The organism is Clostridium sp. J1101437_171009_A5, from assembly GCF_015547905.1.
GTDB classification, from domain to species: Bacteria; Bacillota; Clostridia; order Oscillospirales; family Oscillospiraceae; genus Pseudoflavonifractor_A; species Pseudoflavonifractor_A gallinarum.
On sequence record NZ_JADMVY010000002.1, the window covers coordinates 1 to 230,686 of the forward strand.

Below are 230,686 nucleotides of genomic sequence, written 5' to 3' on the forward strand. Positions count from 1 at the left end.
TTTTCACCAGTAACGGTGGTTATTTTGTATCTGTTACTGTCAAAAAATTGTCCTTGACATTGGAACCAGTTTAGACAACAGAAGGGAGATGATCGCTGTGAAAAACGATACTTGGACGCTGATTCTCCTGCTGGCGGCGGTGTTTGGAGCCCTGATGGCCATCGCCGGCTTCTCTAACCGGGGCAGTCTGGACAGCATCAAGAGCAAGGACGTGGGCGACGGCCAGCACGGCACCGCCCGCTGGGCTACACCGGCGGAGGTGCGGAAAACCTTCCGCTTCGTGCCCTTCCAGCCCGCGCTGTGGCGGAAGGGGGAGCAGCTTCCTGACGCGCAGGGGCTGGTGCTGGGCTGTGTGGGAAAGATCCCGGCCCCACCGGAGTTCTCTTTGCTTGGGAAGACCGTCCATCCGCTCATCCCAGAGAAGCTGTGGAAGCACGGTGGGATCCGGGCCCTGGTGGACTGTGACGACATCCATTGCCTCATGATCGGCGCCTCCGGCGTTGGCAAGACTGCCTACTTCCTATACCCCAATTTGGAATACGCCTGCGCCAGCGGCATGAGCTTCTTCGCCAGTGATACGAAGGGAGATCTGGCCCGAAACTACGGGGCCATCGCCCGGGACTGCTATGGCTATCAGGTGGCGGTGGTGGATCTTCGGAACCCCACCCGCTCAGATGGCTACAACCTGCTCACGCTCATCAACCACTACATGGATGTATGCCGGAGAGAGCCCGCCAATCTGGCAGCTCGGGCCAAATCGGAGAAGTATGCTAAGATTCTCTCAAAGATTATCATCAACCCAGACGGGGAGAACTTCGCACAAAATCAATATTTTTATGACGCGGCGGAGGGCGTGCTCACTGCCGTGATTCTGCTATTGGCGGAATATCTGCCGCCGAAAAGGATCCACGGAAAGCTGCAGGAGCGCCGGCACATTGTGTCCGTGTTCAAGCTGGTGCAGGAGCTGCTGGCTCCCAGCATTTTGCCAGGCAAGAACGAGTTCCAGCTCCTCATGGACCGCCTGCCGGAGGAGCACAAGGCCAAGTGGTTCTCCGGCTCCGCCCTCACCGCCGCCGAGCAGTCTATGGCCTCTGTCATGTCCACCGTCCTCTCCCGGCTCAACACCTTCCTGGACTCGGAGCTGGAGCAGGTGCTGTGCTTTGACAGCGCCATGGACGCCGAGAGCTTTGCCGCGAAGAAGTCCGCCATCTTCCTCATCCTCCCGGAGGAGGATACGACCAAGAACTTCATGGCGGGGCTGATGATCCAGACTCTGAGCCGGGAGTTGTTCTCCGTGGCGGATGAGCACGACGGGAAGCTGCCCAGCCGGGTGGTGTTTTTCTGTGACGAGCTAGGTACCATGCCCGCCTTCGACATCCTGCCCCTATTCTCCGCCGGCCGCTCCCGGCGGCTGACCCTGGTGCCCATCATCCAGAGCCTGGCCCAGTTGGAGAAGAACTACGGCAAGGAAGGGGCAGAGATTCTGACGGATAACTGCCAGGACACCATCTTCGGCGGCTTCGCACCCAACAGCCAGACCGCCGAGGTGCTGTCCAAGGCCCTGGGCAGCCGCACCGTGATGAGCGGTTCCATCTCCCGGGGAAAGAACGATAGCAGCCAGAGTCTCCAGATGATTGAGCGGCCTCTTATGACCCCGGATGAGCTCAAGTCCATCCCGAAGGGACACTTTATCGTCATGAAAACTGGCACTCATCCCATGCGGACCCGCCTGCGGCTGTTTCTGGAGTGGGGGATCACCTTCGGGGAGACCTACCAGGTACCCCAGCGGGCCGCCCGGAAGGTCTACTACGCCAACAAGGCGGAACTGACCAACGCCATCTACCAGGCGTTTCCCATCCGGACAGGGACAGTCAATTATCATATGGGGAAGGCGCAGAAATAGAAGTGAGCTATTTTAATGAGATCTACAATGACCCGGAGCTGAGTGCTAGGGCCAAACAGGTGCTGGTCTACCTACACGACCGAGCAAACAAAGACGGCGAGAGCTGGTACGCCATCAACACCATGGCAAAAGATCTAAGCCTTTCCCGCTCAACGATAAAACGGGCCCTGGCGGAGCTGACCCGCCAGGGCCGGGTGGAGAAACAGGCAAGATTCCGGGAGACCGGGGGATGTACTTCCAATCGTTATCGAATACAGTAAAGTGGCACTTATCGCTTCATACCCTTAGCTTCGCATAACTTGATTTGTTGTGCAACTTTTATTTTTCTAACAAGCCCTAAATGCACGTCTGCGAATATACACGCAAAAATCGGGGGATAAACTCCCAAGTTATATTGCTGAACGGTATGGAAACAGCAAAATGCTTCGGTATGTATAGGGACGGGCATGATACCGATAGGGTATCCCCAACAGGAAAGCAAAAAATGCTCTCCCTGTTGTTCACCCGTGAAAGGCATCCTCTGCGGAGGATCGCCTCACCCCCGGTACTGGATTGCCTCCGGTAAGCTCAAGGGGGCAGGGGCATCGACATCAACCGAATGCCCCAGAAATTTGAAATCACCTATCCGGTGAATATTTACAACCGGGTTGTTGAGCTGACGGCCAACAACACTTGGAAGGAACGCTGATTTCCGCTCTCCATCCAACACACGGGGGTACCCTGCACAGCGGGGTGCCCCACTATAAAAAGCGGGAAGACCGTTCTGAATAAAGCGTTGGACAACCAGTTTCGGGGCTGGAGAAGGAGCAGATTAATAATATGACAGTATTATGGAAACCTTTGATCAGCGCGACACTGATCTTTGCTCTTCTTTTGCGCAGGCAGATTACCCAATGCAGCCATACACGGATACCTGTCTGGAAGAAATAGCCGATGAACTATATAAGATCCCCTCCCCAATCCTGGAAATGTTTACGGATCGGGAGTGGTCAATCTGCATCGATAGAGTTTAACTGGAGGAGTTGAGCTAATCATATGGATTCACCTGCGCGGCGACCAGCTATTCAGACAGGAAAATTCACCTGCGGGCGGAGAACATCGGCTCCCTGCCCCATGAATTCGGGCACTTCCTCCAATTTACCCTAGGCTTTCCGGAAGAGACAGAATCTCTGTACAACTTGGAAGCAGGGGGAATCAGTTTTCTCAGGCCCCACGCTATACGGAATTTCAGGGAATACTTCGCAAACGTCTTTGCTTTCTGAATTCGCAGGCAGGAAGAGAAAATAGAACTTCTCCGACAGAAGGCACCAGATACCTTTGCTTATTTTTTCGAATTGGATGAGAACGGCTGGAACCTCTAGATGGAGGCCGATGAGGAAGGTGTCTGATATCAAATAACAGAAGGGCTTCCGGCTGCGGCCGGAGCTCCACAGCAAGAAAGGTGGACAACACTGTGCAGATGAGCATCAATATGGACGCCATAAAGGCATTTGAGGACTATTTAACCGACAGCGAAAAAGCGAGGGCTACGATAAAGAAATATGTATATGCAGCGGAACAGCTCTCCTGGTTTCTGGGAGACCAGGAGTTGTGCAAAGCGCGGATTTTGGAATATCGGGAGCAGTTGCTGAAGAGTCGCAAGGCGCAGACGGTAAACACAGCCCTGTCCGCCATAAACGCCTTTCTCGAGTTTTATGGGCGGACGGAATGTAAAGTGAAACTTCTCCGGATCCAGAGGCAGGCATTTCTGGATGAACGAAGGGAATTATCTCACGAAGAATACAGCCGTCTTCTGGCCGCGGCGAAAGGCCGCAGAAACGAACGCCTCTACCTGACGATACTGACGCTGTGCGGAACCGGGATCCGGATCGGAGAACTTCAATTCATCACGGTGGAGTCTGCGCGCACCGGCAGGGCGGAAATCTGGCTGAAAGGAAAAAGCAGAACTATTGTCCTGCAAAAAGAACTGTGCCGACGGCTGCTCAAATACGCAAAAGCCAACGGAATTGAGCGCGGCCATATTTTCCGTACCAGAAGCGGCCGGCCTTTGGACCGTTCCAATGTCTGCCACGATATGAAGAAGTTATGCCGGAAGGCGGGCGTGGACAGTCGAAAGGTTTTTCCGCACAGCCTGCGGCACCTGTTCGCTAGGTCGTTCATCGCTGTGGAGAAGAACTTGGCCCACCTAGCTGACATTCTGGGCCACAGCCGGATTGAGACGACTCGAATTTATGTAGCGGTGAGTGCCGCTTCCCATGAGCGGATCCTCCAGCGGATGAACCTCATATTATAAAAAGTACCACAGAATATTTCTTCTGTGGTGGAATGTTGGAGACACGGCCTTCAGCTACATAATTTTACTACCTATATCTTACATAAAGTCCGATAAAATTTCAAGGCCTTCCCAGAAATTTTATCAAGTTTTGTCATTCACCATCACATATTCGCGATTTGAGGCGCAAAAATCAAGGCCTGCCCTGTTCTTTGAGCATGCAGGCATTCATTTTCACGCCCATTTTTAGGTTCTAAACTTCACTCTCAGACGCTCCGTCTTCAAAGATTACCACAGAAGAAATATTCCTTGGTATGTGCTTTGAGCCGAAGTGATCTCTTAGTTTTCAAACCAGAAGGGAGCCTCTCCAAATTATGCGCCACTCGCAAGAACGCCCGTTCCGGCTGGGAATGGTATATATAGTCATGCTCATCCTTTATGCCCTGTTGGTGATTTCTTTCTACTTTTTAGCGGGGAAAGAACTGCATATCCGGGACTCCAGAGGAGATCTGGATTTGCCTGTAGCGGAAACCGCTGCTGGAGAACTGGCACAGGGCGTTGTGATTGAGCAGGTATTTCAAGCGGATATCCAACGGTTCCAAACGGTATCTGTCCAGTGGACTACATATATGCGTGCCAATGCAGGGATTGTGACGGTGGAGCTTTATGATCTGCGGAATCAATCTCTGTTGGCCAGTCAGACGTTGGATGCAGCCGCAATGACTGAGGGTATGGTGACCACTCTCTCCATTGATCCGCCATCGGAAACGTTGTATGGTGCACCGTTGCTTTTACGGCTTTCCGCCGATTCTGTGTCCGGCAGTGCAGTGTCTCCTCTGATGTCATCCAGTGCTGACGAAGACGGATGCACACTTTATATCAATGGGGCTGAAACCTTTGGAAGCTTGTGCTTTTCCGCCACAGGGGAGGACTATATCTGGACGGGACTTCACTATTGGGAATTTGCCGCGGGCTTTGGAGCGGTTCTTCTGGCCGGCCTTGCCTGGTCCTACTGGAGATGGCGGACAGGGCGGCACAGCTTCCTGGCAAATGCGTTTCTGGTTGTGAGAAAATACCGCTTCCTGATCAAGCAGTTAGTATCAAGGGATTTCAAAACAAAATACAAGCGGTCTATTCTTGGGGTATTCTGGAGTTTCCTGAATCCCTTGCTGACCATGTGCGTACAGTATTTTGTATTTTCCACCATTTTCAAAAATGATATTGAGAATTTTGCGGTATATCTGCTTATCGGTGTTGTGCTGTTCAATTTTTTCTCAGAAGCCTGCGGCATGGCACTAACATCTATTCTGGGCAATGCTGGATTGATCACCAAGGTCTATGTGCCGAAATACATCTATCCGCTGACCCGGGTCATGTCCTCTATGGTAAATTTGGCGATATCCCTGATTCCACTGCTCATCGTCTGCTTGGTTACAGGGGTGCAATTTCATAAATCAGCGGTTCTCGCGCTATACTTTATAGTCTGCCTGGTCATCTTCTGCTTGGGATTAGGACTACTGCTGGCCACATCTATGGTGTTTTTCCGGGATACCCAGTTCCTATGGGGAGTCCTGACTATGGTATGGATGTATGCCACACCGATTTTTTACCCAGAAACTATTTTGCCGCAGGAGTTCAGATTCGTCCTGAACATCAACCCGCTGTATCACTTTCTGAGAAGTATGCGGATGTGCATTCTGGACGGGATATCTCCAGAGCCATTTGTATACGTTCAGTGCTTTGGTATCGCGCTGGCCATGCTGTTGATTGGGGCACTGATATTCAAAATAAAGCAGGACCGTTTCGTGCTGTATTTATAAGGTGTTGGTACGATGAGCAAGAAAACTATGATAGAGGTCTCAGACGTGACCATGCAGTTCCGCTTGAACAACGACAAGATCCTGTCCTTAAAGGAATTTGTGACAACGGCACTGCGTGGAAAACTTCAGTACAACAAGTTTACCGCTCTGGAGCATATTTCTTTTGAACTGAAGCGAGGACAGACCCTGGGGCTGATTGGGCGGAATGGCGCGGGGAAAAGCACACTTTTAAAGATCATCTCCGGTATTTTGAAACCGACGGAAGGCCGAGTAAGCTGCTATGGGAATGTAGTACCTATGCTGGAGTTGGGCAGCGGCTTTGACTTCGATTTGACGGGCCGGGAAAATGTCTTCCTCAACGGCGCCATCCTGGGGTACAGCGAGGAGTTTCTCAAGGGAAAGTATGATGAGATTGTGGAGTTCTCCGAATTGGGACAGTTTATTGAAGTTCCGATTCGGAATTATTCCTCTGGCATGCTTGCCCGTTTGGCTTTTTCTATTGCAACAGTAGTTAACCCCGATATTCTGATCGTGGATGAAATTTTATCTGTGGGTGACGTTGCGTTTCAGGAAAAGAGCAAAAAAAGGATGCTCCACCTGATGGGCGGCGGCACCACAGTCCTATTCGTTTCCCACAGCATTGAACAGATCCGGGAGATGTGTGACCGGGCCATCTGGCTGGAAAATGGTTCAGTTAAGCTGATGGGCGGCGCTGAGAAAGTGTGTGATGCGTATGAAAGCAAATGAGGGCTTTCCCCAAAGCCGAGTTTGTATTTTTTCTCAGACATGGAGTTCTGGTGGGATTGAATCCTTTTTCAACAACCTACTGCACTATATGGATCTATCACATTTCGAAGTTGATATAGTGGTCGAAAAATTAGAGGAAAGCATTTTTAGGGGGCCCCTTGAAGAACTTGGTGTTTCATTTTATGAATTATCTGGCTCGTCACACCGCATTCTAGAGAACTACAAAGAATTTGCAAGGCTGATTAAGAGAAAAAAGTATGATGTTCTCCACTTAAATGTATTCCAAGCCCAGGCCATGATGTATCTGCGGTTGGCAAAAAATCAAGGAATCCCAATCCGTATTGCACACAGTCACAACACAGAACTGAGGCGAAGTAGAACCAAGTGGCTTAAAATGCTGGTACATGAAGGAGGAAAACGACTTTTTTCACTATATGCAACTGATTTTTGGGCATGCTCGCAATTAGCGGCAAGATTCATGTTTCCTAAAAACGTGGTAAAAAAGGAACAGTATTGCTTTATTCCAAATGGAATTAATTTGGAAAAGTTTCAGTTTAATATTTCTACTCGTCGGGAGAAACGCAAGGAATTGCATTTGGAAAATACTTTTGTAATCGGCAACATAGGCCGCCTTTGTTATCAAAAAAACCAACGTTTCTTACTGAACGTTTTTTCTGACGTATATCAGAACATGCCCGAATCAAGGCTTCTCCTTGTCGGGGACGGTGACGACCGCAAAGAGCTGGAATTATATGCGGAATCTCTCGGACTCCTTGATAGTGTGATAATTTATGGCACGAGCAATCATGTTGAGGAGTTGCTGTGCGCCATGGACGTATTTGCATTCCCGAGTCTTTTTGAAGGACTCGGTATTGCAATGATTGAAGCGCAGGCATCCGGGCTTCCGGTAATTTGTTCAGACCAGATACCAAAGGAGTCGGTGGTATCTGATGATGTCTACCGTATTTCTGTCCATGACAGGGATGGTTGGGTCAAAGCACTGCTTAGAATGGATGGCGGAAGACAAAAATGTCTATTGGAAAACGAATTACTGTCCAATTATGATATTCGCCGATTAAGCCGCCAAATGGAAAAAATATATTGCAGGAAAAGAAAAAATGGTTGAAAAGCATGACTGCATGAAATATCTGAGGTGGATAAGGCACAGCCTTCTAAAAAGGATTTCGTTGTGCTACTACGGGTGGTGGCAATGGCGTCGCATCTGTAAAATCGAAGGAATGGGGCGCACGGCTGTAATTTTGGTTACGGGAGAAGATCGTGAAGTTAGCTTTTTTGCACTGACACATTTGGATCAGTTGTTGGAAAAACGGGCCTTTGATGATGCGGTCATTATATCCGCGGATCAAGTGGTTTTGAAAAGTGCCCCGTACTTTTCAAACAAATTACGTGCGGTTCATAAACTCTCCCCAAAACAGGTGGACAGTTTGTTACAGCTGGCTTGTTTATATCAATTTGATGACCGTTTTATATGCGCGTCCATTGAGCAGCCGACAGGAAGAAATGGCGGCAGATTAGTGGGCAAAAAAGGGATAACAAAAGAAGAAGTATTTTCCGTCGGAGTGTACGGACTCTATCCTTTCGAACCGGCCAACATTCCTGTCTATGACGGAGACGACCTTGAAATTTTAGCATTTATGAGGGGGATGTAAGTGGATGATTCCTGAATATGTTGTTGTGCAAGCAGGTGGCAGGGGGAGCCGGTTGGGCTATTTAACGGATAACAAGCCTAAATGTCTCGTGCCGGTCGAGAATTTACCAATGATTTTTCATCTATTTCGAAAATACCCGGATAGCAAATTCATAATAATCGGTGACTATCATTATGAAGTACTGAAACGCTACCTGACCAGTTTTGCGGATGTAGACTACCAATTGGTTTGTGCGACCGAAAAAAAGGGAACTTGCGCAGGTATGCGGGAAGCGTTCTCTATGATTCCCGAGGAGACGCCGTTTTTAGTCATTTGGTCAGACTTAATTATGCCTAAAGACTTAGAGCTTCCAGATGAAAAGGGAAATTATATTGGCTTGGCAAAAGATTTCCCGTGCCGCTGGAGGTATGAAAGCCAGAAATTCGAGGAGAAGAGGTCCTCCGAATATGGCGTGGCAGGTATGTTTGTGTTTGAGAATGCTGCTACAGTCCGAGATGTTCCAGAGGAAGGAGAGTTCGTTCGATGGCTGTCGCTATTGCCGACTACATATAAGACATTTCCGATTTATCACATGAAAGAGTACGGCTTACTGGAGGAGTACCAAAAAATTGAAAGCGCCAAGTGCCGCCCGTTCAACAGAATATACATTGAAAATGGCCGTTTTGTCAAGGAAGCGATTGATGAACAGGGACGGGTGCTGGCGATTCATGAAAGCAATTGGTACAGAAAGCTAGAGGGGCGACAATTAAAAAACATCCCTGCTGTTTTTGGCTATGCCCCTTTGAAAATGGAACTGGTCGATGGAAAATCAGTCTACGAGTATAAAGATCTGTCTCTTGATGACAAAAAGAAGATACTCGGATCGATTGTGGAATGTCTGAAAGATGTGCATAACCTCGGCTCTATTCCGGCTGAAATATTAAGCTATAGGGAAGCCTATGTTGATAAAACCTTCAAACGATTGGAAAAAGTATATGATTTGGTTCCTTTCGCGCACGACTCGTACATCAACATCAATGGGCACAATTGCCGGAATATCTTTTTCCATCGAGAAGAGGTGGAGCAGCTCCTTATGAAATTTATGCCGAGAGAATTTCACCTGATTCATGGAGATTGTACATTCTCGAACTTAATGTTGAGGAATTCAGATTACAGCCCTGTATTAATTGACCCACGCGGGTACTTTGGATTTACCGAGCTGTACGGTGATGTTGCTTATGATTGGGCGAAATTATACTATTCGGTGGTAGGAAACTATGACCAGTTTAACCGAAAACGCTTCCGGCTCACAATTCGGGAAGATAGCGTGCAACTGGATATAGCGAGCAATGGCTGGGAACCCCTTGAACAAGAGCTGTTTGGCCTGATTGGAGATGAGGTTGATCCGCGACAACTGCATATTCTCCACGCGATTATCTGGCTTTCGCTGACTACATATGCATGGGAAGATTATGACTCCATATGTGGAGCATTTTACAACGGGATTTATTATCTGGAGGAATCGCTGCATGAAAACATATTTTGAGGAACAAATGCAGGTAATTAATAACGCTGTCAAGTCTCTTGATACAGAGACCTTTACCCAATTGGTGACTGAATGTGAAGCTGTTCTTAGCGATGGTCATAAAATCATTTTAAGCGGGTTAGGGAAAAATGTCCCGGTGTGCGAAAAATTTGTTGGGACCATGAACTCTTTTGGCCTCGCTGCAGCATTTATGAATACGAATACAGCGGTTCATGGTGATATCGGAATGGTCCAGAATGGTGATTTGGTTATCATCCTTACTAAAAGCGGTGATACCTCCGAATCGGTTTATCTGACCTCTCTGCTCGAACAACGCAATGCTGACCTTTGGCTGCTATCCTTTCAGCGCAACAGCACACTGGCCGAGAGGATCCCAAAACATGTGATTCTCGATTTGGAACACGAAGGGGATGCGTGGGATATTACTCCCAACAACTCTACAACAGTCAATCTGATCATCTTACAAGGACTGGCTATTGCGCTTTCGGAACGTATGGGCGTCACCCTGGCTGATTTTAAGAAAAATCATCCTGGAGGGCACATAGGAAAGCAGTTGGAAAATGTCTAAGAACATTGTGGTATCTGCACTTGGTAAGACTTGGATCCTGGATATCGATGGAACGGTTTGCAAACACAACGGTTACAAGCTCGATGGACATGATACGTTGCTTCCCGGTGCAAAGCAATTTTTTGAGGGTATTGACGAAATAGACAAGGTGGTTTTCATCACATCCCGTTCACAAGCATACGCAGAAATGACAGAATCTTTCCTGAGAGAGAATGGAATAAGATGGAATGCGATTATCTATGACCTGCCTTATGGAGAGAGAATTCTGGTCAACGATAAAAAACCATCCGGGCTAAAAACCTCCATTGCTGTGAATACAGAAAGAGATGTGTTTATGGAAGAAATCTTTATTGTCGATGAGAGTTTATAGCCTATGGTAAACATGCTAAAACAGTTCGTCAAACGGAGACCTTTTCTCGCTATTCCCCTTACTATGATGACAAAGATACTTCCCGGATACAGACAATATCGGAAAATTGTGAGGCGGTATGGATCAACGGTATCCGTTCTTCGTACCGCATGGCACGGCACAGGAGACTACTACATTTGTGGAATGTATCTCCCGGCATTTTTAAAAGAAAACGGAATTTCTAATTATGTATTTCTTGTCAACAAAACTGGCAGCGAACGTAAAGTAACCAGACTCTTCGACGTATACCAAGGGCATACAGTTCAGCTCCATTCGGTAGAGCCTCTGAGCCGTTTCAGCGAATTCATGCGGCAGAAAGAGCCATTGTGCAGAAGTTTTGAAAAATCGGATCACTTGACATTCATTGGAGAGCAATTAAAGGGTTATCGTAGATTATCATTGGTAGATTTTTACCTATGGCAGGGATTCGGATTTAGCAATGAACCACAAAGAGCTATGCCATATTTTTCGAAAGACATTAATAAGATAAGACGAAAAATGGAAGCAAACAGACTTCCGCTTAAGAAAACTGTGTTGCTGTCTCCGTTTTCGACTTGCTCCAAGGAGTGCCTTCTACCTAACACCTTCTGGGAAAAAATTTCTGCTTATCTGGTGAGACGAGGCTATGTGGTAGCCACGAACTGCGGTGGAGGCGAGGAACCTATCTGTGGAACAATCCCTTTGACAGTTCCCTATGAAGAACTGGTTCCGTTCCTGGACATGTCTGGCAATTTTATTGGGGTTCGGAGCGGTCTATGCGATATTTTATCTCTATCTTCGTGTAATAAGATAATTATCCATCTTGAGCGTTCAGATTTTTGGCCAAACGGGCGCTCAAAAGAATTTGTGGGGATAAGACTTATGGGATTTGATAATGTGGCGACCGAAGTAGTATATGATGGAGAAATAGACGGCCTGATGCGAGATATAATCGGAGAGATCAGTACTTGGTGTTAGCGCCAGACGAAAACCTCTCCCGGTTAATTTCTCCCGACCGTAACATTGGCATGCTGAAGAGGATTAGAGATTCTTATGGTTAAGACTAAAACGCAGGAACTAAAAAATCTGGAATTAACAAGGTTACAACAAGCGTTTAATGGGTGGGCTGTTTGGCATAGCATTGTCAAAAAATATAAACTTAAATCAAAAACATACAATAAAACGGCAGTTGTCCTGCTGCCACAAGATGATTTGGAATGTTGCTATTTTGCTCTGTTATATGCTGAACGGATGCTTCGACTTAGGGGGCTGGATGGGGTTGTCTTTTTGACGCATAATAATGTGGTTGCTAAGGCCGCAGAAATTATGTGCCCCAGCCTATTGGGTACAGAATTACTGCCGGCGAGTCAAAATGCAGTTCTGACACAATACTACAATACTCGGCTTTTTGACCCTCGATTCATCCATGCGTCCTTAACAGAGCCCTTCGCAAGAAATGGACGTGCTTTAATTGGGGTAAAGGGCATCACCGTGGAAGAAGCTGTGGCGATTGGCATATATAAGATCATTCCCTATGTAAGAAAAATACGTCCGAAATACACAGGCGAGGATCAGGATATGAAAAATTTTTTTGCTATTGGAGAAGCATATACAGAACAGAGGACAACTGGAAAAATAAGATGATGGTGAGTGGTGTGTTTAAGGGAATTTGGCGCAAAACAAGGAGTATTCGGGAATGTATAAGAAGGAAATTATCTAATATAGGGCCACTTGGGATCCTCTGGTCATACAAAAAGACAATAGCAAATGGGAAAAAAGTCTACGTTCGTCTGATGAAACGATATGGTGCCAACACGAGAATTTATATCGAACACTATCCAGGTACGGGCGATGTTTATATCACATGTGCTCTATTAGAGAACTATCATAAAATGTATGGTCTTGGAGAAAATTACATTGTTACATTGGTTGGAAACAGTTCAAAGAAAATAGCAAGTTTATTAAATATACGAGATACAGAGGTTCTTACACAGCAAGAGTCGGATGACATGATTCGGTATTTGTGTTTCATGGGGGGGCATATCAAAAATACAACTATTTTGCATTATGGCCCTGGTGTTCTTTATACGCGAATTTTGGATGATCTAGCATCCTATAACGGATTGGATTTTATGACCATGTATATGAACACGGTTTTTAAAGATATGGATTGGACGAGAGATTCTATTCGTTTTGTTGAGGCACCTAATGCTGATGAGCTGGCGAGAGAATATCTCGATACACAAAACCTAAGATTAGGGCATACAGCAGTGCTGTTCCCCTATGCTAATACAATTGAACATCTTCCAATGGAGTTTTGGGAGGAATTCGCAAGACATTTGAGAGAAATTGGTTTCTCTGTATGTACAAATGTTGAACCAGGTGGCGTGGCAATACCGGGAACAACACCAGTTTTTGTTCCTTATAGTGTTCTGGCCAATTTTGTGGAGCTGGCGGGCACCGTTGTAGGATTAAGAAGTGGAGTGTTTGATATCCTGGCTCATGCAAATTGTAGAAAATATATTTTATACCCAACACCTAACTATTTTAAATTTGGAGTCGGTTCAATCATGGATTACTTCTCCCTGATTGATATGGGGATTGGAGAAAAAATTGATGAATATGAGTTTGAGCGTATTTATGTAAAAGAATGCTTCAAATGTGTTTTTTTCGATATTTGTAACAATTCCGGGGTGACAGTCCCGAATGGAATTTATGATCGTAATGGCGATTATTCACACCCAGAATTGTTTGTTTTTCATAAATATAGTACGAAGGAGATAGCAACCGATGGTTCAAGATAATCCCAAACAGGAAGAATTGCACGAAATGATTAAATTTATTGCCCAGAATAAACAAATATATATATATATGGGTGACATTATTTTGGCTAAAAACATAAGTAAATACTTATATTATGCAAGGATTCAATTTTGTGGGTTTATTAAGCCTGAAATTTATGATTGTGACAGAGATAGTGAACCGATGCCTATAATCAACTATGCCGAGTTGATGAAGTTATCCAAAAGTGAAAAGCGCAATACGGGTGTTATTATTGCGACTGCGAATGAACTATACAATCAAGTTATCGATACTCTTCATCAAATAGGAATTCATCATACATATTTGGTGAGTGATTGGAATAAATGGGCCCTTGTTAGAAAGATGGCACCAAGGAATATTGACGAGTTCTATCTGGAGGTAAATTTAGCGGATCATTGCAATCTTAATTGTCAGTGCTGTGACCATTTTTCACCAATTGCGAAAAAGACTTTTTTGGACTTTGAACAATATGTTAGAGATATTCATCGTATTTCTGAACTTTCAGGCGGGAAGATTGGATTAATGAAGTTGCAAGGTGGAGAACCACTTTTAAATCCACGTGTAACCGAGTATATGAAAGCAACGAGAGAAGTTTTCCCCGATTCCCCGATTTGTTTGTTTACGGACGGCCTGCTCCTGCCCAAAGTAGGGGAAAGAAACGATGATAACTTCTGGGATGCAGTGAGAAGGTATGAAATAGAAGTGCGTATGACAAGATATCCTATACCTTTGGATATTGAACGGATTACCCAACAAGCAGAAAGACATGGTGTGCCGGTAACCTTCGATCCACCTGTGTGTAAAGGTGGGGCTCGCCTTTGGATTTTTTCTGAAATTGGTGCACTTGACTATCATGGCATTAAACATTCCGTTAAGCATCCATTTGATTTGTCAGGTCTTCAAGAAAAGTGGAGGTGGGTGAGTTGCTACCAGTTTAATGAATCGCAGGTGTTACGGGATGGAAAAGTTTATACATGCCCTATGATTCCATATGCACATTTTTTTAATGAAAAATTTAACGTAAATCTCGAGGTTAAAGAAGACTGCTTTATTGATATTTATAAAGCAAAAACCATGGAGGAAATTACAGAGTTTTGTACACATAGAACATCTTTTTGTGATTATTGTGCAGTCCACCACCGATCTGTTTTGGAATGGAAGCAATCGAGCCACGATATTAGCGAGTGGACTCTATAAATTCAAGATAGAAGTGTTTTGCGGATATTATGAAACTATGACTTCTTTGCGATAGCCTACCGCTTTACAGACGAGTTTTATAAGTTCAACCTGTTCGCGGACCAGCACTTGATCGCGTTGTACGGGAACAGTCCGAGGCAGTAACCAGACGGTTGGATCGGGGACAGAGGAGGCGGTGGTATGAAGCGGGAGCGACTATGGGGAACACTGCGGCAGGTATGGCTCCGGGCCCGACCGTTCCTGGTCTCCGCCCTGGCGGTTGTGCTCATTGCCCTCCAGCAGATTTATTATCTGGATGACCCCGCTACCGTTGTTCTCAATATCATCCTGCTGGGTCTGAATCTGCTGCTGTTTGTGCCTCTGGTCCGAAACGCAGGAAAAGCCGCGGCGTATTCCGGAGATACTGTGGACAGAGTGCTGCAGTGGGTAGGGCTGGTCTTTGTCTCACTCCTCGGTTTCTTGTACAATATTTTCTTTTACGGGGTTCCTTCACCACTTTCGGATTTTCAACAGTTCTTCAACAGTATGTGCGGACTGTGGACGGTGGCGATTCTGATGGAATTCCTCCTGCTTGGAGGATTGGCCTGTGCCCGGCTGCTGCAGTTTTCGCGCCCGGGACGGACAATTGTAGTGCCCCCTTATCCCAGTGGACCGGAAGGGCCTGACACTCCCGGCGGGGAGGAACCAAAAGGGCCAGGAGGAACTGGCGGTACAGGAGGACCAGGAGGCACGGGAGGACCAGGCACGGGAATAGATGCAACCTTCGGCAAAAAGCTTCTCCTGCCGGAAAACGTAGGGTTCTGCGCATTCCTTATTTTGTACTTGTTCTGCTTTCTCTTTCTCCCGTTTTTAAACCTGACCCAATTCACATGGATTGATTCAGTCAAGGAATTCGTCAAGCTGTTATTGGGGGATAGCGAATTCCTGAACCACTCAAACATCATCGCCCTTGTGTTTTACGCTTTAGCCCTATTCGCTTTATTCTTTACAGCTATCGTTATTTTTGCCATTGCGCGATACGTGCTGAAGCGCTTTTCTGGAAATGGGGACAGGCCGAACTTTTTTGACGAGTACGGGACCTCGGTCGTTATCCTCATCATGATCGTGCCCTTCCTGCTCTCTGTCCAGCAGGCGGGTACGGATGGATATCAGCTGGTGGGCTTTGTCAGCAGCCTCTTCGGGTATGCGCTGGGCATCCTGGTCGGAATAATAGCGGTCATGGTGGCCTTTGAAGCGATCCGGCTGGTTCTGAAGCAGTGTCTGCAGCATGGCTCCCTGCTGAAAATCTCCATGCGTCTGATCTTCGTGCTCATTGTCCAGTACAGCATGGGGCTGCTGATGGGCGTCCTCCGTATGTTCGCGCTGCGCTCGGTGCTGGAGTCCCTCCTGCTCTTCTTCCTGCCGGACCTGGGGGATTCCCTGGAACCGGAGGTCACTCAGGTGATGAATGAGGCGCTGGAGAGGGAAATTGAAATGGCGTCCGGAGGTCTACAGCACCGGTACGGAGAACACCAGCCCCGAATCAGCCGAAAAGACAAGGTGGTGGTCCGCAGAATTGGAACGCGTTCGGAGCGAAAAAGGAGGGGATCCGGATGGATCAGACGGACAAGATGAGAAAAATCTCTGGCGGAAGCCCTCAGACCGGAGCCCTCTATATTCTCCGGATCGCCACGATTGTCTTGGCGGTGGTCTCCTGGTGGTCCACAGCCCAGGGCATGGCCGATTACGTGTTCCAGGAGAAAGTGGCAGGCATACCTGGCTTCTCTTGGGGTACAGGGAATTCTGCTGGGATTGAATTTCTACCTGCCGACGTTCTGGATGAACACGATGGGGTCTTGCTCCAAGCGAACCGTCCTGGCCAGCCTGAGTCTTGTTACCCTGTGCTGTTCTTCTGTTTTTACTTATATCTTCATATCCGGCTATGCATATGAGGGAGCCTGGCCCACAGAGAGCAGACTCCTGGTCCAATCTGGGTACCGGAGCGAGCTGTATGATGCAGGCGATTATGTCGATGAATATCAAGAACTGCTTCGGGACGAGCTGGGCGGACAGGTAAGCGATCTGTATACGCAGGCGGCGGCGCTGGAAACACAGGAGGCTTCGGTTGGAGAAGGACTGAATCTGGAGCAGGATCGGAAGCAATATGTCGAAGGCGAAGAAGGCGAAGAGGTTGATTTTGCGGCAAACAGTGAGATTTTGAGTGCCATCCTCGCTATGGAACGAGCAATGGCCGACGGAGCTTCGGACAGTGAGATTCAACAGGCGGAACAGACTCTTGGCAGCCTGGAAGATCAGGTCAATGAGCAGATTGCTCAGTTGGAGATTCAGATCCCGAAGTCACAGGATGCAGTCGACAATGCATACCAAATGGTGCAGCAGGCAGAAGATATGTTGAATAATGCCCCTCCTGGCTCCGATATTGTAGCGCTACAAGAGGCACGCGACGATGCTGTTGCGGCCTGGAGGCAAGCGCGGACGGAGTGGAATGAACTAAATCAGAAACAGGGCGATTATGAAGAAGCCCTGGGCGTTATCCGACGCTATCAGGGCTCCCTCGCCTCCGCCAGCGGAGGCAGCACTGCCGTTACAGCGGCTCTGCGGGAAATTCAGTCCGGCCTGCTGCAGCAGGACATTGATACCGAGGATCTGGCGAACCAGGCGCGCAATATCTTTGAAGAACTCCAGGCGGCTCAAACAGGAAGTGGAGCAGGAGACGCTACCTATACAGATCTCCTGGATGGCATGGATGAAATGATTCGGGACATCCAGGCATATGCGGAATTAAAGAGCTCGGAAGAAACACTGGATGAGCAGACGGAAGAGTTGAGCAACGCCTCTGATTGGAGCGGAGAGGACTGGAAAGAGGTCTGGACGGAAAAGCTGGATGCGCTGAAGTCTGCTATAGGTACGCTTCCGGCATATTCCGGCACAGAAAACAGCTTGCTGCGAAATTATGACCGGACAGAGGCCATGGACCATCTGGACGACCTGAGCCGGCTGTATATCGCGGAGCACAATGCTGTGGATCAAGCCGGCATCTACCTGCGGAGCCCTAACCGTGGGCTGGCCCTGTTCAGCCTGGCAGTGGCCTTCTTCCTGGATATTGCAGCCTTTACCGTAGGGTTTTTGATTTATCTGGTGGAGGAGAAAAACAAGAAGGAACAGTTGCTTCGAGGATTGAGCACCCAGAGAGACCGGGGGGATGCAGCGGCGGATACCGGCTTCGGAATCGTCTCCCCGGCCACCGCGCGGCGGTACCTGTATCTGACCGGGGACTACATACGGGAGAACGAGCGCTTTTATTACAAAGCCCTGGATGGTGAGAACGAAACTGAAGTGGTGCTGGACAAGCCAGACTTTCAGCGTGGCTTCTACCTGGAGGATGGTGGAGCACTCGCTGCCGTCTCGCCCCAGACACTGGCACTGTACCAGATGCCGAATGGCCCCCGGGATGGTATATACCTGAACTGCTCCCTCCAGTACCGGGAGCCTGTGCTCAGTATTCAGGAAGACGGTAAGACTGCGTTCGAGTTTCTCGCCTCTGTAGGAGAGGAAGTGCCGGTCTACCGTATGCAGGATGGCCAGTGCGTATCCTGTGTGACCGCTGACGTTCCCCCGCAAAAAATGCAGATGGTAGTGCTGGCGCTGAACAACGCTGGTACAGCCGTGGCTGCAATCTACCTCATCCCATAGAAGGATATTGAGATTCGTAGATCGATACAATCCCCGCCACCCGGCGGGGCAAAGAGGAGGTGATGAACATGACATGGATATTCACTCCTAGGGTGGAGCGGCCTAACCAGCGGTTCCCGACTCAGGCGAGGGAGCCGCCCGTGGGAGAAGGCTTTGGGGGCCAATCTGAACAGGCCCCCGAAGGCGGGAACGACTCTCGCCTAGTGAAAGGAGAATGACAATCGGCATGAACAAGCGATTCCTGGCAAAAATCCTAACGCTCTGTATGATCGTGTCCATGGTTCAGCTTCCGGTGTCTGCCGCCTCCGCCGACACAGATACTGCTCCCGCAACGGGAACGGGTATTTCGTGGAGCGTGGAATCCGACGGGACCTATAAGGTGAACGACGATGTTACGGTAAGCGGTACATATACGGTGGGCAACGACGCCAACGGCACCTATGTGATCGCCTTGGACACCGACACCGGAAATACCGAGACCTACAGCCTTACCATGGATACTATCGTCGTGGCATCTGACAGCAAGCTGACCGTCAAGGGCGGCGCCGTAAAGGCATACACTACCGGCGACGACGTTACCTTCAAGGTCAGCGGCCAGCTGGTGCTCGACGGCATCAAGGCGGAGGCACCTGTGGTTCTCACCGTTCCTAGTGAAATCAAGAACGAGACCAAGGCCACAACTTTTGCAACGACAGGTACGACGGGGAAGACCATTACTCTTACCGGTAAGCTCGACTTTGGTGAGAACGGTGTCACGGTCAAGGACGGCGCGACAGTCATCATCAAGAGCGATGAGCACAGTATAGGAACCATTATCAGCGGTACCATCACCGTTGAGGAGGGCGCTGTCCTGAAGATCCAGAGCGATGTCACCCTGAACTCTGACATCATCGCGAAGGGTACTGTCGAGGTCGAGAACAATGCCACGGTGAGCGGTACCGGCAATATCGTGCTGGAAGGCGGTACCGCGTCCGGTAATGTTGATGCGTACTACAAGATCACGCAAGACGCGGTGAGCGGTGGTAATGTCGACCTGACCTATAAAGTCGGTAACGATACTTATAGTATACGGGGCGATGTGATCCCCGTCGGTAGTACGGTGGTCGTAACGGCTACTCCCCAATCGGACTATAAAGTCAGCAGCGGCACCTATACCATTGGTGATGACGCAACTAAGTTTTCCATTGAGAACTTCAGTAGCAGTACCGCTGGACAGAAAGTCATCGGTGAGTTTACTCCCAACAACGGTCCCATTAAAGTCGCTGTTACCTTCGCCTACGTCAGCAGTGGCGGTGGCGACCACGGTGGTGGCGGCGGAGGCGGAGGCGGCGGAGGAAGCTCCTCCAGCAGCTCCCGCGTAACGGTAGCTTCCACCACCCACGGCCGCGTGACTGTCAGCCCGGACAACCCCAAGACCGGCGACACCGTGACCATCACGGTTCGCCCGGATGATGGCTATGTCCTGGATACCCTCACTGTGACGAACACGAGTGGCAAGGAAGTTGAGCTGACCAAGGTGAACGATACCCGGTACACCTTCGTGATGCCCAATTCCAAGGTGACCGTCAAGGCCACCTTCGTGGCCGAGGAGCCCAGCGGCATGCCCTTCACGGACGTGGCGTCCGGCGCCTGGTACTATGACGCCGTGTCCTTTGTGTATAAGCGCGGCCTCATGGCCGGTACCGGCGACAACCTGTTCAGCCCAAATGTGACCACTAGCCGCGGCATGATCGTCACCATCCTGTACCGTCTGGACGGCTCCCCCAGTGCTTCCAGCGCCGGCTTCACCGATGTGACCTCCGGCCAGTGGTACACCGATGCGGTGAACTGGGCGGCCGCCAACGACATCGTGGCGGGCTACGGCAACGGCCTGTTCGGGCCCAACGACACCGTGACCCGTGAGCAGATGGCGGTCATTCTGTACCGCTATGCCCAGTACAAGGGCTACGATACCAGCGCGTCCAACAGCCTGAATGGCTACACGGACGTGGGTGGCGTCAGCTCCTGGGCGCTCACCGCCATGCAGTGGGCTAACGCTGAGGGCCTCATCAACGGCACCAGCGGCACGACCCTGAGCCCCACCAACGGCGCAACCCGCGCTGAGGTGGCCCAGATCCTCATGCGCTTCTGCGAGAATTTCGTGGACTAATTGAGGACAACTAAGTACCTATAAGCCCGAAGAACGGGAAGCCCTTCCTTCCCGTTCTTCCCAAAGCCCTCCCGCTGTGTGAAGGGCTTTGGGAAGAACTCTTTCTTCGGAGTTCTTTTCTTCCGTCTCTGTCCATCTCCCAGAGACGGAAACCAACTGTGCGGAATACCCGCACGGACGGTTTTCTCCTTTCCGAACGGGGGCGTTTCCCGGCAGATCTGCGCGGGGGATGAGTGAGAGACCACCCCATCCCCCGCCCCCCGTTTCAGACAGAAAACTACCTGACAAGGAATCTGCATATGAAATCCAAATCTTTGGCTACAGAAAAAACAAAACAAGCAATAAAAGCCCCGCTTACGATCTGGAAAGCCAGCCTCCCCTTTTTCCTGGGGGCGGTGCTGTTTCTCATGGTCTGCCTGTGCTCCGCCTCTACCATTAAGCCGGCAACCATGGTTTTGGCCGTCGGGGTCCCCATCCTGACCTTCCTGTGCTTTACACAGCTGCGGGACCGGATGGGTGTCCCCCTGCTTCTTCTGGCTGCCGTGGTCCTGATGGACGGGATCTCCACGCTGTACGCCGTGTCTGGGAAATTCGCCCTCTACGAATTCTTAAAAGTCCTGGCCTCCTTCTGCCTGGTCCTGTTCCTGCTGGCCATCGCCCCCGGGAAGGGTGTGCAGCCGGGCCGCTGGATTGCCACGCTCCTGGAGACCTGTGCGGCCCTGGCCAGCCTGGTGAGTATCGATATGCTCTCCACCCGGTGGATCAGTACCCCGGTCCTGGCGCTCCTGGAGCGGTTTACCCAGGATTACAGCGCTCTCTCAGGGGTGGAGGCCGGTGTCCGCATGACCTCCATTTTTGAAAATCCCAACGTGTTCGCCGGATGTGTGGGAATCGCCGTCCTGCTCTCCCTGGGACTGATCCAGTCCAGCAAAACCAACTGGGAAAAACGCATACACCAGGTCCTGCTCTTCCTCAATGCCCTGGCTTTCGTGCTGGCCTTCAGTATGGGGGCAACCGGGACCATCGCCGTCGCTTTCCTGGCCCTTCTGGCGCTGGAACAGAAGGAGAAACGGGCAGGTCTTCTGATTCTCATGCTGGAAACCCTGGTACTTACTCTGGTCTGCGCTGCTCTAATCTCCATGACCTCTTTCGAGGTGTGGAGCGGCGTTCAGCCAATTCCCCTGTTGTGCCTTCTGGTGGGCTCCGCCATCCTGTGCGGGATGGACCATTGGCTCGGAGGGCCGCTGTCAAAGCATATGGAAGGCCGGGGAAAGCTCATCCTGGCTCTGACCGGCGGCGTCCTGGCCGCCCTGGTAGTCTTTGCCGTGGCGGCATATAACATCACCGGGCCGGTCTCTCTCCAGCGCGGAGAGGGACTGCGCCGGGCCGCCTACCCGGAGCCTGGAACTTATACCCTGGCCGTAGAGGCGGATGCCGGTCTCACCGTGACCATTGAGAGTCAGAACCAGCAGGAGACCATGATGCACACCAGCACAGAGCTCTACCGGGGCGAAGCCTCGGGAGCACAGTTCGCCGTCCCGGAAGACAGCCTGGTGGTCTACTTCAACTTTTCTGCGCCGGAGACGGTACGGGTGGAGTCTGTGACATATCAGAATGAGGAAGCCTCCGGCTCTGTCCCCCTGGGTTACCGCCTGCTCCCCGGCTTTATCGCCAATCGGCTCCAGGGCCTCTTCGCCAACGAGAACGCCATCCAGCGGGTAGTCTTTTTCGCGGACGGCCTGAAGCTCTTTCAGAGAAGCCCGGTTATCGGCTTGGGTATGGGGGCCTTTGAAAACGGCGTCCGCAGCGTGCAGTCCTTCTACTATGAGACCAAATACGTCCATAATCACTATATCCAGGCCCTGGTGGAGACTGGCGTGGTGGGTCTTGCCCTGTTCCTGCTCCTTCTGGGCGGAAGCGCCGCAGCAGTGTGGCGTGCCCGAAAAAGGACGGTAGTCCATCCCCTGGTCCCCGCGCTGGGGGCCACCCTGGTATTCATGGCGGGCCACGCCGCCACAGAGGTCGTGTTCTCCTCTTATCCCTACCTGCCTATGGCCTTTGGGGTCTTCGCCCTTATCAGCCTGTGCTGTGAGGAAAGTAAAATCAAATTGAGCCAGATGGCAAAGACTGCCTCCTGTCTGGCCGCCTCCGCGCTGATCGGGGTGTACGCCGTTCTGCTGGGGTGCAATATGTATGCCCAGCGCCTGTTCAACGGAAACCCTACCGGAGAGGACCTGACCGTGGCCGTGAGCATGGACCGGTTTGAATGGGCGGACTACGCCTTGTCTTATGTGCTGAGCGTCAGCAGCGCCGGAGATGTGGATCCCTCTGTCCGCCAACAGGCGGACGAGTACGCGGAACGTCTGGCAGAGGTGGACTCCAACACCATCCCCATCTATCTGGCCCAATACTACTTCCTCACAGGCCGGACACAGGAAGCTCTGGATATGGTGGAGCAGTATGTGGACTACGTCTCCTCAGACCCGGAGACGTGGCAGACCGCTTTCGACCTGCTGGAGCAATATGAACAGGATACTGACGACTACCGTACTGGGGTACAGTATATTGCGTGGAAGCTGGATACCTGGAACCAGGAGAATATGGGAGAAATCACAGTGGATGAGGAGGCCAGGGCGTTCATCGCGCGGATGGGCTCCTGAAAGAAAGAGATATGATCCGAGAAAATCAGAGACTCCTCAATCATTTGAATGTGCTCAGCGATGCGGTCCTGACCTTCCTTGCCCTTCCTATCGCTTACTGGATCCGGTTCTTCCTCATGCCAAGCGGCGTGGCAGGCATCCCGTTCCAGAACTATCTGTGGCTCGCCGCAGCCTTTACTCTGGTACAAATCTTCACCTACGCACTGTTCGGCCTTTACCAGTCTTTCCGGAAAACCAGACTCCTGGATGAGCTATTCCGGCTGTGGCAGGCCAGCCTGCTGGATATGGTTTTACTGCTGAGCTGGCTCTTTGTGGAGTGGGAGGTTCATTACTCCCGCTGGACCTTTGTTTTATTCTTCCTCATCAGCGTAGGAGCCTTGAGCGGAAAGCGGATCGTCCTGCGGAAGCTCCTCCGGTACTTCCGTCAGAAAGGATATAACCAGAAGCACGTCCTCATCGTAGGCGGCGGGGAGACCGCGCTGCAGTACCTGAAGGAAATCCAGCGGGACCGGGAGCTGGGCTACCACCCTGTCGGGTACATAGCGGACCATACAACAAAACAGATGGCTGGTCTGCGGTGTCTGGGCAGCTATGACCATTTGGAAAAGGTGCTGGAACGCCAGAAACCGGACGAGGTGATCTCCGCCATCGGCGTGGAGGACTACCACCGGATGCCCCAAATCATCTCTGCCTGTGAGAAGACCGGGAGCAAGCTCTCCATCATCCCATTTTATGCCGACTACATGCCCTCTAATCCCCAGTTCGACAGCCTCAATGGAATCCCCCTGATGAACCTCCGACGCATCCCTCTGGATAACTGGGGAAACGCCTTCTGCAAGCGGGCCATGGATATCGTCGGCTCCGCTTTGCTCCTGCTCCTGACCTCGCCGGTCATGCTCTTCTGCGCGGCAGGTGTCCGTCTCTCCTCCCCAGGGCCTGTCTTTTTCCGCCAGAAGCGGATTGGCCGGAGCAAAAGGCCCTTTTATATGTATAAGTTCCGCTCTATGCGGGTGAATGACGAACAGGATACCGGGTGGAGCGGTCAGACGGACAGCAGAAAGACCCGGTTCGGGGCGTTTCTGCGGAAATGCTCTCTGGACGAGTTTCCCCAGTTCTGGAACGTGCTCAAGGGGGATATGAGCCTGGTAGGCCCCAGGCCAGAGGTCCCCTACTATGTAGAGCAATTCAAGGAGGAAGTCCCACTGTATATGGTGAAGCACCAGGTGCGGCCGGGTATTACCGGCTGGGCCCAGGTCAACGGTCTGCGGGGGGATACCTCCATAAAGGCCAGGATTGAGCATGACGTCTACTATATCGAGCACTGGAGTCTCGGTTTCGATCTGAAAATCTTATGGATGACCCTGTTCAAGGGGAAGTTCCTGAACGATGAATCTCTAAGTGGCAGTGCGCCTGGGAGGTGAGGCAGGCTATGGAGAAGAAGGTGCTTTTCACCGCGTCAACCGCCTCCCATATCCGAAACTTCCACCTCCCATATTTAAGGGCCTTTTGTGAGCATGGTTGGACCGTCCACGTAGCCTGCGGCGGCCCGGAGGCTGTGATTCCGGACGCTCACGAAGTGAAAATTCTCCCCTTCCGAAAGAAAATGCTGGCTGCGGAGAACCTGCAGGCGGCCCGGACTCTGCGCCGGATGATGGAGGAGGAGCAGTACGACCTCATCTCTACCCACACCTCCCTGGCTGCCTTTTTTACCCGCGTGGCGGTAAAGGGCATGAAAAAAAGGCCCCCTGTGGCCTGTATGGTGCATGGATATCTTTTTGATGAAGAGACACCATGGCTCAAGCAGGCAGTGCTCCTGACAGCAGAGAAATGGATGGCTTCTGTGACCGACCTGCTGTTCACCATGAACGAGTGGGACTACGCCCTGGCGAAGAAGCACAGATTGGGCACACGTGTTGTCTCGGTTCCAGGCGTGGGAGTGGACTTCTCCAGGCTGGATGCCTGCCCGGAGTTGACAAGGGAAGTATTGAGAAATCAACTGAATATCCCGGAGGACGCAGTCGTCATGCTCTATCCCGCCGAGTTTTCAGAGCGGAAGAGCCAGGCGGTACTGATCCGGGCTATGGCCTGTCTCCCAGGACGAGCTGTCCTGGTCCTGGCGGGGGATGGAGAACATCTGGAGGACTGCAAGGCGCTGGCAAAAGGCTTGGGGGTGGCGGACAGGGTGCGCTTCCCGGGCCATGTATCCCCAATTGGGCCGTGGTACCGGATGGCCGATATCGCGGTCTCCGCAAGCCGGAGTGAAGGACTTCCATTCAACATCATGGAGGCTATGTACTCTGGGCTTCCAGTAGTAGCCAGCGGCGTGAAGGGTCATACGGACCTGCTCCAGCGCAGCGGCGCGGGCTTGCTCTATCCCTACGGGGATGAGGAGCTTTGCGCAGAGGCCATCCAAATGCTCATGGGGTCCGAGGACATGCGGGAGCATTTGGGTGCAGCGGGGCGGCGGGAGGTGGTACAATATAGTTTGGATCAGGCCCTCCCTGGTATCATGGAGCTTTATGAAGAGCTGGCCCTGGAGGACAAAGCAAAACCTGTGGCGAGGTAAGTGGTGGGGTCAGATGTAAGGGAGGCAAGAGTTTCCTCCATCGTGACGGGCAAGAACGGACAACTCAAGAGCTGTATCGTCCCTACCCTGACTCAAGGAAGCATCACTACTGCCCCCCTGCACTGCGGTTTATTACCTGATGATGGAGTACGGTATGGTGAACCTGAAGGGAGCTTCCACCTGGGAGCGGGCAGAGAAAATCATCTCCATTGCCCATCCAGATTTTCGTGAGGAGCTCAGTGGCCAAGCTGAGAAAATGGATATCTGGAGACAAAGCAATAAGCTGATAGACTGATTTTTTAATGTTTTGACTTGACTCGGAAGCCGCACTGCTATGGAGTATCTGCCACAGCAGTGCGGCTTCCTTTGTTACGGCCCACTGCAAGAACTGTGCATATTGCATCATCCTGTTGCTCTAAAATGAGGCATACTGCTGATTTTTGCGAAATCGTGTAGAAACTTTTTTTAACCGGAAATGGCCTTTCCGCTTTAACAGTTATACTCGGATGCACAGGGCAAAAAGAGGCGGTGAGAGAGATGACTCCGTCAGAACGGAGAAGCGCGATCCTGCATCTTCTGTGTATACGGAGGCATGACACGGCCAGCAATCTAGCGGAACAGTTCGGTGTTTCCGAGCGAACGATCCGTGCTGATCTGGTGGCTCTCTCCTGCTACTATCCGATCCAACTCGTGCGGGGGCGTTACGCTGGAGGAATATACTTGGCTGACTGGTTCCACATTGAGAGCCATACACTTTCACCAATTCAACAAGCACTGCTTGTGAAGCTGCGCCAACCCCTAAAAGGGGAAGAGCTTCAGGTGATGAACAGTATCCTGGCCCAGTTTGCCCTGTATTGGGAATATCGGTGATCCGTTATCTCCCGCCCTGCTCCTTGAAAACTTCATATCCGGCAGCGGGATACGTCCGCTGACGAGAGGCCCCTCCGGGAGGAGGGCTGAAGCGACGCTGGAGGATGCGCCAAGACCACCTGTGCGGGAAACCGCATCAAAGACGGCCAAGAAAGGTGCAGAGCGGTACCCATCCGTCCACAAAGCAGCCTGTGGCGGGCTGTTTCGCATTGCGGCTGGTTTACCCGGCCCAACCCTCGTCAGCAATCTGATAATGATACTCCTGTCCAGCCACAGCCCCGGGTGATACCGGGATCAAGCAATGGGGACAGCTCGGAGAGATCCTCGGAGGGGTGAGATTCCCGTGATGCGCGCCAGCGCAGTCCGTCTGCTGCCGCCCTGCCGCCTGGGGAAGTAGTGTCGAATACAGGTGCGAAATGATTGCTTATTGGAAATCCAAGATTTCAGAAGATAGGAAGTGGAGGCCGCTCCCTGTCCATTGGGGAGCGGCCTCCGCCTGAAACGAGGGTTGGTTATGAACCAGAATATCAACTACATCGGGATGGTAAACCTCCTCCGCCACCTCCAGACCGCCGGCCTTGTCAGCCGGAAGGAGGCCGGGAGGATCGCCGCCCGGCTCCGGACGGAAACCGGGGCAGATGTCATATTTTCCCCCTAATTTTTGTTGGGGTTGGATATGGATATTTCGCGGATGTGCTGGTATTGTGTGTTGCTGACAGGAGGCGATTTCGTGGACGAGCAGAAGAAAACCAGCGGTTCCCTGGCGCTGAACGGTGCGCCCCAGGTGATTACCATCCCGCCCAGCGATCCTGTCCGGGATCGGAAACTCCGTGTGGCGGCCTATGCCCGGGTGAGCTCCAGCTCGGAGGATCAGCTCAACTCCTTTGCCGCCCAGAACGCCCACTACACGGAGCTCATCACCGACAACCCGGAGTGGGAGTTTGTGGACGTGTACGCAGACAAGGGCATCACCGGCACCTCGGCGGAGAAGCGGGATGACTTCCAGCGCCTGCTGGCGGACTGCCGGCGGGGGCGGGTGGATAAGATCCTGGTGAAGTCCTCCTCCCGGTTCGCCCGGAACACCAAGGAGTGCCTGGAGGCCGTCCGGGAGCTGAAGGCTCTGGGAGTCGGGGTGTGCTTCGAGGAGCAGGGCATCGACACCTCTGAGCTGGCCGGAGAGTTTCTCACCGCCATCTTCGCCATGATGGACCAGAAGGAGAGCGAAAGCATTTCAGATAACATGCGATGGAGTTACCAGGTGCGTATGAGAAACGGGCATTTCTCCACCTGTAAAGCTCCTTTCGGGTATAACCTGGTGAATGGGAAACTGGAAATCAATACTGACGAGGCCCCGATTATCCGCCTCATATTCGATCGGTATCTGCAAGGCCATAGCATGGATGATATCGCGAAGGAAGTCACTGCATATGGGTTCCCAACACGGGACAAGAAGCCTTACTGGCAAGTGACCTCCGTCCGCTATGTTCTATGCAACGAAAAATACATTGGAGACTCTCACCTTCAGAAGACTTATATGACCGAGGCACTACCGCGCCAGCAGAAGCGGAACAGCGGCGAACATAAACAGTATATCTGGAAAGAAACCCATCCACCGATTATCAGCCAGGATATATTTGAGCGAGTACAGAAGCTCCTGGGCGTCAAGAGTTCCCGTATTCCTCCAAAGTCAAAGGATGTCTCGCCGTTTGCGCAGCACATCTTCTGCGGTGACTGTGGTGCTGTATTCAAGCGCAAGCCCCAAGGATTGTCTGGATACTGGATGTGTAGTAACCACGAAAAATCACGTGATAACTGCCTGGTTCGGCAAATACCAGAGCTAGAAGTTGAATGCGCATTCTTTCGTATGTACCACAAACTACGCCACAAGGGAAAGCTTATCCTCAATCAACTACTCGCAGACCTCCAGAGCGCCCGGAAGGGCAAGCTGCTCTGGAGCCTGGACATCGTGGCACTCAACCAGAAAATTGCAGACATTACCCGTCAGGATCGACTGTTGGCCCAGCTTAAGCAGCAGGGCCTCGTTGATCCTGATATTTTTATCTCCCGCCGGAACGAGCTGGCGGAACAACTCCGCGCTACAAAGCTGGAGAAGGAACGATTCCTGGAGTCCGAGGAGGATCAGACGATCCAGCGGACCCAGGAGCTGCTCGAAGCCCTGGAGGCTGGGCCGGACTTCCTGGACGCCTTCGATGGGGAGCTGTTCCGCGAGCTCGTGGACAAGATCATTGTGGAGAGCAACGACCGCCTGCGGTTCCGGCTGGTCAATGGCCTGGAGCTGACAGAGCCCATAGAACGGACGGTGCGGTGATGGGGAGCAACCGGAAATGGCCCTTCGGCTACAAAATGGAGTTCGGGGAGATCGTGCTCCACCCGGCAGAGGCGGAGACGGTGTGCTGGATCTACGACAGCTACCTGGCCGGGGCCAGCTACAACGCTCTGGTGGACAAGCTCCAGGAGCGGGGCATCCCCTACGATGGAGACAAGCCCTGGAACAAGAACATGGCGGCCCGCATTCTGGCAGACCGCCGGTACACCGGCGAGGGTGGATTCCCATCCATCATCCCGGAGGGGCAGTTCCACATGGTGCAGGCACGGCGACAGGAGCGGACAACGCCCTGCCAAAAGAGCCCAGCCCAGAAGGAACTGCGGAAGCTGTGCGGCGGCAGCCCGCCGGCCTGGGTGGAACGGCAGGTGCTGGGCCTCCTGAACCGCCTGATCCAGCGCCCGGAGCTTATTGCCTGCCCAGTCCCAGAGGCCAAGCCGCTGTCAGAAGTAGATAAGCTGCGCCGAGAACTGGACGAGCTCCTGCACTGCCCGCCGGTAGACGAGACTAGGGCCAGAAGGCTGGCCTTCCGGCTGGCCGCCCTCCAGTTAAATGCCATCGGGCCGGAGGAGTATGAAACCCTCCGCCTTCGGAGGCTGTTTCAAAACCGCCGGCCTATGATGGAACTGGAGCAGGAACTGCTCCATGAGAGCGTCCGCCGCATCACCGTCAGCAACGGGACGGTCACCATCCTGCTGAAAAATAACCAGACCTTGGAAGGAGGAAATTACACATGAACGATACCGCGCCCAACGTCATCGTCATTCCGGCCAAAGTGGAAACTCCCCAGGAACAGGAGAAGAGGCGCCACCTGCGGGTGGCGGCCTACTGCCGGGTGTCCACGGACAGCGAGGAGCAGCTCTCCAGCTATAAAAATCAGCTCTCCTACTACACCGAGAAGATCATGAAGGAACCGGGCTGGACCATGGCCGGGGTGTTCGCGGACGAGGGCATCACCGGCACCTCCACCTGTAAGCGGAAGGAGTTCCTGCGGATGATCCGCCAGTGCAGGCAGGGGAAGATCGACATGATTCTGGCTAAATCCGTCTCCCGCTTCGCCCGCAATACCGTGGACACCCTCAACTTCACCCGGGAGCTGCGGAGCCTGGGTATACCAGTCATCTTCGAGGAACAGAACATCAACTCCATCTACCCGGAGAGCGAGTTCCTGATCACCCTACACGGGGCCTTCGCCCAGGCCGAGAGCGAGAGCACCAGCAGCCGGGTGCGCTGGGGCAAGCGTCAGGCCATGAAATCCGGCCATGTCGCCATGCAGTACAAGCAGCTGCTGGGCTATGAGAAGGGCCCCGACGGCAAGCCAAGGATCGTGCCGGAGCAGGCGGAGACCGTCCGCTTCATCTATGACCGCTATCTGGCCGGGGACAGCATCCGGGAGATCAAGGCGGCCCTGGAGGGCCAGGGAATTCCCACGGTCTCCGGAAAAGCAGAGTGGATGGCATCCCATATCAGGAGCATCCTGACCAACGAGAAATACTGCGGGGACGTCCTGCTCCAGAAGACCTTCATCCAGGACTGCATCAGCAAGAAGGTGATCCCCAATACCGGACAGCTGCCCAAATACCTGATTCAAAACCACCATGAGGGCATCGTCAGCCGGGAGACCTTCGACGCCGTCCAGCTGGAAATGGCCCGGCGGAGCGCCAAGGCGGGCGCCACGCGAAAGAGCACCCCCACCGGCCGGGGCAAGTACAGCGGCAAGCATGTTCTCAGCAACCTGCTGTTCTGCGGGGAGTGCGGGACGGCCTACCGGCGGTGCGTGTGGACCCAGCGCGGAATCAAGCGCCCCGTGTGGCGGTGTGTCAGCCGCCTGGACTATGGGAAGAAGTTCTGCACCCAGTCTCCCACCCTGGACGAGGAACCGCTCCAGCAGGCCATCCTGGCCGCCGTTAATACCGTCATGCTGGATCGTGACACCCTGGCCCGGCAGCTCACCGCCGTCATGGAGTGGGAGCTTGCTCCGATGTTGGGTGAGAGTATGAGCCTGGCGGACATCGACCGGGCCTTGGAGGAACTGAGCAGCCAGTTCAACAGCCTGCTGGCTGAGGCTTCAGCCAACCCGGCAGAGGACTATACGGGGCGGTTCCGGGAGCTGTCCGAGTCCACCGCCCGTCTCAAAGAACGGAAGGCACAGCTGGAGGGGGCCTGCCAGGAGCAGGGCCGGCTCCAGAACCGTCTGCGGGCGGTCTCGGCCGCCATGGAGCATATGACAGCGGCGATGACGGAGTGGGACGAGGAGGTCATCCACCAGCTGCTGGAGAAGGTGACGGTGCTCTCCCGGGAGAAGATCCAGGTGACCTTCCGGGATGGCCGGGAGATCGAGCAGGTGGTCAACCAGCCAAAAAGGAGATGTATCACGGCATGAAGATCTTCGCTACAGGCGACACCCACGGGAATTTTGAGCGGTTCCGCCCGGAATACTTCCCGGAGGGGCTGGAACTCACCAAGGAGGATGTGGTGCTCCAGCTGGGAGACTTCGGCGGCGTGTGGTTCGGAGATGAACGGGATGACGAGGCGCTGGACTGGCTGAAAGGGCTGCCCTTCACGGTGGCCTTCGTCTCGGGAAACCATGAAAACTACGATGCCCTTGTGAAATACCCGATAGAGAACTGGCACGGCGGCAGGGTGCAGCCCATCCGGCCCCACGTGCTCCACCTGATGCGGGGGCAGGTATTTGAGCTGGCCGGGCGTACCTTCTTCACTATGGGCGGGGCGGCCTCCCACGACATTGAGGACGGCATCCTGAGCCTGGACGATCCCAACTTTGAGCGGAAATACCTGACATTGAAGCAGAAAGAGCACACCCGATTCCGCATTGACCACCTGTCCTGGTGGAGGGAGGAACTGCCCTCGGATGAGGAGTATGCGGAGGCGCGTAAAAACCTGGACGCCCACGGTTGGGCGGTGGACTACATCCTCACCCACTGCGCCCCCACCAGCATCGCCCTCCAGTTCTCTCGGCACAATGTGGCGGATCACCTGACGGACTTCCTCCAGGAGGTCAAAGAGCGGGCACAATACCACTACTGGCTGTTCGGGCACTACCACGGCAACAAAGCCATTGATACCAAACATATTCTCCTATGGGAACAGATCGTGCAGATCCTATAGCAGAAGGCCGTAAGGGAAAGGGCGGCGGCTCCGCCGCCTTTTCCTTTGCGGCTCTCTGTCCAAGAAAATATCTCACCACTATGGAGTGGATAGAACGAATGTGCTATAATCGGCTTGAAGAAATCCAGGGAGGCGGTACGATGGCGGTTGAGGACGGCGCGTGGATCATGCGGGGGCTGGACTGGGATGACCCCAGCCGCATCCAGAGCTGGGAGGAGCTCATCGGCTGGATTGACGAGGTGGGCTTCCTGCCCCTGTTCAAAAACGAGGTAGACGGCTTCTCCGCGGAGGAGAACACCTCCGACCTCTACTGGTGGACGGGGGACGAGGCACAGGATCCGTGGGAGTGGCGGCGGCTGATCGCCCGCAGCGGAACGGTGGCCTATGGCAAATTTTTCGACGGAAAGGCTGGGTTTATTTCCAGGGCTTGGTTTCCGCACTTTGCCAACTGGCGGAGAGACGGCTACGACTTCGATAGCCGCTGGGACGAGGAACTGGCCACCATGCGGCAGAAGCGGATCATGGATCAGTTCCTGACCAAAGACGAGTGGTTCTCCTTTGAGCTCAAGCGGCAGGCCGGATTCGGCAAGAGCGGGGAGAAGAACTTCGAGGGCACGGTGACTGACCTGCAGATGGGTGGCTACTTGCTCATCCGGGACTTCCGACGGAGGCGGAACAAGCGGGGGCAGGAGTACGGCTGGCACATCTCTGTTTACTCCACCCCAGAGGCCCTGTGGGGCTATGGCCACGTCTCCTCTGCCTACTCTATGGATCCGGAGGAGTACAAGGCTCTGATCGATGAACAAATCCGGAAGAACTTCCCGGAGGCAGAGCGGGAGGAACTGGACGCCGTGCTGGGCTGGAACCGATAATTGGACAGCGCCCGTGATATACTTAAGATGAAAAGGGGTGACCGGGGCGTGAAGGAGAAGTGCTACATCTGCTGCGATCTGAAGAGCTTTTACGCCTCGGTGGAGTGCGTGGAGCGGGGGCTGGATCCCATGACCACCAATCTGGTGGTGGCGGACAAGAGGCGGACGGACAAGACCATTTGCCTGGCCGTGACCCCTTCCCTGAAGGCCTACGGCATTTCGGGCCGGGCTAGGCTCTTCGAGGTGGTGCAGAAGGTCAAGGAGGTCAACCTCCGGCGGCAGCGGCAGGCCCCCGGCCGGCAGCTTGCCGGCGCCTCCTGGAACGATCCGGAGGTGAGGGGAAACCCCGCCCTGGCGCTGGACTACCTGGTCGCCCCGCCCCGGATGGCCCACTATATCGACTGGAGCACGAAGATTTACAGCGTCTACCTGAAATACGTCGCGCCGGAGGATATCTTCCCCTACAGCATCGACGAGGTGTTTATCGATCTGACCCACTACCTGGACACTTACAAAATTACGGCTCGGGAGCTGACCCAGACCATCCTGCTGGATATTCTGAACACCACCGGCATTACCGCCGCGGCGGGGATGGGGAGCAACCTGTATCTGGCCAAGGTGGCCATGGATATCATGTCCAAGCACATCCGGGCCGACCGGCACGGCGTCCGCATCGCCAAACTCACGGAGGAGAGCTACCGCCGGCTGCTCTGGACACACCGTCCCCTGACGGACTTCTGGCGGGTGGGCAAGGGCTACGCGGGCAAGCTGGAGGCCAACGGCCTGTACACCATGGGGGACATCGCCCGGTGCTCCATTGGCAAGCCTACAGATTACCACAATGAGGAACTGCTCTACAAGCTGTTCGGGGTCAACGCGGAGATTCTGATCGACCACGCCTGGGGCTGGGAGCCCTGCACCATCGCAGACGTGAAGGCATACAAGCCGGAGAACAAGAGCATCGTCTCCGGCCAGGTGCTCCAGTGCCCCTATGACTTTGACAAGGCCCGTCTGGTGGTGCGGGAGATGGCGGATGCCCTGGCGCTGGATCTGGTAGACAAGCGGCTGGTGACCAACCAACTGGTGCTCACCGTGGGCTACGACCGGGAGAATCTGGACGACCCGGGCCGCCGTCAGAACTACCACGGCCCGGTGACCACTGACCGCTACGGGCGGAGCATCCCCAAGCACGCAGTGGGCACGGAGAATTTCACATACACCTCGTCCGCCAATGACTTGCAGAAAGCGGCGGCGGCCCTCTACGACCGGATCGTGGATAAGAACCTGTTGATCCGCCGTCTGAGCATCAGCGCCAACAAGCTGCTGGACGAGGCGGAGGCCCCCAAGGGACCGGAGGCGGAGCAGCTGGATCTGTTCACCGACTACTCCATCAGGGAACAACAGGAACAGGGGGGCGAGGCTGCCCATGTCCGGGAGCGGAAGCTCCAGGAGGCCATGCTGGGCATCAAGAAGCGGTACGGCAAGAACGCCATCCTCAAGGGGATGAACCTGGAGGATGGCGCCACGGCCAAAGAGCGCAACCAAACAATCGGAGGGCATCAGGCATGAGTGGGCCATACGACGACATCATAAACCTCCCGCATCCCACCTCCAGGCGGCACCCCCGGATGCCCATCCGCGACCGGGCCGCGATTTTCAGCCCATTCGCCGCTCTGAGCGGCCACGGGGCCGCCCTTGCGGAGACCGCCCGGCGGACGGAGCGGCGCATGGAGCTGGCCGAGGATGTCCGGGCAGAGCTGGATCGGAGGCAGGTGGTGCTGCTGGAGCATATGGACGAGCAACCGGAGCTCACCGTCACCTGGTTTCAGCCGGACGCGCGGAAAGAGGGCGGGGCCTACCTGACCGCCACCGGCCGGCTGAAGAAGTTCCGGGAACTGGAGCGGATTCTGATTCTGACAGACGGGACGGAGATCCCACTGGAGGATGTGGTGGCTCTGGAGAGCGGCATCTTTCAAACACTCATATAGTTGACGATGAAAGGGAGCACAGCGCAACAAGCGTTGTGCTCCCTTTTGCGGCCAGATCAAATGAGGCGCGGGGCGCCGGAAAGGAGAAGCGCATGAATACCCGGAAACCCGCAGATTACAGCGCTATGTATGGGACACTGGATCAGCTCATGGCCGCTGGACTGCCCCAGATGGAGCTGTACTTCGAGATTGGCAGGGCCGTCTGTGCCCGCCCGGAGAAGGGCGCGGCGGTGATGGCCGCTGAGTATCTCCAGGCAAACTATCCGGAGGCCAAGGGCTTCTCCCCACGCAACCTGCGCCGGATGCGGGAATTTTACCGTGCATATGCAGATAGCCAGGAACTGCGGGCGCTGGCCCTGAAGCTGGGCTGGACGCAGAATGCGGCCATTTTGGAGGGCTGTGAGGTCAGTCGGGAGCGCGCCTGGTATCTCCGGGCCGCGCTGGAGCACCGCTGGACCAAGGCGGAGCTGTTGGGGCAGATCCAGGCCGGGGCATGGCTGCACTCCGCACTCGACGAACAGCTAGATTCCTGCTATACTGAGAGCAACACAGTATCAGCGGGGTGTCTGGAGCATGAGGAAGATCCTTTTTGTGTGTCACGGCAATATTTGTCGGAGCCCAATGGCCGAGTATATTATGAAGGACTTGATGAAGAAGGCGGGCCTGGAGGACCAGTTTCAGATTGCCTCGGCGGCCACCAGCCGGGAGGAGATCGGCAACCCGGTCTACCCGCCTGCCCGGCGGAAGCTGGCGGAACACGGTATCTCCTGCAGCGGCCATGCCGCCCGGCAGCTCCGCAACAGCGACTACGAGGAATACGACCTGCTCATTGGGATGGACAGGGCAAACCTCCGCAGCATGTACCGCATCTGCGGCGGCGACTTCAACGACAAGATGCACCTGCTGATGGAATACGCGGGCCGCCTGGAGCAGGAGGTAGCGGACCCCTGGTACACCGACGATTTCGATGCCACCTGGCGGGATGTGCTGGCGGGCTGCCAAGGGCTGCTGGATCAGATCATTGCACAAGGAGTGTGAGCGCATGGCGTCAAAGAAGCCTATGAAAGATCATATTCATGCCAAAGGGACAGATATTGCCGTCGTTTCCAGCGGCGATGAGAACGACTACATCTCCCTGACAGATATTGCACGCTATAAGAGCGACGCCCCGGATGATGTGATCAAGAATTGGATGCGGAACCGGGACACAATTGAATTTCTGGGGTTATGGGAGCAGCTCAACAATCCGGAATTTAAACCCGTCGAATTCGACGGGTTTAGGATCCAGGCTGGGTCTAACACGTTTACCATGTCTCCGAAAAAGTGGGTTGACGCGACCAGCGCAATCGGGATCTTTTCTAAAGCTGGGAGATATGGCGGTACATTTGCGCACAGGGATATTGCTTTCGAGTTTGCCTCCTGGATTTCTGCTGAGTTCAAGCTATACATCATCAAGGACTACCAGCGGCTAAAGGCGGATGAAAACAGCCGGCTTGCCCTTGGCTGGAATCTCAACCGGACACTGGCCAAAATCAATTATCGGATCCATACCGATGCGATCAAGGATATGCTGATCCCTCCGGACATCACCCCACAACGTCAGAGCTTTACTTTTGCCAGCGAGGCTGATGTCCTGAATGTAGCCCTGTTCGGCATCACCGCAAAAGAATGGAGGCAGGCACACCCTGACAGCCCAGGCAACATCCGCGATGAGGCAAGCCTTCACCAGTTGATTGTTCTGGCAAACCTGGAGAGCATTAATGCAGAGCTGATCCGGCAGGGCGTTCCCCAAAGTGAGCGCTTGCTGCGGCTCAACGCCAGTGCAATACAAATGATGAAATCCCTGGTGGGAGACCACAGGATTGAAATGCTGGAGGGTCAGCCAGATGCAGGATATGGACAAGATTATTGACGAGCTGACTTTAATGCTTTTGTATCTGACTTCTTGGCAGGAATGCCCTACCGAAGAGATTCGGCATAAACCGATCCGAACGGCCGAGAAGCTCCGCCTGACCTGGAAGGGCCACGACCGCAGCGCGCTGAGCCGGTTGGATGCGGCGGGGCTGGTACTTAATGACTGTGGAAAAGCTCCTATACGAATTAGCCAAGACGGGGAGGCGCGTGCGCGAGATTTGCTCCGGCAGTATGGCATTTCCTGTGCGGACGCTTCCACCACCCAGCTGGAGGAACACTGATGAGCAGTAAACGGGTCTGCCCCAATTGTGGCCGGAAGATGAAGCAACAGTTTATCGGTCTGTTCCACTGCAAATGCGGACTCAGTTGGAAAAGAGATATCGGCTTTTTTGAACGGACTCCAAATATGGTGTTTGCATTGGAAAGAATACAGGCAGGCAAAAAGGTGAATGAGCCCCGCTTTTCGAACTATTTTATCGAAAAGCGGGGCTCATCGTATGCGGAAAGCCTTGTGACAAGGGGCTTTCCGCTTCTTGCATCTCCTAATTTGTTTTTCAAAATTTCTCAAACGGAAAAACAATATTTTTATATCGGTCAGAAATTTAGACATCATTTTCCGATAAAATAGGTTTGTAAGCATCTTCAAATGCTTGTGGTGTCCTATAATTCAGCGTTTGGTGAGGCCGTACTTCATTGTAGAAGCGAATATACCGTGAGGTTCTTGGTGCCGCCGAGGGGATGAAAGAGGACAAGTCCAGCTGGGTCAGCTTCTTCCAGTGGCTGCGCGGCCGCGGCCTGGACGGGGTTAAACTGGTGGTTGGAGACAAATGCCTTGGTATGCTGGAAGCTGTGGGAGAAGTATTCCCAGAGGCCAAGTACCAGCGGTGTACTGTGCACTTCTACCGCAATGTGTTCTCCGTAACGCCTCGCTCCAAGGTGAAGCTGGTGGCAAAGATGCTCAAAGCGATCCATGCTCAGGAGAGCAAGAAAGCTGCCCGGGAGAAAGCCAAAGCCGTGGTGGAGCAACTGCGCTCTATGAAGTTGAAAGAGGCCGCCAAGAAGGTGGAGGATGGCATTGAGGAAACGCTGACTTACTGCGATTTTCCCAGCGAACACTGGACTCGCATCCGTACCAATAACGTCATTGAACGGCTCAACCGGGAGATCCGCCGCCGCACTCGTGTAGTGGGCAGTTTCCCAGACGGCAACTCCGCCCTCATGCTGGTCTGCGCCCGGCTGCGCCATGTGGCCGGCACCCAGTGGGGCAACAAGAAGTACATGAACATGAAGCACCTGGAGGCTGCCCTTGAGGACGCCTCCATTGCTGGCTGACTTCTCTCATGCCAGGGCCTGCAAACCATTTTGCGAAAATTCCTTGACACTACCCCACCGTCCAGAAGGCCGGATCTTCCGGGCTGTAAATATCCAGATTGATCTAGCACTTCAAACAAAAGCCTGGAACCGCAATGGTTCCAGGCTTTTTTGTCGTCTTCTCAAGTAAGTTTTCCCTTATGTTTTCCCTTTTAAAGCTCCAGAATGTCTTTGATATAGGATTCCATGCGGGCTGCGCTTTCATGTTTCATCTGATCGGTCACATGTCCGTAGACATCCAGGGTAAAGGCGGCGGTTGCATGGCCCAGATTGCCCTGAACGGTCTTGATGTCATCTCCGGACCGGATGGCGGCCACGGCGTAGCTGTGCCGCAAATCGTGGAAGCGGGCATCCGGACGGCCGATCGCGGTGACGATCCGCTTGAAGGCAGTGTAGACCGTGTGGGTGGCCAGATGCTGTCCCAGATCGTTGGTAAAGACCAGACCGGACGGCTCCCACAGAGGCCCTGCCAGACGCTGGCGTTCGGCCTGCGCGGCCCGGTGCTGCTTCAGCAGCTCTAAAATGGAAGGGGCGGGCATGATGATTCTGGCTTTGTCATTTTTCAGGGGGGCGAAGTGATAGACGCCGCCCTTTTTCTTTTCCCGCTGGAGCTGCTTGTTGATGAGGATGGTCCCCTTGCCAAAGTCGATGCAGTTCCACATAAGGCCCAATACCTCGCCCTCCCGCATACCGGTAAAGAGGGTGACCTTGAAGAGAGTCTCAAAGGGGTGGCCGTGGATGGCCTTGAGGAAAGCCAGACTGTCTGTCTCGTCCAGAGGGAGGATCTCTTTCCGAACGATGCGGGGAAGGGTACAGGCCTCCGACGGATTGAAGCGAAGATATCCGACGGCGACAGCTTGTTGGAGGGCCTTGTGGAGCACGCCGTGGATGTTTTTAATTGTCTTGGGGGACAGACCGGGGTTTTCACGGGTTCCCGCTCCAAGCGAGTTGTAGAAGCGCTGAATGGTGTTGGTATTCAGGGATTCCAGCTTGACTGCACCCAGTGCCGGCTTGATATGATTTCGGATCTGGCCGGTGTAGGATGCCACAGTAAAGGGCTTGACGCCGCCCAAGTAGTCGGCGGCCCAGAGGTCCAGCCATTCTCCCAGCGTGATTTTACAGGGCTCCGTATAGGTACCCGTATTGACCTCGACTGCGGCAGCCTGGAGCCGCTCCCGCACCTCCTTTTGTGTTTTTCCGGTGAAGGATCTTTGGATCTGCTTGCCGGTGCCCGGATCAAAGCCAACGGTGAGCCGGGCCTCCCAGTAGACGTATTCCTGACCGTTTTTATGTACAATCTTCTTGCGGATATTGCCGGCGCCGGGAGCATTGCGGTGGGATCCCTTTTTCTTTGCCATAGAAAACACCTCATATAGTATGAATTGGAAGGGGACGGACTGTAGCAGTCCGTCCCCTTGCCCATCAGATTGCCTCCTTCAGGAAACGATACAACTCATCCCGGGGGATCAGAAACTTGTTCCCCGGGTGCAGGGCTTTGACTTGACCGGACTGGATCAGGCGATAGGCGGTGTTGCGTCCGATCCGCAGGGCGCGGCAGAATTCCTCGATGGTCAGAACCAGGGGCAGTTCGGGCTGAGCCTGGTCATCGGATGAAATGGGAAGGGGCATATTATCGGACAGTTGCATGCAGAGTTCCTCCAATCTGTTTGGTATCGGCTTGATCGTGAACGACAGAGGCCATATACGCCTCCAATGCCTGGCGTGGGATCCGGAATGCTGTCCCGATCCGCAGGGATTTGATCTGTCCTGAGCGGAGGAGCGCGTATACAAGGTGTCGTTTGAGACCCAAAATCTGCACCAGCTCCTCTGCGGTGAAGACAAGGGGAAGGGCACGGATATCATCAGAATGCGATTCCATTGGCATGAAAACTCCTTTCTGAATGGGATAATATATTTGGTGTGGTCTTTCAGGCGGAAATTACCCCGCAGCTTGTCTCGGAAGACCTGGTCCAAACGGTATTTCCGCCCTGGCGCAGGGGCCGTATCTGATACGCTTCCAGGAGAGCATGGAAATCCGATCGTTTTCGCAGCTCCTTCCAGGATGATGGACTGATGTCCAATTGGGTGCGCAGCTGGGAGAGGGAGATGGGCGTCCCATCCCAGTCGGCCAGGAACTGCTGGAGTCTGGCGTAGGCGGTTGGTTTTCCACGATAGGTCTTTTGGGTCTCGATGACCTGCATGACACAGTCAGGAAGGAATTCCAGGACTTCCACCCGGCACCCGGGAAAGCGCTCCAGCAGGAGATTCCACATGGCCCTTGGAGGGGCAAACAGGAAGATGTGGAGTTCAGACGTGCAGGTGCTGTCGCGCAGGGCACAGCGGTAGATCTCCTGCTCGAGACGGGCTGCCAGGTGGCGGCTTTCGTACTCGGCGACGGCGGGAAGATCCCGCAGTCCATTGCGCCACGGCTGTGCCTGGTTTTCCATGTATGCGCAGAGCTGCTCCAGCTGCTCCTGAAATCCCGCATCCTTCCAGGCTGCATAGCAGCGTTCCAGGTAGGATTCCGGGTCCAGCCTGGGATAGCCCAGCAGGATCACGTTGGTGCAGGTGCGGAACTGATTGCTGCCGTTGGTGCCTCCAAAGTAGGGGATACAGGGCGGCTCCTGTCCGGGCATCCGGACGATCTGTTCCAGAGCCTCTGGGCTCAGTGAGCGGGCAAAGTAGGCGCTGTGTTCCTTATAGCTGCACAGAAATGTTTTCCCGGGAAATTGGACCAGGAGCTCCTCAATCAGTGCGCACAGCCCCTCGGTCAGCCAGCTCTTCTGCATGGCGGCCTTGGAGACGTTCAGCTTGGGATGGACAAAGAGATGAAAGGTCACATTGTGCATGTCTCTGGGCGGAGAAGGGGAGAGGAACTGCAGACGTGGCTGGTGGAGGTAGTCTCCATCCAATTCTGCGGTGGCGTCAAAGATCAGCACTTGGTGCCCTGTGAGAGCGGACATGCCGTCTGTGGAGATGGACAGGTGAAAATTACCGGCCTTGCAGAAAAGACAGGGGCTGCCCCGACAGAGGTGTTCGGCAATGTGCAGACAGGCCTGAAGCTGCCGGTTGTTCTGACCCAGATGACGAGTCAGGCTTGCCTTGAGGGCTTCGAATTCGGCAGGAAGGGCGTTGTGCAGGCAGTAGAAGCCGACCAACTGGTCCACGGTCTTGCCGGTTGGCAGCTGGATGACGGTATCCCGGCGGATCTGCTGGAAGGGGACTTCCAGGGCAAAGTGGAGTTTGCTCTGCAGCCGCCCCACCTGGTGATCGCTCAGATTCCGGTCGCTGGTCAAAGACTCCAGCTGGTTGGAGAGGGCGTTGATCCGCGTCTGATCCAGGGCCCAGATCTGAAACAGCTCCGGCTTCTCATCAAACAGAACAAAACGGCGGCGTACAAGCTGTCCGTCCTCCGCTTCCCGCAGGAGCAGCGTATCGAGCTGTTCAGACTGGCGTAGGCCGTAAAACCGCGCCTGGGTAGCGCCCAGGAGGAAGGCGCGTCTTCCGGCTTCCTCCTGGTGGAGCAGGGGGCAGCTGCCGGCATAGGGGCACTGCTCCCCGGGACAATCCTGATAGTCCCGGACATCCGGATTGACGCAGCGGCCTACTTTTTTGCTGGATGCAGTCAGGCTTTGGAGGGGGACCATCAGAGGCGGAGCGGCATCCGGAAATGCGCTTTGGATCATCTGATCGATGTCGTTCAGATCCTCCACCTTCTGCAGGATCAGAAGGACTCCGCCAAAGAAATCAGCCAGGGGATCGCCCTGCTGCTTCAAGGTACACAGGCTCAGGAGAAAGGCACGGATCCAGGTGGATTTTCCAGCTCCGGCTCTGGCTGGAATAACCTGGATGCCGGGGGCGGAAGCGGAGAGGATCTCCTTCGTGCAGCGTCGCCAATAACCCATATCAAGGTGGGGCTGCAGCTTCTTCAGCTGCTCCATAATGAGGTCGGTCATCCGGTGGACCTGATAGCGGGAAAGGGGGAGGAAGCCTGCTCCTCCTTCTGGGCGAATTGGATGCAGGTGCTGAAAGCCATCCGGAGCGGCGGGAGTGGGAACCCCCTTTTTGGAGGGGTTCCCGGATGATGCTCTTGGGGAATCGGGAGCAAGCCCCTTTTTTGTTGCCGTATTTTGCTTTGCTCTTGCGAGTTTCTTTTGAAGACGTTTTGAGGCCATATTGAAGCTATCCTTTCACATAAGGAAGAATTTCGGAACTTTTTAAAGAAGTATCCCGGGCAAGAGCTGGGGCAGGGTATCTTGCCGTAAGGCAGGGCTCCCTGCCCGGCTTTTTGCCCGGTCAGGAGAGGTTCAGCAGGACTGCCGGGACGGCGACCACATAGGTGTTGTCGCGCTTCCCGAGGCCATAGAGGTCGTACCGGTATCGGCTTCCGGCGCTTGGGGCTTTGATGAGCTCCCGCTCGGCCAGAAGCTTTTGAAGGGTTTTCTCCCAGCCCTCTTTTTGGAAAAGTGTGGAGTCGATGGCTTTGTCCTCACGGACCCATTTACGGTAGGCCTTGGCCCATCCGTCCTCTGGCATGACCAAATAGCGTTCGCCGGAGATCTCCCGCCAAGCACCAAGGTACTTGTCGGCCTTCCGGAAAGGCTCGTCCAGTCCGGCAATGGAGGACTGTGCGGCCAGGGCCCTCATAGCTTCGAGGAAAACGTCCGCATCGTCTGCGTGCCGGATTGGCTGCTCCGGGAGCGGCTCCGGATCATAGATGTCCTTGATGGCAGAGCGGTAAGCGGCGAGCTCCCCGCTGGTCAGCAGATCGTAGTCCTCCATCTGGTCCAGAAAGGCCAGTAGCAGTTGGTGGCGAATGGCCTGGTTGAGCTTCTTGGGGTCCAGAGTCACAGCGACATAGCGGCTGTCCGGCGGACCGAAGGACTCCTTGGCGGCGTGAATGATCTGCTTGGCATGTCTGGAGCGGGAGAGGCTTCTCCACCAATCGAGGATTAGAGAGATGCGCCCTCGTTCCTGCACGATGGTCTCCAGAAGAGAGGAATCGTAGGCGGCGATCGCAGATGATCGGATCTGCCGGCCCTTCAACTCGGCACAGCCGGCAGAATTGAGCAGCAGCACCGCGGCATTCTGGAGATAGGGAGCAGCCTCCTGCAGCTGCTGGCTGCTGGCCCCGATGACCAGCGCCACAGTGTCCCGATAGGGGCAGGGGATTTTCAGGGATGGGCATCCACCTCGGGGGACGTGGATTTTGACCCTGGAAAAATCTTGAATGTGATGTGGGAGCGTCCGGTTTTTCGCGCGGTAGTCCAGAACCGCTTTGCGGCGGATCTTGATGCGCTTGTACTTCCAGCGCTTCCGCGTTACCACAGCGCGCACCAGAGCGGTCAGGGCCTCTTCGATCTGGGACGCGGTGGAGTGGAAGCTGGTGACCGGCTGATAGCAGGGTTCCAGCGCCCGGAGCTTGGTGCACCACATCCCACCCAGCAGGTCAGCCACCAGACTGAAGCCCACGCTGTGGTCCTGGAAGAGCTCACCCACCGACAGGAGGGCCAGGGCACCTGCCCGGAAGTCCGCCACGGAAAGTGCGATCTTGCATCCCTGCTTGTCCCGTGGGTGATGATAGTTGGACAGATGGTGCGGGAGAGCACCGCAGTCGAAAACGGTGCAGGAGCGAAGGAAGCGCTTGAATGCTTTGGCACGCGCCGCTTCATTGAGCGAACTGAACTGGGGGATCTGACGGCGAAGCAGGGCTTCATCCAGCGCTCGGTAGTGATGCTGCTCGAGAGTGTAATAGCTGGCACCAGTCTGGTCTTGGAGACGAAGGAGAGTGAACAATGGTGAGACCTCCTTAGAAGAGAAGGGAATTGCCGGCCGACGCAATCATTCTACCGCAAATCTCGGGGACTCACAATTGACAATGAGGACGAAAAGTTATAGAATTATATATAATTTAGAGTTAAAGATATGTTAATCGGAAATATAGTGAGGTGGATAGCCGGATGGAGATGCCGGAGACAGTACAGGAACTGGTAAGGGGAATTAGAGAGGAAAACGCCAATAAGGCACATGGTATTACCCTTCATCGGCGGCGTGGAAAGGAGACAAGGCTCGAAACAGCAGCCTCGCCATATGATCTGCTGGACAAAGAGGAAGCGGAAAATGTGTTGAAGGGTTGGAATGGGTTTCACGATGGGATCCCCTACCAAACCTTTCAGGAGTTCTACTCCAAAGATACCTTCTGCCTGAGTACGAGTCTGTATGAATTGGGCGAAGAGAAACTTTTGGATTTGATTGCTGACCGAAGCTTTCTTTATTTGGAATATAACCAGCACATGAACAATGTGGATTGCCCATCTCTGTATGATGTGTGTACAAATCCTGAGTTTTATGACAGAGAAGAACGGACACTGGAGCAATGCTTTGAAGCTGGCCTGGAAAGCTGCAGACGAGAGAATCTCTCTGTGATCGATCCATCCGAGACCCGGGCCATTGAGATCTTAGAGGCAGCTTTCCAAGAGATTCAAAAGGAGGGTGGGCGGCCGATCACACATGAAGTCTATGGAGAGGCCGTGTGGAGGAGGCTCGATGAAACCCGGGACGACTTAAGGCGCAGTGATGTGTTTCTGTGGCTCCGGAAGAGGTTCTCATTACTCTTTGCGTATTGCAGAATGAACATAAATGCAGAGCTTGCTTTACAACAAGGTTTTCTTCCGACCAAGGCTCATCGGAACGCGTACCGTGAATGGATGAATCATCGTGAGGAGCTGAAGAAGGCCCTGGAACGGCGAAGAGAATACTTACGTCGGTATGGTGCCTCTCCTGACGAACGGCCAAAACTGCATGTGGAATCCTTTGTGGTACCCATACAAAAGGAGCGGACCGATTGCAGTGACCTGGAGAAGAAACTATCGATCCTCTTTCATGCTTATTTGAAAGAGGCTGCAACGCATGCTTATCAGAAGAAGTATGCAGAGTATGTGGGGTGTGACCCGATGGAATGGGTCCGTGAAACAGGAAGTGTACTGGAATACCTGGATCAATCTATGCCAGAGGCGGATAAGGCGCTGGTGTTTTATCACCTGTTTACCAGCCAGACACTGAAAATGGCCAGACATGGTCTGCGTTCTTACCGGTTTGGGCCGCCAAAAGAAGCCGAAAGAGCGAGGCTCCCCATAGAGAGCGTATCGGGCGTGATCTCACGCCGGAATATATGCAACATCAAGCTTTATGACCATCTTCTTTGGCTGTTTCAGCCGAAGGATCCGGATTATGCAAAGTTTTGCTTCTATGCCTTTACGGGATTTCAATGGTACACTCATTTCGTCCGTCCGAAACAGAAAGATGGGGGGCTTTACAAGCCAACGTTTCGTCTGGAACCAGATCGGGCAAACGGGGTGGACGAATTAGGCCATCTTTTGAGACGGAATATTTTCTTTTCCTTCTCCACGAAATTTAAATGGCTCACTCCGGATGTAAACAACACACCGGAATGGGATGCCGAAACACTGGTAGACCTCCTGCTGTATGATGCGAATATCAAAGCATCCGCGTTTCGGCTTACAAATAAGATCCAGCGGTTCCTGGAGACGAAGGAAGGACAGGAGGTGTTGGAGCGGTTTTCTATTTATCGGTGGCGATCGGATGGAGAGATTGTGAAGCTTCTTGATACGGTGTGTGAGAGAGAAGGGCTTACCTTCCGGGGAGAGGAGCGTATGTATGAATGCGGTAAGCCCAAATCGAAGAAGCGCTTGGTATATAGTCGATATCTGCTGGAATTTCAGCTAAAGGAGCAAATACATGCGGAAGGACGCAGAAGACTATATCAGCTGGCGCAGAAGTACTTTGGGAATCTGTTCTTTTCCGACGATCCATTTGCATTGAAATAGTACCTGAGCAAGGTAAGAGGCAGGGAGCATAAATGTTCTCCTCATGAATATGAAAGCAGAATGGGGGAATGGCCGGAGGGGGGGGAAAATGATAACTCTCTTTCTTTTATAGAGAATTCCCCCCCTAAAAGACATAAGGGCACCCATAACACAGTGCGGCATTGCCGCACTGTGTTATGGGTGCCTGGAACATATATCGCTTCACGAACAGCGGGGAAAAGAGATGGGCTTGCGGAAGACTCGCATGCGGGTCTTCAAGCAAAGGCCGTCACCTTTCCCCGCTGTGAGGTCTTTCGTAAGCACAGCGCTTTTCCCCGCTGTGAGGGAAGCGTGTAAAAGAATTATTGGTTTGAACCCTCTGCGGCAATTCAGCCGATTAGGAGATCGGAATCTGCTTCTGGACAGCATTTATAAAATCGACCGCAATCTGTTTCTGACCGGAATGAGGGATCTTGATTTTGGAGCGATCTTGCAATTGGATAATAACCACCGTTCGAAGTGCCCACTTGATCGAGATAGCGGCAAGGATGATCCAAATCAGAACTTCAATAAATGTGGTGCTCATAAGAAGAAACAGGGCACATAAAAGAGCAATGGGAATTTCAGCAGGTGCAAGATCGGTTTTCTCTCGCATGAGTTCTATATCCCTGTAATTTATATATTTGGTCTCTGCGGGCATCGACTTGCGCTTCCATGCTGTCCGCGTCTTTTGCCTCGTGATGGCAATACCGCCTTTTTGTAACGTGATCGTATGATCGATCTCAGTGACGGTTTGGGAACTCATCCCCGATTTAAAATGGAACCGGAAGGTCTCGCCGGTCTGTGGGGCCGGGGTGCAGGAAGGGCAGGTGTCCGATCCCGCCGGAATCAATTGTCCACATTTTTCGCAATACATAATCATCAGCCATCCTTTTTAAAATAGAAGTTTTATGTATCCTTACATGGATCTCTCGTCTTACAGGTCAATCGATATATAGAATGAAAATACAGTCCCAAAGCTGTATTCTGGTGCAATCTTTATTTTAGGAAGGGATACTGGAAGCCAAATCAGCAAAATACGCAGTTGCCATAAGTTCTCCCCACCAGGTGTCCATATAATAGGCGTCTGAGAGACTGACATAAAAGTAATCTCCCTTAGAATCTAAACGGAACTCGAAACCAATGAGCTCACCGTCCAAATATCCATAGACATAAACATCATCGTCTGTGTAGGACCATTCCGGATCATCTATTGTATAATTAATAATTTCACCGATGGTATGGCTGGGATATGCATCAAATGTGGTGTTCTTAACTTGGTGTATGGGATTTGATGAAGAGAAGAAAATATAGAAGACAAGAAGGATAGTTACAACAACAAGTGCAATATATGCAATGATTGCATATGCAGGGCAGTACTGTTCACCGGCCTTTTTGGCAGCATTCCATTTTTTGAGCTCGCGAACTCCAAATATCAGACAGATGATTCCGATCACTTTGAGAGGAAGTTCACTCATTAAAATCGGAAGCAGAGAGATTCCGATTACAATAATCATCAAAATAGGCCATGACTGTGCAGACAGGTGTCTCATATTGTCTGTTATGTTTTCGACGAACGGGTCACGGGGGGTTCTGTTTTTTTCCATGCTCCTTTGCACCTCACAAATGTAGTCTAATAGCTCATAATTTGTATTCTATCAGAATATTTTGAAAATGTCCAGCTGATTATAAGCTATAAGGCAACGAAAAAATACCTGATAGCTTATGAAGGGGAGGACATCCATGGATAAGAAAGGGTTCGGAGACCGGCTCAGGCAGGCTCGAAAGGATAAGGGACTCACCAGCGAGAAGCTTTCAGAACTGTGCAGCATCAATGCCACCTATCTGCGACAGATTGAGGGGGGGACAAAGGTACCGAGCCTCTCAGTATTTATTGACCTTTGCAGAGAACTGGAAGTGCGTCCCGACTTTCTGCTGATGGATTCACTGCCAGATGTGGGCATGGAGGAGAGCGGAGAACTGTCAATGCTTCTTCAACGGGCGACGCCTTCACAGATGAAGGTAATTACCGCGATGCTCTGCGGAGCACTCCGGGCGTTACAGGAAGATTGAGCTGATATAGAATAGAAGCGTGGGATACTCCCACGCTCCTATTCTGTCTTTTCGACCGGTATGAATGGATTGTACTATTTTCCAGACCGGTCTGTATGGTACAACGATATCTCCAGCATCAGTAGCGCGGCTTGACAGAAACCATCCCGAAAAGCACCCTCCATCACAGCTTGTTCCCGCCGGATATAGGAATCCGTAAGTTTTTCAAGGCAAATGCGCATATCTGCATTAAGACAGAGGGAGAGAATTTTGGTGGCCTGTATGATTTCCTCGGTGGCAGCGCTGTATTCCGGCTCTCCAAAGCGTCTTTCCGAGTTCAGCAGACGTTCGATCATAGCTCTCGCTCCTTTGCAAGAAAGAGTTCCAGGGGGCGGAACCGGGCAGCATACCGCTCAAGCTGCTCCTCGTTGAGGCTTTCAAAGGAGTCGCTGTCCGGCGGGGCGGCACAGAGGAAGAAAGTACCGCACACAATGTCATACAGTACCCCGTTCTCATCCCGCAGCGCCCGGTTGGGCGGCAGCCCCAGGAGCTTGCCCTCATCATGGCAGATGAGGGCCACCGGTTCGTCAAAGGGGTAGATGGCCTGGATGGTCCCGCCCACCAGTTTCTGCATTTCCTCCAGGGTGTCGGGGAGTTCCCGGGAGTAGGGAGCGCGCAGGGGCTCCACCACCAGGACCCGGAGCGTGGGTGTCTTACAGTTCTCCATGGTAGAATACCTCCTCGATCTCTTCCGGCGTGAAGCCGTCCGTCAGAAATTCCTCTACATCCTCCGGGGTATAGCCAAAGACGGAGGCGAGGTGTTTCAAATCTTCCACGTAAGCGTTTTGCCGGCTCGGACGGCGCGTGCGGGCCGGGCTGTGCCAATACCGGGAGGGACCACCCCACAGGGAGAAGAGAGGCTCCGGCATCTGGAAGGAATCCAGCCGGAGGGAGCCGTCCGGAGTAATATGCAGGATCTCGCCGGCAGAGAGGGGGACCTCCACCGCCCGTTCCCGCCGCAGCCAGGTGCCCCGCAGGCCCTGTTCCAGGATGGGCTTGGTGGATGCGTAGAGAAAGAGCCCCAGGTGCGGATAGTGATACAGGCACATGGGATTGTCCCCCTTCACCAGATAGAGGTTGTCCCGCTGGTCCAGGACCGTAAACGTAAAAGAGCCCTCCACCGTCTCAGCCATGCAGCGCAGGCTGTCCGGTGTGAGGGCTTTTTGCTGCTCGATGAGCTGGACCGCCACATAGCTGTCGGTCTCGATCTCGGTGGCGGGGAGGTGTCTGGCCGTTCGGAGCGTCTTGTCGTTGCAGAGGACGCCGTTGTGGGCCAGCGCGAAGCGGTTCCCGGGGACATGGCCGGGGAAGGGGTGGTTGTTCCGGTTATAGAGGGCGTTGCCCTGGGTGGTCATCCGGGTGTGCCCCAGAATGACGTGGGCGTCTCTGGGAATGGAGAGGGGGAGCTGACGGGCGGGAACCGGGCGCTTGTAGATGCGGAGTTTTCCGCCGGAGTTGTAGGCAATGCCAGTGGCATCGGTGCCCCGGGCCTCACAGGCGGCGGCCAGCGGTTCCAGTAACCGGGTCTTCTGACGGGCAGAGAGACGGTGGGCGTAGTCGATCAATCCAAAGAGGCAGCACATCAGGCGTCCACCTCGCTCTCTACCGGCTCATTGACGTAGAGCCGCCGTTCCTTCAGGTACTGCACCAGCTGGGGGAACTGGGAGGAGTGGATGCCGGAGACAAAGGTGGTCCAGGCCATGGTCCGCAGCTCGTCATCCGAGAGACAGAGGGCGGCATCACAGATCCGGTCCAGCAGCTGGAGGGTGGCCAGGATGGTGTTGACCTTGAGGGTGCCCCGGAACATCCGGAACTCCACGGTGCTGCGGTTCTGGAGGTTGACGCAGGTATAGCGTCCGCCGTGGTAGCCCTTTTTGGCATAATCCAGGATCTCCATGGGCTGTTCCTTGTAGCCGTACCGGGCGGCCCAGCGCTCCAGCTGCCTGGGGGTACGGCGGCTGAACTTGAGGAGCTCTTCCCAGTGCTTCTCGAAGAAGTAGAGGACCCGGGCGATCGCGGCGTCCTGCTGCTGCTCCGTAATGCCGAAGGCCATGCGGTTCACATGGACATGGAGGCCGCAGCTGCCGGCCCGATGGCTGAGATAGCCCAGGTCAATGGCTTTCCGGCAGAGTTCTTCCCAGGGTACTTTATGGAGCTGGTAATCTAGGGTCATGGGGTGGGTCACCAGCTCCAGACCGTCGTCCAGAGAGCCGTCGTGCTTGATGTAGAGGAGCTCCTCCTCGGCGTTGGCGATCCGGAGAAGGGTACGGGCATTGTCCCGGTCCTCACCGCCGCCGTCGATCTCCAGCTCCACGCCAAAAAACCGGGGCCCATCTCCATAGAAGATAGGCTCCGGTTTGTAGTAGTAATCGTGGATGGGCTTGTCCCGGAAGAGGGTCTGGAAGCAGTCGGGACAGTAGGGACGGTCGCTGTACTCGTCGATCTCCTCATAGCAGGCTGCGTGGACCCGGATGAGCTCCCCGCAGCGGCAGCAGCTGGTGAAGTGTTCATCGTAGCAATCCTGGCACAGAGGGGTATCCCGGGTACCCGAATTATCGTCTGTCCAAAGACGCTCCCCACACTCGTGGCAGCAGACGGTATTGTTGTCCAGACAGCTCTCACACAGATCTTGGCCGTCGAATTCGGTATGTTCACCCCATGGCCGCTCGCGACCGCAAATATCACAGACAAAGGTGCGTTCTAACATGGCTATCATCCTTTCTGATTTACTAGTTGGACTCCCGTTCCAGAAGTTCACGCAGGATGTGGAGTTTGGCTTGTACTGGGGCAGTGATGTGCTCGCTGATGCTCAGGGCCGCCCGGGCATCGAAGGCGTTTTGGAATATGCTCAGCTGGTGAGTGGTATCTTCCTCCAGGCACTGGATAGCGGACAGAAGGTCATAGCCGTGGCGGGTGAAGACCTTGGCCACCAGCTTTATCAGCCCCTCCTCCGACTCTGAAGGGTCATACTGCACATAGTCGATCTGCTGATAATAGCGAGCCAACTCCGGAAGTGGGTGGGCTGTTGTCAGTTCACTGTTGTCCTGTTCCAAGTCCCGAAACACCGGGACGGGGGAGAGCAGTGCACCGATGCGGTTAACCACCGCGGCAGTCTCCTGGGTACGGCAGTGGCCCAACACCTCCCGCAGTTCCGACAGGTGACCGCTCAGCGCGGCTTGGAAGCGGAGTAAGAAGCTGTCCGGCGAGCAGGGGTCTGTATAGCGCCGGAATTTTTCTTCCGCCTGACGGTACAGGGCATCCATGCACTTCTCGGCATCGCATACGGCTGACAGGTGGAAGGGGAGACCCTCCTCCCAGATCCAGGGCAGGCGCTGCCAGCTGTCATAATCTAGGAATACATGGGGATACAACCCCCCAGAGTTACAGTGAGCCAGACTGTTCACCAGGGCCTGTACGTTTGCAAATCGTTTGTCCATGAACACCTCCAGGTATGACAAAAGCCCCAGGGGTTTCCCTGGGGCTCAGCTGTTGTTCTCCAGACGCTCTGCCCGATAGGCCAGCATGTCCGACGCCAGCAGGGCGGTCTAGCTTCCACTGTCCGTAGTTTCTTACCTGGCTCCACAAGCAATAAATTCATACGCATTTCCTCCAGAAATAAGAATAGCATACCGATACAGCTGAGCCACACCAGTGTGCTTCGTAGTTATAATTTATATTTGATTTCCGGCGGAAAACGGATTGTACTTACCTGAATCTAACCGACGGTTTTACTTTTTTCGCAATCTCCCGCTGTTTCTCAAGTTAAAATGTTTGAGATCAGACTTACCATGAAGCCAGCGGAGCATCTGACACTTTCTATGAAATTCTTCCGTCTATGCGTCTTCTGTGGCGTTATCCACCCCAATCTACTTAAACGTCTCTCCTGTTTCCATTTACTTCAGGTAGTGCAAACAGAATATAAATACCGCATGTTGCATACGGCTTTTCTAAATTGAATGTATAGAAGTCACCGTTTGGACCGCGATACAAGTTGCTTGCCTTTCCGTCGATTTTTACGCAATCGTCAACTAGCAAGTCATACGGAAAATTTTGAGCCATCCTACGTACGGAGAATCCTCTAGATATCAGCATTTCCTCGGCTGATGACTCTTGCGATTTCCCGAAATATCTCCGCCGGGCCATGTACGACCCGGACGCCAAAAATGCCACGCCCCAGGAGATCGCAGAGGCTGCCGTCACCGGAGCGATTGCGGCCGGTGTTCTGGAAGGCGGGATCGAACTTCCGACGGCGGTCGGCAATACCGTGTCCAGAGTCAGAACTGTGCGCAATTCCGTCGGCACGAATCAGGATATCGTGGCCCGCGTTTATGATGAAAAAGCAGGCGACGGTAACACGCTATACTACTTTATTCCAGAAAAAATTATCACTACAAAAAAAGTAGATGCAGGCCTCCCTACGGGCACGCTGCACGAACGTACCATGATTCAGGAGGCTGCACCTACTTCTTATATCTATTATCCCACAGAACCAGTCGTATGGCAACCAGTGGCAGGCCATGAAGGAGGCCATGGGAGGAGAGACGGCAGGGCTTTCCACGTCCGATATCCCGACGCAGAGCGGGATAAATAAAAACGACAGCACAACATCCACAGCTGGCCGTCGCGCGACCCTGGAAAACCGCTGCCGCAGTTGTGACGCCAAAATGTGTGAAAATTAATTCCTACATTTGAGCCTGGAGCGGTTCCGGCTGCAAACCATCCGCGGCAGAAAATAAGATATTCCCGCTGTTTATGTATGTGTGCACATGGGAATATCCAACATCGGAAAGGATCCCTTTCAACTGCTTCATAGGCACTCGGTTTTTCCCTCCTACGTTAACTCCACACAGCAGCGCAAGATAGGTCTGCATTTCAAAGCTCTCCTTCTTGTATGATTTTGTATGGTTAAGGAAAAGATATCCGCCAAAGCGGCTGCCGCATCGGGCAGGAATGTCTGCTTATTATAAGAGAAATGCATCTGCGGTTGTATAACCCCTACATTCTGCCCACAAAACACTTGCCAAAGATCAGCGGCTATGCTATGCTGAAACGGAAAAAGGAAGAAAAGGAAAGGTGCGGCCGAAATGCGCATTCGCTGAGGATTTCACACAAACAGGATTCTGAAATGCAGAGGGGGTCTTGGACCCTTTGTTTGTGCTGGAACCGGGCGGATATGGCTGGGCCTTTCCATGTTAGGAAATAGCCTGGAACTATGCGGGATCGTGTGCTTCCAGGCTTTTTTGCGTCCAAACCGCCCTCCGGCGCCTTCTGCAAGGCTAAGGGGGTATTTTTATGTCTAAAATTTTATTATCTGCAGATCATATTGTCCAGTCTTTCGGCCAACGAAAAATCCTGGAATTTGAAAAACTAAAAGTATATGAGGGGGACCATATCGGGATTGTGGGGGGCAACGGTGTGGGGAAAACCACCCTACTGAATATCCTGTCTGGGGAACTGCCCCCGGACGAAGGAACGGTGACCCGAGAGGTGCCGGTGAGCTATTTCAAGCAGTTTCGGCAGCGGGCGGACCAAGTGGATCCGCAAACATGCCGTAAACTGGGGCTTGCGGGGAAGCTCTCGCGTGAACATTTAAGCGGCGGCGAGATGACCCGCTTGGGTCTGGCGGTCATGAATCCGGGGTCTCTCTTGACCTTTACGGATGAACCGACTGCGAATCTGGATGCGGACGGGGTGGAGCTCTGCTGCCAGATGCTGGAGCAGTGTCCCACCCTATTACTCGTCAGTCATGATCGGGCCGTTTTGAACCGGGTGTGTACCCGCATTCTTGAAATAGCCGATGGACATTTGCATTTTTACACGGGGAACTTTAACGCTTACCGCGAGCAGAGAGAGCAGACCTTCCAGCGGCAGGAATTGGAGTACCAGCAATACCGGACAGAAAAAGCCCGGCTGGAGAAAGCGGCCTGGCAGCGAAGCCAGGCCAGCCAAAGCGTTCGCAAAGCACCCAGCCGTATGGGAAATTCGGAAGCCCGCCTTCATAAACGGGAGGCGGGAGAAAAAAGGGAAAAACTAGACAACGCGCGGAAAGCGATTTTATCTCGCCTTGAACAACTGGATAGGAAAGAGAAAACGCGAGAAGCAGCCCAGGTGCAGATCGATTTTTCTCTCACAGATCCACCGGCCAACCGGGAAATCGTCATAGGAAATCATATTTCCTTCAGTTATGGGAAAAACCGGATTTTTGATGACGCCTCATTTTCCCTGCCCAAAGGGAGTAAAACCGCCTTAATTGGGCCGAACGGGGCAGGGAAAACCACACTCATGGAGCTGATTGGGTCTGGCGCGCCGGGAATCCGCCTGGTTCCTAAGGCAAAAATCGGGTATTTCAAACAGAGCCTGGATACCCTGGATTTCAACAAAACGGTTCTGTAAAATGTCATGGAGACGTCGGTTCAGAGCGAGAACACCATGCGGGGCATCTTGGCAAGGCTTTTGATCCGCCGGGAGGATGTGTTCAAAAAAGCGGGTGTTTTAAGCGGCGGCGAACGAGTCAAGCTGGCTTTTGCCAAGTTATTTGGCTCCCCAGCCAATCTGCTTTTGCTGGATGAACCTACCAACTTCCTGGACATGCCCGCCATCGAGGCTTTGCAGAAAATGGTGGAGGACTATGAGGGGACTGTTCTGTTTGTGTCCCATGATCGGACTTTTTCGGATGGCTGTGCCACCCGCATCCTGCGGATTGAGGATAGAAAGCTGATTCCTTTCGACGGGAACCTCACCGAGTGGGAAAAAAAGCAGGCGGAATCCAAATCGGAAAAGAACATGGATCAAGTTCTCCTGGAACTGCGGCTGACCGATGTGATTTCACGCCTGTCCGCTCCGAACTGCCCTAATAAAGAAGAACTGGAGAAAGAATTTGAACGACTGATTGCCCAAAGGAAGGCGCGATAAATACAACCCGCGAGCAGGCTGTACAGATAAGATCAGTACGAGTGGAAATAGGAGTTCTCCATTCTTGATGGATATGGTATACTCAAAGTCAAAGATACACAAGGAGGGCGGAACCCATATGAACTTTGATCCAGTTCTTTTGGAGACATATCGCACTCTTTTGCGGACTACTAACTTGCAGAAGGCTTATCAGGAGTTTATTCATCTGTTCCGCTTTCTGAGAAATGAACTGGAACGGCAGTTGCCAGACTTCCGTTTTCAGAATAATATTACCGAAAACGCCATGGACTATGCCTACCTTTCCTTTACCAATCCCAACTTGAAAGAGAAGGGGCTAAAACTGGTAGTAGCCTTTGAGCACAAGGACTTTCGATTGGAGGTGTGGCTCTCTGGTTTCAACCGGATTGCTCAATGCCGTTGGTCCGAGTATCTGAGTTCCTGCTCTCCATCCGCAGACCTTTCCAATGACCCCAAGCACACTGACTTTATAGTGCGCCTGCCAGTGGAAACAGATTTATCTTCTGGTGAAAACACGGTTGCTGCGGTCAAAGGGACAGTAGACCAATTGTTAAAACTTCTGCTCTAATGATTTATAGTTGTTTTTGCGCCATTTCGCTTACTCCTTGGCACTCTTTGAAAACGGTGTTTCCGTGTACTCCGAGCGGCACTGTGGCTGAAAATGTGGTCAAAGCAGCATGGCTGGAGGGAACTTGAGGCAATTCACATCCGCACTTCACGGCACGATTTTAGTACAGTGTTATCAAAGATAAAGCATCCCAAATAAAGGAACTGCCCGGCCTGTAAGTGGAACAGGCCGGGCAATTGTTTTGGGAATGATTCGCTCGTTTTGCAAGCGAGGTAATTGTCGCAAGAGTGTGCGACATTTTCTTGTATATGACGACATGTTTTGCTATAATGAAATCAAATTTTTATATCCTGGGAGGATACGCAAATGGCGGTTTCATACAACAGACTTTGGAAATTGTTGATCGACAAAAAGATGAGTAAGGCAAGCCTGCGAAAAGCAGCTGGGATTGCCCCCAACACAATGACAAAACTAAGCCGTGATGAAACAGTTACCCTTGCGGTACTGGAAAAGATCTGCGCTGTGGTCGATGCGGACTTTGGCGACATTATGGAATATATCCCGGAGGAAAAACATGATTAACATTCGTAAATTAGAAGCCGAACTGTGGGAGTCCGCTGATCTGCTGCGTGCAGGCTCTAAACTAACCTCAAATCAGTATTGTATGCCAGTCCTTGGCCTGATCTTTCTGCGTTACGCGTACAGCCGCTTCAAACTGGTAGAGGCTGAGATTTTGAAGGACCGCCCCATGCGCGGCGGACGGGTGCTGCCAGTGGAAGCCAGCGACTTTGCCTCCCGCAGCGCCTTGTTTCTCCCCCGTGAGGCCCAGTATGCCTATCTGGTAACACTACCTGAGAACATTCCTGCCGCCGGGCTGACCAACTGGCGGGGCGAGGTCATGAACAGCCTGGGCGAAGTGGTGAATAACGCTATGGAGCTGGTGGAGCAGCAGAGCGAACAGCTCTCCGGCGTGCTGCCCAAGGACTACACCATGTTCTCCGACGAACTGCTGGCTGAGCTGCTGCGGATCTTCAACAACAGTGCCCTGGACGAGGTGGGCGGCGACATTGTGGGCCGGATTTACGAGTACTTCCTCAATAAATTTGCCAAGAATATCGCTCAGGATGACGGCGTGTTCTTTACCCCTAAGTCCCTGGTCAAGATGATCGTCAATGTGCTGGAGCCCACCCAGGGTATCCTGCTGGACCCGGCCTGCGGCAGCGGTGGTATGTTCGTTCAGACTGGTGACTTTGTAGAGCACGCCGGAATGCGAACCAACAACACCATGACTTTCTATGGGTAGGAAAAGGTGGAGTACAATGCCCAGCTGTGCCTGATGAATCTGGCGGTCCACGGCCTGACCGGTGTGGTGAAGTCGGGCGACGAAGCCAACACCTTCTATCACGACGCCCACAATCTGGCGGGCGAGTGCGACTATGTAATGGCCAATCCCCCTTTTAATGTAGACAAGGTGAAGTCAGAGTCCGCCCAGAGAGCTGGGCGGCTGCCCTTTGGTTTGCCCTCTGTCAACAAGAACAAAGAGGTGGGCAACGCCAACTACCTGTGGATCTCCTACTTCTATACCTACCTGAATGAGCAGGGCCGGGCAGGCTTTGTTATGGCATCCTCCGCCACCGACAGCCAGGGCAAGGATAAGGACATCCGGGAGCAGTTGGTAAAAACCGGCCATGTAGACGTGATGGTCAGTGTGGGCAACAACTTTTTCTATACCAAGAGCCTGCCCTGCTCCCTGTGGTTCTTCGATAAGGGTAAAAAGGAAGAACTGCGGGACAAGGTGCTGTTCATTGATGCCCGGAACTATTACACCGTGGTGGACCGCACCTTGAACGAGTGGAGCGAATGGCAGCTCAAGAACCTGAACGCCATTGTGTGGCTGTATCGGGGTGAGGTGGACAAGTATCAGGCGTTGGTGAAGGAGTATGACCGGGCACTGGTGCACCATGTCACTCTGATGCATGCCAATGAACTGCTGTCTGCTGTCCATGAGAGAAAGAACTTTTCTGAAGTGGTAACCGCTTTTGAGGAGTACCGGAAGCGGCAGCAGGAGCTGGCCAAATTTGATTTGGAAAAGGTCGTTCGGAAAGATAAGAAAAAGACCCAGGCCCTGTGGGATGAAAAACTGGCCGTCATTGACGAAGCCATTGCAACCGCCAAAGAGGCCGTCTGGTTAACGGAGAAATTCGGTGAGGGCGAATATGCCGACATTCCCGGCCTGTGCAAGGTGGCCACATTGGAAGAGATCGAAGCCAAGGGCTATTCCCTCACCCCCGGCGCCTATGTGGGCGTGGCCCCCACCGAGGACGACGGCGTGGATTTCCACCAGCGCATGACCGAGATCCACCAGGAACTGCGCTCTTTGCAGGAGGAATCCAACCGCCTGATGGAGACCATCTTAAAGAACTGGGAGGAGATGGGGCTGTGAGTTGGGAGAAAGTACGACTTGGTGATGTAACAGATTCGTGTTTGGGGAAGATGCTGGATCAGGAGAAAAACAAAGGTGATTACCACCCATATTTAGCAAATGTCAATGTAAGGTGGGGAAGTTTTGATTTAGAAAACTTACCTCAAATGCGATTTGAAGATGACGAGCAAGAACGTTATGGCTTAAAAATATGGTGATCTTATCATTTGTGAAGGTGGAGAACCAGGTAGGTGTGCAATTTGGAAAGACGCTATACCAAATATGAAAATCCAAAAAGCACTGCACCGGGTAAGGGTGCACGACTGCCTTGACTATAGATATTTGTTTTATTGGTTCCTGTGGGCGGGAAAAAGAGGCGCATTGGAGCAATATTTTACTGGTGCTACAATTAAACATATGCCGGGCCAAAAACTCAAAAGTGTGATCATAGATAAGCCTCCTATCGAAACCCAGCGCCGGATTGCAGATATTCTCTCCGCCTATGACGACCTCATCGAGAACAACCGAAAGCAGATCAAGCTTCTGGAAGAAGTGGCCCAGCGGCTGTATAAAGAGTGGTTTGTAGACCTGCGCTTCCCTGGCCATGAGCGCACCAAAATCGTGGACGGCGTGCCAGAGGGGTGGGAGTCGTGTATCCTTGACGATGTCATTGAATTTGATCCTAAAGTTCGTTTGGACAAAGATAGGATAAAGCAATTTGTCCCCATGTCTGCGCTAAGCACTGCATCTATGGTGCTGGACATGAATGAAATCAGTGAAACAACATCAAATTCGGGAAGTAAGTTTCAAAACGGAGATACTCTTCTTGCCAGAATAACGCCTTGCCTGGAAAATGGCAAGACTGCGTTTGTCCATGGACTTGAAACTGATGAAGGTGCCGTAGGCTCAACGGAATATATCGTTATGCGGTCAAAGAAACTGAATCCATATATGGTATATCTCCTTTCAAGAACTAATAGCTTTCGGCAATCTGCGATCAACAGCATGAGCGGTAGTGACGGACGGCAGCAAGTGAAAGCAGATAAGCTAAAAGCGCTTGCGTACCTGCTTCCGCCTGCTAGACTGGTTCATAGATTTGAGAAGATAGTTTTGCCTATGTTTGAAATGGTATTTGCGCTCAATCAACAGATTTTTACGGCCACACAAGCCCGTGACCGTTTGCTGCCCAAACTGATGAGTGGAGAAGTGGAGGTGTAGTAGATGCCATCTTTCTCTGAAAGATATAATCTCAATCCGAACAAACAAATACAACTTGAAGATGTTGACTTACCTTTACTGAATCGGCTATGGAATATCTTTTATGAGCGAGAATATGAGACGGAAATATTTGCATTAGGAGGGGGAGTTGGAGTTACTGAATACCTGTTAGACTCTTTTGGGCTTATCTACGAATACCCACAGTCCTCCTTTAACAGAAACAGCAATATTGAAAAGCTTAGGAACTTTTTAATAGACGCAGAGTGGTACTTGATTTATGATTTTGTCGAGAGATATGTGAGTTACTTTCAAGAAATTAAGGAACGGAAAAAATTAGAGAAAGAAATAAATCAAGTCTTGGAAGAAGAAAAGTCCGGATATCGCATGTTAGATGGGCTCATAACCCCGATAACAAATAAAAGTGAATTGGATTCTTTGAAAGAGTCTATGTCCACCGAGTATATTTCTGTAAACACACATATGGAAAAAGCATTGCAATTATTCTCTCAACGGAAATCCCCTGATTACGAAAACTCTATTAAAGAATCTATTAGCGCGGTTGAAGCTATGTGCTGCATTATTACCGGTGAAACAGGATCACAAGCAACTTTAGGAAAGACAATTAAGAAGTTGAAGGACAAGGGAATACATATCCATTCGGCGATGGAAAGCGCGTTTTCTGCCCTATACGGTTATACATCTGATGAAGATGGCATCAGACATGGAAGTATAGGATTCACGAACGCCCCTGCCGAGGACGCAAAATATATGTTGGTTTCTTGCTCGGCATTTGTAAATTATCTGATTGAAAAATGGTCCAAGGTTAGCGATTAAAATCATTGTTACTTTATGAGAATACATAATCTCAGATGGAGTAAAAAAGGAGTAGACTTAATCTTGAAACCGACCAACCTAAAAGAAGTTTTAACGATTCACGATGCAAAATTTATAAAGCAATACGATTTTTCTTGTGGGAACAAAGCCCCGATTTTTGAAGTGAGCACAATGCACGCACTGAATCAAATTATTGGACATGCAAAATTTAATAACAGAGAATATGGACATGTATTCTATCGAGGTCAATGCGAACTGTATGAAACATTGTTACCCTCGTTAATCCGAAATAATGATCCTAAAAAGGGCCCAACTTCCATTAAAACTGCAACGGGCAGCATTGCCAAACAATTAAAAAGAGTTATCGATGATGATGGACTATCCAATGAATTGCAGATAGGCAACGATGATGATAACATTAAAAAGATAAAAATTGAGGCAATCTTACAACATTATGGCGCCCCAACAAGATTTATCGATTTAGTTGATAATCATTGGATAGCCCTGTGGATGGGATTGTACCACATTGAAAAAATTAAGAATTTACTTACATATTACAGATATGTGGAGCGAACTATTCCATATGCTGATGTAATACCGGTAAAATTGAGGACGATACAGGAGAAAGAAATTTATCAGTATATTTTGTTAGTTGCCTTTCCAAGCGGGGAAACCAAAGCACCTGGCGTATGCGAAACTGACAAGCATATTGTTGTTGATCTTCGCCAAGCGTTGCCGTCAACGTTCCTCCGTCCACACGCCCAACATGCTTTGGTTGCAAAAGTAAAGACAAATCGCATGGATGTAGAAAAGAATTATTATGATTTGGCTCAAAATGTAGTCGGCATCATTAGAATTCGCATCGATAGAGCTCATAATTGGGTTGGAGCAGGTCAATTGTTAACCCCCAACAATCTGTTTCCGCCGGCAGCTTACGACAATGGGTATGATGTATTACTGAGTAGGACAGATTTATTCGATGGCTGTTATTCGATTGCAAGATATATATAAACTTTAGAGTCGGATTATAATGGTGCTCTGCTCAAATATTCCAAAATAGGGAGGGAGAAACTATGAGCTACGACTACTCCGAAAATATCCTCGTCCAGGAGAGCGCCGTGCATCTGCTGGAGCGGGAGCTGGGCTGGGAGGTGGCCTTTGCCTACAACACCGAGCAGCTGGGCAAGGACGGCTCCTTTGGCCGGACAAGCTACCGGGAAATCCTGCTCACCCGGTATTTTCGGCAGGCCCTCCAGCGGCTCAATCCGTGGCTCACCTCTACCCAGTTGGACGAGGCTCAAAAGAAGATGGAGAGCCGCCTCTCCACTGCCTCTCTCATGCAGATCAACGAGGAGAAGTACGCTTTGATTCGGGACAGCATTCCCGTCACGGTGCAGCGCCCCGGCGGCAGGACGGAGGAGAAGATAGCGGAGGTCATTGACTTTCAGAACCCGGAAAACAACGACTTTCTGGCTATCAAGGAGCTGAAGATCCACGGCAATCTCTATCGCCGCCGCACCGATATCGTAGGCTTTGTGAATGGAATTCCCCTACTGTTTGTGGAGCTGAAAAAGAACACAGTGGACGTGCAGGATGCCTATACCAACAACTACACCGACTACCTGGACACCATCCCCCATCTGTTCTACTACAACGCCTTTCTCATCCTTTCCAACGGCCTGGAGGCCAAGGTGGGAACGCTGGGTAGCAAGTACGAGTTCTTCCACGAGTGGAAGCGCCTCAGCGAGCAGGAGGCAGGCAGCGTGGCCCTGGAGACCATGCTGAGGGGTATCTGCAGAAAGGAAAACTTTTTGGATCTGCTGGGGAACTTCATTCTTTACGACCACTCGGGCGGACGCACCGCCAAGATCCTGGCCCGCAATCATCAGTATATGGGTGTCAACGAGGCGGTGAAGGCCTACGAAGCCCGGAAACTGAACAACGGAAAGCTGGGTGTCTTCTGGCACACCCAGGGCAGCGGCAAGAGCTATTCCATGGTGTTTCTGGCCCAGAAAATCCGGTGGAAGTTTTCAGGCTCGCCCACCATTGTCATCCTCACTGACCGGGATGAGCTGAACAAGCAGATCAGTGACACTTTTGAAAACTGCGGTCTGCTGGGCAAGACCAAAGCCAGCCAGTTTATCGCCACCAGCGGCGAGGATCTGGTACAGAAATTGAAGGGCAATCCCAGCTTCATTTTCACCCTTATTCAGAAATTCAACAAGGCAAACCCAGAACCAATCTATCCCGACCACGATATCCTCATCATGTCTGACGAGGCCCACCGCAGCCAATACGGTATCTTTGCCGATAATATGACGGCGCTGCTGCCTACCGCCTCACGGATTGGCTTTACCGGGACGCCGCTGCTGTCCAACGACAACATCACCGAGCGCACCTTCGGCGGCTACATATCGGTGTACGATTTCAAGCGGGCGGTGGAGGACGGCGCAACAGTACCGCTGTATTACGAGAACCGGGGCGACAAAATTGCGAACCTGCATAATCCGGAGATCACCGACCGCATTTTGGACGCCATCGAGCGGGTCGACCTGGATGTAGACCAGCAGGAAAAGCTGGAGCGGGAATTCGCCAAGGAGATCCATCTGCTGACTGCCCAGAAGCGCCTGGAGTCCATTGCAAAGGATTTTGTGGGCCACTACTCCGATCTGTGGACCAGCGGCAAGGCCATGTTCGTCTGCCTGAACAAGGTCACCTGTGTCCGGATGTATGATCTGGCGCAGAAGTACTGGGCGGAGGGGATCGCCAAACTGGAACAGGAGATCAAGCACGCCACCCAGCAGGAGGCCCAGGAGCTGAGCCGCAAACTGGAGTGGATGAAAGAAACCGAGATGGCGGTGGTCATCAGCCAGGAGCAGAACGAGATTCAGACCTTCCAGAAGTGGGGCCTGGACATCAAGACACATCGGCAGAAGATGGAGAAACGGGAGCTGGACAAGGAATTCAAGGACCCGGCCAATCCTCTGCGGGTGGTGTTTGTGTGCGCCATGTGGCTCACCGGCTTTGATGTGAAGTGCCTGTCTTGCCTGTACCTGGACAAGCCCCTCAAGGCCCACACTCTGATGCAGACCATTGCACGGGCCAACCGTGTGGCCGAGGGCAAGAGCAACGGTTTGATTGTGGACTATATCGGTATTGTAAAGGCCCTACGTAAAGCCCTGGCGGACTACACGGCCAATGCGGGCGGCCAGGCAGGCTCCGATCCCACGGTGGACAAAGAAGAACTGATTGCCCGAATTCTGGATACCATCTCGGCAGCAAAAGACTACTTACAGCAGCATGATTTCCGCTTGCAGGATCTGGTTGACGGAAAGGATTTTGAAAAACTGGCGCTCCTCCAGGAGGCAGGCAATGCAGTGAGCGGTACCTTGGAGGAACGAAAGCAGTTCCAGACCTATGCCACCGAGTTGGTGCGCCTGATGAAGTATGCTGACCGCCAGGATATTTCTGTGGCAGCCAGGAAGGAATATGAAGCCATCGTGGCCATCTTCCACGAGCTGCAGAAAAAGCGCAAGAGTGCCAGCAATGTGGATCTGATGGTGGAAATCAACAGCATTATCAGCGAATATGTGCAGGTGGATGTACCCGGAGAGGAAATTGTCCCCTCCCGCCAGTTTGACATCAGCAAAATTGATTTCGATTTGCTCCGGAGAGAGTTTGCCAGGGCAAAAAAGAAAAATCTGATTCTCAAAGACCTGGATGACCTTATTCAGCAGCGCCTGAATGACCTGTTGTTTTCCAATCCCCAGTGCATCAATTACTACGAACGGTACCAGCAAATCATCGAGGACTACAACAGCGAGCAGAATCGGGCCACCATCGAAAAAACATTTATGGATCTGATGGATCTGGCCAACAGCATGGACCAAGAGGAGCAGCGGTATGTCCGGGAGGGATTCTCCAGCGACGAGGAACTCTCTCTCTATGATTTGCTGTTTTCTGAAAATCTTTCCAAACAGGATATTCAGAAGATCAAGCAGGTGGCAGTCGATCTTCTGGCAAAAGTGAAGGCAAAAATCGCCGAGCTGGATCACTGGACGGACAAGCAGGAAACAAAAGCTGCGGTGGACAATCTCATTCGGGATACCTTGTGGGCGGAATTGCCGGAGTGCTACGATGAGGTCAGTATTTCTGGATACCGCCAAAGAATCTATGAATATGTGTATACTCGTTATCCTGATGTTGCGTAATGCATAAGGATAAAACGCAGGAGGAATTATGGCACAATATGAAGTGAATAATAGCTCAATACAAACCCTGCTATCATGGATTCGCAGTGGAGAAATTGCCATTCCAGAAATCCAGCGTCCTTTTGTTTGGGACTCCACCAAAGTGCGTGATTTAGTTGATTCACTATATGCCGGTTTTCCGGTGGGCTATATTATTGTCTGGAAGAATCCTGATGTGCGTCTGAAAGACGGAACCATTTCTTCCGGCAAGAAAATCCTCATTGACGGCCAGCAGCGTATTACGGCTTTGCAGGCGGCTATTGTCGGGGAGCCGGTAATCGGCAGCAACTACCGCAAAAAGCGCATCAAAATTGCCTTCCATCCGTTGGAACAGCGCTTTGAGGTGGCCAACCCTGCCATTGAGAAAGACGGGGCCTGGATTCCTGACATTGCCCCGCTCTATCAGCCTGGTTTTGACTCTTTTAACTTTGTGATTGATTACTGCATCAAAAATCAGCTGGATAACAGCAAGCGTAGCGCAGTCAATGATGTACTTACCAAATTGCAGCAGATTCAGAATAACAGTATCGGTGTAATCGAACTGTCCCATCAGCTTGATATTGCCCAAGTCACCGAGATTTTTATCCGAATCAACTCCAAAGGTGTGGTACTCTCCCAGGCTGATTTTGCCATGTCCAAAATTTCTTCGGACGACCGTTATGGCGGAAATCAGATTCGAAAAACCATGGACTACTTCTGCCACCTGATGCAGAAGCCGGAGGACTTTGAGGCAATCCGTCAAAACGATACAGAATTTGCGGCCAGCGAGGACTTTTCCAAAATCAAGTGGATCATCAACGAACATGAGGATATCTATGTACCAGACTATACCGATGTGCTGCGTGTAGCGTTTACGTTCAAGTTCCTGCGCGGCCGGATTGCTGATCTGGTAAGCCTGCTGTCTGGCCGTGACTTTAATTCCCGTGATTATCAGGAAGCCATTGCGGAAGACTCCTTCGTAAAACTGAAGGAAGGCGTTCTGGAATTTGTCAATAAAACCAATTTCCAGCGCTATCTAATGATCGTAAAGTCCACCGGAATCATCTCTCCTGCAATGATCCGCTCCCAGAACGTCCTGAATTTTGGATATGCTCTGTATTTGCTGCTCCGAGCTAAAGGAAAAGATGCTGCAATCATTGAAAAGGTTGTGCGCCGCTGGCTTGTGCTGACAATTTTGACAGGCCGGTATTCTGGATCGCCGGAATCCACCTTCGATTATGACATCAAGCGATTCCAAGCCAACAGTCCCATGGAATTTTTGGAACATACCGAAGCCGGTGAACTGTCTGATGCATTCTGGACCAATATCCTGGTGACCAAACTCGACACCTCTGTGGCCAGCAGTCCCATGTTCCATGTGTTCCTGATGGCACAGGTCAAGATGGGGGATTGTGGCTTCCTGTCAGAACAGATTGATGTGAAATCGCTCATCGAACAGCGTGGCGACATTCATCATATTTTCCCCAAAAAATATCTGCAAAAGTGCGGGATTAAAGAGCGCGGGATGTACAATCAGATTGCAAACTATGTTTACACCCAGTCTGAAATCAACATCAGAATCAAAGACCAGGCTCCAAAAGAGTACATGGCTCAGGTCAAGGAACAGTGCACAGGCGGTGACTCTGTGTATGGAGGGATTGATTCCCTGTCAAAACTGGAAGCCAACATGACTGCTAACTGTATTCCACAAGAGATTTTCAATATGGACTATATGCAGTTTGAGGACTTTCTGGAAAAGCGCCGCAGCCTTATGGCGCAGAAGATTCGGCGTTATTATGAGTTGCTAAAATGAATATCTCTGTACCAATACTGTATATCCTCGTCCGGTTTTATGAGCAAGATACGTAGATCTGTATGGCAAAGAACAGATGAGGCAAACTTTGAAAAGATAGATTCACCGTTTGATGGATCACAGTTACGCTATAGGTAACAAAGGGGGGCGAGGTATGCGATATACCTCGCCCACTCTTTCGTTCAGAAAACAGTGAACTACTATGTTTGCGTTATAGTAAAAAAGAACGGAGTTGGTAAATTAAGGCGATAAGGTGCAATAAGTTTCGCAAATCAAAAAGAGGATAAAAAGAGACAGGGGGTGCAGAACTCTAGTAGGATGAAGTCGCGACACACCATTCTGAGAGGAGACAGCAGACCTTGTCTGAGAAAATCGCACAGCTAAACAAGGGTAGAAGGGAAGAGGGGAGGTACTCCCTGTCCGGGCGTCTTCAGTGCAAGATGTAGACCGAATCCCTAGATTTTGGCAATTATATGGGCGAAAGGAAATGATCTATAATCTGTTACGACGTATAGCAGTAACATTTTCTCGTTGAATTTCATTTAGCCCTCCATGGCTTTCATAAGCCCTGTTACATCCTCGGTTGCCATCAAGCTGCTCATTAAGCAAGCTCCGCTGGCTCCTGCACTACGCACCAAAGCAATGTTATAAGGATAAATTCCACCGATTCCATACACAGGAATATCTACAGCAGCACATACATTCCGCAGGAATTCTAATCCTCTGCCAGGCAGACCTTTTTTACAGTCTGTCTCAAACACATGGCCGGCAGTAATGTACGTACAGCCGAAAGCCTGTGCTTCCAAAGCATCATCCACACTATGACAAGATGCTCCTAAGACGTCGAAATGTGTCCTTTGTTCCTGTGAAAGCTCCCTTAGAAGATGCAGCGGCAGATGGATAGCAGCTGCACGAAGAGACAGAGCAACGGCAGAAAAGCTATGCAGGATACACTTCACATCATATCGACCGCAGATCTCCATGACCGCCGCTGCCAATGTCTCGTATTCTTCCGGTGACATATCTTTCTCGCGGAGGATGATTCCTGCAGGATGGCAGGCTGCAATCCGTTCGACCCTTGTCAGAAAGTCTTCCCGGCACAGTTTTCGGTTGGTGACACACAGAATATCAGACATATACATAATCATTCAGCACTGGCTGTAAACCTTCACCCGACATATCCTTGTACATGGTTTCAAAGCTGCGGTCATCGTCAATCTCAAACTGCTCATCACCCTTAACGGCATCATCCTCTTTGCCGGTGTACTTGCTTTCGTGGTCTCCAATGCCGGTAGAAACGCCAGCGGAAATCTTGGTTGCAGCAATTTTTACAATACCGTTTCTGAACTCTGCACTCTCACGCGAAGAGACGGTAATTCCCACAAATGGAAGGAAGATACGATAGGCACAAAGGATTTGACACAACTGCTTTTCGCCTACATCAAGAGGATTGATCTTGTCGTTGTTGATGATCGGGCGCAGTCTCGGGCAGGACAGGGACATTTCTGCATGGGGATATTTGCGCTGCAGATAGTACACATGAAGTGCACTTGCCAGAGCATCCTTTCTGAAATCGGACAAGCCAAGAAGTGCAGAGAACGCGACACCACGCATACCACCACGGAGTGCTCGCTCCTGGGCATCAAAACGATACGGCCATACACGCTTGTGCCCAAACAAATGGAGTGTTTCGTATTTGTCGGCATCGTAGGTCTCTTGGAACACGGTTACATAGTCAGCGCCGCACTCATGGAGATACTTGTATTCATCGGTGTTCACGGGGTAGATCTCCAGGCCAACCATACGGAAATACTTTCGAGCCAGCTTGACAGCTTCCCCAATATACTGCACATCGCTTTGTGCACGGCTCTCGCCAGTAAGGATTAGAATTTCTTCCATACCGGAGTCAGCAATCACTTTCATTTCATGCTCGATCTGCTCCATAGTCAGTTTCATGCGGTTGATATGGTTGTAGCAGTTGAAGCCGCAGTAAACGCAGTAGTTTTCGCAGTAATTGGCAATGTACAGAGGGGTAAATAAGTAAACAGTATTGCCAAAGTGCTTGCTTGTCTCCATGCGGGCTTTCTGCGCCATTTCTTCCAGAAAAGGTTCCGCGGCAGGAGATAAGAGTGCCTTGAAGTCCTCGACAGAGCAAGTCTCATGGTCGAGGGCAGCACGAACATCACGAGCAGTATAGAAGGAATAATCAAAGGAGTTCATCTGGTACATAACCTGCTGGCAAACATCAGATTCGATGATCTCCATACCCGGCAAATATTCCATGTGATTTTTACGACTGGACGGGTCTGTTTCCAGTTTGTGTTTTTTCTCCAGAGCAGCCGGTGACAGATACTCGGAATCTACAAAAAATTGATTTTCCATAGTCATTCTCCTTCTCCTTAATCACGCAGGAAGCCGGTCAGAGGATCGGAAGCAGAAGCACCACGGGTCAGTACACGGCCCAGACCGGACAGATATGCCTTTCTGCCAGCTTCGATAGCCTGACGGAAAGCAGATGCCATCAGCGGCAGATCTCCGGCAGTTGCAAGGGCGGTGTTCGCCATAATAGCAGCCGCACCCATTTCCATGGCTTCACAAGCCTGCGAAGGTCTACCAATGCCAGCGTCCACGATAATAGGCAGATCAATCTCATCAATGAGAATCTGAATGAATTCTCTGGTTGCCAAACCCTTGTTAGAGCCGATGGGCGAAGCCAAAGGCATAATGGTAGCCGCTCCTGCATTCGCCATATCACGGGCGGCGTTCAGATCAGGATACATATAAGGCATGACAACAAAGCCTTCGTTTGCGAGAATCTCAGTAGCCTTAATGGTTTCCTGGTTGTCGGGCAGCAAATACTTGGTATCACGCATGATCTCTACCTTCACAAAATTACCGCAGCCCAGCTCTCTCGCAAGACGAGCAATACGGACAGCTTCCTCTGCATTTCTTGCACCGGAGGTGTTGGGCAGCAGGGTGATGCCTTCTGGGATGTAGTCCAAAATGTTTTCATGCTCCTTGGTGTTTGCACGGCGAACAGCAAGCGTGATGATTTCTGCACCGGCATCTTTGATTGCAGCTTCAATGAGCTTCATGGAATACTTACCGGAACCCAAAATAAAACGTGAATTAAATTCGTGACCGCCAATGACGAGCTTATCGTTGTTAACCATAATAACTCCTTCTTTCTTATACTTCATATTTGCCTGCGAGGATACGCAGGACGGTATGAGCCTGATGTGCGGCGCAAAGCATAACACGAGGGGCCACTAGTCCAATAGAGTTTGCCACATCGCTGACTTCATCACCGCATAGGTAAAATCGTTTTGTAACTTTTCTTGTTTTAATGGTATTGGGCGTATCTATACCAGCCATGCCGGAAGCCGCAACCAAATAGCACTGGGGTAATTGCTCTAAAACGCCGTTTACAATCATTGCCTTGCACTCTGCATCGTCAAATGCTTCACATACAATATCCGCGTCTTTTAGCAGACGGGCAAAATTTTCCTCTGTGATCTTTGTTGTTACAGCTTGGAGTTCCGTATAGGGGGCAATCTCTAACAGATTTTCCACAAGAGCATCCGCCTTGTAGGATCCGATTTGATTTGCCTTGTATTGCTGTCGGTGCAGATTGGTTATGTCTACACGGTCAAAATCAATCAGCAGCAGTTTACCGATTCCAGCTCTTGCCAAAGCGACGGCGATATTTGATCCAAGACCGCCAAGGCCGCAAATTGCAACAGTTGCGGAAGAAAACTGTTTATGAAGTGTGGCTCCGTGGCGGGCAATCAAAGCATCCGTCCATTCTTTTTTGGAAGGTATCAATCAACCACCTCCCACAAAGCTGACGATCTCCAAACGATCGCCATCTTTAAGAATGGTATCATCGTACTGAGACTTAAATACGATGTCGCCATTTCGCTCAACTGCGATTCGTTTGGGATCATAGGCGGTTGTTGCCAGATACTCCGACACTGTCTTTCCTGCAACATCGAGTTCCGTGCCATTTACCTTTACCACGATTGCACCTCCAAAATAAAATACGGGAAACCTCCGATTTGGACGTTTCCCGCAATACTCACAAAAATCCCTACGTTGGCATTATCCAAATCAGGTTTATGGGTCGAAGGTTGCACCTTCCTCTCAGCCTGTCATACAAGCTCCCCGCTTTTTTAATTGTAAAATAAAAACAGGAGACAACCCTTTCGGATGCCTCCTGTAAAAAATCCTTGTGTATGACTTCCTACGACGGCATTATCCGCATCAGGTTATAGGGTCGAAGTTCGGTTACTTCCTCTCAGCCTGCAAACACAAGCTCCCCTGTATTTATTCGATTAGATATTGTACACCTTGTTTTATGAAAATACAATAGGCTATCTAAAAAAGCACAAAAAACACAAATAGTAAGGAAGTAAAAGAGAACACATAATCTATATGTCTTAGAGAAGGGGCAAATTGGCATCATATCAGGTGTCAATTTTTTCTTTTTACACGGAAAGAGAAGACGTAAGGGAGGAAAACGCAAGCGCGGGCAATTCAAATATCTCATCCGTTTTGCATGTGTGGTCATTATATGAGTTTGGACATGTGTGCGTAGACAGAGGACACAAAAATTTTAAAAGTACAATAATAATACTAAAATGGCACAAAAACATATCTGAATTTTCGATAGAAAAGTGTGGTGGGAAGCAGGAAGGAAGAGGATGGCAGAATCAAAATGGAACTGGATAGAAAGCGTATAAAAATTAAATTTTTCTATATTTGTGCCAGCGATTTATTCGTTATTGCAATTTGAGTTTTCGTTCTAAGTCTGCTATCTTAACTTATGGATTTCCTTGCAACTTTAGAAAGAAAGAGGAGTTTTTCATGGCACATATCTGGGGTAAAAGAATTGGTACCACTGGCCTTGCCACGGTGTTGACGCTCTCAATGGCCGCCTGTGGCGGACAGAGCGCCGGGAGCGATCCTTCTGCGGCACCCACACAGGGGGGCTCGGAGGGAGAGAGCACGAAGGTGTTGGAAGTTTGGCTGCCGGCCAAGGCAACCGATGGCAACGATGCGGAGATCTGGGATGAGGTTGTGGCTCCCTTTGAGGAGGAGCACAATGTGGACATTACCTTCCAGTTTATCTCCTGGAAAGACTATGAGGCCAAGTACAGCTCCGGTATTTCCACAGGGACCGGGCCGGACGTGGGCTATATGTATGTTGAGATGTTCCCCACCTATATCGATGCCGGCGCGGTGGAGGATCTGAGCAACTACCTGACGGAAGAGGATTATGCCACCTATACGACTCTGACGGACAAATACAAGATCTTCGGCAAGTTCTATGGTATCGCCCAGAGCGGTCCCCAGGCGGTCAGCGGCCTGGTCTACAACAAGACCATTCTGGACTCCATCGGGGAAGAGGCCCCCAAGACCTGGGATGATGTGATCCGCATTGCCCAGAAGGCCACCCAGGATACTGATGGAGACGGAAAGATTGACCAGTACGGTGTGGCCCAGGGCTGGGGCCAGACCTTCTATCAGGACCTGAACTGGAACTGGTATAACTTCATTTGGCAGGCCGGCGGTGACATCTTTGACGACGAGGGCAAGTGCATCATCAACAGCGAGCAGGGAATTGCGGCCGCGCAGCTGCTCTATGATCTGAAGAATACCTACAATGCCCTCCCTGAGGACACCATGTCCCTCATCAACAACGAGGCCTTTGACAACTACTTTGTGCCCGGAAATGCGGCCCTGGCCTTCGTGGGTACTTCGGAGAGCACCTTCAACAAGCTGGCCGACGGGGACTTCGAGTACGGCTTTACCTATGACCTCCAGGGCCCCAACGGCGATATGGGCGCCCGTGCCAGTGTGGACCAGATCGTGCTCATGTCCGCCTGTGAGGACAAGGAGCTGGGCTGGGAGCTGGTCAAGTACATGACGGGCCCCGAGGGAGGCGCCAAGTACCGCGAGCTGACCGGAAGCGCGCCCTCCACCGTGGGCGAGGAGGATCACGGCTATGAGGTGACCAAGGAGGCCCTGGCGGCCAGCCTGGATACCTCCATCCGGCCCATCAAGGCCGCCCGCCGTGCCACCGAGGTCTATGACTTCCTGTGGAAGACCCTGCAGGAGATGATGAACGGAAACGTCAGCCCCGAGGACGCCATGAACGAGGTGGCGGAATTCGCCAACAGCCTGGATTACGCTGCTCCGGCCAACTGATCGGCTGGGATTTCTGACAAACAGATTAAAAAACAGGCAAAGCAAGGCGGACGCCTGCTTTGCCTGTTTTTTTGGAAAGGCGGTTTTCTCAATGTATCCTGAAATCTACATGGATATCCTGAACAAATGCAATGCCCGGTGCAAATATTGCCTGACCGGTCAGGCCAACCGGACTGGATACAGCAGCCGGTTTCCGGCCTACTACATGGATGTCCCTACCTTTGACCGTCTGGCCCGGCATATGCTGGACCATCAGATCATGACGCCGGATGCGCTGTTCCACATCTACAACTGGTATGAGCCCACTCTGAACCCCCATCTTGCGGGGATTCTCAATTACATGCGGGAGCATGGGCTACGGGTGGACATGAGCACCAATGCCGGGCGCTGTATGGATTTCTCTGGACTGGGGGACTGTGGGCATATGGAGAGTATCCTCTTCTCTATGCCGGGCTTCAGCCAGAGTTCCTACGACCGCATTCACGGGTTTGATTTTGAGCAGGTAAAGCAGAACATCTGTACCACCATGAAAGAGCTCCGCCAGAGGGGCTTCAAGGGAGATGCGTATATCAATTTCCACCTCTACCAGTTCAACCTGGGGGAGATCTATGGCGCCAAAGCGTTTGCCGATTCGGTCGGACTGCGTCTCCACTCCATTTTCGCCTACTTCAACGGTTCGGGAGAATTTGAGCCCTACCTGCGCGGTACGCTGAGTGCCGAGGAGATGAAAGACGCCACCCGGGAGATCTTCTTCGGGCATCTCTATGAGCTGGAGAAACACGCGGAGAAGTACCTGGAACAGTTTGTGGAGCCGGAATCCATCACCCTGAGTGAATTCTGTAATGTCATCCCGGGCCGTGGCTGTAACGATGAGTCGAAGGTGTGCAGCATCTTTGATCTCCACAGCTATGAGGAGGTCAAAGCGGTCTACGACAGTCTGGCCGCAAAGCGGGGCAACGATCCCATTTACCGGCAGATCCATCTCTGGGCCCACAGCTATAAACTCTCCATGAATCATCTCTTTGGAATTCCTGATTAAGGTGGTGCAGTTATGTCAAAGGAGTTGGCATATCCCCGTCGGCAGAAACAGGACTGGAGCTCCTACCTCTACATCCTGCCCATGCTTGCCATTGTGATCTTTTTCTGGATTATTCCCATCCTGATCTCAGTGGTGCTGAGCTTCACGCAGTATAACGCCCTTTCTACCCCTCACTTTAATGGAGTGGAAAACTATAAAGCGCTGTTTGAGGACCGCATTTTCCGTCAGTCCCTCATCAATACGCTGATTTTTGTCATTACGGTGGTGCCGGGACAGACCATCCTGGCCTTTTTGACGGCATCCTGGATCGACCGGAAGGGGAAAAACCCCGCCACGCAGTTTGTGCGGTGGGCCATGTTTATTCCGATCCTGGCCTCTGTGAGCATTGTGGGCATTGTCTGCCGTATCCTGCTCAACAATCCCAGTTCTCCGCTGAACACGCTCTTTTCTCTTTTCGGGCTCAATCCCTCCCTACTGCTGGGCAGTGAGAAGGCCGCCTTTCCCACTCTGATCGTGATCGAGATCCTGATTGGGTCGGGCTACTATATGGTCATCTATCTGGCGGCCCTGTTGGATATTCCCCACAGCTACTATGAGGCGGCCAAGATCGACGGGGCCAGCCAGTTTCAGATCTTCTGGAAGATTACCTTCCCGCTGATGCGGCCCATGACCCTGCTGGTCATCCTGCTGGGGAGCATCTCGGCCTTCCAGAGTTTTGATCTGGTGTACACCATGACGGGAGGTGGACCGGGACGCTCCACGACCATGACGGCAATGGTCTACCTCTATCTGTACAGCTTCAAATACTCCAAGATCGGCTTCGCCATGGCCATCGGCAATGTGCTGATCCTGGTGATCGCTGTGCTCACCATCGTGCAGCGCAGACTGGCTGGCCGGAAAGAAAATATACTGTATTAAGGGGGGAGAGACATGAAAAAAGGATATTCCAAGGTGCTGAGTGCACTGGGGTATGTGTTTTTTGTATCCCTTGCACTCTTGATGCTGCTCCCCTTTGCGTATATGCTGGTCTGCTCCCTTCAGGAGACCTATTCACCCTATCTGATCAGCTTCAATCCGGCGGATTACACGCTGGACAACTTCCGAAAGACCTTTGCTGTGAGTGGCTTTTCCCTCTGGGTGCGCAACAGCATCGTGATCTCCTTAGCCGGTGTGCTGCTGACCCTGGCGGTGTGCAGTCTGGGCGCCTTTGCCTTTGCCAAAAAGCATTTCCGGGGAAGCCGGGGACTCATGAACTTCCTCATGATCTCGATGGCCATCCCGTTCACCGCCACGGTGGTTCCCCTCTGGCTGATGATGGGGAAGCTGAAAATGATCGACAACTTTTTCCCGCTGATCGCCCCCATTCCCTCCATGCTGGGACTGCTCCTGATCCGGCAGGCTATCCTGGCCCTGCCCAAGGAGCTCTTTGAGAGCGCCCGGGTGGATGGCTGCCGGGATTTCCGGATCTACTGGAACATTGTCCTGCCGGTCATCCGGCCCATCCTGATCACGGTGGCCATTCTCTATTTTGCCCGGAGCTGGAACAGCTTCCTCTGGCCCCTGATCATCTCCAATACCGACGCCACACGGACCCTCCCGGTGGGACTTGCCTCCATCCAGGGGACCCACACCATCAACTATGGCATCACCATGGCCGGGGCGCTGATGAATTTCCTGCCGCCCTTTTTGGTGTATGTCTTTTTCCAACGCTATTTTATTGCCGGAATTGCCGGAACAGGAATCAAAAACTAACTGTTTGGGAGGTTACACAGATGCAGATGCAAACGATGACCTGCCGCTTCTGCGACCGGGAGTGCCATATGGCGGTGTCACTGGATGCCGCCGGCCGGCCAGCGGCCATCCGTCCGGCCCATGAGGAGGGAACCATCTCCTGCCCCACGGGGCTTCATGCCCTGGAGCTTATAAACCATGCACAGCGGGTAAAACACCCCCTGCGCCGGGTCGGACCGCGGGGGAGCGGCCAGTGGGAGGAGATCTCCTGGGACGAGGCCTTTGACCTGGCGGCCCGGGAGCTTCAAAAGACCCTGGATCAGATGGGACCGGAGGGACTGCTCTTCATCAAGGGCTTCAACAAGCCGTTGCAGAGCGCGGTCTTTGACCGGCTGGCGAATCTGCTGGGGGTACCCAACCGGCTGGGTGCAGGGAACATGTGCCATCAGGCCCAAGCCCAGTCCTTTGTGGACACCTTCGGCTTTCCGGCGGACCGGCGCATCACTGCGGAGACCCGGACGGTGGTACTCTGGGGCTCCAATCCAAGCAATACCATGCGCTGGGTGCAGCGGGATATTGCCGAGATGAAACGGGCCGGGGGACGTCTGGTGGTTGTAGATCCGCTGCCTACCCGGATGACCGAGCTGGCCGATCTCTGGCTGCCCATCCGTCCCGGCACGGACATGGCGCTGGCCCTGGGGTGGATGCGCCTCATTTTGGAGGAGGGTTGGGAGGATGCCGACCTGCTCAGCCGGTGGGCGACCGGCCTGGAGGATATCCGCAAGGCCTGCGCGCCCTATACGCTGGAATATACCGCGGCCATTACGGGCCTTGCACCCGCGCAGATCCGGCAGGGGGCCGAGTGGTTTGCCTGTGCAAAGCCCGGCATCCTCTTTGGCGGGAATGCGCTGGACCACAACTGGGACAGCTATCAGAAGGGACGCTGCCTGGCCATCCTGCTGGCGCTGACCGGAAATGTGGATGTCCCGGGGGCGGCACTCCATGCGGCGCCTCCCTCTGGCCGCAACCCGATCCGGACGCCCCGGCTAACCTGCGCAGACCGCTTTTCCGCCGCCCAGCGGGAGCGGATGTGGGGCTGGGACCGCGCGCTGCTCCCCACCGCCCGGCAGACCAGCGGGCAGGCTATGCTCCAGGGGATCGAGGCAGGGAAGCTCCGGGCGGGCTGGGTGGTCGGCGGCGACCCGGTGGTCATGTGGGCGGACAGCCGCCGCACGCAGTCGGTTTTGCAGTCCCTGGACTTTCTGATGGTGCAGGACTTTTTCCTCACGCCCACCGCGCAGGTTGCCGATCTGGTGCTCCCGGTGGCCACTTATCTGGAGTATGAAAACCTCTTCTTTGAGGGGGACGGGAGCATCCAGCACCGCCCGGCGCTGGTGTCCGGCTCGGATGCCCGCAGCGATATGGATATCATCAACGAGATGGGAAAGCGGCTGGGACTGGCGGATGCGTTCTGGCCTGACATGGACGGGTTCTGGAACTTCCTGCTGGAGGGGAGCGGAGTCACGCTGGAAGAGCTCCGCACCGCCGGACGGCTGGAGGGGGACGGGACCAAGCGGCAGCCCGCACCCCGGGGATACCGGCAGTGCGGATTCCCCACGGCCGATGGAAAGATCCACCTCGCCCTTCCGGAGCTGGAGGAGCAAAGCGGCGGAAGCGTGCCCAGGTATCGGCCCCTCCCGGATCCCGATGAGGCATACCCCGACCGCTGCACGAACTACAAGTCTCCCTTCTTTTTCCACTCGGCGGGGCGGCAGATGCCGGGACAGCGTACCCGGCAGCCAGACCCGGTGGCCTATGTGAGTGAAGATGTGGCCGCGCGGGAGGAACTGCGCGAGGGGGACTGGGCCCGGATCACCACACCGACCGGGGAGACCTGTCAGCGGGTGCACATCGGACTGGGTATGCCTGCCGGCACCATTGCCCTGGCCATCGGCTGGTGGGACACGGATGCTGCCGGTGAGCGGGATGTGCTGGCCGGAAACTGCAACAACCTGACGTCGGACCAGACCCTGCTCGGCGGGGAGATCCAGGCGTTTTCCTGCCGCGGCATTCCGTGCAGGGTGACAAAAGAGGAAAGGGTGGACTGAATTTATGTGTCTGGAGCGTACCGATCATCGGAATCCACAGCGCTTTGAGGAGCTCTATCACAATGTGGTTCCCGGCCGTTATACCGAGATCTACATGGATGTGACCAACAAATGCAACGCCATGTGTAAATACTGCAAGACGGGACAGGCCAATCTCTGCGGCGCGAGCCGGGAGGTGCCGCCCTACTACATGACACGGGCGGAGTTTGAGCGGCTCCACCGCCATCTGCTTGACTACAACATCATCACGCCGGACTGTATCTACCGGATCTACAACTGGTATGAGCCCTCCCTCAATCCCCATCTGCCCGATCTGTTCAACTATATGCACGAGGTCGGGATTCGGCTGGATATGAGCACGAATGCGGGAAAGGCCATTGATTTCTCCCGGGTGGAGTCCTGTGAAAACTGGTATGGTATCCTCTTCTCCATGCCGGGATTCAGCCAGAGCTCCTATGACCGTATCCACGGCTTTGATTTTGAAAAGGTCAAGGCCAACATCCGCGCTACCATGGAGGCCATCCGGGCGCGGGGGTTCCATGGATATGCCATGATCAACTACCATCTCTACCAGTTCAACATCGGCGAGGTCCGCGCGGCAAAGGCTTTTGCCGACGAGCTGGGCCTGGGACTGCACACCATTTACGCCTATTTCAACGGGACTGGGGGGAATGGGGACTATCTCTCCGGGACGATGGACCCGCTCTATCTGCGGGATGCCTCCCGGGATCTGTTCTTCTACCACATTGATGAGCTGATTGCCCACAAGGAGGAATACTTCCGGGAGTTCAATGAGCCGGAATCCATCACCCTGAGCGAATTCTGCAATGTGATTCCCTGCCGGGGCAGTAACGACGACGACCGAATCAAGAGCATCTTTGAGATCACCAGCTATGACGAGCTGCATGGTATTTACGAGGGGATCTTTGCCCAGCGGCGGAAGAATCCCCAGTATGGGAATGCCTGGGTCTGGGGGCACAGCTATAAACGCTCCTGGAACCATCTGTTCGGTTTTGCAGACAACACACTGATCTGAGGAGGAGAGTTCCATGAAGCGAGTAGAGCTGGGACACAGCGGGATCGAGGTCACCGAGCTGGGATACGGCTGCATGATGTTTGGCCCCAAGCTGGAACAGGAAGAGGCCTTTGCACAGCTGGATGCCTATCTGGAGCGGGGCGGCAACCTGTTGGACACGGCCAACATCTACGGACGGCGCAAGATCGACGGCACGGGCCGCGCGGGGAGAAGTGAAGAGATCATCGGAGCGTGGCTCAAGGAGCGGGGATGCCGGGATCAGGTCGTCCTGGCCAGCAAGGTGGGATTTGCATACCCGGGCATCTCCTACGGGACCTCCGCCCGCCAGATCCGGGAGGAGTGTGAAAAATCCCTCCAGCGGCTCCAGACCGACTATCTGGACCTCTATTACCTCCATACCGACGATGAGAATACACCGCTGGAGGAGACACTTTCTGCCATGGATACCCTGGTGCGGGAGGGAAAGGTGCGGGCCATCGGCGCCAGCAACTTCAGCGCCTGGCGGCTGGAGCGCGCCCGTCAGATCTGCCAGGCCAACCACTGGACACAGATCTGCTGCATCCAGCAGCGGTACTCCTATCTGCGCCCGAAACAGGACGCGGCGTTTCCCGGCCAGAAGTATGTGGTGGAGGACCTGCGGGAATATATCCGGGATACGGGGATCACACTGCTGGCCTACTGCCCTCTGCTGAAGGGCGCCTATGTCAATCCGGAGAAGCCCTTCATGGCCCAGTATGTTGGAGCAGATGCCCAGGCACGTCTGGCGGCGCTGGATCAGGTGGCCAGAGAGACGGGGTACAGCAAGGTTCAGATCGTCTACTACTGGCTCATGCACCAGGATCCGGCCGCCATTCCGCTGGTCACCACCACAAATATGGCCCAGTTTGAAGAGGCAATGGGGACCCTGAAGATCCAGCTCAGCAAGGAGCAGCTGGACTTTCTCTCTGCGGCTGGAGAGGGAAATGTGGGCGGCGCGGCGAAGTAAGCGCTGGGAGTGTGACACAGGTTTTGATGTAAAAGATGAGCCATTTGTCTCTTCCATTTTTAGCTGGAACGCGTTCATAATTGGAAAAGTGGATATAGTGGTCAATCATCTTTCTATGATAAGGCCCCCTGGTGTAGGAAAATAGACTACATCAGGGGGCCTTTGTGTCACTGCTTCCCGAGTGGGGAGCGACGTTGGTTCGGGAGGGATACCGTAGCCACAAGTTATTTCAATCCACGCTCCCCGAGTGGGGAGCGACAGGTGGTTGCGCCCCCGCTCAGTGACCGCCGTGAGATTTCAATCCACGCTCCCCGTGTGGGGAGCGACCCTGGAGGAGCTGGCCAGGATCTGCGGCTACAAGATTTCAATCCACGCTCCCCGTGTGGGGAGCGACTGCTAAACGCCGTTTTGCCATATTATGACATGACATTTCAATCCACGCTCCCCGTGTGGGGAGCGACAAACTTATTTTTAAGAAAAGCGCCAAAAATTAAAATTTCAATCCACGCTCCCCGTGTGGGGAGCGACGTACGGTCAAGTCCACCGTGCCTCGACCGGAGGGCATTTCAATCCACGCTCCCCGTGTGGGGAGCGACGCTATTATATGTACTATACTGCATAGTTTATTGATTATTTCAATCCACGCTCCCCGTGTGGGGAGCGACAGTACCACAAGTGGTTCCACAGCCATAAGCATAGGATTTCAATCCACGCTCCCCGTGTGGGGAGCGACTCAGCGCCTTTACCGCCGCGGCAACATGGGCCGGTATTTCAATCCACGCTCCCCGTGTGGGGAGCGACGGGTCTGTGTAATAACGAACTGAATCAGGTTCCGGAAGATTTCAATCCACGCTCCCCGTGTGGGGAGCGACACATAGGCGGTGACTTTGTAGATGCCTGGCTGTTTATTTCAATCCACGCTCCCCGTGTGGGGAGCGACGGTATCCGGGATTGCTGGACTCCAGAGCGGTCTTATTTCAATCCACGCTCCCCGTGTGGGGAGCGACGTAGTCGCCGGTTCGAGTCCGGCCATCGGGTAGATTTCAATCCACGCTCCCCGTGTGGGGAGCGACTATGGCACTCCAGTTTTTGCCATTGATTGTAGCGATTTCAATCCACGCTCCCCGTGTGGGGAGCGACACTGCTTGGCCAGGGCGTCGGTCTGGTCCTTCACATTTCAATCCACGCTCCCCGTGTGGGGAGCGACGGTTGGATGCCATTTCCTCCAACCGCTGGAGCGTATTTCAATCCACGCTCCCCGTGTGGGGAGCGACATTTTTAGTCGTCCTTTCTTTTGTTAAGCAGCCACATTTCAATCCACGCTCCCCGTGTGGGGAGCGACTGGGACAAGAGGCCGTTGCCGTCGAAATTGACGGTATTTCAATCCACGCTCCCCGTGTGGGGAGCGACGTAAGCGATGCAGAACAAGCCGTTGAGGATGCCCAATTTCAATCCACGCTCCCCGTGTGGGGAGCGACTGTAAATTCTTTTCCACCTTCAAAGCTCCAAGTAATTTCAATCCACGCTCCCCGTGTGGGGAGCGACTTCAGAGAAAGCGTTTGTGCTATATGGCAACACCAATTTCAATCCACGCTCCCCGTGTGGGGAGCGACACATCACCACGACTAAAGCGATCAAGGATGACATATTTCAATCCACGCTCCCCGTGTGGGGAGCGACTGCGACACAAGGCTTTTCAGTTCTGGCCAAAAGTATTTCAATCCACGCTCCCCGTGTGGGGAGCGACCCTCTCCACGATCTCCAGCCGCCCGTCCCCGGTATTTCAATCCACGCTCCCCGTGTGGGGAGCGACACGCGCTCTCCAGGATTACAGCCGCGCCCGCCTATTTCAATCCACGCTCCCCGTGTGGGGAGCGACCACGGGAGGCCGCGCTTGCTTTAGTCTGCTAAAGCATTTCAATCCACGCTCCCCGTGTGGGGAGCGACCTTCTCCTCTAGTGATAAAATGATGAATTCCAGTAATTTCAATCCACGCTCCCCGTGTGGGGAGCGACTGGTCTGTTAAATCGCCCTCAGAGGCATAGGCGAATTTCAATCCACGCTCCCCGTGTGGGGAGCGACAGAAGCAATCGTCGCTGTACTTCTTTATTCTGACATTTCAATCCACGCTCCCCGTGTGGGGAGCGACTCCGGCCCCTGCCGGGTGGTGTACCTTGGAAACTATTTCAATCCACGCTCCCCGTGTGGGGAGCGACATTTGCCGCATCCCGCGAGCGCATTATAGAGGACGGAATTTCAATCCACGCTCCCCGTGTGGGGAGCGACTCAAACTTCTCAGTCCAATTTTCATACTCTTCATATATTTCAATCCACGCTCCCCGTGTGGGGAGCGACAAAAGTGGGGCATGGTAGAAATTCCCAGAGAAATATTTCAATCCACGCTCCCCGTGTGGGGAGCGACTTGTGCAATTATTATAAACAGGCCACTATGCACTATTTCAATCCACGCTCCCCGTGTGGGGAGCGACACGGCGGGGCTTTTGCCCCACCTTTTTTTATTAATTTCAATCCACGCTCCCCGTGTGGGGAGCGACGGCGCTTGGGCGTCTAATTGCCTTGGCGGAAAATATTTCAATCCACGCTCCCCGTGTGGGGAGCGACGCACGGGAGGCCGCGCTTGCTTTAGTCTGCTAAAGCATTTCAATCCACGCTCCCCGTGTGGGGAGCGACCATATGTTGTGTTATTTACAATTGTCATTCCTTCTGATTTCAATCCACGCTCCCCGTGTGGGGAGCGACTCCGGCCCCTGCCGGGTGGTGTACCTTGGGAACTATTTCAATCCACGCTCCCCGTGTGGGGAGCGACGTCCTGCACCTGTCAGGCCGTCCAGCACCAGCAGGAGATTTCAATCCACGCTCCCCGTGTGGGGAGCGACGTCGGCCTTTTTAATATGGTTGGCAGAGCGTCCCAATTTCAATCCACGCTCCCCGTGTGGGGAGCGACTATTATATGTACTATACTATACAGTTTAATCATTATTTCAATCCACGCTCCCCGTGTGGGGAGCGACTTTACCACCGCCAGACAGTGGGCCGCGCCAGTCGGATTTCAATCCACGCTCCCCGTGTGGGGAGCGACGCCGCCGTCTTTCGTCTACTTGTTGCAGGGGTGACAATTTCAATCCACGCTCCCCGTGTGGGGAGCGACAACGACTTTGCAACTTTTGCTATGAATAAGTTATATTTCAATCCACGCTCCCCGTGTGGGGAGCGACTATCGCGCCCATGGTCTTATATACCCACCTGCCAATTTCAATCCACGCTCCCCGTGTGGGGAGCGACCGGCTAAAATAAAACCTAATATCAGATTACATATTATTTCAATCCACGCTCCCCGTGTGGGGAGCGACGGCTAAAATAAAACCTAATATCAGATTACATATTATTTCAATCCACGCTCCCCGTGTGGGGAGCGACAGCGGCCCGGCTCTCCTCGCCGGAGGTGTACCTTATTTCAATCCACGCTCCCCGTGTGGGGAGCGACGTTCGCACAAAGGTTCTGTCAAGACCACCGTTTTATTTCAATCCACGCTCCCCGTGTGGGGAGCGACGGATAAAATGGAAGTAGAACCCGCCTGAGAACAATTTCAATCCACGCTCCCCGTGTGGGGAGCGACAGCAGATATGTACAAATACACACCTGTAAACTTATAGAACTTAGATAAAATTTAGCGTATCTGAGTAAGTCTTGTCAGACGACACTGCTTCCGCGCCGCAAGAAAGGGCTCTATTCCAGTGCGAACCTCCAGGGGAATATGTGACTGCTGGCTCTTCGCACCATTATAGAATCAACGGCTCTTCCGGGAGATAAGAGGATTTACAGCCAAAGTGCTCAATTTTGTTTTCATATCGCTTCCCAAGATAATAAAAGCGCAGACTGTCTTTTTCCTGATCAATAATGGAAAGCAGCTTTGCCTGCAGCAGTTTGCATTGGGCCGAATCCAGCAGACATTCAAATACCGAGCATTGGACCCGCTGCCCATAGTTGACACATTGCCTGGCAATTTGGCGCAGACGCCTGCGTCCGGCGGCATCTGCTGTATTGACATCGTATGTGATCAGTACCAGCATAGCATCCTCACTTCCACAAAAAGGGTGGATAGGCCTCCAGGTCACCTCTGAGATATCGGGTCAAAAGAAGTGCCTGAAGGTAAGGCACCAATCCCCACGGCACTTTCTCTCCCAGAAAAGGATGAGTCAGGCTATCTTTTTTGCGCGCCTGCCAACGTTGGAGAAAAGTACGTCGTCCACTCTCGTTGAGCAGTACACTACCATTTTCGTGATAGATAAAATCTGATTTCTGAAAGACACGGTTGTTGATGCAGGTCAAAACAAAACGGTCTGCGATACAGGGACGAAATTCTTCCATCAGATCCAGTGCCAGGGAACTGCGGCCCGGCCGGTCTCGGTGGAGAAAGCCCACGTAAGAGTCCAGTCCCACGCTCTCCAAAGCCCAGGTGCAGTCATGGGACAGCAGGCTGTAGGCAAAGGAAAGTAGGGCATTTACCGGATCCAGAGGCGGTCGGCGGCTACGGGTCTCAAAGCGAAACACAGAACGGTCCCCTAGGATCAGTTGATCGAATACACCAAAATAGACGGTGGCCCCGGCCCCCTCCAGCCCGCGCAGGCTGTCCAGCTCTGTCACCTGCAAAAGTTGGGGCAGCATGGCTTTCAGCTGGCCGGACACCTCCCCGAGCCGCTGGTCATCTACCCGGAGTCCGTGGTCCCGGCGGGTGCGTTCGATGCTCCAGCGGGCGTTGTGGACCTTTCCGAACACCATTGATCGGGCAATAGTGCAGCTCTGCGCTGGGTCGTCTGCCGCTCGGTACTGGGTTCGGCGTAGCAGTACATTCCCGTTGGCTTCACCGGTGACTCGGGCCAAGAATTTCCCCCGGGGCGTACAGAAGGACAGGGAGATCCCGCGCTGGGCACAGGCTCCCATTAGGGCGGGAGAAGCACCGGGATAGGAAAACGTGAGAATGGCAGACAGGGTGTGAAGGGGATAGCGGGCCACAGGGCTCTTTTCCCGACTGGCCACCACATTCTCCCCATCTAGAGAGAGGTAGATGTCCTCTGAGGTCACAAACAAGGTGTTGAGCAGATGTCTCATGGTTCCACCTCCATGGCCTGACGTAAATAGGTGTCCACATCGTTCCCCTTCAGTAGTGCGGGCAGGCAGAGTTCCTGGAGGGAACAGGCATTGCAGGACTTGGAACGCCGTACTTTAGGGGTATGTCCCCGACGGTAGAGCTGGTGCATCTCCTCCAACATCGTCTGCACTTCTTCCCGCAGCTCTGCAGAAAAGGGCACTAACGTCCGCCGCCGGGTTTCGCCATAGAAAAGGGCTCCTTCCGGAACGGCACAGCAGAGCATCTCCTCCAGGCACATGGCCTGGGCGCACAGCTGTAGTTCGTCGGCCCGGTGGGATTTGGGTGTGCCTCGCTTGTACTCTATAGGAAAGGGAACCCACAAGCCCTCTTCCCCGCGGAGAGGGACCCCGCTAATATCTGTGCGGAACTCCACCACATCACACTTTCCAGAGATTCCTAGGGTGGGGGAGGCCACCGGCAACCCGCGCAGGATGAGGATATCTCCTCGGCGCTCCCGTGACTGCTCATCATGGGCCCGGCGGTGAAACAAATCGCCCTCTACTGTGCGCAGATTTTCTCTCCACTGCTGCTCAACGTGGATCAGTGCCCACTGGCGTCGGCAGAAGGCAAAGTGCTGCAAACCGGACAGCTGGAGGAAGTCCTCCTCGGTGTAGATCACCCCATGCGCTGACAGGTGATGCCGGCCGGCAGGGCGGCCTCATCCACGGAGACGGTATAGTCCTGATAGGAACGGGCGGGGGAGGGGTCATCCGGAATTTTGCGGGCAACTGTCACCGTATCAAAGAGCTTCCAGGCAGGAGCACAGCCCAGTTCGCTGTCGTGCTTAAAGACGATCAGTTCCCGCACTGCCATCTTGCCACGAGCAGCAGAGTGATCATGCTCAAACATATTGAGAATTGCATCCCATAGCAGAGACAGGTCCTCCTCGGAGAAACCGGTGGTCTTGCGGGCCAGATTGGCAGAGATATAGCCCTCACAGCGGTAAAGACCATATGGGACGATGTACTTCCGGCCCATTTCAGTCCCTTTTTTCTCGGCATCAGCTTCTGTGGTAATGGCTACACGAGTGATGGTGACTTCCTGAGGTACCACGGGCTCCACACTGCGGGCAAAACCCAGCTGTACCGGGCCGCGCACCTGACCGCAGTTCAAGGCTGCTTTTACGAAGGTAGTCATTACTGCGCCAAAGGTACGGATATCATAGAAGTTAGCGCACATCCAATCTCGGATCTTCCGGTCCAAATCGGGGTCAGCCTTCTTTTTCTCCTTCACATTTTTTTCCGTGATATCCAACTCGGTGTAAGCCTCTCCATCGCTGCGGTTCAGGGGCACACCGTCCTTTACATAGATGCGGTAACCAGTGGCATCCTCCTTCACCGTCTCCACATAATTGCGGATTTTTCGCTTGAGACACACATCGGTCACGATGCCCAGACCAGTTTCCGGGTCCACACGGGGCATATTACCGGCATCGGGATCGCCGTTAGGGTTGCCGTTTTCTACATCGAAGAGGATAACGAATTCATAGCGGTTTTTGATGGGCTCAGACATATTACTTTTCCTCCTTTTTTTCAAAGCGGCTCTGGGTCTGATGGTAATATCCCAGCTGGAAGGAACCCTGCTGGGGCAGATTCAAGCGCGGAGGGTAGACTTCTCCGAGTTTGGAGAGCAGAGCGGTGATTTGTTTATCGTAATAAGTACGTAGGCCTGCATCCAACTTCTTCAGATGTTTCTGCGCCAGATTCAGCAGGATTGGGAACACAATGGCGGGGGTAGCGGAGGCAGAATTGAAGTACTTGTCCTTGATAGTGGTGTTGATGCCAGGATTGGCGCTGGACTGGACGGCTTCCAGTATGGAGAAGAGCCGTCCCAGGTTATAGGGAACATTGGTACTGTCTGGATTGAGCGACACAGTCAAAACCTCCTTTGGGACATCTGGATGTATATTTTTTAGGTAGTAAGCCTTGAGAATGGCGGCTCGGCCACGAGTTACGCGGTGCTCTGCTCGGATACGTAGTGCCACGCCGTTGAGCAGGGTGGCCGGATAATGAGTATTGGTAAGGACAGAGCGCAGTACCTCGCCAGCCATATTGGGGGCCGGGCTCTTGTCGCGGCTGTTCTGATTGACAGTCTCGTCCAGCAGCTTCCACATGGGGAGTGTGTCAAATTTATCATAGGTGGGCTTGGTGATTTCCAACCGTTGCTGGTGAGCCTGGGTATTGCGGAGGAAGGCCCCAAAGCTGTTGCGCAGGAAAAAGCGTACCGAGAGCCGGGCGGCATTGGGGGAGAGCCCTAAGATATAGAATTCCATGTCGGGGTCCAACCGTGTCTCGTCCAGGTCTACCGCCATACCATTGCACAGATTGTTCAGCGCCCCCTGTAAATCGGTCAGCGTGTAAGATGGCTCTGCTCCAAAAAGGGCCCAGCCCATCAGATTCTGATAGACATCCCCACCACATTTGGCCCAGCAGACCACCGTGGTATCTCCCATTCGGTAGACGTGTTCCCGATCAGAGAGCAGGTGATTGAGGGCGGTGGTGTAGGCAAAAGCAGCGTATTTGCTGGTAGGAGCATTATAATTTTGCTCCTTACCATAGGAACAAAAGGCAGGCGCGTTGAAAGACACCAGGGCTGCTCCACTGGACTGGGCGCCCTGTACGTTTTTAATGGAGGGGTGGACGCTCTCTACTGCTCCGCGGTTTCCTGTGACCAAGCAGACCATCTGAGGACCATCCTCTTCCGTCTGATAGTGATCGTCCCAAGCCTGCCGGACTGGCATATTTTGATGAGCAAAGGCCCCATCACAGCGAAATACAAGATTGCCTCCGGCCATAAGCTCTTCCCAGCAGACAGACAATGCAGGGTGACTGGCGGCTTGCTCCGGTTGCCATGTCCGGAAAAAGGCAAGCACAGCTTGGGCTGCGGGGCTATCTACTCCTTCCAACAGCTCCTCGTGGAGCTTCTTACACGCCTGAAAACACTCCAAAGTTCGCTGAGGCTTTCCCTTATTGTCCACGCCCAGCAGATAACTGGAATTATCACAGAGGAAATTAGCGGCAACTCCACTCGAACGTTTTACTGGAGCCGGAAGCATCATGGGCTGAGGTGCCAGTACGGTCTTTCTCCCCTTGGTTTGCTCGGTCTGGATGGAGACCACCTGTTCCAGCGTCCCGTCTGCTCCAATGCACAGAGCAAAAGAGACTTTGACCTCGCCCCAGCCGGGCGGAGAGATCCTGCCGCTGTCAGCCAGCATGCGATAGTATTCTGTCAGCGCTTGTAGGATCATCGGCGCACCTCCTCGCTGTCCCAAGGGGGAATCTCCAGTACTCCATCCCGCAGCACTCCCCGGAAAAAGAGGGGGGTGATATTCTCCGGGTCAGCATAGTCCATGTCATAGAGCATCCAGCCCAGATCTCGCTCTCCCTTCAGAGCATCGGGACAGGGAGGAATTTTCTCACACATACGGAATTGAGCAGGAAACTCCCGGCAGCCGAAGCAGGGCTGGTGGTAAAACTGTCCCTTCTGGATCCGTCGCTTTACGATGTCCTGGAATTTTCCTGGATTATCTCCCGGTACAGCCTTTTCTGTCATCTCAAAATGGGCTTCGATTACATAGCGGACTTCCCGCAGCAGTAAGGCGGCTCGTTGCTGGATTTCCTGCGAGGTACTGAGGTACAGCTCTCCCTTCCCACGCTCCATCACTGTGCGGGCGGTGCGAGCGGAGATGGTAGATTTCACCTCATTGCGCCGCAGATTGGTAAAACGGATGGGGGTACAGACGTGAATGCGGTCAATGTACCAACGCATACCCGGGTGCCAATAGATGGCCTCAATCAAACCCCGGGCAGCCGAGGGAGTCATCACGTCATAGCTCACCCGTTCTACCTTCATTTCCGGGCGGGTAAAGAGGGCGTAGTCTCCCCAGACCTCCAGCTTGATGGACATAGGCGTCACTCCTTTCAGAGTTTTATCTTGCTCTGGTTTCAATATAGCACGCGCTAACATATAAGTCAATATTATCTTTTCTAAATCAATGAAATAGAATATGGTGATTTGCAAACAAAGAAGCTTCTGTGGTATACTGGGTACGTCGCAGAGATGCGTGGATTGAAATATTGATTTAGAGAAGATCCGGCCAGGGCGGTGGGGAAGTGTTTTTCTTCCCCACCGCTTTCTACCTAGATAAACAAGCCCTTTCCACTGTCGGACTCCAGTGAGAGACCTGTAGTATCAGAGTACAGAGCAGGATTGCGCAGAATGGCCGCGCCATTTTCCAGCACCTCCAGATCTCCCGCTGCCTCCAGGGCAGCAAAGTGCTGTTCGTAGACAGATACCCCATATTGTCCTAGTTTTCGGAACAGCTCTCGTCCACCCCCGCCGGTGCGCAGCTGCTCCACAAGATTTGCGCCTTCTTCCCACGGAATATAGACCGTCCGGGTGGGGCTGTCGATGAGATGGAACCGCTCCGCTACTTTGCGGAAGGGAAAAAACTCAGATTGAATCAGCGGCAAAATCCGCTCTTTGTCCTGCGCGTCGCATCCCTTCAGATCCAGAAGTTCAGAAAAATAGGTGTGGATGGCTTCCGGGGAGGCGATATCGGCATAGCGGGCCATGGCCGCCTTTCCTGCTCCGATAGCGGTAGAGAAGAGGGGAGGGGCTTTTTCCTCCCCTTTAAAAATGTGGACTACACTCTCCTCAGCAGACCGCCTGCCCTCCCGGTTGCACCGTCCGGCGGCCTGCAAAATAGAGTCCAAACCGGCTATTTCCCGGAATACTGCCGGGAAATCAACATCCACACCCGCCTCGATCAGGGAGGTAGACACAACACGACAGGGAAAGCCCTCCCTCAATCGGCGGCGGATCTCCCTCAGTTGTACTTTCCGGTGGCTGGGACACATGAGGGTGGACAGATGGAAGCTGCCTGCTCTGTCCAGCCGCCCATAGATCTCCTGAGCCGCTTTCCGGGTATTGACAATGCACAGAACTTGGTCGTGGGCGTTAAGCTGTGCGGTCAGTTCGTCCCAGGTCAGGCTGCCTGTCTGCCGGAAGGTCACTCGGCGGAATAGATCCCACTGGCAGGTATCGGGCGGACACAGCTCCTGCACCGGAACCTGAGGGAGAAATTCTCGGAAGATCGGCTCCAGCGCAGGCTGCGTCGCTGTGCAGAGAACTGCGGAGATGCCGTAACGCTTCACCAGCTGGGAAATAGCCCAGACACAGGGACGAAGATAGGGGATAGGCAGCATCTGGGCTTCATCAAAAATGACTACGCTGCCGGCTATGTTGTGGAGCTTGCGGCATTGAGAGGAGCGGCAGGCATACAGAGATTCAAAAAACTGTACTGCTGTGGTCACCACTACCGGTATGTCCCAGTTTTCTGTGGCTTTGGCCAGGGAAATGGTGTGGGGATCAGCCTCCCTGTCCAGATCGTAGAGTACGTTGGAGTGGTGCTCCAGTACGTTTTCCACACCTAGGATCTCCCGGAATACCTCCGCTGTCTGCTCAATGATGGAGGTGTAGGGGATCACATAGATCACTCGCTTCAGACCGTGCTGTTTGGCATGGGTCAGAGCGAAAGCCAGGGAGGCCACGGTTTTCCCTCCGCCAGTTGGCACGGTTAGGGAAAACAGCCCCGGCGCTCGCGTTTCTCCCTCCTGAATGCATTGCTCCAGGATCTTACAGCGCTGGCGGTTCAGCTCCCCTTCGGGCGGAAACCAGCCTGATATGTAGTCCTGGAGCTTGTTCCACAGCTGTTCTATGGAAGTCTGGTATCTCTCCCGACTCTGCCCCTCCATAAAGGCCTCTGTGTCCAAAAAGTCGGCATCTACCAGACAAGAGTACAGCATCCGGGTAAAAAATACCCATTCCGATCCTGAACGTTCCGTAAAATCTGGCACCTCGGTTTTAGGGAGCATGACCTCCTGCATCCAAGCTTCATAGGGTTCCAAAAGACCCCACTCTTTCCGCTTGATGCGGCCCCACAGTGTGGTCTGGTCCGGCCCGTCTGTCTGGCTGCCGCCGTCCGGCAGTCCACCATGGTGGCCGGCCACTGCAAAAGCAGCAAAAGGCTGTCCGCGCCCCCAGCATTCTACCGCACCAGCTGTAGAATGGTCTACTCGTATAGGGAGACCTCTTAAACGCTTTTGAAAGGAATCAGAGTATTTCCCAATATCATGAGCCAGCCCGGCTAATTCTGCCTGTTCGTCTCCTGAAAAAGGGTGGGCAAACGATTTTGCCAGAAGTGCGACATTCTGTAAGTGCGCAAGAACGGTTTGTGATCGTTCGTCATCAGAAATATGGGCGATACAGGGGGAGCTTTCCATAAAGCATTCTCCTTTTAAACATTTATTCAGTTACAGATTATCACCGAATGAGTCCAATAAACTGGACTGTTTTATATGTGGCATCTTGTCAAGCAGACAGAGGTTTAGAAAACCAGCTATCGTGCTGTCCCAAAACACATCTATAGGGGTTGTTTTTGGAATAAGCAGTATGTGTTCGTGGTTGATAATATGGTAGGAAGCCAGATTTTTACCCGTCGATAGCCATAAGCAAGTATTAGGGCCTTATTGGTCAATGTTAGCGCACTTTATTTGTAAATTCAATTGAATTTCACAAAAAAGGGAGTAGGGGGTCTCTTTTATTATGAGGCACAGTACAGGACATCGAAGAGAAGTTCCTGTCCATGTATGTTAAAGGGATGACTTCCGGCTATATTGAGAGGTATATCCAGAACATCTACGGTATTTCTGTCTTCGACAGCACAGTCCAGCCGGATCACCGGTCAGCCTCATTTTTCCCTTATTTTTCCCTTATGGGACTGGATAGGGGAGTAGGGAAGGGGGCGAATTGGCATCATATCAGGTGCCAAATTTTTGCTTTTTGCACAGAAAGGGAAGACATAAGGGAGGGAAATGCAGGCGCGGGCAATTCAAATCCCTCCTTCTGAGCCGAACAAAAAGCCTGGAAATGGTGCCCTGAAAAACAAACCCTAAATGTATTTGAGAGGCTGACCCTCCATCCAGGGTCAGCCTCTCAGACGATCGTGTTATTTGTTGTAGTTCTTTCAGACAAAACGCAGTGCCATAGGATCATGGCTTCTTGTCCATGTATAGCCTGGAAATTTCCTCATCTATATCATGGGTCAGCTTTGCCAAAGGCGCTGCGCCGAGTCCCTCCGCATCATAGCGCTTCATGTAGAGCAGCTGGCGGGCTTCTTCTCTGCTTTTGAATAAGCCCGGAAAGCTGTCAATCAGAGAATCCAGATAGGCATTATTGAAGATATAGCGCTGTTCGAAGATCGCACACACATAGGCATTGTGGCTCTCGCGGTACAGCACATCCAACCCGAATTTCTCAATGGAGGTTTGGACGCGCTGGTCATAGTCCGGGTCAGTGGACGGTCCAACTCTCTCGATGGTTACTTCAAACTCGTCGGGCTTGACCATTTGGCCCATTAGATAGGCAGTTGACGAGATGGGGGTTGTATGAAACTGATACTGCTCCCCGAACTCTTCCTGGTAGGGATAGAGTACGTACTGTTCATCATCTCCCTTTTTCTGGTTGCAGTTCCCACAGGCGGGGATCAGATTGGGAAGTGTCAGGGCAAACCATGGGAACTTGGACTTGGAACGGTAGTGATCAACTTGGTTTTGCCGGTGATATTCTCCCTTGCGGGTCCGGACTGTGGTGGTAAAACTTCGATTGCAATAGGGGCAGACCTCCACACCCGTCATCTGTACCAATTGGGGAAACAAGTTTTGGCGGCTAAAGCTGTCATAGTTAAAAATTTGCGTCAAAAGTAATTTTGACAGCGCTGACTTTGCGGAAAACTCCAGCTTTTTGGCTTGAATGGTCTTGCCGTCTGTCTCCGTGGTAAGCAGTTCCCTCAGTTTTTCCCGTTGGACGGTATGATTTTGATAGAGATATTGGTGCAGCTGTGGGCTTACCAGTTCAATCAATTCTTCCGGCGTATTCGGTGCCGGAACCTTTGCTTTGGAAAGTATATCTTGCGATGTTTTGGTTAGTTTGAATTTTTTATGGGCGGTGGGATATCGCTTTTTCTTCGTTCGGTCTCCATTCGGATAGTAGTAGGCGCCACGGCTGTCTATGGGCAGATAATCCTCTGGTGCAAAGGGGAGCATTTTATAGAGCAGGAAATAGTACAGCGCCCAGATGTCCTCTGCTCGCGGTCCTTTCCACGGCGGCGAAATACGGATCATCGTGATGTCTCTCCTTCGTGCTCCAACATATCCAACTGCCGCTGCAAGCGGGCGATATCTGCTCTCAGTTCCTGCTTTATCTGTTCTTTTTGCTCCGGCGTTCTCCTCTGATTGATCATAGCAAGTGCAGCGGCAATTTCCTCTTCCAGTTTGCTGCGCATAATGCCTTCCGGGAGATACCGCACCGTCTTTTGTCTGTGCATTTCCAGACGGTATTCCCATTTATCCAGTTCTTGCTCGGTGTAATCCATCGGGAGATCATGCGCCGGTGGTTTGATCTTCTGGATGTCCTCAAGCACACGTTTGATTTTTTTCTGGGCCAGCGCTCCAATGGTGCCGTTCTGCAGATAAAATCCGTCTTTGAGGAGTGTGTAGAGGTTCTGCCCGAAGGGTTGCAAGGCACTGTTGGACTCCACGGTAATACAGCCGTCTTTGCCTTTTTTCAGGTAAAGCACAGAGGCCGATGGAAAGTCCCCCAACATCAGGGGAGAGTGGGTGGTCAAGATGATCTGAATATCCTGACAGCCGCTGTTAGTTCCCGGATAGTAAGGATTCTGATAGAGCCGCGGCAGAAATTCGGCCAATGTGGCGACAAACATCCGCTGCCATTCCGGGTGAAGGGACAGGTCGGCTTCATCCAAAAAGAGAATCACGGAGTCACAGTCCCATGTTTCCTCCATGCTAAGCGAATTTTGAATATGATCTTTCCGTTCAGCGAGCATTGCATTTTGCGCAGATTCTGCTGTGATGAACTCCGCGCTTTCCTCATCATAGCAAGTTCCGCTCAACAGGTATCGCAGCTTTGTAAAAATGCGGAGTAAAATGTTTTCTCCGCTGCTGAATCCCCACTGGTAAGTTACAAAATAGTCGCTTCCACTGATTGCACGGTTTAAATCCACAAAGCGGATCATCAATTCCTGCAAGATGGGATCCAGTTGTTCACCCAGTGGGATGTGGCATACATAATTATTTTTATAGTACGTCCAATATGTTCGGATATGCTCCGCATTGTTCCAAAGAAATTCAATGTATGTTCTGCAAGAGGTATAATAAGTTTGCAGTCTCCAATCGCTTTGGTTGGCAGCGACGAAATCCATCGTTCGAATATAATCCTGTGGTTCTGTAAATGCTTCCGGAAGCGCCACCAATCCTATACTGTCGTGCCCGAACAACCTACTGGCCATCCTCAGAAAGTTTACCACACAGTTTAAACTCAGTTCAGCAAGAAGCAAATACGTATCGTTCGCTTGTTCTGAAAAAATACTGTATTGGCAGTACCACCCAAAGAAACCGTCCGTCAGGGATCCTTCTGCAATCTCCTCTTCCACTTTTTTGAGGCGTTCAACCACGGGATGGATCCCTAACGTCAGCTCCCGCGGAAAAGGAACCGGGTATCCGTCTTTCCTCATCTGGAGCAGAATGTTTCTCTGATTCCGGTCAAATAAATAACGTGCTTGCTGATAACTTTCAAACGTAAAATAAGTATATAGCTGATCTTCCAGCGGACGTTTGTTCGAATTTGTATTGCTGACTTCTTGCGCCAGCATCATGTTGGCAACCAAAGAGCAGTCATAGAGCGGGTTTGAGTACAATGTGCCGCAAACGCCAATACCACCATCCTCGCTGTCTTCATGCAGTATACGGCATTGTTCCAGGTCTGACATGGACATTGTGTTTGAAAAAGTGATTAACTTAGTCTTTCTAAGGAAATATGGTGAAACAATACCAGTAGAATATGAGATTGGGCTGCATTCGAAATCAGGGGTATTGATCTTAGCTTCCCGCTGAGAATAGATAAGATATATTTTTCCGCCGGAATCCTGCATCAAGCAGATAAAATGAAAGGGCAATGATTGGGGTATTCTGAAATACAGCGCAGTCAGTGCCCTAATCGCGGCATGCATCAGAGTGGTTTTACCGGTCCCATTTTCCCCTACGATTGCTGATATATTATAAATCCGCTCGTCGCCCCAGAAACCACGTTCGACTCTGTCGTTTTCTTTTCTTGCTGTGCGCTTCAGGCAAAAGCGCGTCCTTATTGCTGAAGCGCGTTCCATGGTGTAGATATACTCTGTGCTGAAGTTCAATTCACACTGCTTATGTCCCCGGTATCCACCTGGTGTTTTCCCATTTTGTGTGAAATCCAGGTACAGATAAAGTAGCCTCATGTCCCTCACTTCCTTCAAACATATTCACGTTCGGCGTTGTTCTACCGTTTGCCGGATGTCCTGAATGGCAGCAGCATAAAACGTATCATAATCCGTCCGATCCGTGGCGCCCGCAGTCCGTACCTCCGCGCCATTGGCCTGCAAAAGAAAATGGTGCATCTTTTTTTGCGCATCAAAGGGTGGCTTGTCATAAAAATAGACCTTTCCATCTCCATTGCGCTCACGCTGCTTTCGGCGCAAAAGCCACCATAGATCAAATTCGCATGAGTCAAATCCAAACCCCAGAATATACACATCACCGAAGAGAAAGAGGCTGGGCCAGGAGAGAAATGGAAGCTTTCCCACATTGGTTCTGGACGTCCGCTGGGCCGTATTCTGACAGCACTGCACGATTCTGGCTAAAAGACGGCCATAGCGGTCATGCCCCAGTATGATGCCCTGTGGAACACTGCTCTCCCCGTGGATATGCCAAAGGCCAGTTCCCTGAGGGGTATCAGGTCCGGCAGGGAAGAAGTAGCCCGTGTGCAGGCGGTACTGGACTTCCCGTGTTTGAATGGCTTTGCTCTCGCGATCCCGCAGGTCAAAACGAAACTGAGAGCGTGTTCGACTGCACCCAAAGTTGCGGTGAGGGAAAAAGGCCTGCTCCAGACAATAGGAGTAATTTGTCGTGAAAATGTGGTCCATCCGGAGGCCCGGAAGTTTTTCCAGCAGGGGATTGCTCCTGTGCACCATGGCCTTCATGGCTTGAGCCAGACGTTTTTCCTCCTGTAAAATATCTTCGTGCCCCATAGGCGTGGGGGAAGTGGAAGGGGTAGAGAGCAGCTCATAGCGCAGAGGAAAGGGAAGGGACTCTACTCCGCTCATGTTCCGTTTTTCCGGCAAGGTCAGGTCCCGGACCAATTGCTCCCAACTGCGCTGTCCGCTTTTATATTCCAGCCCATTTCCGATCAACAAAATCTGTGGACGCCCGGGACCTTTCATTGGATACACAAAGCTGACCTGCCGTTTCATTTCCACTCACTCTCTTTTTCGAAGAATTAAGCCGGTATTATGCTAAGTATAGCATGTTTTTACATATGCGAAAACATTTATCGCTTTGGGCAGATGGAAAGTATGGACTGCATTACTTATTTTAGGATGGGTGTAGATCGCAATGGCACTTCAGCGCTCGAAAAACGCAGGCAAAACGCCCCCTGCATAGGAAGAAGATAAACCTATGCAGGGGGCGTTCGTATGTCACAGGTGATTTACTGGGCAGGGAAGATGACCTCTGCCTCCTTGACCAGAGTCTCCAGGGCCTGCTCGGGGGTAATATCGCGGCCCTGGATCAGGTCGGAGTAAGCGGTGCGAACCACGCTGTTCCACTCGCTGGTATAGAGGGACATGGCGGGCGCGGAGGCGTCGGTGACCTGCTCATAGGAGATCTTGTAGCCCTCGTTGGCGGGATCGGCCCAGAAGTCCTTCAGAGTGTCGGTCTCCACAGAGGAATAGGTGGTGGGCAGTACGCCGGTCTCAATGTGGTTTGCAGCCACCTGCTCGTCGCTCATCAGGAACTTGACAAACTCCCAGGCAGCGGCGATCTCCTGCTGGCTGTGACCCTCAGCGATGATGCCGATGGAGCCGCCGCCCAGAGGGGCGGCATAACCGCCATAGCCCACCGTAGCGGACATGCCCAGATTGATGTTCATCTCGGCGGCCTTCTGGGAGATGGAAGTGGCCCGGTTGGAGCTGGAGACGAAGGCGGCCAGCTGGCCGTTGTAGAAGCTCTCCTGCATGGCGGAGCTGGCGCTGGACAGGGCGGGGATCTCGCACCAGCCCTCCTCGGTCCAGTTATACCAGTCGGTGAGGAACTGGCTCATGGAGCCGTCGGTGAGGCAGGAGGCGCCCAGGCCGTCGGCATCCATGAAGCCAACGCCGTTGAGGGACTCCAGCAGGTAGTGCTGGTAGTAGGTGGGTTCGATGGTGTAGCCGATGCCGCGGATGGTTCCGCCGGAGGTCTCATAGATCTTGGCGGCGTACTCGTTGAGTTCCTCCAGGCTGGTGGGGGCGTGGTCCAGACCGGCCTGGGCATAGAGATCCTTATTATAGTAGAGGATGGCGGTACCGCGGGTATAGGGCATGGCCACAATCTGGTCCTCGTAGTAGACATAGTCGGTGAGTTCCTTCACCACGTTCTCCATGTCAAAGCCATCCCGCTCCACATAGGGCGTCATGTCGGCCAGGATCCCCTCGCTGGCAAAGAGGGGGATGCCGTTGCAGGAGAGGTCGGCCAGGACCGGAGTCTCCCCGGCGGCGATGCCGGTCTCAATGGCGGCCTGGACATCGTCCAGATAGCCCTGGGCCACCTCCTCTACGGTGATGCCGTACTCGTTGGTATCGTTGAACTCCTGGATGGATTTCTGGAGGAAGGCGTAGTCGGTGTCGGAGGTGCGGTCATGCCAGAAGGTGATGGTGATGGGCTCGGTGACGTAGTCCGGGCCTTCGCTCTCCGGAGCGGGAGTAGGGGTGGTCTGGGCATCGGGGGTAGGGGTGGCAGCGCTCTCGCCGCCGCAGGCGGTGAGGCTGAAGCTCAAGGCTCCGGCCAGGAGGAGGGCAAGGGGTTTCTGGTTCATTTCAAGGTCTCCTTTGTATTAAAATATGTCATACATATGTATGCCGGACAGAAAGGGATCATTTGATGCCGCGGTAGCCGAAGGAGGAGAGAAGCTGGCGGCTGAGCAGCAGGAACAAAAGCAGTACCGGCAGTACCAGAAGGCTGTTGGCCGCCATCAGTACCGGCCACTCCAGACCCTGGTGAGCGTCCTGGAGACGCTGCATGGCCAGGGTCAGGGGGCGCACTTTGTCCGAATTGGTCATGACCAGAGGCCAGAAATAGGAGTTCCAGGTGCTGATAAAGCTGAAGAGCTCCGCGGTGATGATGCTGGAGCGGCACATGGGAAGCATGATGTGGGTCAGGATCTTCAGCTCCCCGGCGTGGTCCATGCGGGCGGCCTCCACCAGCTCGTCCGGAACCTGGAGAAAGGACTGCCGGATGAGAAAAATGCCGTAGGCATTGGCCGCAAAGGGGAGGATCTGGGGCCAGAGGGTGCCCAGGAGCTTGGCCTTGGAGAAAAGGATGTACACGGGGACAAAGGTGATCTGGGTGGGGATCATAAAGGCGAGCATCACCAGGGCCCACATCCACCGCTTGCCTCGGAATTCATAGCGGGCAAAGCCATAGGCTGCGGTGACATTGAATACCGCCTGAAGTGTCACCACGCCCAGGGACACCAGGAGGGAGTTTTTGAGATAGCGGGGAATGTCAATGCGCTGCCACACGTCGGAAAAGGCCTCCGGTGTAAAGGATTCCGGCCAGAGAGTGGGCGGAAAGCGGATGGACTCTCCATAGGTTTTAAAGGCGGTGGTGATCATCCAGTAAAAGGGGAAGAGGAAGAAGACCGCCATAGCCAGTTTAAAGAGCAGGGAGAGCAGGCCCATGGCGCGCCGGCGCAGGCGAACGCTTCGGGAAGAGGTCAGATTCATGGCAGTTCCTCCTCACTGATAGTGGACGCGCTTGCTCAGCACCTGGAAATAGAAGTAGGTCAGGATCATCAGGATCACCAGCAGCACAGTGCCGGCCGCCGAGGCATAGCCCACCCGGGCGTTCATCTGGAAGGCGTAGCGGTAAATATAGGTCACCAGCACATCGGTGGCGTTGCCAGGGCCCCCGTCCGTCATGACCCGCACCACGTCAAAGACCTTGAAGGAACTGATCGTGATGGTGATGAGCAGGAAAAAGAGCTGGGGGGAGATCATGGGCAGGGTGATGCGGAAGAATTTCCGCACCGGCGGGGTGTTGTCCAGGGCGGCGGCCTCCAGAATCTCCGCAGGGATCGAGCGGATGGAGGCGAGTACGATGATGAGGTAATAGCCCAGGCTCTTCCACACTGCCACCGCAGCCACACAGAAGAGGGCCAGATCCGAGTCGTTGAGCCACCGGGAGAGAGGCAGGCCGAACAGAGCCAGCATGGCGTTGAGGATGCCGCTGTCGGCATCATACATCCAGGACCAGATGTAGGCGCAGGACACCATGGAGATGAGATAGGGGGTAAACATGCTCTTCTGGAGAAAGCGGTTGATCCGGCTGTCTGGTTCCAGCCACAGGGCAAAGAGTACCGCCAGCAGCAGGCTGAAAAGGAGGACGGACAGAGTGTATACCGCTGTGTTGCGCAGAGCGTCCAGAAAATCGGTCTTAACAAAGAAGAGAACCTCGTAGTTTTTCAGACCCACAAAGGTCTTTTCCCGGATGAGGTTGTAGTCAAAAAAGCTGAGATAGACCAGATTGACCAGGGGATAGAACACGAAAATCAGCAGGAGGAGCATGGCCGGCCCCACCAGCAGATAGGGGACCAGTCCAGTGCCGGAGGATTTGCGCCCGCTTGGCCGGGGCAGCTTTCTGCCTGGCCTCATAGCGTACCCTCCTCCAGACGGCGGATCAGCTCACCGCACCCGCTGCGGATGCGCAGGCCGTTTTCATCGAAGAAGTACAGGTCCTCCCCAGCTACGCCCAGACGCACGGTGTCCCCGGCCCGGTACTGGAAGCAGGCGCTGCGCACCATCACATCGCCCTCCGGGAGACGGACCTTATAGAGAACCTCGGCCCCGAGCATCTCCCGGGTTACCACGGTCCCAGGACGGGTATAGGCCAGGGCCTCCTCGGAAGCGAGGAAACAGACCTTCTCCGGGCGGAAGCCCAGGCGGAAGTTGCTTCCGGGCAGGGGGAGGATATTGGCGGGCGGAGTTCCGATGAACTGGGCTGTGAAGATATTGTCCGGGTCCCGGTAGATAGACTCCGGGTCCCCCTGCTGAAGGATCTTCCCCTCATTCATGAGCACGATGTGGTCGGCCATGGCCATGGACTCGGTCTGGTCGTGAGTCACATAGACAAAGGTGGCGCCCAGTGCCTGGTGGAGCTGGATGAGCTCGCTGCGCATGGCAGTGCGCAGCTTGGCGTCCAGATTGGAGAGCGGCTCATCCATAAGAAAGACGGCGGGCTCCTTCACTAGGGCCCGGGCCAGAGCGATACGCTGCCGCTGGCCGCCGGAGAGCTGGGATGGCTTTCGGTCCAGGTAATCCTCCAGGCCCACGGTCCGGGCCACCTGCGCCACACGGCGCTGCCGCTCGGCGCGGGGGACTTTGTTGTTTTTCAAGCAGAACTCAATGTTGCCCCGGACGGTCATGGTGGGATAGATGGCATAACTCTGAAAGACCATGGCCACATTCCGCTCTCCCGGGGGCAGAGCGGTAATATCCACGCCGTCCATATAGACCCGGCCGCTGGTAGCCGGGCCGATGCCGGCGATCATCCGCAGAAGTGTCGTCTTGCCGCAGCCAGAGGGGCCGAGGAGTACCGTAAAGGCGCCGGAGCGAAGGGTGAGACTCAGATCTTCGATGACGCGGGTACTGCCAAAGGATTTGGAGACGTGCTCCAGAACGATCTCAGCCATGGGAAGCCTCCTCTCCGCCCAGCAAGGAAAGGGCGCGCCCGGGCTCTTTGGCGTACAGCCCGTCCACGGGCAATGTCAGCCCCAAGCGGGCCAGCTCTTCCAGAAATACTTCCATCAGGACCCCGGGAGCGGATGCAGTCCGGACCTGGGACAGTACCCCGCTCACGTCCCGGCCGCCAAAATCGCCGCCCCAGGGGCCGGAGCAAGTGTATTTCACTCCGCAGCTGGGACTGCCGTCGATGCCCAAAACCCCCAGCAGCTCCACGTCCTCCGCTGCAGCATAGGCCTGGATCTGGAGCAGGATGGGCTTCAGCAGTTCCCGGCATGTTTGACGGAAGAAAGGGTTGTCAAACTGGTCCCGGGTGTGGCCCCAGCGATCCAGACCGTAGAGCATCAGCTCCGGACAGGGCAGCTGGAGAAGCTGAACACCGCGGTCCACCGCTCGATGGAGCAGTTCCCGCCGCAAGGACTCCTCAGTGCGGATGGATTCCATCCGGTAGGCACGGCATTTAGCGGCGGTATTCAGAATGCAGTGACTGACGATCAAAATCTGTTTCACAGTTCCACCTCTTACTCAGATAGACGGCCACGCCGTCCGCCTCGTTGCCTGGAATTATGCCGTCTGCATGGGCTTTCAGAGCGGGACAGGCGTTGGCCACAGCGTATCCCTCGTCACAGGCATCAAAAAGGGCAAGGTCATTCTGCCCATCCCCAAACGCGATAATATGGGTGAAAGCACCCATATGTCGCAGCCGGGTAAGTGCCAGACCTTTGGAGGCCTGCGCGCTGTAAACCTCCAGATACCACCGCTCCTCAGTATAGCGATCCCGGTAAAAGTCCAGGGTCAGGCCGCGCCCGTCCAGCAGGGATGCCATCTGTTCCAGACGCTGGGGCCGGTCATCCAGATACATGCCGTACAGGAGTGGGAGGGGGGCAAGCTCCGCCGCCTGCCGCCGACCAAAGCCATTCCACAGGGCTGGATAGGGGGCGAGAGCCGTCCAATCAAAGTAGTGCTGGGCGGCAGGGGGAGCAGCAGGGGAACAGTGGCAGCGGAGCCGGCCCTCTTCCAGGGTGAAGAGGAGTCCGCTTATGCCGCAGCGCTCCTCGGCTTGAGCCAGTATTTTCTGGGCCTGCGGAGAGAGCGGGACGAAATCGGGAAAGCTCTGGCGCACGGGATCATAGAGGAGTGCGCCGTTCATCAGGATCCAGGGCAGGCGCAGCGGAAGGCTCGCCAGCAGCGGCAGTGCGGAAAAGGGGGTCCGGGCGGAGGCCACGGTGAAGGGAAGTCCGTCACTCAGAAGCATGCGGAGAATTTTGAGGCTGACCGGTGAGAGCTGTGCCTGCGAGTCCAACAGAGTACCATCCAAATCAGAGATAAATAGCTCCATCCTGGGCTCCTTTCCTTTGGCTTGACCATACGGCGTAAAAATTTTTTAGATTTCATTGTAGTGCCGAGGGGTAAAATCTGCAAATTCTTTTTTTCGATATGTTTGGAATGAGATTATTTGGAATTTGGATAAAAAATAAAATGACGTGGGATACCAACCTTTTTTGAAAAGAAATGAGGAAAAAAGTTTTGAAAAATTTCGCAAAGGAAAATAAAAAAGTCCATGACAGGAGTTCGCCTGTCATGGACAAAAATGCGAGAGCATGAATGAAGTGAGCGGATACTATGCGCTCGTATCCGATGAGTATATCCGGTTGCAGCGAGTTTTCAAGGAAGCCTTTTGGCATTACTCCATGGTTACTTAGGGGTTCCTCGTCACCGAGCGAAAGGGGGAGGAGCTGCGACTCATATACCCGATTATTTCATGTAATTCCAGAACATCTGCGCGACTTCGCCGCGGCTGGCGGTGCCGGTGGGGTCCAGCTGTCCGTTGCCCTTGCCGGAGAGGATCCCCTCGGCTACGGCCCACTTCAGGCTGTCCGCCGCCCAGGGCGAGATATGCTCCGCGTCAGAGAAGACGCTCAGATCTGCCGCTGCGCTGACGTCCTGCTGCTTGTAGCTGGCATAGCGGTACAGAATGGATACCAGTTGCTCCCGGGTGATGGAATCGTTGGGACCGAACTTCTCATCCGAGTAACCGCTGATCAGACCCTTCAGCCGGGCCCAATACACGGCGTCTGCATACCAAGTATCGCCCGCCACATCGGCGTAGGGATAGCCCAGGATCTCGTTATCCAGGCTGGGCTTACCCTCCAGATTGTAGAGGATCTGAGCCATCATGGATCGGGTAAAGGTCATCTCGGGGGAGAAGGTCGTAGAAGACGTTCCAGTCATCAGACCCTTTTCCACTGCATAGGACACCGCCTCGGCATACCAGGCATCGGCAGCCACATCGGTGAAGGGCAGGTCGCCCAGCGGGGTATCGCCCTCGTCGATGCTCTTTGCAAAAGTAGCTTTAATGGTGTGATTGGTGCGGACGTTTTCAAAGGTGTAGCTGGCCACCGCGCCCACACTCTTGCCATCCACCACCACATCGGCGATTTCGAAGCCCTCGTCGGCGGTGATGGTAAAGGCCTTGTCGCTGTTGTAGTTGACGGACACGCTGCCGCTGGGGGTGATGGAGCCGCCCTCGCCAGCGCTGGCCGTGATGGTATAGCGGGTCACACCGGCAGAGCCGCCGCCGGAGCTGGAACCGCCCGAACCGGAATCGCCGCTGGACTCTGTCAGACCGAGCTTGGCCGCGTACAGGTCCTTGGCAGCCTGATCGACGACGGCCTGGGCAGCCTGGGCGGCCTCCTGGCTATCAAAGATCTCGCTCTTGGCAACTGCACGGGCGGCGGTCAGTGCATTCTGAAGAGCCGCCCAGCTGCTGGCGGTGTAATCAGACTCCTTCAGTGTGGACAGGTCGGCGATCAGGGCGTTCAGACCGTCGGCAGAGGTGGTGTAGGTGTAGCCGGCCTCGGTGATGACCTGGTGGTAGAACTGGAAGGGGACGGCCTCAGTACCCGCATAGTGCTGCTTGGTACCGTTCTCGTGGGCCAGGTAGAGGGTCTGATCGCCCACCATCCGACTGACCGTGTAGGAGCCGGCGGAGCCGTCCACGGGGGTGATAGTCAGAGCCTGGGACTCATCGGTGACAGGTACCTTGCTGCCGGCATTAGTGGCGGTGTTCAGGTTGAGGTAGCGGCCATCCGCTTCACAGCTCTGGATGGTATAGCCGCTCTCCGCATCCCCGGTGACCGTCCAGGTCTGACGGGTGACGAGGTAGCCGCTGTCCAGGTTGAGGAGGCCATTGGAGACGCTACCGGTCACCTGATCGCTGGTGGTGCTGCCGCTGGCGTGGTACAGGATCCGGTTACTGTTGCTGTGGAAGATGGCGTATACGCTGCCGGAATCGATACCGTCGTCGTCCAGCGCATAGGTGGTGGATGCCTCGTGATAGTTCTCCTCCATCTGATCGGTGTACCGGTCGGGCAAGATCACGCCCTCGTTCCCCTGGACGGCCACGTCGGCAGAGGCGGTGCGGGTAATGCCGCTGGAGGTGACGGAGGCGGTGATGGTGGAGGTGCCAGGGGCCACGGCGGTGACCACACCGCCTTCCACGGTGGCCACAGCGGGATTGCTGGAGGTCCAGGTCACTTCTGCGCCGGTGGGGGTATAGGTAGCGGTGAGCTTGGCGGTTTCACCGGCCTTCAGATCCACAACGGCCCGATCCAGAGAGATGGAGGGCAGATTCTCCGTACCGCTGAGCAGATACCAGTCCTGACCCAGCAGGTCGTTTACCGTGAGGGTCTCATACTGGATGGTATTGGTCTCATTGCCATACTCATAGAGGATACCGAAGGCGTCCCCCTCGGGCAGCTGGGTCACACAGGAGTAGCTGAAATTGCCGGCGCCCTGATAGCGCGGTTCATCGTCATTGAGCCAGTGGACCACGTTCTCGCCGTCCACATAGCCGATGCGCACCACACCCTGTTTCCGCTGTACCACCGGGTAGGAGGCCAGGATCAGATTCTCATAGATGGTGTTGTCCGGACCCACCAGAATGCCGTCCAGGTTGATGAAGGAAACCATGCAGCCGTTGCCGGGGTTCCGGCTGCCCAGGGCCATGTCCTTCTGGCAGGTGCCCCAGGTCTCGCCGCCGTCGGTGGAGTCGGCGTAGCTGATGTAGTGGATGGTATTGCGGGAGTACATCCGGAGCGTGCCGTCGGGCAGAAGGACCACCTGAGACTCGCTGGTCTTGCCCACGCCGTTCAGGTCGGCGTTATGCTGGCCGCGCGTCCAGGTCTGACCGCCGTCATCGGAGTAAATGACGCTGGCCAGCTCGGTGCCGGTGGCATTGTCATACAGGGGGAACACCAGGCGCTCATGGCCCTCATACTGGAAGGAGAGGCCACGGCCGGGACACACGCCGGTAAAGGCCTCATCCTCGGACAGCTTGATGTCCAGGAACTGGGGATCGCTCCACACCAGACCGTCCGCGGTAACGTCGGCGGAGCGGTGCATGATGTAGAACACAGGGTAGGCTTTCCACTGGGAGTTGCGGTAGAAGAGGTTGCTCTGCACTGCGTCGGAGCTCTGCAGCTGGAGGCACAGATCGGGGGTGATGACACCGTCCTCTTCCGTATACACGTTCAGCCAGGCGTCCACCCAGGCGCCGGTCTGGCTGTCGTCCTCTGCCTTGCAAATGGGGTAAAGGGTAATCGCTTCACCGCCAACGACCTGTTCTGCACCGGCGGAGGGGTTGTTGATATCCGCATAATAGGTATAGTCAGCGACCTTCTTGGAGGCGTTGCCGCCGGCCGTGCCCAGGGTCACCAGCAGGCGGCCTGCATCGTCAAAGCCGGAGCTCTCCCAGCCCATCTGATTTCCGTACATCAGACCCACATAGGAGGGGCAGGCATCCACCACCATGTGGACGGTGCCGTCCTCGGCCTGAAGGATGGAGGGATCGATGAAGGAAGCGCTGGTCTGGCCGGTGGCGTCGTCAGCCATATCGTCGTAGTAGTTGACCACGTTCCAATCCCAAGTGGCGCCGCCGTCCTTGGAGAGGCTGACGATGGTGTCCAGATTCTGAGGGGAGTCGCCGTCTGTGCGCCAGCGGATGTCGGAGGCCGCCGCGATCCAGCCGTTGTCCAGGGTCAGCAGGGCGGGGATACGGAAATGCGTGCTGTTGGTGTCCTCTTTTACGAAGGGCTGACCAGCGCTGGAGCCGGAGGGGGCTCCGGGGGCCATGCTGGGCTCCACCTCGGTCTGCTTGTAGAAATACAGGGGAGTGGCGGAGCTGCTGGAATAATACTGGCCGGAGGTGCCGTGCGAGAGGGCATTTCCGGAAGTATGGGTCACCGTATAGGTGCCATCCTCCAGCAGTGAGATGGTCAGGGTCACCGCCTCCTGGGCAGTGTTGACTTTGCTGCTGGTGGGCTGGGACAGATCCAGATAGCGGCCGCTGTCCACGCTCTGGAGAGTATAGCCGCCCTCTGCGGAAACGATGGTCCACAGCTGACGGGAGACGGCGAAGCCGCCGTTGAGGGTCAGCGTGTCGCCGGCGACCGTGCCGCCCACCTGGTCGGTGGTACCGCTGCCGGTATGATAGAGGATGCTTCCGTTGCTGGTTCCGCCGTAGTAAATGGCGTACACCGCGCCGGAGTCCACTCCGTCGGTGTCCTGCACATACTCGTAAGCGACCGGAAGTGCGGCCAGCGCCGCGGGGAACAGGGAAACCAGCATACAAAGGGCGGTCAGGACCGATGCCAGCTTTCGAAACGTGTGTTTCATAATATTTTCCTTTCTTTCTGGTGTGATATCTGCCATACAGCAGGATGTTTTGCCATTCCTCCTTTCTGCCTGCCTTGGAACATCTGTCTTCCTTGTAGAAAGTGTCACATGATGGGAGACGTTTTTTGTGATCTTCCGGCATATTGCTGAATCCATTGTAACATTTGTGAAATTTATTTTCATTGCATTTTTTATATGAAGATTCCTTTTTTCAACTGTGCAGATTTCTGAAAATTACTTTTCAGAAAAGGGAGCGCTTGTCGAATCTGCGCGGATACGCAGGAACTCGATGCGACCGGCGAGACTGCCAATCGCATCCTTGCGCGGTGGATGTATCCCCGGTATAATGATGGTAATATCCACCACATACAGGGGGAATTGTACCATGAAATGGATCCATCTCTCGGACCTGCATCTGGGCAAGCGGGTCAACGAGTTTTCCATGCTGGAAGACCAGCAGTATATCCTGGCGGAAATCCTCCGGATCATCGACCAGGAACAGCCGGACGGCGTCCTGATCGCCGGGGATGTCTATGATAAATCCGTGCCCTCCGCAGAGGCGGTGGCCCTGCTGGACGACTTCCTGGTGCGCCTGTCCGAACGGGGCGTGCAGGTCTTTGTCATCAGCGGGAACCACGACTCGCCGGAGCGCATCGCTTTCGGCGGTCGGCTTATGGCCCGGAGCGGGGTGTATCTGGCGCCTGTGTATGACGGAGTTGTGAAGCCTTTCACCTTTACGGATGAGTACGGACCGGTGCACCTCTATCTGCTGCCCTTCGTGAAACCGGCTCATGTCCGGCGGTGCTTCCCGGAGCGGGAGATCTCCACCTATACCCAGGCCATGGCCGCCGCCATTGAGGCCATGGGGGTGGACACTGCCCAGCGGAATGTACTGGTGACCCATCAGTTTGTCACCGGGGCCGCCCGGTGCGATTCGGAGGAGATCTCGGTGGGGGGCTCCGACAATGTGGATGTGTCTGTCTTTGCGCCGTTTGACTATGTGGCCCTGGGGCACATCCATGGTCCCCAGCAGGTGGGGCGGGAGACGGTGCGCTACTGCGGTACGCCCCTGAAATACTCCTTTTCCGAGGCCGGGCACCAGAAATCCGTGACCGTGGTGGAGCTGCTGGAAAAGGGAAACGTATCCATCCGAACCGTACCGCTGACCCCCATGCGGGATCTGGTGGAGCTGCGGGGCACCTACGAGGAGCTGACCTTCCGCGGCTTTTATGAGGGGACAAGCTATCCGCGGGACTATGTCCATATCACCCTCACCGATGAGGAGGACGTCCCCGATGCGGTGCGCAAGCTGCGCATCCTCTATCCCAACCTGATGAAGCTGGACTATGACAATCAGCGCACCCGGACCGCGATTTCGCTGGACGGTGCAGAGGATGTGCAAAAGAAGTCTCCCCTGGCGCTGCTGGAGGAGTTTTACGAGAAGCAGAACGGGCAGCCCATGGGCGAGGAGCAGCGCGCCTTTGCCCGGAGCCTGATGGAACAGATCTGGGAGGGAGAAGCATGAGACCGCTGAAGCTGACGGTATCCGCCTTTGGGCCCTATGCGGGAAGGGTGGTCATCGACCTGGAACGGCTGGGGGAGCAGGGGCTCTATCTCATCACCGGTGACACCGGCGCCGGCAAGACCACCATCTTTGACGCCATCACCTACGCCCTCTACGGAGAGCCCAGCGGCGATAACCGGGACCCATCCATGTTTCGCTCCAAGTACGCCCAGCCGGATACCCCCACCGAGGTGGAGCTGATCTTTTCCTACGGGGGCAAGACCTACACCGTCCGCCGGAATCCGGAGTATGAGCGTCCCGCCAAGCGGGGCGGCGGCACCACCGTTCAGAAGGCCGACGCGGAGCTCACCCTACCAGATGGGCGCCTGGTCACGAAAGCCCGGGAGGTCAACCGGGAGATCATCGGGATCATTGGCCTGGACCGCAGCCAGTTTGCCCAGATCGCCATGATCGCCCAGGGGGATTTCCTCAAGCTGCTGCTGGCCGACACCAAGAGCCGCCAGGAGATCTTTCGGGAGATCTTCCAGACCCGATACTACATGGTGTTCCAGGAGCGGATGAAGCAGGAGGCCGGAAGGCTCCAGCGGGACTGTGAAGCCGCCCGCTCCAGTGTACAGCAGTATATCGGAGGGACGGTCTGTCCCGAGGACCACGTCCGCTGGCCCGACCTCCAGCGGGCCCAGGCGGGGGAGCTGTCCTTTGAGGAGACCGTGGAGCTGATCGAGCAGCTGATCGGTCAGGACCGTGAAGAGGAACAGCGCGTCCAAAAGATCCTGGACGGGCTGGACGAGGAGCTCAAAGAGACTGCCGCCCTGCTGGGAAAGGCGGAGGAGGCCCAGAAGACCCGTGAGAAGCTGGCGGCTGTCTGCAAAGCCCGGGAGGAATTGCTGCCCCAGGTGGAGCGGGCACAGCGGGCGCTGGAGGCAGAGCAGCAGAAAGCACCTCAGCAGGAGGCGCTGAGCCGGGAGCTGGCCGCCCTGGAAGCGGAGCTGCCCCGGTACCGGGAGCTGTCAGAAAAAGAGCACGCGCTCACCGTCCTGACCCAAAGGATGGTCGATCTGGAGCAGAGTCTGGCCCGTCAGGAGGAGGCCTGCCAGAGTAAGGCGCGGGAACTGGAACGGTGGAAAGAGGAGCTTGGTAGCCTGGCCGGCACGGAGACCGAGCAGGAGCGCCTGCTCCGGGAGCGGGAGGAGGCGGAGCGCCGTAAGTCCAACCTGGAAGCTCTGGGAAGTCAAATCAAGGCGTGGCAGGAATGCCTCCGGCAGCTGGCAGCAGGGGAGGCGCGGCGGGTAACACTTGCCCGTCAGCAGGAGCGGGCCGCTGCCGACCTGCTGGAAAAGAAGGGAACCCTGCAAGCCGACCGGGAGACTTACCAGGCGTCGCAGGGCTTGGCGGAGGAAAAACAAGCGCTCCTCCGCCGTCAGGAGCGGGCCCGGGAGAAAGAGCGTGCCTTGCAGGAGCTGGCGGCCCTGTTGGCGGATTGTACCCAGGCAAAAAAGGCCCGCGAGACGGCGCTGGCTGCCTATGAGCGGTCCAGAGGACGGGCCGAAGGGCTGGAGGCAGATTTTCGCAGGAAGAACCGGGCCTTTTTGGACGAGCAGGCCGGAGTACTGGCCCAGGCACTGACGGAGGGGGAACCCTGCCCCGTGTGCGGTTCCTGCCATCATCCCTCCCCGGCCCGGCTGTCCGGCGGGGCACCCACAGAGGTTGAGCTGGAACAGGCGAAGGCTGAGTTGGAGACGGCCCAGCGGGAGGCACAGGAGAAGAGCCTGGCCGCTGGCAGAGCCCACGCCGCCTTGGAAGAGCGGGAGGGACAGCTTCTGAGCCGGATGGCGGCACATATCGAGGCGCCATCCCTTGCAGAGGCGGAGGAGCAGCTGGCTGCCTGCCGGAAGGCCGTGGCAGAAGAGCTCTCCCAGCTCCACAGGGGGCTGCTGGCGCTGGAGGCACAGCTGACCCACCGGGCCGAGCTGGAGCAGGCGATCCAGCAGCAGGAGATCGCTCTGGCAGCTCTGGAAGGGCAGCAGGAAGAGCTGCGGGAGGCCCTGGGACAGGCAGAGGTGGCCCGAGGCGTGCTGGACGGCCAGCGGGAGCAGATAGAGCAAGCCCTGCACCGCGAGATCACAGCGCATCTGGAAGGGTGTCCGCTGGAGGAGGCTCCCGGGCGGATCGACGGGGAGCTGAAGCAGGTGGGAAGCGTGCTCGCCCGGATGGGAGCACAGGAACAGCTTCTCCAGGAAAAGATCCGGCGGAAACAGGAGTTGGACCGACAGATCCCACTGGCGGAGCAGGAACTCCGAAAGGCGGAAGACTCTGCCGCCAGACTGCGGGAGGAGCGGGCAGGCGCTCAGACCCGCAAAGAGGAGATCACCGGGCAGCTCCAGAACCTGCACACCCAGCTCCACTACCCGGATATGGAGGCGGCCCAGGGGAAGATGACCGCGCTGGGAGAGGAGATCCAGCGGCTTGCCGATGTACGGAAGCGGGCTGAGGAGACCGCAAAGACCTGTGAGGAAGAGCTGACCAAGGCTGACGCGGCCATTCAGGAACTGAACCACCTGTTGGAGAACAGCCAGAAGGTGGATGTCCAGGCCCAGCAGCTGCGCGGGGAGGAGCTGACCCGGCAGCGCGGGGAGCGGCTTCAGGCCCAGAAGGCGATCCATGCCCGTTGGATGGCCAATGAGACCGCTCTGCGGAATATGCAGGAGAAAGCGGCGGATCTGGCGAAGCTGGAGAAACGGTATGCCTGGGTGCGGACCCTCTCCAACACGGTCAACGGCAATCTCCAGGGCAAAGAGAAGATCGCGCTGGAGACCTACATCCAGATGACCTTCTTTGACCGCATATTGCAGCGGGCCAATCTCCGGCTGCTGGTCATGTCCGGAGGACAGTATGAACTCAAGCGCCGCCGGGAGGCGGAGAACAACCGCAGCCAGAGCGGCCTGGAGCTGGACGTTATAGACCATTACAATGGTTCGGAGCGCAGTGTCAAGTCCCTCTCCGGCGGTGAGTCCTTCAAGGCGTCCCTCTCCCTGGCCCTGGGCCTCTCAGATGAGATCCAGTCGGCCGCCGGGGGGATTCAGTTGGATACCATGTTCGTGGACGAGGGGTTCGGGTCTCTGGATGAGGAATCCCTCCAGCAGGCCCTTCGCGCGCTCACTGCCCTCACGGAGGGGAAACGCCTGGTGGGAATCATCTCCCATGTGGCAGAGCTGAAGGAGAAGATCGACAAACAGATCGTGGTCACAAAGGACAAGTCCGGCGGCAGCCGTGTGGAGATCCTGGCGTGATCTGGGAGGGGGGTACCATCTGTGTATCGCTATCAAACGTTAGAAGATGTCCCGCTGGGGGAAATCGCCGCTTGCCTCAACCTTGCTTTTTCAGATTATGATATTCCGCTCTGCCTGACCGAGGCAGAGCTGGCCCATCTCTTCCGGACAAGCGGTGTGGATGAAAGCCGGTCCTTCGGAGCCTTTTATGGGGACCAAATGGTGGGATTTATGCTCCATTCCTGCGGCCTCTATCATGGCCAGGAAGCGGTGTTCAATGTGGGAACGGGAGTGGTTCCGGAGCATCGGGGCAAGGGAATCTCTACCGACCTGTTTTCGTTGGCCGAGCAAGTGCTGAGGCAAGCACAGATCAAATCTTATTATCTGGAAGTGCTGCAGCAAAATGAGGGGGCCATCCGCCTGTACAAAAAGCAGGGCTTTTCGGTTACGAGAGAGTTTGCAGTTCTTCGCGCGAGTGCACCCACAGGGAGCGGAGAGCAGGGCAGGGTGGAATATATGGAGTTCGACCGGTTTGATCTGGACCACGTGGGGCAGTGCCGGAAGATCGGGCCCTCTTATGAGCATTCCACCGGCCTGTTGCGACGAAATCCCGAATTGTATGAGGTCGCCTATCGAAGAGAGGATGGGGTGTCCGCCTTTTGCGTGTTCTCAAAAGCGGATGGACAGATCCTCCAGCTGGGCTGCCGCAGCGTGGAGGAGTTAAAGCCGGTCATCCAATCCCTTCTCTCCAGGGTTCATCCGCTCACCGCAAAGAATATCGATCAAAAGGAGCGGGAGGTCCTGGAAATGCTCGCCGCGCTTGGATTTAAAACGGCAGCAAAACAATTTGAGATGGTAAAAAGAATCGATTCCTGATAAAATAGGATCATACTTGGTCAAACAATATCCCATCAAAAAGTGAGCCCTCAGGAACTCCATATAAAAAATAAAGCAGTAAGTCTGAAAAAGGTTTGCTGCTTTTTTATGCCCACAGCACCTCAGAAAAATTTTCGAAAAAATTTGTCCAGAGATAAAACCGGAGGGGGAGGTACGGGATCTTACGGATAGAAACAGCTGAGACGGTAACATCAGAACATGAGAGAAATGGAGTATGAGGTATGAAACAACACAAATTTACAAGCATTGCGACCCTGACCATCGCGCTGAGTCTGCTGCTGACGGCCTGCGGCGGAGACACCCCGGCCCCGGCGTCTGCCGCGGGAGCAGAGAATACACCAGCTGTGTCCGATGAGAAGAGCACCTCTGATGGCCTGAGTCCGGAGATGGAGGCGATCGTCAAGACGGTCAACGCCGAGACGGCGGAATCCGCGGGTGTGTGCGGAGCGGACCTGGTCTGGTACTATAAAGACTCCGTGCTGGTGATCTCCGGAGAGGGGGAGATGACCCATTACGAATTATCTGACAGACCTTGGGAGGACATCGATGATGAAATTGGCCTGATTTATATTTCCGAGGGCGTGACCTCCATTGGAAAAGGGGCGTTCAGGCGGTGTAGCAATTTGAGCCGCGTGGTGCTTCCAAATACCATAGAGGAAATTGGAAGTTCTGCATTTTCAGAGTGTGAACAGCTTGCGGAATTGACGGTGCCGGCCAGTGTAAAGCGTGTTGGGCACCATGGGCTGTCGGGGGAGTCGATCCTGTTTCAGGGAGACGCACCGGAGCCCATAAAGCTGGATTTTGACAATATGGACATTATTGCTACCTACCCAGCCACGGTGACCTACTGCGGAGAGGGATTCGAGCCGTTTATCGAGTATTATCGGGAGGATGCACCAGAACTCACGTGGGTCAAGGGATGAATCCGAAAAAGGGGAGAGATGAGAGATGAAACGGTTTGTGTGGCTGCTGGTGGCCGCGGTACTGCTGCTGAGCGGGTGCGGCGACAAGGAGGAAAAGTACACGGCCTACTGTGAGCAGGGGACCGCCAGCTTATCCCGGCAGGAATATGAGCAGGCGCTGGAGACCTTTGGAAAGGCGGCAGACCTGCTCCCGGATCGTCCGGAGGCCTATCAGGGCCGGGCGGAGGTCTATCTGGCCATGGCAGAGGCGGCAGAAGAGGGAAGTGAGGAGCAGACTTCTGCCTATGCGTCGGCCCTGGCGGAGTATGAGGCGGCCATCCAGCGGGACAGCGGCAACGCGGAGCTGTATCAGAAGGCGATCGAGCTGTGTCGGCAGATGGGAGAGGAGGACAAGCTGCTCGCCCTGCTCCAGAGCGGTGCAGAGGCGACTGGGGATCGAACCCTGAAAGAGGCTTTGGAGACGGAGCGTTCCAGACAGGCGGCTGCCGAAGTGCTCTCCGCCATGCCGTATTACGGGGACATCAGCAAGTGCCGGATGACAGCGGATCAGGCGGTCCTTCTGGGTCTGTTGATCGCCCATGGACTCCAGGGTGATATAGAGCCCTTCAGCGGATGCAGTCAGCCGGTGGATCAGGTGGTGTTTTGGAACGACCCCTACACGGTCCAGGGATATGACAGCTACTACGAGACCGACCGCTCCCTGATGGTGCTGGGAGATTTCTCGGGGGAAGGTCTCCCATATCTCTACTGTTTCAGCAGCCTGGCGGACAATTCCTTTGAGATCTACGGCTGGGATGAGTATGGAAAGCCGGTGCGCATCATCGGCGAGGAGGCGTACAACGGCCGGCAGGAGGGCTATCTCTTTGAGACGGAGAACGGCAAGGTAAAGATGTGTGAGAGTGGCTCTTCCGGGGCGGATAGCCACAGCAGAAGCGTGTACACCTTCCTCCAGGGCCGGGTAGAGGAGAGCGAATCCTACCTGGAGGAGTATATCTATGAGCTGGGGGAATGGAAGATCATCGAGAATGGAGAAGTAAACTACTATACCGAGGAGGAGTGGGCGAACCGGGACGTGGAAGAGCCGGTGGAGGAGGAGAAGACCGAGCGGAATCTCCCATACCGCTCCTTTGAGGAGGTCGTGGCCTGCGCCTGTTCTCCCAGCGAGATGATCCAATACCTCAACCAATACCGGGCGGCCCTCACCGACGGGGATGCCTCTCAGGGTGCATATGCCGCCGAGCACACCGAGGAGGAGCGCATGGCAAAAGACATGTATAATATCATGATGGAGCTGGATCAGATGGGGACCCTCTCCGATATCAGCGACCCGGAGATGCCGTGGGGACTCACGCTGGACTATGCCCGCCTTCTGGATATGAACGGAGACGGCATGAAGGAGCTCATCCTCGTCTCCCAAAACGACACCTCATACACCAATGCCTTCCTGGTGCAGTGGGCGGACGGACAGATCCAGGCCAATTGGCTCGGAACCGGACTGGATGCCGCAGTATCTCTGGTGCGGGAGAAAAGCAGCGGGGAATACGCCTTACAGATGGTGGAGTATCAGGGCCCACAGCAGCATACCTGTACCTTTGCCGACCGGACGGACTCCTTTTCCATGGGGATCGGGCCGGGCGATGAATCCAGCCAGGAGGAGTATGACCGGCTGTATGCGGCCTATGAGGCCAACTGCGCCCGATATGAGGTAATCGAGGATATCCTCAACGGAGACAGTCAGGTGGAGGAGAGCTTGGAAGAGCTGCGCGCCATGATGACAGGAGGCAACTGACGCCATGCTTCCTACCGGCCTGACCTACCCGTTTCCGTTTTGCGGATAGAGAAGATTTTATCAAAAAGAGGAGAGAAGAGAACATGAAGAATGCAAAGGGAATCTGCTTGACACTGGCACTGTGTATGGGGCTTTCACCTGTGGCCTCGGCGGCAACCTCCATTCAGGCCGCACCCAATCAGAGCAAGATCTACGTGGATGGAAAGGAAGTACGCTTGTCAGCCTATACCATCAAGCAGAACAACTACTTCAAACTCAGAGATCTGGCCTATGTCCTCTCGGACAGCCACAAGCAGTTTGATGTGACCTGGGACGATGGGATGGGGGCGGTGAAGATCGTCCCCAATCGGGCGTACAGCATGGCGGGGCATACGCTGACCTCCTCTGCCGGCGCGGGAAAGGCCACCCCCAGCTTCAATACCTTCCTCTATGGCGGAAAGGAGATCGCGCTGACCGCTTATGACATCGGCGGAAACAACTTCGTCAAGCTGAGAGATGTGGGAAAGCTCCTTAACTGCTCGGTGGAGTGGGACGCCGCGGCGAACGCCATTGTGGTGGACAGCTCTAAGGGATATACGGAGGAGAGCGGCCTCAGCCAGGAGGCGAAAAAGGCCCTGCAGCGGGTCACCTACTACGGAGACCGGAGCAAGTGCACCATGTCCCAGAAGCAGATGGAGGCCTATGGGCAAAAGCTCCTGGATGAGTGCGGAGATATGTATGAGACGCCGGAGGAGACGGATGTGTTTCTGGCCGACCTGGAGAACAACGGGAACCCCTATCTGGTGGTCAGCCGTCCCGCACCCGGGGTTGGAGCATATGCGCCGGTGGTCTACGGCTATGTCAACGGTAAGGTCCAGATGCTCTGTGACTGCTGGGACGGCAGCGCCAGCGGCGGCCGTGTGAGCTGGCTGAAGGATGGCCGGGTGCTATATACGGAGTGGGAGACAAACGACACCACGGGCTATGGGAACGACATCAGCAACGAGTACTATACTTTCTTCAACGGAGAACTGGTGGAGTACACCGAGCCGAAGAAGGGGGACTGGGGATCGGAGCAGGCCAGCCCGACCCTCAATGAGCTGTGCTATCCCGGCTTTGAGGAGAGCGAACGCTGCACCAACGTGATCGAGGCGGGCAATGCCCTTCTGGAGGCCGGCCGCGGCTCCGTCCAGACGGAGCGGTCCAAAATGGCGGCGGCCATGCTGGAAAAGCTCAATTCCTCCAATTATGCCAGCCTTGCGCAGGCCCAGCTGATCGATCTGAATGGAGACGGGATGGAGGAGCTGTTCGTTCTGGACTCTTTTTCGGCCAACCTCTACTATTGGCAGAACGGGAAACTCATGAGCAAGGAGACCGGGATCTGGGCCGGAGGTGCGCTGAACTGGTATCTGTGCCGGGATACTGCCACCGGAGAGCTGGGCATTGAGTATGAAAGCATCGGCGGAGGAGATTTCTCGGGTGGCAGCCATACCTTCTACTACCTCTCGCACACCACAGAGACTACCCAGGCGGAGTACGAGGCAGCGGCCGCGCGCAATGTCCGTATGGAGGCTTTGGGGGGAGATACCGTATCTGTGACCAATCACCGGGATGAAACCAGAGCTGCCCTTCAGGCCATGCTGAAGTGATACATATGGGATCGGCCTGAAAAAGGAAAAGCGCCGCCCCTGCCAGATCGTTCGGCGGGGGCGGCGCGCTGTTATCGAGGGGGGTGTGCAGCATGGAAAGGATTCCGGCGGCGGGGACGGAAAAATCTGTTTTTTGAAGGCCGCTCCTCCAGGAGAAGGCACCTCCCATGTTTTCTGTGTCCGTCTTACCGCCGCCGGCGGGAGCATTTCTGCCCACACCAGTAAGAGGCGGAAGGGGTGGGGGACGGTTTTATTTTTTCTATTTTTAAGGCGGAGTTTTGAAGGTTAGCCCCGGATTTCCTCGCCGATTTCCTGGAAAATCTCTGCCTCGATGGCTTTAATCTGCTCCAACGTGCCCAGTGGAAGCTCGGGCGGGATGGTCATTCCATCATATTGATTCGGAACAAAGCACATCTCCAGGCTGGGGCACTGGAGCAGCGGCGTCAGATCCACCGGGGGGCCGTCGTAGGAGAGTTCGATCCCGCGCAGTTGGGTCAGCTGGGCCACTGGCGTCAGATCGGTGTCTTCTACCGCATTGAGATTCACATATTCCAGGGCGGGCATATAGGACAGAATGTCCAAGGGAGTCAGAAAGTTGGAACCGCCGGGCAGGGTCAGGATCTTCAGATAGGGGAGTTCCGCCGTGGTCTCCAGTGTGATGTCGATGTCCGAATCCCCCCAGTAATCCAGAAAACGCAGCTGGGTCAGCTGGGAGACATCCAGGGTGGTGTCGCTCTCTGAAAACAGGGACAGACCCATCAGCGAGGTCTTGGTTTCAAGCAGAGTAAGGTCTATCCCAGGTTCTGTGTGGAGATACAGGGCGCGCAGATTGGGCAGGCGCTCCAGAAAGGACAGGTCCTCGATACCGGGCGCGTCCAGCTCATCCGTGTTGACCCAAGCTGTCTGGATGGACTCCTGCTCCGGCAGAGAGTCCAGCAGGGCACCCCCGTCTGTCACTTGGTAGTCAATCCGGCTTAGTTCAGAGAGAAGGGTGATGTCCTCCAGACTGCTCACCAGCTGAGTGCCCTGGAGGGCTTCCCCCGATGTTTTTGTTGTCATGCCGTCGTCCAGGATCCAGAGCTGTTTGATCTGCTCCAGATCGCTCGCTCGAATGGCCCCGGAAGGCTTGTCCAGAATGATCCGGATGTTCTGCTCGAAGACTGGATCTGAGAAGGTCACCGCCGGCTGGCTGAGGGCGATCCCTGTGCCGCCGGCCAGGACCGCGCCCGCCGTTACACCAGCCGCGATCTTCAGCTTCACCGCTCCGACCGCACCCTTGGCCGCGGCACTTGCACCACCCGCTGCGGTCTGGCTGCCCGCTGCCGTGGAGGCTGCCCCGGCGGAGGCGGTAGCCACGCCTGCGGTACCCATGCCAGCTGCAATGTTCTGCCAGATATGGAGGAGCGAGTCCGGGTCGGGCACTTCCGATCCCACGCAGGCGAAGAGAGGACCAATGGGCACCAGGGAGTGCAGGCGGATGCCGTCCCGGGCCTCCAGGGCCAGGACTCCCTCCTTCAGCTTTTTCCGCCCGTAGTTCAGGCGGCTTTTTACCGTTCCCTGTGTGCAGGCCTGGATCTGGGCGATCTGCTCCACAGAGCATTGGGAAAAATAGTAGAGGATGACACATTCCCGCTGGGCCTCGGGCAGACTGTCCACCAGTTCGGCCATCAAGCGCCGGGTCTCCCCACTGTCTACGACCGCTTCCGGAAGAAGCTTTTCATCCGGATCGGGGAGCGCGTCAAAATAGTCTGTCTCCTCGTCCTCCGACCCAGGGGAGGCAAAGCGGCGGGCCTGGTTGTGGAGCTTGCGGCAGCGATTGGCGGCGATCTGGAAGATCCAACTGAGAAAGGCGTCGGGATTCCGGAGTCCCTCCAGATTTTGCAGGGCGGACAGATAGCTCTCCTGCACCACATCCATGGCCTCGTCCGGATTGCCGGTCAGCCGCAAGGCCAGTGCATAGACTCTCTGATTGGTCGCCTGATACAGTTCTCCCATCGCTGCCGGGTCTCCCGTCTTGGCCCGTTCCACCAATGTACGAAGCTCCATCTCTCGTTCTCCCTCACTGTTTTCTATGGATGAGATGCCTCCGGGACCCCGTGATCCCGGAGAGCAGGACTCATGACCATTTTACAACCGGATTATATCGAATCTTCCTCTGCTTGGCAAGGATAGGAACTGACCGATAGAATGACCCCCTATCTGATTTACAGATAGGGGGTCATTTTTGGAAGAAAGACGAAAGGGAAGCTCAGTCCAGGCTGCGGTACACCTCGTCGGTGACTGCCTCCAGCCATTCGTTGGAGCAGTTCTCGCCGGGGACCTCCAGGGCCAGATGGGAGAACCACTGGTCCGAGGCCGCGCCGTGCCAGTGCTTTACGCCGGTGGGGATGTTGACCACATCGCCGGGACGCAGCGCCCGGGGCGCCTTGCCCCACTCCTGGTACCAGCCCTGTCCGGCCACACAGAGGAGGATCTGTCCACCACCCTGATCGGCGTGGTGGATGTGCCAGTTGTTGCGGCAGCCGGGCTCAAAGGTCACATTGTACACTCCCACCTGACTGGTGGAGAGGGGGTGCAGGTAGCTCTGGCCCACAAAATACTGGGCAAAGCCGTCGTTGGGGGCGCCGATGGGGAAGACCATCTCCTGCTGATGCTGCGCCTTGCCGTCCTGGGGCACATCCTCTGCCCAGACCTCCTTTGCCATGCGGAAGGCGGCCCAGGCCTTGGGCCAACCGGCGTAAAAGGCGGCGTGGGTGAGGATCTCCGCGATCTCTTCCCGGGTGATGCCATTTTGCCGGGCCGTGGTCAGGTGGTACTGGAAGGAGCTGTCCACCAGCCCCTGCGCCATGAGGGCGACCACGGTGACCAGGGAGCGGTCCCGCAGGGACAGCTGATTCTCCCGGCTCCACACCTGGCCGAAGAGCACATCGTCATTCAGTTGAGCGAATTGGGGAGCAAACTCCCCCAAAGCGTCTCGGCCCGCGGTCTGTTTCACTGCCATATCAAGTACCTCCTATGCAAGCGAAAATGTGATCTGCACAGCTCCGTCGCCCAGCTTCTCCGGTAAGCCGGCGGGATCTGTGATCCGGGCCAGCCGGGTAAAGCTCCAGGTGTTGGAGCCATAGTAAATGGTGATCTGATTGCCCTGGTAGAGGATCACGTCGCCCGGCTCCGTCGTGATCTGCTGATCGCTCCGGGACAGCGTTGTGCCCAGCGGGCCGACCTTCTCGAAGCCACCGTAGTCCTCCATTTCAATGGTCAGCGGTCCCTGAGTCAGAAGGGTCTGGAACTCCCGGGCGGAGGGGTTATCCTCAAAGGTAGCCAGCAGCTCATGGCTGCCCACCGTGATGTGTAACATAGGTTCCTCCTCACTGGGCTGAACTTCCGCGGAGGGATGGGGAATGGGGCTCTCGGTACCGGAAACCACCGCCTGTGGCGGAGGACTGCCGGAGTCTGCCGGGACAGCGCTGCTCCCGCAGGCGGAAATCCCAAGGACGGCGAGAAGTATGCAGAGAAGTCTCAAAAAAATCCCTCCTCCCGCAGGTGTTTACTTCAAATATTTCCGGAAGAACGCCTCGATCCGGTCAAAGGGAATGATGTCCTTTCGGTCGTAGAGGTCGGTATGGACCGCGCCGGGGATGAGGAGCAGTTCCTTGTTCTCGGTATCGGGATTGTCCTTTACCATGTCGGCAAAGGCGTCCTTGCTGAAATAGCAGGAGTGGGCCTTTTCGCCGTGAATGACCAGCACCGCGCTGCGGATCTCATTGCTGTACCGCAGGATCGGCATGTTCAGGAAGGACAGGGTGGAGGTGGTGTTCCAGCCGGCATTGGAGTTGAGGGACCGCTCGGTATAACCCCGCTCCGTCTTGTAGTAGTCGTAATAGTCCTTCACAAAGAAGGGCGCGTCCTCGGGCAGAGGGTCCACCACACCGCCCGCGCGGGCATAGGTGCCGCTCTTGTAGTCTGCCGTCCGCTGGGCGTTGAGGGCCTGCTTCATCTCATAGCGGGTGTCGGGGCTGTCGGCGGCGTCAAAGTAGCCCTTGGCATTTACCCGGGTCATGTCGTACATGGTAGAGGTGACGGTGGCCTTGATGCGGGTATCCATGGCAGCGGCGTTGAGGGCCATGCCGCCCCAGCCGCAGATCCCCAGGATGCCCACCTGTTCCGGGTCTACAAAGTCCCGGGTGGAGAGGAAGTCCACCGCGGCGGAGAAGTCCTCGGTGTTGATGTCGGGGGAGGCCACATTGCGGACCTCGCCGCCGCTCTCTCCAATAAAGGAGGGGTCAAAGGCCAGCGCCGCAAAGCCGCGGCTGGCCAGCTCCTCGGCGTACAGCCCGGCGCACTGCTCCTTCACCGCGCCGAAGGGACCGGCCACCGCCAGGGCGGCCAGCTTGCCTTCCGTCTCTTTGGGCAGGTACAGATCACCTGCCAGCTCGATGCCGTAGCGGTTGTGGAAGCGTACCTTTTCCCGCCGGACAGTATCCCGCAGGGGGAAGGAATAGCCGTTATATTTCGAATGCATGGTTGATCTCCTCCTCGCTTAAATGCCGTATGATTTTGGCGGGCACGCCGCCCACAATGGTGTTTTCCGGAACGTCTTTGGTCACCACGGCACCAGCCGCCACGATGGCCCCGTCTCCGATGGTCACACCGGGCAGAATGGTGGCATTGGAGCCGATCCAGACATGGTTCCCGATGTGGATGGGAGCGGGGATCATGCTGCCGCGATCCTTGGGGGACATGGCATGGTTCAATGTGGCCAAAACTACGTTGTGTCCGATCAGTGCGCCGTCCCCAATGAAAATACCGCCCTGATCCTGGAACTTACAGCCCATGTTGATAAAGACATGGGAGCCAATGTGGATGTTTTTGCCGCAGTCGGTATAAAAGGGTGGGAACAGCCCGAAGGTCTCGTCCACCGGAGCGCCGATCAGCTGGGAGAAGAGGCAGCGCAGCTCCTCCGGCGTATGGTAGCTTCCGTTGATCTCGGCGGTGAGACGCAGCGCCTCCTGGCTGACGCCGTGCATGAACTGATGGGCCTCGCTGCCGCCCGGCACCGGCTTTCCGCTGTTCAGATGCTCCAAAAATGCTTCTAAATCCATATTGCACTTCCGATCCATAGAATTTCTGGTTTTATTGTAGCACTCGTGAAGTTGGATAACAAATACCTATATAGAATATCTTAGTATGCTTGAAAACTATATCTACTCTGTGCTATCATCAGACCATTCGGAGGTGAAGCGAATGGAATTGCGTGTGCTGCAATATTTCCTGGCTGTGGCGCGGGAGCAGAGTATCTCGGCGGCCGCCCAGTCTCTCCACCTGACCCAGCCCACCCTCTCCCGGCAGCTCAAGGAGCTGGAGGAGGAGCTGGGCAAACAGCTGATGATCCGGGGCAGCCGGAAGATCACCCTCACCGAGGACGGCATGCTGCTGCGGAAGCGGGCGGAGGAGATCCTGGAACTGGTGAGCCGGACAGAAAAAGAGGTCATGTGGTCGGAGGAGACCATCAGCGGGGATGTCTATATCGGTACCGGCGAGACCGATGGGGTGCGTCAGCTTGCCAGAGCTGCAAAGGAGCTGCAGGAAAAGCACCCCGGCATCCGCTTTCACATCGTCAGCGGTGACGCGGTGGACGTGTGTGAGCGGCTAGACAAGGGGTTGCTGGATTTCGGAGTCCTCCTGGGGGACATGGACAAGAACAGGTATCACTATATCGAGCTGCCCATGAGGGATACCTGGGGCGTCCTGATGCGGCGGGACAGCCCCCTGGCCGGGCGGGAAACCATCGCGCCCCGGGATCTGTGGGACAAGCCGCTGCTCCTCTCCCGGCAGGTGGACAATAAGAGCGGGCTGTACCGCTGGCTCCGGAAGGAGCCGCCGGAGCTCCATACGGTCGCCACCTACAATCTGATCTACAATGCCTCCCTGATGGTGGATGAGGGGATGGGGTATGCCCTTGCCCTGGACAAGCTGGTGAATACCACCGGCAGCCATCTCTGCTTCCGGCCCCTGGAGCCGAGGCTGGAGCTGCGGATGTACCTGGTCTGGAAAAAATCCAGGATTTTCTCCAAGGCGGCCGAGCTGTTCCTGGAGCATCTGCAGGAGCACTTGGACCAAATTCAGGCGGACGTCTGAGGCCGCTTTCCGCATAAAAAACGCAGACGCCTGCTTTGGCGTCTGCATTTTTTTCGGCTGGCAGAAGTTCTCGCTGCCGGCACGGAGGGTGTTTACTTCAGTTTAGCGCCATCCTGGAAGGCGTTGCCCACCTTTTCGCCCATCTTACGGTAGGCGCTGTGGATGGGGTCAAAGAGAATGGGCTGGAGCTTGTCGGGATCGATGTTCCCGTCCCCATCCAGCACCGACGCATCGGCGCTGACATTGACGATCTCGCCCACCAGACGGCCGCTCTCCGCCTCGTAGCGGACCAGGTGGCACTCCACGGCCATGGGAAGCTCGTCAATGAGCGGAGCATCCACAAATTCCGATTTGGTGGTGTGCCAGCCCGCTTTTTCCAGTTTGTTGGTCACGCTATTGCCCGACTCAACGCCCACATAGTCGCAGGCCACGGCCTGCTCCGCGGTGGCCATGCTGACGGTGAAGGCCTTGCGGGAGAGGATGTTGGCGGTGGTCTTATGGCCGGCGCTGATGCACATGGAGAGTTCCGTACTGCCGCTGATGCCGCCCCAGGCTGCGTTCATGGCGTCGGGGGTGCCGTCCTCGCCGTAGGTGGCGAGGATGAACACCGGCTGAGGATAGGTCCAGGGCTTGGCTCCAAAATTCTTGCGCATAACAAAATACCTCCTGTTGTATTGGGTTCCGGCAGTTACTTTGCCGGGAGGGGTTTATGACAGATTCAGGCTCCGGAAGCGGTTGAGACAGGCAAAGATCTCCTGCGTTCTGGGCCGGGCCAGGAAGGGAGGGGCGGTGCGCGTTCCGCACAGCGCGGCCAGACCCTGAGTTTCCATCAGCCGGTCCAGCGCCTCCACGATCTGCCGCAGGGTCCGCCTGCCGTCCATCAGGTGCTTTTGGGCATAGAGCAGACAGTAGCCCAGGGCGGCCGACTGCTCCCCGTCGGCAAGCTGCTCCACATACCGCAGATCGATGGTCTCCCGCTGAATGGACACCCCGTCCCGGCCGAGGGATTTGAGCTTGATCCGGTCGCCGCTGCGGAATTCCGGCGACGGCTTGGGGCAGCGGGCGAAATCCGGCATGGAGGCCGGAGACAGCGGGAAGCGCTCATTGGGAAAGGCCTGGGCCTCCCGCTTGGCAAAGGCGGTAATATCCCGGGGGATATACCGGTCCATCTGGATGATGTGATCCGCCGCGTGGAAATAGGCCCCGGAGCTGCCCGCCACCAGAATGGTGGAGATGCCATGCTGTTGGTACAGCTCCTCAATGCGGTCCAGGAACGGGGTGATGGGCTCCATCTCCCGGCGGACCACCCGCTGCATCAGCTGGTCACGGATCATGAAGTTTGTGGCGCTGGTGTCCTCGTCCATCAGGAGCAGGAAAGCGCCCGCCTCCAGGCTCTCCACCACATTGGCCGCCTGGGAGGTGCTGCCGCTGGCGTCCTCCGTGGTGAAGTGGGAAGTGTCCTTTCCGTTGGGCAGGTCGTGGATGAACATGGAGATATCGGTGCGCTGAATGCTTCTGCCGTCCTCGGCCCGGATCTTCACCGCGGTATTGTCTGTGATCACGAACTCCCGGCCGTCTCCGGCGATATGGGAATAGACGCCCAGCTCCAGGGCTTTCAGCAGGGTGGATTTTCCGTGATAGCCGCCGCCCACGATCAGGGTGATCCCTCTTGGGATGCCCATGCCGGAGATGGCGCCCCGGTGGGGCAGCTGCAAGGTGACGGAGAGCTCTTTCGGGGCCTGGAAGGGAACCGCCCCCTTCATCGGCAGAGCGGAGACACCCGAGGCCCGGGGGAGGATGCTGCCGTCGGCCACAAAGGCGCACAGGCCCAGTTCAGGCAGCTTTTGCCGGATGTACTGCTGATCTTCTGCCAGATCGGCTATGGCCTGAAAGTGTGCACGGTCCGCGTCATGGTAGAACAGCGCGCCCTTTACACACCGGGGAAGGAGATCGAACAGGATCTTTTCCAGCTCTCTGGCGTTGATGGTACGGCCGTTGGCCGGGAAGCCCACCTCCAGCCGCAGGAGGATGTCGCCGCTCTCGGGAGACAGGGAGCAGGCGGTCCGCTCCAACACCTCTTGCCCGCAGCGGCTGACGGCGATCAGGCCGCTGTGGCCTGAACCTTTCGCCTGGAAAGAGGCCTGACTGGCCAGCCGTCCAAAGCGGCGGGTCAGCTCATCCTGGAGGGCGATGCGCTGGCAGGGAAGGCGGTAGAGTGCGGCGGGAAAGGCCGCCTGCTTTCCGCGGACGCAGACGCTCAGCTTGGAGGGGGCGGCAAAGGGATCCCCCTGCACGTGGTCGATGGAGAGGGTATAGCCGGGGAACTGATAGACCCCCAGCGTATCCTTGTAGGCCGGATAACCTCTCCGGTCGATTTTGTTCAGTAAGGTTTTCAAATCACTGGAAGTCTGCATGATGTGCTCCTCTCTGTGGTCGGTTGTCAGCAGGTGCGATCCGGGGGCAGCCCGGAGCTTCAGCCGCCTCTGGAAGGGGGCGGTATGCTGGGGATAGCGCGGAAAAAGAACTGGGCCATTTCCTCGGGTGTGGCGGAATCCCGCTCCAGCAGCCACTCCATCGCCGTGTTGCACAGTGCGCCGATGTACATATAGAGCTGGTATTTCTCAATGGAAGAGGAGGGCATGGTTCCCTCAATGCTCTCGTGAAACTGGTTGAGCTCCTCCAGAACCACCGACAGAAACCCCGAGTGGTACAGGTCCAGGAGATAGGTGCGATAGGCATGGAAATAGCGGAAGCTCAACAGGATGTTTTCATAGGTATAAAAGCTCTCCTGTCCCGGTGAGAGCTTGCTGCGGAAATCATCCAGAACATCCCGGATCAGCATGACCAGCACGTCTTCCTTGGAGCAGTAATTGCGATAGAAGGAGGCGCGGGCCACGCCCGCGCCCTTCACGATCTCGGAGACCGTGATTTCTGAGAGACTCTTTTTTTGCATCAGGGCAAAGAGAGTATCCGTGATCTGTCTCCGCACACGGAGGTTTGCCTCTTTTCGTTTGTCCATGTCCGTCATCCTCCGTGGAGCATATGAGACAAAAAGGGAGAATTTGTCTCACGGGCGGGAATTGATGCTGTCGGTCGAATTGTGATACACTTGTCTCGTATTTTAGCACGAAATTCAGCGATGTCAACGGAGGAACGACCATGGGCAACTACTGTTTGAGCTGCTGTTCCGCGGTGGATCTGACCCCGGAACGTATGAAGCAGCGGGATCTTCACTATGTATGCTTCCGCTATACACTGGACGGTACGGAATATCCGGACGATATGGGGGTCACCATGTCCTCCGAGGAGCTGTTCGACCGCATGCGGAAGGGCGCGGAGACCAAGACCTCGCAGGTGAGCGTAACGGAATATATCCGGCATTTTGAGCCTCTTCTGCGGGAGGGAAAGGACATTCTCCATGTGACCCTCTCTTCCGGGCTGACCGGTACCTATAACTCCGCCTGTCTGGCGAAAGCCGAGCTGGCGGAGCAGTATCCCGAGCGGAAGATCTATATCGTGGATTCGCTGGGTGCTTCCAGCGGGTACGGCCTGCTGATGGAGACACTGGCCGACCAGCGGGACGCGGGAAAGACGATCGATGAGCTCTATGCCTGGGCAGAGGAGAACAAGCTGCGGCTCCATCACTGGTTCTTCTCCACCGATCTGTCATTCTATATCCGGGGCGGACGAATCTCCAAAGCGGCAGGACTGGTGGGGACCATGCTGAACATCTGTCCGCTGCTGAATATGGATCAAGAGGGCCATCTGACGCCCCGGGAAAAGGTGCGCGGAAAGAAACGGGTCCTGAACCGGATCGTGGAGCAGATGGAACAGCATGCAGAAGGGGGGACGGCTTACCGCGGGAAGTGCTATCTCTGCCACTCCCTGTGTGAGGAGGATGCGCGTGCCGTGGCCGCTCTGGTGAAAGAGCGCTTTCCCCAGATGGATGGAGAGGTAGAGATTTTCCCCATTGGGACCACGATCGGAAGCCATACCGGTCCGGGAACCGTGGCGCTGTTTTTCTGGGGCGACCGGCGCGACAACTGAGGTTTGATGGAGAGAGGCTCTGAAACAGCTGCTCTCTGGAAAAGGCGACCCGCCTGCTATCTCTGGTGCAGATAGCAGGCGGGATTTTTCAGTCTGTGCGCACTTGTCCGGCGGACGGGGGAGTGTTACACGCGCTTTTGTCCAAAGACCGCTCGGGCCTCCTTCATGTTCTCGCGCACCTTCACGCCAAAGGGACAGTTCGGCTCACACCGGCCGCACATCAGGCAGTCGTCCGCGGTGGCGGACAGGGCCCAATAGTGCTGTGCCACGGTTTCGGGCACGGTATCCTGCTGCTTGGCCAAGTCCAGGAACTTGGTCACGGCAGCGATGTCGATGTGGGCGGGACAGGGCTGGCAGTGGTTGCAGTACATGCAGCGCCCGGTCATGTGGATGGTGCTGCCGGCGCTGAAAATGTGCGCGTAGCTGCGCTCTGCGGCGGGCACCTCATCGTATTTTACCGCTTCCTTTACTTCTTCCACCGTGTGGCAGCCCACGATGACCACCTTCACGCCGTTGCGGTCCAGGCAGTACTGGATGCACTGGGGGACCGTCATGGCGGTGCCGAAGGGAGAACTCTCCGCCTTGAGCAGGGTACCGGCCCCCAGCGGCTTCATCACGGTGATGGCCACACCAGCGGCCTCGCAGGCGGAGTACAGCTTCTGCCGCGCCTCGTCCACCACCAGGCCGCTCTGCGCCATCCCCTTGAATTCCATCAGATCATAGATATCCGTGTCGGCGGCCTCCATGTCATAGGCGGGATTGATGCTGAACATCAGCACGTCGATGAGACCGCTCTCCACGGCCTTCAGGGCGATGTGAGGATTGTGAGAGCTCATGCCAAGATGGCGGACCACGCCGCTGGCCTTCAGCTCCTTGGCGTACTCCATCACCGGGCCTTCAAAGACCGTGCGGAAATCCTCCTCGCTGTCCACATAATGGATCATGCCCACGTCGATGTAGTCGGTCTGGAGGCGCTCCAGCAGGTCGGCAAAGGACCGCTTTGTCTTTTCAATGTCCCGGGTACGGGTGTACTGCCCGTCCTCAAATACCGTACACAGATGGCCCTGGATGATAAATTCTTCCCGCCGGCCCTTCAGAGCGATTCCCAGGTTGCTGCGGGTGGGTGCCTGGGGCATGAAGATGTCGATGTAGTTGATGCCGCTCTGCTGCGCGGTATCCACGATCGCGGTACTCTCCTCGGCGGTCAGGCCGTTGAACCATTCGCCGCCCAGACCGATTTCGCTTACCTTCAGGCCGGTGCGGCCCAGCGTTCTGTACTGCATAGATAAACCCCCGTTTGATGCGATCAGGCATTGTAAAATAGTAAAAATACGATATACTTGAATTATATATAGCTGAATGCATAGGTACAAGTACGCACAATATTTTTATCAAGTGAAAAAAAGTTCACTATTGGAGGAGAGTATGGAAAAGATACAGGTCACCTGTGAAATGGAGGTCACGCTGAAAATGATCGGGGGGAAATGCAAGCCCCTGATTTTGGACAGCCTGATCCGCCATGGGACGCAGCGGTTCAGCGAGCTCATGCACCGCATCACCCAGGTATCCCAGCGCACGCTCACCAACCAGCTGCGGGAATTGGAGAGCGACGGGCTGATCCAGCGCACAGTGTACGCCGAGGTGCCGCCCCGGGTGGAGTACTCCATCACACCCAAGGGGAAATCGCTGGAGACCATTCTCAATCTGATGTGTGAATGGGGCGAGAAGAACATCGATGACCGCTTTGAAATGACAAATCCCCAGTGCTCCGGCTGCGAGGAGTAGAGAGCCGGGGCGACTGGGGGAGATGGGAAAAATGATATGAATCAAGCAGCGCAGCAGATCGTTGCTGTAATTGCGGGCGTCGTAATTCCACGGGGCGTCTTCCAAGGGTAAAATTCGTCCAATATAAAGGGCATTCAGAATATCCTGATCTGGGAGGTGAGCAACACCTGGAGCTGGGGCAGATAGTTCTGATCCAGGGTAGTCAAGAGATATATGGGTTCCACGCCTGCTGCCTCCTTTACGGACGCTTTCCCATACGGCTGACTGCCATCACGACACTGTCGATACCCAGCAAAATCAGATAGGCACTGGCGAAGTATCGGATGGTCGTGAGTGTGAACAGCGGGTTAAAAATCATCAAAACTCCCAAAATCAGTCCGATAATGTTAATGATCAGCGTAAAGTAGTAGATTCCATCACCTGCCACAAAGCGGATATGCCCCAGATGGACAAGCCGGGATATTCCGTGGGCAATGAACCAGATGGGGAACAGGAATGTCAGTACCAGCACCCCCGTCCCGGGATAGACCACCAGTGTCAGGCCAGTCATGACGCTCAACACCCCTGATATCAGAGAGAGAATGGGGCCGAGGCCTGTATACCGTTCCACTTCTATGAACAAGATGATATCCGCCACACCCATGACCACAGCCGCAATGCCATAGACAAAGATCAGACCTGTGAGAGCCAGATCTGGCTTTGCAAATGCGAGGATGCCCAATAGGATGAATGCAATTCCGATGACCAGCTCCAACCAGCCAAATCCAGAGCGCCTTCTCATTGCTTCTCCCCCCTTGTCAGAATCTCCATGAATTCCTCCCCGGTGATGGTCTCTTTTTCGTAGAGGAACTTGGCCAGTTCATCCAGCTTATCCCGGTTGTCCTCCAGGATTTTTCTTGCCTTTTTATGCTGGGCCCTCACTACCTCTACCACCTTCCGGTCAATTTCCTTCTGCGTCTCAGGGGAGCAGGTCAAGGAGGAGTCGCCGCCCAGATACTGATTCTGCACCATCTCCATGGCGACCATGTCAAAGTCTTCGCTCATACCATAGCGGGTAATCATGGCCCGGGCCAGTTTGGTGGCCTGCTCAATATCATTGGAGGCACCGGTGGTGATCTGTCCAAAAGCCACTTCCTCGGCGGCCCGACCGCCGGTATAGGTGGCGATTTTGTTCTCGATTTCTTCTTTTGTGAGCAGATACTTGTCCCCAGTGTCCACCTGCATGGTATAACCCAGTGCGCCGGAGGTGCGGGGGATGATGGTGATTTTCTGCACCGGGGCGGAGTGATTCTGCATCGCTGCCACCAGTGCATGTCCAATTTCGTGATAGGACACCACTTTCTTCTCCTGGTCAGAGAGAACCGCATTTTTCTTCTGATAGCCTGCGATGACGACCTCGATGCTCTCCTCCAGATCGGCCTCATTGACAATGATGCGGCCGCTGCGCACTGCACGAAGTGCAGCCTCATTGATGATATTGGCCAATTCCGCGCCGGAGGCCCCGGCCGCCATGCGGGCGATGGTGTGGAAATCCACGTCCTCTGCGGTCTTGATTTTCTTGGCATGGACCTTCAAAATGGCTTCACGTCCCGCAAGGTCGGGCAGTTCTACAGGAACGCGCCGGTCAAACCGACCCGGCCGGGTGAGGGCGGGGTCCAAGGACTCGGGACGGTTGGTGGCTGCCAGGATAATGACACCGGTATTCTCTTCAAAGCCATCCATCTCGGTGAGCAATTGATTCAGTGTCTGCTCCCGCTCGTCGTTACCACCGGAGAGGCTTCCGGAACTGCGTTTCTGTCCGATGGCATCGATCTCGTCAATAAATACAATACAGGGAGCTTTCTCCTTGGCTTGCTTAAAGAGATCTCGAACCTTGGAAGCACCCATACCGACGAACATCTCCACAAATTCCGAGCCGGAGATAGAAAAGAAGGGAACATTGGCCTCGCCGGCCACTGCTTTTGCCAGCATGGTTTTGCCGGTGCCCGGAGGGCCTACCAACAAAATGCCCTTGGGCATGGCGGCACCGGCTTCGGTGTATTTTTGCGGATTGTGCAGGTAGTCCACGATTTCCGACAGACTCTCCTTGGCCTCGTCCTCACCGGCCACATCGGAGAATCGGATGCCCTTCGTGGATTGGACGTAGACCTTGGCATTGCTCTTTCCCAGGCCGAAGGCCATAGAGCCTTTGCCGCCCCCGGCCTGTTCCATGAGCTTCTTGCTCATGTACTGGCCAAGGCCCACAAAGATAAGAATGGGCAGCACAAAGGTTAGAAGAAAGCTCCAGATGGGGGAGATGGGCTCCTCAATCACCCGGGTAAATTTTGCCCCGGAGTGATAGAGACGTTCTGTGAGAGTGGGATCCTCCATGGGCGCTGTCTCATAGACTGTGGTTTCGTCCTTGTCCGTAAACAGGATCTGGGAGTCCTCCACCTGTACCATGCCAATGTTCTTTTCGTCGATCATGTCCATGAAGGTGCCGTAGTCCACTTCCACCACCTGGCGCTGGGAGAGCATGGGAGTGACCAGTAGATTGAACAGCAGGATGATCAGCAGTACGATTCCATAATAATAAATCAGTGGCTTCTTGGGTGTTTTGACTTCTTTCATGATGATATCTTGTCTCCTTCCTGTCCAACCAATTGGGTGTCGATGGCCTCCATGGCCAATAGCAGAGCCCGGTTTGCCGCCTGTAGTGCAAAATCCAGGGCATACTCCGCCAAAAGGATCTTTTCCTCAGCTGCAGCCTCCGGATCACCGCGGTTTGCCGCCTGTTCCTGTAGTGTAATTCTGGCCTTTTGGAGGATCTGCTCTACCTCTCCATAGGAGTCCGCCAGGACAGACACCATCTCTGCCCGGGACCGCTGCAGCTTTGTCCGCAAGGTCAGCTCCGTTTCAGAGCATTCCAGACGCAGAGCCTGGATCTCTCGCTGCAGCTGCGGATGGCCGGCCGCTTCGCTCAGATGGATGCGGCTGCTCAACCGGGAAAGTTCATCCTCCAGTTCACAGAGTTTTACGGCAAGAATTTCATGAGCCATATCCCTGCCTCCCTTCTGTTTTTTATTATAATAGAAGGGTTTTTGTTCGCAATAAACAGAATTCCTGCTGTGTATAGACACAAAGGGCCGGAGTGTAAAAATTTTTTACACTCCGGCCCTTTTGACAAACAGGATATTACGTTCGGCTGCTCCAGGGAGGAATTTCCGCTGTCATAATATGGTACACGGTATGAACAATCTGGTCCAACTGCTCGGTGTCCTCATCGGTCCATTCTTCCAGCAAGCCCATGATGGCCTGGCTGTGATAGCGCAGGATAACTTTCATCTGGGAGCGGGTACAGTCGGGATAAAAGTTTTTCCGCTCGGAAGCCAAGGTGAAATAATGCAGGAAGCACTGACGCAGCAGCCGCTTCAGCTCCTCTCCATAGTTGCTTTTCATCCCATGCTCTACGTAGGGGGCAATATTGATGGCCATGACGAAAAAACTGCGCAGTCCGACTTCACCGTCCTCCTGATCCAGCGCTTTTCCCATCACCTGCTCAAAATACTCCTCAATCATCCAGCGAAGTAACTCTGGAATACCATCAAAGTGATAATAAAACGCTTGCCGTGTGATGTTGCACTGCTCCACAATATCCTTGACCGTCAGCTTCTTTACATGGCGCTCAAACAGCAGAGTCTGCGTGGCTTCCGCGATTATTTTCTTCATATCGGTGGGCACGGCGGCTCCGCCTCCTTTTTGCAAATCGATCCTAAGGACTTGTTTCTGATTATATCGTTTTCTATGATTGTTTTCAATTGCTCTATGGAAGAAAGCATGATGGAAACGGTCTGGTATTGCCTTATAGAATTGGAAATAAAAATGCGAAGTATCATCAAGGGTCGTTTCAGATCCTTTCATGATACTCCGCACGGTCGAGCGGCTGGATTCGAACCAGCAGGAGGGGGTGGTGTTCCGTCTGCTCTCCTGACAGCGGCCAAAGACAAAAAGAAAGTCCGTATTCCTTGCGGAATACGGACTTGGTCCGAGTGACTGGATTCGAACCAGCGGCCTCTTGAACCCCATTCAAGCGCGATACCAAACTTCGCCACACCCGGATTTAGCTGTCTCGTCAGACGACTCATATACTATATCACAGATTATTTTATAATGCAAGTGTTTTTTACGTTTTTATCAAAAATTTTTAAAAAGCGTTTTCTGGCGTGGTCCTATCAAAAAAACGGAAACTGACTCTTTTGAAATGTGCAGGACGCGGTATCATAGAACAAAAGAGGAGGGAAACCGCATATGAAAACCAAGTCACAGAACATAAACCTCAAATATATCGTGGTATCCGGGCTTTTTGCAGCCTGCATTACCATGACGACCGCGTATCTGTTCCACATTCCCTTTCCGGGGGGATACATCCATCTGGGCGATGTGCTGATCTATATGGTCGCCTGTCTGCTCCCGACGCCCTACGCGGCGGCGGCGGCCGCCATTGGAGCGGGGCTGGCGGATCTCCTCACGTATCCGGCCTGGTGCCTGCCAACACTGGTAATCAAGAGCTGCCTGGTGTTCTTTTTTACATCCAGCGCGTCCACCTTCCTGTGTAAGCGCAACTATGTAGGGCTGGTCCTTGCCTCGGTCTTTTCGCCGGCTGCGTACGGCCTGTGTGCAGTGGTTCTCTATGGAAGCATACAGAGCTTCTGGCCGCAGTTTGCCGGGACTGCGATCCAGTCTCTGGGAAACGGCGTCATCTTTTTGATCGTGGCCAGAGCGGTCGATATGACGCATCTGAAGCAGCAGATGGAAAAGCACGTGCTCACCTGACGAAAGGCATCCCGGCTGGGATGCCTTAGGCATATCCGCGTCTCCCCAGGCATACTGTTAGGACAAACAGAATGCAACCTGAGTGGAAAGGGGGGACCGCGGTATGGAGAACACGACCTATCAGGAATGGGTCAGAAGAAGGGCCGGGCGGTCCGGAAGTATATCGTCGCATCCATCGGCGCGGCAGAAGAAGCGCCGTGGGGTGGAGTTGGGCGCAAAGGAGCGGCGGAGGCTGATCCAACTGGCCGTCTGTACCATGGCATTTGTGGTCATACTGGTGGGGAAGGGTGTCTTCCCGGAGCGTCTGGTTTCCATGCGGGAGGAACTGGCCCAAATGCTCCATGCGGACACCGATTTTACCGCGGCTTTTTCCAATCTGGGAAGGGCGATTGCGGAGGGGGAGACCGTGACGGAGACCCTGGGAGATTTCTGTACCGAAGTCTTTGGAACCTCTTCTGAGGTGCGCGTGAGCACGTCCTCCACGGCGGTGGATGGGATGTTCTGTACCGCGGAGATCCAGCGGCTGGCGGCGGGGGAGAAGCGCCCTCCGGGCGTCTATCTGGGGGTAGAGGAGGCGCAGACGGCCGCTGATCCGCCGGCTCCCTTTGCCTTTACAGCTGCACAACAGGCCGAACCGGTCCAGCCGGAACCCACACCGGAGGCGGAGCCGGCGGTGGTGCACATGGAGTACAGCGGACCGACGCTGCCCGATAACGCCACGATGGACAAGTACCGGCTGGACATCGGAGAGACTGCGACGCCGGTCCTCGGCTGGGTCTCGTCCCCCTTTGGCTGGCGAGAGCATCCGGTGGACGGCGGAGAGAAATTCCACAACGGGGTGGATCTGGCGGTCAATCTGGACACGCCGGTCCGGGCCTTTGCAGCCGGAACCATTGACTATATCGGGGAGAGCCCCATTTACGGTCTGTATCTTCAGATCAACCATGGGAACGGCGTGACCAGCTTCTACGCCCACTGTGACCGGCTGGATGTCCAGCAGGGACAGCAGGTCAAGGTGGGAGAGCAGGTGGCGTTGTCCGGGCAGAGCGGGAATGCCACGGGGCCGCACCTGCATTTTGAGGTGAAGCGGAACCAGGTCCGCCTCAACCCGCTGTACTATATTCAGACGCAGAGCTCTTGATCCATGCGATGGGGCTGTCTGGAGGTGAGCGGGGGATTTCTCCTGCTGGCCGCATTCCTTTATTATATGGATACCCAGGGCGTGGTTCTCTGGGGCGCTGCCGCCTGCGCCCTCCATGAAGGGGGGCACTATCTGGCCATCCGCCTGCTGGGCGGACGGGTCACCGGGCTCCGGCTGACCTGTGTGGGGGCGGAGATGCGCCTCTCCGCCAGCGCCCCCAGTGGACGCGCGTTCCGCATCCTGACCGCACTGGCCGGCCCGGCCGCCAATCTGGCCGCGGCGGCGGCCATCACCCGCTGGGGCGAGGGAATGGGGGAGGAGCGGTATCTGTTGATCGGGCTGAATCTGAGTTTGGGGCTCTTTAACCTTCTGCCCATCTCAGGCCTGGACGGAGGGCGCATCCTGCGCACTCTGCTGGAGGGCGGCGCCTGGAAGAGAAGCTGGGGACAGGGGATCTCCCTGGCCCTGGCGCTGGCCCTCGGAGGGGCCGGGATCTGGCTTTTGCTTCAGCGGGGAAACCCGACGCTGCTCCTGACTGCTGGATGGCTCGGCATCCTCTCTCTGCCTGAGCCGGAGCGGGGCGGCGGGAGAGGGGGATTGTGCAGAAAACCCTTGCAATCCCCAAAGAAGTGTGATATACTTCCAAAGTCTGAATAAAGGGTGTTCCTCTGCTGGCGCGGGACGAAGAAAGAGCCTGCGGCAACAACCCGGCAAGAACACCTATAAATGAGGAGGAAATATCCATGGATCTGATGAAGGCTTTTACCGAGAAGCAGATGAAGGCCGAGGCCCCTGTGGCCAATGTGGGCGACACCGTCCGCGTGCACGTTCACATCAAGGAAGGCAACCGCGAGCGTATCCAGGTGTTCGAGGGCACCGTCATTGCCAAGAAGCATGGCGGCATTGAGGAGAGCATCACCGTCCGCCGTATCTCCTACGGTGTTGGCGTGGAGAAGGTGTTCCCCCTGCACGCTCCCTCTGTGGAGAAGATCGAGCTGGTCCGCAAGGGTAAGGTTCGTCGTGCCAAGCTGTACTACCTGCGTGACCGCGTGGGCAAGGCTGCCAAGGTCAAGGAGCGCATCTAATTTTCAGGCATATTTCAGGAGCGAGCTCCTGGAAATTGGGAAAACAGGACGGGAAACCGTCCTGTTTTTTCGTTTTTCGTGAAAATTTGCCGGTCCTGTCGAAGGGTTCAAAATGGATTTCTGAAATAAAAGTCTTTTTTTCTGACGCTATCTTGTGTATAATGATAGAATCGTGATTATGCAAATATACAAAGGGGCTGAACGCCATGAACATACAGTGGTATCCGGGTCATATGACGAAAACGCGGCGTATGATCGCGGAACATCTGAAATATGTGGATCTGGTGGCCGAGGTGGTGGACGCCCGCATTCCAGTCTCCAGCCGCAACCCGGACATTGACGAGCTGGTGGGGAGCAAGCCGCGCATCATCATCCTCAACCGGGCCGACCAGGCCGACCCCGCCCAGAACCGGGCCTGGGGGGATTGGTTCCGTGCCCAGGGCTTCACCGTGCTGGAGACCAGCGCCAAGGACGGGAAGGGCGTCAATCAGTTTTCCGCCGCCGCCCGCGCTGCACTGAAGGACAAGCTGGAGCAGTGGAAGGCCAAGGGGCAGGTGGGGCGTCCCATCCGCGCTATGATCGTTGGGGTGCCCAACGTGGGCAAGTCCACCTTCATCAACCAGGTGGCCAAGCGCAAATCGGCCAAGGCGGGGGACCGGCCCGGCGTCACCCGGGGCAAGCAGTGGGTGTCGGTGGACGCCTCTCTGGACCTGCTGGACACGCCCGGCATCCTCTGGCCCAAGTTTGAGGACCAGTCCATCGGGCTGAATCTGGCCTTTACCGGCGCAGTGAAGGATGAGATCATGGATGTGGAGACGCTGGCCTGCCATTTCATGGACTTGCTCAACCGCCGCTATCCGGAGGCACTGGGACGGTATAAGATCGAGGCCGATCCCGAAGCCCAGGGATGGGAGCTGCTGGAGCGGGCCGCCCGCAAGCGGGGCTTCCTCATCTCTGGCGGGGAGCCGGACACGGAGCGGATGTCCAAGATCCTGCTGGACGAGTACCGGGGCGGTAAGCTGGGGCGTTTTACCCTGGAGACTCCGGAGGATGTCCGGCGGGAGGAGACCGAAACGGAGGCGCCCCGTGGAGAAGATTGATTTCTGGCAGTATGAGCGGGAGGCGTGGGCGGAAGGCTATGCCGCGGTGTGCGGCTGCGACGAGGCCGGCGCGGGACCGCTGGCCGGTCCGGTCTACGCGGCGGCGGTGATCCTGCCTCCGGGCGTGGAGCTGGACGGGCTCAACGACTCCAAAAAGCTCACGCCGAAAAAGAGGGACATCCTCTTTGATGCGATCCGGGAGCAGGCATCGGCCTGGGCGGTGGCCTGGGTGGATGCCTCGGAGATCGACGAGACCGATATTCTGAGCGCCCGGATGAAGGCCATGCAGATGGCCATTGACCGCCTGGACAGGGCGGCGGACTTTGCCCTCATCGACGGCAACCGGGACAAGGGGAAGAGCGCCGCCATCATCACCCCCCATCGGACCATCGTCCAGGGGGACGGACACAGCGCCAGTATCGCTGCGGCCTCCATTCTGGCCAAGGTCAGCCGGGACCGCTGGATGGAAGAGGCGGCCAAGACCTATCCCCAGTATGAGTTTGAGCGCCACAAGGGGTACGGCACCAAGCGGCACTATGAGCTGCTGCGGCTGTATGGACCCAGTCCCATCCACCGCCGGACCTTCCTGAAGCGCCTGTGAGCGGCAGAAGAGCAGCGGAGCGGGGGCGTTGGGGCGAGGAACAGGTGGAGCGGGAGCTGCAGCGGCGCGGATATACCATCCGGGCGCGGCGCTGCCGCAGCCGGTATGGGGAGATCGATCTCATCGCGGAGAACGAGGCCTTCCTGGCCTTTGTGGAGGTCAAGTTCCGAAGCTCTTGTGCATATGGCTCCGGTCTGGAGGCGGTGGACGCGCGCAAGCAGTGCCGCCTGCGCCAGACGGCGGAGCTCTACCTGAGCGCCAACCCCGCCGAAAAGCAGCCCCGCTTTGATGTGGCGGAGGTTTGCCCGGCGGAGGAAGCGGGCAGGGTGACCATTACATACATCGAAAATGCGTTTTAAGCGGGGGAACCGCTGAGAGAAGGAGGTAAGCAGAATGGATCTGTTTGACGGACACTGCGATACCATGACCCGGTGCTACCGTTACGGATACGGCATTCGGGAGAATTTTGGAAATCAGGACCTGAAGCGGGCGGAGTATATCGGGAAGTGGGGACAGTTTTTTGCCCTCTTTGCCGATGAAGTCCTCAAGCCGGGGGTCACCCGACGGGACGTGTTCCGGGCCGAGTACGCCATTTTCCAGCGGGAGATGGAGCTCAATCAGAATGTGATCGTCCAGTGCCGGACCGGGGAAGAGGCCAAGGCGGCCTTTGCCGCGGGCAAGCGGGCGGCCTTCCTCTCCATCGAGGGGGCGGATCTCATCGACTGCACCCTGGAGGGCCTCCAGGAGGCCTGGGAGATGGGCGTGCGGGCCATCAACCCCGTGTGGAATGCGGCCAACATCCTGTGCGGCACCACCGAGGACGAGACCGACAAGGGGCTCACCCCCGAGGGCAAGGCCTTTGTCAAGCGGATGACCGAGCTGCACATGCTGGTGGATGTGTCCCACATGTCCGATCCGGGCTTCTGGGATGTGGCCGAGATCGTGGAGGGGCCCTTCATGGCCAGCCATTCCTGCTCCCGCGCCCTGTGCGACCAGCCCCGCAACCTCACCGACGATATGTTCCGGGAGATCATGCGGCACAACGGCGTAGCCGGAATCAATATGTACCGCACCTTCCTGGGCGAGCCCACCACCGTGGATACCGTGGTGGAGCACATCGAGCATTTCCTCTCCCTGGGCGGCGAGAAGAACATCTGCATGGGCGGAGATCTGGACGGCTGCTATGACGAGATGCCCGACGGGATCGACGGCATCCAGGACATGGGCAAGATCTATGACCGGATGCTTCAGCGCAACTATAAAGAAGAACTGGTACATGCCATCTTCTTTGACAATATGATGAGGGTCGTGAACGAAGTATGTACTATGTAAGCACACGAAACAAAGGAATGAAAAAGCTGGCCGCGGAGGCCATCGCCCAGGGCTTGTCCCGGGATGGAGGCCTCTTCACCCCGGAGGTCTTCCCCAAGCTCTCGCCCAACGCGCTGGAGACCATGCGGGAGATGTCCTACCAGCAGCGGGCCGTCTATGTGATGAAGCCCTTCCTGGACGACTTCACCGTCTCGGAGCTGACGGCCTATGCCAAGCGGGCCTATGGGGACAATAAGTTCGACGTCAAGGAGGTCGCCCCGGTCCGGCAGGTGGACGACACCACCTACTGCCTGGAGCTGTGGCACGGCCCCACCTGTGCCTTTAAGGATATGGCGCTCCAGATGCTGCCCCACCTGCTCACCGGCTCTCTGAGCAAGAACGCGGAGGACAAGACGGCCTGCATTCTGGTGGCCACCTCGGGCGACACCGGAAAGGCCGCGCTGGAGGGCTTCCGGGATGTGGACAAGACCCGCATCCTGGTGTTCTATCCCAAGGACGGCGTGTCCGACATCCAGGAGCTCCAGATGCTCACCCAGCAGGGAGAGAACGTGGGGATCTGCGCGGTGGAGGGCAACTTTGACGATGCCCAGAGCGGCGTTAAGCGCCTCTTCTCCGATGAGAAGCTGCGGGATGTCCTGGCGGAGCGGGGCTATTTCTTCTCCTCGGCCAACTCCATCAACTGGGGCCGGGTCCTGCCTCAGATCGTCTACTATGTGTCGGCCTACTGCGACCTGCTGCGGGACGAGAAGATCCAGCGGGGGGAGAAGGTCAACGTCTGCGTGCCCACCGGCAACTTCGGCGACATCCTGGCCGCCTACTACGCCCGAGAGATGGGCGTGCCCATCGGCAAGCTGATCTGCGCCTCCAACCAGAACAAGGTGCTCACCGACTTCATCCGCACCGGCATCTATGACCGGAACCGGACCTTCTACAATACCATCTCGCCCTCCATGGACATCCTGATCTCCTCTAATCTGGAGCGGATGATCTTTGAGTTTGCCGAGCGCAGCGACGGGGAAGTGCGCAGCTATATGACCCAGCTGGCCAACCAGGGCCGCTACGAGGTCAGTGACTCGGTCCGCGCCCGGTTCCAGCAGAATTTCGCGGCCGGGTTCTGCGATGACACCCAGACCAAGGAGACCATCGCCAAGCTGTGGAATGAGAACCACTACCTGGTGGATCCCCACAGCGCCGTGGCCTTCCACGTGCTGGAGGAGTACCGCCGTGAGAGCGGGGATGAGACCCCCACCATCGTGGTCTCCACCGCCAGCCCCTTCAAGTTCTGCGCCGATGTGCTGGAAGCCCTGGGGGAGAAGGAGATCGCCCAGGGTACCGCGGTCATCGACCAGCTGACCGAGAAGACGGGCGTTCCGGCCCCTGCGCCTCTGGCGGCCCTGAAGCACTTCAAGCCCCGGGACGCCAAGGTCACGGCCAAGGAGGCCATGGAGACGGCGGTACTGGATTTTCTGAAATAATGCGCCACGGAGCGCTGGAAGGTTGGTGTGCGCGTGGCGCTGTATGCACTGGGAGACACCCATCTGTCTCTCGCTGTCAATAAGCCCATGGACGTATTCGGCGGTGCGTGGAGCGGCTATGTGGAGAAGCTCCGGGAGGGGCTGAGCGTTCTGACGAGCCAGGATACCCTGGTCCTGTGCGGCGATATCTCCTGGGGGATGAGTCTGGAGCAGGCGGAGCGGGACTTTGCCTTTCTGGAGTCCTACCCGGGCCGCAAGCTGATCCTCAAGGGCAACCACGACTACTGGTGGAACACCGCCTCAAAGATGGAGCGGTTCTGGGCCGAGCGGGGATTTCAAAGCCTGCACGTCCTTCACAACAACTGCTACGAGTACGGGCCCTATGCCCTGTGCGGGACCCGGGGATGGTTCTATGAGGAGGACGAGGGAGGACACAACGACAAGGTGTTCCGGCGGGAGCTGATCCGCTTGGAGGCCTCCCTAAAGGCGGCCGGAGAGCGGAAAAAGCTGTGTTTTCTGCACTATCCGCCCCGGTATCATGGCTATCTGTGCGCGGAGATCATCGCCCTTCTGGAGCAGTACGGCGTGGAACAGTGCTTCTACGGGCACCTCCACGGCGGGAGCCACCGACTGGCCATTGAGGGGCCCAGCGGGGGCGTGGACTACCATCTGGTGGCGGCGGATTATCTGCAATTTCGCCCCTACCGCATCTGCGACTGAGATCGATTTGGCGTGAGACGGAAATATTTTTGTAAAAAGTCTGGAAATCCATCTGGTTTTCTGGTACAATTACACGGATAATGCAACAAAGGCTACCGGCGGCCGGTTGATCGGGCCGTTCGGAACCGATAGGAGGAAGTAAACAACATGAATGTCAAGAGCGTTGAAAAGCAGGAAAAGAGCATTGTCGAGCTGGTCATCGAGGTGAGCGGCGAGGAGTTTGAGGCCGCCATCGAGAAGGTCTACAAGAAGCAGCGCAGCAAGATCAGCGTGCCCGGCTTCCGGAAGGGCAAGGCCCCCCGTAAGATCATCGAGGGTATGTACGGCTCCGGCGTGTTCTATGAAGATGCCATCAACGAGATCTATCCCGAGGCTTACAGCCAGGCTGTGGAGCAGGAGAAGCTGGACGTCGTGGCCTGGCCCCAGGTCGAGATCCAGGAAGTGGGCAAGGATGGCTTCACCTTCAAGGCGAAGGTCACCGTGCGTCCCGAGGTCAAGCTGGGCGAGTACAAGGGCCTGACCGCTGAGCGGGAAGAGGTCACTGTCACCGACGAGGACCTGGACAACGAGCTCAAGCCCTACATCAACCGCGCCACCCGCGCCGTGACCGTGGAGCGCGAGGCCAAGCTGGGCGACACCGTGGTCATCGACTTCGAGGGCTTCAAGGACGACGTGGCCTTTGAGGGCGGCAAGGCTGAGGGCTTCAGCCTGGAGCTGGGCTCCGGCACCTTCATCCCCGGCTTCGAGGATCAGCTGGTGGGCACCAAGGCCGGTGACGAGAAGGATCTGAACGTGACCTTCCCTGAGGATTATCAGGCCGAGGAGCTGGCCGGCGCCCCCGTGGTGTTCAAGGTCAAGGTCCACGAGGTCAAGGAGAAGCAGCTCCCCACCGTGGACGACGAGTTTGCCAAGGACGTGTCCGAGTTTGAGACCCTGGCCGATCTGAAGAAGGACCTGGGCGACAAGCTGAAGGCCCGCCGTGAGGATGCCGCTCAGCACGCCTTTGAGAACGCCCTGATCGAGCAGGTCGTGGAGAACATGGAGGTCGAGATCCCCGAGGCCATGGTGGACGCCGAGGCCGAGAAGCTGGTCAACAACTATGCCCAGCGCGTGACCTCTCAGGGCATCCCCTTTGACCAGTACCTGGCCATGATGGGCATGACCATGGAGCAGATGAAGGAGCAGGCCAAGGAGAGCGCCCTCAAGCAGGTCCAGAGCGATCTGGCCCTGGGCGCCATCGTGGACGCCGAGAAGATCGAGGTCACCGACGAGGAGGTCGAGGCCGAGATCAAGCGTCTGGCTGAGCAGTACAACATGACCGAGGAGCAGCTCAAGAAGGTCCTGATCGTGGAGGACCTCAAGCGCGATCTGTGCCGTCAGAAGGCCGCTCACGTCGTGTTCGACAGCGCCAAGACCGGCAAGGCTCCCGCCAAGAAGAAGACCACCAAGAAGAAGGCGGACGCGGAGACCGAGGGCGAGGAGAAGCCCAAGCGTACCCGCAAGACCACCAAGAAGGACGAGGAGAAGTCTGAGGAGAAGACCGAGGGCTAATTCGCTCCGTTCGGGACTCAGGAGGCGGCAGGTTCCGCCTCCTGAACTGCCCCGTTTTTGGTATAATCCGCCAGCGCGCGGGTATACTCTGTGTGTGAGTGCCCGCCGGCCGCGGAGAGGATGGTCGGGCGCGCCCCGACTTGAACAAAAAAGGAGTACCAAAACATGAGTTTAGTTCCCTATGTAGTGGAGCAGACCAACCGTGGCGAGCGGTCGTATGATATTTTTTCCCGTTTGCTGAACGACCGCATCATTTTCCTGGGCGAGGAAGTCAACGCCACAACGGCCAGCCTGGTCGTGGCCCAGATGCTCTATCTGGAGGCCCAGGACCCGGACAAGGATATCCAGTTTTACATCAACAGCCCCGGCGGCTCGGTCACCGACGGCATGGCGATCTATGACACGATGCAGTATGTCAAGTGCGACGTGTCCACCATCTGCATCGGCATGGCCGCCAGCATGGGAGCGTTCCTGCTCTCCTCCGGGGCCAAGGGCAAGCGCTTTGCCCTGCCCAATGCGGAGATCATGATCCACCAGCCTCTCGGCGGCGCCAAGGGGCAGGCTTCGGACATCAAGATCCACGCCGACTGGATCCTGAAGACCCGCGACAAGCTCAACCAGATCCTGGCCCGCAACACGGGCAAGAGTGTGGAGGAGATCGCGCGGGATACCGAGCGGGATAACTTTATGTCTGCCGACGAGGCTCTGGCCTACGGTCTGGTGGACAAAGTGATTACCAACGGAAACAAGTAACGCGGGGGAGCGGGAGATCAAGTCGCCCGCTCCTCTTTCCACATCTTTGAATCGGGCAGAGTTGCCTGTGACTGAGGTAACATTATGGCAAAAAACGACGAACACAAGTCGGTACGCTGTTCCTTCTGCGGCAAGCATCAGGAGCAGGTCAACCGCATTATCGCGGGCCCGGGCGCTTATATCTGCAATGAGTGCGTGCATCTGTGCATGAGTATTCTGGATGACGCCTACGACCCCGAGGAATCCCAGGACGAACAGCTGGACATTCCCGACGTCATTCCCACGCCCCGGGAGATCCGGACGGTCCTGGACCAGTATATCATCGGCCAGGAGGCCGCCAAGGTGGCCCTCTCGGTGGCGGTCTACAACCACTATAAGCGCATCTACTTCGGCGGCGGGGAGGACGTGGAGCTCCAGAAGAGCAACATCCTTCTGATCGGTCCCACCGGCAGCGGCAAGACCCTCTTTGCCCAGACCCTGGCCCGCATCCTGAAGGTGCCCTTCGCCATCGCGGACGCCACCACCCTCACGGAGGCCGGCTATGTGGGCGACGACGTGGAGAACATCCTCCTGCGCCTGGTGCAGGCGGCCGATTTCGACATCGAGCTGGCCGAGCGGGGCATCATCTACGTGGATGAGATCGACAAGATCGCCCGCAAGAGCGAGAACACCTCCATCACCCGGGATGTGTCGGGCGAGGGTGTGCAGCAGGCGCTGCTGAAGATCCTGGAGGGTACGGTGGCCAATGTTCCTCCCCAGGGCGGACGCAAGCACCCCCATCAGGAGTTCATCCAGATCAACACCAAGAACATTCTCTTTATCTGCGGCGGCGCGTTCGACGGTATCGAGAAGATCATCGAGCAGCGGCTGGATAAGAAGAGCATCGGCTTCGGCGCCAAGATCGAGAGCAAGAAGGAGCGGGATACCTCCGCGATCTACAAGGAGATCCAGCCCCACGATCTGCTCAAATTCGGTATCATTCCGGAGCTGGTGGGCCGTCTGCCGGTCATCACGGCGCTCCAGGCCCTGAACAAGGAGCAGCTGGTACAGATCCTGACCGAGCCCAAAAACGCTCTGGTCAAGCAGTACCAGAAGCTGCTGGAGTATGATATGGTGGACCTGGAGTTCCAGCCGGAGGCGCTGGAGGCGGCGGCGGACAAGGCCATTGCCCGCGGCATCGGCGCCCGCGGCCTGCGTGCGGTGCTGGAGGAGGTCATGACCCAGGTCATGTACGACGTGCCGTCCGACCCCACCATCGCAAAGGTGACCATCACCGCCGAGAGTGTGCGGGACCATGTCCCGCCTGCGGTGGAGCATGACCCCGAGCGGACGGAGCGTCCCCGGCTGGGCAGCGCGGAGCTCCGGGCGGAGCAGGGAGGCGCCCCCGCCCACGGAAATGTTTCTTAAACAGACGGACAGCGGGGCGAGGGAAATTCTCTCGCCCCGTTATGCATATTGCTGTCTTCCAGAAAGGAAGTGAATGATCATGAGTGAACAGGAGAAAGAGATTCAGACCGTGACGCTGCCGGCGCTGGCGCTGCGCGGCATGACGGTATTTCCCAATATGATGCTGCACTTTGACGTGGGACGTGAGATCTCCGTCAAGGCGCTGGACGAGTCGATGACCAGCGGAACGCCCATCTTCCTGGTGGCCCAGCGGGACATCGCGGTGGAGTCCCCCAAGGAGAAGGATCTGTGCCGGATCGGCACCATCTGCAATGTCCGGCAGATCCTCCGCCTGCCGGGCGACAACGTCCGTGTCATGGTGGAGGGCGCAGCCCGGGGCCGGATGCACCGGCTGACCCAGCTGACCCCCTATCTGGCCGCCGAGGTGGAGGAGATCGTACCGGAGGAGCCGGTGCGTGGCTCTGCCAAGACCGAGGCCCTGATCCGGCAGACCTATGAGCTCTTCGAGCGCTATGTGGAGCTGGCCCCCAAAATGACCCCCGATCTGCTGCTCAACCTGATCTCCAGCGAGGACCCGGGCTACATCGCCGACTACATCGCACAGAACATCGTCATGCGTACCGGGGACAAGCAGTCCATCCTGGAGGAGCTGCGGCCGGTCCGCCGGCTGGAGAAGCTCTTCCGGCAGCTGCGCCAGGAGCTGGAGGTGCTGGAGCTGGAGCTGGACATGCAGAACCGGGTCCGGGAGGGCATGAACCGCAACCAGAGAGACTACTACCTGCGGGAGCAGCTCAAGGTCATCCAGCAGGAGCTGGGCGAGGGCGAGGCCGGAGGAGACAGCGAGATCGCCGAGTACCGCCAGGCCATCGAGAAGGCAAAGCTGCCGGAAGAGGTGGGTCAGAAGCTCCTGAAAGAGGTCAGCCGGCTGGAAAAGCAGCCCTTTGGCTCGGCAGAGGCCACCGTCCTGCGGAACTATCTGGACGTGTGCCTGGAGCTTCCCTGGAATAAAAAGACCAAGGAGCGGGCCGATGTGGAGGCTGTGCGCAAGGCGTTGGACAATGACCACTACGGCCTGGAGAAGGTCAAGGAGCGCATCCTGGAGTTTGTGGCCGTCAAGCAGCTGGCCCCCGATCTGAAGGGGCAGATCATCTGCCTGGTGGGCCCGCCCGGCGTGGGCAAGACCTCCATCGCCATGTCCATGGCCAAGGCTATGAACCGGAAGCTGGCCCGGATCTCGCTGGGCGGCGTCCACGATGAGGCCGAGATCCGAGGACACCGGAAGACGTACATCGGCGCCATGCCCGGGCGCATCATCGCCGGCATCCGGCAGGCGGGCAGCTCCAATCCGCTGCTGCTGCTGGATGAGATCGACAAGCTGGGCTCCGACCACCGGGGCGACCCGGCCGATGCCCTGCTGGAAGTGCTGGACGGGGAGCAGAACAGCACCTTCCGGGACCATTTCCTGGAAGTGCCCTACGACCTGTCCGACGTCCTCTTCATCACCACGGCCAACACGCTGGACACCATCCCGCGGCCCCTGCTGGACCGGATGGAAGTGATCGAGCTGTCCAGCTACACCGACGAGGAGAAGCTCCAGATCGCCAAGCGCCACCTGCTCCCCAAGGAGCTCAAGCGCCACGGTCTGAAGAAGAGCCAGCTCAAGCTCACCGACGGCGCCCTGCGGGAGATCATTACCGGCTATACCAAGGAGTCGGGCGTGCGTATCCTGGAGCGGAAGCTGGGTGCTGTGTGCCGAAAGGTCGCAATGTGTGTGGTGTCAGACGGTGTAAAGTCTGTTAGCATTACAGGAGACAATGTGGAGGAGTTCCTGGGTATCCGCCGCTATCACCCGGAGCGCCTGCCCAGAACCGAGCAGGTGGGCGTGGTCAACGGCCTGGCCTGGACCAGTGTGGGCGGCGAGCTGCTGGAGGTGGAGGTCAATGTGGTCCCCGGCTCCGGCAAGCTGGAGCTGACCGGCAACCTGGGCAACGTGATGAAGGAGTCCGCCCATGCGGCCTACTCCTACATCCGTAGCCGTGCGGACCGCCTGGGCATCGAGGCCGACTTCTACCAGAAGAAGGACATCCATGTCCACTTCCCGGAGGGGGCGGTACCCAAGGACGGCCCCTCGGCGGGCATTGCTATTACCACTGCCATGGTCTCGGCCCTGACCAACACACCGGTGCGGCGGGAGCTGGCTATGACCGGCGAGGTGACGCTGCGGGGCCGGGTGCTGGCCATCGGCGGCCTGAAGGAGAAGACCATGGCCGCTCTGCGCAACGGCATCCGTACGGTGATCCTGCCGGCGGAGAACGAGAAGGATCTGGAGGAGATCGACCAGACCGTGCGCGCCGCGCTGCACTTCCTGCCGGTCGAGCAGGTGGATGCGGTGCTGGCCTATGCCCTGGGGCTGGACGTCACACAGGGGGTCGGGCAGCTGCCGGAGGCCCCGGCGGAGGCGTCCCCGGCCGCGGGTGGAATCTCCATCCATCAGTAAACAGACGGTTCCCCGCCGGAGCATGCTCCGGCGGGGAACACGAGAAAGGGGCGCGCTATGCCGCTGAATCTGAACAACGCGGAGTTTATCCGCTCGGCCGCAAAGGCGGCTGATTTTCCCCGGGACATGCTGCCCCAGGTGGTATTTGCGGGGCGATCCAATGTAGGGAAGTCCTCGGTGATCAACAAGCTGCTCAACCGCAAGAACTTTGCGCGGGTGGGCTCCGCACCGGGCAAGACCACCCATATCAACTACTTCCTCATCGATAAGAAGCTCTATCTGGTGGACCTGCCCGGCTACGGCTATGCCAAGGTCTCCCAGGCGGAGAAGGCCCGCTGGGGCCGCCTGATCGAGAGCTGGTTTGCCGACCAGACTCTGATGACCCTCGGGGTCCTGATCGTGGACTCCCGCCACAAGCCCACCGCGGACGACTGCGTGATGGCTGACTGGTTCAAGCAGAGCGGCCGCCCCTTCGTGGTGGTGGCAAACAAGCTGGACAAGCTGAAAAAGAGCGAGATCGAGCCCAATCTCCAGCGGGTCCGGGAGACTCTGGAACTGGATGAATCTGTAAAGGTAATTCCCTTTTCGGCTGAGAAGGGAGAAGGGCGGACGGCTCTGCTCGATGCCATTCTGGACCACCAGGAGGGCATGTAAGTGAAGTATGTGCGCATTGACCGCGCCGGGACTCCGGTCTGGGGCGTGCTCCAGGGAGAACTGGTCCGCACGCTGACCGGCGCGCCCTATGAGGGCATCTGCTACGATGGAGAGAGCCTTCCGCTGGCGGACTGCCGCCTGCTGGCCCCCTGCGAACCCACCAAGATCGTGTGCATTGGCAAGAACTACTATGATCATGCCATCGAGATGGGGGAGGGCGTGCCGGAGCGGCCCATCCTGTTCCTGAAAGCGCCCAATACCCTCAATCGCCCGGAGGGGCCCCTCCACGCGCCCGATTTTGTGCAGCGCCTGGAATATGAGGGGGAGCTGGCCGTCGTGATCGGCCGCCGCGCAAAGGATGTAAAGGAAGAAGACTTTGCAGATTATATCCTGGGTTACACCTGTCTGAACGACGTGACCGCCCGGGATATCCAAAAGGGCGACGGGCAGTGGACCCGGGGCAAGAGCATGGACGGCTTTGCTCCGGTGGGCCCCATCGTCACGGACGAGGTGGACGGGAGCGACCTGGGCATCCAGACCCGGCTCAACGGCCGGGTCGTGCAGCAGGGCCGGACTGCCCAGTTCATGCACAAGATTCCGGAGCTGCTGGCCTTCATCACGGCCTCTATGACCCTGGAGCCGGGGGATGTGGTGACCACCGGAACCCCGGCCGGCGTGGGTACCATGCATCCGGGCGATGTGGTGGAGGTCGAGATCGAAGGGATCGGAGTCCTGCGCAACCACGTGGTATAACGCTGCGGGAGCACCGTGCTCCGCAGGAAAACGAGGGGGAGTCTGCCCGAAGAGACGGGTGGGCTCCCCCTTTTGGCGGAGCAGAGGGGCTGCCTTGTGTTTTGCAGGGGGATTTGGTATAATGAGGTCTACGAGACGGTCCGTTCTCCCCACCGGGGGGAAGACAGGACCGGATAGCTGCAGGAGGGCGGATCAGTGGTAAGTTTTTCGGATTTCTTTCATCATCTGGACTGGCAGGGAATGCTGTGGATGCTGGTGCAGATCCTGGCCGTGCTCCTGTGTCTCACCGTCCATGAGACCTGCCACGGACTGGCCGCCTATCTGCTGGGGGACCCCACCGCCAAGCGGATGCACCGGCTGTCCTTCAATCCGCTGCGCCACATCGACCCCTTCGGCGCGCTGATGATGCTGGTGGCCGGATTCGGCTGGGCCAAGCCGGTCCCGGTGGACATGCGCTATTTCAAGCACCCCAAGAGCGGCATGGCCCTGACCGCCCTGGCGGGGCCGGTCTCCAACTTTGTATTGGCCTATCTGGCCCTGTGCCTGCGGGCGCTTCTGATCACGGTGGGATACCAGGTCGAGGCGGAGAGTGTGCTCTTGATCTGGGTCATTGATTTTCTGGCCACCGTCGCCATTCTGAGCGTCGGCCTGGGCCTCTTCAATCTGATTCCGGTTCCGCCGCTGGACGGTTCCAAGGTGCTGGGAGCGCTGCTGCCGGATCGGATCTACTATACCATCCTCCGCTATGAGCGGATCGGAATGCTGCTCCTGGTGGTGGTCCTGTGGAGTGGGGCGCTGGACGGAGGCCTGGTGTGGGCCCGCGACGGGGTGCTGGACTGGCTGGCCCGGGCGGCCAGCGCGCCCTTCCGGATGCTGCTGGGTTAGGGGGCGGACGGCGTGGACAGCCCCATTTACCACCTGGAGGGGGTGGTGAAGTCCCGCTCGGAGGAGCGGGAGGACTTTACCGGCCCTCTGGACCTGATCCTCCATCTGTTGAGCAAGAACCGCATGGAGATCCGGGATATTCAGATTTCCCTCATTCTGGAACAATACCTGGAGTGGATGGAGCGCCGGAAAGAGCTGGATCTGGAGATCGCCAGTGAGTTTGTCCAGATGGCGGCCCAGCTCATTTTCATCAAGACCAGGATGCTCCTTTCCATCCAGGACGAGGAGGCCCTGTCCGAGATGGAAGCGCTGATGGCCTCCCTGGAGGAGCACCAGAGCCATGAGAACTATGCCCGCATCAAAGCGGTCCTACCCCAGCTGGAGCAGGGGTGGAAGGTGGGGCAGGATTACATGACCAAGCCTCCGGAGCGCCTTCCGGAGGATCGGATGTATCATTACTCCCATAAGAAGGAAGAATTATACCGTGCCCTTCTCCCGGTGCTGAGCCGGAGCGAGCAGAAGCGGACGCCGCCCATGGCGGCCTTTGAGGGCATTGTGGGGCGGGAGCCCTACCCGGTGGCCGACAAGGCCGGAGAATTGCTGCGCCGTCTTCTGAACAGCGGGGTGACCCATTTTCTCGCCCTGTTCCGGGGAAGCCGGAGCCGTTCGGAGGTGGTGGCCACCTTTCTGGCCGTGCTGGAGCTGTGCAAGGCCCGCCGCCTGCTGCTCACCGGGACGGACCGGCGTTGTACCGTCGCCCCCGTCCTGTCCGCGCCCGGGGAAGAAGAAACAAAGGCGCAGCAGGAGCCGTAAACCAAGGAGGTGGCCATGGAACGAAAGGAACTGGAAGCGGCGGTGGAGGCCATCCTCTTTGCCGCCGGAGAGCCGGTGCCGGCGGAGCGGCTCTGTCTGGCTCTGGAGATGAGCCGGGAGCAGATCGACGCCCTGTGCGGAGCCCTGGCCGACCGCTACCGGTATGACCGCTGCGGCCTGCGCCTGGTGCAGCTGGGGGAGAGCTATCAGCTCTGCTCGGCGCCCGAGCACGCGCCGGTCATCCGAAAAGCACTGGAGGGACGGCGGCCGCCCAAGCTGTCCCAGACGGCCCTGGAGGTGCTCTCCATCGTGGCCTATTTTCAGCCCATCACCCGGGCCTATATCGACCAGATCCGGGGGGTGGACAGCGCCTATACGGTCAGCCAGCTGGCCGACCGAGACCTGATCGAGCCCTGCGGACGTCTGGCCGTTCCCGGGCGTCCCATTCAGTACCGGACGACCCAGACCTTCCTGCGCTCCTTTGGGCTTTCCACGCTGGAGGATCTGCCTGAGCTGCCCCAGGTCTCCACGGAAGAGGGCCAGGCGGCCCGTGCCCTGCAGGAACGGCTTGCGCTTCTGCGCACGCAGGCGGAGAGCGGGGCGATGGAGGATTGAATGGTCTTTGGATCACCGGGGCGGTCGTGTTGGCCCTTTTCCTCCTGGGACAGCTGCGCCTGGGCGGGGAGGTCCGCTATCATCCCGGAGAGGTGGGGATATGGCTGCGTGTGGGCGGCGTGCCCATTCGTCTCTATCCCCGGAAAAAGAAGAAAGAGTCCGACCGGGTTTCGAAAAAAGAACGGAAGGCCCGGCCGAAGAAACCGAAAAAACCGAAGGAGCCCGGGCCGCCCTGGACCACGGAGCGGGTACTGGATCTGGTAAAGCGGGTGCTGCCCCTCATCGGGGAGGCGGCCGGAAAGCTGCGCCGGCGGATCCGCATCGATGTATTTCATCTGGATGTGCTTCTGGGCGGCGAGGATCCGGGCGATACGGCCATGGCATTTGGACGAGTGAACGCAAGCTGTGGGATAATCCTGCCGGTTTTGGAGCAAAATTTCCGGTGTAAGGACAATCGAGTCCGCACAGCGGTGGACTTTGCGCGGGAGAACACAGAGGTGCGGCTGACGCTGGCCCTGTCCATGACCCTGGGCCAGCTGATCGGGTTTGGCCTCTGGTGTGGGTATGCGGCTTGGAAAGTCTGGAAGGAAACAACGGGCGGTTTGATGTCAAACAAGGGCCCTCAACAGAAAGAGGCGGTAAAGTATGGAAACTAAAATCAGCGATTTCATGGGGCAGACCATGCAGAAGATCAAGGAGATGGTGGATGCCAACACCGTGATCGGCACCCCCATTCAGGCGGATGGCGTGACCATCATCCCTGTTTCCCGTATCAGCGTGGGCTTTGCCTCGGGCGGCAGTGAATTTGCCACCAAGCATCAAAAGCCGGAGGGGGAGAATGCCTTCGGGGGCGGCGGCGGTGCCAGCGTCAAGGTGACGCCGGTCTCCTTCCTGATCCTGAAGGGGGACATGGTAAAGCTCCTGCCGGTGGATCCGCCGGCCTCCAACACCGCCGACCGTGTGGTGGAGCTGGTGCCTGAGCTGGTGGACCGTGTCACCACCTTTATTGACCAGCAGAAGGAGAAGAAGGCGGCCGAGCAGGAGACCTTCTAAGGGCCGAGTGGGCACGTATAATGCCCGGACGCGGAGGGCATACTGCCATCATCGATTCAGATGCGAGGTGATGGCAGATATGAAACGGGTCTGGGCGCTGGTATTGTGGCTTGCGGTTTTGGCCGGAGTCTGCCCGGCGGGTGCTGCGACGCCCACACTCTCCGCAAAATCCGCTATTTTGATGGATGCGGAATCGGGGCGGGTCCTCTATGCCTACCAGGCGGATGAGGAGCGGCCCATTGCCAGCACCACCAAGCTGATGACCGCGCTGGTGGCGCTGGAGTCCACGCCGGATCTGGAGACCGTGATCAACGTGCAGCCGGAGTGGACCACTGCGGGAGGTTCTTCCATGTATCTCCGGGCCGGGGAGGAGCTCACCCTACGAGAACTGCTCTACGGCCTGATGCTCTCCTCGGGCAACGACGCCGCGCTGGCCGTTGCGGAGGGCTGTGCCGGAGATGTGGAGACCTTTGTGGAGTGGATGAACCGAAGAGCCCGGGATCTGGGCATGGAACATACTCATTTTTCCAACCCAAACGGGCTGGAGGACGAGGGAAACTACTCCACCGCCCGGGATATGGCGCGGCTGGCCCAGGTGTGCCTTGCCAATGAGAAGCTGCGGGAGATCGTCTCCACCAAGACCATCACGGTGGGGGAGCGGAGCCTGGTCAACCACAACAAGCTCCTCTGGCGCTATGAGGGCTGCATCGGCCTGAAAACGGGATATACCGATCTGGCCGGGCGGACGCTGGTGTCCGCGGCCGAGCGGGACGGACAGACGCTCATCGCGGTGACCCTCTTTGACCGCAACGACTGGGAGGACCACGCGGCCCTCTTCGACTATGGATTTGAGACCTATCCGAGACAACTTCTGGCCCGCGCGGGCAAGGAGTTTACCCGCATCCCGGTGGAAGGGAGCCTGAAGCGGTATGTGCCGGTGGTGACCTATGATGAGGTCTCCTACCCGCTGACCCAGGCCGAGCGGGTCAAGGTCCGCATCGTGCTCCCGGACACGGTGGAGGCGCCGGTAGAGCAGGGGGCCATCGCCGGAGAGCTCTGCTTCTCCCTGGACGGGGAGCCCATTGGAAGCACCTATCTGGTCTATGGCCAGAGCGTGGAGGACGATCGGGCGGGAAGCGGCGGTCTCTTCTCCCGCCTTCAGGATCTGTGGAAGGGGGAGACGGCCTCGGCGCCCATTCCCGAGCCGGAGATCTGGATGGAGCGGGTACTCTTTTAAGGTGTACCCCTCCTGTGGGTCCCGCAGGCATCTGCCTGCGGGACCGTCCTTTGCACAAATGCAACAGAGAACAGGGGATGAGTGAGTTTGGAAGAACGCCTGCAAAAGATCCTGTCCGCCTCCGGAGTGGTATCCCGGCGGGGGGCGGAGGCATACATACAGGCCGGACGGGTGACCGTGAACGGCAGAAAAGCACAGCTGGGGGAGAAGGCCGACCCGGAGCGGGATGACATCCGCGTGGACGGGCGTCCCCTGCGCGCGCCGGAGGAGCGGACCTATCTGATGCTGTACAAGCCCCGGGGATTTGTGACCACCCTGTCGGACGAGAAGGGGCGCAGGACGGTGGCCGATCTGGTCAAGGGGTGCGGGGCCCGGGTTTGGCCCGTGGGCCGACTGGATCTGGATTCGGAGGGGCTGCTGCTTCTGACGGATGACGGCGCGCTCACCCATCAGCTCCTGCATCCCAGCCATGAGGTGGAAAAAGAGTACCACGTCTGGGTGACGGGGGACGTGGAGCGGGGGATCCCGGTATTACGGGGCCCGCTGGAGCTGGACGGGGTGCCCCTCCATCCGGCCCGGGTGCGGTTCCTCCGCCGGGAAAAGGGGGAGAGTGTGCTCTCCGTGACCATCCACGAGGGGCGCAACCGGCAGGTGCGGCGGATGTGCGCCCTGGCCGGGCTGGAAGTGCGCCGCCTCTGCCGGGTACGGGAGGGAGAGGTACTTCTGGGCGACCTGCTCCCGGGCCGGTGGAGAAAGCTGACCCCCGGCGAGCTGGATGCGCTGCGCCGCGGCGGAGCGGATTTGCAAGAATGAAGTGAAAACTTGCAGAACGGGTCTTGCAATTCCAGAGACTTCCCGGTATGATTATAGGATAAAAGGAAACGCAGCCCCCGCCTGGGCGGCAGATCGGGAGGATACGCTCTCATGTCAAAAGATATCTTGTCCATCATCCAGACAAATATGAATACCTTCTCCAAGGGCCAGAAGCTGATCGGGCGCTTTATTCTGGACTCCTATGACAAAGCGGCTTTCATGACGGCCAGCAAGCTGGGAAAGACGGTCAACGTCAGTGAGTCCACGGTGGTCCGCTTTGCCGCCGAGCTGGGCTATGACGGTTATCCCGCCATGCAGAAGGCTCTTCAGGAGATGATCCGCAATAAACTCACCTCCATCCAGCGCATCGAGGTGTCCAACGACCGCATCGGAAACCAGGACATCCTCTCCATGGTCATGCAGTCCGATGTGGAGAAGATCCGCATGACGCTGGAGGAGGTGGACCGGGACAGCTTTGACCGGGCAGTGGACGCCATTGTGTCCGCACGGCGCATCTACATCCTCGGCGTCCGCTCGGCGTCGGCCATTGCCAGCTTCCTGGCCTTCTACTTCAACCTGATCTTCGAGGACGTGGTCCATATCCACAGTACCTCGGTCAGTGAGGTCTTTGAGCAGCTGCTGCGCATCGGGCCCCGGGATGTGATCATCGGGATCAGCTTCCCCCGCTACTCCAGACGCACCGTCAAGGCCATGGAATTTGCCCGGGACCGGGGGGCCCAGGTGGTGACCATCACGGACAGCGAGACCTCGCCCCTCACCGCCATTGCGACCCACACCCTGATGGCCAAGAGCGATATGGCCTCCTTTGTAGACTCGCTGGTGGCCCCCCTGAGTCTGGTCAACGCCCTCATCGTGGCGCTGGGCCGGAGAAAGAACAGCGATCTCTCGGAGACCTTTGGAGTCCTGGAGAAGATCTGGGACGAGTACGAGGTATATGAAAAGGTGGAGGATTCCTTTTGACCAGTGATATGATTGTAATCGGCGGCGGCGCGGCAGGCATGATGGCCGCGCTGGCCGCCGCGGACCGAGGGTGTTCCGTGCTCCTGCTGGAGCGCAACGCCAAAGTCGGCCGCAAGCTGTACATCACCGGGAAGGGGCGGTGCAACGTAGCCAATGACTGCTCGGTCCCGGAGGTTCTTCAGCACGTGCCCCGCAATCCCAAATTTCTCATGAGCGCCGTCACACGCTTCCCGCCGGAGGCCGTGAAGGCGTTTTTTGAGGGATTGGGTGTCCCGCTCAAGACCGAGCGGGGGAACCGGATCTTTCCCCAGAGCGACCGGGCCGCGGACATCATCGACGCGCTCTTTCAGGCGCTGCGGCGGAAGCGGGTGAGCCTGGTGGAGGACCGGGCCGTCCGCCTGCTGACCGATGAGGAAGGACGGATCTCCGGGGTCAAGGGGGAGCACGGCTCCTACTCCGCCCGGGCGGTGATTCTGGCCACCGGGGGAGCCTCCTATCCGCTCACCGGTTCCAGCGGGGACGGCTATGAGATGGCCGCAGCGGTGGGGCACACCATCGTGCCGCCTAAGCCTTCGCTGGTCCCGCTGGTGGCGGAGGGGGAGGACTGCCGCCGGATGCAGGGCCTCTCCCTGCGCAATGTGGCGGTCAAGGTCAAAAACCAGAAGAAAAAAGTGATCTATGCCGAGCAGGGGGAGCTGCTGTTCACCCATTTCGGGCTCTCCGGCCCGCTGATCCTCAGCGCAAGCGCCCATATGCGGGACTTTGAAAAGGACCACTACCAGGTGATCATCGACCTCAAGCCGGCTTTGGATGAGGAAAAGCTGGAGCAGCGGCTGCTGCGGGATTTCACCGAGCGGGCCAATCAGGACTTTCACAATGTTCTGGAGGGGCTGCTGCCCCGCCTGATGGTGCCGGTGATGGTGGAGCGGTCCGGGATCCCCGGCGACACCAAGGCCCACTCCATCACCAAGGCCCAGCGCCGGCGGCTGCTGGAGGAGCTCAAGGGCTTCCGGATCGACATTGCCGGGCCGCGGCCGCTGGCGGAGGCCATCATTACCTCCGGCGGCGTGAAGGTGTCGGAGGTGGACCCCCACACCATGGCCTCCAAACGCCTGCCGGGCCTCTACCTGGCGGGGGAGCTGTTGGATGTGGACGCTTACACGGGCGGCTTCAACCTTCAAATCGCCTGGTCTACCGGTCGAGCCGCGGGAGAAGGGGCGGCTCAGTTTTTGGAAGAAGGAGCAGAATAAGTATGGGATACAAAAGCATTGCCATCGACGGCCCCTCCGGTGCGGGAAAGAGCACCCTGGCCCGGCGGTTGGCTGAGGCCATGGGCTATCTCTATGTGGATACCGGGGCTATCTACCGTACGCTGGGGCTGGCGGCCCTGCGCCACGGCGTGGATGCCGAGGACAGCAGCGGCGTGATCGCGCTGCTGGGGCAGGTCGCCATCGACCTGCGGCACGGGGAGGACGGACTGCAGCACATGTACCTGGACGGGGAGGATGTGAGCACGGCCATCCGGGAGCCTAGCGTCTCCCGGTATGCCTCGGGCGTGTCCGCCATCCCGGAGGTGCGGGCCTTCCTGATGGACATGCAGCGGGATCTGGCCCGCCGTCAGAATGTGATCATGGACGGACGGGACATCGGCACCGTGGTGCTGCCCGACGCGGACGTGAAGATCTTCCTCACCGCCACGGCGGAGGACCGCGCCCGGCGGCGGTATGCCGAGCTGACCGAGCGGGGGACTGACACCGACTTTGACACCGTGCTGCGGGACATCATCGCCCGGGACGAAAAAGACACCCAGCGTGCGGCGGCTCCTCTGCGCCAGGCGGAGGACGCCATTGCGGTGGATACCACCGGCAACACCCTGGAGGAGAGCTTCCGGCAGCTCCTGGGCGTGGTGAGAGCGGGGGTGGGTCTGTGAGAGGCTGGTATACCTTTCTCTATTGTCTCGTCTATCCCGTATTCAATCTGGTCCACCCCGGAAAGGTGATCGGACGGGAGAACATCCCCGACGGCGCGGTTATGATCTGCTGCAATCACACCAGTGACAGTGATCCGCTCTTCCTCTGCTATGCCTTCCGTCTCAAGCACCAGATCCGGGCCATGGCAAAGATCGAGCTGATCCGCATCCCCGTGATCGGATGGCTGCTGAGCAAGGCGGGCATCTTCGGCGTGGACCGGGGAAAGAGCGACATCGGCGCCATCAAGCAGGCCATGAAGTATCTGCGGGAGGGCGAGAAGGTACTGATTTTCCCCGAGGGAACCCGGGTCCGCTCCAGCCGGGGCGACGTGAGCCAGCCCAAGGCGGGCGCCGCCATGCTGGCGGTGCGGTGCGGCGTTCCCATCCTGCCGGTCTACGTGCCGGAGCACAAGCGCTGGTTCCGCCGCACGCCGGTGGTGATCGGGGAGGCCTTCACGCCCACCGTCGCCACCCGCAAGGGGACCCAGGAGGAGTATGAGGCCATCACCGCCGATCTGATGGCGCGGATCCGTGCGTTGGAGGCGCAGGCCAGATGAGCCGGCTGACACTGGCCCGCTCCGCGGGCTTCTGCTATGGCGTGCGCCGGGCGGTGACCATGGCGGAGGAGGCTGCCCAGTCGGGCCGCCCCTGCGTGATGCTGGGCCATATCATCCACAACGGAAGCGTGATCGAGCAGCTGGAGAAGGCCGGCGTGCAGGTCGTCCACAGCGTGGAGGAGGTGCCCACGGGCGCGGCCGTCATCATCCGCTCCCACGGGGAGGGCCGGGCGGTCTATGAGCGCTTGCAGGAGCGGGGGGCAGAGATCATTGATACCACCTGCCCCAACGTCTCCCACATCCACCGCCTGGTCTCCCAGGCAGAGGAGGAGGGGCGCATCCCGGTCATCATCGGCACGCCCACCCATCCGGAGGTGGAGGCCATCGCCGGCTGGTGCCGCAATCCGGTGGTGCTCTCCGGTCCGGACGCGCTGGAAAACTGGCTGAGGGAGCATCCGGAGCTGCGTACGCAGCCCATCACCATGGTTTCCCAGACCACCTCGACCCAAAAGAAGTGGAATTTGTGCGTAGAAAAAGCAAAAAAAGAGTGTACAAATTTAAAAATTTTTGATACAATATGTAATGCTACGTGCAAACGGCAGAGTGAGGCCCAGGAGTTGGCGGCCCAAAATGACGCGATGATCGTCATCGGCGGCCGCGATAGCTCCAACACCAGGCGCCTCACGGAGCTTTGCGCGGCACTCTGCCCGACGGTCTGCTGGATCGAGCGGGCGGAGGAACTGGAACCTTCCAACCTGTACGGGAAGGCTTCTATAGGAATCACCGCGGGCGCGTCGACACCCGGGTGGATTATAAAGGAGGTCTATGACAAAATGAGCGCAGAAAACATGGAGATCGAAGAATCCTTTGCTGAAATGCTGGAGAAGTCGATCAAAACTTTAAATACAGGGGAGAAGGTTACCGGCGTCGTCACTGGCATTACGCCCACCGAGATCTACGTCGATCTGGGTACCAAGCATGCCGGTTACATACCGGTGTCTGAGCTGACCGACGATCCCACTGTAAAGGTCGAGGACATTGTGAAGGTGGGCGACGAGATCGAGACCTACGTCATGCGTGTCAACGATCAGGAGGGTGTTGTCACCCTGTCCAAGAAGCGCCTGGATACCGTCAAGAGCTGGGACGATATCGAGCAGGCCAAGGACGACCAGACTGTGGTCGAGGGCGTCGTCACCGAGGAGAACAAGGGCGGCGTGGTCGTGAGCGTCAAGGGCGTTCGCGTGTTCGTGCCCGCTTCCCAGACCGGCCTGGCCCGCGATGTGGCCATGACCGAGCTGGTCAAGCAGCATGTCCGTCTCCGCATCACCGAGGTCAACCGTGCCCGCCGCCGCGTGGTGGGTTCCATCCGCGCCGTGGCCGCTGCCGAGCGCGCCGAGAAGGCCGCTAAGGTGTGGGAGGAGATCGAGGAAGGCAAGCGCTACACCGGCGTTGTGAAGTCCCTGACTTCTTACGGCGCCTTTGTGGACATCGGCGGCGTGGACGGCATGGTCCACATCTCCGAGCTCTCCTGGAGCCGCATCAAGCACCCCTCCGAGGTGGTGAAGGTGGGCGACACCGTCGAGGTCTATGTCATCGCCGCTGACAAGGAGAAGAAGAAGATCTCCCTGGGCATGAAGGACCGCACCGAGGATCCCTGGGCCAAGTTCACCGCTACCTATGATGTGGGCTCCGTGGCCAACGTCAAGGTGGTCAAGCTGATGACCTTCGGCGCCTTTGCCGAGATCGTCCCCGGCGTGGACGGCCTGATCCACATCTCTCAGATCGCCGATCACCGCATCGAGAAGCCCGGCGACGTGCTGAGCGAGGGCCAGATGGTGGACGTGAAGGTCACCGACATCGACTTCGAGAACAAGAAGGTGTCTCTGTCCATCCGTGCTCTGCTGGACGAGCAGGCCGATGCCGCTGAGGATGAGGACGGCTCCGCTGAGTAATTTCTCTATCTGATAAAAGCAGCTCACTTTGAACAAAAGTGGGCTGCTTTTTTTAAAAACTGCTCATTTTCCTTGCAAAAGGCGGGGAAATGGTCTATAATACAATTAGTATTATGGGCTGTCTCCGACGCAGGGAACAAGCCCCATACCGAAATTGGCAAACAACGTGAGAATCATTCACAGGCTCAAACGGTTTGGGAGGTGGGATCATGTTTCAGGTAGGCGATAAAATCGTCCATCCAATGCATGGTGCTGGTGTCATTGACAGTATCGTGCAGAAGAAGGTCAACGGAGTGCTGCGGGAATACTATATCTTAAAGCTTCCTCTGAATGGGATGCTTGTCATGATCCCGACGCACAACAGTGAGGAGATCGGCGTACGTCCCATTGTGGAGGGGGAAGAGGCAGACCGTGTGATCGCGGCCATTCCCAGCATGGACGTGGAGATGGATTCCAACTGGAACCGGCGCTATCGGGAGAATATGCTGCGGCTGAAAAGCGGCGACCTCCTGGAGGTGGCCCGGGTGGTAAAGGGACTGGTGCGCCGGGACGGAGAGCGCGGCCTCTCCACCGGGGAGCGGAAGATGCTCCACTCGGCCAAACAGATCCTGATCTCGGAGATCGTCCTCTCCCAGAATTCCAGTTATGAAGCGGTAGAGGCCCGCATTGATTCTGCCCTGGCATAATAAGATGGGAGAGACGGCGACAGCGTGGACCCATCGAGCAAGAGGGAGCCTTCGGGCTCCTTTTCTTGTGGCCAGCAGAGGAAAGGAAGGAAACGAACATGGCAGAATGGCTCAAACGGCTGCTGAAGCGAAACCGGGAACAGCAGGCCTTTTGTACCGCGGTAGTCCCGGCTGCCGGATCCTCCACCCGCATGGGGGGACAGGATAAGATATTGCTTACGCTGGGGGATGTGCCGGTCCTGATGCACACGCTGCGCGCACTGGACAGCTGCCCCCGTATCCAGGAGATCGTGGTGGTCACCCGGGAGGATCTGATCGTGCCCATCAGCCAGCTCTGCCGGGAGGGTGGATTTACCAAGATCAAATCGGTGGTCGTGGGCGGGGCGAGCCGGGCGGAATCCGTGCTGCGGGGCATCCGAGAGGCCAGCGAGGAGGCCGAGCTCATTGCCATTCACGACGGGGCCCGTCCCCTGGTCAGCCAGGCGGTGCTGGATGAGGTCATCCGCAAGGCGGAGGAGTGCGGCGCGGCGGCCCCCGCGGTGCCGGTCAAGGACACGATCAAGCAGGCAGTCGGAGGGATCGTGGAACGGACGCCCGACCGCTCAGAGCTTTTTGCAGTACAGACGCCCCAGGTCTTTGATGCCGCGCTGATCCGGGGTGCGCTGGCCAAGGCGCTGGAGGAGGGGGCCGCCCTCACGGACGACTGCTCCGCGGTGGAGCGGATCGGGATGAAAGTCTCTCTGACCGGAGGGGACTATACGAATTTGAAGATCACCACGCCGGAGGACTTGGTCCTGGCGGAGGCGCTGTTGGAGTGGAGGGAGAAGCCGTGAGAATCGGACATGGTTATGATGTACATAAATTGGTGGAGGGACGCCGCCTCATCCTGGGCGGGGTGGAGATCCCCTATGAGCGGGGACTGCTGGGCCACTCGGACGCGGATGTCCTGACCCATGCGGTGATGGACGCGCTCCTGGGGGCCGCGGGGCTCTGGGACATCGGCCATGCCTTTCCGGACAGCGATCCGGCCTATGAGGGCGCGGACAGCCTGGTGCTGCTGGACCGGGTCATGGAGATGCTGCGCGGGAAAGGATACCGGGTGGGCAACGTGGACGCCACCATCCTGGCCCAGCGGCCCAAGCTGGCCCCCCACATTCCCCAGATGCGCGCCAATCTGGCCAAGCGTATGGGAATCGGGGAGGACCGGGTCAACGTCAAGGCCACCACGGAAGAGGGGCTGGGCTTTACCGGCGCCGGCGAGGGCATGGCCGCTCACGCGGTGGCGCTGCTGGAGGAGTAGCCATGGAACCGCACCTCCCGCCCCGGCATACGATGGGGCGAGAGGAGCGTTTGAACCATGGTCTATTATCTTATCGTCTGCCGTTCCCTGACCTATGCGCAGCGGACCGCCGCTGTGTTGGAGCGGGTAGGCATTACGGCGCATATCCTGCGTTCGCCGAAAGTGATTGCCGGAGAGGGATGCGGATACTCGGTCAAGGTGGCACAGCGAAACCTGTCCGACGCCCTGCGCATCCTGGTCCAAGCGGGATTGGGGCCGAAGCGGGTCTTTATTATGGAGAGCGACGGCAGCTATAAAGAGGTGCTGCTATGATTTACCTGGACAGTGCTGCCACCACGCTCCAAAAGCCGGACACCGTCGCAAGGGCCGTCGCACAGGCGGTCCATACCATGACCACCCCCGGGCGGGGCGGCTACCGCCCGGCCCAACGGGCGGCGGACACGGCATTCGCCTGCCGGATGGCTGCGGCGGAGCTCTTTGACATGCCGGAGCACCCGGAACGGGTGATTTTTACCAGCAATGCCACACATGCCCTCAATCTGGCCATCAAAACCCTGGTGCATCCCGGAGACCGGGTGGTCATTTCGGGCTATGAGCACAATGCCGTCACCCGGCCGCTGGTGGCCCTCGGCGCGGAGACGCTGGTGGCGCAGGCCCCGCTCTTCCGGCCCGAGGTCCTGCTGCGGCAGATGGAAGAGGCGATCACCGACCGGACTGCGGCAGTCGTCTGCACCCACGTGTCCAATGTGTTTGGCTATGTGCTGCCGGTGCACGAGATCGCGGCCATCTGCCGGGAGAGGGGAGTCCCGTTTGTACTGGACGCCTCCCAGTCGGCCGGAGTGATCCCCATCTCCTGCAAGGAGTTGGGGGCGGACTTTGTCGCCATGCCGGGACACAAGGGTCTCTATGGCCCCCAGGGGACCGGACTGCTGCTCTGTGCCCGGGAGGATGTGAACACCCTTCTGGAGGGCGGAACGGGCAGCGCCTCGGCGTTGCCGGGTATGCCCGAGGTCCTGCCGGACCGCCTGGAGGCGGGGACCCACAACATGCCCGGCATTGCCGGACTGCTGGAGGGACTGCGCTTCGTGAAGCGGACCGGGATCGGCCGGATCCGCGCCCACGAGGAGCGCATGATCCGCACCACGGTCCAGCTGCTGCGGGGGATGGACGGGGTGACCCTCTATGCCTCTCCCGACCCGGGGCTGCAAACCGGCGTACTCTCCCTGTGTATGGAAGGGATGGAGTGCGAACAGGTGGGAGAAGTGCTGGGGAAGCGGGGCGTGGCCGTGCGCGCCGGACTCCACTGTGCGCCGCTGGCCCACCGCACCGCCGGTACCTTTGAGACCGGGACCATACGGATGAGTGTTTCCGCCTTCACCATGGAATCGGAGATCCGGCGGTTCGCCCACATGCTGCGGGAGATCCGGCGAAATGGGGCACAGGCGGTTTAAAAGGGGAGCTCCAGGCCCGGTGCGGCTTGGAGCTCCTTTCCTGTCATGATCGGATTGATATCACGCTAAAGAGAGGCGTGATGGGGAGAATTGGCCCCATCCTGCGAAAATAGGCGGGATGGGTCGGAAATGCTGTGAATAAATTGAAAATTATTTGTAAACAGACCGAAAGAACCAAAAGATTCCCGGCCTTACTTCTTGCCAATATTGCGGAAAGACAGTATAATAATGAAGTTAAAGGGCCCGGTATGTTTGTGTGAACGATCGGGTGAGCACAGGGCGCACACCATGCGTTCGACATGGGGAGTAGTGGGAAATGGAACATCTATACCAGTTTATGCAGGTTGTCCTCAATTATCTCCGTTTGATCCACGTCACCGATTTTATTGATATCGGCATCATGGCCTTTATCATCTACCGGGTGATCATTTTGATCCGGCGGAGCAGCTCCGGCCAGGTGGCCAAGGGAGTCGTTCTGATTCTGGCGGCCCTGTGGCTTTCACAGCTGCTGAAACTGAATACGGTGAACTACTTCCTGGGGAAGACGGTAGAGTGGGGCGTTCTGGCTCTGGTGGTGCTCTTTCAGCCGGAGATCCGGAAGATGCTGGAGCAGGTGGGCAACAGCCGCCTGGGAAATGTCTTTGGGAAAGCAGAGGCGCCGGATGAGATCGAGCATGCCATCCAGCAGACGGTGGAGGCCTATGCCTCTCTCTCCAAGAGCAAGACGGGCGCGCTCATGGTCTTTGAGCGGAAAAATCTCTTTGACGACTCCATCAAGACCGGCACTTCGCTGGACTGTTCGGTGAGCAGTGAGCTGCTGAAGAACCTCTTCTGGAACAAGGCGCCCCTCCATGACGGCGCGGTCATCGTCCGCAACGGGCGGATCGTGGGCGCCGGATGCGTGCTGCCCCTCTCCGGAAATGTGAACCTGTCCCGGGATCTGGGCATGCGCCACCGGGCCGGGATCGGCGCCAGCGAACATTCGGACGCGGTGGTGGCCATCGTCTCGGAGGAGACCGGCTCCATCTCGGTGGCGGTGGGCGGAATGCTCAAGCGCCATCTGGCCCCGGAGACGCTGGAGCGGCTTCTGCGCAATGAGCTCCTTCCCAAGAATGAGGAGGATGAGAGCCAGCGCTTCAAGCTCTTCAACCTGTTGAAAGCCATGAAAGGAGGTCAGCGTGATGGAGAACATAAGGGAGAGTAAGTGGCTCTATATCGTACTGTCTCTGCTGCTGGCCATCTTTCTCTGGCTCTATGTAGGCAGCGGAGAGGGCCGGGAGGAGATCAACACGATCCGCAACATTCCCGTGACCTTCACCAATGTGGAGACCCTGGAGGAGCGCGGCCTGATGATCTCGGAGGGCGCGGAGCAGACCATTACCCTGGAGATTAAATCCACCCGGAGCGTGGCCATGAAGCTGTCTGAGAAGGGGGCAGTCACCGCAGTGGTGGATGTCTCCAAGATCACCGCTCCGGGCTCCTACACCACGGGCTATCAGCTCAACACGCCCAGCAGCGTCAGCCAGATCAGCTACAGCGTGGTGGGCAATGTACAGAATATCTCCTACACCGTGGCCCGCCGCTCGGACCGGCAGGTTGAGGTGCGCGGCGTCTTTAACGGCGAGGTGGCCGACGGCTTCCAGCGGGGCGAATTCTCCATCACGCCGGGCAGCATCACGGTCAGCGGCGAGGAGGAAAATGTCAACCAGGTCGACTATGCCCTCGTGACGGTCACCCGGGAGGACGAGCCGCTCTCCGCCACCTTTACCGGAACCATGCCCTTCCAGCTGATCGGCTTTGACGGACAGGTGCTGGATGCCAAGGCGCTGAGACTGACTACCAATGTGGACATGGTGGACGTGACCCTCCCGGTGGTGAAGCTCAAGGAGATCCCGCTGACCGTGGATATCCTGCCCGGAGGCGGCGCCACCGCGGACAACGCAGAGGTACACATTGAGCCGGAGACCATTACCGTTTCCGGAGATGAGGAAGCGCTGGACTCCGTGACCAAGATCGTGTTGGGCCAGATCGACCTTCAGACGATCTTTGATCAGAACACGATCACCTTCCCCATCGACGTGGGTACCCATCTGGAAAATGTCAGCGGTGTGACCGAGGCCACCGTGACGGTCAAGATCACCGGACTGACCACCCGCACATTGGAAGTGGACAATATCAACTTCATCAATGTGCCGGAGGGATATACGCCGGAGAAGGTGACCCTCTCCTGCCTGGTGCAGATCCGCGGGGAGGAAGAGGCCGTGAATGCGGTGATCCCGTCCCAGCTGCGGGTGGTGGCCGATCTGAAGGATGCCGGACCGGGCAGCCAGACGGTGAACGCCACGGTCTATCTGGACGGCAGCAGCAGCGTGGGCGTCGTCGGCGGAGACTACAAAGTGGTCGTCAATCTGCGGCGTAATTAAAGAAGCATACGAGAAACACGGTGGGACGGGCGCAATGCGTCCGTCCCACACAGCAACTAGGTAATAAGAGGTTAGATATGGAACAGATCGCAAGAGTAAATCGGGTGGTCAGCGACACCGTGGCAGAGATCGCTGTGAAGCGGAAATCGGCCTGCGGGCATGACTGCTCCCAGTGCGGAGGCGGATGCAGCGAGATGCTGGTACAGAGCGAAGTGACCGCCATGGCCTTTAATCCGCTCCACGCCAGGGCGGGGGACACGGTACAGGTAGAGAGTGAGACAAAACAGGTGCTCAGCATCGCGGCCATCGTCTATCTGGTGCCGCTGATCCTCTTTTTCCTGCTCTATGCCGTGGGGCGTATGATTGCTCATGTGGAATCTGTCTCCATTGCGCTGGGCGGACTGGGCTTCTTTGTGGGGATCGCGGTTGCGGTCTATGCCAACAGCGTGGTCAAGCGCCGCCGGCTCACCTCCTTCCGGATCACCGCTATCCTGGACTGAGACAGAAGCGATGTTTGGATATGTCAGGCCGGTGCGGACGGAGCTGCGGGTATGGGAGTGGGAGCGGTACCGGGAGGCCTACTGCGGTCTGTGTGACACCATGGGCCGCCGCCATGGCTTTCTGGCCCGGATGTTCCTCAACTATGACTTTACCTTTTTGGCTATGCTGCTCCTGCCCGATCTGGGCCGGAGAGAGCGGAGCCGGTGCCGCTGTCCCGCACGGCTGTGGGTATGCCGGAAATCCTGTACGCCCCGGCATGAGATGATGGATCTGGCCGCCGATGAGAGCGTGATTCTCACCTACTGGAAGCTGCGGGACGGTGTACTGGACGGCTCCTTCTGGCAGCGGCAGGGAAGCCGGCTCTTATCCCGCCTGCTGCGTCCGGCCTACCGGAGAGCACAGCGCGCCTGCCCGGGCTTTGCGGAGACCGTGGAGAACTGCCTGGAAGAGCTCCATGTACTGGAGCGGGAGCAGTCCCCCTCGCTGGACCGGACGGCCGATACCTTCGCCCGCATCCTGTCGGCCGCCGGGCCGAAAACGGGGCGTCCGGCGCGGGACCGGGCGATGGAGCAGCTGCTCTACCATGTGGGGCGGTGGATCTATCTGCTGGACGCCTGGGACGACCTGGAGGAGGACCGGCAGTCCGGACAGTATAACCCCATCTTGAAGCGCTTCCCGGACGGGGCACAGGACCACCGGGAGGAGATCGCGCGGACCTTGCTTCACTCCAGAAACCTAGCAGTATCCGCATATGCGCTGCTGGAGGCGGGCGACTGGAGCGGAATTTTAGAAAATATCCTTTACCTTGGCCTTCCCGCCATGGAGCGAAGTGTCTTTGCCCCATCCGACGGAACGGGCCGACGGAATTCTTGCATGCATAGGAGAATGGACAGATGACGGATCCCTACCGTGTTTTGGGCGTGGAGCCCACTGCCAGTGACGACGAGATCAAGCGCGCATACCGGGAGCTGGCCCGGAAGTACCATCCGGACAACTATCAGAACAATCCTCTGGCCGATCTGGCGGAGGAGAAGATGAAAGAGATCAATGAGGCCTACGACCAGATCACGAAGCAGCGCGCCGGAGGGGGCGGGTACAATGCCTCCAATGCCGGCTACCAGCGACAGCAGAGCAGCTATCAGCAGCAGTCCTATTCCGGCGGAAGCGTGTACCAGCAGGCCCGGCAGGCCATCAACCTGGGCGACCTGGGCCGGGCGGAGCAGCTGCTGCGCACCGCGCCCGCCCAGAACGGGGAGTGGCACTTCCTGATGGGCAGCATCGCCTACCGGAAGGGGTGGCTGGACGAGGCCATGCAGCACTATCAGATGGCCTGCCGCATGGACCCCACAAACGGGGAGTACCGCCAGGCGCTGGCCATGATGCAGAACGGCGGGCAGGCATACCGTCCCTACGGATACGGGGGCGGCATGGACGCCTGCGACTGCTGTACCAGTCTGATGTGTCTCAACTGCCTGTGCGGCGGATGCGGAGGGTACTAAGGTGCCCCGCGCACGTTCCGGAGGCGCCAGGGAAGTGGCGCTGCCGGCGGTACTGGCCGCTCTTTCGCTGCTGCTGCTCTATGGGGCCTCCATTGCGCCCAGCGGGCGGATGGGCCTGGTAGCGCTCTCCGGTCTGGTGCCGGCCGCGGCGGTGGTCTCGGGCGGACTGCATGCCGGACTGCTGTGCTATGGCGCGGCTGGGATCCTGGGTTTGCTCCTGGTGCCCGACAAGGGGAGTGCACTGCTCTATCTGCTCTTTTTCGGCCTGTATCCGGTGATCAAGTCCCGGGCCGAGCGGCTGCGGACAAGGCTGGCCGAGTATGGGCTGAAGCTGCTGTGCTTCAACCTGGCGCTGACCATTCTGTGGTTTGGCTTTCGGGGACTCTTTCTCCCGTTCCTGCCGGAGGCTTTGCGCATGACCGCGCTGGTCTACCTGGTGGGCAACCCGGTCTTTCTGGTCTATGATTTTGGATGCTCCAAGGTCATCAGCCTCTATGTGGCGCGCCTTGGCCGCCGGCTGGGGAAATGAGACTTTTCAAGCGGGAGAAATTCTGCTATAATATTCCGATGACTCTGTGTGATGCAGAGCCCCATTCTGAAGAGAAGCGAGGGGAAGCCCTTTGATTAAAAGTATGACCGGTTACGGAAGGGGAGAGGCGGTCCTCCACGGCCGTCCCATCACGGTAGAGCTGCGTTCCGTCAATAACCGCTATCTGGATTGCAATATCAAGCTGCCCCGTATCTATGTCTTTGCGGAGGACGCCATCAAGGCAAAGGTACAGGAGAGTATTTCCCGGGGCAAGGTGGACGTGTTCGTCACCATCGGGCCCTCTGAGGGGGGAGACGTCAACATCTCGGTCAACCGGCCGGTGGCCGACGGCTACTATAAGGCCCTGTGCGACCTGCGGGACAGCTATGGCCTGAAGGATGACATCTCGGTCTCTCTGCTCTCCCGCCTGCCCGACGTGTTCCTGGTGGAGAAGAACCAGGAGGACCTGGAGGCGGTGTCCGCCGACCTGTGCGAGGTGCTGGGCCTGGCCCTGAAGGACTTTGACGCCATGCGCGAGCGGGAGGGCGAGAAGCTGGTGCAGGATGTCCGCTCCCGGGCCGCCACCATCGCCGCCCTCACCGGGAAGGTGGAGGAGCGCTCCCCCGGGATCGTGGCCGATTACCGCGCCCGGCTGGAGTCCAAGATGGCCGAGGTGCTCCAGAATACCCAGATCGATGAGAGCCGCATCCTCACCGAGGCGGCCATCTTTGCGGATAAGGTCGCCGTGGATGAGGAGACCGTCCGTCTGCGCAGCCACCTCTCCCAGCTGGAGCATATGCTCTCCGGAGACGGCCCGGTGGGACGGAAGCTGGACTTCCTGATCCAGGAGTTCAACCGGGAGGCCAATACCATCGGCTCCAAGTGCAGCGATATCGAGACGGCCCGCTATGTGGTGGAGATCAAGGGCGAGATCGAGAAGATCCGCGAGCAGATCCAGAATATTGAGTAACGCGGAGGACGCGGTATGAAACTGATCAACATCGGCTTCGGCAATATGGTCTCCGCAGGACGTCTCATCGCCATCATCAGCCCCGATTCCGCCCCCATCAAGCGAATGATCCAGGAGGCCAGGGACAGCGGCTGTCTCATTGACGCCACCTATGGGCGGCGCACCCGGGCGGTGCTGATTATGGACAGCGACCACATCGTCCTCTCCGCCCTCCAGCCCGAGACCGTAGCGGGACGGCTGGCAGGGAAGGAGACCGGGCCTGAGCCGGAGGAGGATATGGAATGATACGAAAGAAAAAGAAGCGTGGACAGCTGATCGTTTTGTCCGGCCCCTCTGGCGTGGGAAAGAGCACCGTGATCTCCGAGCTGCTCAGTGAGCGCAGCGACATCCATTTCTCGGTCTCCTTCACCACCCGGCAGCCCCGGGTGGGCGAGGCCGACGGTGTGAATTACAATTTCGTCAGCCGGGAAACCTTTGAGGGGATGATCGCCCGGGAGGAGCTTCTGGAGCATGCCGAGTATGTGGGCAACTATTACGGCACCTCCCTCAAGGTCATCCAGGAGAAGCTGGACGCGGGCATCGACGTGCTGCTGGACATTGAGGTGCAGGGCGCGGCCAAGGTCCGGGCCAAGTGCCCGGAGGCGGTGCTGATCTTTATTATTCCGCCCAGCTTTGAAGAGCTCTCCCGCCGGCTCCACCGCCGGGCTACCGATCAGGAGGAGGTCATTCAGGGCCGCCTCCAGAAGGCCCGGGAGGAATACCGGCAGATTCCCAACTACGACTACATGGTGGTCAACGACAAGGTATCCGAGGCTGCGGCCGAGATCATCGCCATCCTGACGGCGGAGGGCTGCCGTACCCGGAACCGGCTTCACCTGGTGGACGATGTCTCGCTGGACCGCTGAGACCACTGCTATACCAAAATAAAAGGTAAAAGGAGTTTGATGCGTTATGATGCTCTATCCCCCCATGAATAAGCTGCTGGAGCAGGTGCCCAGCCGGTACATGCTGGTCAATGTGGTGGCCCAGCGGGCCCGCCAGATCGCCAGTGAGGCGGAGGAGAACGGGATCTCCCTGGACGATAAGCCGGTCACGCTCGCCATCCGTGAGGTGGCGGAGGGCAAGGTCACGCCCCAGGCCGCAGAATAACACGCACAGAAGGGCAAGCGTTGGGGCGGGAGCCCTGGCGCTTGCCTTTTCCCGGATTTGGGGCGGGGAGAAGGAGGAGAGAATATGGAGCAGTCTGTGGCGGCCCGGGTGGCCCTGTCCGCGGCTACCTACGCCATTGACAAGCCCTATACGTACCTGGTTCCCCCGGAGCTGCGGGAGACCCTGTCGCCCGGAATGCGGGTGATCGTGCCCTTCGGGGCGGGAAACCGGCGGACCGAGGGGATCGTGCTCTCCATCGATGAGATCACCGCGCCCGATCCGAAATGCAAGCCCATTTTGACCCAGCTGGACGAGGAGCCTGTGCTGGACGGAGAGGGGCTCCATCTGGCTATCTGGATGCGGGAGCGGTACTTCTGTACGGTCTATGACGCGGCCCGGGCCATGCTCCCGGCCGGACTGTACTTCTCCTTACAGGACCGCTACCGCCTGGCCCCGGGGATCGACCGGGAGGCAGCCTATGAGGCGGCCGGGAACTCGGAATATGCCCGCACCATTGTGGGGATGGTCTGTGCCTCCGGCAGCGCCGAGCTGGGACAGATCCGCGCGGTGTTCGGTACCCGAAACCCCGGACCCGCGCTCAAACAGCTGGTGGACCGGGGCATCCTGGTGTTGGAGACCAGCGCCTCCCGGGGCGTGGGGGACAAGACCGAGCGGGTGGCCGTCCTGGCCGTCCCGCCGGAGGACGCCATGGCACAGGTCACACCCCGCCGGCGGTCGGCCCCCATGCGCTATGCGGTGATGGAGCTGCTGTGCGCCATTGGAGAGGCCTCCACCAAGGAGCTGTGCTATTTTACGGGCGCCTCCATGGAGACCCTGAAATCCCTGCGCAAGAGCGGCCTGATCCGGCTGGAGGAGCGGGAGGCCTTCCGCCGGGTATCGGTGGAGCCCTGCGAACCAGCCGGGCCGGTCTATCTCAACGAGGAGCAGGAGACCGCCTTTCAGGGACTGGACGCACTGGCCCGGACCGGGACAGCGGCCGCGGCGCTCCTCTACGGAGTGACGGGCAGCGGAAAAACTCAGATCTACATCCGGCTCATTCAGGAGAGCCTGAAGCGGGGGAAGAGCACCCTGGTGCTGGTGCCCGAGATCGCGCTGACTCCCCAGCTCCTGCACCACTTTTCCGCCCATTTCGGGGATGCGGTGGCGGTCCTCCACAGCTCGCTGCGGGCGGGGGAGCGCTACGACGAGTGGAAGCGGGCGAAAGCCGGGAAGGCACAGGTGGTGATCGGCACCCGCTCGGCGGTCTTTGCCCCCCTGCGCAATCTGGGACTCATCATCCTGGACGAGGAGCAGGAGGGGAGCTACAAATCGGAGCAGGTCCCCAAATACCATGCCCGGGATGTGGCAAAATACCGCTGTGCCCAGACCGGGGCGCTGCTGGTCCTGGGATCGGCCACGCCGTCCATTGAGAGCATGTATCAGGCGAAACAGGGCGTGTACCACCTCTTCACGCTGCGGCGGCGCTACAATGAGCGGGCCCTTCCCCAGGTGCAGATCGCCGATCTGCGGGAGGAGCTGAAGGCGGGAAACGGCGGCTCCATTGGCCATGCCCTGCGGTCTGCCTTGGAGGAAAATCTCCGGCGGGGGGAGCAGTCCATTCTGTTCCTGAACCGGCGGGGGGCCAGCCGTATGCTCTCCTGCGGGGAGTGCGGTGAGGCGCCCACCTGCCCCCGCTGTTCGGTGTATCTCACCTATCACTCCGCCAACGGGCGGCTCATGTGTCACTGCTGCGGCCACTCGGAGCGGGTCCCGGACGTCTGCCCCAATTGCGGCGGCACCTTCCATTTTATCGGGACCGGGACCCAGCGGGTCCAGGAGGAGCTGGAGGAGATGTTTCCCGGGGTAGAAGTGCTGCGGATGGATACCGACACCATCTCCGCGGTCCACTCCCATGAGAAGCTGCTCGCCCGGTTTGAACAGGAGCGGGTCCCCATTCTGGTGGGGACCCAGATGGTGGCCAAGGGGCTGGATTTTGAGAATGTGACCCTGGTGGGCGTGGTGGCGGCCGACCTGTCCCTCTATGTGGACGACTACCGGGCGGCGGAGCGGACCTTTTCCCTCATCACCCAGGTGGTGGGTCGGGCAGGCCGGGGCGAAAAGACCGGCCGGGCGCTCATCCAGACCTATACGCCGGAAAATGACGTGATTATCTTTGCGGCGGCGCAGAACTACGACGCCTTTTATGAACAGGAGATCGGCCTGCGGGAGCTGCGGGGTTGCCCGCCCTTCCGGGATCTCTTTGTACTCACCGCCTCGGGGACGACGGAGAGCGCCGTCTTACAGACCTGCATGCGCCTGCGGCGCAGTCTGGAGGAGTGGCTGCGCCAGCCGCCCTATGAGGGGTACCGCTCCCAGCTGCTGGGCCCGGCGCCGGCGGCCATCGCCAAGGTGAACAACCGCTACCGCTACCGCCTGACCCTGAGTACCCGAAATGACAAGCGCATGCGTGCGCTGGTGGCCCATCTGCTCTGCTGCGCACAGAAAGATAAAGAAAACCGGGGCGTATCCGTCTATGCGGATGTGAATCCCCTGGATTAGGAGGAAGATTACCATGGCACTGAGAACGATTCTGACAGACGAAGATCCGGCCCTGCACAAGGTCTGCCGGCCCTATACGGTTTTTGACGAGCGGCTGTGGTCCCTGCTGGACGACATGAAGGAGACCCTGGCCCACGCCAACGGCGCGGGACTGGCCGCACCTCAGATCGGCATTCTGCGCCGTGCGGTCATCGTGGTGGACGGCAACGACGAGATGCTGGAGCTGGTCAACCCGGAGATCATCTGGACCGACGGGGAGCAGGAGGGCTTTGAGGGCTGCCTGAGCGTCCCGGGCCGCTGGGGCGTGGTCAAGCGCCCCATGAAGGTGCGCGTCCGCGCCCAGGACCGCCACGGCAACTGGTTCGAGGCCGAGGGCGAGGAGATTGTGGCCCGCTGCTTCTGCCATGAGCTGGAGCATCTGGAGGGCCACCTCTTCACCGAGCGCAGTGACAAGCTCTATACTACGGAAGAGCTGGACGCCATGATGGAGCGTGAGTAAGAGTATGCGGATCGTTTTTATGGGTACCCCTGCATTTGCGGTGCCCTCTCTGGAAAAGCTAATCGAGGCCGGACATGAGATCGTTGGGATCTTTACCCAGCCGGACAAACCTAAGAACCGGGGCATGAAGCTCCTTCCGCCGCCGGTGAAGGTGTGCGCGCAGGAGCACGAGATCCCGGTCTATCAGCCCACCAAGCTGCGGGACGGCACAGCGCTGGCCCAGATCCAGGCCCTCGCCCCGGAGCTTATCGTGGTGGCCGCCTACGGGCGCATTCTGCCCGATGAGATCCTGGATTACCCGAAGCTGGGGTGCATCAATGTCCACTCCTCGCTGCTGCCCCGCTACCGTGGAGCGGCTCCTATCAACTGGGCCATCCTCAACGGGGATGAGAAAACCGGCGTGACCATCATGCACATGGCCACCGAGCTGGACGCGGGAGACATCATTACCCAGGCGGAGACCGCCATCGACCCGGATGAGGACGCGGAGACCCTCTATCAGCGTCTGGCTGACATGGGCGGCGCGCTCCTCATCTCCGCGGTGGAGCAGCTTGCCGCCGGGACGGCCACCCGGACGCCCCAGGAAGCGGCGGGCGTGACCCTGGCCCCCATGCTGGGACGGGAGCTCTCGCCCATCGACTGGAAGCGCTCCGCTCAGGAGATCCACAACCAGGTGCGCGGGCTGATCCCCTGGCCCACCGCCACCACGGATGCCATTACGGGCGACACCATGAAGATCCTGGTCACACAGCAGACCGGGGAGCAGACTGGCGCCCCTGCCGGAACCGTGGTGGCCGCTGGAAAGCAGGGCATCGACATGGCGTGCGGGGACGGGAAGATCCTGCGGATCGTGGAGCTCCAGGCAGCGGGCAAGAAGCGCATGAAGGCCGCAGACTACCTGCGGGGCAACCCCATTTCCATTCCCTGAGCGGGAACGGAGGCCGTATCCGGTCAGAAAGGAAACAGCCATGTTTTATTATGATCCTACCTATTGGAGCATCCTGGTCCCCGCCATGCTCATCGCGGCGTGGGCCCAGTGGCGCGTGAGTTCCACCTTCCGCCGGTTCTCCGGTGTCCGCGCCTCCCGGGGCTATACCGGGGCACAGGCCGCCGAGGCGGTATTGCGGGCCCACGGGGTGCACGATGTGCGCATCGAGCGGGTGTCCGGACGGCTCACGGACCATTTTGATCCCCGGAGCAATGTCATCCGCCTGTCGGACAGCGTATATGGCTCCAACAGCGTGGCCGCCATCGGCGTGGCGGCCCACGAGGCGGGGCATGCGGTACAGTATGCGGTGGGATACGGTCCCATCAAGCTGCGCAACGCCATCATCCCGGTGTGCAACTTGGGTTCTCAGCTCTCCATTGTCTTCATCCTGCTGGGGCTGTTTCTCTATATCCAGCCCCTCTTTGCCGTGGGTATCCTGCTGTTCTCGCTGGCCGTGGTGGTGCAGCTGGTCACGCTGCCGGTGGAGTTCAATGCCTCCCACCGGGCGCTGGAGACCCTGAAAAGCACCCATCTCCTGGACGGAGAGGAGCTGAGCGGGGCCCGCAAGGTGCTGGGCGCGGCGGCCATGACCTATGTGGCGGCCCTTCTGGTCTCCCTGGCCCAGCTGCTGCGCTTCCTGCTGGCCTTTGCCGGACGTCGGAGGGACTAAGCGATGGCGCGAGAGAGAAAAAAGAGCGCCCGTGAAGTGGCTCTCCTGGCGCTGCATGCCTGTGAGCAGCAGGGGGCCTGGTCCGACGGCTTTTTGAAGAAGGCCATCCGGGAGGCCGGGCTGGACAGCCGGGACGCCGGGTTCGCCTCCCGGCTCTGTTTTGGAGTTTTGCAGAACCGGATGCTTCTGGATTTTTACCTGGGGCAGTTTTCCAAGCTCCCGCTGGACCGGCTGGAGGCGAAGATCCGCTCCTGCCTGCGTCTGGGCGCCTATCAGATTTTGCTGCTGGACCGTGTGCCGGAGTCGGCAGCCGTCAATGAGTCGGTCAATCTGGCACGCCAGTACGCAAAGAATCCCAGAGCGGCCGGGATGGTAAACGGCATTCTGCGAAACCTGATTCGCAGCCGGGAAACCCTCGGCCTTCCAACCCAGCTGGACATCCGTTATTCCCATCCCGCATGGCTTGTAAAGGAATTTGACCTTGCACTGAATGGGGAGGGCGTGGAGGCCCTGCTGGAGGCCGACAACGCCATTCCGCCCACTATGGCCCAGGTCAACACCACCCACTTCTCCCAGGAGGAGGTCGTGGAGCTGCTGCGGCAGGAGGGGGTGGAGGTACAGCCCCACCCCTGGATTCCGGACTGCCTCCTCTTGCAGGGAACGGGAGATCTGGAGCGGCTGGAGAGCTTCCGCCGGGGTGCGTTCTATATCCAGGACGGCGCCGGAAAACTCTCTGTCCTGGCGGCCGACCCAAGGCCGGGAATGCAGGTGCTGGACGCCTGCGCCGCGCCGGGCGGCAAGAGCTTTGCTGCGGCCATCCGAATGGGCGGACAGGGGGAGATCTGGTCCTGCGACATCCACCCCCACAAGCGGGGATTGATCCAGGCGGGGGCCGAGCGGCTTGGATTTTCCGAGCTGATCCATCCCGCCATTCAGGATGGAAAGCAGTGCCGGGAGGAGTGGATCGGCCGGTTTGACCGGGTGATCGCCGATGTGCCCTGCTCCGGGCTGGGCATCATCCGTAAGAAGCCGGATATCCGCTATAAGGACCCGGAGCCCCTGGCAGGACTCCCCGCCATTCAGAGCGCGATCCTGGAGAATGTATCCCGCTATGTCAAGCCGGGCGGGGCGCTTCTCTACTCCACCTGTACCTTGCTCCGGCGGGAAAATGAGGGTGTGGTGGAGGCTTTCCTTGAAAAGCATTCTGACTTTACATTAGAGCGTTTTCAACTGCCCGGACCGGTTGGAGCGGTCGAGGGCGGCATGCTGACCCTCTGGCCGCACCTGCATGGGACAGACGGATTCTTCTTTGCGAAATTGAGGAGGGCGACATGACCGATATCAAATCCATGAATCAGGAGGAGCTGTCCTCCTTTCTCAAAGAGCTGGGGCAGCCGGCCTTTCGGGCCAAGCAGGTCTTCCAGTGGCTCCACCGGGGCGTCCGCTCCTTTGACGAGATGACCAACCTCTCCAAGGCCCTGCGGGAACAGCTGGCTCAGAGCTGCCTGCTCGCGCCTCCTACGGTAGAGCGCAAGCAGGTCTCCGCCCTGGATGGGACCATCAAGTACCTGTGGCGTCTGCACGACGGAAACTGCATCGAAACCGTTCTGATGCGCTACAAACATGGGAATACTGTGTGCATCTCCTCCCAGGTGGGATGCCGGATGGGATGCGCTTTCTGCGCCTCCACAATCGCTGGCAAGGTAAGAGACTTGACACCTGCTGAAATGCTGGATCAGGTCCTGTTCACCCAGATCGATTCGGGGGCACCCATCTCCAACATCGTGCTCATGGGCATCGGCGAGCCGCTGGACAATTTCGACACCGTCATGCGCTTTCTGGAGCTGGTCAACCACCCGGACGGGATGAACATCGGCATGCGCCATATCTCGCTGTCCACCTGCGGGTTGGTCGACCGGATCGATGAGCTGGCCAAACGGCAGCTCCAGCTGACCCTGTCCGTCTCCCTCCACGCACCGGACGACGAGACCCGCTCCAAGATCATGCCGGTGAACAAGAGTGTGGGGGTGGAGCGGCTCTTTGCCAGCTGCCGGCGGTATTTTGAGCAGACCGGCCGGCGGATCTCCTATGAGTATGCCATGATCGACGGGGTCAACGACACGGACTGGCAAGCAGATCTACTTGCCAGCCATTTGAAGGGAACGCCGGGGCATGTGAACCTGATCCCGCTCAACGAGGTCAAGGAGAGCCCGCTGCGTCCCAGCCGCCGGGTGGCTGCATTCCAAAAACGTCTGGAGTCCCAGGGCGTGACCGTGACGGTACGGCGCAAACTGGGTGGCGATATCGACGCCTCCTGCGGGCAGCTCCGCCGCAAGCAGATGCTGGAGGAGCAGGCCTGAGAAGGGGCTGTGCGACGGGCTCATCCCGATCCGCATGGGATGGGCTGCGGAAAAATCGATGTGGAGAAGAAGGCTGTTTACTATGATAAAAGCATGGGGAATCACACATAAGGGCTGCGTCCGTCCGCAGAATCAGGATACTTACTACCTGGACGTTCTGTCGGAAGACCTGGCTGTGGGCCTGGTCTGTGACGGTATGGGCGGCGCGCGCGCCGGAAATATCGCCAGCATGCTGGCGGTGGAGGCATTTGTCGAGGCTTTGCAGGATCTCCCGCCGGGCACGCCGGAGGATCCGGAGGCCCTGCTGGCACAGGGCAGCGCCGGGGCCAACACGGTGGTGTACCACCGGGCCAGAAGGGACCCGGACTGCCATGGGATGGGGACCACCATGGTGGCAGCTCTGGTCCTGTCGGATATGGCGTACCTGTTGAACATCGGAGATAGCCGCGCCTATTACATCTCGGGGAACGGGATCGAGAAGGTGACCCGGGATCACTCCCTGGTGGAAGATATGGTCCGGCGGGGGGACATCACGCCGGAACAGGCGCGCAACCATCCGCAGAAGAACCTCATTACCCGCGCCCTCGGGACCGAGGAACATGTGAGGGCGGACTTTTACCGTAAGAAACTGGAAAGCGGAGACTCGCTTCTCCTGTGCTCGGACGGACTCTCCAACGTGGTCAGCGATCAGGAGATGCTCTATGAGGTACTCCACGGCGGTCCGGTGGGCGAATGCTGCCACCGGCTTTTGGACATCGCGTTATCCCGGGGCGCACCGGATAACGTGACCTGTGTCCTGTTTCAGTTTGAGTAAGGGAGGGTAATGACTATGGATCAATACATAGGGAAGTTACTCGACAACCGATATGAGATTTTGGAGCGGATCGGGACCGGAGGCATGGCGGTGGTCTATAAGGCCCGCTGTCACCGGCTCAACCGTCTGGTGGCCATTAAGATCCTCAAGGAAGAGCTGGCCCAGGACGCAGAGTTTCGCCGCCGCTTCCACGATGAGTCCCAGGCCGTGGCCATGCTCTCCCACCCCAATATCATGGCGGTGTACGACGTGAGCAAATCCGGCGACGTGGACTATATCGTCATGGAGCTGCTGGAGGGCATTACCCTCAAGCAGTATATGCAGAAAAAGGGCGGAAAGCTGAGCTGGAAGGAGTCCCTCCACTTTATCATCCAGATCATGAAGGCCCTCTCCCACGCCCACAGCCGCGGCATCATCCACCGGGACATCAAGCCCCACAACATCATGGTGCTGCGGGACGGCAGTATTAAGGTGGCCGACTTCGGCATCGCCCGACTGACCTCGGCCAGCCAGAACACCATGACGCAGGAGGCGCTGGGGTCGGTACACTACATCTCTCCGGAGCAGGCCAGAGGAAGCCACATCGACGCCCGCTCCGATATCTACTCCGCGGGCGTGGTGCTCTACGAGATGCTGACCGGAAGGCTGCCCTACGAGGGGGATTCCCCGGTGGCGGTGGCCATTCAGCACATCAACTCCATTCCGCTCTCGCCCCGTGAGCTGGAGCCCGGGATTCCGGAGGCGCTGGAGGCCATCACCCTGAAGGCCATGGCCTCGGATGTCAACCAGCGCTACATTTCGGCCGACGCCATGCTGGCCGACCTGGAGGAGTTCCGGAAGAATCCCAACATCAACTTTGAGTTCCGCCCGGAGGACGTCCGGCTGACCGACGAAGCGGATGAGCCAACCCAGATCATCGGAGCCAATACGCCCAGCGCCATGACCGGCGGACGCCGCCTGCCCCATCCGGGCGAGGCGGAGGATGCCACACAGCGCATTCCGCGCCACAGAGGGCCGGAGTCCGGGGTACGCCACAGCGGGGACACCGCGGGCAGCCGTCCGTCCAATCGTCCGTCCAGCCGCCGCAGCGAGGACTATTACGAGGAAGAGGAGGAGCCGGCCAGCAAGTGGCCCATTATTGCCGCGGTCGGCGCCATCCTGATCTTCCTGGTGGGTATCGGTATTTTTCTGGTCAGCATCTTCGGAAATGCCTTTCCAGAGACCCAGGACATCACCATTCCCGATGTAATGGGCTATACCCTGGAAGAGGCACAAGAACTGGATGCTGTAAAGGAAGGTGGCTTTACTATTGAGGAAGACGGAGAGGCCATAGAGAGCTCCTATCCGGAGGGGACGATTGCACACCAGTCGCCCGGCGCCAACACCACCCTGCGGGACACTACGGAAAATCGGGTCATCAAGGTCCAGCTCAGTGCCGGCAGTGAGGTCCCGAAAATGCTGGATCTGGTCAATCAGGAGCAGGCACTGGCCCAGCAGAAGCTGAAGAACCAGTTCCCCGACCTGAACTTGACTGTGGAGGTCGAGACGGAGCCCTCGGAAGAGGTGGAGTCCGGCTATGTCATCCGTACCGACCCGGAGGCCGAGAGTGAGCTGCGTGAGGGACAGACCATCACGCTCTATGTCAGCGAGGGCAAGCCGAGCAAGATGATCACCATCCCGTCTCTCATCGGGCAGACCCTGAACAAGGCCCAGGAGATGCTGAAGGATTATAACCTGGTGGTGAAGGTCTCTGAGAAATATGATGATGTGGCAGAGGCCGGAATCGTCATCGACCAGTCCATCAACCCCAATGTGGAAGTGCAGGAGGGTGCGACCCTCACCCTCACGGTGAGCAAGGGACCGGAGCCCAAGCCTACCGACACGCCCACGCCGCCGGAGGTATCCGATGACCCGGGCGGAGAGACGCAGCCCTCCTCCCACACCATCACCATTTCTCTCCCCCAGGACGGCCGTGAGTATGTCATGGTCCGGGTCATGGTGGGCGACAGCGAAGCCTTTGGAGAGGAGGTTGCCACCAGTCAGGGGAGCATTCAGGTGCCTGTCACGGGAACCGGCTCTCAGGAAGTGGTGGTGTACATCGACGGACAGATCTCCAGCAGCGAGATCATTGATTTTTGAGTATGGCAGAAGGAACGATTTTGAAAGCCCTGAGCGGCTTCTATTACGTTGACACCGGTACGGCGGTGGTCACCTGCCGGGCCCGGGGAAAATTCCGCCACCAGAAGCAGACCCCTCTGGTGGGGGACCGGGTAGTCTTTACCGACCTGGGGGATGGGACCGGCGCCCTGGATGAGATCCTGCCCCGCAGAAACCAGTTTTCCCGCCCGGCGGTGGCCAACATCGAGATGCTGGTGGTCATCGCCTCCGGCGCCATCCCGGTCACCGATCCCTTTTTGATCGATCGGGTGGTCTCCATTGCGGAGAGCCGGAACTGCGAGCCGGTGATCTGTATCAACAAATGCGATCTGGATGCGGCGGAGACCCTCTACCAGACCTATCTGGCGGCGGGCTTCACCACCCTCCGTGTCAGTGCCGAGACCGGGGAGGGGATCGACCGCCTGCGGGAGGTCATTGCCGACAAGTCCTGCGCCTTCACCGGAAACTCCGGAGTGGGCAAGTCCAGCATCCTCAATGCGCTGGAGCCGGACTTCGGTCTGGAGACCGGTGCGGTCAGCGAAAAGCTGGGCCGCGGACGCCACACCACCCGCCATGTGGAGCTCTTCCGGCTCTCCAACGGGGCGGTGGTGGCAGACACCCCCGGCTTCTCATCCTTTGACACCGAGCTGCACGAGCTTTGGCGGCCGGAGGACCTTCCCGGGACCTTCCGGGAGTTCCGGCCCTATCTGGACCAGTGCCGCTTCCAGGGGTGCGCCCACGTGAAAGAAAAGGGGTGCGCGGTCCGGCAGGCGGTCAAAGAGGGAAAGATCGCGCCCAGCCGGCACGCCAGCTATGTGCGCCTGTATGAGCAGGCCAAGGAGGTGCCGGAGTGGAAGCGAAAGTAAAGCGTGCCCTGGTATTTGGCTCGGTCCCGTGCCGGGACTGGTCCTTTCTGGAGGCATACCGCCGGGAGGACCAGCAGGTCTACTGCGCCGACGGCGGACTGAATAACGCCCTGGCCGCCGGCTGCAAACCGGACTTTGTGGTGGGGGACTGGGACTCCGGCGGAGCGCCCCGTGCCGACGTGCCCAGCGTCACCCTTCCTGTCGAAAAGGATATGACCGATCTTCAGGCGGCGCTGCACCACGCCCTGGCCGCCGGCTGCACGGAGTTTCTCCTGTGCGGCTGTCTGGGGGGGCGCCGCCTGGACCACACGGCATTCAATCTGGTCCTGCTGGAGTGGCTGAAGGCCCGAGGCGGGCAGGGCATCCTGATCGACGAGGACAATGAGGTGCGCCTGCTGGAGCATGAGACCGTCACGCTCCATCCGGAGGAGGGGCCCCGCTACCGCTACCTGTCCCTGCTTCCGCTGGACCGCACCGTGGAAGGGGTCTCCATCGACGGAGTGAAGTATCCCCTAACGGATGCAGCCATCCTGCGGGGGGATACCCTTACCGTGAGCAACCAGCCCGCAGGGCCGGTAGTTTCCGTTACTGTGGGGGATGGGCGCGCCCTTCTCATCCAGAGTGAGCGGGACGCATAGCATACTGTACCGGGCAGACCGGTGAGAAAAACAGGCACAGATGACCGCTCTCTGCGTATACTGGGGATAGAAGCCAGTTGCGAAGGGGGCGGTCATTTTGCCGCAATGGCTGAACAAACAGACGGTAGGGTGGGCGGCCGGTACGGCGGTCACGCTTGCGCTGCTGCTCTATCCGGCCAGTCTTGTGACCTTGGGGATCGGCGCGGCACTGGGATACCGGGGACGCGCTTGGCTGGAAAAAACCGAAAGGAGTGCTCCGTCTTGAAAATTGTCGTTGTGCGGTCTCCCAAAGCGTTTCGGGGGATCCTCCGTACGCTGTTCGGTCTGCGGTAAAGACCGAAATGCTGCTGTTACATCCCTCTGCCCTGGAGAGCGGCCGGAATATTCCGGCCGCTCTCAGCGTGTCGAAAAACTTCGACACGCTTCTCAAAAATGCAGGCATTTTTTCGAGAGGATGCAGGCCGCCGCGCGCACTCGCTTTCGCTCGTACACTTGCGGCCTGAGAAGAGTGTTTTCCGACGTACACGCCGCCGGAAAACACGATTCGATCCGCTTCCGCCGCCTGCGGACGGCGGAACTCTGCGAGGCCCTTGCGGCATAAAGCGCAGAAACACACTTTATCGACAGCCTGGAGCGGCCGGAATATTCCGGCCGCTCTTTTCATATAGTGTTTCAAACACGAAGGCGAACGTGCCTTTGCCAAAGGGAGTGGAACACTATGGAACTGGAATTAGAGCGGACTGAGCTGAGCGGCTATGAGACAGTTTTGAACACCACGCTGTTTCAGGAAGAGACCATGGAGATGATCGTACCGGACGCCTGCCCGGATATTCTGCGTATCCTGGATACCGAGGGCTGGGTGGAACTGAAAAGCCGGGAGGCATCGGAGGGGCATGCGGCCGTCTCCGGTACCATCCGGGCATGTGTGCTGTACCTGCCGGACGGAGAAGAGGGGATCCGCCGGCTGGACGTCTCCATCCCGTTCAGCGGGGGCGTGGACGGGGCTAGGCTGAACCACCGGTGCAGTCTCGTCTCTCTGGGCCGGATCGAGGGGGCGGAGACCCGTGCACTCAATCCGCGCAAGGTACTGGTCCGGGTGGGGATCGCCGTGGAGCTGCAGGGGTACGCTCCGCTGGAAGAGGCGGTGTGCTCCAGCGTACACGCCGAGAGCAAGACCGGGGTGGAGCAGCTCTGTGAGACCTGCCACACCTACGGCGTGGTGTGCGTACAGGAAAAGCCCTTCCAATTTTCCGATGAGGTGACCCTGCCGGGCAGTAAGCCCCAGGCCGCAGAGCTGCTCAAGCAGCGTGTGACGGTGGTATGCACCGAGTCCAAGGTGATCGGGAATAAACTGATCTTTAAGGGAAATGTGAATCTTCAGATCCTCTATCGCAGTGTGGACCATCAGATCTGCGACAGTCTCTTTGAGCTTCCGTTCTCGCAGATCATGGAGGTCTCGGGCGGCGGAGAAGAGGCCGACTGTACCCTGGAGATTATGGCCACCGAGGTCCAGTGTAGTCTGGAGTCGGGGGAAGACGGAAGAATCATCCATGTTGCGCTGGAATTGCTGGCCCAGGCCGTCCTGCGGGCCGAGCGCAGCGTGGCGGTCCTGTGCGATCTATACAGCACCTCCTATCTGCTGGAGGCGGAGCGCTGCACCCATTCCATGGAGCATCTCATCGACCGCAGCGTCAAAACGCCCGCTCTGCGGGAGGTGGTGGAGTGCGGAGAGTCCATCGACAACATTCTGGACGCCTATCTCTCGGTGGGGCGGATGGCACAGAACCGGGAGGGAGAGCGGCTGGTTCTGGAGGCAGAGGTGCGCGCGACCATCCTTTACCGCACCGAGGGCGGAGAGTCGGGCAGTGTATCCCGCGTCTTCTCGGTGCCGTGCAGCCTGGAACTGCCGGAGGGGTGCAGCTGTACCTGCGTGTGCCGCTGTCCCGAGCCCGTCTTTGCCACGCCCACCGCAGGCGGGATCGAGGTGCGCTTTGCCGTGGAATTTCGCTATATGGCCCTGCGCAGCGAGCCCATCACCGGGATCTCCGCAGCCAGGCTGGATCCGGACTCGCCCAGAGACCGGGACCACCAGCCCTCCATCGTGCTGCGGATGGTCGGACGGGGAGAGCGGCTGTGGGACATTGCAAAGTGCTATGGGACCACCATGGCCGAGATCTGCCGGGCCAATGCATTGGAGGAAGAGCAGGCACCCGGCGGGCAGCTTCTTCTGATTCCCCGGAAACGTGCCTGATGGATACCGCCGCCGCAGCGGCACAGGCGGTGGGCTGCGGCGGCGGTGTACCCGGGGCGGGCGTCTGATTTTCTGCCCGGTGAGGTATAAGTCAGAGCTTATCCCCATAGCTATATAGGGAAAACGACCGGCACACAAGATGCGGGGGAGCCCTCGTATCCGGCCGAAGGAGGAATTGCAATTGGAAGAGCGCAAGATCTATGAGGATATTGCTCTGCGTACCGAGGGTGATATTTACATCGGTGTGGTGGGACCGGTGCGGACCGGAAAGTCCACCTTTATCAAGCGGTTTATGGAGACCATGGTCATCCCCAACATTGAGAACGTCTACCGGCGGGAGCGGGCCAGAGATGAGCTGCCCCAGAGCGGCTCCGGACGGACCATCATGACCGCCGAGCCGAAATTCGTACCCGAGGAAGCGGTGGAAGTCACCATGGAGAATGGGGCGGCTTTTTCCGTCCGGCTGATCGACTGCGTGGGCTATCTGGTGCCGGGCGCGGTGGGACAGATGGAGGACGACAGCCCCCGCATGGTGACGACCCCCTGGTTCGACTATGAGATCCCCATGACCGAGGCCGCGGAGATCGGGACCCGCAAGGTGATCGCGGAGCACTCCACCATCGGGATCGTGATCACCACAGACGGCAGCATCACGGACATCCCCCGGGAGGACTATCTGGAGGCCGAGGAGCGGGTCATCTCGGAGCTGAAGGAGCTGGGGAAGCCTTTCCTGGTGGTGCTCAACTCGGCCTACCCGAATTCCGAGCGGGCACAGGCCATCCGCGCGGATCTCTCCTCCCGGTACGATGTGACCTGTGTGGTGGCAAACTGCCTGGAGCTGGATGAGGCGGATGTCCGCGATATCATCAAAGGCGTACTCTACGAGTTCCCGGTGAAGGAGCTGGACCTGTTCCTGCCCCACTGGGTGGACGCACTGGACTATACCCATCCCATCAAGAGCAGTCTCTATGCGGCCATCCGGGAGGGTGCCAGTGGGATGCGTCGTATCCGGGATGTGGAACAGGCGGTCCACTCCATCGCCTCCTGCGAAAACGTCAGCAGCGCGCAGATCTCCGCCATCAGCCTGGGGACCGGCGTGGCGGCCGCCACCCTGGATCTGCCCCGGAGCCTGTTCTACGGGACCATCTCCGAGCAGTCCGGCTTTGCCATTCACGACGACGGCGATCTTTTGGGCCTGCTGACCGAGCTGTCCCATGTCAAATGTGAGTACGATAAGGTGTCCTCCGCCCTGGAGGACGTGAAGCAGACCGGCTATGGTATTGTGATCCCCAGCACGGATGAGTTGGTGCTGGAGGAGCCCGAGATCGTGAAGCAGGGCGGGCGGTATGGGGTCCGCCTGAAGGCTTCCGCGCCCTCCATCCATATGATCCGGGCGGACATCGAGACCGAGGTCTCTCCCATTGTCGGCAATGAAAAGCAGAGCGAGGAGATGATCAATTATCTCCTCCAGGAGTTTGAGGGGGACACCAAGGCCATCTGGCAGTCCAATATCTTCGGAAAATCCTTCCACGAGCTGGTGAGCGAGGACCTCAATACCAAGCTCAAGCGGATGCCGGAGGATGCCCGTGGAAAGCTGCGGGAGACCCTCCAGCGGATCATCAACGAGGGGTCCGGCGGACTGATCTGTATTATTCTCTGAATGTGATTGGGCATTCTTCCTGTCGCGGCCCGGGCCGACAGGAAGAATGCCTTTTTGCTGGCGTGAAAAGCACTTGCCTGGGGTGGACAAAGGGTGTTATAATCGGCACAAACCCTTTGGATGGGAGGCGGAAACGCGATGCATGTGATCGTTTGCCTGGATGACCGCGGTGGGATGCTCTTCCACCAGCGCCGTCAGAGCCGGGACCGGGCGGTCCAGAGCGATATCCTCCAGATGTGCCGGGGAGAGGTTCTATGGATGAACCGCTATTCTCAGGCCCTGTTTTCGGACGCGGAGGGAAATGCCATCCGGACGGCGGAGGATTTTCTGGAGCAGGCAGGAGCGGGCGAGTACTGCTTTGTGGAGACCTGTGCGTCCCTCCGGCCCTATGAGAAAAACATCGAGCATCTGATCCTGTACCGCTGGAACCGGCACTATCCCTCCGATGCCAGGCTCGATCTGGACCCGGCGGCCGAGGGCTGGCGGCAGATCGGCTGTACGGAATTTCCCGGCCACTCCCATGAACGGATTACGAAAGAGGTCTATACAAGATGAAACTGATCCACACGCTGTTCCTTCCAATCCTTCTGACCGGCAGCCTGCTTCTGAGCGGGTGTGAGACGGGCGGTCCGGCTGCCACGTCGGCCGGGTCCTTCCACCTGAGCGAAGTCCCGCCGTTTTCCGGCGAGCCCTATGTGGTCTTGAATGAGAACCAGCCCGATTTTCCAGAGGAGGACTTTACCACCAATTCCTTTGAGTCCTACGGGCCCCTGGACGAGCTGGGCCGCTGTACCACCGCCTATGCCAATATATGGGTGGATCTGATGCCCACCGAAGAGCGGGGGAACATCGGACAGGTCAAGCCAACCGGGTGGCAGACCGTCAAATACGATATCGTGGACGGAAAGTACCTCTATAACCGGTGCCATCTGATCGGGTTCCAGCTCACGGGCGAAAACGCAAATGAGCAGAACCTCATCACCGGGACCCGGTATCTGAATGTAGAGGGGATGCTCCCCTTTGAAAATCTGGTGGCCGACTATGTGAAGGAGACCGAGCACCACGTGCTCTACCGGGTCACCCCCATCTATGAGGGGGACAATCTGGTGGCCAGCGGCGTACAGATGGAGGCCCAGTCGGTGGAAGATGACGAGGTCTGCTATAACGTCTATGTCTATAACTGTCAGCCCGGGATCGAGATCGACTATGCCACCGGGGAGAGCTGGCTGGCAGAGACGGCGGAAGAGCCGAGTCCCACCGAGAACACGGCTTCCGGGGAGGAGCGGTATGTACTCAACACCTCTTCCAAGAAGTTCCACAAGCCGGACTGCTCCGGCGTTCAGAGTATGAGCGAAGCAAACCGGCAGGACTATACGGGCGAGCGGGACGCCCTGTTGGAGCAGGGATACCAGCCCTGCGGGATCTGCAAGCCATAAAGATAGCACACAGCGGCCTGTTTTTCGGGCCGCTGTGTGTGTTTTTGTGGGGAGTGGACCATACTAAGACCATACAAATGGCAGGAGCAGAGGGGAAATAGCTTGCACTTTTTGGTATATATAGTACAATGAACATGACCCACGCAAAATATGGTGGAAAAGGGGTGCCTCAAATGGAAGCATTCGAGTTAAAGCCGGGACTGTATTTTACAGGCGCGATCGACCATGACCTCCGGGTATTTGACATCATTATGTACACGGAGTACGGAACGACCTATAATTCCTATGTCCTGAAGACCCAGCACCACACGGTCCTCTTTGAGACCGCAAAGGCCAAGTGTCTGGAGAGCTGGCTCAAGAAGGTGGGGGAGATCACTCCCATTGAAGAGGTGGACTATCTGGTGGTCAGCCATACGGAGCCCGACCACAGCGGAAGTATCGAACGGCTGCTGGAGCTCAATCCCCGTCTGAAGATCGTGGGGACAGGCTGTGCGCTGCAATTTCTCCGGGAGATCGTAAACCGTGATTTTTATTCCATTCCCATCAAAGACGGGCAGTCGCTGACGGTGGATGACAAGACGCTGGAATTTATCGTGGTGCCTAACCTCCACTGGCCGGATACCATGTATACCTATATCCCCCAGGATCGGGTCCTTGTCACCTGCGATTCCTTCGGCTCCCACTATGCCATGGACGGCGTGCTCCTCAGCTCGGTCACCGACCGGGAGGGCTACCGCCGGGCCGCCAAGTACTACTTTGACTGTATCATCGGACCCTATAAATCCTTTATGCGCAAGGCGCTCCAGCGGGTCAATCCCCTTGCGGTGGACATGATCTGTCCGGGACACGGGCCGGTTCTGGATCAGGACATCGACTGGATGTTCCAGACCTATGAGGAGTGGTCTGCCGTCCGGAATCCCAACCCCAGACCGACGGTCATCATCCCCTATGTGAGCGCCTACGGCTATACCGGCATGCTGGCCCAGGCCATTGCGGAGGGTATCCAGGCAAGCGGTGCGGTGGATGTGCGTCTCTATGATATGGTAAAGGCAGATCCCGCTCAGGTGGGGGAGGAACTCCTCTATGCGGACGGAATCCTCTTTGGCACGCCCACCATTGTGGGGGAGGCCCTGCGGCCCATCTGGGATCTGACCAGCGGCATGTTCGCGGCCACCTATGGCGGAAAGCTGGCCAGTGCCTTTGGAAGCTACGGCTGGAGCGGCGAGGGCGTGCCCCACATCATGGAACGCCTGAAGCAGCTGAAGCTGAAAACGGTGGAGGGCTTCCGGGTCCGCTTCAAGCCCAGCGAGCCGGAGCTGGAGCAGGCCAGGGAATTTGGCGTGCGCTTTGGTGAGACACTGCTGAAGCAGGCGGACGATGTGCCGCGGGCACCGGCGCGGAAGGTAAAGTGCGCCATCTGCGGCGCGGTCTTTGACGAGGGAACGGAGGTCTGCCCGGTCTGTAAGGTGGGCAAAGAGCATTTTGTGCCCCTGGCCGGAGAGGCCGCGGATCAGGAGAAGACGGAAAAGGTACGCTGCAAGATCTGCGGGGCCGTTTTCGACGGAGACAAGGAGAAGTGTCCGGTCTGCGGCGTGGGGCCGGAGTACTATGTCCCGGTCCGGGAGACCAAGCAGAAGGAGGAGAAGAAGCGGGGCCGCAAGCTGGTGAAATGTCTGGTCTGCGGCGAGATCTTTGACGCCTCCCTGGACACCTGCCCGGTGTGCGGCGTGGGTCGGGAGAAGTTTGTGGAGGTAGAGCTGGACGAGGTCACCTTCCGCAACGACACCCAGAACACCTATGTGATCCTGGGCAACGGCTGCGCGGGCGTCAACGCCGCGGAGGCCATCCGGGAGCGGGACAAGACCGGACGCATCCTGCTCCTGTCCGACGAGGGACCGTCCTACCAGAGACCCATGCTGACCAAGGCCATGCTCTCCGGTCTGAGCGAGGAGCAAATCGCCCTCCATCCCGCCGGATGGTATGAGGCCCAGCAGATCGTGCCCATCCTGCACCGCAAGGTCCTCTCGGTGGACACGAAGGGCAAGGAGGTCACCCTGGACGGGGATTACCGCCTGCCCTACACGAAGCTGATTTTTGCCCTGGGCAGCGAGAGCTTTATTCCGCCCATCCCCGGCCATGAGCAGGCGGGCGTGGTGGCCATCCGGCGCATCTCCGACGTGGAGAAGATCCAGGCCATGGGGAACCAGCTCCGCCGGGCCGTGGTGATCGGCGGCGGCGTGCTGGGCCTGGAGGCCGCCTGGGAGCTGCGCAAGGCAAAATGCGAGGTAACCGTCCTGGAGCTGGCCCCCCAGATCATGGCCCGCCAGCTGGATGACCAGGCCGCCGAGCTTCTGCTGAAGCAGTGCGGCGGGCAGGGCGTGCGCGTGGAGACCGGTGTCAAGATCGCGGCCATCGAAGGGGATGGAGCGGTCAGCGGCGTGCGTCTGGAGAACGGGGAAGTCATCCCCGCGGACCTGGTGGTCATCTCCTGCGGCGTGCGGGCCAATACCGCCATTGCGCAGGAGGCCGGGATCACGGTGGACCGGGCCATCGTGGTCAACGAGTCCATGGAGACCAATGTGCCCGGCGTCTATGCCTGCGGAGACTGCGCGCAGTTCCAGGGCGTCAACTACGCCCTGTGGCCGGAAGCCCAGGCCCAAGGCAAGGTGGCAGGCGCTTGTGCCACCGGAGATCTGGTGACCTATCAGCCCATCACGCCGGTGCTGGCCTTCCATGGCATGGGGACGGAGCTCTTTTCCCTGGGAGACCCGGGCAAGACACCGGGTATCTCCTATAAGACCGTGGAGATCCGCCAGGACACCCAGGGACATCTGGAGCGCTATTACTTTGCCAACGGCGCGCTGTGCGGCGTGATCCTGCTGGGAGATCTGTCCCGCATGGGCGAGATGATACAGGCCATCGAGGAGAAGCGGACCTTTGCTGAGGTCTTTCCCAGCTGAGTGACCGGATAACCGAATCAACCGATGAAAAAGACGCAGGTGAGGAGAGCATCCATCACCTGCGTCTTTCTTACGCCTTTCTTATCTTATCAGTGCGCTTCCTGGGAGCCGCGCTCCACCAGTTGTTCCAATGCCCGCCGGCGGAGGATCTGAACGGTGCGGTAGCCAGTTTTGATCCAGCCCAGGCGGACAAATTCCCCCAGGACCCGGCTGACCGTCACTCGGCTGACCCCTACCGATGCGCCGATCTCCTCATGGGTACAGAGGATCTCCCCGCGGTCGGAAGCGGCGGAGAGGGAGAGCAGATGCCGTGCGATCCGCTGGTCCGCCTGGAGAAAGGTGCTGTCCACATGGACAGAGAGGAGACGGACCGTCCGTGCCAGATACTCCAGCATGGGGATGGCAAGGTCCGGATGCTTTTCAAAGACCTGCTGAAGGTGTGCTCGGTCCACGACGACCAGGGAGCAGGGGGTGACCGCCACCGCCGAGGAGACCCGGGACTGACGGTCAAAGAACGAGGCCTCTCCGATCAGCTCGCCGCCATAGTGAAAGGTCAGGATCCGCTCCTCTCCCGATTCTGCGCTCAGGAAGCATTTTACGGTCCCGTCCATGATGTAGTAAAATTGGGACGCTTCGGTCCCCTGTAAATAAATGAGTTGCCCCGGAGCGTAGAGCTGAGGCTTTTTGCCCTCGGCAAGAGGCGCCCATACATCCATATGCGAAGTCCTCCGATGTACTGTATTGTTTTAATTGTATCACAGTTTACATTCTTTCCGCAAGAAACCTGTCATAATAAAAAGCACAAAACCATACACAGGAGGAATGGATCATGGGAATGACAATGACCCAAAAAATCTTGGCAAAGCATGCCGGCGTATCCGCAGTGGAGGCCGGACAGCTGATTGAGGGGAAGCTGGATCTGGTCCTGGGAAACGATATCACGACCCCTGTGGCGATTACGGAATTTGAAAAGGCCGGCCTGACGCAGGTCTTTGATCGGGATAAGATCGCAATTGTTCTGGATCACTCCACCCCCTGCAAGGACATCAAGTCCGCGCAGCTGTGCGCCCAGGCGCGCTCCTTTGCGCAGCGCTTCCAGATCACCCACTTCTATGACGTGGGCCAGATGGGCGTGGAGCACGCCCTTCTGCCGGAAAAGGGCCTGGTCGCCCCCGGCGAGGTGGTGATCGGCGCCGACTCTCACACCTGTACCTACGGCGCACTGGGCGCGTTTTCCACCGGCGTGGGCTCTACCGATATGGCGGCCGGAATGGCCACGGGCCTTGCCTGGTTCAAGGTGCCCTCCGCCATCAAGGTGACCCTGCATGGCTCCTTCCGCCCCTATGTGTCGGGTAAGGACCTGATCCTGCACCTGATCGGCATGATCGGGGTGGACGGCGCCCTCTACCGCTCGCTGGAGTTTACCGGCGACGGAGTGGCCGCCCTCTCCATGGATGACCGCTTCACCATTTCCAACATGGCCATTGAGGCCGGTGCGAAGAACGGTATCTTCCCCGTGGACGACACCACCCGAGCCTATCTCCAGGGCCGGGTCAGCCGGGAGTGGGAGGCCTTTGAGGCCGACCCGGACGCGGTGTACGAGCGGGAGATCGAGATCGATCTCAACACCCTCCAGCCCACGGTGGCACTGCCCCACCTGCCCTCCAACACCCGCAGCGTGGACGAAGTGGCCGGGACCCCCATCCGGCAGGTCGTCATCGGCTCCTGCACCAACGGCCGTCTGGAGGACATGCGCAAGGCGGCTGAGGTCCTGAAGGGACGCAAGGTCCACGACGGCGTGCGCTGCATCGTGTTCCCAGCCACCCAGCAGATCATGCTGGACGCCATGGCCGAGGGCCTGATCCAGATCTTCATCGAGGCGGGATGCGCTGTCTCCACGCCCACCTGCGGTCCCTGCCTGGGCGGACACATGGGCGTGCTCTCCGACGGCGAGCGGGCCATTTCCACCACCAACCGCAATTTCGTGGGCCGCATGGGACCGGTGAGCTCGGAGATCATCCTGGCCAGCCCGGCGGTGGCCGCGGCCTCCGCGGTGGCGGGCTGTGTGGCAAATCCCCAGACGCTGTAAGCGCCGATACTGGAACAGAAAGGAAGTCAACCATGAAGGTCTTTAAATATGGCGACAACGTGGATACCGACGTGATCATTCCGGCCCGCCATCTGAACAATCCCGATCCCAAAGCCCTGGCCTCCCACTGTATGGAGGATATCGACGCGGACTTTGCCAAGACCGTGCAGCCGGGCGACATCATCGTGGGCGGGGCCAACTTCGGCTGCGGTTCTTCCCGGGAGCATGCGCCCCTCTCCATCAAGGCGTGCGGCGTGAAGTGCGTCATCGCGGCCTCTTTTGCGCGGATCTTCTACCGCAACTCCATCAACATCGGGTTCCCCATCATGGAGTGCCCGGAGGCTGCGGCCGAGATCCAGGCCGGCGATCAGGTCAAGGTGGACTTTGCCACCGGAAAGATCGTGGACGAGACCACGGGGAAGGAGTACCAGGCCGCGCCCTTCCCGGCCTTTGTCAGCGAGATCATTGACAACGGCGGCCTGCTCCGCTCCCTGAAGGTGCGCGGAGTGGCCAAATAAGAGGGGAGGACACAACAATGGACTTTAAGATCGCACTGATCCGCGGAGACGGCATCGGCCCCGAAGTGGTGGGCGAGGCTGTCAAGGTTCTGGATGCCGTGGGCGAGCGGTTCGGACATACCTTTACCTATACGGACGTCCTCCTGGGCGGCTGCGCCACCGATGCGGTGGGGAAGAGCTACCCGGACGGAACGGCGGAGAAATGCAAGGCCTGCGACGCAGTCCTTCTGGGCGCGGTGGGCGGACCCAAGTGGGGCTCGGACCGCCCGGCGGAGGAGCGGCCGGAGACTGCCCTGCTGGCCATTCGCCGGGACCTGGGGCTGTATGCCAACCTGCGTCCCGCGGCCCTGCGTCCGGCTATGGCGGACGCCTGCCCCCTGAAGAAGGAGACGGCGGAGCAGGGAATCGACCTGCTCATGGTCCGTGAGCTGACCGGCGGCATCTACTTCGGACAGCGGGAGAAGTACCAGACCGAGGACCGGGGGATGGAGTGCGCCGACCGCATGGCCTACTCCGAGATGGAGATCGAGCGCATCGGCCGCCGTGCCTTTGAGCTGGCCCGCCTGCGCCGGAAGAAGGTCTCCAGCGTAGACAAGGCCAATGTGCTGGAGACCTCCCGCCTGTGGCGCTCTGTGATGCACCGTCTGGCGGAGGAGTATCCGGATGTGGCCTATGAGGACGTCCTGGTCGACAACTGCGCCATGCAGCTGGTCCGTGCGCCGGGGCAGTTCGACGTGGTGGTGACCGAGAATATGTTCGGCGACATCCTCTCCGACGAGGCCAGCATGGTGACCGGCTCCATCGGGCTGTTGCCCTCGGCCTCCATCGGAGACAGCGCCCCCGGCCTCTATGAGCCCATCCATGGCTCTGCCCCGGACATCGCGGGCCAGGACAAGGCCAATCCCATCGCCACCATCCTGTCCGTGGCCATGATGATGCGCTACTCCTTCCACCTGGAGGCGGAGGCCAGCGCCATCGAGGCCGCTGTGGACGGCGTGCTGGCCGACGGCTGGCGGACCGCCGACATCGCAGAGTCTGGTGTCACCCCCATCGGCACCAAGCAGATGGGCGATCTGATCTGCCAGAAGCTGCGGGCATAAAAAAGTACGGGCGAAAAATCCGTCTGCAAAAGAGGCCCATGCTTGTCAGAAAAACAAAAGTCTGTTACAATCGACATGGAATACGAAAGGGAAGTGACAGGCTTGGTTTTAACGATCGACGTGGGCAATTCCAATACCACAATTGGGCTGTTCCGGCAGGATGGGACGCTGGTATTTCGTTCCGTCCTGCCGACCTATAAGAGCGCGACTCAGGACCAGTGGGCCATCCAGCTTCTGGACGTCTTTCGGCTCCACGGGGCGAGTGTGGCGGACACCAGCGGGATCATGATCTCCAGCGTGGTGCCGCCCGTCACGGCGGCCATCTGCGGCGCGGCGGAGTTCGTGGCAGGGAAGAAGCCTATGGTTATGGGACCGGGGGTCAAGACGGGACTGAATATCAAGTCCGACCTCCATGCACAGCTGGGAAGCGACATTGTCGCCTTCTCGGTGGCCGCCATCGCGCGCTATCCCTCACCCCTGATCGTCATTGATATGGGAACGGCCATCACCATGTCTCTTTTGCAGGGGAACAGCTATGAGGGCTGCATCATCATGCCCGGCGTTCGGGTGGCGGTGGAGGCCCTGTCTCAGGCGGCGGCCGAGCTGCCCCACATCTCCATCGAGGCGCCCGAGAGTCTGCTGGGGCACAATACCGTCAACGCTATGCGCTCCGGCGTGGTCTACGGAAATGCCAGCATGATCGACGGCATGATCGATCGGATCGAGGCGGACAGCGGCATGTCCATTGCCTCCATCATCGCGACGGGAACCGCTGTGCCGGATATTTTGAAGCATTGCAGGCATTCCATCGTCTATAATGCAGATTTGCTCCTGGATGGACTCTTTCTCATCTACCAGAAAAATCAGGCGCTCCGGCACCGGCGTATGTGAAGGAATTCCGTATCGGCCGGGCAGAAATGACAGTAAACATGCAGAAACAGGGAAGGGCTTCCGGTTCTTTTGGAAAAAGGAACAAGAGGCCCTTCTTTTCTGCCCTGTAATCCGCAGGGAGCGATCGTAAAAATCAAATTTTGAAAGTTTTGAAAATCGTACTTGCATTTTTGAGGGAAGGAACATATAATAACATACAGAACGGAATTTTGGAGTTGGAGGAGATCCACATTGAAAGAGCTATCCCGAATTGCAGAGTCTGTCCAGGCTTCCACCACCATGGCCATCGATTCGCTGTTCAAGCAGATGAAGGCGGACGGCATTGATGTCATTGGCTTTGGTGCGGGCGAGCCGGATTTTAATACGCCGGACGAGATCAAGGCGGCGGGCATTCAGGCCATTGAGCAGAATGTGACCCGCTATACGCCTGCGGCCGGTACCGTGGAGCTGCGCCAGGCGGTCTGTGACCGCATCGCGGCCGACTGCGGCGTGCAGTATAAGCCCAACCAGGTGGTGGCGACCAGCGGCGCCAAGCATGCGGTCTATCTGGCGCTGCGCGCACTGGTCAACCCCGGCGATGAGGTCATCCTGCCCGCGCCTTACTGGGTCAGCTACATCGAGCTCATTCGGATGGTGGGCGGCGTGCCCGTGGTGGTGACGGCCACCGAGGCGGAGCACTTCAAACTGAGCAAGGAAAAGCTGGCCGCTGCCATCACGCCCAAGACCAAGGCCCTGATCCTGAATAACCCCTCCAATCCCACCGGTATGGCGTACAGCAGGGAGGAGCTGGAGGACATTGCCCAGGTCTGCGTTGCCAATGACGTGTATGTGATCAGCGATGAGATCTACTATGGCCTGCTCTATGACGGACGGAAGTTCACCAGCTTCGCCAGCCTGAGCCCCGAGGCCAAGGAGCTGACCATCCTCATCAACGGTGTGTCCAAGTCCTACGCCATGACTGGCTGGAGAATCGGCTATGCCTGTGCCAATGACCGGATCGCCAAGGTGATGGCAAACTACGTCAGCCACTCCACGGGCTCTCCTGTGGCCATCTCCCAGAAGGCGGCGGCGGTGGCGCTGTCCGGCCCCCAGGAGAAGATCGAGGAAATGCGCAAGGCCTTTGAGGAGCGGCGCAACTATCTGGTGGAGCGGATGAACCGCATTCCCGGCGTCAGCTGCCTGTGCCCGGAGGGCGCCTTCTATGTGATGATGAACCTGGAGCAGCTGATCGGTAAGACCATCCAGGGCGTGGAGATCACCGATGACGACGTATTCGCCGACGCCTTCCTGAAAAAGGGCCTGGTGGCGGTGGTGCCCGGCGCCGGATTTGGCGCCAAGAACTTCGTGCGGTGGTCCTATGCCACCTCCATGGACAACATCCGGGAGGGCCTGGATCGTCTGGAGCGGTTCCTGGCAAAATAACTCAATTTACGTAATTCTACCTTATAATATAATAAGGAGAGCGCCCGGAACACAGAGAGATCTGTGCGCCGGGCGCTCTTTTTTGGGCAAAGAGGACAGCGCGTTCCGGGGAACAATTGCCTGCATGGAACATATGTGTTATAATCTACTTCACATAGTGGCCCTTCTGGTTGCATAAGATGGGACGGCAGGGGAGGGAGACTATGGATTGGATGAACTACATACGGAAAAAGCGGTGGACCGGGATCGCGCTGCTCTTGCTTTTGGCGGTGGCATTGCTTCCGAATCACTCGGAACGGGTTCCGGCTTTTGCGCCGGCCTCCGGGGACCCATCGGAGCTTCTGATCATCGACGCGGGACACGGTGGGGAGGATGGGGGAGCGGTCTCCCTCACCGGCACACCGGAGAGTGGGATCAATCTGGCCATCGCATGCAATATGGAGGATATTCTGGCCTTCTGCGGGCAGCCGCCGCTGCTGCTGCGCCGGGATGACCGCTCGCTCCATGACAGCTCGGCCCAGAGCCTGCGGGAGAAAAAACGCTCTGATCTCCACAACCGTGTGGCGCAGATCGAGCAGTTTCCGGAGGCCACGCTCATGAGCATCCACCAGAATTCCTTTCCCAACGGGGCCTACTATGGCGCGCAGGTGTTCTATGCTAACGAGAGTCTGAGTCTGCCCTTTGCGGAGCGGACGCAGACGCTGCTGCGGGAGACTCTGGATCCGTCCAACCAGCGGGCCGCCAAGCCCATTTCCAAAGATGTCTATCTCATGAATCATATTTCCTGCCGGGCCATTTTGGTGGAATGCGGCTTTCTGACCAATCCGGAGGAGGAGGCAAAGCTCCGCAGCAGCGTGTACCAGTGTCAGCTGGCCGTGGTGCTGTCGGGAGCCTGGCTCCAGGAACTGACGCAAATGTGAGGAGCTTATACAAGATGAAAGCAAAGGTCCAATTTTATTGTACAGAGTGCGGAAACGAGCTGCCCAAATGGGCGGGGCAGTGCCCGGCCTGCCACGCATGGAACACCATCACCGAGCGGCCTGCCGAGAGCAAGCGAAAGGCCGCCGGCAGCAGCATGAGCGTATCCATGCGGGAGAGCGGACGCACGTCGCTCCGCCTGCCCAAGCAGATGAAGGAGATCGAGGCCACCCACGAGCTGCGCTTTGAGACGGGGATGAGCGAGCTGGACCGGGTGCTGGGCGGGGGAGCGGTCAAGGGCTCCCTGGTCCTGGTGGGTGGTGCGCCGGGCATCGGCAAATCCACCCTCATGCTCCAGATCTGTGACCATCTCTGCCGCTTTTCCAAGGTGCTCTATGTCTCCGGGGAGGAGTCGGAGCGCCAGATCAAGCTGCGGGCGGAGCGCCTTCAGATCCACAGCGACGGACTTTATCTGCTCTCCGAGACCAATCTGGAGGAGGTAGTGGAGGCGGTAAACTCCTTGAATCCGGATATTCTGATCATCGACTCCATCCAGACCCTCTACAATGGAGATCTCTCCACCGCACCGGGAAGCGTCGGGCAGGTGAAGGAGTGCACCATGACCCTGATGCAGCTGGCAAAGGGGAGTGGTGTGACCATTTTCGTCATTGGACACGTGAACAAAGAGGGCTCCATCGCAGGTCCGAAAGTGCTGGAGCACATGGTGGACTGCGTGCTGTATTTCGAAGGAGAGCAGCAGATGGCCTACCGCATCCTGCGGGCCGCGAAAAACCGCTTTGGCGCGACCAATGAGATTGGGGTCTTTGAGATGGCCGACCACGGATTGTCAGAAGTTCCCAATCCGTCTGAGATGCTGCTGGACGGGCGCCCACAGGATACGCCGGGCACCTGTGTGACCTGCGTGATGGAGGGTGTGCGTCCGGTGCTGGCCGAGGTGCAGGCTTTGCTGGCGCCCACCAGCTTCAACGTGCCGCGCCGCACCTCCAACGGCTTTGATTTCAACCGGGCTGTGCTGCTGCTGGCCGTGCTGGAAAAACGGGGCGGGCTGATGGTCAGCACCTGCGACGCCTATATCAACGTGATCGGCGGCCTGAGTCTGGAGGAGCCCGCCGCAGATCTGGCCATGATCATGGCGCTGGCATCGAGTTTTCGGGATAAGCCCATTCCAAACGATCTGGCGGCCATTGGAGAGGTCGGACTGACGGGCGAATTGCGTTCGGTCAGCGCACTGGGCCAGCGATTGAGCGAAGTGCGCCGGATGGGCTTTACCAAGTGCCTGATCCCGGCGCGCAGCAGCGGCACGCTGTCGATCCCGGATGGCTTGCAGCTGATCCGCGTCAAAAACATCCGGGAGGCGCTGGCTGCCATCCTGTAAGAGAAAAACAGACGTACAACACGAACTTTGCACATAGATAGATGTATAACGCGAAACCAACGATATGACACCCGAGAAAGGAGGACAGAATGGCGTTTGGGGAAGTGCCGATGGGCCCCTATTTACAACTCAACAAAATAAAAATTTTGTTGAGTTGAGTGGAGGGTTTTCCGGCTCTTCTCCGGTTTTGGCCCGATTTGGGCCCAGAAACCCCATTCGACGCACCTTGGACTACCGTACCGAAGCTCCGAAATTAATCCGTGATTTTTTGACGTATCATCGCACCATTCAGGGTCACTCTTTAAAAACAATCGATGAATATTATCTGGACCTGCGCACCTTTTTCCGCTTCATGAAGCTGCAAAAAAAATGTGTGCCGGCCCAGACTCCCATGGATGAGATTTCGGTTTCCGATGTGGATCTCGCATTGGCGCGCAGCGTCACGCTGGCCGACGTCTATGCGTTCATGGATTACCTGGACCGGGATCGCAGCCTGAGCGCGCCTACCCGTGCGCGGAAAGTCGCCACCATCCGCTCCTTTTATAAGTATCTGACCAGCAAGGCGAAATTGATCGAAGAAAATCCCATGAATGATCTGGACGCCCCGCGGCTGAAAAAAACGCTGCCCCGGTATCTGGACCTCCAGCAGTGTATCCAATTGCTGGAACACGTGGACGAGCCCAATCAGGCCCGGGATTACTGCATCCTGACCCTCTTTTTGAACTGCGGCATGCGGATCTCCGAGTTAGTCGCCCTGAACCTGACCGATGTGCGGGACAACCAGATCCGCGTGCTTGGCAAGGGCAACAAAGAACGGGTGCTCTTTCTGAACGACGCCTGCCGGCAGGCGCTGGATGACTGGCTGGAGGAACGCAGCCACTGTGCCTCGGCCGATCCGGACGCCCTGTTCATCACCCGAAAGCATACCCGTATGACCAAGGACGCGGTCCACTATATGGTCAAACAGCGTCTGAAAAAGGCCGGCCTGGACAGCACGCTCTACTCCAGCCATAAGCTGCGGCACACTGCGGCCACTCTGATGCTGCAAAACGGCGTGGATGTGCGTACCTTGCAGGAAGTCCTGGGGCACGACAACCTGAACACCACCCAGATCTATACCCACGTGGACAATGAAAATCTGAGGACCGCCGCAAAGGCCAATCCCCTGGGCCAGATCCGGAGAAAAAAAGCGGAATCCTCTTCGGAAGAGGAATGAGTTTTTGGGGGCCTCTCCCCCCCTGCCCTCCTCCCTGTTTTGACCTGATTTTGGGACTAAATGAGGGATCTTACCCCTAATATGTGAATAAAGCGCACTTTTTCGTAAGAATAGGAGCGGAGCGGCCGGTAATCGGAATCCATGGAATGGGTGGCCACCAGGATATTCTGCGGGTTCGGACGCCTTCCCACGGCCACCACAATGGAAGTGTGACTGAAGCGGCCATATCCGAGATCCAATTGGACAAAATCGCCCGGTTTGATGTCCGCCATGGGGGCTTCTCTGCCGAAGGGGCCCTCATTCTCCTCTTCCCGCACCAAAAAATTCCGAAAATACTCCACGCCGCTCCATGCAGGCGCTTTATCGTTGGCATTGCGGTAATACCACCCAAACGTGGGCGTAAAATTCATGACGCCGGACCCGGCATAGAGGCATTGCGAGGCAAAATTGGTGCAGTCCCCTCCGATGTCCTGGTAGTCGTAGTAGCGCGGGTTCCGGCGATAGGCCCACTGGTGCGCATAAGTCACTGCACGGACGCGATCGTATGGAAATGTCAGCATACAGCACTCCCCTTTCCAAAGCATTGTATGCCCGATTCCTCCGGATTGCGCCTGCGGAGAGCAAAAAAATGCGATGTGTTCGAAAGGAACACATCGCATTTTTCAAGACTTGGATCGATTACGCCTTTCCGTCGCAGCCCAGGACGTTGATCAGCTTATGCTTGACCAGCTCCTTGATGTTGGCGCGGGCGGGCTTGAGGTACTCGCGGGGGTCGAACTTCTCAGGATGCTCGTTGAAGAACTGACGGATGGTACCGGTCATGGCCAGGCGCAGATCGGAGTCGATGTTGATCTTACAAACGGCGCCGCGGGCGGCCTGACGGAGCTGCTCCTCGGGGATGCCGACAGCATCGGGCATCTTGCCGCCGTTCTCGTTGATCATCCGCACGAACTCCTGGGGCACGGAGGAAGAACCGTGGAGCACGATGGGGAAGCCGGGCAGACGCTTGACGATCTCGTCCAGGATGTCGAAGCGCAGCGGAGGGGGAACCAGCTCGCCCTTCTCGTTGCGGGTGCACTGAGCGGCGGTGAACTTGTAAGCGCCGTGGCTGGTGCCGATGGCGATGGCCAGAGAGTCACAGCCGGTCTTGGAGACGAATTCCTCGACCTCCTCGGGACGGGTGTAGTGGGAGTCCTCGGCGGAGACGTTGACCTCATCCTCTACGCCGGCCAGAGCGCCCAGCTCAGCCTCGACGACAACGCCGTGGTCATGGGCATACTCGACGACCTTGCGGGTGATCTCAATGTTTTCAGCAAAAGGCTTGGAGCTGGCGTCGATCATGACGGAGGTAAAGCCGCCGTCGATGCAGGACTTACACAGCTCGAAGGAATCGCCGTGGTCCAGATGCAGGCAGATGGGCAGACCGGTCTCCTCAATAGCGGCCTCCACCAGCTTGATCAGGTAGGTGTGGTTGGCATAGGCGCGGGCGCCCTTGGAAACCTGAAGGATCAGGGGAGCATTGACTTCCTTGGCCGCCTCAGTGATGCCCTGAACGATCTCCATGTTGTTGACATTGAATGCACCAATGGCATATCCGCCGTCATAGGCCTTTTTGAACATTTCAGTAGTGGTAACGAGAGGCATAAGGCTCATCTCCTTTTTTAAATTACAAGTAGATTTTATCATTAGACATTGATAATTACAAGAGGGCATGATATAATAATGCGAAATTTAGATTTGAGTACATAAATATCTAAATTTCTCAGTTAAGAAAGGAAAAAACTGCACAAAAACAACGCAAAAAACACTTAACGGGAGGATTAAGCTATGAACGAACTCAAGGGCGCGTGCATTATTGGTCAATCCGGTGGTCCTACTGCGGTGATTAACGCCAGTGCGCTTGGCGTAATTCGCACTGCACTGGACAATGGGAACATCACTCGGGTGCTGGGAGCTGCCCACGGCATCAAGGGTGTGCTGGAGGACCGGCTCTATGACATGGGTCAGGAGGATGCCGCCGAGCTGGATTTGTTGAAATATACCCCCTCTTCTGAGCTGGGCTCCTGCCGCTACAAGCTGGCCGACCCCGACAAGGACGATACTGATTATAAGCGTATCCTGGAGATCTTCAAAAAATACGACGTTCGCTACTTTTTCTATAACGGCGGCAACGACTCCATGGACACCTGCAACAAGATCTCCAAGTACATGCAGAAGTCCGGCTATGAGTGCCGCATCATCGGCGTGCCCAAGACCATCGACAACGACCTGAACGGCACCGACCACTGCCCCGGCTTTGCCTCCGCGGCCAAGTTCATCGCCACCTCCTGCATGGAAGTGCACCGCGATGCCCACGTCTATGACACCGGCATGATCACCATCGTGGAGATCATGGGCCGCCACGCTGGCTGGCTGGCCGGCTCCGCCGCCCTGGCCACCTGGGCCGGCTACGGTCCCGACCTCATCTACCTGCCCGAGGTCGACTTTGACATGGACCGCTTCATCGCCGACGTGCAGGCCATCTACAACAAGACCGGCAAGTGCATGATCGCCGTGTCCGAGGGCATCCACTATGCCGACGGCTCCTTCGTGTCCGAGGCAAAGACCTCTGCCACCGACGGCTTCGGCCATGCCCAGCTGGGCGGCCTGGCTGCCATGCTGGCCGAGGTGGTCAAGTCCAAGACCGGCGCCAAGGTGCGCGGCATCGAGCTCTCCCTGCTCCAGCGCTGCGGCTCGCATGTGGCTTCCAAGACCGACATCGAGGAGGCCTTTGCCGCCGGTAAGGCCGCTGTGGAGGCCGCTGTCTCCGGCGTCACCGACAAGATGGTGGCCTTCAAGTGCAGCCGTGAGGGCGGCTATCACTGCGAGACCGTGCTGGAGCCCCTGGACATCGTGGCCAACTTCGAGAAGAAGGTGCCCCGCGAGTGGATCAATGCCGCCGGCAACGGGATCGAGCAGCCCTTCATCGACTATGTCCTGCCCCTGATCCAGGGCGAGGCCAACGGCCCCAAGGAGAACTCTCTCCCCCGCTTCGCCAAGCTGAAGAAGGTCCTCACCACCTCCATGTAATCGGCGCTTTCGCCATCAAAATGAAAACACAGGGACGGGTTCTCTCCCGTCCCTGTGTTTTTTTGTCCATTTCGAGCGAAAGATAGAAGCGCCCGACCGGTAATCCGATCGAGCGCTTTCTGGTTGCTTATTGATCCTTGAGGCGGACCTGCTCCATGCCGGTCAGTGCCCGCATCACGCTGTAAGTCTGCTGATCCAGGCTCTTTTTCATGGAAAGCGCATCCGCAATGTCAAAATCCACATACTGATCGTCCTGGAGGCAGATGACCCGGTTGCTCTCCCCTGCTGCCAGGAGCTTGACCGCCTCATAGCCCATGTAGGTGGCAGTCACCCGGTCCCGGGAGGACGGACGTCCGCCCCGCTGCACGTGGCCCAGAATGGTGACGCGGGTATCCAGCGCGGTGGCCTCCCGGATCTTCTCCGCGACGCCGTAGGCGCCGCCCTCCACGCCTTCCGCCACAATGACCATAAAATGCGTGCGTCCGCTCAGACGGGCCCGGCGGATGGGCTCCATCAGATCGTGCTCGTAGTCAATGTCCTGCTCGGGGACCACAACAGCCGTCGCGCCGCAGGCGACGCCCACATAGAGGGCCAGATGTCCGGCGTGCCGTCCCATGACCTCCACCACCGAGCAGCGCTCGTGGGACTGCATGGTGTCCCGCAGCTTGTCAATGGAGTCCAGCGCGGTATTGCAGGCGGTATCAAACCCGATGGTGTAGGAGGAGCAGGCGATGTCGTTATCGATGGTTCCGGGGATGCCGACCACCGAGACCCCCAGCTTGGACAGCTCCAGAAGGCCGCGGAAGGTTCCGTCTCCGCCGATTCCCACCAGGCCGTCGATCCCCAGGAGCTTACAGGTGCCCACGGCTTTCTCTCTCCCCTCCGGGACCATAAACTCCTTGCTCCGCGCGGAGTAGAGCATGGTGCCGCCCTGACGGGAGATCCCGCTGACGCTTTCGAAATCCAAGGGGAGCACATCGCAGTTGATGAGACCATGATATCCGCGCCGGATACCGATACATTCGATCCCCATATGCAGCGCCGTACGGGCCACCGAACGGATCGCCGCGTTCATTCCGGGTGCATCACCGCCGCTGGTAAATACGCCGATCCGGCGTACTTGCTTTCTTTCCATGGAAAGAGCCTCCTTCTTACCGAGCATTTGCATCGTGATATTGCTATTATAGCACACTTATTGCCTTTCTACAATGCAATTTCAAGAAAAACAAGTCTCAAAAGACTTCATAAGAAAATTAATGTAAATATAAAACAGAAAACAGAAAAGAAAGAATGCAGTCCGCAAAATAATACGGACTGCATTCGTCTGCTATGTTATACCTTAAGCTCGGTTTCCTTCTGGCTCAAAGCGGTGGCGTGGGCCTCCAGAACGGGATTGACATACTCGTTCAGGAAGTCGGTCACCTGCTCGGGGCACCGGCCGATGTAGCGGCTGGGCTCCAGATGGGCGGTCAGCTCCTCCCGGCTCATGCCGAACATGGGGTCGGCCGCGATGAGATCGATCAGGTTGTTGCTCAGGCCCAGATCCTTGACGTTTCGGCCGGCCTCCAGGGAGTGGACACGGATGCGCTCGTGGAGCTCCTGGCGGTTTCCGCCCCGCTTGACGGCGTCCATCATGATGTTTTCGCTGGCCATGAAGGGCAGCTCCTCCAGCACGTGCTTCTCAATGACCTTCTCATGCACAACCAGGTTGGAGGCCACATTGCTGTAAATGTTCAGGATGGCGTCCACAGCCAGGAAGGCCTCGGGCACGGAGATGCGCTTGTTGGCGGAGTCGTCCAGGGTACGCTCGAACCACTGGGTGGCGGCGGTGACCGCGGGATTGGCGGCGTCGGCGATCACATAGCGGGCCAGAGAGCAGATGCGCTCGCACCGCATGGGATTGCGCTTGTAGGGCATGGCGGAAGAGCCGATCTGGTTCTTCTCAAAGGGCTCCTCCACCTCCTTGAGGTGGCAGAGCAGGCGCAGATCGGTGGCGAACTTGCTGGCGGACTGGGCGATGCCGGACAGGGTGGCCAGGACAGCCGCGTCCACCTTGCGGGAGTAGGTCTGGCCGGAGACCGGGGTGACGGCGTCAAAGCCCATCTCCCGGGCGATCCGGCGGTCCAGCTCCTTGCACTTCTCATGGTCGCCCTCAAAGAGCTCCAGGAAGCTGGCCTGGGTGCCGGTGGTGCCTTTGCAGCCCAGCAGGCGCAGGCTGGAGATCCGGTACTCGACCTCCTCCAGATCCATCAGAAGCTCGTTCATCCAGAGGGTGGCACGCTTGCCTACGGTGACCAGCTGCGCGGGCTGGAAATGGGTAAAGCCCAGGGTGGGCAGCGCCTTGTACTCGTCCGCGAACTTGGCCAGATGGGCCAGGACCTGGACCAGCTTGTCCCGCACCAGCTCCAGACCCTCCCGCATCAGGATCACGTCGGTGTTGTCGCCCACATAGCAGCTGGTGGCGCCCAGGTGGATGATGGGCATGGCCTTGGGGCAGATGGCGCCGAAGGCGTGGATGTGAGCCATCACATCGTGGCGGAGCTGACGCTCCTTCTCGGCGGCCAGATCGTAGTCGATCTCGTGGAGGTGGGCCTCCATCTCATCGATCTGGTCCTGGGTGACCGGAAGGCCCAGCTCCATCTCGGCCCGGGCCAGGGCGATCCAGAGCCGCCGCCAAGTGGTGAACTTTTTGTCGGGAGAAAAAATATATTGCATCTCATCGCTGGCGTAGCGCGAGGAGAGCGGACTCTCATATACCTGCTTACTCATTTCAGAAACCCCTTTGTGCGTCAGTTTCGGAGCGGGCGGGCGCATTCCGCCCTACTCCAACGACCTTATCTTAAAAAGTATAGCATAAAATGAAAATCCTCACAAGTCATTCCTTTTCTCCCGGTGCGACGGTCACAGCGGAGCGCCCGACGCAGCAAAGGGCTCCAGCGTGCGGGGCAGGATCCCGTTGAGATAGGCGATCAGAATGCCGTAGTTGGTGATGGGGATCCCCTGGTCGGCCGCCGTGCGCTGGCGGAACTTCATCTCCTTCTCCCCCAGCGTGCAGCCGCCGCAGTGGATGACCAGCTTGTACTCGCTCAGATCCTCCGGGAAATCCCGGCCGGAACAGAAGGTGAAGGCGGGCTCCACCCCGGTGAATTTGCGGACCCAGCGGGGCAGCTTGACCGTGCCGATGTCCTCACACTGCCGGTGATGGGTGCAGCCCTCCGCGATCAGGACCTTGTCCCCGTCCCGCAGCTGGGACACGGCCTGGGCGCCCTGGGTGGTGAGGGCCAGGTCCCCCTTATAGCGGGCCATCAGGATGGAGAAGGAGGTCAGCCACACCGAGGGCGGGACCATCTTGGACACCGAGGCAAAGACCTGGCTGTCCGTGATGACCAGCTTGGGGGGCTGGCCCAGCTTGTCCAGCAGGAGGGACAATTCGGTATCCCGGCACACCATGACGCAGGCACCCGCCTCCAGGCAGTCCCGGATGGTCTGCTGCTGGGGCAGGATGAGCCGCCCCTTGGGGGCCGACCCATCCAGGGGGACCACCAGGATAACGGTGTCCCCCGTCTCCAGAAGATCGGCCACCAGGTGACGCTCCGGCTGCTCCTGCACTGCCGCCTTTGCGGCGGCCTCCCGGAGCTCATGGATGTGCAGGCCGGTCTGTGCGCTGGTCCAGATCGCATGCTCTTCCGGGGGCGGGACGGCGGGGAGCAGATCGGCCTTGTTCCAGACCAGGAGGAAGGGGATCTGCCGCTCCCGGATCAGGGCGAGCCAATCCTGCTCCTGGGGTCCCAGGGGCTGGGTGGCGTCGGCCACCAGGATGGCGAGATCGGCCTTGTTGAGGACCTGTCTGGTCCGGCGGACACGCAGGGCGCCCAGCTCCCCCTCGTCGTCAAAGCCGGGGGTGTCGATGATCTGGACCGGACCCAGCGGCAAGAGCTCCATGGCCTTGTACACGGGATCGGTGGTGGTGCCCTTGGTATCCGACACGATGGACAGGTCCTGTCCGGTGAAGGCGTTGACCAGACTGGATTTTCCCACGTTCCGCCGGCCCAGAAAGGCGATGCGCAGGCGCTCGCCGGAAGGGGTGTCGTTCAAGCTCATATGTGTCCTCTCCCCGTCTTAGAACCGGAAGTCCCGCTGTCCCTGGGCGATCTGGGCCAGGTGCTCGGTGACGATCTCTTTCACCTTGGGATTCGTGATGTACTCCAGCTGCTTTGCGATGACCTGCTCGCCCGCTGCGCGGGTGGCGGGGGCGGCGTAGTCCTCCAGATACTCCTTGAGGGTCATCAGGGCGTTGGGAAGACAGCAGTTCTGGATCTGTCCCGCCTTGCACAGGGACATGAAGCGGTCTCCGGTCCGCCCCTCCCGATAGCAGGCGGTGCAGAAGGACGGGACATAGCCCAGCTCCATGAGCCAGCGGACGATCTCATCCAGGGAGCGGTGGTCCGACACGTCGAACTGAGCGGAGCTCTCCTCTTCGGGCTCCGTCTCTGCATAGCCGCCCACGCTGGTGCGGGAACCGCCGGAGATCTGGGAGACACCCAGGCCCAGGACACGCTCCCGGACGGCCTGACTCTCCCGGGTGGAGATGATCATGCCGGTGTAGGGCACCGCCACCCGGATGCAGGCCACGATCTTGGCGAAAATATCGTCCGAGATGCCGTTATCAAAATCACCGGGGTCGATGTCATCGGCCGGGCAGACCCGGGGCACGCTGATGGTGTGGGGACCCACCCCGAAGACGGCCTCCAGATGCTCCGCGTGCATCAGAAGTCCAGCAAATTCATAGCGGTAGAGCTCCAGACCGAAGAGCACGCCCAGACCCACATCGTCGATGCCTCCCTCCATGGCCCGGTCATGGGCCTCGGTATGATAGGCGTAGTTACTCTTGGGCCCGGTGGGATGCAGCTTTTCATAGCTCTCCTTGTGGTAGGTCTCCTGGAAGAGAATGTAGGTGCCGATGCCCGCCTCTTTCAGCTTCCGGTAGTCTTCCACCGAGGTGGCGGCAATGTTGACGTTGACCCGGCGGATGGCACCGTTCTTGTGCTGGATGGAGTAGATGGTGTGAATGGACTCCAGAATATACTCCAGCGGATTGTGGACCGGGTCCTCCCCTGCCTCCAGAGCCAGGCGCTTGTGGCCCATGTCCTGGAGAGCGATGACCTCCGCCCGGATCTCCTCCTGGGTCAGCTTTTTGCGGGGGATGTGCTTGTTCTTGGCGTGATAAGGGCAGTAGAGGCAGCCGTTGACGCAGTAGTTGGACAGGTACAGGGGCGCGAACATGACGATCCGGTCGCCGTAGAAATCCTTCTTGATCTGCCGGGCCAGGGCAAAAATCTCCTGATTTTTGTCCTCCAGCTCACAGGCCAGCAGGACGGAGGCCTCCCGGTGGGTCAGGCCCTTGCGCAGCCGGGCCTTTTCCAGGATGGCGTCGATCACGGCCGCGTCTCTCTTATGGGCGTCGGCATAGGCGAGGCTGTCCAAAATCTCCTGATGGTCGATGAATTCTTCTGCTTTTCTGGACTTGGGATTATACATGGATGATCTCTTCCTCTCTTCTGGGTCAGGCGACAGTCCCTTCCCCATTAGTTTTTATCTCTTGGGTGTTTCTAATTCCCCGGGAAATCTCCGCGGTGGACCGCCACCGTGCAGCCGATGGAGGCCAGGCGCCGTTTCAGGCCGGCCAGATGTTCCGCGGCCTCCTCCCCGGTGCAGAGCTTATGGTCGTAGAGCGTATATTTCTCCCGGGTGGCGGGGGGCGACAGGTTGGGCATGACCACGTTGGCCCCCGCCTTGATCCCCAGCTCCCGCCCCTGGGGGTGGATGGTACCCAGCGCGGTGGTGGCCGGAAGAAGGACCCGGGGCAGCAGCAGACGCACCAGCGCCAGCAGAATGAGGGTATCCTCCAGCGTTCCGGCCGTCTCTCCGCCAAAGGGGGTGTCCTTCTGGGGGATGAAGGGGCCGATCCCCACCATATGGGGCTGGAACTCCTGCAAGAAGCAGAAGTCGGCTGCAAGGGTGTCCGGGGTCTGCCCGGGAGAGCCCACCATAAATCCGGCCCCCACCTGGTAGCCGATCTCCTTCAGGGTGCGCAGACAGTCCAGCCGATGGCCCAGGGCCATCTCCGGGGGGTGCAGCATGGCGTAATGGGCGGCGTCTGCCGTCTCATGGCGCAGCAGGTAGCGGTCCGCGCCGGCATCAAACCAGAGCTGGTAGACCGATCGCTCATACTCTCCGAAGGAGAGGGTGACGGCGCAGTCCGGCCAGTTGGCCTTGATGGCCCCTACCCAATCCGCGATCTGGTCCGGCGAGAGGCCGGGGTCCTCTCCCCCCTGGAGCACGAAGGTGCGAAAGCCCCACTCATACCCCCGGGCGCAGCAGTCCAGGATGGTGTCCCGCTCCAGGCGATAGCGGCTCACCGCGGGATTGCCCCGGCGAATGCCGCAGTAGAGGCAGTTATTCCTGCAGATGTTGGTGCATTCGATGAGACCGCGGACGTAGATGGCGTCCCCATACCAGCGGCGCCGCTCCGCCTCGGCCCGGCCGAAAAGGAGCGCCTGGTCCAGGGACCGGCGCCGTGCCAGCAGCGCCCGCCACTCCTCCCGGCTCAGATGGTGCTCCTCGATCAGCTTTTCCAGCAGCTCATCCATTGGGCAGCTTGGAATAGATGGCCTTGCAGGTCACGCCGGGCAGCATGCCCACCTTCCCGGACAGCGCGCTGATGGCGTCCGAGGGCGCATCCAGCACGATGGAGATGATGTTGCAGCCCCGCTGCCGGTAGGGCAGTCCCATCCGGCCGATGATATAGTCCTTGTATTGATGGAGCAGCTCGTTGAGCTTTTCCACGGAATCCGCATTCTCGACCACTACGCCGAGAAGGGCCACGCGCGATTCTTCCATAGATCGGTTCCTCCTTGTAACGCACGAAAAATGGACGCACCGAAAGAAGGTGCGCCCATACGGAAAACCAGTATTCTGCACAACCCTTCCCCGTCAGGGAGCATCTCCCTTTCGCGTCAGCGTTGCCTTGATTATACTGCTCATTTCAGTTTTTGTAAAGGCTTCTTTTTTCAGAAAATCTTTTTCATCCATGGCTGGATTTCCGGTTGAATTTATGCGCCAAAAGACGTACTATATAAGCGAAACGATTTGGAAAGCAAAAGGAGGAATGGAACGATGGTGATCGATCGGGTAAAGAATGCCGCCGTCTACTATGGCCTGGGGGAGCGCTTCCAGAAGGCGCTGGAATGGATGGTGCAGGCCGACCCTTCCAGCATGGTGCCGGGAGAGAAATGTACCATTGACGGGGAGAATATTTTTGCCACGCTCTTTGAGGTGGACACCCTGCCCCGGGAGGAGTCCCAGCTGGAGGGCCACAAGCGGTATGCGGACATCCAGTACCTCCTGGAGGGCAGCGAGTGCGTGGGCTACGCCCAGAACGGTACCGTACCGGTGACGGTCCCCTATGATCCCCAGAAGGACATCGGCTTCTGGAACGGGGACTGGGATACCCTGAAGCTGGAGGCCGGCATGTTCTATATCGTCTGGCCGGACGATCTCCATGCCCCCCGTGTGGCCTGCGGGGCGCCCGCTCCGGTCAAGCGCATGGTGGTAAAAGTGAAGCTGGACCCGTAAAAAATGCAGGACCCAAGTCAGAACAAAGACTTGGGTCCTGTTTTGCCGGTGGATGGTCCCTATCGGTCCAGCACGGGGTTCATATAGTAGACATTCTTCTGGTTCATCTTGTCCTTGGCCAGCTGGATGGCCTCGCCAAAGCGCTGGAAATGTATGATCTCCCGCTCGCGCAGGAAGCGGATGACGTCGCTGACGTCGGGGTCGTCCGACTGCCGCAAGATGTTATCGTAGGTGACGCGGGCCTTCTGCTCGGCGGCCAGGTCCTCGGTCAGATCACAGATGATGTCGCCCTTGACTCCGATATAGGAGGCGGTCCAGGGAGCGCCGGATGCCGCCGCGGGATATACGCTGGCCCCGTGGTCCGTGAAGTAGGGGGCGAAGTTCCCCATTCTGGGATCGTCCGGCGAGAGCTTCCGGGTGAGCTGATAGACGATGGTGCCCACCATCTCCAGGTGGCCCAGCTCCTCTACGCCGATGTCGGTGAGCAGTCCCTTGAGCTCGGGATAGGGCATGGAGTAGCGCTGGCTGAGATAGCGGATGGACGCGCCCAGCTCCCCGTCTGGTCCGCCGTACATCAATAAACTATTATTTTAAGAGAAGAACAAAGGATGGGAACAAAATGCCCGCAGGGATTGCCTGCGGGCATTTTTGTCATCTCGCTATTCTGCTTTATCCCCAGGGACCACCTTGTCCCCCGCTTCATCAACCGCCGTTCTGGCTGCGGCAAGTCCACGCACCAGGATCTCCGGCACGTCCACCCCCAGGGCCACCATATTCTCCACGATGCTGGTCAGCTCATTCAAGATATAGACAGCCAACGTAAACCATCCGATGAGCTGCAGAAAGCCAAGGTTGATTCCCAGCACCGTGCCCAGGTCCATGAGGACGAAGGAAACACCGAAGGACAGAGAGACAATCACCCAATAGCTGAACTTCTTCACAATACCCCGTGCTCCCTTGGCACTGGACAGGGTACCAGTAGCCCGGGCCTTCATCAGGCCATAGATGTAGTCAATCACGTTCAGACCCAAGAACAGCGCGAACACAGGCCAATGAACCCCGAAAACGTATGTAAGGCCGGAAACGATAACCGCGCCGATCAGGTTTGCCTTATCCGCAAATGCGGAGAAGACGGAAGGAATGTTCTCCATATTAGTTACTCCCCTTTCGAATGTGCTCCGCCATGGCATGGATAAGGCACACCACGTTGGCGTCCGAGTAACCGCTGCCGGCTTTCCAGTAGTCCGGGCTGGTAATGATCCCGGCACGGGCCAGCTCCTCCACGTCGGTGTCCAAGTTGGACACATTGGGCTCCTCCCCTTTGCACAGCTTCAGGAACTCTTCCCAGCCGCCAGGCGTGTTCCGGATCGTCCGGGGGCAGTCCTTGCCGTTCCAATGGTGGTGCTGCACCACCCGCTCCAGGGGGATACTGTGCTCTGTCATCAGGAGGCGCGCCAAGGCGGCGGCGTTCTGCTTTGCCTTCTCAAAGTTCCCGCCTGCATCCACGCAGATCTCCACGCCGATGCTCTTGGTGTTGCCGGGGCCCTTGGCTCCGTCCCCGGCGTGATAGGCCGTCTCGGTATCCGGCAGGTGCTGGACGATGGCGTGGTCATCCACCGTGTAGTGCCAGCTCACCAGAGCATTGGTGGCAGCGTCCCCCTTCAGATAGGAAGCGTGAGCCGCCGCGTCGGCTCCCCGGGCGGTGTTCCCGGTCTCGTGGATGGTGAGATAGCTGCACAGATTGAGGCCGCCAGGACGGTTCTTCCGACCCTGCGGGATATATTCGGTCTGGATGGCAATGCCGTTGTCAGTGGTCCGCTGAGGGGCCTTTACCGGCTCCAGGTAGTCCAAGGAAACCCAGCCCTTGTCTGTTCTCCCCCAGTCGTCCCGCTCCTCCAGAATGGTGACCACCGTGCCGCAGGGATAGGCTCCCGTCTTTCCATAGCCCGTACCCGGGCCGCTGCGGATGTTGACGCCGATGGACGGCGTGACCGTGTACTGTTTGCTCATGGTGTCCTCTCCTTCCGGCGGCTCCGTGCCTCCCTTTTTCGTGTAGACGCAAATCCAGTTATGGACTTTGCGTCCGTCTCCCCGCATAATCGCTCCGTCAAAGTCGCACATGGAAGATCCGCCACCGTCCAGCATCACGGCGCTCTCCCAGCCAAGGGCGGCCAGATCATCCCGCAGACCCTCGGGCGTCCGGGCGTCGCTGGATCTGTCCGAGGAGCAATAGAGGCAGAGCGCCCCATCTTTGAGACCAATGGCAGAGCGCCCCCGGGTGCCTCCCTGACCTTTTTGCTGATAGCTGGGCTTGTCCACAGGGCCCCACGGACCGATCAGGCAGGTTACGGATATGAAGTTCTCAAAGAGTGCCGGGCTGCTCTCCAGCTTGATATCGGGGCCGCCGTTCCATCCGTAGCCGTAAGCGCCCCATGTCTTGGTGAGCAGCGCGCCGCCTACTTTCAGCATGGGGCACGGAGACCCGTCGGCGTTCCACATGCCGCCGTTCAGGATATAGGCGGCCCCTGTTTCCTTCTTGACCTGGGAGAGCGTTTTTTTACAGTTTGTGACTCGGATCTCCAGCTTATCAATGCTATTCAGCGGGATATATGCAATCCGTTTGCTCATTCCTCCGCACTCCTTCCAGCCATAATTGCGTCAGCCGCTTCCCGGCTCAGGCGGCCCGCTGCCACCAGAGCCTCGATGCGCTGCTTGTCCCAGAGCGTAGGATAGTACTTCCGGGCCAGCTCTTCCACATTCATAGATCCACCCCCTGCATAATGGCCAGAAAATCCACATCCGCCCGGAGCTGCTCCAGCGCGGTGGGCGCTGGAGGGATGATTGTCGCCCGGTCGGCCTCGATCTCCTCCTCCATGCGCTCCACCGGCGTCCCGTCCACCAGCTTATAGCGGGGGATGCCATCCTGCGTATATAGACCGTCAAAGTAGTGGGACTGGCACAGGTTGTATTTGTCGCCTGTACCCTCGTCGATCTGCACCCAGCCGGTCAGGTCTGCCGGGGTGGTGTACCCACCCTCGCAGCGGGTGATGCGGGCATGTTCATCAGTCTGTACGTATACTTTCGATCTGGTAATTTCCATACCTACCTCACAGTTCTGCGGACAAAAATCCATCTGTAATCTCAGATACAGAGTACACTTTGCCTGGAGTAAAACCTGTTCCCTTTACCTGTAAACACACAACTCCGTCGGATAGCGAAAGCACAGTAACGCCAGTTACGGAGTTGCCGTCAAACGGATACAATCTTGTGATTGCTCCGCTCCAAACGGGAGTAGTCCTCATAGTTACCGGGATCGGGACAAAAAGATACACTGTTTCTGCGTCACCGGCATAGCCCCACGTGCTATTGATTCCAATCCTAAACAGATACCGCTGACACTCCGAAAGCACTACCCCAAATTTAGGTCCAACAAACAAATGCGGCAAGCCAGACTTATCCATCCATCCGAGAGTGTGGAAGTCACCTTCCTCCATCTTTGCGGCGTACATCCGAATCTTGCACCCCTTGCCGCATACAAAAACAAATTTCAGGGAGGAGGTCAGCGTCCCAGCGGTGTCCGTCAGTGAGCAAAACCCCTTCGCGTCCGGGATGGCAACATCTTTTTTGTACTCGTCAAAGATGTTCGTGATGTAGCAATACTCTGTCCCGCTAATCCGCTCGGCCAGCGCGGACAGAGTGAGGGTCTTACCACTGTAATTGGAAGGTGCTTCCACGGTGCATTCAAACGTTGCAAAGTTTTCAGGCGGCGCCTCCAACTCGATGCAGTCGTCTTTTACAGTCAGTGTACCGCTGTTCAGCTTCCAGCCGTCAATGGTGTAGCCGTCCGCATAACTGAGCTTCCCACGCTGATTGATTGGAAAGAATCCAGCTCCTTTTTGGCTTCCGCCGCCGATAAAGAAGCCATTTCGGAGAAGGGTAGGTCGCACTTCAGCCCCCAAGTTGAAGAGAGCCTGCTGAGGTGTTTTTGCACCTGTGCCTCCATTTTTTAAAGGCACGATATCTCCGGATCCGTACAGCGCAGAGAACGCTTCTCCGATCTCTTTCACGGCTCTCTGGGTCGCATTTGCCTGTTCCGTCAGATAGTTATACCCGTGCTGTTTGCTCAGCCCCACCTCCTCTCCGGTTGGGGCAACGGTCTGACCATAGGTCCAGTTTTCCGGAAGATCCGCCGGAAGCGGAACGGTGATCGGATTATCCGCCATTTGCAATCACTCCTTCTCTGACAGGGATCGTATGTTTCAGGACGGTGGAGCCGGTTACCGGGATATAAACGGTGGAGGCAGTCAGCACGTTCCCATCCGTGTCCAGAAGCTCTACCTGTGTGATCTCCGCGGCCTGATCCTGGGCTACCGAATAGGTGACCGTCAGTCTCGATCCATCGACCCGCTTCTCCAAATCCGCAATGGTGACCGTTCCATTCACACGGGCGGACGCGATATCTCCGGACACAAAGCCCGCGACTCCCTCCAGCAATTTCTGCTGAATTGATTTGGTTTCCGGCATTTTAATCACTCCCTGGGGCGTCTCACTGGCAAAAGGGGCTACTCCGAGTCCCCATCCACCGAGCCGATAGTTGTAAATCCGCTGTGAGAGATCGATCTGCTCACTCAGCAGAAGTCCGGCACTGAGCAGCGGAGTATTGATATAGACGATGTGGGCTGGCTTGATCCGGTTGATCGTCACGGCCACTTCCGCGGCATACTGCTGGTTTTCGGCGGAGCTCTCCACATACAGCGTATAGTTCGGATAGTCCATCCGAGCGGTCCAGGCTCCTGGCCCGATCAACACGTCCAGGCGCTGGCGCAAAAATTCCATGGTATAGGGCGGTCTGGTCGAGATCCGGTTGAGAAGCCGTGATCTCCGAAACGAAATCGACTCCGAGACTGGATTTGGAACGATTCCCAGGACCTTTTCCCACTGGCTGACCGCCGACACATCCATACTCTGAAAAAAGAAATTCTGCGCCACCGAGGTGATCTCCTCTGCCAGAAGGTCGAACTGCTCCTGTTCCGTCTGACAGATCTGCTGATAGTCCTGGATGCGCCGGTACCAGGGCGGAAGCAGGGAAAGAAGTTCCCGGTCCAATTCGATTTTATTCACGCAGCGTCACCGTCCCCAGTGTGGGCACCTGCTGGAGAGCGCCCGTTTCTGTGAGGATCAGATCCTCGCTGCCCCCGTTGAGCTGGACAGATACAGCGTTGACGACACCGGTAGTCCCTACGATGGCCGCCAAGACCCGGGAGAGGTACACATCCGCCGCATATTCCACGGTGCCGGAGCCGAGCTGAGTGTCCCAGGCCTGCCGCACGCTCCGCAGGTAGACCTCGATGGAGGCCTCCACCAGGGGCTGCACCTGCTCCAGATCGTATCCGGCGGCCAGCGTTACCACCGCCGACACACTGACCTCCACTTTTTCCGGGGCCGATATGGTCACCTGGGCCCCGATGGGCGCGATTCCAAGCCCCGCGCCTGTGCGCTGGGGGTCGATGGCGGTCTGGATGCGCTCCACCAGCTCCGGAGAGGCCGGCAGCAGGTCCGCTCCCAGGACGGAGCATTTGACCGTCCCTCCCCCGCTCCAGGTCGGATACACCTGCACCCCGCCGACTCCGTCGATCTCCAATATGGCGGCGCGGTAGGAGGCGATATTCCCACCGAAGGGCTTTTCGGTCAGGGCGGTGACCAGTCTTGCACGGAGCGCTTCGTCGGTCTCCGTATCGTCTCCGGGGATCAGGATATCAGTGATCTGGGCAGAGGTCAGCCCCTGGACCGATGTGATGGGCAGGATAGGCCCGCTGTACTCGTTCCCGATGGCGCCGGCGGTCTCAGCGGTAAGCTGGTACTGGTTCGGCGTATCCTCCTGCGCGGTCACCACAAAGTTGATGCTCTCCGCCCCGTTGATGGTGGAGAAGCGTGCGCCCAGAGGCACCGGGGTATTGAATACGCCCAGCCGGACCGCCGGTGAGGCTGGATACCGGGAGATCCCGCCCAGCGGCGCCAGAAGGTCCAGAGATGCGCCCACGGCGGTCTGTACAAAGGCCTGGCGCTGCACCAGATCGAGGGAGAGATAGAATCCCTCAAACACATAGGCCACCGGACTGAGCGCGGTGGGGATGGGCGCGGTATCGCGCTTATCGTAGATGTCCGGAACCGACTCCAGCATCTGCTTCCGGAGCGCGGCATAGGTTTTTTCGGTAAAATCGATCACGCCAAATTCACCTCCACAGAAGTGGGAATGTCGCCATAGACGGTGTGGACTGTCATGGATGCGGTCATGGTATCCCCAGCCAGCACATAGGTGAAGCCGGAGATGCCGCGGATGCGGTCATCCACCCCCAGCGCATCCTCCAGACGCCGCTGGATCTCGGAGGCTACATATCCGGGGTCCTGTCCAATCAGCCCATCCCACTGCATCCCGGAATAGGGAGAATAGATCTGCCAGCGGAAACGCTCTACATGCAGGATGATATCCACCGCCTGCTTGACGGCCTCATACCCGCTCACGGTGCCGCGGATACGGCCGGACATCTGGTCGATGTACCATGTCAGCGAGGGCTGCTGTTCAAATTGGAGTCCGGCCTCCAGATCGACCACTCCGCCGGAAGGCAGCACAGACATCCCCTACCCCCCTTCCATGATCCGGGAGAGCACGATGTATTTCTGCCCCCGCTGTACCCGGAGCAGAAGCACCGCGTCCCCCGGCTCCAACCCCCGGTTGAGAATGGTATATCCATCCTCCACCGGGAGAGTCTCTCCATTCTCGATGCAGGCGACCGTCCCGGGGATCTTCTTCTCCACCACCGGCTCCGTCAGATAGAGCAGACAGGCTTTGAGCGGCGCCATAGCGGGATTGGTGGAGATCTCCAGCGGGGATGTGCTGATCACCGTTCCCACACTCAGATCGGTCAGCTGCGCGGCGCGGAGATGCTGCGCGATCATCTGGTTGATAATATCTCTCAGCTGCATGGTTCACCTCAAATCGCCAGGGTTTCAAATTTCATTGTGTGTACATCGTTTTCCCAGGTGTGCGTCACTTTTTCCAGAAGGACATACTGGTCCAGATCGATGTCCCCCAGGCCGGGGACCTGCATGAGCACCATCTGCCCGGCCCGCAGGCCCGGAACACCCAGTGTCTCCACGGACAGAGTGCGCATCCGCCGGTTATAGTACCGCAGGCTCTCCTGCGCACGGGCGCGGGCCTGCGCGTCGTTGATATCCCCGTCCAGCTTCTGATAGAGCTGGAGCAGACCCCACTGCCCGATGGTGCTGGAGTCCTGTGCCACAAACACATCTGCCCTCCCGGTCTTTTCGTTGGGCCGGGCCAGCTTGATCGAGTTGTAGGTCTGCTCGTCGATATCTGTCTTGTAGGAGTAATCCAGCAGCAGAGAGTTTTCTCCGATCACGGTATTGGAGATCATATCCTCCGGGCGGCGCAGCGCCACCCCGCTCCCTCCGTCATAAAAGACATAGATATCCCCGGTGTTGAGAAGGGTCTGCTGGACGGCCTCTCCGATGATGTCGAAGCAGCTCTGGTCCTCTTTGGAGAGAGACGGGATCGGATATCCGGTATCCGCCAGCTCTCCCACCTCGACCTGCAGGTCTCCGGCGATTTGCCGGATGATATCTCCGGCCTTCTGGCTGTAAAAGGTATAGGAGGCGTTTGCCTTGAAATACCGCAGCCGGTCGTAACAGGTGACGTCGATCTCTCCCCAGCGGTTTTTCGACTTGGTGAACACCCAACCGTAAAATTGGAGCTGTCCATCCACGGAGAAGCGGACCACATCGCCCTCGGTAAAGGATAGGTCTCCCGACTTGAGGATGGTGAAGGTCAGCTTTCCGGGCGTGTCGGTACGGTTGGTCTCCCAGGATACGGACTCCACGCTGTTGGAGCACTCCCAGATCTGCCCGCTCGACCGATTGACGATCAGAAGCTCCGTGTTCATGTCCCGCTCACCACCTGCAAAGCAGATTTCTTCATCCACCCGAGGGCGCCGCCGGACTCCGTGGTCACATGGACCGGGCAGGCTCTGCTGCCATCCACGATCCTGGATACCACGACCCGGCGGCCGTTCCCATTCCCGTGCGGCTCATCCCCATAGCTGGAGTAATAATAGGGGCCGTTTGCCACGCACACCCCGCCCACCACCAGCTGTCCCTGGGGGATGTCTCTGGTCTGCTCTGTGGTGACCGTCGCAGGCGTGCCCGCCGTCTGCTGCTGGACCTGCATCACCCTGGGAGAGTAATCCCGGTATTCCGTCAGGGTCAAATCATAATAGAAGTCGCCGGTCTCACCGCCCCGCTCCTCATAGGTAAATCCGGTGACCAGCACCTGGAAGCCGGCGTCCTCTGTCATAAAGGGCGTCCCGTCCTCATAGTACCGAACCGGGGTGTAGAGAATCGGCGCCTTCTCATCCATGGCGGACTGGAAAAAGCGGATGTAAAACTCCGGAGGCTCAAAGCCGTTGGCCGTCAGCACGCCCGGAAAGGGTTTCCCGGGAAAAAACTTGGAGATGGTCACGGTTTTCAGCTTCGGTTTGCGCGGCACCATGATCGGTCCGATCCCGAGCACATTGTATTCGCTGTTGTCCGACTCTACCGACACCGGCAGCTTGTCCGGATTGACCGGGAGACGGATCACGACACCGTCACGTGTGAAGAATATTCCAAAGTTGTTTGCCATGGTTCCGCCTCCCGTCAATAGGCCCGCGCGGTGCTGACGGTCGAGCCGGCCGCCACCTGTTCGATGAGGATATCACGGATCGTGTCCGCCAGCTGCTGGCGGTCCGCCGCCGTGCGCCCGGTATTGGCGCTGTTTATGGTAATCACCGGCGTCTGAGCGGTCAGGTTGATCCGGTTCACGTACTGACGCTGCGCCATATCCACCAGAGATTTGAGATCTTCCTCCGAGAGATTTACCGCCTTTTCAATGCTCCCGACACTACCAGAGATGTCGCCCAGCTTTCCATTGATCGATGCCAGCTCTCCATAGGCGGGCACAGTGAACCCCGAACCATAGTCTCCCATTCCGGGCATGGAGAATCCGCCCAGTTTCAGATTGGAGCCCCATTGATAGCCGCTCTGGAAGGACTTGCCCAGGTCAAAATACTCCATGGGCTTGACAAACTCCTTGTAGGAGCCTGCGGCGATGGCTCTTTCCCGGCTGGCCTGCATGGTCTGATATAGACTGTCAATGCCCGAGGTGAGGCTTACTTCCACGCCGGGTATTGCGTTAATCAGGGCTTCAATTCCACTTGCGACGCTTCGGATGTGCCCCAGAATGCCCAGAGCCATATCGTGGAACAAAATTTCAACTGCTCCGGGGAGATCTGTAAATGCATTTCCAACGAAGTTTATAAACATAGCAAAGCCGCGCTGGAGTGGTACGATGGTCATATTCATGATCTGTGCGCCCATTGTGAAGAACACGCCTGCCACAATTCCGGTAGCTGAAATACTGGACTTGGTGAAGTGGTTGAAGGCCGCCACGCCGGCATAGAGCGCCGCAACCAACAGAATGACTCCCATCACAATCCAAGTGATGGGCGAGGCGAGGAGCGCACTATTGAAGGTAAATACAGCCGCAGATGCCGCAGCTGTATTCCCAGTTAATACACCAAAGCCAATGCTCAAAAGGTTTACGACAAAATGATAGGCTGCTGTTGCGACAGCTGCAATCTTGGTCCAGTTGGCTGCGATTTGGAATACAGCAAAGGCGCCTGCGGCACCCAGTACCAGCGGCCCGATGATGTCCAGGTTGTTTGCCAGCCAGTTGATTCCCACCAAAACCGGCTGGAAGGCCATGAGAGCGGTGTTCTGGAAGGATGTCCATACTTGACCCCAGGTCATTGGCATCTGCGCAAATTCGGCGTTGATTCTAGCCGCGGCATCAAACATGGCGTTTTTGACCACTTCGGCGGTGACCTGTCCTTCGCTGGCCATTTCCCGCATGGTTCCAACGGAGACCCCCATATATTTCGCAATAGACTGCGCGATGGTCGGCGTCTGCTCTAAAATGGAATTGAGTTCCTCACCTCGCAGAACACCGGAAGACATGGCCTGTGTCAGCTGGAGCAGGGCCGCATCAGCCGCCTGCGTGGACGCGCCGGAGAGTACGATCTGCTTGTTGATCTGCTCAGCAAAGGAGACGAGCTCCCTGGTGCTGTTGAAGGCGTCGCCAGCCATTGTTCCAAGCTTTCCCACCATATCCGCAGTGGCCTGATAGGCCCCCCAGGATCTCTGTGCGCTCTCATAGATCATCCGGTTAAGCCGGGCTGTGTCCTGGAGCTCGCCGTTCATCCGGTTCAGCCGTGCCGTGGTCTGCGCCATGGTATCGGACAGGCCGACCAGAGAGGTCAGACCTTTCAGCCCCGCATAGGCGCCCACCAGGTTCCGGATCTTTCCGGTCAGGGTGTCTGTGGTCCCGCTCAGCTGGCGCTGGGCCTCGGAATATTGATTTGCCTGCCGCCGGGCCAGCTCGGTGGCCTCCGCGGCCCGTCCGGTACATTGCAGGTAGGATGTGAACGCCGCCGTAAACCGGTCGACCAGGATGAGTTCTTCCTGAATCCGTGCCACAGAATCACCTCGTTTCGATCTCCTGCTGTTCTTTCCTGCGGGCCATCATGTCTCGGAAGGCAAACGCAGTCACCAGCTGTTTTTCTCCCGCCGGGAGTCTGTCATATTTGGAGGGGGGCCAACCCAGATTGACAAAGCAGTAATAGGCTGTCAGTGTCTCAGCGTCCAGGTCGGTCCCGTAAATCAGTTTTTTACCATTTCCTCCATGACATCGCTCTCCAGCTCGGAGAGTCCGTGAATGGCCTGCATCAGACGGTTATATTCTCCGGCCAGCAGCATTTTCCCCGGTACCAGCTGGGGGCTGACCACGCCGTAAGCGTCGCAGAGCTGCTTGCTGGAAAAATCGGGTTCCACGGTGGCCGCCACAACGGTCCGCTGGGCATAGTCCACACTGTCCACATACTCGAGGCGCTGGCCATTGCGGGTCTCCACCCGGGTAGCTGCCCGGACCAGACGGTCGTTTTCCTCCTGGCTCAGCGCTCGGATGCGAAACGGAACGGGCTTGCCGTCCTCGTCCAAAAACCGGTCCGAGATGATGACCTCCTTCTCTACGGCCGTCTTGACCGGGTGAAGAAACGCGGAAAGCTTGCTCATAACAGATCCTCCTTACTGGCTCACATTCACCGGGTCCGTAAATCCCTGGATCCGGGCCACCCGGGTGTAAGCAAAATTAAATTCATAGTCCAGCATCGCCTTCTCATCGTCCAGAATGGAGAGAGGAATCTCTCCTGTCAGATGACATCCATAGTAGGCCATGATCTGGCTGCCCATGCTGACTGTGGGGTCGGTGTTGTTGATCTGCACGTCAAAATACTCCATGACGCCCTTTGTGATATAGTTCAGGAGCATCTCCTGAAACAGATTGGAGCCGTTGGATCCGTAGTAGACCTTCCCCTTCGCGGTCAGCTTGACACCGTTGGGCTTGTCCTGGATCACCCGCGTGCCAATGCTACGCATATCGGTGGACTGGATCCCGCCCACAGGCTGGATGTTCTTCAGACCGATCACCTCGATCTGCTTCCCCTTCCGGGTGATATAGACGGTACCCTCGGCGCCGTTTACCGTATCTCGCTCAAGCAAAAAAGACATGCATTCCACCTCCTCAGGAGATCTCAATGGTGAGATAGATCTTCTCCACCGAATCCACAGGCTGGAGGGCAAGATTTACCACGATGGCGTCGATCTCCTGCCCGGCCAGCACCTCCACGTCGTCGGGGGAGAAATTCTGGATTCCCTGCTCCGCCTGGATCTGCTGGAGATAGCCGACGATGGCGGTTTTGAACCGGGCCCGTCCGGCCTCGTTGTTGTTGACCACACCGATAAAATTGGCGGAGAACTGGGCATAGAGGTCATTTGCGATGGTGGAGAGGAGCCGGACCACCCGGTTTTTCCGATAGATCTTTCCGATGTCCTCGGTAAAGGTCACCAGGCTGTTGATGTCCTGCATGACCTTCACCACGCCGTCCTCCGCAAAAAAGACGAAATTTCCCTGCTCCAGCTCCTGGATGTACTGGTCGTTGGTGCGCATCTGGGTGGATACCGCCTGCGGATACTGGGCATAGGTCAGGCTCTCGTTGAACTTCGCGCCGGCGGAAGCTCCTCCGGCCCACCAGACAGCCTGTTCTTTCGTCAGCGCTGTCCCGTCGGCCAGCGTGACCGGACTGTTGACGTGGATGACATACCGGGTATCCGGTGCGGAGAGCCCGGAGGCGCAGAGCTGGCAGCGCTGGCCGTTCTCATCGTTGATTCGCTTGATAAAGGACAGCATGGCGGTCTGCACCGTCTCATCGCTGCCGTCATAAATCATCACATCGAACTTGTAGGGCTCAATGGCGGTCAGGTAGGTAGAATAGGCCGTTGCGGCCACTGTACCATCGTTTCCGCCGGTCAGAGCCGCCCCTGTGGTGGCGCTCAGCGCTCCGGAGCCGCTGAAGGTGACCCAGTCGTTGGCGGTCAGGTCCTCCACGGTCTTTCCGGTCTGCTGATCCATGACAGCGCCGTCCACCACCGTGGATACCAGGAAGGAATTCTCCGGCTCCGTGAGGGCCGTCACGATGATAGAGATGTCATTTCCGCGCACCCCCTCATACCGGGCGGTGGCCGTCAGCGTCCCCTCCGTAACGGTAGCCTTCGCGGCGCTGGATGCGCTGGGCCGGTACAGCAGCACCCGGGTGGGCGGGCTGGTCCGGTTGGAGCCCTTGAAGATCTCCTGCAGGAAACGGGCCTTCGGGTCGGTGATGTCGTAGCCAATGACGGGGGTCAGGTCCATGTCCGGGGTGACTTCCGTGACCTTGGCCACCGCGCCCCAGGACAGGGGCTCACAGATCGTAACGACGCCCCGCTCGCCCACAGTCAGACCCAGGGCTCCCTTGGTTTTGAATCGGATATAGACACCGGGAAGGACTTTGTTCTGGGTCGTCCAGGAACCGCCTGCCATATCACTCACGCTCCTTTGCGAAAAATGCCTTGACGGCCTGATCGGCCTGCGCCAAGGTGTACTCTGATTTTCTCAGCACGGCGCTGAGAAAATCCTTCTGATACTGCTTGTACCGGGTGCTCCGCAGCAGGGCCTCCCGGGTATACTTTTTAGCCTCCATCGGTCACGTCCTCCTTGTAGTCCATGGTGCGCATGGGGTTGTATGGCTCCGGGAGGTGGACGATCACCCGGATCTCAAACTTGTAGTGAAGCGCATCCAGGTCGATCCGCCACTCCCGCTCGTAGGTCCGCAGCGCCCCGGTGTCCGCGCCGTCCGTATAGGGAAAGGTCTCCATCACCAGGTCAAGGGTCTCCGCGGCCTCCTGATAGAGCCGCTGCATATCCGGCCGGTTGTAGTCCTCCAGATAGGTGAGATCCAGTCCGATGGTGCGCAGCCATCGCCCGGCGGTCTGGAGCTTCAGGTTGGAATAGCGCTGCTGGAGGAACATACAGGGCACGGTGCTCCCCTGCTGGTTCGGGTCCTCGAAAAACGTCACGCCTGGAAAGTTTCCGGACAGGTGTGCGGCCAGAGACCGGGCCACGGTGGAAAGTGTGAATTTCATTTCATCAACTCCTGAATGTGCCGGTCCAGCTCAGAGAGCACTGCTTTTTCATAGGCCTCTTTCCCCTTGTCGGTCATGAATTTCCCCTTCACATAGGTCGTTTTCGTGCCGACAACCAGACCACCGCCAGCCTCGGCATACGCCGGATCGTATTCCAGCTGATTTGAATTTGGGTTGATGTACAGCCCCGGTACAAAATGCCGGTCGACCCGGTGGCCGTCGTTGACATAGGAGGCGTATTCCAGATCATTTTTCAGGAGGGAGCGGTAGATCCCGCCGCCGGAGATCCCGCCGCCCCGCGGCTCCACTTCGCTGTCTGTGACCCAGTGCTGTTTCAGCTCTCCACTGCGCGTGCCGGTGCCGCGGAGGTCCCCCACTTTGGGCGGGGTGGCCTCCACGGCGGCCTCGACAGCCCGCATCGCCGCGTTCTTCTGTACCTCATACAGGATCTCCGGCAGGTCCGCTCCGATCTTTTTCAGCTGCAGAAGGCGCTGCTGTAATGTGACGGTGTAGCTCATTTCACACGCTCCTGCTGCAGCAGGCGGATCTCCTGGTGCGCCAGCCCAGGGAGCACCGCTCCAAAGGGTTCAAAGTACCGGTTTGGCTCCGAGGCAAAGGCCCGGAGTTCCTCGGCCTCCTTCCCCAGCAGCGCCCCGCGGCGGATGTGCAGCTCATCGCCCGCCCGAATGTCCACGGCATTGTCCAGCATCAGATGGTCCTCCTGCCGGACATAGGCGGCGGTCTGCTCCGTCTGGAGTGCACGGGAGTCGGAGCGATAGACGCGGCACGGGACTGCGGAGAGCACCTGCGTCCGTTCGTGCCGTGTCAGGCCGTGCTCTGTGACGGCGCGCACCCGAAATACATCCACAGTATCGGTGTACCACGACTGGAAGTTCATATCACATAGCTCCCTCCTGCTCCGACGAGCTTTGCACGGTTGGCCAGCATCTGGCCGTATGTGGTGGCATTCAGGTCGCCCCACGCCTCCGTCCCCCGGGTGACCGCCTGGGTATCATAGGATACGCTGGAGTCTCCCAGGGTGGCGGACTTGACCACTCCCACCAGCGCGCCGGTAGCAGCGGCCTGGGAGGGTGTTTCGCTGCTCTCCGCATAGGTGCGCAGATACAGGGTGGCATAGTGAGCCGTGTACAGGCCCACCGCATAGCGCCAGGATTCCAGCCACTTGTCCGGCTGAATGGAGGCATTTGCCATGCGAATGATCTCATCCAGCATCGTGCGGGGGACCAGGGGCTCCCCGTCCTTCCGGTAGAACTGCGGAAAGTCCTCCTGGAACTGCTCCGGGGTGTAGTTCCCATCGGTCCTGCCCAGATTGGCGGCGGTCTCCCGGACGCCGTAAAACGGCGCGTTATCCCAGCGGTACATTCCGCAGTCCTCCCCTCTTAGACCTCAGCTTCCGCGCCGGGCTCCGCACTGGGAGCACCGCTGTCTGAACCGGCGGCATCTTCACCGGAGGATTCGCCTTTCTGGGTCTCCTTCCTGCGCTCTTTTGCCTTCTGGGCCTTCTTGTCCGCCGTTTCTCCGGCTTTCTCCAGCGCTTTATCCCGGTCAGAGCCGGACACCGCGATGGTGCCGTCTGCCACCATGCGCTGGAACTGCTTGGTCTCGGCTACCCACTCCGGGACCGGGCCCACATACCCGTTGGGGATGCGGAATTTTTCAGACCGGTCCTTGCTGAAAAAGAGCACAGCCTGTCTTGCCAGAATGAACATGATACAGCCCTCCTATCAGGTGTCCCCGCCGATGTTGTCCCAGTAGGTGATCGTCTGCGGATACAGGATCTGAGGCTCCGAGAGATTGGCCATATAGGCGGTGTCATAGCAGACATTGGCCACATTGGGCGCAGACATGATGCGGGACATGGGGACCAGCTCGTCCATCTTGAGGAAGCGGTCGTTGTGTACATACACCACCATGCGGTCGGTGTTGGAGCCGCCGGCACCCTTGCACCAGCGGGTCGCGCCGATAAACAGCTTTCCGCCGTTCTTGACCGCCACGTTGTTCCGCATGACATAGTCAAAGATGGTCTCGGTGGCCAGTTCGGACACCTTGCGGGTCAGAATATCGGTGTATTCCTCATAGGGAAGCAGAATGTGGTTGGGCATGGCACCCAGGTCATATTCACCCTGGGCCCAGGTCTCCGTGATGGCCGTGTTGATATCCATGAGGATCTCGTCCGGGGTCTTGGTGGCCCAGTTGCCATTCCCCTCGGCCCCGTCCGCCACCGTGGATACCGTGGCATCGGGGTTATTGATGAGGCCGGTGGTCTCATATTCGGAGAGCCCCACATAGACGTTCTCGTCATTATGCTTGTCGTATGCCATGCGCACGCCGTCCTGGAGCAGCTGATCCAGGGAGCGTCCCACGAAGTTGGCCCGCTGCATGTCCTGGAACATGACGCGCAGGGCCACTGCAAACACGTGGGCCTTATAGACACCCTTATCCACGGACGCCTGGACCACGGGCAGTCCGTTGGAGCCGCCTGCCTGGACGGGGCCGCTTCCCGAGCCTCCGGTGATTCCGTAGGCCACCGACATGGCCGAGACATAATCGACCCAGCCTCCGCCGGTCTGGATGGGGATGTCACGGGGATAGGTGACAGAGGTCAGGGGCTTGCGGATCAGGGGGTCTCTCTTTTCCAGCTCGGAGACCAGAAAGGCCCCGCCGGAGGCCACACCTTCCGCATCCATGGTGGGGATGCCGCCGGCGGCCGGAGCGGCCCCGTGGAATCTCACGACACCGCCGTCAACGGTGCCCACATTGCGAAACTTTGCCATGGTCTATTTCCTCCTTCTCAGGCGTTGAGGCGGGTGAGGATCACCAGCTCGGCCACGCCGTTGGCATCCTTGGGGCCACCCCACTGTGCATTGGTCAGTTCGATGGTTTTATCAGAGTCTGCTTCGGCCTCAAACCCGCTCACCACTGCACCGGTATAGCTTTCGTTGTAGGTGATCCGGACGTATACCTTGCCGCCGACAGCGGGCTCTCCCCGCTGACATTTGACCTGGATCGAACCACGCTGGAACACGCTCACGGGCTCGCCGGGGGCATATGCGCCCTGACTCTGGTCCAGATAGGTCAGAGAACTCTTGAACTCCCGGCCAGCGACGCCCACAAACTCCGCGGCCGTGGCCGCCGCGCCCATGGGGACGACTGCCTTGCTGCCGTCATACTTCAGAGGGGTACCGAACGGGAAGGGCGCTTCGCCCCCTGCGGGGCGAGTGTTCACGATCATGTCGGGCTGCCGGGCATAGGATCCGGCGAAGCCGAAGGTCAGCGAATTGCCGATGACCTGGGGATTAAGTCCCATAGAAATCACTCCTTCTTTAATTGGATGCGAGGATGCCTGCGGTGCGCAGCGCGGCAAGCAGGCCGTTGAAATCTTGCTGTGTCGGTGCCGCTCCGATGTCGGGGATCGCCGGAGCCTGTTTTACTCCCCCGAGTGCTTCCGGCGTGGCGGCAGGCAGCGTGTAGGTCGGGCCGGCGGGAATAGGGCCGACGTAGGCGATGCGAAGCTCTGCCACGCCGTTTCCGTCCTTGGGGCCGTTCCACATGGCGTTTGGAAGGACTACGGAGTTCTCTCCGTCTGCCTCCGCCTCAAAGCCGCCAACCTCATACCCGCCGCTTTTGACCACACGGACGTAGACTGGTCCGTCCATGGCCGGGACGCCCTTCTGACAGTGAACACAGATCGTTCCGCGCTGGAACACGCTGACGGGGTCATTGGGCGCATATCGGCCTGTACTCTGGGCCAGATAACCGGTGGCGCTCTTCACCTCACGGCCGGCAACGCCGACAAACTGGGCGCCTGTGCTGCCGGAACCCATGGACCTTACCGCGCCGTCGGAGCCTCTTACCAGAGGTGTGCCAAACAGGATGTCCACACTCCCCTCAAGAGGAGCGGTGGTGACTACCATATCGGGCTGTCTGGAATAAGAACCAGCAAAGCCGAAGCTCATGACGCTGCCGATGGACTGTGGCCTGAGTCCCATCTCGATCACTCCTTCCCCTTGTGGGGATTGAGCGCGTCATAGTTGGCCTGCGACTCTGCACAGGCCTGCTCGTAGGTGGTCCGTTTGGACGCCTCGGCGGCCTTGATCGCGCTGTCCTGGGCTGCCTTGACGATGGTCTCCATGCCGCTGCCGCCGGAGAGGGTGGCGAGCAACGCGTCGACGACGCGGGCCCGCTGCTGGCGATCCTGGATGGAGGCCACGGCAGGACGGACACGCCGGAGAAGCTCGGCGGCCGCATCCTTGGACACAGGGGACATATCCTCCATTTCCTCAGCGGGAACCGTCACGGCGGCCTCGGGATCGTTCTCCTTCTTCCCGGCCAGCTTTTCGATCATATCGTCCAGATCGCCCTCATCGCGGAGAGTCTCCTCCTTGGGCATCAGCTTAGCCAGCAAGTCCAGAATGGCATCCAGCTTTTTGTCCATGGCGCTCTCTGCCGGCGGGGCGTCTTTTTCCGGGGAAGCTCCGGCTCCTGCGGGTTCTGCCTCCGGCGCAGGCGCAGTGCCTGCGGGTGCGGCATCCAGCGCGGTTGCGGCAGCCTCCACCATCGTGTCCAGCTCCTCGGGGCTGGCATCCCTGGCCGCCATGCCGAAGGCGGTCAGGATGTTTTTCCAAAAGTCTCTCATGCATTTCCTGCCTTTCTCCGCCTCTGGGGCGGCGTCTTTTATTGCAACATCGTGGCCCGCCCGTCCACGGGGGACGATGGCCACGTGATTGCCGCGGATCTGGGACTGCTTAAAGCCTGTCCCGACCGGCTCATAGTTGCAGAGGTACCCGCAGGAGACCTCCCGCTTGACGCCGTTCCTCACCTCAGAGGCAAGATTGGCGTCATTGATATAGAGGTCTGCCACGATGTACTCCCCTGCCCGGCGCACGTTCTGGACATGGCCCCGTACATACGCCGCGAAATTTTCCGGCCCTACATTTTCCGGAGGATGCCCGTCGGTCACGGGCTTCCCCTCAAAGCTGGCAAGCGTGGCCGCCTCAAAGACGTCCTCGGGGTTTCGTTCCACCGATACGATCCGGTCCGGATCGCCGTCTAGCATAAGCTCCCGGGCCAGATAGTCCTGCTGACCGGTCCGGGCGATGGGGACGTTCCGGCAGATCAGGTACCCTTCGGCCGTCTCGGTCTGATTGGGCGAGATATTGGTCCCGTAATAAGCCAGCGCCATCAGTCCACCCCCGATACCAACGCGGCATAGTCCACCGGCTTCCCGCTCTGGCGGGAGATCAGCTGCGCTACATGGGCGATGTGGTCGGTCTCGTCTGCCAGCAGTTCCAGCAGCACCGGGATATCCTCCTGCGGCGCAGCAGCCATCGCCGCCGCATAGGAACGGGTGGCCTCGATCTCATCCACCAGATTTTTTTCGAGGAGTTCCAGATAGGTCATTGTCATCACCTCACAGGGAAATAAAAAAAGAGCCGGCAGGATCTCTCCTGTCAGCTCCATTCAGCTCTTCCCGCCCACCATTTAGGGCGTGGGAACGATATTCAGCTTTTTGCGGGAAACGGTCTGGACCTTAATGGTCCCGTCCTTGTCCATCAGCAGCTCCACCCGCAAGCCGCGCTTCAAAGCGGCCTCGATGGCCCGGATCATCTGTTCTGTCATGCTCTGCCTCACTTCAAAATCCCCTGCTCCCTTAGCTGGCGCATGGACTCCTGATACTCTTGTTCCAGTTCCTCCCTGGTCGCCTTTCTTACGATATCGGCATCCGTGATACCGCAGACCATGGACCAATCCTTGGGGGAATGCCCGACATCCGCATCATAGCCGTTCGGCTCATAGACCTCCACAATCGTAACGATCTGCCCGTCCTTCAGGACAACGGATTCGTATTGCTGATACTTTGCCATGAAATCCCCTCCATGCAGGCAACCATTCCATCCGATCTTTAATCCGGCAATTCCACGATGGAAATGATTTCGTTCTCATACAGCTCGGTGTCCCCGATGGAAATACTGGCTGGATTTGGCTCGTTGTCCAGAGCAGATGTGTAGTCATAGGCTTTGCCTTCAAAGATCTGCCCATCATCGGTCACAATGCGGACTCGTTTCCCACAGGCCTCATACAGTTTCATTCTTCTATCTCCTTCGCCGGCACGATATGCACACCGTTTTTTCCGTAATGAATTGCGAAGCGGCGTGTCTGGAGCTCCTCGCCGGTATCCTGGTTCACATACACACCGATAGGATCGGGAGCAGTCACGAACTCCTTCTTTACCCATCGGCCCTTTTTGTCAAATTTAGGGGCGCCCGCTCCGCTGTACCGCTCAACCAGCGCCTGCGCGTCATCCATACTGCCGTACAGGTAGCTTTTCCCCTTCACATATCCTTTGCCCATTCGGATGTGCTTGGCCTGATGGCCTGGATTTAGGCTCAGATTCAGCTCGCCGCGCATCTGTTTTTGTTTGATTATATCATAATTCCGGGTGGATTTGATATATTCCTGCGTCCAATTTTTAAATATATCGTCCCCCTGCCGTTTGTGCCGCAGGAAGGTCTCAAAGCGCTTGGGCGCCCGGTCTCCCAGTGTTATCCGGTAACGCTCCCACTGCCGGTAATCCGCAAGCCATTTGGCGCGGGCCCGTTCCTTCTTCCGGTATGCCTCGATCTGCTTCGTGCTCCGGGGGTCCACCGTGAATGGATTCTTCTTCGGATCGGAGAAGTCCTCGATCTTCCGGATCTCTTCGGGGGAGCGTCCGGCGGGCGTCCACGGGAGGATGACGTGCAGACAGTTCGGATGGATGTTCAGATAGGTGTTTGCCAGACTGTCTGGCCCGCTCGGATCGATTTTTCCGAAGGCGGAGGCCAGGGGCGGAAAGACGGGATGCGTGCCGCTTCTGGAATAGACCCGCCCCTCATAGGGGGCGCAGAGCTTGCAGGTGGTCCCGTGACTGCTGATCTGATAGAGATCGTGTTCCGGGTCAGCGGTCAGGACCGCAAGGATCTCCGCTTGTCTGGATGTGGTGCGCGTGGCCATGGAGCAGTAGGTGTGGAGGCTCCACTTCCGGCCTGCCTGATCCATGAATGCGGTCACGCCCTCCCGGCGGATCGCCTCCACGAATCCGGGGACACTGCGGTTTACCCCTCTTCCGGCGGCCTGCATGGCGGTCACCTGCTCCAGGCCGATGCGCCGGAAGAGGTCCGGCTCTGTCCGGCCCAGGATGACGCGCTGGAGGGTGGATAGAGCGGTCCCGGCCGCGTCGGTGATCTCCCCCATGAGCTGCATGGTCAGACGGTCCACGATCGCGGTCTGTTCCCCGGTCAGGGCCGCCGCATTCTCATAGCCTGCCGTGTGCTTTTCCACGCTCTCCAGGATCTTGCGCGCCTCGGGCACCCGCACATAG

At 57.2% G+C, this 230,686-nt stretch carries 223 protein-coding genes, 1 tRNA gene, 3 pseudogenes, 1 CRISPR repeat array and 2 riboswitches (1 of these 230 cut by a window edge); of the genes and pseudogenes, 137 read left to right on the forward strand and 90 right to left on the reverse strand.

The window, feature by feature from the left end; all coding sequences use genetic code 11:
• The first annotated feature begins 88 nt into the window (after positions 1–88).
• The 36 genes and pseudogenes from I2C21_RS03490 (at position 89) to I2C21_RS03665 (ending at position 37,726) form a co-directional block, all read left to right on the forward strand.
• Entirely contained in the window at positions 89–1,903 is a 1,815-nt protein-coding gene (locus tag I2C21_RS03490) for a type IV secretory system conjugative DNA transfer family protein (protein WP_009257111.1), read from the forward strand.
• A gap of 2 nt (positions 1,904–1,905) precedes the next feature.
• Positions 1,906–2,163, forward strand: coding sequence for a helix-turn-helix domain-containing protein (locus tag I2C21_RS03495; protein ID WP_009257110.1), 258 nt, complete (start codon positions 1,906–1,908; stop codon positions 2,161–2,163).
• A gap of 570 nt (positions 2,164–2,733) precedes the next feature.
• Positions 2,734–2,916: a hypothetical protein gene (locus I2C21_RS03500; RefSeq protein ID WP_044943412.1), complete on the forward strand. Its 183-nt coding sequence runs from the start codon at positions 2,734–2,736 to the stop codon at positions 2,914–2,916.
• A gap of 446 nt (positions 2,917–3,362) precedes the next feature.
• Entirely contained in the window at positions 3,363–4,196 is an 834-nt protein-coding gene (locus I2C21_RS03505; protein ID WP_207730587.1) for a tyrosine-type recombinase/integrase, read from the forward strand.
• 353 nt (positions 4,197–4,549) lie between these two features.
• Entirely contained in the window at positions 4,550–5,995 is a 1,446-nt protein-coding gene (locus I2C21_RS03510) for an ABC transporter permease (protein ID WP_009257061.1), read from the forward strand.
• 12 nt (positions 5,996–6,007) lie between these two features.
• Positions 6,008–6,742 carry an ABC transporter ATP-binding protein gene (locus I2C21_RS03515; RefSeq protein WP_009257060.1) on the forward strand — a complete coding sequence of 245 codons (735 nt, stop codon included), beginning with the start codon at positions 6,008–6,010 and terminating at the stop codon, positions 6,740–6,742.
• The gene (locus I2C21_RS03520) at positions 6,729–7,868 is read left to right on the forward strand and encodes a glycosyltransferase (RefSeq protein WP_195278513.1); all 1,140 of its coding nucleotides are present in this window, start codon (positions 6,729–6,731) and stop codon (positions 7,866–7,868) included. The genes I2C21_RS03515 and I2C21_RS03520 overlap by 14 nt, the downstream gene beginning before the upstream one ends.
• Positions 7,861–8,412, forward strand: coding sequence for a hypothetical protein (locus tag I2C21_RS03525; RefSeq protein ID WP_009257058.1), 552 nt, complete (start codon positions 7,861–7,863; stop codon positions 8,410–8,412). Before I2C21_RS03520 ends, I2C21_RS03525 begins: the two co-directional genes overlap by 8 nt.
• Positions 8,413–8,416: 4 nt before the next feature.
• A complete protein-coding gene (locus I2C21_RS03530; RefSeq protein WP_009257057.1) occupies positions 8,417–9,937 on the forward strand; it encodes a sugar phosphate nucleotidyltransferase in 1,521 nt (506 codons plus the stop codon).
• A complete protein-coding gene (locus I2C21_RS03535; protein WP_009257056.1) occupies positions 9,921–10,505 on the forward strand; it encodes an SIS domain-containing protein in 585 nt (194 codons plus the stop codon). The genes I2C21_RS03530 and I2C21_RS03535 overlap by 17 nt, the downstream gene beginning before the upstream one ends.
• Entirely contained in the window at positions 10,498–10,875 is a 378-nt protein-coding gene (locus I2C21_RS03540) for an HAD family hydrolase (protein WP_009257055.1), read from the forward strand. The genes I2C21_RS03535 and I2C21_RS03540 overlap by 8 nt, the downstream gene beginning before the upstream one ends.
• 3 nt (positions 10,876–10,878) lie before the next feature.
• Positions 10,879–11,871 (forward strand): hypothetical protein, encoded by a 993-nt coding sequence (locus I2C21_RS03545; RefSeq protein WP_009257054.1) that lies wholly within the window; start codon positions 10,879–10,881, stop codon positions 11,869–11,871.
• Between the two features lie 75 nt (positions 11,872–11,946).
• A complete protein-coding gene (locus tag I2C21_RS03550; protein ID WP_009257053.1) occupies positions 11,947–12,537 on the forward strand; it encodes a hypothetical protein in 591 nt (196 codons plus the stop codon).
• Positions 12,538–12,548: 11 nt separating this feature from the next.
• Complete coding sequence (locus I2C21_RS03555; protein WP_207730578.1) at positions 12,549–13,697, forward strand: hypothetical protein; 1,149 nt, start codon at positions 12,549–12,551, stop codon at positions 13,695–13,697.
• Positions 13,684–14,913, forward strand: coding sequence for a radical SAM protein (locus I2C21_RS03560; RefSeq protein WP_195278516.1), 1,230 nt, complete (start codon positions 13,684–13,686; stop codon positions 14,911–14,913). Before I2C21_RS03555 ends, I2C21_RS03560 begins: the two co-directional genes overlap by 14 nt.
• A gap of 180 nt (positions 14,914–15,093) precedes the next feature.
• The gene (locus I2C21_RS03565; RefSeq protein ID WP_195278517.1) at positions 15,094–16,527 is read left to right on the forward strand and encodes a hypothetical protein; all 1,434 of its coding nucleotides are present in this window, start codon (positions 15,094–15,096) and stop codon (positions 16,525–16,527) included.
• A gap of 177 nt (positions 16,528–16,704) precedes the next feature.
• Positions 16,705–18,606 (forward strand): AAA family ATPase, encoded by a 1,902-nt coding sequence (locus I2C21_RS03570; protein ID WP_044943403.1) that lies wholly within the window; start codon positions 16,705–16,707, stop codon positions 18,604–18,606.
• Positions 18,607–18,832: 226 nt separating this feature from the next.
• Entirely contained in the window at positions 18,833–20,755 is a 1,923-nt protein-coding gene (locus tag I2C21_RS03575) for an S-layer homology domain-containing protein (RefSeq protein WP_226908009.1), read from the forward strand.
• Between the two features lie 299 nt (positions 20,756–21,054).
• Entirely contained in the window at positions 21,055–23,415 is a 2,361-nt protein-coding gene (locus tag I2C21_RS03580; protein ID WP_009257046.1) for an O-antigen ligase family protein, read from the forward strand.
• An 11-nt stretch (positions 23,416–23,426) separates the two neighbouring features.
• Positions 23,427–24,836: an undecaprenyl-phosphate glucose phosphotransferase gene (locus tag I2C21_RS03585; protein ID WP_044943400.1), complete on the forward strand. Its 1,410-nt coding sequence runs from the start codon at positions 23,427–23,429 to the stop codon at positions 24,834–24,836.
• A gap of 8 nt (positions 24,837–24,844) precedes the next feature.
• Positions 24,845–25,981 carry a glycosyltransferase gene (locus I2C21_RS03590; RefSeq protein ID WP_009257044.1) on the forward strand — a complete coding sequence of 379 codons (1,137 nt, stop codon included), beginning with the start codon at positions 24,845–24,847 and terminating at the stop codon, positions 25,979–25,981.
• A 154-nt stretch (positions 25,982–26,135) separates the two neighbouring features.
• On the forward strand, positions 26,136–26,276 hold the full coding sequence (locus tag I2C21_RS17725) for an acetyl-CoA hydrolase/transferase C-terminal domain-containing protein (RefSeq protein ID WP_009257043.1): 141 nt from the start codon (positions 26,136–26,138) through the stop codon (positions 26,274–26,276).
• 242 nt (positions 26,277–26,518) lie between these two features.
• Positions 26,519–26,851: an HTH domain-containing protein gene (locus I2C21_RS17895; RefSeq protein ID WP_009257042.1), complete on the forward strand. Its 333-nt coding sequence runs from the start codon at positions 26,519–26,521 to the stop codon at positions 26,849–26,851.
• Between the two features lie 514 nt (positions 26,852–27,365).
• On the forward strand, positions 27,366–27,509 hold the full coding sequence (locus tag I2C21_RS03605; RefSeq protein ID WP_009257041.1) for a hypothetical protein: 144 nt from the start codon (positions 27,366–27,368) through the stop codon (positions 27,507–27,509).
• Positions 27,510–27,581: 72 nt separating this feature from the next.
• Positions 27,582–29,180 carry a recombinase family protein gene (locus I2C21_RS03610; protein ID WP_009257040.1) on the forward strand — a complete coding sequence of 533 codons (1,599 nt, stop codon included), beginning with the start codon at positions 27,582–27,584 and terminating at the stop codon, positions 29,178–29,180.
• A complete protein-coding gene (locus tag I2C21_RS03615) occupies positions 29,180–29,932 on the forward strand; it encodes a recombinase family protein (protein ID WP_009257039.1) in 753 nt (250 codons plus the stop codon). Before I2C21_RS03610 ends, I2C21_RS03615 begins: the two co-directional genes overlap by 1 nt.
• Complete coding sequence (locus tag I2C21_RS03620) at positions 29,929–31,578, forward strand: recombinase family protein (protein ID WP_195278519.1); 1,650 nt, start codon at positions 29,929–29,931, stop codon at positions 31,576–31,578. Before I2C21_RS03615 ends, I2C21_RS03620 begins: the two co-directional genes overlap by 4 nt.
• The gene (locus I2C21_RS03625; RefSeq protein WP_009257036.1) at positions 31,575–32,324 is read left to right on the forward strand and encodes a metallophosphoesterase family protein; all 750 of its coding nucleotides are present in this window, start codon (positions 31,575–31,577) and stop codon (positions 32,322–32,324) included. Before I2C21_RS03620 ends, I2C21_RS03625 begins: the two co-directional genes overlap by 4 nt.
• Positions 32,325–32,464: 140 nt before the next feature.
• On the forward strand, positions 32,465–33,196 hold the full coding sequence (locus tag I2C21_RS03630) for an AlkZ-related protein (protein WP_009257035.1): 732 nt from the start codon (positions 32,465–32,467) through the stop codon (positions 33,194–33,196).
• A 48-nt stretch (positions 33,197–33,244) separates the two neighbouring features.
• A complete protein-coding gene (locus I2C21_RS03635) occupies positions 33,245–34,765 on the forward strand; it encodes a Y-family DNA polymerase (RefSeq protein WP_083831420.1) in 1,521 nt (506 codons plus the stop codon).
• A complete protein-coding gene (locus tag I2C21_RS03640; protein WP_009257033.1) occupies positions 34,762–35,184 on the forward strand; it encodes a hypothetical protein in 423 nt (140 codons plus the stop codon). The genes I2C21_RS03635 and I2C21_RS03640 overlap by 4 nt, the downstream gene beginning before the upstream one ends.
• Positions 35,185–35,354: 170 nt before the next feature.
• A pseudogene (locus I2C21_RS17740) lies at positions 35,355–35,666 on the forward strand (DUF1016 N-terminal domain-containing protein); the annotation flags it as partial.
• A 91-nt stretch (positions 35,667–35,757) separates the two neighbouring features.
• Positions 35,758–36,222 (forward strand): low molecular weight protein-tyrosine-phosphatase, encoded by a 465-nt coding sequence (locus tag I2C21_RS03650; protein WP_044943392.1) that lies wholly within the window; start codon positions 35,758–35,760, stop codon positions 36,220–36,222.
• Positions 36,223–36,226: 4 nt separating this feature from the next.
• On the forward strand, positions 36,227–37,096 hold the full coding sequence (locus I2C21_RS03655) for a KilA-N domain-containing protein (RefSeq protein ID WP_009257031.1): 870 nt from the start codon (positions 36,227–36,229) through the stop codon (positions 37,094–37,096).
• The gene (locus I2C21_RS03660) at positions 37,071–37,379 is read left to right on the forward strand and encodes a DUF6429 family protein (protein WP_009257030.1); all 309 of its coding nucleotides are present in this window, start codon (positions 37,071–37,073) and stop codon (positions 37,377–37,379) included. The genes I2C21_RS03655 and I2C21_RS03660 overlap by 26 nt, the downstream gene beginning before the upstream one ends.
• Complete coding sequence (locus I2C21_RS03665) at positions 37,379–37,726, forward strand: hypothetical protein (RefSeq protein ID WP_009257029.1); 348 nt, start codon at positions 37,379–37,381, stop codon at positions 37,724–37,726. Before I2C21_RS03660 ends, I2C21_RS03665 begins: the two co-directional genes overlap by 1 nt.
• Here the strand turns inward: I2C21_RS03665 and I2C21_RS17745 are convergent.
• Positions 37,701–37,850 (reverse strand): integrase core domain-containing protein, encoded by a 150-nt coding sequence (locus I2C21_RS17745; RefSeq protein WP_172712969.1) that lies wholly within the window; start codon positions 37,848–37,850, stop codon positions 37,701–37,703. The two genes, I2C21_RS03665 and I2C21_RS17745, sit on opposite strands and share 26 nt — an antisense overlap.
• Here I2C21_RS17745 and I2C21_RS03675 point away from each other — a divergent pair.
• A pseudogene (locus tag I2C21_RS03675) lies at positions 37,807–38,430 on the forward strand (IS256 family transposase); the annotation flags it as partial. The gene I2C21_RS17745 and the pseudogene I2C21_RS03675 overlap by 44 nt on opposite strands.
• Before the next feature lie 191 nt (positions 38,431–38,621).
• On the opposite strand, the gene I2C21_RS03680 reads toward I2C21_RS03675, so the two are convergent.
• From I2C21_RS03680 to I2C21_RS03700, 5 genes are all read right to left on the reverse strand, one after another.
• Complete coding sequence (locus I2C21_RS03680) at positions 38,622–39,827, reverse strand: tyrosine-type recombinase/integrase (RefSeq protein WP_195278520.1); 1,206 nt, start codon at positions 39,825–39,827, stop codon at positions 38,622–38,624.
• A 64-nt stretch (positions 39,828–39,891) separates the two neighbouring features.
• On the reverse strand, positions 39,892–40,116 hold the full coding sequence (locus I2C21_RS03685) for a helix-turn-helix domain-containing protein (RefSeq protein ID WP_195278521.1): 225 nt from the start codon (positions 40,114–40,116) through the stop codon (positions 39,892–39,894).
• Entirely contained in the window at positions 40,100–40,354 is a 255-nt protein-coding gene (locus tag I2C21_RS17750) for a helix-turn-helix domain-containing protein (RefSeq protein WP_353654771.1), read from the reverse strand. The genes I2C21_RS03685 and I2C21_RS17750 overlap by 17 nt, the downstream gene beginning before the upstream one ends.
• A gap of 43 nt (positions 40,355–40,397) precedes the next feature.
• A complete protein-coding gene (locus I2C21_RS03695) occupies positions 40,398–42,425 on the reverse strand; it encodes a hypothetical protein (RefSeq protein WP_195278523.1) in 2,028 nt (675 codons plus the stop codon).
• Positions 42,426–42,765: 340 nt separating this feature from the next.
• Positions 42,766–44,265: a hypothetical protein gene (locus I2C21_RS03700; RefSeq protein ID WP_195278524.1), complete on the reverse strand. Its 1,500-nt coding sequence runs from the start codon at positions 44,263–44,265 to the stop codon at positions 42,766–42,768.
• A gap of 164 nt (positions 44,266–44,429) precedes the next feature.
• On the opposite strand from I2C21_RS03700, the gene I2C21_RS03705 reads away from it, so the two are divergent.
• Entirely contained in the window at positions 44,430–46,316 is a 1,887-nt protein-coding gene (locus tag I2C21_RS03705) for a hypothetical protein (RefSeq protein WP_195278525.1), read from the forward strand.
• A 376-nt stretch (positions 46,317–46,692) separates the two neighbouring features.
• Here I2C21_RS03705 and I2C21_RS03710 read toward each other — a convergent pair whose 3' ends face one another.
• A complete protein-coding gene (locus I2C21_RS03710; protein WP_195278526.1) occupies positions 46,693–47,211 on the reverse strand; it encodes a hypothetical protein in 519 nt (172 codons plus the stop codon).
• Positions 47,212–47,338: 127 nt separating this feature from the next.
• Positions 47,339–47,941 carry a hypothetical protein gene (locus tag I2C21_RS03715; protein WP_195278527.1) on the reverse strand — a complete coding sequence of 201 codons (603 nt, stop codon included), beginning with the start codon at positions 47,939–47,941 and terminating at the stop codon, positions 47,339–47,341.
• A 136-nt stretch (positions 47,942–48,077) separates the two neighbouring features.
• Between I2C21_RS03715 and I2C21_RS03720 the strand changes: the two genes are divergently transcribed.
• Positions 48,078–48,407, forward strand: a complete 330-nt coding sequence (locus I2C21_RS03720) for a helix-turn-helix domain-containing protein (RefSeq protein ID WP_195278528.1) — start codon at positions 48,078–48,080, stop codon at positions 48,405–48,407.
• Positions 48,408–48,481: 74 nt separating this feature from the next.
• Here the strand turns inward: I2C21_RS03720 and I2C21_RS03725 are convergent, their stop codons facing one another.
• Genes I2C21_RS03725 through I2C21_RS03745 form a run of 5 tightly spaced genes read right to left on the reverse strand, consistent with a single transcriptional unit; the run spans position 48,482 to position 51,883 of the window.
• Positions 48,482–48,742, reverse strand: a complete 261-nt coding sequence (locus I2C21_RS03725; RefSeq protein WP_195278529.1) for a DUF6809 family protein — start codon at positions 48,740–48,742, stop codon at positions 48,482–48,484.
• On the reverse strand, positions 48,739–49,113 hold the full coding sequence (locus I2C21_RS03730; protein ID WP_195278530.1) for a DUF3846 domain-containing protein: 375 nt from the start codon (positions 49,111–49,113) through the stop codon (positions 48,739–48,741). Before I2C21_RS03730 ends, I2C21_RS03725 begins: the two co-directional genes overlap by 4 nt.
• Positions 49,100–50,029: a class II glutamine amidotransferase gene (locus I2C21_RS03735; protein WP_195278531.1), complete on the reverse strand. Its 930-nt coding sequence runs from the start codon at positions 50,027–50,029 to the stop codon at positions 49,100–49,102. The genes I2C21_RS03730 and I2C21_RS03735 overlap by 14 nt, the downstream gene beginning before the upstream one ends.
• Positions 50,029–51,153, reverse strand: a complete 1,125-nt coding sequence (locus tag I2C21_RS03740) for an amidoligase family protein (protein WP_195278532.1) — start codon at positions 51,151–51,153, stop codon at positions 50,029–50,031. The genes I2C21_RS03735 and I2C21_RS03740 overlap by 1 nt, the downstream gene beginning before the upstream one ends.
• Before the next feature lie 22 nt (positions 51,154–51,175).
• Positions 51,176–51,883, reverse strand: a complete 708-nt coding sequence (locus I2C21_RS03745) for a hypothetical protein (RefSeq protein WP_195278533.1) — start codon at positions 51,881–51,883, stop codon at positions 51,176–51,178.
• 704 nt (positions 51,884–52,587) lie between these two features.
• On the opposite strand from I2C21_RS03745, the gene I2C21_RS03750 reads away from it, so the two are divergent.
• Positions 52,588–53,037, forward strand: a complete 450-nt coding sequence (locus I2C21_RS03750) for a hypothetical protein (RefSeq protein WP_195278534.1) — start codon at positions 52,588–52,590, stop codon at positions 53,035–53,037.
• Positions 53,038–53,128: 91 nt separating this feature from the next.
• Here I2C21_RS03750 and I2C21_RS03755 read toward each other — a convergent pair whose 3' ends face one another.
• Positions 53,129–53,317: a DUF1697 domain-containing protein gene (locus I2C21_RS03755; RefSeq protein WP_195278535.1), complete on the reverse strand. Its 189-nt coding sequence runs from the start codon at positions 53,315–53,317 to the stop codon at positions 53,129–53,131.
• A gap of 421 nt (positions 53,318–53,738) precedes the next feature.
• On the opposite strand from I2C21_RS03755, the gene I2C21_RS03760 reads away from it, so the two are divergent.
• The 12 genes and pseudogenes from I2C21_RS03760 to I2C21_RS03805 all read left to right on the forward strand — a co-directional run bounded on the left by I2C21_RS03760 (position 53,739) and on the right by I2C21_RS03805 (position 66,460).
• Positions 53,739–54,839 (forward strand): ATP-binding cassette domain-containing protein, encoded by a 1,101-nt coding sequence (locus I2C21_RS03760; protein WP_195278536.1) that lies wholly within the window; start codon positions 53,739–53,741, stop codon positions 54,837–54,839.
• A 36-nt stretch (positions 54,840–54,875) separates the two neighbouring features.
• Positions 54,876–55,358, forward strand: coding sequence for an ATP-binding cassette domain-containing protein (locus I2C21_RS03765; protein WP_195278537.1), 483 nt, complete (start codon positions 54,876–54,878; stop codon positions 55,356–55,358).
• Between the two features lie 118 nt (positions 55,359–55,476).
• Positions 55,477–55,944, forward strand: a complete 468-nt coding sequence (locus I2C21_RS03770) for a DUF7000 family protein (protein WP_195278538.1) — start codon at positions 55,477–55,479, stop codon at positions 55,942–55,944.
• Between the two features lie 366 nt (positions 55,945–56,310).
• Positions 56,311–56,526 (forward strand): helix-turn-helix domain-containing protein, encoded by a 216-nt coding sequence (locus I2C21_RS03775; protein ID WP_195278539.1) that lies wholly within the window; start codon positions 56,311–56,313, stop codon positions 56,524–56,526.
• Positions 56,519–57,670, forward strand: a pseudogene (locus I2C21_RS17755) (class I SAM-dependent DNA methyltransferase); the annotation flags it as partial. The gene I2C21_RS03775 and the pseudogene I2C21_RS17755, both read left to right, overlap by 8 nt.
• A 246-nt stretch (positions 57,671–57,916) precedes the next feature.
• Entirely contained in the window at positions 57,917–58,387 is a 471-nt protein-coding gene (locus I2C21_RS17760; RefSeq protein WP_353654782.1) for an N-6 DNA methylase, read from the forward strand.
• Positions 58,384–58,584, forward strand: a complete 201-nt coding sequence (locus I2C21_RS17425) for a restriction endonuclease subunit S domain-containing protein (RefSeq protein ID WP_207730579.1) — start codon at positions 58,384–58,386, stop codon at positions 58,582–58,584. Before I2C21_RS17760 ends, I2C21_RS17425 begins: the two co-directional genes overlap by 4 nt.
• Before the next feature lie 64 nt (positions 58,585–58,648).
• Positions 58,649–59,584 carry a restriction endonuclease subunit S gene (locus I2C21_RS03785; protein ID WP_207730580.1) on the forward strand — a complete coding sequence of 312 codons (936 nt, stop codon included), beginning with the start codon at positions 58,649–58,651 and terminating at the stop codon, positions 59,582–59,584.
• A gap of 3 nt (positions 59,585–59,587) precedes the next feature.
• Positions 59,588–60,418, forward strand: a complete 831-nt coding sequence (locus I2C21_RS03790) for an AbiJ-NTD4 domain-containing protein (RefSeq protein ID WP_195278540.1) — start codon at positions 59,588–59,590, stop codon at positions 60,416–60,418.
• Between the two features lie 63 nt (positions 60,419–60,481).
• Positions 60,482–61,429 (forward strand): FRG domain-containing protein, encoded by a 948-nt coding sequence (locus I2C21_RS03795; RefSeq protein WP_195278541.1) that lies wholly within the window; start codon positions 60,482–60,484, stop codon positions 61,427–61,429.
• A 62-nt stretch (positions 61,430–61,491) separates the two neighbouring features.
• Positions 61,492–64,629, forward strand: coding sequence for a type I restriction endonuclease subunit R (locus I2C21_RS03800; RefSeq protein ID WP_195278542.1), 3,138 nt, complete (start codon positions 61,492–61,494; stop codon positions 64,627–64,629).
• 28 nt (positions 64,630–64,657) lie between these two features.
• Entirely contained in the window at positions 64,658–66,460 is a 1,803-nt protein-coding gene (locus I2C21_RS03805; RefSeq protein WP_195278543.1) for a GmrSD restriction endonuclease domain-containing protein, read from the forward strand.
• A gap of 542 nt (positions 66,461–67,002) precedes the next feature.
• On the opposite strand, the gene I2C21_RS03810 is transcribed toward I2C21_RS03805, so the two are convergent.
• From I2C21_RS03810 to thiS, 5 genes are read right to left on the reverse strand one after another with little or no spacing between them, the layout of a single operon-like run.
• Positions 67,003–67,608 (reverse strand): thiamine phosphate synthase, encoded by a 606-nt coding sequence (locus tag I2C21_RS03810; protein WP_353654772.1) that lies wholly within the window; start codon positions 67,606–67,608, stop codon positions 67,003–67,005.
• Positions 67,589–68,842, reverse strand: coding sequence for a 2-iminoacetate synthase ThiH (gene thiH, locus I2C21_RS03815; RefSeq protein ID WP_193539352.1), 1,254 nt, complete (start codon positions 68,840–68,842; stop codon positions 67,589–67,591). Before thiH ends, I2C21_RS03810 begins: the two co-directional genes overlap by 20 nt.
• A gap of 17 nt (positions 68,843–68,859) precedes the next feature.
• Positions 68,860–69,633 carry a thiazole synthase gene (locus I2C21_RS03820; RefSeq protein ID WP_101693235.1) on the reverse strand — a complete coding sequence of 258 codons (774 nt, stop codon included), beginning with the start codon at positions 69,631–69,633 and terminating at the stop codon, positions 68,860–68,862.
• A 16-nt stretch (positions 69,634–69,649) separates the two neighbouring features.
• On the reverse strand, positions 69,650–70,285 hold the full coding sequence (gene thiF / locus I2C21_RS03825; protein ID WP_195278545.1) for a thiamine biosynthesis protein ThiF: 636 nt from the start codon (positions 70,283–70,285) through the stop codon (positions 69,650–69,652).
• Positions 70,286–70,480 (reverse strand): sulfur carrier protein ThiS, encoded by a 195-nt coding sequence (thiS, locus tag I2C21_RS03830; RefSeq protein ID WP_193539356.1) that lies wholly within the window; start codon positions 70,478–70,480, stop codon positions 70,286–70,288.
• 50 nt (positions 70,481–70,530) lie between these two features.
• A riboswitch (TPP riboswitch) is annotated at positions 70,531–70,637 on the reverse strand.
• Positions 70,638–70,683: 46 nt separating this feature from the next.
• Positions 70,684–70,792: riboswitch (TPP riboswitch) on the reverse strand.
• Positions 70,793–71,326: 534 nt separating this feature from the next.
• Here thiS and I2C21_RS03835 point away from each other — a divergent pair.
• The 7 genes from I2C21_RS03835 to I2C21_RS03865 all read left to right on the forward strand — a co-directional run bounded on the left by I2C21_RS03835 (position 71,327) and on the right by I2C21_RS03865 (position 79,569).
• Positions 71,327–72,670: an ABC transporter substrate-binding protein gene (locus tag I2C21_RS03835; RefSeq protein ID WP_195278546.1), complete on the forward strand. Its 1,344-nt coding sequence runs from the start codon at positions 71,327–71,329 to the stop codon at positions 72,668–72,670.
• Positions 72,671–72,779: 109 nt separating this feature from the next.
• A complete protein-coding gene (locus I2C21_RS03840; RefSeq protein ID WP_195278547.1) occupies positions 72,780–73,709 on the forward strand; it encodes a radical SAM protein in 930 nt (309 codons plus the stop codon).
• Positions 73,710–73,721: 12 nt separating this feature from the next.
• Positions 73,722–74,627 carry a carbohydrate ABC transporter permease gene (locus I2C21_RS03845; protein WP_195278548.1) on the forward strand — a complete coding sequence of 302 codons (906 nt, stop codon included), beginning with the start codon at positions 73,722–73,724 and terminating at the stop codon, positions 74,625–74,627.
• Positions 74,628–74,639: 12 nt separating this feature from the next.
• Complete coding sequence (locus I2C21_RS03850) at positions 74,640–75,461, forward strand: carbohydrate ABC transporter permease (RefSeq protein ID WP_101693229.1); 822 nt, start codon at positions 74,640–74,642, stop codon at positions 75,459–75,461.
• A 20-nt stretch (positions 75,462–75,481) separates the two neighbouring features.
• Positions 75,482–77,548, forward strand: coding sequence for a molybdopterin-containing oxidoreductase family protein (locus tag I2C21_RS03855; protein ID WP_195278549.1), 2,067 nt, complete (start codon positions 75,482–75,484; stop codon positions 77,546–77,548).
• Between the two features lie 4 nt (positions 77,549–77,552).
• A complete protein-coding gene (locus I2C21_RS03860; protein ID WP_195278550.1) occupies positions 77,553–78,584 on the forward strand; it encodes a radical SAM protein in 1,032 nt (343 codons plus the stop codon).
• Positions 78,585–78,597: 13 nt separating this feature from the next.
• Positions 78,598–79,569: an aldo/keto reductase gene (locus I2C21_RS03865; protein WP_193539366.1), complete on the forward strand. Its 972-nt coding sequence runs from the start codon at positions 78,598–78,600 to the stop codon at positions 79,567–79,569.
• Between the two features lie 226 nt (positions 79,570–79,795).
• Positions 79,796–83,207: a CRISPR direct-repeat array (repeat unit 33 nt; unit sequence ATTTCAATCCACGCTCCCCGTGTGGGGAGCGAC).
• A gap of 163 nt (positions 83,208–83,370) precedes the next feature.
• Here I2C21_RS03865 and cas2 read toward each other — a convergent pair.
• The 17 genes from cas2 to I2C21_RS03950 form a co-directional block, all read right to left on the reverse strand.
• Positions 83,371–83,661, reverse strand: a complete 291-nt coding sequence (gene cas2 / locus I2C21_RS03870) for a CRISPR-associated endonuclease Cas2 (protein WP_195278551.1) — start codon at positions 83,659–83,661, stop codon at positions 83,371–83,373.
• 7 nt (positions 83,662–83,668) lie between these two features.
• The gene (cas1c, locus tag I2C21_RS03875) at positions 83,669–84,700 is read right to left on the reverse strand and encodes a type I-C CRISPR-associated endonuclease Cas1c (RefSeq protein ID WP_195278552.1); all 1,032 of its coding nucleotides are present in this window, start codon (positions 84,698–84,700) and stop codon (positions 83,669–83,671) included.
• Positions 84,697–85,359, reverse strand: coding sequence for a CRISPR-associated protein Cas4 (gene cas4, locus I2C21_RS03880; protein ID WP_186963779.1), 663 nt, complete (start codon positions 85,357–85,359; stop codon positions 84,697–84,699). The genes cas1c and cas4 overlap by 4 nt, the downstream gene beginning before the upstream one ends.
• Complete coding sequence (cas7c, locus tag I2C21_RS03885) at positions 85,356–86,252, reverse strand: type I-C CRISPR-associated protein Cas7/Csd2 (protein WP_101693222.1); 897 nt, start codon at positions 86,250–86,252, stop codon at positions 85,356–85,358. The genes cas4 and cas7c overlap by 4 nt, the downstream gene beginning before the upstream one ends.
• Position 86,253: 1 nt before the next feature.
• On the reverse strand, positions 86,254–87,987 hold the full coding sequence (cas8c, locus tag I2C21_RS03890) for a type I-C CRISPR-associated protein Cas8c/Csd1 (protein ID WP_195278553.1): 1,734 nt from the start codon (positions 87,985–87,987) through the stop codon (positions 86,254–86,256).
• Positions 87,984–88,646, reverse strand: a complete 663-nt coding sequence (gene cas5c / locus I2C21_RS03895; protein WP_195278554.1) for a type I-C CRISPR-associated protein Cas5c — start codon at positions 88,644–88,646, stop codon at positions 87,984–87,986. Before cas5c ends, cas8c begins: the two co-directional genes overlap by 4 nt.
• Positions 88,647–88,879: 233 nt before the next feature.
• Complete coding sequence (gene cas3, locus I2C21_RS03900; protein ID WP_195278555.1) at positions 88,880–91,024, reverse strand: CRISPR-associated helicase Cas3'; 2,145 nt, start codon at positions 91,022–91,024, stop codon at positions 88,880–88,882.
• 768 nt (positions 91,025–91,792) lie between these two features.
• On the reverse strand, positions 91,793–92,923 hold the full coding sequence (locus tag I2C21_RS03905; protein WP_195278556.1) for an HNH endonuclease signature motif containing protein: 1,131 nt from the start codon (positions 92,921–92,923) through the stop codon (positions 91,793–91,795).
• Positions 92,920–95,091, reverse strand: a complete 2,172-nt coding sequence (locus I2C21_RS03910) for an AAA family ATPase (RefSeq protein WP_195278557.1) — start codon at positions 95,089–95,091, stop codon at positions 92,920–92,922. The genes I2C21_RS03905 and I2C21_RS03910 overlap by 4 nt, the downstream gene beginning before the upstream one ends.
• A 24-nt stretch (positions 95,092–95,115) precedes the next feature.
• Entirely contained in the window at positions 95,116–96,102 is a 987-nt protein-coding gene (locus tag I2C21_RS03915; RefSeq protein ID WP_195278558.1) for an SIR2 family protein, read from the reverse strand.
• Positions 96,103–96,338: 236 nt separating this feature from the next.
• Positions 96,339–97,703 (reverse strand): extracellular solute-binding protein, encoded by a 1,365-nt coding sequence (locus I2C21_RS03920; RefSeq protein WP_195278559.1) that lies wholly within the window; start codon positions 97,701–97,703, stop codon positions 96,339–96,341.
• A 58-nt stretch (positions 97,704–97,761) separates the two neighbouring features.
• The gene (locus I2C21_RS03925; protein ID WP_193539176.1) at positions 97,762–98,613 is read right to left on the reverse strand and encodes a carbohydrate ABC transporter permease; all 852 of its coding nucleotides are present in this window, start codon (positions 98,611–98,613) and stop codon (positions 97,762–97,764) included.
• 12 nt (positions 98,614–98,625) lie between these two features.
• A complete protein-coding gene (locus tag I2C21_RS03930; protein WP_195278560.1) occupies positions 98,626–99,540 on the reverse strand; it encodes a carbohydrate ABC transporter permease in 915 nt (304 codons plus the stop codon).
• Positions 99,537–100,577: an ABC transporter ATP-binding protein gene (locus I2C21_RS03935; RefSeq protein WP_195278561.1), complete on the reverse strand. Its 1,041-nt coding sequence runs from the start codon at positions 100,575–100,577 to the stop codon at positions 99,537–99,539. The genes I2C21_RS03930 and I2C21_RS03935 overlap by 4 nt, the downstream gene beginning before the upstream one ends.
• Positions 100,570–101,136: a CD3072 family TudS-related putative desulfidase gene (locus tag I2C21_RS03940; protein WP_195278562.1), complete on the reverse strand. Its 567-nt coding sequence runs from the start codon at positions 101,134–101,136 to the stop codon at positions 100,570–100,572. The genes I2C21_RS03935 and I2C21_RS03940 overlap by 8 nt, the downstream gene beginning before the upstream one ends.
• Positions 101,087–101,965 (reverse strand): HAD family hydrolase, encoded by an 879-nt coding sequence (locus tag I2C21_RS03945; protein WP_195278563.1) that lies wholly within the window; start codon positions 101,963–101,965, stop codon positions 101,087–101,089. The genes I2C21_RS03940 and I2C21_RS03945 overlap by 50 nt, the downstream gene beginning before the upstream one ends.
• Positions 101,966–102,381: 416 nt before the next feature.
• Positions 102,382–106,302 (reverse strand): S-layer homology domain-containing protein, encoded by a 3,921-nt coding sequence (locus tag I2C21_RS03950; RefSeq protein WP_195278564.1) that lies wholly within the window; start codon positions 106,300–106,302, stop codon positions 102,382–102,384.
• A 385-nt stretch (positions 106,303–106,687) separates the two neighbouring features.
• On the opposite strand from I2C21_RS03950, the gene I2C21_RS03955 reads away from it, so the two are divergent.
• The 6 genes from I2C21_RS03955 (at position 106,688) to I2C21_RS03980 (ending at position 116,333) form a co-directional block, all read left to right on the forward strand.
• Positions 106,688–107,827 (forward strand): exonuclease SbcCD subunit D, encoded by a 1,140-nt coding sequence (locus I2C21_RS03955; RefSeq protein ID WP_195278565.1) that lies wholly within the window; start codon positions 106,688–106,690, stop codon positions 107,825–107,827.
• Positions 107,824–111,117: an AAA family ATPase gene (locus tag I2C21_RS03960; RefSeq protein ID WP_195278566.1), complete on the forward strand. Its 3,294-nt coding sequence runs from the start codon at positions 107,824–107,826 to the stop codon at positions 111,115–111,117. The genes I2C21_RS03955 and I2C21_RS03960 overlap by 4 nt, the downstream gene beginning before the upstream one ends.
• Before the next feature lie 21 nt (positions 111,118–111,138).
• Positions 111,139–111,972 (forward strand): GNAT family N-acetyltransferase, encoded by an 834-nt coding sequence (locus I2C21_RS03965; protein ID WP_195278567.1) that lies wholly within the window; start codon positions 111,139–111,141, stop codon positions 111,970–111,972.
• Between the two features lie 242 nt (positions 111,973–112,214).
• Positions 112,215–112,916, forward strand: coding sequence for a leucine-rich repeat domain-containing protein (locus I2C21_RS03970; RefSeq protein ID WP_195278568.1), 702 nt, complete (start codon positions 112,215–112,217; stop codon positions 112,914–112,916).
• Between the two features lie 25 nt (positions 112,917–112,941).
• Positions 112,942–114,705, forward strand: a complete 1,764-nt coding sequence (locus I2C21_RS03975; protein ID WP_195278569.1) for a tetratricopeptide repeat protein — start codon at positions 112,942–112,944, stop codon at positions 114,703–114,705.
• A gap of 83 nt (positions 114,706–114,788) precedes the next feature.
• Complete coding sequence (locus I2C21_RS03980) at positions 114,789–116,333, forward strand: hypothetical protein (protein WP_195278570.1); 1,545 nt, start codon at positions 114,789–114,791, stop codon at positions 116,331–116,333.
• A gap of 285 nt (positions 116,334–116,618) precedes the next feature.
• Here the strand turns inward: I2C21_RS03980 and I2C21_RS03985 are convergent, their stop codons facing one another.
• The 5 genes from I2C21_RS03985 to I2C21_RS04005 all read right to left on the reverse strand — a co-directional run bounded on the left by I2C21_RS03985 (position 116,619) and on the right by I2C21_RS04005 (position 121,435).
• Complete coding sequence (locus I2C21_RS03985) at positions 116,619–118,379, reverse strand: RNA polymerase sigma factor (protein WP_195278571.1); 1,761 nt, start codon at positions 118,377–118,379, stop codon at positions 116,619–116,621.
• Between the two features lie 202 nt (positions 118,380–118,581).
• Positions 118,582–119,334 (reverse strand): carboxymuconolactone decarboxylase family protein, encoded by a 753-nt coding sequence (locus tag I2C21_RS03990; protein ID WP_186963798.1) that lies wholly within the window; start codon positions 119,332–119,334, stop codon positions 118,582–118,584.
• A gap of 12 nt (positions 119,335–119,346) precedes the next feature.
• On the reverse strand, positions 119,347–119,691 hold the full coding sequence (locus tag I2C21_RS03995; protein WP_286167201.1) for a cyclophilin-like fold protein: 345 nt from the start codon (positions 119,689–119,691) through the stop codon (positions 119,347–119,349).
• 189 nt (positions 119,692–119,880) lie between these two features.
• On the reverse strand, positions 119,881–120,855 hold the full coding sequence (locus I2C21_RS04000; RefSeq protein ID WP_195278573.1) for an alpha/beta hydrolase: 975 nt from the start codon (positions 120,853–120,855) through the stop codon (positions 119,881–119,883).
• A complete protein-coding gene (locus I2C21_RS04005; RefSeq protein WP_195278574.1) occupies positions 120,839–121,435 on the reverse strand; it encodes a sugar O-acetyltransferase in 597 nt (198 codons plus the stop codon). The genes I2C21_RS04000 and I2C21_RS04005 overlap by 17 nt, the downstream gene beginning before the upstream one ends.
• A gap of 142 nt (positions 121,436–121,577) precedes the next feature.
• Here I2C21_RS04005 and I2C21_RS04010 point away from each other — a divergent pair, with 142 nt between their 5' ends.
• Positions 121,578–122,471 (forward strand): LysR family transcriptional regulator, encoded by an 894-nt coding sequence (locus tag I2C21_RS04010; RefSeq protein ID WP_193539234.1) that lies wholly within the window; start codon positions 121,578–121,580, stop codon positions 122,469–122,471.
• A 92-nt stretch (positions 122,472–122,563) separates the two neighbouring features.
• Here I2C21_RS04010 and I2C21_RS04015 read toward each other — a convergent pair whose 3' ends face one another.
• The 3 genes from I2C21_RS04015 to I2C21_RS04025 all read right to left on the reverse strand — a co-directional run bounded on the left by I2C21_RS04015 (position 122,564) and on the right by I2C21_RS04025 (position 125,490).
• On the reverse strand, positions 122,564–123,124 hold the full coding sequence (locus I2C21_RS04015; RefSeq protein WP_195278575.1) for a flavin reductase family protein: 561 nt from the start codon (positions 123,122–123,124) through the stop codon (positions 122,564–122,566).
• Between the two features lie 54 nt (positions 123,125–123,178).
• Positions 123,179–124,867: an ABC-ATPase domain-containing protein gene (locus tag I2C21_RS04020; RefSeq protein WP_353654773.1), complete on the reverse strand. Its 1,689-nt coding sequence runs from the start codon at positions 124,865–124,867 to the stop codon at positions 123,179–123,181.
• A 77-nt stretch (positions 124,868–124,944) separates the two neighbouring features.
• Entirely contained in the window at positions 124,945–125,490 is a 546-nt protein-coding gene (locus I2C21_RS04025; RefSeq protein ID WP_180956857.1) for a TetR/AcrR family transcriptional regulator, read from the reverse strand.
• A 140-nt stretch (positions 125,491–125,630) separates the two neighbouring features.
• Between I2C21_RS04025 and I2C21_RS04030 the strand changes: the two genes are divergently transcribed.
• On the forward strand, positions 125,631–126,518 hold the full coding sequence (locus I2C21_RS04030) for a DegV family protein (protein WP_195278577.1): 888 nt from the start codon (positions 125,631–125,633) through the stop codon (positions 126,516–126,518).
• A gap of 125 nt (positions 126,519–126,643) precedes the next feature.
• Here I2C21_RS04030 and I2C21_RS04035 read toward each other — a convergent pair whose 3' ends face one another.
• Positions 126,644–127,801, reverse strand: coding sequence for an aldo/keto reductase (locus I2C21_RS04035; RefSeq protein ID WP_195278578.1), 1,158 nt, complete (start codon positions 127,799–127,801; stop codon positions 126,644–126,646).
• A 142-nt stretch (positions 127,802–127,943) separates the two neighbouring features.
• Here I2C21_RS04035 and I2C21_RS04040 point away from each other — a divergent pair, with 142 nt between their 5' ends.
• Positions 127,944–128,303, forward strand: coding sequence for a winged helix-turn-helix transcriptional regulator (locus I2C21_RS04040; protein WP_195278579.1), 360 nt, complete (start codon positions 127,944–127,946; stop codon positions 128,301–128,303).
• 238 nt (positions 128,304–128,541) lie between these two features.
• Here the strand turns inward: I2C21_RS04040 and I2C21_RS04045 are convergent, their stop codons facing one another.
• The 5 genes from I2C21_RS04045 to I2C21_RS04065 form a co-directional block, all read right to left on the reverse strand.
• Positions 128,542–129,057 carry an HdeD family acid-resistance protein gene (locus tag I2C21_RS04045; protein ID WP_286167202.1) on the reverse strand — a complete coding sequence of 172 codons (516 nt, stop codon included), beginning with the start codon at positions 129,055–129,057 and terminating at the stop codon, positions 128,542–128,544.
• 23 nt (positions 129,058–129,080) lie between these two features.
• The gene (ftsH, locus tag I2C21_RS04050) at positions 129,081–130,913 is read right to left on the reverse strand and encodes an ATP-dependent zinc metalloprotease FtsH (protein ID WP_195278581.1); all 1,833 of its coding nucleotides are present in this window, start codon (positions 130,911–130,913) and stop codon (positions 129,081–129,083) included.
• Positions 130,910–131,341, reverse strand: coding sequence for a hypothetical protein (locus tag I2C21_RS04055; RefSeq protein ID WP_195278582.1), 432 nt, complete (start codon positions 131,339–131,341; stop codon positions 130,910–130,912). Before I2C21_RS04055 ends, ftsH begins: the two co-directional genes overlap by 4 nt.
• 136 nt (positions 131,342–131,477) lie before the next feature.
• Complete coding sequence (locus I2C21_RS04060; protein WP_195278583.1) at positions 131,478–132,203, reverse strand: TetR/AcrR family transcriptional regulator; 726 nt, start codon at positions 132,201–132,203, stop codon at positions 131,478–131,480.
• A gap of 120 nt (positions 132,204–132,323) precedes the next feature.
• Positions 132,324–132,400, reverse strand: a tRNA-Pro gene (locus tag I2C21_RS04065).
• Between the two features lie 190 nt (positions 132,401–132,590).
• On the opposite strand from I2C21_RS04065, the gene I2C21_RS04070 reads away from it, so the two are divergent.
• From I2C21_RS04070 to I2C21_RS04360, 59 genes are all read left to right on the forward strand, one after another.
• Positions 132,591–133,115, forward strand: a complete 525-nt coding sequence (locus tag I2C21_RS04070) for a TIGR04002 family protein (protein ID WP_195278584.1) — start codon at positions 132,591–132,593, stop codon at positions 133,113–133,115.
• 103 nt (positions 133,116–133,218) lie between these two features.
• Positions 133,219–134,256 (forward strand): M23 family metallopeptidase, encoded by a 1,038-nt coding sequence (locus I2C21_RS04075; protein ID WP_195278585.1) that lies wholly within the window; start codon positions 133,219–133,221, stop codon positions 134,254–134,256.
• A gap of 3 nt (positions 134,257–134,259) precedes the next feature.
• Entirely contained in the window at positions 134,260–134,913 is a 654-nt protein-coding gene (locus I2C21_RS04080) for a site-2 protease family protein (RefSeq protein ID WP_195278586.1), read from the forward strand.
• An 86-nt stretch (positions 134,914–134,999) separates the two neighbouring features.
• The gene (gene rplS, locus I2C21_RS04085) at positions 135,000–135,341 is read left to right on the forward strand and encodes a 50S ribosomal protein L19 (protein WP_101693155.1); all 342 of its coding nucleotides are present in this window, start codon (positions 135,000–135,002) and stop codon (positions 135,339–135,341) included.
• 206 nt (positions 135,342–135,547) lie between these two features.
• Positions 135,548–136,441: a ribosome biogenesis GTPase YlqF gene (gene ylqF / locus I2C21_RS04090; protein WP_101693154.1), complete on the forward strand. Its 894-nt coding sequence runs from the start codon at positions 135,548–135,550 to the stop codon at positions 136,439–136,441.
• Positions 136,428–137,042: a ribonuclease HII gene (gene rnhB, locus I2C21_RS04095; protein ID WP_353654774.1), complete on the forward strand. Its 615-nt coding sequence runs from the start codon at positions 136,428–136,430 to the stop codon at positions 137,040–137,042. The genes ylqF and rnhB overlap by 14 nt, the downstream gene beginning before the upstream one ends.
• On the forward strand, positions 137,039–137,401 hold the full coding sequence (locus I2C21_RS04100) for a YraN family protein (protein ID WP_195278588.1): 363 nt from the start codon (positions 137,039–137,041) through the stop codon (positions 137,399–137,401). The genes rnhB and I2C21_RS04100 overlap by 4 nt, the downstream gene beginning before the upstream one ends.
• Positions 137,402–137,435: 34 nt before the next feature.
• The gene (locus I2C21_RS04105; RefSeq protein WP_195278589.1) at positions 137,436–138,374 is read left to right on the forward strand and encodes a dipeptidase; all 939 of its coding nucleotides are present in this window, start codon (positions 137,436–137,438) and stop codon (positions 138,372–138,374) included.
• Positions 138,362–139,849, forward strand: coding sequence for a threonine synthase (gene thrC / locus I2C21_RS04110; protein WP_195278590.1), 1,488 nt, complete (start codon positions 138,362–138,364; stop codon positions 139,847–139,849). Before I2C21_RS04105 ends, thrC begins: the two co-directional genes overlap by 13 nt.
• Before the next feature lie 33 nt (positions 139,850–139,882).
• On the forward strand, positions 139,883–140,569 hold the full coding sequence (locus I2C21_RS04115) for a metallophosphoesterase (protein WP_101693986.1): 687 nt from the start codon (positions 139,883–139,885) through the stop codon (positions 140,567–140,569).
• 147 nt (positions 140,570–140,716) lie between these two features.
• Entirely contained in the window at positions 140,717–142,120 is a 1,404-nt protein-coding gene (gene tig, locus I2C21_RS04120) for a trigger factor (RefSeq protein ID WP_101693149.1), read from the forward strand.
• Between the two features lie 165 nt (positions 142,121–142,285).
• Positions 142,286–142,873 carry an ATP-dependent Clp endopeptidase proteolytic subunit ClpP gene (gene clpP / locus I2C21_RS04125; RefSeq protein ID WP_186963808.1) on the forward strand — a complete coding sequence of 196 codons (588 nt, stop codon included), beginning with the start codon at positions 142,286–142,288 and terminating at the stop codon, positions 142,871–142,873.
• An 84-nt stretch (positions 142,874–142,957) separates the two neighbouring features.
• On the forward strand, positions 142,958–144,280 hold the full coding sequence (gene clpX / locus I2C21_RS04130; protein ID WP_186963809.1) for an ATP-dependent Clp protease ATP-binding subunit ClpX: 1,323 nt from the start codon (positions 142,958–142,960) through the stop codon (positions 144,278–144,280).
• Between the two features lie 79 nt (positions 144,281–144,359).
• Positions 144,360–146,777: an endopeptidase La gene (gene lon, locus I2C21_RS04135; RefSeq protein ID WP_195278591.1), complete on the forward strand. Its 2,418-nt coding sequence runs from the start codon at positions 144,360–144,362 to the stop codon at positions 146,775–146,777.
• 57 nt (positions 146,778–146,834) lie between these two features.
• Entirely contained in the window at positions 146,835–147,431 is a 597-nt protein-coding gene (yihA, locus tag I2C21_RS04140) for a ribosome biogenesis GTP-binding protein YihA/YsxC (RefSeq protein ID WP_101693145.1), read from the forward strand.
• Positions 147,432–148,184: a fumarylacetoacetate hydrolase family protein gene (locus tag I2C21_RS04145; protein WP_195278592.1), complete on the forward strand. Its 753-nt coding sequence runs from the start codon at positions 147,432–147,434 to the stop codon at positions 148,182–148,184. It abuts the gene before it with no gap.
• A gap of 195 nt (positions 148,185–148,379) precedes the next feature.
• The gene (locus tag I2C21_RS04150) at positions 148,380–149,069 is read left to right on the forward strand and encodes a site-2 protease family protein (protein ID WP_328821031.1); all 690 of its coding nucleotides are present in this window, start codon (positions 148,380–148,382) and stop codon (positions 149,067–149,069) included.
• 12 nt (positions 149,070–149,081) lie between these two features.
• Positions 149,082–149,882, forward strand: a complete 801-nt coding sequence (locus I2C21_RS04155; RefSeq protein WP_353654775.1) for a segregation and condensation protein A — start codon at positions 149,082–149,084, stop codon at positions 149,880–149,882.
• 15 nt (positions 149,883–149,897) lie between these two features.
• The gene (scpB, locus tag I2C21_RS04160) at positions 149,898–150,497 is read left to right on the forward strand and encodes an SMC-Scp complex subunit ScpB (RefSeq protein ID WP_193536801.1); all 600 of its coding nucleotides are present in this window, start codon (positions 149,898–149,900) and stop codon (positions 150,495–150,497) included.
• A complete protein-coding gene (locus tag I2C21_RS04165; protein ID WP_195278593.1) occupies positions 150,494–151,153 on the forward strand; it encodes a DUF2953 domain-containing protein in 660 nt (219 codons plus the stop codon). Before scpB ends, I2C21_RS04165 begins: the two co-directional genes overlap by 4 nt.
• Positions 151,143–151,550, forward strand: coding sequence for a GerW family sporulation protein (gene ytfJ / locus I2C21_RS04170; protein ID WP_101693141.1), 408 nt, complete (start codon positions 151,143–151,145; stop codon positions 151,548–151,550). Before I2C21_RS04165 ends, ytfJ begins: the two co-directional genes overlap by 11 nt.
• 79 nt (positions 151,551–151,629) lie before the next feature.
• On the forward strand, positions 151,630–152,787 hold the full coding sequence (locus I2C21_RS04175) for a D-alanyl-D-alanine carboxypeptidase family protein (protein WP_195278594.1): 1,158 nt from the start codon (positions 151,630–151,632) through the stop codon (positions 152,785–152,787).
• An 87-nt stretch (positions 152,788–152,874) separates the two neighbouring features.
• The gene (locus tag I2C21_RS04180) at positions 152,875–153,600 is read left to right on the forward strand and encodes a pseudouridine synthase (RefSeq protein WP_195278732.1); all 726 of its coding nucleotides are present in this window, start codon (positions 152,875–152,877) and stop codon (positions 153,598–153,600) included.
• A gap of 111 nt (positions 153,601–153,711) precedes the next feature.
• Positions 153,712–154,581, forward strand: a complete 870-nt coding sequence (locus I2C21_RS04185) for a MurR/RpiR family transcriptional regulator (RefSeq protein WP_195278595.1) — start codon at positions 153,712–153,714, stop codon at positions 154,579–154,581.
• Positions 154,582–154,589: 8 nt separating this feature from the next.
• Positions 154,590–155,831, forward strand: coding sequence for a BaiN/RdsA family NAD(P)/FAD-dependent oxidoreductase (locus I2C21_RS04190; RefSeq protein ID WP_195278733.1), 1,242 nt, complete (start codon positions 154,590–154,592; stop codon positions 155,829–155,831).
• A gap of 2 nt (positions 155,832–155,833) precedes the next feature.
• Positions 155,834–156,511 carry a (d)CMP kinase gene (gene cmk, locus I2C21_RS04195; RefSeq protein ID WP_101693137.1) on the forward strand — a complete coding sequence of 226 codons (678 nt, stop codon included), beginning with the start codon at positions 155,834–155,836 and terminating at the stop codon, positions 156,509–156,511.
• On the forward strand, positions 156,508–157,107 hold the full coding sequence (locus tag I2C21_RS04200) for a lysophospholipid acyltransferase family protein (RefSeq protein ID WP_101693136.1): 600 nt from the start codon (positions 156,508–156,510) through the stop codon (positions 157,105–157,107). The genes cmk and I2C21_RS04200 overlap by 4 nt, the downstream gene beginning before the upstream one ends.
• A complete protein-coding gene (locus I2C21_RS04205) occupies positions 157,104–159,059 on the forward strand; it encodes a bifunctional 4-hydroxy-3-methylbut-2-enyl diphosphate reductase/30S ribosomal protein S1 (protein ID WP_101693135.1) in 1,956 nt (651 codons plus the stop codon). The genes I2C21_RS04200 and I2C21_RS04205 overlap by 4 nt, the downstream gene beginning before the upstream one ends.
• A gap of 209 nt (positions 159,060–159,268) precedes the next feature.
• Complete coding sequence (locus I2C21_RS04210; RefSeq protein WP_101693134.1) at positions 159,269–159,745, forward strand: CarD family transcriptional regulator; 477 nt, start codon at positions 159,269–159,271, stop codon at positions 159,743–159,745.
• Between the two features lie 98 nt (positions 159,746–159,843).
• Positions 159,844–160,578: a 2-C-methyl-D-erythritol 4-phosphate cytidylyltransferase gene (gene ispD, locus I2C21_RS04215; protein WP_195278596.1), complete on the forward strand. Its 735-nt coding sequence runs from the start codon at positions 159,844–159,846 to the stop codon at positions 160,576–160,578.
• Complete coding sequence (ispF, locus tag I2C21_RS04220) at positions 160,575–161,045, forward strand: 2-C-methyl-D-erythritol 2,4-cyclodiphosphate synthase (protein ID WP_193536787.1); 471 nt, start codon at positions 160,575–160,577, stop codon at positions 161,043–161,045. Before ispD ends, ispF begins: the two co-directional genes overlap by 4 nt.
• A 57-nt stretch (positions 161,046–161,102) precedes the next feature.
• The gene (locus I2C21_RS04225) at positions 161,103–161,357 is read left to right on the forward strand and encodes a putative Se/S carrier protein (RefSeq protein WP_101693131.1); all 255 of its coding nucleotides are present in this window, start codon (positions 161,103–161,105) and stop codon (positions 161,355–161,357) included.
• Positions 161,354–162,496 carry an aminotransferase class V-fold PLP-dependent enzyme gene (locus I2C21_RS04230; RefSeq protein ID WP_195278597.1) on the forward strand — a complete coding sequence of 381 codons (1,143 nt, stop codon included), beginning with the start codon at positions 161,354–161,356 and terminating at the stop codon, positions 162,494–162,496. The genes I2C21_RS04225 and I2C21_RS04230 overlap by 4 nt, the downstream gene beginning before the upstream one ends.
• Before the next feature lie 316 nt (positions 162,497–162,812).
• The gene (gene cdaA / locus I2C21_RS04235; RefSeq protein ID WP_101693129.1) at positions 162,813–163,700 is read left to right on the forward strand and encodes a diadenylate cyclase CdaA; all 888 of its coding nucleotides are present in this window, start codon (positions 162,813–162,815) and stop codon (positions 163,698–163,700) included.
• The gene (locus I2C21_RS04240; protein WP_193536783.1) at positions 163,678–164,919 is read left to right on the forward strand and encodes a CdaR family protein; all 1,242 of its coding nucleotides are present in this window, start codon (positions 163,678–163,680) and stop codon (positions 164,917–164,919) included. The genes cdaA and I2C21_RS04240 overlap by 23 nt, the downstream gene beginning before the upstream one ends.
• A gap of 77 nt (positions 164,920–164,996) precedes the next feature.
• Complete coding sequence (locus I2C21_RS04245; protein ID WP_101693127.1) at positions 164,997–165,419, forward strand: SoxR reducing system RseC family protein; 423 nt, start codon at positions 164,997–164,999, stop codon at positions 165,417–165,419.
• 10 nt (positions 165,420–165,429) lie between these two features.
• Positions 165,430–166,317 carry a DUF5685 family protein gene (locus I2C21_RS04250; protein ID WP_195278598.1) on the forward strand — a complete coding sequence of 296 codons (888 nt, stop codon included), beginning with the start codon at positions 165,430–165,432 and terminating at the stop codon, positions 166,315–166,317.
• On the forward strand, positions 166,314–166,919 hold the full coding sequence (locus I2C21_RS04255; protein ID WP_186963816.1) for a J domain-containing protein: 606 nt from the start codon (positions 166,314–166,316) through the stop codon (positions 166,917–166,919). The genes I2C21_RS04250 and I2C21_RS04255 overlap by 4 nt, the downstream gene beginning before the upstream one ends.
• Before the next feature lies 1 nt (position 166,920).
• On the forward strand, positions 166,921–167,448 hold the full coding sequence (locus I2C21_RS04260) for a hypothetical protein (RefSeq protein WP_193536779.1): 528 nt from the start codon (positions 166,921–166,923) through the stop codon (positions 167,446–167,448).
• 103 nt (positions 167,449–167,551) lie between these two features.
• Positions 167,552–168,418: a YicC/YloC family endoribonuclease gene (locus tag I2C21_RS04265; protein ID WP_180956851.1), complete on the forward strand. Its 867-nt coding sequence runs from the start codon at positions 167,552–167,554 to the stop codon at positions 168,416–168,418.
• A 15-nt stretch (positions 168,419–168,433) separates the two neighbouring features.
• Positions 168,434–168,703, forward strand: coding sequence for an extracellular matrix/biofilm regulator RemA (gene remA / locus I2C21_RS04270; RefSeq protein WP_101693122.1), 270 nt, complete (start codon positions 168,434–168,436; stop codon positions 168,701–168,703).
• Positions 168,700–169,323 (forward strand): guanylate kinase, encoded by a 624-nt coding sequence (gene gmk, locus I2C21_RS04275; protein ID WP_101693121.1) that lies wholly within the window; start codon positions 168,700–168,702, stop codon positions 169,321–169,323. The genes remA and gmk overlap by 4 nt, the downstream gene beginning before the upstream one ends.
• A 46-nt stretch (positions 169,324–169,369) precedes the next feature.
• The gene (gene rpoZ, locus I2C21_RS04280) at positions 169,370–169,567 is read left to right on the forward strand and encodes a DNA-directed RNA polymerase subunit omega (protein ID WP_101693120.1); all 198 of its coding nucleotides are present in this window, start codon (positions 169,370–169,372) and stop codon (positions 169,565–169,567) included.
• A gap of 84 nt (positions 169,568–169,651) precedes the next feature.
• On the forward strand, positions 169,652–172,126 hold the full coding sequence (priA, locus tag I2C21_RS04285) for a replication restart helicase PriA (RefSeq protein ID WP_195278599.1): 2,475 nt from the start codon (positions 169,652–169,654) through the stop codon (positions 172,124–172,126).
• A 13-nt stretch (positions 172,127–172,139) separates the two neighbouring features.
• Positions 172,140–172,625 carry a peptide deformylase gene (gene def / locus I2C21_RS04290; RefSeq protein WP_101693118.1) on the forward strand — a complete coding sequence of 162 codons (486 nt, stop codon included), beginning with the start codon at positions 172,140–172,142 and terminating at the stop codon, positions 172,623–172,625.
• 4 nt (positions 172,626–172,629) lie between these two features.
• Positions 172,630–173,553, forward strand: coding sequence for a methionyl-tRNA formyltransferase (gene fmt, locus I2C21_RS04295; protein WP_195278600.1), 924 nt, complete (start codon positions 172,630–172,632; stop codon positions 173,551–173,553).
• Positions 173,554–173,593: 40 nt separating this feature from the next.
• The gene (locus I2C21_RS04300) at positions 173,594–174,283 is read left to right on the forward strand and encodes a zinc metallopeptidase (protein ID WP_101693116.1); all 690 of its coding nucleotides are present in this window, start codon (positions 173,594–173,596) and stop codon (positions 174,281–174,283) included.
• A gap of 3 nt (positions 174,284–174,286) precedes the next feature.
• Positions 174,287–175,618 (forward strand): 16S rRNA (cytosine(967)-C(5))-methyltransferase RsmB, encoded by a 1,332-nt coding sequence (gene rsmB, locus I2C21_RS04305; RefSeq protein WP_195278601.1) that lies wholly within the window; start codon positions 174,287–174,289, stop codon positions 175,616–175,618.
• A complete protein-coding gene (gene rlmN, locus I2C21_RS04310; protein ID WP_101693114.1) occupies positions 175,615–176,643 on the forward strand; it encodes a dual-specificity RNA methyltransferase RlmN in 1,029 nt (342 codons plus the stop codon). Before rsmB ends, rlmN begins: the two co-directional genes overlap by 4 nt.
• An 82-nt stretch (positions 176,644–176,725) precedes the next feature.
• Positions 176,726–177,457, forward strand: coding sequence for a Stp1/IreP family PP2C-type Ser/Thr phosphatase (locus I2C21_RS04315; protein WP_101693113.1), 732 nt, complete (start codon positions 176,726–176,728; stop codon positions 177,455–177,457).
• A gap of 15 nt (positions 177,458–177,472) precedes the next feature.
• Positions 177,473–179,596 carry a Stk1 family PASTA domain-containing Ser/Thr kinase gene (pknB, locus tag I2C21_RS04320; protein ID WP_195278602.1) on the forward strand — a complete coding sequence of 708 codons (2,124 nt, stop codon included), beginning with the start codon at positions 177,473–177,475 and terminating at the stop codon, positions 179,594–179,596.
• A gap of 2 nt (positions 179,597–179,598) precedes the next feature.
• Positions 179,599–180,480: a ribosome small subunit-dependent GTPase A gene (gene rsgA / locus I2C21_RS04325; RefSeq protein WP_195278603.1), complete on the forward strand. Its 882-nt coding sequence runs from the start codon at positions 179,599–179,601 to the stop codon at positions 180,478–180,480.
• Entirely contained in the window at positions 180,465–181,118 is a 654-nt protein-coding gene (locus I2C21_RS04330; RefSeq protein WP_195278604.1) for a thiamine diphosphokinase, read from the forward strand. Before rsgA ends, I2C21_RS04330 begins: the two co-directional genes overlap by 16 nt.
• Before the next feature lie 97 nt (positions 181,119–181,215).
• Positions 181,216–181,383, forward strand: a complete 168-nt coding sequence (locus I2C21_RS04335) for a hypothetical protein (RefSeq protein ID WP_180956850.1) — start codon at positions 181,216–181,218, stop codon at positions 181,381–181,383.
• Between the two features lie 453 nt (positions 181,384–181,836).
• Complete coding sequence (locus I2C21_RS04340; protein WP_193536767.1) at positions 181,837–183,369, forward strand: DUF3794 and LysM peptidoglycan-binding domain-containing protein; 1,533 nt, start codon at positions 181,837–181,839, stop codon at positions 183,367–183,369.
• A 181-nt stretch (positions 183,370–183,550) separates the two neighbouring features.
• Positions 183,551–185,029, forward strand: a complete 1,479-nt coding sequence (gene spoIVA, locus I2C21_RS04345) for a stage IV sporulation protein A (protein WP_353654776.1) — start codon at positions 183,551–183,553, stop codon at positions 185,027–185,029.
• 138 nt (positions 185,030–185,167) lie between these two features.
• A complete protein-coding gene (locus I2C21_RS04350; RefSeq protein WP_101693107.1) occupies positions 185,168–185,584 on the forward strand; it encodes a hypothetical protein in 417 nt (138 codons plus the stop codon).
• A complete protein-coding gene (locus I2C21_RS04355; RefSeq protein ID WP_195278606.1) occupies positions 185,581–186,465 on the forward strand; it encodes a DNA/RNA non-specific endonuclease in 885 nt (294 codons plus the stop codon). Before I2C21_RS04350 ends, I2C21_RS04355 begins: the two co-directional genes overlap by 4 nt.
• Before the next feature lie 173 nt (positions 186,466–186,638).
• Positions 186,639–189,425 carry an FAD-dependent oxidoreductase gene (locus I2C21_RS04360; RefSeq protein WP_195278607.1) on the forward strand — a complete coding sequence of 929 codons (2,787 nt, stop codon included), beginning with the start codon at positions 186,639–186,641 and terminating at the stop codon, positions 189,423–189,425.
• Between the two features lie 89 nt (positions 189,426–189,514).
• Here I2C21_RS04360 and I2C21_RS04365 read toward each other — a convergent pair whose 3' ends face one another.
• A complete protein-coding gene (locus I2C21_RS04365; protein WP_195278608.1) occupies positions 189,515–190,141 on the reverse strand; it encodes a Crp/Fnr family transcriptional regulator in 627 nt (208 codons plus the stop codon).
• A gap of 113 nt (positions 190,142–190,254) precedes the next feature.
• Between I2C21_RS04365 and leuC the strand changes: the two genes are divergently transcribed.
• From leuC to I2C21_RS04405, 8 genes are all read left to right on the forward strand, one after another.
• On the forward strand, positions 190,255–191,514 hold the full coding sequence (leuC, locus tag I2C21_RS04370) for a 3-isopropylmalate dehydratase large subunit (protein WP_195278609.1): 1,260 nt from the start codon (positions 190,255–190,257) through the stop codon (positions 191,512–191,514).
• Between the two features lie 32 nt (positions 191,515–191,546).
• Complete coding sequence (locus tag I2C21_RS04375; protein ID WP_186963826.1) at positions 191,547–192,032, forward strand: 3-isopropylmalate dehydratase small subunit; 486 nt, start codon at positions 191,547–191,549, stop codon at positions 192,030–192,032.
• Positions 192,033–192,049: 17 nt separating this feature from the next.
• The gene (gene leuB, locus I2C21_RS04380) at positions 192,050–193,132 is read left to right on the forward strand and encodes a 3-isopropylmalate dehydrogenase (protein ID WP_195278610.1); all 1,083 of its coding nucleotides are present in this window, start codon (positions 192,050–192,052) and stop codon (positions 193,130–193,132) included.
• 75 nt (positions 193,133–193,207) lie between these two features.
• Positions 193,208–194,023, forward strand: a complete 816-nt coding sequence (locus tag I2C21_RS04385) for a type III pantothenate kinase (RefSeq protein ID WP_286167203.1) — start codon at positions 193,208–193,210, stop codon at positions 194,021–194,023.
• A 231-nt stretch (positions 194,024–194,254) separates the two neighbouring features.
• Positions 194,255–195,445, forward strand: a complete 1,191-nt coding sequence (locus I2C21_RS04390; RefSeq protein WP_286167204.1) for a pyridoxal phosphate-dependent aminotransferase — start codon at positions 194,255–194,257, stop codon at positions 195,443–195,445.
• A 203-nt stretch (positions 195,446–195,648) separates the two neighbouring features.
• Entirely contained in the window at positions 195,649–196,365 is a 717-nt protein-coding gene (locus I2C21_RS04395) for an N-acetylmuramoyl-L-alanine amidase (RefSeq protein ID WP_286167205.1), read from the forward strand.
• A gap of 14 nt (positions 196,366–196,379) precedes the next feature.
• Positions 196,380–197,759, forward strand: a complete 1,380-nt coding sequence (gene radA / locus I2C21_RS04400) for a DNA repair protein RadA (RefSeq protein ID WP_193536763.1) — start codon at positions 196,380–196,382, stop codon at positions 197,757–197,759.
• A gap of 268 nt (positions 197,760–198,027) precedes the next feature.
• The gene (locus I2C21_RS04405; protein ID WP_235964213.1) at positions 198,028–198,975 is read left to right on the forward strand and encodes a tyrosine recombinase XerC; all 948 of its coding nucleotides are present in this window, start codon (positions 198,028–198,030) and stop codon (positions 198,973–198,975) included.
• Between the two features lie 56 nt (positions 198,976–199,031).
• Here I2C21_RS04405 and I2C21_RS04410 read toward each other — a convergent pair whose 3' ends face one another.
• Complete coding sequence (locus I2C21_RS04410; RefSeq protein ID WP_186963830.1) at positions 199,032–199,535, reverse strand: amidase domain-containing protein; 504 nt, start codon at positions 199,533–199,535, stop codon at positions 199,032–199,034.
• A gap of 118 nt (positions 199,536–199,653) precedes the next feature.
• Positions 199,654–200,619 (reverse strand): class II fructose-1,6-bisphosphate aldolase, encoded by a 966-nt coding sequence (gene fba, locus I2C21_RS04415; protein WP_186963831.1) that lies wholly within the window; start codon positions 200,617–200,619, stop codon positions 199,654–199,656.
• Positions 200,620–200,802: 183 nt separating this feature from the next.
• Here fba and I2C21_RS04420 point away from each other — a divergent pair, with 183 nt between their 5' ends.
• Positions 200,803–202,044, forward strand: a complete 1,242-nt coding sequence (locus I2C21_RS04420) for a 6-phosphofructokinase (protein WP_186963832.1) — start codon at positions 200,803–200,805, stop codon at positions 202,042–202,044.
• A gap of 127 nt (positions 202,045–202,171) precedes the next feature.
• Here I2C21_RS04420 and pfkA read toward each other — a convergent pair whose 3' ends face one another.
• The 6 genes from pfkA to I2C21_RS04450 all read right to left on the reverse strand — a co-directional run bounded on the left by pfkA (position 202,172) and on the right by I2C21_RS04450 (position 208,944).
• On the reverse strand, positions 202,172–203,179 hold the full coding sequence (gene pfkA / locus I2C21_RS04425; RefSeq protein ID WP_101693093.1) for a 6-phosphofructokinase: 1,008 nt from the start codon (positions 203,177–203,179) through the stop codon (positions 202,172–202,174).
• Positions 203,180–203,376: 197 nt separating this feature from the next.
• Positions 203,377–204,813 (reverse strand): adenylosuccinate lyase, encoded by a 1,437-nt coding sequence (gene purB, locus I2C21_RS04430; protein WP_195278612.1) that lies wholly within the window; start codon positions 204,811–204,813, stop codon positions 203,377–203,379.
• A gap of 132 nt (positions 204,814–204,945) precedes the next feature.
• Positions 204,946–206,145 (reverse strand): [FeFe] hydrogenase H-cluster maturation GTPase HydF, encoded by a 1,200-nt coding sequence (gene hydF / locus I2C21_RS04435; protein ID WP_195278613.1) that lies wholly within the window; start codon positions 206,143–206,145, stop codon positions 204,946–204,948.
• 18 nt (positions 206,146–206,163) lie between these two features.
• Complete coding sequence (hydG, locus tag I2C21_RS04440; RefSeq protein ID WP_101693090.1) at positions 206,164–207,582, reverse strand: [FeFe] hydrogenase H-cluster radical SAM maturase HydG; 1,419 nt, start codon at positions 207,580–207,582, stop codon at positions 206,164–206,166.
• A gap of 71 nt (positions 207,583–207,653) precedes the next feature.
• Positions 207,654–208,694 carry a [FeFe] hydrogenase H-cluster radical SAM maturase HydE gene (hydE, locus tag I2C21_RS04445; RefSeq protein ID WP_195278614.1) on the reverse strand — a complete coding sequence of 347 codons (1,041 nt, stop codon included), beginning with the start codon at positions 208,692–208,694 and terminating at the stop codon, positions 207,654–207,656.
• On the reverse strand, positions 208,687–208,944 hold the full coding sequence (locus I2C21_RS04450) for a TM1266 family iron-only hydrogenase system putative regulator (RefSeq protein ID WP_101693088.1): 258 nt from the start codon (positions 208,942–208,944) through the stop codon (positions 208,687–208,689). Before I2C21_RS04450 ends, hydE begins: the two co-directional genes overlap by 8 nt.
• Positions 208,945–209,220: 276 nt before the next feature.
• Here I2C21_RS04450 and I2C21_RS04455 point away from each other — a divergent pair, with 276 nt between their 5' ends.
• The gene (locus I2C21_RS04455; protein ID WP_101693087.1) at positions 209,221–209,679 is read left to right on the forward strand and encodes a NanQ anomerase/TabA/YiaL family protein; all 459 of its coding nucleotides are present in this window, start codon (positions 209,221–209,223) and stop codon (positions 209,677–209,679) included.
• A 59-nt stretch (positions 209,680–209,738) separates the two neighbouring features.
• Here the strand turns inward: I2C21_RS04455 and I2C21_RS04460 are convergent, their stop codons facing one another.
• The 31 genes from I2C21_RS04460 to I2C21_RS04610 form a co-directional block, all read right to left on the reverse strand.
• The gene (locus I2C21_RS04460) at positions 209,739–210,254 is read right to left on the reverse strand and encodes a manganese catalase family protein (RefSeq protein ID WP_195278615.1); all 516 of its coding nucleotides are present in this window, start codon (positions 210,252–210,254) and stop codon (positions 209,739–209,741) included.
• Positions 210,255–210,338: 84 nt separating this feature from the next.
• Complete coding sequence (locus I2C21_RS04465) at positions 210,339–210,830, reverse strand: phage holin family protein (protein ID WP_195278616.1); 492 nt, start codon at positions 210,828–210,830, stop codon at positions 210,339–210,341.
• A 1-nt stretch (position 210,831) separates the two neighbouring features.
• Positions 210,832–212,307, reverse strand: a complete 1,476-nt coding sequence (locus I2C21_RS04470) for an N-acetylmuramoyl-L-alanine amidase (RefSeq protein WP_195278617.1) — start codon at positions 212,305–212,307, stop codon at positions 210,832–210,834.
• Complete coding sequence (locus tag I2C21_RS04475; protein WP_193537922.1) at positions 212,304–212,441, reverse strand: XkdX family protein; 138 nt, start codon at positions 212,439–212,441, stop codon at positions 212,304–212,306. Before I2C21_RS04475 ends, I2C21_RS04470 begins: the two co-directional genes overlap by 4 nt.
• Positions 212,438–212,779 carry a hypothetical protein gene (locus I2C21_RS04480; protein WP_195278618.1) on the reverse strand — a complete coding sequence of 114 codons (342 nt, stop codon included), beginning with the start codon at positions 212,777–212,779 and terminating at the stop codon, positions 212,438–212,440. The genes I2C21_RS04475 and I2C21_RS04480 overlap by 4 nt, the downstream gene beginning before the upstream one ends.
• 7 nt (positions 212,780–212,786) lie before the next feature.
• The gene (locus I2C21_RS17495; protein ID WP_286167206.1) at positions 212,787–213,902 is read right to left on the reverse strand and encodes a hypothetical protein; all 1,116 of its coding nucleotides are present in this window, start codon (positions 213,900–213,902) and stop codon (positions 212,787–212,789) included.
• Positions 213,892–214,800 carry a putative phage tail protein gene (locus I2C21_RS04490; protein WP_195278619.1) on the reverse strand — a complete coding sequence of 303 codons (909 nt, stop codon included), beginning with the start codon at positions 214,798–214,800 and terminating at the stop codon, positions 213,892–213,894. The genes I2C21_RS17495 and I2C21_RS04490 overlap by 11 nt, the downstream gene beginning before the upstream one ends.
• Positions 214,793–215,905 carry a baseplate J/gp47 family protein gene (locus I2C21_RS04495; protein WP_195278620.1) on the reverse strand — a complete coding sequence of 371 codons (1,113 nt, stop codon included), beginning with the start codon at positions 215,903–215,905 and terminating at the stop codon, positions 214,793–214,795. The genes I2C21_RS04490 and I2C21_RS04495 overlap by 8 nt, the downstream gene beginning before the upstream one ends.
• Entirely contained in the window at positions 215,902–216,315 is a 414-nt protein-coding gene (locus I2C21_RS04500; protein ID WP_195278621.1) for a DUF2634 domain-containing protein, read from the reverse strand. Before I2C21_RS04500 ends, I2C21_RS04495 begins: the two co-directional genes overlap by 4 nt.
• Before the next feature lie 3 nt (positions 216,316–216,318).
• A complete protein-coding gene (locus I2C21_RS04505) occupies positions 216,319–216,663 on the reverse strand; it encodes a DUF2577 family protein (protein WP_186963843.1) in 345 nt (114 codons plus the stop codon).
• Positions 216,664–216,671: 8 nt separating this feature from the next.
• Positions 216,672–217,640 (reverse strand): XkdQ/YqbQ family protein, encoded by a 969-nt coding sequence (locus tag I2C21_RS04510; RefSeq protein ID WP_195278622.1) that lies wholly within the window; start codon positions 217,638–217,640, stop codon positions 216,672–216,674.
• A complete protein-coding gene (locus tag I2C21_RS04515) occupies positions 217,637–218,377 on the reverse strand; it encodes a hypothetical protein (RefSeq protein ID WP_195278623.1) in 741 nt (246 codons plus the stop codon). Before I2C21_RS04515 ends, I2C21_RS04510 begins: the two co-directional genes overlap by 4 nt.
• Before the next feature lie 14 nt (positions 218,378–218,391).
• Positions 218,392–220,269 carry a tape measure protein gene (locus I2C21_RS04520; protein ID WP_195278624.1) on the reverse strand — a complete coding sequence of 626 codons (1,878 nt, stop codon included), beginning with the start codon at positions 220,267–220,269 and terminating at the stop codon, positions 218,392–218,394.
• A gap of 183 nt (positions 220,270–220,452) precedes the next feature.
• Complete coding sequence (locus tag I2C21_RS04525) at positions 220,453–220,863, reverse strand: phage tail assembly chaperone (protein ID WP_195278625.1); 411 nt, start codon at positions 220,861–220,863, stop codon at positions 220,453–220,455.
• A gap of 12 nt (positions 220,864–220,875) precedes the next feature.
• Positions 220,876–221,358 carry a phage tail tube protein gene (locus I2C21_RS04530; RefSeq protein ID WP_195278626.1) on the reverse strand — a complete coding sequence of 161 codons (483 nt, stop codon included), beginning with the start codon at positions 221,356–221,358 and terminating at the stop codon, positions 220,876–220,878.
• A 13-nt stretch (positions 221,359–221,371) separates the two neighbouring features.
• Positions 221,372–222,706, reverse strand: a complete 1,335-nt coding sequence (locus tag I2C21_RS04535; RefSeq protein ID WP_195278627.1) for a phage tail sheath family protein — start codon at positions 222,704–222,706, stop codon at positions 221,372–221,374.
• Between the two features lies 1 nt (position 222,707).
• The gene (locus tag I2C21_RS04540) at positions 222,708–222,866 is read right to left on the reverse strand and encodes a hypothetical protein (protein ID WP_195278628.1); all 159 of its coding nucleotides are present in this window, start codon (positions 222,864–222,866) and stop codon (positions 222,708–222,710) included.
• Positions 222,856–223,308 carry a phage tail terminator family protein gene (locus I2C21_RS04545; protein WP_195278629.1) on the reverse strand — a complete coding sequence of 151 codons (453 nt, stop codon included), beginning with the start codon at positions 223,306–223,308 and terminating at the stop codon, positions 222,856–222,858. Before I2C21_RS04545 ends, I2C21_RS04540 begins: the two co-directional genes overlap by 11 nt.
• A complete protein-coding gene (locus I2C21_RS04550) occupies positions 223,305–223,826 on the reverse strand; it encodes an HK97 gp10 family phage protein (protein WP_195278630.1) in 522 nt (173 codons plus the stop codon). Before I2C21_RS04550 ends, I2C21_RS04545 begins: the two co-directional genes overlap by 4 nt.
• The gene (locus I2C21_RS04555) at positions 223,823–224,206 is read right to left on the reverse strand and encodes a hypothetical protein (protein ID WP_186963853.1); all 384 of its coding nucleotides are present in this window, start codon (positions 224,204–224,206) and stop codon (positions 223,823–223,825) included. Before I2C21_RS04555 ends, I2C21_RS04550 begins: the two co-directional genes overlap by 4 nt.
• A complete protein-coding gene (locus I2C21_RS04560) occupies positions 224,203–224,691 on the reverse strand; it encodes a DUF4054 domain-containing protein (RefSeq protein WP_195278631.1) in 489 nt (162 codons plus the stop codon). Before I2C21_RS04560 ends, I2C21_RS04555 begins: the two co-directional genes overlap by 4 nt.
• Positions 224,692–224,708: 17 nt before the next feature.
• Entirely contained in the window at positions 224,709–225,038 is a 330-nt protein-coding gene (locus tag I2C21_RS04565) for a hypothetical protein (protein WP_195278632.1), read from the reverse strand.
• Positions 225,039–225,053: 15 nt separating this feature from the next.
• On the reverse strand, positions 225,054–226,103 hold the full coding sequence (locus tag I2C21_RS04570; RefSeq protein WP_195278633.1) for a DUF2184 domain-containing protein: 1,050 nt from the start codon (positions 226,101–226,103) through the stop codon (positions 225,054–225,056).
• A 17-nt stretch (positions 226,104–226,120) separates the two neighbouring features.
• The gene (locus I2C21_RS04575; protein ID WP_186963857.1) at positions 226,121–226,636 is read right to left on the reverse strand and encodes a structural cement protein Gp24; all 516 of its coding nucleotides are present in this window, start codon (positions 226,634–226,636) and stop codon (positions 226,121–226,123) included.
• A gap of 16 nt (positions 226,637–226,652) precedes the next feature.
• The gene (locus I2C21_RS04580) at positions 226,653–227,318 is read right to left on the reverse strand and encodes a structural cement protein Gp24 (protein WP_195278634.1); all 666 of its coding nucleotides are present in this window, start codon (positions 227,316–227,318) and stop codon (positions 226,653–226,655) included.
• 5 nt (positions 227,319–227,323) lie between these two features.
• Positions 227,324–228,511 carry a DUF2213 domain-containing protein gene (locus tag I2C21_RS04585; RefSeq protein WP_195278635.1) on the reverse strand — a complete coding sequence of 396 codons (1,188 nt, stop codon included), beginning with the start codon at positions 228,509–228,511 and terminating at the stop codon, positions 227,324–227,326.
• Positions 228,511–228,729 carry a hypothetical protein gene (locus I2C21_RS04590; RefSeq protein ID WP_195278636.1) on the reverse strand — a complete coding sequence of 73 codons (219 nt, stop codon included), beginning with the start codon at positions 228,727–228,729 and terminating at the stop codon, positions 228,511–228,513. Before I2C21_RS04590 ends, I2C21_RS04585 begins: the two co-directional genes overlap by 1 nt.
• 81 nt (positions 228,730–228,810) lie before the next feature.
• Positions 228,811–228,948: a hypothetical protein gene (locus I2C21_RS04595; RefSeq protein ID WP_186963861.1), complete on the reverse strand. Its 138-nt coding sequence runs from the start codon at positions 228,946–228,948 to the stop codon at positions 228,811–228,813.
• An 8-nt stretch (positions 228,949–228,956) separates the two neighbouring features.
• Positions 228,957–229,193 carry a hypothetical protein gene (locus I2C21_RS04600; protein WP_195278637.1) on the reverse strand — a complete coding sequence of 79 codons (237 nt, stop codon included), beginning with the start codon at positions 229,191–229,193 and terminating at the stop codon, positions 228,957–228,959.
• Positions 229,194–229,231: 38 nt separating this feature from the next.
• The gene (locus I2C21_RS04605; RefSeq protein ID WP_186963863.1) at positions 229,232–229,417 is read right to left on the reverse strand and encodes a hypothetical protein; all 186 of its coding nucleotides are present in this window, start codon (positions 229,415–229,417) and stop codon (positions 229,232–229,234) included.
• A protein-coding gene (locus I2C21_RS04610; RefSeq protein WP_195278638.1) for a phage minor capsid protein crosses the window boundary here: on the reverse strand, positions 229,414–230,686 show its 3' portion. The gene runs 221 nt beyond the window's last position; 1,273 of the gene's 1,494 nt are visible here — the last part of the coding sequence; the start codon falls outside the window, past its right edge — the gene reads right to left on this strand; the stop codon is at positions 229,414–229,416. The genes I2C21_RS04605 and I2C21_RS04610 overlap by 4 nt, the downstream gene beginning before the upstream one ends.

Coding starts and splice junctions, on each gene's coding strand:
- I2C21_RS03490 (WP_009257111.1), top strand. CDS start 89: ATGATCGCTGTGAAAAACGATACTTGGACGCTGATTCTCCTGCTGGCG.
- I2C21_RS03500 (WP_044943412.1), top strand. CDS start 2,734: ATGGAAACCTTTGATCAGCGCGACACTGATCTTTGCTCTTCTTTTGCG.
- I2C21_RS03505 (WP_207730587.1), top strand. CDS start 3,363: ATGAGCATCAATATGGACGCCATAAAGGCATTTGAGGACTATTTAACC.
- I2C21_RS03510 (WP_009257061.1), top strand. CDS start 4,550: ATGCGCCACTCGCAAGAACGCCCGTTCCGGCTGGGAATGGTATATATA.
- I2C21_RS03515 (WP_009257060.1), top strand. CDS start 6,008: ATGAGCAAGAAAACTATGATAGAGGTCTCAGACGTGACCATGCAGTTC.
- I2C21_RS03520 (WP_195278513.1), top strand. CDS start 6,729: ATGAAAGCAAATGAGGGCTTTCCCCAAAGCCGAGTTTGTATTTTTTCT.
- I2C21_RS03525 (WP_009257058.1), top strand. CDS start 7,861: ATGGTTGAAAAGCATGACTGCATGAAATATCTGAGGTGGATAAGGCAC.
- I2C21_RS03530 (WP_009257057.1), top strand. CDS start 8,417: ATGATTCCTGAATATGTTGTTGTGCAAGCAGGTGGCAGGGGGAGCCGG.
- I2C21_RS03535 (WP_009257056.1), top strand. CDS start 9,921: ATGAAAACATATTTTGAGGAACAAATGCAGGTAATTAATAACGCTGTC.
- I2C21_RS03540 (WP_009257055.1), top strand. CDS start 10,498: ATGTCTAAGAACATTGTGGTATCTGCACTTGGTAAGACTTGGATCCTG.
- I2C21_RS03545 (WP_009257054.1), top strand. CDS start 10,879: ATGGTAAACATGCTAAAACAGTTCGTCAAACGGAGACCTTTTCTCGCT.
- I2C21_RS03550 (WP_009257053.1), top strand. CDS start 11,947: ATGGTTAAGACTAAAACGCAGGAACTAAAAAATCTGGAATTAACAAGG.
- I2C21_RS03560 (WP_195278516.1), top strand. CDS start 13,684: ATGGTTCAAGATAATCCCAAACAGGAAGAATTGCACGAAATGATTAAA.
- I2C21_RS03565 (WP_195278517.1), top strand. CDS start 15,094: ATGAAGCGGGAGCGACTATGGGGAACACTGCGGCAGGTATGGCTCCGG.
- I2C21_RS03575 (WP_226908009.1), top strand. CDS start 18,833: ATGAACAAGCGATTCCTGGCAAAAATCCTAACGCTCTGTATGATCGTG.
- I2C21_RS03580 (WP_009257046.1), top strand. CDS start 21,055: ATGAAATCCAAATCTTTGGCTACAGAAAAAACAAAACAAGCAATAAAA.
- I2C21_RS03585 (WP_044943400.1), top strand. CDS start 23,427: ATGATCCGAGAAAATCAGAGACTCCTCAATCATTTGAATGTGCTCAGC.
- I2C21_RS03590 (WP_009257044.1), top strand. CDS start 24,845: ATGGAGAAGAAGGTGCTTTTCACCGCGTCAACCGCCTCCCATATCCGA.
- I2C21_RS17725 (WP_009257043.1), top strand. CDS start 26,136: ATGGTGAACCTGAAGGGAGCTTCCACCTGGGAGCGGGCAGAGAAAATC.
- I2C21_RS17895 (WP_009257042.1), top strand. CDS start 26,519: ATGACTCCGTCAGAACGGAGAAGCGCGATCCTGCATCTTCTGTGTATA.
- I2C21_RS03605 (WP_009257041.1), top strand. CDS start 27,366: ATGAACCAGAATATCAACTACATCGGGATGGTAAACCTCCTCCGCCAC.
- I2C21_RS03615 (WP_009257039.1), top strand. CDS start 29,180: ATGGGGAGCAACCGGAAATGGCCCTTCGGCTACAAAATGGAGTTCGGG.
- I2C21_RS03620 (WP_195278519.1), top strand. CDS start 29,929: ATGAACGATACCGCGCCCAACGTCATCGTCATTCCGGCCAAAGTGGAA.
- I2C21_RS03625 (WP_009257036.1), top strand. CDS start 31,575: ATGAAGATCTTCGCTACAGGCGACACCCACGGGAATTTTGAGCGGTTC.
- I2C21_RS03630 (WP_009257035.1), top strand. CDS start 32,465: ATGGCGGTTGAGGACGGCGCGTGGATCATGCGGGGGCTGGACTGGGAT.
- I2C21_RS03640 (WP_009257033.1), top strand. CDS start 34,762: ATGAGTGGGCCATACGACGACATCATAAACCTCCCGCATCCCACCTCC.
- I2C21_RS03650 (WP_044943392.1), top strand. CDS start 35,758: ATGAGGAAGATCCTTTTTGTGTGTCACGGCAATATTTGTCGGAGCCCA.
- I2C21_RS03655 (WP_009257031.1), top strand. CDS start 36,227: ATGGCGTCAAAGAAGCCTATGAAAGATCATATTCATGCCAAAGGGACA.
- I2C21_RS03660 (WP_009257030.1), top strand. CDS start 37,071: ATGCAGGATATGGACAAGATTATTGACGAGCTGACTTTAATGCTTTTG.
- I2C21_RS03665 (WP_009257029.1), top strand. CDS start 37,379: ATGAGCAGTAAACGGGTCTGCCCCAATTGTGGCCGGAAGATGAAGCAA.
- I2C21_RS03680 (WP_195278520.1), bottom strand. CDS start 39,827: ATGGCAAAGAAAAAGGGATCCCACCGCAATGCTCCCGGCGCCGGCAAT.
- I2C21_RS03685 (WP_195278521.1), bottom strand. CDS start 40,116: ATGCAACTGTCCGATAATATGCCCCTTCCCATTTCATCCGATGACCAG.
- I2C21_RS17750 (WP_353654771.1), bottom strand. CDS start 40,354: ATGCCAATGGAATCGCATTCTGATGATATCCGTGCCCTTCCCCTTGTC.
- I2C21_RS03695 (WP_195278523.1), bottom strand. CDS start 42,425: ATGACCGACCTCATTATGGAGCAGCTGAAGAAGCTGCAGCCCCACCTT.
- I2C21_RS03705 (WP_195278525.1), top strand. CDS start 44,430: ATGGAGATGCCGGAGACAGTACAGGAACTGGTAAGGGGAATTAGAGAG.
- I2C21_RS03710 (WP_195278526.1), bottom strand. CDS start 47,211: ATGTATTGCGAAAAATGTGGACAATTGATTCCGGCGGGATCGGACACC.
- I2C21_RS03715 (WP_195278527.1), bottom strand. CDS start 47,941: ATGGAAAAAAACAGAACCCCCCGTGACCCGTTCGTCGAAAACATAACA.
- I2C21_RS03720 (WP_195278528.1), top strand. CDS start 48,078: ATGGATAAGAAAGGGTTCGGAGACCGGCTCAGGCAGGCTCGAAAGGAT.
- I2C21_RS03725 (WP_195278529.1), bottom strand. CDS start 48,742: ATGATCGAACGTCTGCTGAACTCGGAAAGACGCTTTGGAGAGCCGGAA.
- I2C21_RS03730 (WP_195278530.1), bottom strand. CDS start 49,113: ATGGAGAACTGTAAGACACCCACGCTCCGGGTCCTGGTGGTGGAGCCC.
- I2C21_RS03735 (WP_195278531.1), bottom strand. CDS start 50,029: ATGTGCTGCCTCTTTGGATTGATCGACTACGCCCACCGTCTCTCTGCC.
- I2C21_RS03740 (WP_195278532.1), bottom strand. CDS start 51,153: ATGTTAGAACGCACCTTTGTCTGTGATATTTGCGGTCGCGAGCGGCCA.
- I2C21_RS03745 (WP_195278533.1), bottom strand. CDS start 51,883: ATGGACAAACGATTTGCAAACGTACAGGCCCTGGTGAACAGTCTGGCT.
- I2C21_RS03750 (WP_195278534.1), top strand. CDS start 52,588: ATGTACGACCCGGACGCCAAAAATGCCACGCCCCAGGAGATCGCAGAG.
- I2C21_RS03755 (WP_195278535.1), bottom strand. CDS start 53,317: ATGCAGACCTATCTTGCGCTGCTGTGTGGAGTTAACGTAGGAGGGAAA.
- I2C21_RS03760 (WP_195278536.1), top strand. CDS start 53,739: ATGTCTAAAATTTTATTATCTGCAGATCATATTGTCCAGTCTTTCGGC.
- I2C21_RS03765 (WP_195278537.1), top strand. CDS start 54,876: ATGCGGGGCATCTTGGCAAGGCTTTTGATCCGCCGGGAGGATGTGTTC.
- I2C21_RS03770 (WP_195278538.1), top strand. CDS start 55,477: ATGAACTTTGATCCAGTTCTTTTGGAGACATATCGCACTCTTTTGCGG.
- I2C21_RS03775 (WP_195278539.1), top strand. CDS start 56,311: ATGGCGGTTTCATACAACAGACTTTGGAAATTGTTGATCGACAAAAAG.
- I2C21_RS17760 (WP_353654782.1), top strand. CDS start 57,917: ATGCATGCCAATGAACTGCTGTCTGCTGTCCATGAGAGAAAGAACTTT.
- I2C21_RS03785 (WP_207730580.1), top strand. CDS start 58,649: ATGAAAATCCAAAAAGCACTGCACCGGGTAAGGGTGCACGACTGCCTT.
- I2C21_RS03790 (WP_195278540.1), top strand. CDS start 59,588: ATGCCATCTTTCTCTGAAAGATATAATCTCAATCCGAACAAACAAATA.
- I2C21_RS03800 (WP_195278542.1), top strand. CDS start 61,492: ATGAGCTACGACTACTCCGAAAATATCCTCGTCCAGGAGAGCGCCGTG.
- I2C21_RS03805 (WP_195278543.1), top strand. CDS start 64,658: ATGGCACAATATGAAGTGAATAATAGCTCAATACAAACCCTGCTATCA.
- I2C21_RS03810 (WP_353654772.1), bottom strand. CDS start 67,608: ATGATTATGTATATGTCTGATATTCTGTGTGTCACCAACCGAAAACTG.
- thiH (WP_193539352.1), bottom strand. CDS start 68,842: ATGGAAAATCAATTTTTTGTAGATTCCGAGTATCTGTCACCGGCTGCT.
- I2C21_RS03820 (WP_101693235.1), bottom strand. CDS start 69,633: ATGGTTAACAACGATAAGCTCGTCATTGGCGGTCACGAATTTAATTCA.
- I2C21_RS03835 (WP_195278546.1), top strand. CDS start 71,327: ATGGCACATATCTGGGGTAAAAGAATTGGTACCACTGGCCTTGCCACG.
- I2C21_RS03840 (WP_195278547.1), top strand. CDS start 72,780: ATGGATATCCTGAACAAATGCAATGCCCGGTGCAAATATTGCCTGACC.
- I2C21_RS03845 (WP_195278548.1), top strand. CDS start 73,722: ATGTCAAAGGAGTTGGCATATCCCCGTCGGCAGAAACAGGACTGGAGC.
- I2C21_RS03850 (WP_101693229.1), top strand. CDS start 74,640: ATGAAAAAAGGATATTCCAAGGTGCTGAGTGCACTGGGGTATGTGTTT.
- I2C21_RS03855 (WP_195278549.1), top strand. CDS start 75,482: ATGCAGATGCAAACGATGACCTGCCGCTTCTGCGACCGGGAGTGCCAT.
- I2C21_RS03860 (WP_195278550.1), top strand. CDS start 77,553: ATGTGTCTGGAGCGTACCGATCATCGGAATCCACAGCGCTTTGAGGAG.
- I2C21_RS03865 (WP_193539366.1), top strand. CDS start 78,598: ATGAAGCGAGTAGAGCTGGGACACAGCGGGATCGAGGTCACCGAGCTG.
- cas2 (WP_195278551.1), bottom strand. CDS start 83,661: ATGCTGGTACTGATCACATACGATGTCAATACAGCAGATGCCGCCGGA.
- cas1c (WP_195278552.1), bottom strand. CDS start 84,700: ATGAGACATCTGCTCAACACCTTGTTTGTGACCTCAGAGGACATCTAC.
- cas7c (WP_101693222.1), bottom strand. CDS start 86,252: ATGTCTGAGCCCATCAAAAACCGCTATGAATTCGTTATCCTCTTCGAT.
- cas8c (WP_195278553.1), bottom strand. CDS start 87,987: ATGATCCTACAAGCGCTGACAGAATACTATCGCATGCTGGCTGACAGC.
- cas5c (WP_195278554.1), bottom strand. CDS start 88,646: ATGTCCATCAAGCTGGAGGTCTGGGGAGACTACGCCCTCTTTACCCGC.
- cas3 (WP_195278555.1), bottom strand. CDS start 91,024: ATGGAAAGCTCCCCCTGTATCGCCCATATTTCTGATGACGAACGATCA.
- I2C21_RS03905 (WP_195278556.1), bottom strand. CDS start 92,923: ATGATCCGTATTTCGCCGCCGTGGAAAGGACCGCGAGCAGAGGACATC.
- I2C21_RS03910 (WP_195278557.1), bottom strand. CDS start 95,091: ATGAGGCTACTTTATCTGTACCTGGATTTCACACAAAATGGGAAAACA.
- I2C21_RS03915 (WP_195278558.1), bottom strand. CDS start 96,102: ATGAAACGGCAGGTCAGCTTTGTGTATCCAATGAAAGGTCCCGGGCGT.
- I2C21_RS03920 (WP_195278559.1), bottom strand. CDS start 97,703: ATGAACCAGAAACCCCTTGCCCTCCTCCTGGCCGGAGCCTTGAGCTTC.
- I2C21_RS03925 (WP_193539176.1), bottom strand. CDS start 98,613: ATGAATCTGACCTCTTCCCGAAGCGTTCGCCTGCGCCGGCGCGCCATG.
- I2C21_RS03930 (WP_195278560.1), bottom strand. CDS start 99,540: ATGAGGCCAGGCAGAAAGCTGCCCCGGCCAAGCGGGCGCAAATCCTCC.
- I2C21_RS03935 (WP_195278561.1), bottom strand. CDS start 100,577: ATGGCTGAGATCGTTCTGGAGCACGTCTCCAAATCCTTTGGCAGTACC.
- I2C21_RS03945 (WP_195278563.1), bottom strand. CDS start 101,965: ATGGAGCTATTTATCTCTGATTTGGATGGTACTCTGTTGGACTCGCAG.
- I2C21_RS03950 (WP_195278564.1), bottom strand. CDS start 106,302: ATGAAACACACGTTTCGAAAGCTGGCATCGGTCCTGACCGCCCTTTGT.
- I2C21_RS03955 (WP_195278565.1), top strand. CDS start 106,688: ATGAAATGGATCCATCTCTCGGACCTGCATCTGGGCAAGCGGGTCAAC.
- I2C21_RS03960 (WP_195278566.1), top strand. CDS start 107,824: ATGAGACCGCTGAAGCTGACGGTATCCGCCTTTGGGCCCTATGCGGGA.
- I2C21_RS03970 (WP_195278568.1), top strand. CDS start 112,215: ATGAAACAACACAAATTTACAAGCATTGCGACCCTGACCATCGCGCTG.
- I2C21_RS03975 (WP_195278569.1), top strand. CDS start 112,942: ATGAAACGGTTTGTGTGGCTGCTGGTGGCCGCGGTACTGCTGCTGAGC.
- I2C21_RS03980 (WP_195278570.1), top strand. CDS start 114,789: ATGAAGAATGCAAAGGGAATCTGCTTGACACTGGCACTGTGTATGGGG.
- I2C21_RS03985 (WP_195278571.1), bottom strand. CDS start 118,379: ATGGAGCTTCGTACATTGGTGGAACGGGCCAAGACGGGAGACCCGGCA.
- I2C21_RS03990 (WP_186963798.1), bottom strand. CDS start 119,334: ATGGCAGTGAAACAGACCGCGGGCCGAGACGCTTTGGGGGAGTTTGCT.
- I2C21_RS03995 (WP_286167201.1), bottom strand. CDS start 119,691: ATGTTACACATCACGGTGGGCAGCCATGAGCTGCTGGCTACCTTTGAG.
- I2C21_RS04000 (WP_195278573.1), bottom strand. CDS start 120,855: ATGCATTCGAAATATAACGGCTATTCCTTCCCCCTGCGGGATACTGTC.
- I2C21_RS04005 (WP_195278574.1), bottom strand. CDS start 121,435: ATGGATTTAGAAGCATTTTTGGAGCATCTGAACAGCGGAAAGCCGGTG.
- I2C21_RS04010 (WP_193539234.1), top strand. CDS start 121,578: ATGGAATTGCGTGTGCTGCAATATTTCCTGGCTGTGGCGCGGGAGCAG.
- I2C21_RS04015 (WP_195278575.1), bottom strand. CDS start 123,124: ATGCGCAAGAATTTTGGAGCCAAGCCCTGGACCTATCCTCAGCCGGTG.
- I2C21_RS04025 (WP_180956857.1), bottom strand. CDS start 125,490: ATGGACAAACGAAAAGAGGCAAACCTCCGTGTGCGGAGACAGATCACG.
- I2C21_RS04030 (WP_195278577.1), top strand. CDS start 125,631: ATGGGCAACTACTGTTTGAGCTGCTGTTCCGCGGTGGATCTGACCCCG.
- I2C21_RS04035 (WP_195278578.1), bottom strand. CDS start 127,801: ATGCAGTACAGAACGCTGGGCCGCACCGGCCTGAAGGTAAGCGAAATC.
- I2C21_RS04040 (WP_195278579.1), top strand. CDS start 127,944: ATGGAAAAGATACAGGTCACCTGTGAAATGGAGGTCACGCTGAAAATG.
- ftsH (WP_195278581.1), bottom strand. CDS start 130,913: ATGAAAGAAGTCAAAACACCCAAGAAGCCACTGATTTATTATTATGGA.
- I2C21_RS04055 (WP_195278582.1), bottom strand. CDS start 131,341: ATGGCTCATGAAATTCTTGCCGTAAAACTCTGTGAACTGGAGGATGAA.
- I2C21_RS04060 (WP_195278583.1), bottom strand. CDS start 132,203: ATGAAAGGATCTGAAACGACCCTTGATGATACTTCGCATTTTTATTTC.
- I2C21_RS04070 (WP_195278584.1), top strand. CDS start 132,591: ATGAAAACCAAGTCACAGAACATAAACCTCAAATATATCGTGGTATCC.
- I2C21_RS04075 (WP_195278585.1), top strand. CDS start 133,219: ATGGAGAACACGACCTATCAGGAATGGGTCAGAAGAAGGGCCGGGCGG.
- I2C21_RS04080 (WP_195278586.1), top strand. CDS start 134,260: ATGCGATGGGGCTGTCTGGAGGTGAGCGGGGGATTTCTCCTGCTGGCC.
- rplS (WP_101693155.1), top strand. CDS start 135,000: ATGGATCTGATGAAGGCTTTTACCGAGAAGCAGATGAAGGCCGAGGCC.
- ylqF (WP_101693154.1), top strand. CDS start 135,548: ATGAACATACAGTGGTATCCGGGTCATATGACGAAAACGCGGCGTATG.
- I2C21_RS04105 (WP_195278589.1), top strand. CDS start 137,436: ATGGATCTGTTTGACGGACACTGCGATACCATGACCCGGTGCTACCGT.
- thrC (WP_195278590.1), top strand. CDS start 138,362: ATGTACTATGTAAGCACACGAAACAAAGGAATGAAAAAGCTGGCCGCG.
- tig (WP_101693149.1), top strand. CDS start 140,717: ATGAATGTCAAGAGCGTTGAAAAGCAGGAAAAGAGCATTGTCGAGCTG.
- clpP (WP_186963808.1), top strand. CDS start 142,286: ATGAGTTTAGTTCCCTATGTAGTGGAGCAGACCAACCGTGGCGAGCGG.
- clpX (WP_186963809.1), top strand. CDS start 142,958: ATGGCAAAAAACGACGAACACAAGTCGGTACGCTGTTCCTTCTGCGGC.
- lon (WP_195278591.1), top strand. CDS start 144,360: ATGAGTGAACAGGAGAAAGAGATTCAGACCGTGACGCTGCCGGCGCTG.
- yihA (WP_101693145.1), top strand. CDS start 146,835: ATGCCGCTGAATCTGAACAACGCGGAGTTTATCCGCTCGGCCGCAAAG.
- scpB (WP_193536801.1), top strand. CDS start 149,898: ATGGAACGAAAGGAACTGGAAGCGGCGGTGGAGGCCATCCTCTTTGCC.
- ytfJ (WP_101693141.1), top strand. CDS start 151,143: ATGGAAACTAAAATCAGCGATTTCATGGGGCAGACCATGCAGAAGATC.
- I2C21_RS04175 (WP_195278594.1), top strand. CDS start 151,630: ATGAAACGGGTCTGGGCGCTGGTATTGTGGCTTGCGGTTTTGGCCGGA.
- I2C21_RS04185 (WP_195278595.1), top strand. CDS start 153,712: ATGTCAAAAGATATCTTGTCCATCATCCAGACAAATATGAATACCTTC.
- I2C21_RS04190 (WP_195278733.1), top strand. CDS start 154,590: ATGATTGTAATCGGCGGCGGCGCGGCAGGCATGATGGCCGCGCTGGCC.
- cmk (WP_101693137.1), top strand. CDS start 155,834: ATGGGATACAAAAGCATTGCCATCGACGGCCCCTCCGGTGCGGGAAAG.
- I2C21_RS04205 (WP_101693135.1), top strand. CDS start 157,104: ATGAGCCGGCTGACACTGGCCCGCTCCGCGGGCTTCTGCTATGGCGTG.
- I2C21_RS04210 (WP_101693134.1), top strand. CDS start 159,269: ATGTTTCAGGTAGGCGATAAAATCGTCCATCCAATGCATGGTGCTGGT.
- ispD (WP_195278596.1), top strand. CDS start 159,844: ATGGCAGAATGGCTCAAACGGCTGCTGAAGCGAAACCGGGAACAGCAG.
- I2C21_RS04225 (WP_101693131.1), top strand. CDS start 161,103: ATGGTCTATTATCTTATCGTCTGCCGTTCCCTGACCTATGCGCAGCGG.
- I2C21_RS04230 (WP_195278597.1), top strand. CDS start 161,354: ATGATTTACCTGGACAGTGCTGCCACCACGCTCCAAAAGCCGGACACC.
- cdaA (WP_101693129.1), top strand. CDS start 162,813: ATGGAACATCTATACCAGTTTATGCAGGTTGTCCTCAATTATCTCCGT.
- I2C21_RS04240 (WP_193536783.1), top strand. CDS start 163,678: ATGGAGAACATAAGGGAGAGTAAGTGGCTCTATATCGTACTGTCTCTG.
- I2C21_RS04245 (WP_101693127.1), top strand. CDS start 164,997: ATGGAACAGATCGCAAGAGTAAATCGGGTGGTCAGCGACACCGTGGCA.
- I2C21_RS04250 (WP_195278598.1), top strand. CDS start 165,430: ATGTTTGGATATGTCAGGCCGGTGCGGACGGAGCTGCGGGTATGGGAG.
- I2C21_RS04255 (WP_186963816.1), top strand. CDS start 166,314: ATGACGGATCCCTACCGTGTTTTGGGCGTGGAGCCCACTGCCAGTGAC.
- I2C21_RS04265 (WP_180956851.1), top strand. CDS start 167,552: ATGACCGGTTACGGAAGGGGAGAGGCGGTCCTCCACGGCCGTCCCATC.
- remA (WP_101693122.1), top strand. CDS start 168,434: ATGAAACTGATCAACATCGGCTTCGGCAATATGGTCTCCGCAGGACGT.
- gmk (WP_101693121.1), top strand. CDS start 168,700: ATGATACGAAAGAAAAAGAAGCGTGGACAGCTGATCGTTTTGTCCGGC.
- rpoZ (WP_101693120.1), top strand. CDS start 169,370: ATGATGCTCTATCCCCCCATGAATAAGCTGCTGGAGCAGGTGCCCAGC.
- priA (WP_195278599.1), top strand. CDS start 169,652: ATGGAGCAGTCTGTGGCGGCCCGGGTGGCCCTGTCCGCGGCTACCTAC.
- def (WP_101693118.1), top strand. CDS start 172,140: ATGGCACTGAGAACGATTCTGACAGACGAAGATCCGGCCCTGCACAAG.
- fmt (WP_195278600.1), top strand. CDS start 172,630: ATGCGGATCGTTTTTATGGGTACCCCTGCATTTGCGGTGCCCTCTCTG.
- I2C21_RS04300 (WP_101693116.1), top strand. CDS start 173,594: ATGTTTTATTATGATCCTACCTATTGGAGCATCCTGGTCCCCGCCATG.
- rsmB (WP_195278601.1), top strand. CDS start 174,287: ATGGCGCGAGAGAGAAAAAAGAGCGCCCGTGAAGTGGCTCTCCTGGCG.
- rlmN (WP_101693114.1), top strand. CDS start 175,615: ATGACCGATATCAAATCCATGAATCAGGAGGAGCTGTCCTCCTTTCTC.
- I2C21_RS04315 (WP_101693113.1), top strand. CDS start 176,726: ATGATAAAAGCATGGGGAATCACACATAAGGGCTGCGTCCGTCCGCAG.
- pknB (WP_195278602.1), top strand. CDS start 177,473: ATGGATCAATACATAGGGAAGTTACTCGACAACCGATATGAGATTTTG.
- rsgA (WP_195278603.1), top strand. CDS start 179,599: ATGGCAGAAGGAACGATTTTGAAAGCCCTGAGCGGCTTCTATTACGTT.
- I2C21_RS04340 (WP_193536767.1), top strand. CDS start 181,837: ATGGAACTGGAATTAGAGCGGACTGAGCTGAGCGGCTATGAGACAGTT.
- I2C21_RS04350 (WP_101693107.1), top strand. CDS start 185,168: ATGCATGTGATCGTTTGCCTGGATGACCGCGGTGGGATGCTCTTCCAC.
- I2C21_RS04355 (WP_195278606.1), top strand. CDS start 185,581: ATGAAACTGATCCACACGCTGTTCCTTCCAATCCTTCTGACCGGCAGC.
- I2C21_RS04360 (WP_195278607.1), top strand. CDS start 186,639: ATGGAAGCATTCGAGTTAAAGCCGGGACTGTATTTTACAGGCGCGATC.
- I2C21_RS04365 (WP_195278608.1), bottom strand. CDS start 190,141: ATGGATGTATGGGCGCCTCTTGCCGAGGGCAAAAAGCCTCAGCTCTAC.
- leuC (WP_195278609.1), top strand. CDS start 190,255: ATGGGAATGACAATGACCCAAAAAATCTTGGCAAAGCATGCCGGCGTA.
- I2C21_RS04375 (WP_186963826.1), top strand. CDS start 191,547: ATGAAGGTCTTTAAATATGGCGACAACGTGGATACCGACGTGATCATT.
- leuB (WP_195278610.1), top strand. CDS start 192,050: ATGGACTTTAAGATCGCACTGATCCGCGGAGACGGCATCGGCCCCGAA.
- I2C21_RS04385 (WP_286167203.1), top strand. CDS start 193,208: ATGGAATACGAAAGGGAAGTGACAGGCTTGGTTTTAACGATCGACGTG.
- I2C21_RS04395 (WP_286167205.1), top strand. CDS start 195,649: ATGGATTGGATGAACTACATACGGAAAAAGCGGTGGACCGGGATCGCG.
- radA (WP_193536763.1), top strand. CDS start 196,380: ATGAAAGCAAAGGTCCAATTTTATTGTACAGAGTGCGGAAACGAGCTG.
- I2C21_RS04410 (WP_186963830.1), bottom strand. CDS start 199,535: ATGCTGACATTTCCATACGATCGCGTCCGTGCAGTGACTTATGCGCAC.
- fba (WP_186963831.1), bottom strand. CDS start 200,619: ATGCCTCTCGTTACCACTACTGAAATGTTCAAAAAGGCCTATGACGGC.
- I2C21_RS04420 (WP_186963832.1), top strand. CDS start 200,803: ATGAACGAACTCAAGGGCGCGTGCATTATTGGTCAATCCGGTGGTCCT.
- pfkA (WP_101693093.1), bottom strand. CDS start 203,179: ATGGAAAGAAAGCAAGTACGCCGGATCGGCGTATTTACCAGCGGCGGT.
- purB (WP_195278612.1), bottom strand. CDS start 204,813: ATGAGTAAGCAGGTATATGAGAGTCCGCTCTCCTCGCGCTACGCCAGC.
- hydF (WP_195278613.1), bottom strand. CDS start 206,145: ATGAGCTTGAACGACACCCCTTCCGGCGAGCGCCTGCGCATCGCCTTT.
- hydG (WP_101693090.1), bottom strand. CDS start 207,582: ATGTATAATCCCAAGTCCAGAAAAGCAGAAGAATTCATCGACCATCAG.
- hydE (WP_195278614.1), bottom strand. CDS start 208,694: ATGGATGAGCTGCTGGAAAAGCTGATCGAGGAGCACCATCTGAGCCGG.
- I2C21_RS04450 (WP_101693088.1), bottom strand. CDS start 208,944: ATGGAAGAATCGCGCGTGGCCCTTCTCGGCGTAGTGGTCGAGAATGCG.
- I2C21_RS04455 (WP_101693087.1), top strand. CDS start 209,221: ATGGTGATCGATCGGGTAAAGAATGCCGCCGTCTACTATGGCCTGGGG.
- I2C21_RS04460 (WP_195278615.1), bottom strand. CDS start 210,254: ATGTACGGCGGACCAGACGGGGAGCTGGGCGCGTCCATCCGCTATCTC.
- I2C21_RS04465 (WP_195278616.1), bottom strand. CDS start 210,830: ATGGAGAACATTCCTTCCGTCTTCTCCGCATTTGCGGATAAGGCAAAC.
- I2C21_RS04470 (WP_195278617.1), bottom strand. CDS start 212,307: ATGAGCAAACGGATTGCATATATCCCGCTGAATAGCATTGATAAGCTG.
- I2C21_RS04475 (WP_193537922.1), bottom strand. CDS start 212,441: ATGAATGTGGAAGAGCTGGCCCGGAAGTACTATCCTACGCTCTGGGAC.
- I2C21_RS04480 (WP_195278618.1), bottom strand. CDS start 212,779: ATGGAAATTACCAGATCGAAAGTATACGTACAGACTGATGAACATGCC.
- I2C21_RS17495 (WP_286167206.1), bottom strand. CDS start 213,902: ATGGCGGATAATCCGATCACCGTTCCGCTTCCGGCGGATCTTCCGGAA.
- I2C21_RS04500 (WP_195278621.1), bottom strand. CDS start 216,315: ATGTCTGTGCTGCCTTCCGGCGGAGTGGTCGATCTGGAGGCCGGACTC.
- I2C21_RS04505 (WP_186963843.1), bottom strand. CDS start 216,663: ATGCAGCTGAGAGATATTATCAACCAGATGATCGCGCAGCATCTCCGC.
- I2C21_RS04510 (WP_195278622.1), bottom strand. CDS start 217,640: ATGAACACGGAGCTTCTGATCGTCAATCGGTCGAGCGGGCAGATCTGG.
- I2C21_RS04515 (WP_195278623.1), bottom strand. CDS start 218,377: ATGGCAAACAACTTTGGAATATTCTTCACACGTGACGGTGTCGTGATC.
- I2C21_RS04525 (WP_195278625.1), bottom strand. CDS start 220,863: ATGAGCAAGCTTTCCGCGTTTCTTCACCCGGTCAAGACGGCCGTAGAG.
- I2C21_RS04530 (WP_195278626.1), bottom strand. CDS start 221,358: ATGTCTTTTTTGCTTGAGCGAGATACGGTAAACGGCGCCGAGGGTACC.
- I2C21_RS04535 (WP_195278627.1), bottom strand. CDS start 222,706: ATGGCAGGCGGTTCCTGGACGACCCAGAACAAAGTCCTTCCCGGTGTC.
- I2C21_RS04540 (WP_195278628.1), bottom strand. CDS start 222,866: ATGGAGGCTAAAAAGTATACCCGGGAGGCCCTGCTGCGGAGCACCCGG.
- I2C21_RS04545 (WP_195278629.1), bottom strand. CDS start 223,308: ATGAAATTCACACTTTCCACCGTGGCCCGGTCTCTGGCCGCACACCTG.
- I2C21_RS04550 (WP_195278630.1), bottom strand. CDS start 223,826: ATGAGCTACACCGTCACATTACAGCAGCGCCTTCTGCAGCTGAAAAAG.
- I2C21_RS04555 (WP_186963853.1), bottom strand. CDS start 224,206: ATGAACTTCCAGTCGTGGTACACCGATACTGTGGATGTATTTCGGGTG.
- I2C21_RS04560 (WP_195278631.1), bottom strand. CDS start 224,691: ATGTACCGCTGGGATAACGCGCCGTTTTACGGCGTCCGGGAGACCGCC.
- I2C21_RS04565 (WP_195278632.1), bottom strand. CDS start 225,038: ATGTTCATTCTGGCAAGACAGGCTGTGCTCTTTTTCAGCAAGGACCGG.
- I2C21_RS04570 (WP_195278633.1), bottom strand. CDS start 226,103: ATGGCAAAGTTTCGCAATGTGGGCACCGTTGACGGCGGTGTCGTGAGA.
- I2C21_RS04575 (WP_186963857.1), bottom strand. CDS start 226,636: ATGGGACTTAATCCCCAGGTCATCGGCAATTCGCTGACCTTCGGCTTC.
- I2C21_RS04580 (WP_195278634.1), bottom strand. CDS start 227,318: ATGGGACTCAGGCCACAGTCCATCGGCAGCGTCATGAGCTTCGGCTTT.
- I2C21_RS04585 (WP_195278635.1), bottom strand. CDS start 228,511: ATGGCGCTGGCTTATTACGGGACCAATATCTCGCCCAATCAGACCGAG.
- I2C21_RS04590 (WP_195278636.1), bottom strand. CDS start 228,729: ATGACCTATCTGGAACTCCTCGAAAAAAATCTGGTGGATGAGATCGAG.
- I2C21_RS04595 (WP_186963861.1), bottom strand. CDS start 228,948: ATGACAGAACAGATGATCCGGGCCATCGAGGCCGCTTTGAAGCGCGGC.
- I2C21_RS04600 (WP_195278637.1), bottom strand. CDS start 229,193: ATGGCAAAGTATCAGCAATACGAATCCGTTGTCCTGAAGGACGGGCAG.
- I2C21_RS04605 (WP_186963863.1), bottom strand. CDS start 229,417: ATGAAACTGTATGAGGCCTGTGGGAAACGAGTCCGCATTGTGACCGAT.